This is a genomic window from Mycobacterium sp. MMS18-G62, from assembly GCF_053877835.1.
In genome coordinates, this window is sequence record NZ_CM132662.1 from 3,400,073 (window position 1) to 3,627,903 (window position 227,831).

Sequence of the window (227,831 nt, forward strand, 5' to 3'; positions counted from 1 at the left end):
GTCGGCGAACCAGTTGTTGCCGAACGTGTAGGGCATCACGTCGGGCGGCACCCGGCCGTCCACGTAGTCCATCAGGAAGAACGGCGTGCCCAGCACCGAACCCGTCGTCTCGAGCCACCGCACCCGCGGCACTGGAATGTCGGTCTTCTCGGCCACCAGGCGGATCACGTCGAACTGGTGATCCATGCGGTACGACGAGAACACCGGCACGTCCTGCTTCGTGGGCGCGACTCGGGCCACCCATTTCTCCTCGTGCCGCCGGCCATCCTCGTCCCACCGGCCGGTCAAGATGATCGTCTCCGAGGACATGCCGTTCGCGTCCACGCCACTCTCCACGGTGATCGCGGGCGCCACACCGCCGGGTAGCAGTGTCGACAGCCACTGGGACATCACACTGGGCAATGTGCTGACATCACGACTGGAATGCTGCAGTCGGCTGACATCCTCGACAGCCGGTTCAGTACCCATGGGGACTCTTCTTTCAGGAATAATTACGATACGGTGGGTAGCGATATGAAAGCAGACCTGTCACCGGTTGACAAGACCCCAGCTGCCGGGCGGCCACGGGACCCGCGTATCGACGCTGCCATAATGCGCGCGACGGAGGATCTGCTTGTCGAAATTGGTTATTCGAACCTGACGATGGCCGCGGTCGCCGAACGGGCAGGCACCACCAAGACGGCGCTCTACCGCCGGTGGTCCAGCAAGGCCGAGCTGGTGCATGAGGCCGCTTTTCCTGCCGCGCCCACCGCTATCGAGACGCCGCCCGGTGACATCGCCGCCGACGTCCGCGCGATGATGGCCGCGGCCCGCGACGTGTTCACCAGTCCTGTTGTGCGCGCGGCGCTGCCGGGTTTGATCGCCGATATGGCGGCCGACGCCGAACTCAACGCGAGGGTCATGGCGCGCTTCAGCAACCTGTTCGCGGCTGTGCAGACAAGGTTGGCCGACGCGGTCAGGCGCGGCCAAGTCCACCCGGACGTCAACCCGGACAGGCTTCTCGAGATCATCGGCGGTGCGACGCTACTGCGGTTGTTGCTGCAACCCGACGAGCCCCTCGGAGAGGACTGGGTGGACCAGACGACTGCCATCTTGGTCCACGGTGTGATGGCATAGGGGTCGATGCTCGAAGCGTTTCCGACCGATTGGCGCACCGCGCTGCTGCTTGTTCCGCATCCGGACGATCCCGAATACGGCTGCGCCGCGGCGGTGGCCAAGTGGACTGCCCAGGGAAAGACCGTCTACTACGCGCTGGCTTGTCGCGGGGAGGCGGGCATCGCGGGGATGCCACTCGAGGAGGCGGGACCGCTGCGGGAGGCGGAACAACTGCGGTCGGCGGCCATCGTCGGCGTCGAGAACGTGCAGTTCTGGGATTTTCCCGACAGCGACATCCGCAACACCCCCGAGCTGCGCGACAAGATCGCCGAGACGATCACCGCGCTGGCTCCTGACGTCGTGCTCACGATCTACAGCGGTCCGGAATGGGCACCGGGGGCACCTAACCAGCGTGATCACATCGAGTTCTCTAAGGCCGTTGCCGCGGCGTATGACTCGCTCACCGACCCGCCGCGCTGGCTGTTCGAAAACGGCCCCGAGGTCACTCATGCCGAAGTCATCGACGACGTCCACTTCGACCTCGCGGTCGCATCGCTTGCCGCGCACGAGGTTTACCTGTCGGTGCTCGACCCCGACACCCCGGTAATCGAGCAGGCGCACAAACAGGTCGACATGACGACCACGCCCCGGCCCGAATACGGCGGGAAACGCACCGTGGAATTCATCCTGCGGCGGTATCGCTCATGACGATCGTCGCAACGCGGATCGGCAAGGTGCGGGGCACCCTGCAGGACGGTGTGCACGCCTTCCGCGGAATCCCATATGCGCAACCGCCGGTCGGCCCGCTGCGCTTCGCTGCACCGGTGCCGCATGAACCGTGGGACGGCGTGCTCGACGCGAACGAGTTCGGTCCCCCGCCGCCTCAGCCGCTGCGTCTCACCTCGTCGGTTGAGTGGTTGAGCGTGAACGTGTGGACTCCCGATGTGGCCGCATCGGGTCTGCCGGTGATGGTGTGGCTGTACGGCGGCAGGTTCACCACCGGCGCCTCAGACGAATCCGATTGCGACGGAGCGCGTTTGGCCGCAGGCGGTGTAGTGGTAGTCAGCCTGAACTACCGCGTGGCCGGTGAAGGGTTCATGCTGATCGACGGCGCCGTGCCTAACCGCGGGCTGCTGGACCAGGTGGCGGCGCTCCAGTGGGTGCGTGACAATATCGCCGGCTTTGGCGGCGACCCGGACAACGTGACCGTGTTCGGCGAGTCGGCGGGTGCCGCATCCGTCGCGATGTTGATGGTCATGCCGACAGCCGCTGGACTGTTCCACCGTGGCATCGCCGAAAGCGTCCCCAACTTCCTGTTTGGCTCCGATCTCGCCGCCGATGTGGCCTCCGTCGTCGCGGGCAAGCTCGGCCTGCGGGCGACTGCCAGTGACCTCGCAGGCGTCGATCCTCAGACGTTGGCCGATGCCACCGCGGGCATCGACTACCAGGATCGCTGGGGCTACGCCCTTGCCGTGCGCAGGTCGCAGTTCGGGCCGGTGATCGACGGAGAAATATTGCCGGACAGTCCTTTCCACGCCCTCGCGGCGGGCGCAGGCCGCGGCGTGGACCTGTTGATCGGGCACAACCGCGACGAGTACCGCTTCGTCGTCCACGAGAACGGCGGCACCGTGACCGCGGAGCAGGCCGAACAGGCGCTCAGATCGTTACCGCCGGTACCCGATGGTGGACGGACTTATCGCACGGCATACCCGGGAGCTGGCCACGCCGAGCTCTACGAACGGGTGTGCTCCGATTTCGTCTACCGGATGCCGACGCTGCACATCGCACAGGCGCACACCGCCGGCGGTGGGACCACGTATCTCTACGAATTCTGTTACGACGCTTCACCGATCGGGGCGGCACACACCACCGAGATTCCGATGGTGTTCGGCACACTGGATTCGCCCATCGGCTCAGCGCTGTATCGGTCGGCGTCGGACGCCGGAGCGGTGTCGCGTGAAATGAGCGCGGCCTGGCGGGCGTTCGCCGCCACCGGCGATCCCGGCTGGCCCGCCTACGAGCGCGTGGAGCAGCTCACCCGAGTCTTCGACGTCAGCTCGACGACAACGCGCTACCCCGAGCAAGCCTCGCAACGCATTTGGGCGGACTACCCGTTCGACCCGTTCGGAGTGAATGCGACGCGCTGACCCAGCCAGAGGCCCCCGTTCACCTCGACGGTTTGACCGGTGACCCACCGGCTGTCGTCGGAAGCGAAGAACGCGACGACGTCGGCGATGTCGGCCGAGGCGCCGACACGGTCGAGCGCGGTGATGCCCGCGATGCCCGACACCGCGTCTTCCGACTCGTGCAGCCACGAATTCATCTCAGTGTCGGTGACTCCGGGGGAGACGTTGTTGACGGTAATTCCTCGCTCACCAACGATATTGGCGAGCGATCGGCCGAGCACGTTGAGCGCGCCCTTGGTCATCGAATACACGATCTGCGGCGTCGCGAACCACGTGACGCCGGAAGTGATGTTGATGATGCGGCCGCCGTCGCGCAGCAGCGGCAACGCGCGCTGGGTGATGAAGAACGGCGCCCGCACATTGATGGCGAACTCCCGCTCGAACTGTTCTGGCGTGGCATCGATCGTCGCCTCATAGGTGGCGATGGCGGCGTTGTTCACCAGGATGTCCAGCGGACGCCCGTCGAGTCCCTGTTCCAGTGCTGCGAAGAGCGTGTCGACATCACCCTCGACGCCGAGCTCGGCGCGAACGGCGAATGCCTGTCCGCCCGCCGCCTTGATCGCCGCGACGGTGTCGGCGGCCGCGGCTTCGTTGCTTCCGTAGTGCACCGCGACCTCCGCGCCGTCAGCGGCGAGTCGTTGGGCGATGGCGCGGCCGATTCCCCGCGATGCTCCGGTTACCAGTGCGGTCTTGCCCGATAGAGAAGTCATGTGTCCCGCAACGGCGCGCCGCGCCCTGCTATTCCGGATGGTCGATCTGCGCCTTGTTCCGCTCGGATACCGCGCGGAACTGGTCGCCAAGGCCCTCGAAGTTCCGATGCTGGGCGAAGGCGATCTTCTCCTCGGCGGCCAGCCCGGGGTCAACCACCGCGGCCGCGCCTGCCGTATAGATCTCTTTGAGTCCCAGCATGGTGGGGCCTGGCACTTCGGCGATCTGGCCGGCCAGCTCGAGTGCACGGTTGAGCAACTGCTCATGGGCGACGACCTCGGTCGCCAGGCCGATCCGCTCGGCGCGCGCTGCATCGACCACCTCGCCTGTCATCGACAGCCGCCGGGCCATCGCCGCGCCGACGAGTTGGGGGAGTCGCGCGGTCATGCCGCCGCCGGGCAGGATGCCGACGCGCGCATGCGTATCGGCGAACACCGCACGCTCGGACGCCACGAGGAAATCGCAGCCCAGCGCCATCTCCAGGCCGCCGGTGAAGCATGCGCCGTTGATCGCGCCGACGATCGGCGTGCGCATCTTCGCGACCGCGACGATGCAGCTCTGCGACCGGAACTCCTCGAAGTACGCCAGCCCGTCGCGCTGTGCCTCTTTGAGGTCCACGCCCGCGCAGAACGCCGGATCCGCCCCGGTGAGCACCACCGCGCGTACGGATTCGTCGGCGTCGGCTTCGGTCAGTGCCGTGTACGTTGCCCGGATCAGGTCGCGGCTCAACGCATTTCGGGCCTCAGGCCGGTTCAGCGTCAGTAGCCTGACCGCACCGTGGTCGGCGATCAGGACCAGCGGCTGGCTCACGGCAAGAAGTGGTTGGCCGTGTTCGCCAGGTCGAGCAGAGGCTGCGGCAGCGCACCGAGGGCGAACGTGACGGCCGCGGTGATCGTGACGACCGCTGTACTCAACGCGCTTGGCGCCACCACTGCGGGCGCATCGTCGGGTGGCTCGGTGAAGAACATCAACACGATCACCCGCACGTAGAAGTACGCGGCCACGGCGCTCGCGATGACGCCGATGACGACAAGCGGAATGGCACCGCCCTCGCCGGCGGCCTTGAACACCGCGAACTTGCTGACAAAGCCGCTCGTCAACGGGATACCGGCGAAGGCGAGCAGGAACAACGAAAACACAATGCCGACAACGGGATACCGCCGGCCAAGACCAGCCCACCGGGCAAGTGCGGTGTCCTCTTCGCCGTCGGGGCTTCGCACCAGTCCCACCACCGCGAACGCGCCGACGGTGCTGAACCCGTAGGCGAACAGATAGAACAGCGTCGACGACACGCCCGCCTCGTTCTGCGCAATGACGCCGGTGAGGATGAATCCGGTGTGCGCGACGGCCGAATACGCCAGCATCCGCTTGACGTCGTTCTGGGTCACGGCCGTGACGGTGCCGATCACCATCGTCAGGATCGCGATCGCCCACATCACCGGGCGCCAGTCGGCGTGCAGACCGGGCACCGCGATGTAGAAGATGCGCAGCATCGCGCCGAACGCGGCGATCTTGGTGGCGGCGGCCATGAACGCGGTGATCGGCGTGGGTGCACCTTGGTAGACGTCCGGAATCCACGAGTGGAAGGGCACCGCGCCGACTTTGAACAACACGCCAACGAGGAGCAGCGCGGTGCCGATCAGCGCCAGCGACGTCTTGCCCGATCCGGCCGCCACCGCCTCCGCGATGCCACCGAGGTTCAGTGTGCCGGCGTATCCGTACAGCATCGCAACGCCGTAAAGGAAGAATGCCGACGAAAACGCGCCAAGCAGAAAGTATTTCACCGAGGCTTCCTGCGATAGCAGGCGCCGCCGACGGGCCAGCCCGCACAGCAGGTACAGCGGCAGTGACAGCACCTCGAGCGAAATGAACATGGTCAGCAGATCATCGGAGGCCGGGAACAGCAGCATGCCGCCAATGGCGAACATCGTCAGCGGGAAGACCTCGGTCTGCATGAGACCGGCCTTGGTGGCCAGTTTCTCGACGACGCTGCCTGCGACGGCGGACGCCTGCGGTGTGAAAGCGTCCAGCCCCCCGACGCTTTCGCCGTCCGCTGTTGCCGGGATGCGCCGTTCGGCGATGAGCAGGATGCCCAGCATGCCGACCAGCAGGATCGTGGCCTGAAGGAACAACGTCGGCGCGTCGATGGCGACGGCGCCGAGCACCGCGGTGCGGCCGGGACTGCCGTGCAGGTCCCTGGCGAGCACGACGACCGCTACGAACGCCGCGACCAGCCCGCCGAGGCTCAGCACCAACTGAGCGGCGTAGCGCTGCTGACGCGGCAGGAACGCTTCGAGCAGCACCCCGACGACCGCCACGCCGAGGACGATCAGCATGGGGGAGAGCAGGCCGTATTCGACGCTGGGGGTAGGCAGGTTCATCGCGTCGGCCCTTCCGCGATCTTCGGTGCCGGGTCAGGCTGATTGATGGTGGTCAAGGTGTGGCTGACCGCCGGATTGATCACATCCAGCGCGGGTTTGGGATACACCCCGAGCACCAGCAGCAGCGCGATAAGCGGTGCCACGACGGCGATTTCGCGTGGCAGCAGGTCACGCAGGCGATCGTTGCCGTCCTTCACCGGCCCGGTCATCATCCGCTGGTACATCCACAGGATGTAGACCGCGGACAGCACCAGTGCCGTCGACGCGAACACCGCGAAGACGGGATAACGCAGGAATGTTCCGATCAAGACCAGGAATTCGCTGATGAACGGCGCAAGTCCGGGTAGCGACAACGTCGCAAGGCCCGCGACCAGGAACGTGCCGGCCAGTACAGGCGCCACTTTCTGCACACCGCCGTAGGCGTCGATCAGGCGAGTGCCCCTGCGCGACACCAGGAATCCGGCGATCAGGAACAGCGCCGCGGTCGAAATGCCGTGGTTGACCATGTAGAGCGTCGACCCGGATTGGCCCTGGCTGGTCATCACGAAGATGCCGAGGATGATGAACCCGAAGTGGGATATCGACGTGTAAGCGATCAGTCGCATCACGTCGACCTGGCCGATCGCGAGGATCGCGCCGTAGACGATGCCGATGACCGCCAGCGTGATGATCAGCGGCCTGAAATACATTGAGGCGTCGGGGAACAGCTGCAGGCAGTAGCGCAGCATGCCGAATGTGCCGACCTTGTCCATCACGGCCATCATCAGCACGGCGCTGGCCGGGGTCGCCTCGACCGCGGCGTCGGGTAGCCACCGGTGGAACGGCCACAGCGGCGCCTTGACCGCGAACGCGAACATGAACCCGCCGAACAACAGATTCATGATCGCTGGGCTCAGCACGAAGTGACCGGTCGATACCGCGGTGACGATCTCGCGGAAGTCGAAGGTGCCCGCCGCGAACGCGTCGCTCTGGGCGGTCACCACGTACAGGCCGATCACGGCCGCGAGCATGATCAGGCCGCCAAAAAGGTTGTACAGCAGGAACTTCACCGCGGCCTTCGAGCGGTTTTCGCCGCCGAACCCGCCGATCAGGAAGTACATCGGGATGAGCATGGCCTCGAAGAACACGTAGAACAGCAGCACGTCCAGCGAGACGAGCGACATCAGCACCATGCCCTCGACCGCCAGCGTTAGCGCGAAGTATGTGTGCACCGACCGTCCCGCCCAGGCGATCTTGTCGCTGGCGTCGTTCCAGCCCGCGATGATAAGAATTGGCACCAGCACGGCCGTCAGCACCACGATGGCGAGCGCGATGCCGTCGACGCCGAGAATGTAGCCGGTGCCGAACGACGGTATCCATCTGTGGGATTCGACGAACTGGTACTGGTCGCCTCCCGGCTTGAATCCGACCGCGACAACCAGTGTCACCGCGAGGACGGCGATCGAGATCAGCAGCGCCAGCCATTTGGCCACAGTGCGTTGGGATGCGGGCAGCACCATGACGAGCGCGGCGCCGGCCATCGGGATCGCCCACAGGATGGTGAGCCACGGGATGTTGTTCATGACCACAGGTTCACCGCCAGGATCGCGGCGACCACGAGGGCCGCTCCGCCCAACATGGAAAGCGCATACGAGCGGGCGAAACCGGTTTGCAATTGCCGGAATCCGTCCGAGATGCGGCCGACGAGTGCGGCCAGCCCGTTCGCCGCGCCGTCCACCGCGTCGTCGTCGATCTCGACGAGACCCGTGGTGAGCAGCTGCCCGGGACGCATGAACACGCGCTCGTTGAATGCGTCGCCGTAGAGATCCCGGCGCGCGGCAACGGTGAGCGCAGACCCGGCGGGCACTTCTGCGGGGACCGCGCGCACGCCGTACATGCGGTAGGCGAGCGCGATGCCAAGGGCGACCACGACGAGGATCACGGTGGTGGCGACCCACACCGGCGTCGCGTGTGCGACTTCGTGCGCGCCGACGACCGGTTCGAGCCAGTGCTGCAGAGTGCCGCCGATCGCGAAGAACCCGCCGGAGGCCACCGACCCGACGGCAAGCAGGATCATCGGCCACGTCATGACCGCGGGTGACTCATGGGGATGAACGTCGTCGGCCCAACGCTTTTCGCCGAAGAACGTCATCAGCATCACCCGGGTCATGTAGAACGCGGTGATTCCTGCGCCGATGATCGCCGCGCCGCCGAGGATCGGGCCCTTGAGCCCGCCGGCGCCAAGGGCGGCCTCGATGATGCCGTCTTTGGAGAAGAACCCGGCCAGCGGTGGCACACCGATGATCGCCAGGTAGCCCAGCCCGAATGTCGCGAACGTGATCGGTATGGCTTTGCGCAGGCCGCCGTAGCGGCGCATGTTCACCTCGTCGCCCATGGCGTGCATGACCGACCCGGCGCCAAGGAACAGGCCTGCCTTGAAGAAGCCGTGAGTGAGCAGGTGCATGATCGCGAACGCGTATCCGGCCGGGCCCAGCCCGGCGGCCAACACCATGTAGCCGATCTGGCTCATGGTCGACGCGGCGAGGGCTTTCTTGATGTCGTCTTTGGCGCAGCCGACGATCGCGCCGAACAGCAGGGTCACCACGCCGACGATGACGACGCCCAGCTGTGCGGTCGGTGCGAGATTGAACACGGGGCCCGAGCGCACGATCAGGTACACACCCGCGGTGACCATGGTGGCGGCGTGGATCAAGGCCGAGACAGGGGTGGGGCCTTCCATGGCGTCGCCGAGCCACGACTGCAGCGGCACCTGCGCCGACTTGCCGCACGCGGCCAGCAGTAGCAGCAGCCCGATCGCGGTCAGTGTGCCCTCACCGAGTCGCGGTGCGGCGGCAAACACACCGGCGAACGAGATCGAGCCGATGTAGGCGAACATCACCATCAGCGCGATCGCCAGGCCCATGTCGCCGACGCGGTTGACCACGAACGCCTTCTTGGCGGCCGTGGCCGCCGACGGCTTGTGCGCCCAGAACCCGATCAGCAGGTAAGACGCCAGACCCACGCCTTCCCACCCGACGTAGAGGCCGAGGTAGTTGTCGGCCAGCACCAACAACAGCATCGCCGCGAGGAACAGGTTCAGGTAGGCAAAGAACTTGCGCCGCTCGGGATCGTCGGCCATGTAGCCGATCGAATAGATGTGGATGAGTGAGCCGACGCCGGTGATCAGCAGCACGAAGCACATCGACAATGCATCCAGCTGCAGGCCGAAGTCCACGTGCAAACCGGCGACCGGTACCCACGAGAACAGCGCCTGATGCACGATGCGGTCTTCGGCATGGCGGCCGAGCATGTCGACGAACAGCACGACACCGGCGGTGAACGACGCCAGCGCCGCCAGGCAGCCCAGCAGGTGACCCCAGCTGTTGGTTCGTCTGCCCGCGAGCAGGAGGATGGCAGCGCCCGCCAGCGGCAGGGCGACCACCAGCCACACCAGAGTTGTCATGGCAGCCTTAGTTTTTCAGCAGACTGGCTTCGTCGACCGAAGCCGAATGGCGGGTGCGGAACACGGTCATGATGATCGCCAGGCCGACCACCACCTCACACGCGGCGACCACCATGGTGAAGAACGCCACCACTTGACCGTCAAGATGACCGTGCATGCGGGAGAACGCGACGAACGCGAGGTTCGCCGCGTTGAGCATCAGCTCGACGCACATGAACATGACGATGGCGTTGCGACGCAACAACACTCCGGCCGCGCCGATCGTGAACAACAACGCCGACAGGTAGAGATAGTTGTCGGGATTCATGAGTCCCCTCTGCCATTCGTTTCGAGGACGGGCCGCTTCTGCAGGATCGCGCTGACCGACAGCTCGGAGCCACTGCCGTCGGGCAGCCGGGCAGGCACGTCGACGGCGTTGTGCCGTGCGTACACACCGGGATTCGGCATCGTTGTCGCGTGGCCGCCGGGCCGGAACCGTTCCTCGGCGAGCTCACGCTGGGTCTTGCGCCGTTCGAAGCGTTCGCGGTGGGCCAGCACCATCGCACCAAGGGCGGCGGTGATGAGCAGCGCCCCGGTGAGCTCGAACGCCCACAGGTACTTGGTGAAGATCAGCGCTGCCAGCCCCTGGACATTTCCTCCGGCGTTGGCCTGCGCCAGGCCGGTGAACCCGGCCACCGACACGTTCCCGATCCCCGCGATGAGCAGGACCCCGAAACCCAGACCGATTACAATCGCCGCGACGCGTTGTCCGCGAATGGTTTCCACCAGTGACTCGGACAGGTCGACACCGATCAGCATCACCACGAACAGGAACAGCATCATCACCGCGCCGGTGTAGACCACCACCTGCACGACGCCGAGGAACAACGCGTCCTGTGCGATGTAGAGCACCGCCAGCGAGATCATCGTGCTGGCCAGGAACATGGCCGAGTACACCGCCTTTGGTGCGGCCACGACCCCGATCCCGCCGACCACCGCAACCACCGCGAGCACCCAGAACAGCACGGCCTCTGTTGTCGAGGTATGCCCGGCGGTGTCGGCGGCCACCGCCGCGAGGTAGTCGACGGTCACCGCACATCCTCGGTAATCGGCTTGATCTTTCCGAGGTAGTAGTCGTCATCTGTGCTGCCCGGCGCCATCGGATGTGGCGGCGCAAGCATGCCGGGTTGCATCGGTGCGAGCAGCTTGTCCTTGCCCCAGATGAGGTCGGCGCGGTTGTCGTCGGCCATCTCGTATTCGTTGGTCATCGTCAACGCGCGGGTGGGGCAGGCCTCGATGCACAACCCGCAGCCGATGCACCGCAGATAGTTGATCTGGTAGACGCGGCCGTAGCGTTCGCCGGGCGAATACCGTTCCTCGGCAGAGTTATCCGCGCCCTCGACGTAGATGGCATCGGCCGGGCAGGCCCACGCACACAATTCGCAGCCGATGCATTTCTCCAGCCCGTCGGGATACCGGTTGAGCTGATGGCGGCCGTGATAGCGCTTTGCGACCGGCCCCGGCTTCTCCGGATACTCCTCGGTGATCTGCTTTTTGAACATCGTGCCGAACGTGACGCGGAATCCTTTGATCGCGTCGAGGAATTTAGGCATCGGCTCGCTCCTTTGTGGCTGATGTCGGCTGGCTCGGGAGCGCCGGCACCGGGAAGGTGCCCTCGAGAGCTTGGCGCGGGACCTTCTCAATCGTCCTGGCCCGCATCACCCGCCACAGCGCGAACAGCAGGAGTAGCGCCACCACGATCCCGGCGGTGATCAACCCGGTGGTGGCCGCGTCGTACCCCTGGAGGCGCATGCTGTGCGTGATCGCGACGATCATGATCCAGGCCAGCGACACCGGGATCAGGATCTTCCAGCCCAGCGCCATGAACTGGTCGTAACGCAACCGGGGCAGTGTGGCGCGCAGCCACATGAAGAAGAACAGGAATGCCCACACCTTGGCGATGAACCACAGCAGCGGCCACCAGCCGGTGTTGGCGCCGTCCCACATGTTGATCGGCCATGGTGCGTGCCAGCCGCCGAGAAACAGCGTGGAGGCCAGTGCCGAGACGGTGGTCATGTTGATGTACTCGGCGAGCATGAACATCGCGAATTTCAGCGACGAGTACTCGGTGTGGAATCCGCCGACGAGTTCGCCCTCGGCCTCGGGCAGATCGAAAGGCGCGCGGTTGGTTTCGCCGACCATCGCCGTCACGTACACCAGGAACGACGGCAGCAGCAGGAAGACGTACCACCTGCCCTCCTGGGCGGCGACGATGCCCGACGTCGACATGGTGCCCGAGTAGATGAACACCGCGGCGAACGACAGCGCCATCGCGATCTCGTAGGAGATCACCTGTGCGCTCGAACGCAGCCCGCCCAGCAGGGGATAGGTGGACCCCGACGCCCAGCCGGCCAGCACGATGCCGTACACACCGATCGACGTGACGGCGAGGATGTAGAGCACCGCGACGGGCATATCGGTCAGCTGCAACGCGGTGCGGTGCCCGAACACCGACACCTCACCGCCCATCGGGATGACGGCGAACGCCAGGAACGCCGGAATGACCGAAATGACCGGAGCCACAAGGTAGACGAACTTGTCGACCCCGGCGGGAATGATGGCTTCCTTGAGCGCAAGCTTGATGCCGTCGGCAAGCGACTGCAGCAGGCCCCACGGACCGACCCGGTTGGGACCGGGGCGCATCTGCATCCACCCGAGGATCTTGCGCTCGAGCAGGATCGCCACGAGCACCGTCAGCACCAGGAACACGAAGATGCCGAGCGCCTTGGCCAGGATCAGCCACCACGGGTCGTGGCCGAACAGTGTGGGATCGGGGTACGTCACTGCTCTGCCCGCCCGATCGACACGACGGCGCCGACGGTCACGCCGAGTTGTTGGTGCACTCCGGCGCCGACGGCATTCAGCGGCATCCAGACGACGCGGTCCGGCATCTCGGTGACCGCGAGCGGCAAAGTGATCGCACCGCGGTCGCTGCGGACCGTGACCAAATCGCCGTCCACTACGCCGATTTCGCCGGCCGTGACGGCCGACAGCCGCACGATCGGTGGGCGGGCGGTTCCCGCGAGATAGGGTTCGCCGTCCTGCAGCCGGCCCGCGTCGAGCAGCATCCGCCAGCTCGCAAGCACCGCGGTACCCGCGACGGGCGGTGTCTGCCGTTCGGCCGACACCTGCGGGGCGTCGGGGCGAGTTCCGGCCCATAGCCCGAGGCGGGCCATTTCCTCGCCTGCGGCCAACGCGTTGGGCAAGGCGAGGTCGACGCCGATCTCGTCGGCAAGGAAGTTCAGCACTCGTAGGTCGGGGTATGCGTTGGATTGCAGCGACGGTTCGAACGGCCGAATCCGCCCTTCCCAGTTGACGAATGAACCCGCCTTCTCCACCACCGGCGCCACCGGGAACACCACGTCGGCGAGGGCGGTCACAGCGCTCTCGCGCAATTCCAGACTGACCACGAACGGCGCCGCGTCGACGGCCTTCAGGGCGGCGTCGGGGTCGGGCAGGTCGGCGAGCTCGACGCCGCCGATCAGCAACGCGCCGAGTTCACCCGCGCGTGCGGCCGCCAAAATCGCTGTGGCGTCGCGGCCTTCGGCGGTGGGCAGCTCGTTGACGTTCCAGGCCGCGGCGGTCTGCTCGCGGGCCGATGCGTCGGTGATGGGGCGCCCGCCCGGCAACAGGCCAGGCAGGGCACCGGCTTCCAGGGCGCCGCGTTCGCCCGCACGACGCGGCACCCACGCCAACCGGGCACCGGTCGCGGCGGCCAGCCTGCTAGCCGCCGAGAACGCTCCTGGGGATGTTGCGAGCCGCTCGCCAACCAAAATGACCGCACCGGGCAACTGCAGCTGTGCATCGTCGGCGAGATTGTCCAGCGCGGCGGCCTCGCCGCCGGGCGCGCATTCGATGTGCCTGCCCTTCATCTTCGTGAGCCCGCGCGTGGCGAATGGGGCGATCGACATCACCTGCAGCGCGTTCTTGCGTGCCGCCTTGCGCAGCCGCAGGAACACGATCGGCGATTCCTCTTCGGGCTCGAAGCCTGCGAGCAGAACCGCGGGGGCGCTCTCCAGATCTGCATATGTGACCGACATCGGCTGGCCCCCGATATGCGCGGTGAGGAATGCAGCCTCCTCGTCGCTGTGCGGCCGCGCGCGGAAATCGATGTCGTTGGTCTCCAACACGATCCGCGCGAACTTCGAGTATGCGTAGGCGTCCTCGACGGTGGCCCTGCCGCCGACGAGAACGCCGGCGCTGCCGGCCGCGGCCGCCAGCCTGGCGCCCGCGACGTTGAGGGCTTCCGACCACGATGCGGGCCGCAGCTTACCGTCCTCGTCGCGGATGAGCGGGGTGGTGATGCGGTCACCGACCGTCGTATAGGTGAACGCCCAGCGGCCCTTGTCGCAGTTCCATTCCTCGTTGACCTGTGGATCGTCACCAGCCAAGCGGCGCATGACTTTTCCGCGCCGGTGGTCGGTGCGTTGAGCGCATCCCGACGCGCAGTGCTCACACACGCTGGGGCTGGACACCAGGTCGAACGGCCGGGCGCGGAACCGGTAGGCGGTGCCGGTGAGCGCGCCGACAGGGCAGATCTGCACTGTGTTGCCGGAGAAGTAGGACTGGAACGGCTCGCCAGGGGCGATGCCAACCTGTTGCAGCGCACCACGTTCCAGCAGCTCGATGAACGGGTCGCCTGCGATCTGCTGGGAGAACCGGGTGCACCGTGCACACAGCACACAGCGTTCCCGGTCAAGCAGTACCTGCGACGAGATGTTGATCGGCTTCGGGAATGTCCGCTTGACGTCCTCGAACCGCGTCTCGGGCCTGCCGTTGGACATCGCCTGGTTCTGCAGCGGGCATTCTCCGCCCTTGTCGCAGATCGGGCAGTCCAGCGGGTGGTTGATCAGCAGCAGTTCCATCACGCCCTGCTGCGCCTTGTCCGCGGATTCCGACGTGTACTGCGTGCGCACCACCATGTCCGGCGTGACGGTGGTCGTACACGAGGCGAGCGGCTTGCGTTGCCCCTCCACCTCGACGAGGCATTGCCTGCAGGCGCCGACCGGATCCAGCAACGGGTGGTCGCAGAACCGTGGGATCTGGACACCGATCAGCTCCGCGGCACGAATCACCAAGGTGCCCTTGGGCACACTGACCTCCACATCGTCGATGGTCAGGTTGACCATCTCGACAGGGGTGGAAGCGCCGGTGGCCCCAGAATTGACGGTCTGCGTCATCTAGACACCCACTCCGTTCTCGGGCGAGCAGACGCAAGGTGTCCCTTTTTCACGGCGTGTCGGGGACTTTTGCGTCTGCTCGCGGAAGAAGACCGTCATCTAGACACCCACTCCTTCCGTGGCCATCAGTGTGGAGGCGTGCGGATCGAACGGGCAGCCGCCGTCGAGATGCGCCAGGTATTCGTCTTTGAAGAACTTGATCGACGACAGGATCGGGCTTGCGGCGCCATCACCCAACGCGCAGAACGACTTTCCGAAGATGTTGTCGGAGATGTCGAGCAGCTTCTGGATGTCGTCCTCGGTGCCCTCGCCGGTCTCGAGGCGTTCGTAGATCTGGGCCAGCCAGTACGTGCCTTCGCGGCATGGAGTGCACTTACCGCATGATTCGTGCTCGTAGAACTGAGTCCAGCGACGCACCGCGCGTACCACGCAGGTGGTCTCGTCGAAGATCTGCAGTGCCTTGGTGCCGAGCATCGACCCCACACCGGCCATGCCCTCGTAATCCAGTGGCACGTCGAGGTGTTCGTCTGTCAGCAGCGGGGTCGACGAGCCACCCGGCGTCCAGAACTTCAGCTCGTGTCCAGCGCGCACCCCGCCCGCATACTCCAACAGTTCGCGCAGCGTGATCCCGAGTGGCGCCTCGTACTGCCCTGGCGTGGTGACATGTCCGGACAACGAATACAGCGTGAACCCGGGCGATTTCTCCGTGCCCATCGACCGGAACCAGTCCACACCGTTGACCACGATCGGCGGCACGCTCGCAATGGATTCCACGTTGTTGACCACGGTCGGGCAGGCGTAGAGACCGGCCACCGCGGGAAACGGTGGCCGCAGCCTGGGTTGGCCGCGACGCCCCTCCAGCGAGTCCAGCAGCGCCGTCTCCTCGCCGCAGATGTAGGCGCCCGCGCCTGCGTGCACGATCAACTCCAGATCGAAACCGCTGCCACGGATGTCGTTGCCGAGGTATCCGGCGTCGTAGGCTTCGGCGACCGCGGCCTGCAGCCGGCGCAGCACCGGTACGACCTCGCCCCGGACGTAGATGAACGCGTGGTGCGCCCGGATCGCGTACGCGGCGATGATCGCGCCTTCGACAAGGAAGTGCGGCGTCGTCAGCATCAGCGGAATGTCTTTACACGTACCCGGTTCGGATTCGTCGGCGTTGATCACCAGGTAGTGCGGCTTCGCACCCGGCCCCGTGTCGTCCTGCGGGATGAACGACCACTTCGTCCCGGTCGGGAAGCCGGCTCCGCCGCGGCCCCGCAGGCCCGAATCCTTTACCAGCGCAATGACATCGTCGGGGGCCATGCCCAACGCGCGCTCGAGACCCTTGTATCCGTCGTGACGGCGATACGTGTCCAGCGACCACGGCTCGGGTTCGTCCCAGAACCGGCTCAATACGGGCGTCAGCTGAGTCATTCTTTGGAATCCGTTGCACTCGGGTCGGTTTCGGTTGTCGACGACTTTGGCGGCACCGTCGCCGACGGAGCGGGCGCCGGCTCGTCCTTCGTCTCTTCCGCCGCCGCCTTTGTGTCGTCGGGTGCGGCGTGCGACGTCGGCTCGGCAGGCGCGTCCGGCGCTGTCATGCCCAGCTCCTGGGCCACCCGCAGCCCGGCGAGTGTCGCCGCACCGACGTCGGTTCCGGACTCTCGTGAGTCCGGCAGTCCTGCAAGGGTTCTGGCCGTCTCTCGGAACGTGCAGAGCGGGGCGCCGCGGGTCGGCGCAGGAAGATCGCCAGCGCGCAGCCCGTCGACGAGGTCGCGAGCCGACGACGGTGTCTGGTTGTCGAAGAACTCCCAATTGACCATCACCACTGGTGCGTAATCGCACGCGGCGTTGCACTCGACGTGTTCCAGGGTCACCTTGCCGTCGTCGGTGGTCTGCCCGGCGTGGATACCCAAATGGTCTTGCAGCGCATCGAGAATGGCGTCGCCGCCCATGATCGCGCACAGGGTGTTCGTGCACACGCCGACGAGGTACTCGCCGGTCGGTGTGCGGCGGTACATCGAGTAGAACGTGGCCACCGCCGTGACTTCGGCGTGGGTCAGGTCGAGCTGGGCGGCGCAGAATGCGATGCCCGCCGGCGTGAGACAGCCGTCCTCAGCCTGGACCAGATGCAGAAGCGGCAACAACGCCGAGCGTGCGCTCGGATAGCGGTCGATGATCGTCTGTGCCTCGCCCTGAAGCCGTTCCACAACATCGGCCGGGTACGACGCCGGCCCGTGGATTGGCGGGCCGGGTTCGTCGGGCCGCTGCCCGAGTTCGAGAAACACGCTCATCGCTGCCCTCGCCTCTTCGCGCAAGCGCTCATCGCTGCCCTCGCCTCTTCGCGCAAGCGCTCATCGCTGCCCTCGCCTCTTCGCGCAAGCGCTCATCGGTCCACCCCGCCCATCACCGGATCGATCGACGCCACCGCGGCGATCGCGTCGGCGACCATGCCGCCTTCGCACATCGCCGCCACGGCTTGAAGGTTGGTGAAGGAGGGGTCGCGGTAGTGCACGCGGTATGGCCGGGTGCCACCGTCGGACACCATGTGCACGCCGAGCTCGCCGCGTGGCGATTCGACCGCGACGTACACCTGACCGGCAGGCACCCGGATGCCCTCGGTGACGATCTTGAAGTGGTGGATCAGTCCCTCCATCGAATGGCCCATGATCTTGGCGATGTGTTCGGGTGAGTTGCCAAGCCCGTCGGGTCCCACCTTCAGATCGGCGGGCCAGGCCAGCTTCTTGTCGGTGATCATCACCGGACCCGGCTTCAACCGGTCTACGCATTGGCGGACGATCTTGATCGACTCCCGCATCTCCTTGACCCGGATGATGTATCGGCCGTAGGAGTCGCAGCGGTTGTCGGTGATGACGTCGAAATCGTATGTCTCGTAGCCGCAATAGGGTTGCGCCTTACGCAGGTCGTGCGGCAGCCCCGTGGAGCGCAGCACCGGCCCGGTGATGCCCAGGGCCATGCAACCGGCAAGGTCGAGATACCCGACGTCGACCGTGCGGGCTTTCCAGATGTAGTTCTCGTTGAGCAGATCCTCGAGGTCCTGTAATCGCTTGGGCAGCAACTCGAGTAGGGCGTGGATCTGCGGAACAGCCTCGTCGGGCAGGTCGGCCGCCAGGCCGCCGGGACGGATGTAGGCGTGGTTCATCCGCAGGCCGGTGATCGTCTCGAACACCGACAGGATCTGCTCACGTTCACGGAATCCGTAGAACATGGCCGACATCGCGCCCAGTTCCATTCCGCCCGTTGCCAATGCGACCAGGTGTGACGAAATCCGGTTGAGTTCCATCATCATCACGCGGATGACGCTGGCGCGCTCGGGAATGTCGTCGGTGATGCCGAGCAACTTTTCGACGCCCAGGCAGTACGCGGTTTCGTTGAAAAACGGTGACAGGTAATCCATTCGGGTCACGAAGGTGACGCCTTGGATCCAGTTTCGGTACTCGAGATTCTTCTCGATGCCGGTGTGCAGGTATCCGATGCCGCAGCGGGCCGAGATGATGGTCTCGCCCTCGATCTCCAGGATCAGCCGCAGCACGCCGTGGGTGGACGGATGCTGCGGCCCCATGTTGACGACGATCCGCTCGCCGACGTGTTCCTGGGCCGCGGCGACCACTTGATCCCAGTCCTCACCGCCGACCACGACCACTGTTTCGGCACCGCCCGACTCGGGCGGGGTCGTGGATGTACTCATCAGTTGTAGGCCCTCCGCTCATTGGGCGGCGGGATCTCGGCACCGTGGTACTCCACGGGTATGCCACCCAACGGATAGTCCTTGCGTTGCGGATGCCCTTCCCAGTCATCGGGCATTTCGATGCGGGTGAGGGCGGGATGTCCGTCGAACACGATGCCGAAGAAGTCGTAGGTCTCGCGCTCGTGCCAGTCGGTGGTGGGGTAGACGCCGAACAGCGACGGGATGTGCGGATCAGCATCGGGCGCCGCGACTTCCACCCGGATCCGACGGTTGTGGGTGATCGACATCAGGGGATAGACGGCGTGCAACTCGCGGCCGGACTCGTCCGGGTAATGCACGCCCGAGACGCCGAGGCACAACTCGAACCGCAGCGCCGGGTCATCGCGCAGGGCCTGGGCCACCGTCGGCAGCTGACTGCGCTCCACCTCCAGCGTCAGCTCGTCTCGGTAGACGACCACGCGCTCGATGGAAGCGTCGAACGCCTCCTGGCCGATGGCCGCGGTCAAGGCGTCGACGACCTCGTCAAAATAGCCGCCGTAGGGTCGCGGCGAGCTGCCCGGCAGCGCGACCGGACGAACCAGCCGGCCGTAGCCCGAGGTGTCGCCACTGTCGCGGACGCCGAACATTCCGCGGCGCACACCGATGACCTCGCGATCGCCGTTCGAATTCGAGGGTCCGGTCACCGCAGCAAACCCTTGAGTTCGATGGTCGGAGTGATCGACAGCGCCGCCTGTTCGGCTTCGCGGATCGCTTCTTCGCGGTTGACACCCAGCGGCATCTCTTGAATCTTCTCGTGCAGCTTGATGATTGCGTGCAGCAGCATCTCCGGCCGCGGCGGGCAACCGGGCAGATAGATGTCGACCGGCACCACGTGGTCGACGCCCTGCACGACCGCGTAGTTATTGAACATGCCGCCCGAGGAGGCGCACACGCCCATCGCCAGCACCCACTTGGGTTCGGCCATCTGGTCGTAGATCTGCCGCAACACCGGCGCCATCTTCTGGCTGACGCGACCGGCGACGATCATCAGGTCGGCCTGGCGAGGGGTCGCGGAGAACCGCTCCATGCCGAACCGGGCGATGTCGAACCGCGGGCCCGCGGTGGACATCATCTCGATGGCACAGCAGGCCAGGCCGAACGTCGCAGGCCAAAGCGAACCTTTGCGGACGTAGCCGGCCACCTTCTCGACGGTGGACAGCAGGATTCCGCCAGGTAGCCGTTCTTCTAGTCCCAATTCAGGCCTCCTCGGCGCCATACATAGGCGTAGGCCACGAACACCACCACCATGAAAAGAAGCATCTCCACCAGGGCGAACATGCCCAGGCTGTCGAACGCCACGGCCCACGGGTAAAGGAACACGATCTCGATGTCGAACACGATGAACAACATCGCGGTCAGGTAGTACTTGATCGGAAACCGCTGGCCCGCGGCGTGTGCGGAGGCCAGCTGCGGCACCGGCTCGATGCCGCATTCGTAGGCTTCCATCTTCGAGTGGTTGTACCGGCGCGGTCCGGTCAGCAGTGCGATGCCGACCGAGCCGACGGCAAACGCGGCCGCGATCGCGCCGAGTACCAGAATTGGCGTGTACAAATTCATGCCGAACAAGCGCTCCCTCGTGGGCTGTCGATGTGAGCTTACCCACACCCTAGCGAGCTTTATGACGGGTGCCACGCATTTTGGTTAGAGTCGCTATTAGCTGCGGGCGGTCATGTTGGCGTGCCTCGAAAACGCAAGGGCTACATGGCGATTGGTGCCTCGGCTACTGCACGGGGGCGCGCAGCAGCGATACCACGGCGTCGCCCAAACGGATCGGGTCGATCGGGTGCGGAACCGCGGCTTCGGCGCGTGACCAGTTCGCCAGCCATCTGTCGTCGGCGCGTCCGGTCAGCACCAGGATGGGCGGGCAGTCGGCAATCTCGTCCTTGAGCTGTTTGGCGATCCCCATGCCGCCGGCCGGTGTCGCTTCCCCATCCAGGATGACCAGATCGAAGCCGCCCTCATCCATCTGCCTGATCACCATCGGCGGCGTGGCGACCTCGAGGTAGGTCAGCTCGGGAAGCTCGGGATGCACTCGCTTGCCCAGCGCCAGCTGTACCTGCTCACGGGTCCGTGGGTTGTCGCTGTAGACAAGGATGCGCAGCTGCTTCGACGGCTGGGTCATGCGCCAGATGCTATCCGTGCCGGAACACGACGTCGCCGGAAATGGTCGCCTTGTCCACGATCATCCCCAGCATGTTGCCGTCGACGCCGAAGTCCTTGCGGTTGACGGCGGCCTGCGTGCTCAGCCGCACCGCGCCGTCGTCGAGCACCGTGACCTTCACCCGCAGCGGCAATGGGGCAGTGGTGGCCTTGACGGTGAGTTGGGCTCGTAGGTCCACGGTGTCGCCGTTGATCGCGTCTGCGCCGGTGACTACGACACTGATGTCGGGAAACTTCGCTGCTTCGAAGAAGTCCGCGGAGCGAAGATGGTTGTCGCGCTTGCGGATCTTGGTGTCCAGCGATGCCGCTTTGATGTCGATGCGCCCGAAAACCGTTTGAGTATCCGTGATTTGGCCGTCGCCGCTGAACTCTGTGAAACGGCCCTTCACCGGTGCCAGGCCCCACATCGACTTGGTCTTGAACTCGATTGTCGAACGCTGCGGATCGACGTTCCAGACGCCGACCGACGCGGGGTTGCCGAGAATTTCTTGCGTCGCTGTCATGTCACCTCTCCAGAAGTGGGGCGATCTCTGCGGGGTCGAAGTATTCGTCGATGCGGCTGATGAGACCGTTGGCCCCCAACTTGATAACGATGCAGACCCGCATCGCGATCGATCCCCCATTGCGGCCGTTGGCGTGCAGGATGTGCTGCTGGACGAATCCGCCGTCGAACAGCTGCCGGTCCAGGATCTCATAGCGGCGGTCTGTCGTCGTGTTGACGAACCAGGTGATGACGCGCATGGCGCGTTCCTTGTCGCGCTCCCGGTCGGCGACCTTCCAGACGACGATGTCGTCGTTCCACATCTCGTGGAGGAGGGCGATATCGCTGTTCTCGATCGCGCCGAACAGCCGATCGGCGACGTCGACGATGGCATCGGCATCAGTGATGGACATCCGTTGTCCTCCCTTGACCTCAAGTTTGGTTGAGGTAGAACACTGCTTCCTATGGATTCAACACCTACCCTCTCCCGGTTTGACGAGGCCTACAAGTCCCGCAGCGCCCCGTGGGTGATCGGCGAACCGCAACCCGCGATCGTCGAGCTACAACGGGCCGGCGGGATACACAGCAAGGTGCTCGACGTCGGCTGCGGGACCGGCGAACACACGATCCTTCTCACCCGTCTGGGTTACGACGTGCTCGGTGTCGACCTGTCGCCGCATGCGATCGAACAAGCGCGGGCGAACGCCGCTGCCAAGGGCGTCGATGCGCGTTTCGAGGTGGCCGACGCGATGAACCTCGGCGACGAGCCCATCTACACCACCGTCGTCGACAGCGCGTTGTTCCACATCTTCGACGACGCCGACCGTCCGAGGTACGTGCGCAGCCTGCATGCCGTAACCCGGCCGGGCGGTCTGTTGCACGTGCTGGCTTTGTCTGACGCCGGCCGCGGCTTCGGGCCGCAGGTCAGCGAGGCGGTCATCCGCGGCGCGTTCGGTGAGGGCTGGGAGCTGGAGGCTCTGGACACCACGACATACCGCGGGGTGGTCGGGGAAGCGCATGCCGAAGCGCTCGGACTGCCGGTCGGCACACGCGTCGACGAGCCCGCCTGGCTGGCCCGAGCCCGCCGGATGTGACGTCACGCCTGGTCGTATCCGGGGTGCGCGATCGCCAGCCGGTGACGGACCAGCGTGCGCAGGGTGGGCAGGACGTCGGCGGCCCGGTCGTCGAGATCGCCGTCGCGGATGGCTGCGGCCAGTTGGTCTTCGTCGGTGAAGCCGAGCGCGGCCAGCGCATCGGTGACCTCGGCGTGGGAGGCCGTCAGTTCGCGCTCGACGATGCGCAACACGTTGGCGGCGACACGGGCGTGGAAGTTGACCTGGGCGTCCGGCGCGGTGGCGGCGCGCGCGTCGTTGTCGAGGAAATCAGCGACGGCGGCGACGAGTTCGGCCGCGGTGGGCCGTCCGTAGATATTCATCGCGGTCCGCCTCCCTCAAGCAGATCCAGCACGTCCCATTCTGTTTCCGCGACGCGCCGACCGATCGCGGCCAGTTCCACCGACGGCGTCTGCCCTGACAGGTGCCGTTCGGCCTGGAACCGGCAGATGACGCCCCAGCGCAGGGTGGCCAGCGTCAACCACCACCGGAACGCGTCGCGGTCGACGGTCGTGCCGGCAGCCGCTTCGTAGGCGGACAGAAAGCTCTCCACGCTGCCGAGGCCGCCGGCGCCGAGGTGTTCGGGGGCGCCGAAACGCCAGGCCCGGATACAGAACCAGGCCAGGTCCTCGTATATCTCTCCGAGGTGCACCAGCTCCCAGTCCAGCACCGCGGCCAATCCCGAATCGTCGACGATCAGGTTGCCCATCCGAAAGTCGCCGTGCACCAATCGCTGCGGCGACGGTTGCGGCCGGTGCCCGTCCAGCCACCGAAACGCCCACTCGAATGTGGCTGTGGTGTCGCCCATTTCGTCGAGACGTTGCCGCCACTCCGCGAGTTGGTCGACATCTGACAGTTCGACGCCGGACGGGTCGGCGCGGTGGATCGCCGCGAGCGCCTGCGCGCACTGCTGCAGCAAGCGATCGCGGCCGGTGTCGTCGAGGCTGCGCTGAATCCGCCGTACGATCGTCTCACCGTCGATCGCCTCGCAGATCAGATACGGATTGCCCAGCGCCGCAGGCGAATTGTCGGCGGCAACAATGCGGGGGACCGGCGCCCCTGCGGCCGCAGCCCGCTGCTGAACGATGGCCTCGAGCTCCATGCCGGCGTGGACCTCGTCGGGTGGGCCGGTGCGCAGGATCAGCGGCCGCCTTTCGTCGGTCACCGCGTCGAAGGCCCACGTGGTGCGGCTCGCGCCGCCCGTCAGCGGGCGCAGATTCTCGACGACGACATCGCCACCGAGCACCTTGGCCAGGGCGGCTGCCAGATCGTCGGTGCTCAATGCTTGCCGAATCCGAACAGCCGCTGCGCCACCCGCCGTATCTGAATCTCCTCGGCGCCTTCGGTGATCCGGTATCGGCGGTGGTGGCGGTAGATGTGTTCGAACGGCTCGTGGCGGCTGTACCCGACGCCGCCGAACACCTGCATGGCGCGGTCGGCGGCCTCGCACACCAGCCGGTTGGCGCGGTAGTTGGCCATCGACACCTTGTCGGAGACCTCCATGTGGTGCTCGTGGTCGAGGTGCCAGGCCGCGTAATAGACCAGCAGCCGCACCATCTGCGCCTCGGTCTGCAGCTCCACCAGCGGCCACTGCACCGCCTGGTTGACCGACAGCGGCTTGCCGAACACGTTGCGCTCGTTGGCGTAGCCGACCGCACGGTCGATGCAGTACTGCGCGGCGCCCAAGCTACTCGCGGCCTGCCGAATCCTGTTCTCGTGCAGGAACGTCTGGCCGACCTCCAGGCCGCGGTCCACCTCGCCGAGCACCGCGTCGGCAGGCACACGGACGTCTTTGAGCTCGACCTCGCCGTGGTCGGTGGGCATGTTGAACGTCCACCAGTAGTACGGCACCGTGAAACCGGTTGTGTCGGTGGGCACCAGAAACGCGGTGATCCCGCGGGCCCGGCCGGGCTCGCCCGACGTGCGGGCGAAGATCAGGTCGTGGGTGGCCCGGTGCACGCCGGTGTTGAAGCGCTTGGCGCCGTTGATGACCCACTCGTCGCCGTCGGGTTCGGCGCGGGTCTCCAGCCACGTCGCATCGGATCCGTGACCCGGCTCCGTCAGCCCGAACGCCATCGAGCGCTCACCGGTGATCAGCGCCTCGCACCACTGGGCCTGCTGCTCGTCGGTGCCGAACCGCTCCATCATGATGACCTGCGGGAAGTTCCCGACGATCGAGGACTCGTCCTGCAGGTCGTTGTGCAGCCCAAGACCCTTGTGCGCCAAGTGCTCCCGGATGACCGCCATATCGAGGTTGGTGCCGTCGCGGCCACCGAACCGCGCAGGCAACCCGTAGCGCAGCCATCCGGCTTTATCGGCGCGCTTGCGCATCTCGCCGAGCAGGTCCTCCCACTCGCGTCGCGGAATGCCACCGTTGTCCCAGTCGGTGCGGGCGTTCTCGCGACGCTGGTCGAAGTACTGCATGTGCTCGCGTTCAAGCGGCTTGATTTCGGCCTCGATGAAGGCGTCCATCTCCTCGAGCAGTCCGGGAAGGTGGTCGGGGAGAGCGAAATCCACGGTGATCTCCTTTGATCAAAAGCCGTACAGCGTCTTTTTCCAGATTCTCGACAGTGTGGCGATGGCATCTGCGTCGCTGATCTCGAGCCCGAGGCCCGACGTGCCGACGAACACGGTGGTGAAGTTCTCGAACAGCAGGGCGATGGCCGCGGCGGTGTGCTGCGGGTCGAGTTCGTCGCCGTAGCCCTGCTCCTGCGCGCGGCGTACCGAGGCCGCGACGATGTCCATGCCGAAGCGCCGAAACTCGTTCTGCACCGCGGCGAATCGCGGTTGGGTGGCGGCGAGTTGCGCCATGGCGATCATGATGCCGATGTTCTGTTTGAAGATGTTCCAGTAGCCGGTCACCACGGCCGTGAAGTACGCGTCGTCATCCGGTGAACTCGGCAACCCGATACTCGACCCCGACGGTGCAACTGTCTCGTGCAGGAACGACTCGGCCAGCGCGGCCAGGAGGTCCTCCTTGTCGGCGAAGTAGCGGTAGAACACAGCGGGCGACTTGCCGGCGGCCGACGTGATATCCGCGAGCGTTGTGCCGTGAAACCCGCGTTCGGCGAACAGCTTCCGCGCCGCCTGCTCGATCGCATGGCGGGTCTGGCGGCCCTTGGGAGTGAGCGTCTCGACGGCCACAGCTCACAGCCCGAGCAGCCGGTCGCCTGCGCGCAGCAATGAGCTCGGAAGGCCGTGACCGACGACGCGTTGCGCCACTTCGGCGGCGGCGATAGCGGCCTGCAGGTCGACGTCCACGTGGATTCCGCTGTCGCGCAACAGGTACACGAGGTCCTCGGTGGCGATGTTGCCGCTGGCGCCCGGCGCGAACGGGCAGCCACCCAGCCCGCCCACCGACGCATCCAGCCGCGTGACACCGGCCATGACTGCGGCGTACGCGCTGGCCAGTCCCGAGCCGCGGGTGTTGTGGAAGTGCGCGCCGAGCGGGGTGTCGCCGATCAGCGGACGAATCTTCGCGATCAAATCGGTGACCCGTCGCGGCGTGGTGGTGCCGATCGTGTCGGCGATCGCGAGCCGGTCGACGTCCGCGGCGGTTGCGGCGGTGACGACGTCGATGACCCGCTGGTGTGGTGTCGGCCCGTCGAACGGGCAGTCCCATGCCGTGGCGACGATGACCTCCACGGACGCGTCGCTGTCGTGGGCGATGGCGACGATCTCCGGGATCTGCGCGGTCGCCTCGGCCGTCGAGCGGCCGACGTTGGCGCGGCTGTGCCCGTCGGCGGCCGATACCACGTATTCGATCGACTGCAGCCCTGCGGCGATGGCGCGTTTCGCGCCGTTGGGGCTGGCGACCAGCGCGGAGAACTCGATACCGGGGAAGTTGTGCAGCTCGGCGGCGAGTTCGGCGGCATCGGCCAGCGCAGGCACCTTCGACGGGGAAACGAAGGCCGTGGCCTCCATCTCCCGCACCCCCGTGGCGGCCACAGCGGCGAGCAATTCGAGCTTGGCGGACAACGGGATTGGGTCCTCGATTTGCAACCCGTCGCGCAGCGACACGTCGCGAATGTCCACATGTGTCGGCAATTCGGTCATAGCACGCCCTCCGCCCGCAGTGCTTCGAGTTCGGCCTCGCTTCGGCCGAGCAGCCCGCGGTAGATCTCGTCGTTGTGCTGTCCCGGTCGCGCCGGGCCCGCGTTGCGGATGCTTCCCGGCGTCTCCGACAGCACGGGCACCACGCCGGGGCCCTTGACGTTGCGCTCGATGCGTTCGTCCCAGTGATCGGCGATCATCCCGCGCGACTGCAACTGCGGATCCTCGACCACTTCGGCGACGGTGTTGATCGGTCCGGAGATGACCCCCGCGGCCGACAGCGTTGCGATGATGTCGGCGGGCTGGCGCTCGGCCGCCCATGCACCGATGATCTTGTCGAGCTCGTCCTGATTGCGGCCGCGGGCAACATGATTGGCGAACCGGTCGTCGGTCGCCAGCTCTGGCTGATCCATCGCCGCGCACAACCGGCGGAACACCGTGTCCTGGTTGGCCGCGATCACCACCCAGCTGCCGTCGGCGCTGCGATAGATGTTGGACGGCGCGATGCGCTCCAGCCGCGTGCCCGACGGCCCGCGCACCACGCCGCCGACGTCGTAGTCGGGGATCGTGGATTCCTGGATGGCCAAACAGGATTCGGTCAGCGCGGCGTCGACAACCTGACCTTCACCGGACACCGTGCGTCGATACAGCGCCGCCAGCGCGCCCTGCGCGGCGAACATTCCGGCCAGGCTGTCACCCAGTGACAGCGCCAGCCGCGGTGGCGGCCCACCGGGAAAGCCGTTCATGTACCGCAGCCCACTGGCCGCCTCGGCAACCGACGCATACCCCGCCTTGTGCGCCTCGGGTCCGGTCTGGCCGTAGCCGGAAACGCGGACCAAGATGATGCCGCGGTTGCGTTCACGCAGCACCTCGTAGCCGAGGTTCCACTTCTCCAGCGTGCCGGGCCGAAAGTTCTCCACGATCACGTCGGAGCGCTCGACCAGGTCGAGGAACAGTGCCCGGCCCGCCTCCTCGCGCAGGTTCAGCGTGATCGCCTTCTTGTTGCGCGCATGCACCGTCCAGAAGAAGTGATGGCCGTCGAGCTCTGCCTGGCCCCACGTCCGCAACGGATCCGGCGCCCCCGGCGGCTCGATCTTGATGACTTCGGCGCCCATATCACCAAGCAGCCGCCCCGCGAAGGGTCCGGAGATCAGCGTGCCGACCTCCAGAACGCGAATGCCGTCGAGTGCACCGGTGGTCATTGCGCGAAACCGTGCCGCGTCAGCCAATCGGTCACGATGCCGACCGCCTCGCGCAACGTCTGACGTTGGTCGGGGCCCGAGTAATAGTGGTTGGCGCCGGGAATCTCGTACATCTCCTTATCAGCATGCCCGATGGCCTCGAACAGCCGGCGAGTGTGGCTGGGCGTGCAGGCGTCGTCGGCCAGGTTGCCGATCACCAGCGCGGGCACCGCGATATCGGGTCCGCACTGGACGGCGTCGCCGTTGGCGTCGTCGTAGCTCCACTGCGACAGCCAGCTGCGCAGCGTGCAAAAGCGGGCGAGCCCGACCGGACTCATGTTCACCACTTGAGGATCGCCCAGGTAGCAGGTTCCTGGGGTGCGTTCGTTCGGATCGACTGTCGGATCCAGCCAGCGGGGGTCGGCCATCGTGCCGTGCACGACGAAGGCGAACTCCTCAACATCGGCGCCAGGGCGTCCGCTTGACTTGAGCTCGGCGAGTTTCTCCTTGACCCACTTCGTGATTCGACGATTGCGCGCGATCTGCGCCTCCCGATAGCGCTGCAGGAACTCGGCCGTGTACGGCGGCTGGTTGGGGTTGTCCGGGTTGTACAAGTCCAGTTCGGGATCGCGCTTGGACGGGTCGGCCTCGTCGAGGATCGAGGCGTCCATCCACTCGGTCATCGTGCCGTGGCGGCTGACGTGGGCGGCCAGCAGCATGATGCCGTCGGCGGGGATCAGGCCCAGCTTGGTCAGGTCGGGGCCGTCGCCTGACGGGCTGGCGGTCACCGTCGGATGCTGTGCCTGCTGCTGGTAGAACGCCGACAGCGAGCCGCCGCCGCTCCAGCCCGCGAGCACGACCTGCTCGTAGCCCAGCCGGTTCTTGGCGTCCTTGATGCACTCGCCGAGGTCCTGGACCACCTTCTCCATCAGCAGCGCCGAATCGGTGCCGCGGAATCGGCTGTTGCAGTAGATGACGTGATGGCCCGCGCGGGCCAGCGCGTTGATCATCGGCAGGTATGCGCCGCCGCCGATCGGATGCATGAATACCAGCACGGTGTCTGATGTCTTGGCCTTCGGCTTGAGCAGGTAGCTCTCCAGCACGACCAATTCGGCCACCCCGCCATAGACATCGCGGGCGCTCGAATCATTCTGGTAGGCAACCAGATATGGGATTCGGTCGTATTCGTACTTGATGGCCGTGGTCATCAGTGCTGGCCCAGGTCATTGGCCAAGACTTCGGCCGACGGGGTCAATCGCTTGCGCGTGTCGACGGCGATCACCTGCCAGTCGACGCGGGAATAGTCGTCGAACTTCCGCCGCGCCCGTTCACGCGCCTTCTCCGGCGCGCCATGGTGAACACCTTGCGGCGCATGGGATATCAGGCCTGGCGGCATGTTGATGCCGTAGAGCGAGCCGCCGTGGAAGAACGCGATCTCGTCGTAGTCGACGTTGCGGTGGTACCACGGTGTGCGTTCGGTGCCGGGCACGCTTTCGGCGGGCTTGGGCAGGAAGTTCATCACGTAGACGCCGGTGGCCTGCATGAACAGGTGCACGGTCGGGGGCAGGTGCACGCTGTCGGAGGTCACCACGTTGTAGTCGGCGATGTTGAACGTGAACGCGAAGTTGTCGCCGCGCCAACCTTCCACGTCGATCGGATTGTGTTGGTAGTAAAGCGATGTCGGGCCGCCCTCATGGACGAGCCGGACCTCGTACTCGTCGCGGCCGTCGTCGTCGATCGGGGCCGGCTCCGGGATCGTCGCCTGCGAAGGGTCGAACGGGAAGTGGCGGCCGAGTGCGCCGGGCGGCGGCACCCGGAACTCGTCGGTGGCCTCGACCATTAGCAGCGTCGACTCCTTATCCGGGACTTGCCGCCACGTGCAGGCCTTCGGCAGATAGACCCAGTCGCCGGCGCGGTATCGCAGCGGGCCGAATTCCGTTTCGAGTAGGCCCATTCCGTCGTGCACGAAGCAGAGCAGGTCGCCGTCGACGTGGCGTGTGTAGTACGGCATCTCCTCGCGACGCCGACTCAGGTAGACGCGGCAGTCGGCGTTGTGGAACATCAGCAGCGGCGCGCCGGCGGCGTCGGTCGCATCGCTGGGTTTCAGCTCGCTGGACAACACGTCGATCGGGCGCAGAGGACCAGAGGTGCGGAAGGAGGTGGGGTCGTGGCGGCGATACATGTTCGCCGTCCGTCCGGTGAATCCGCCGCGGCTGAGTTCGTCGTCCTTGAGGCCGTCCAAATCAGCGTGCAGACGCTTGGGAGTGCGGCCTTTTCGCAGGTGGACGAACGATTCCATAGCGGCTCCATCGACGGCAATGGCGAAACAGAAGTAAAAGTGAGGTTAGTTTTACTTCTAGGGCGACGTCAATCCGTGAGGTCGACCCGAATCGTGAGCAGGTTCGTGCCGAACGTGCGCACGCCGAAGCTGTTGAACTGCGGCAGTGAACGAAGCCGCTCGTGCGGGTCGTCGTCGGGGACCAGATGGGCGACGCCGTTATGCCAGCGTCCGCGCAGGCGGACGCGGACGTTCGGGTTCGCCTTGATGTTCCTCACATACTGCGACTTGTCGCCGAACTCGGACACGAACCAGAACTGGTCGCCGACGCGGCTGCCGCCCAGCGGAGTGCGCTTGGGTTCACCGGACTTGCGGCCCGTCGTCTCCAGCAGTGTCTGGGTGGGCAGCCGGCGCATCAGCGGGTTTGCGAAATATCGTTGAATGGTATTGGTAATGCGGTCGCGCAGGTCGTCGGCCATCTTGGGCTCCTCTCACACCATTGCGGTCCGTGACACCTTCATCCCCAGTGTGAGCGCTGCGGCGAGTTCACGGGTGGTGTCGTAGTCGAACACCACGTGACCACTTGTCACGTCGACGACGCGCTTGATCCGCTGCGACGCTGCCGTACTTTTTAGTACGGAATGCTGAGGCGTCAGCGGTTCAGCATGATGTCCAGGAACCGCTCGCGGCGTTCCACCGCGTCCGCGTTCGGTTGTCGTCCTGCCAGGTGTAAGAGCCCGATGCCCGCCGCGAAGGTGGCGTTGGCGCGCAGGTCGGCGTCGTCGGCGTCGAATCCGTCGTCCAGAAACGCCTGCCGCACGGCGCTCAGTACCCGCTGATCGGCCGCCCGCACGCTGGCGGCCGCCGCGTCATCGGTGCGGGCCCACTCCCGCATCGCCCGTTCCAGGGTCCAGTGACTGGGGCTGACCAGCGACGTCATCATCTGCGAGAGACGTTCGCGCGGTGGCAGGCTGGCAAGCTCGCCGAAATGGCGGCGGTCATCGTCGCGCAATTCGCCCCAGGCCTGCACGAGCGCGGAGCGGTATCCCGCGATGTCGGTGAAGTGCCAGTAGAAACTGCCCTTGGTCACTCCCAGACGGCGGCACAGCCGGTCGATCTTGAGCGCCTTGATGCCCTCTTCGGCGAGGATCGCGAAGCCGGCCTGAATCCAGTCATCGACCGACAACCTGCTAGTTGTGGTGGCCCGGGCCCTCGCCATGAGCGGCAGCCTACGGCTAGTAAGCCTCAATAACTAACGCTGACGTAAAGGTCTTCGTCACATTACGAATGTGACAGCTCAGGCCGGTCGGGGTTCCTCCGGTACTGGTCACATGTTTTACTGCACACGCACACAACTGAAATTTTCTCGGTCTGCTCTTCCGCCGTACCGGGCTCAGTAGAGCGGGCGCGACAGCGCAGTGAAGCCAGTGCTGCGGTGCCGAATGGCGATCTCAAGATCGTCGGGGGAAGCGAGTTACACGGTAACCGGAAGATGGATGGAATTGCTCTTATGAGGTTCGTTGACAAGATTCGTGGCCATTGGGCGCGCCGGTTCGCGGTGGCAGCCATTGCGGCGGCCCTGCTACCGGGCGTGGTCGGTCTAGTCGGAGGGTCCGCCACCGCTGGCGCCTTCTCGCGGCCAGGCCTACCGGTCGAGTACCTGATGGTGCCGTCACCGTCGATGGGCCGAGACATCAAGGTCCAGTTCCAGAAGGGCACCGGCTCCCACGCGGTGTACCTGCTCGACGGACTGCGCGCCCAGGACGACTACAACGGCTGGGACATCAACACCCAGGCGTTCGAGTGGTTCCTGGACACCCCGCTGTCGATCATCATGCCGGTGGGCGGGCAGTCCAGCTTCTATTCCGACTGGTATTCGCCCGCGTGCGGCAAGAGCGGCTGCCAGACCTACAAATGGGAGACCTTCCTGACCAGCGAGCTGCCGCAGTGGCTGGCGTCCAACAGAGGCGTGTCCACCCAGGGCAACGCCGCGGTCGGGCTCTCGATGGCGGGCAACTCCGCGATGATCCTGGCCGTCTATCACCCCGACCAGTACATCTATGCCGGATCGCTGTCTGCGTTCCTGAACCCGTCTGAAGGCCAATGGCCGTTCCTGATCAACATGGCGATGGGCGACGCAGGCGGGTACAAGGCGAACGACATGTGGGGCCCGACCGAGGACCCGAACAGCGCCTGGAAGCGCAACGACCCGATGATCCAGATCCCGGCGTTGGTGGCGAACAACACCCGCCTGTGGGTGTACTGCGGCAACGGCACACCCAACGAGCTGGGTGGCGGCGACCTTCCCGCCACGTTCCTCGAGGGCCTGACGATCCGGACCAACGAGACGTTCCGCGACAATTACATCGCCGCTGGCGGCCACAACGCCGTGTTCAACTTCCCGGCCAACGGCACCCACAACTGGGCCTACTGGGGTCAGCAGCTTCAGCAGATGAAGCCTGATCTGATCTCGTACCTCGGCTAATCCGCCGAGCAGACGCAAAGGTCCCCGACACGCCGAGTGTTCGGGGACTTTTGCGTCTGGTGGAATAGCGGATATGGGCTCAGTCAATGCGTTGGTCGCACACCAGGACGCGGAAGGTTCGATAACGCTCGCACACGAGGTTGTCGACGAGACATTTCTGCCCGAGGGCGACGTGCAGATCGCCGTCGAGTACTCCGGCATCAACTACAAGGATGCATTGGCCGTCACCCCCAAGGGCGGTGTGGCGCGGTCGTATCCGTTGATCCCCGGCATCGACGTCGCGGGCACCGTGATCGCCAGCGACGCGGCCGACTTCGCGATCGGAGACCGGGTCGTCGCGCACGGATACGACATCGGCACCGGCCGCCACGGGGGCTATGCCGACACCGCCCGCTATCCGGCGGACTATCTGGTCAAGCTCGACGAGTTGACGACTGCTGAGGCCGCCGCGATCGGCACGGCCGGTTTCACAGCGGCCATGAGTGTCAACGCAATTCGTGCGCACGGCGTCAAGCCGGCCGACGGGCCCGTCCTCGTCACCGGCGCAACCGGCGGAGTCGGCAGCGTCAGTGTGGACTTGTTGGCCGGCCTGGGGTACGAGGTCGTCGCGTCGACCGGCAAGTCCGAGGCACACGATTGGCTGATGAAGCTCGGCGCGTACCGGGCGATCGGTCGAGTGCCCGAAGAGGGGGAGAAGGTACGCCCGCTGGGCAAGTCCGCGTGGGCTGCGGTCGTCGACTGCGTCGGCGGGACTCCACTGGCTTACGCGTTGAGCACATTGAATTATGGTGGGGTAGCGGCCATTTCGGGGCTTGCGGGATCGGCCGATCTGCCGACGACGGTAATGCCCTTCATCCTGCGCGGTGTCACGCTCGCGGGCATCGACTCGGTCCTGTTGCCCATCGGGGATCGCCGTGACGTGTGGAGTCAGCTCGCAGGGGAGCTGAAGCCGCGCCACCTCGACGACATCACCCATGACATCTCGGTGCTGGAAGTGCCGGATGCACTGCACACGATCAAAGGCGGCGGTGTCACCGGCCGCACCCGCGTTGTGGTGCGCGACGGCTTCTAAGCGCGAGCAGACGCAAAATGTCCCAAAACGTCGGCGTGTCGGGGGCTTTTGCGTCTGCTCGCCCAGGCCTACTTCAGCTCGGACGATGACAGGCCCAGCAGCCGGCGGGCGACCACCAGCTGCTGGATCTGTTGCGTGCCCTCGAAGATGTCGAGGATCTTGGAATCGCGTGCCCACTTCTCGAGCAGAGTCTGCTCGGAATACCCGACAGTGCCCGCCAATTCGACGGCCTTGAGCGTGATGTCGCTGGCCACCCGGCCTGCCTTGGCCTTGCCCATCGACGCTTCCTTTGAGTTGGGAATGTCATTGTCGGCCTGCCACGCCGAGCGCACCATCAACAGATACGCGGCCTCCCAGTCGGCCTCCATCCGCAAGAACTCCGCTGCGGGAGCGCTCTGCGCGTGGGCGGGCTTGTCGTAGGAGATCTCCACACCCGCGGCGGTGAGGGTCTTGCGCAGCTCCTCCAGCGCGGCGCGGGCGATGCCGACGGCCATCGCCGCGACGACCGGGCGAGTGTTGTCGAACGTCTCCATGACCCCGGCAAAACCCTTGTCCACGTGGATTTCCGGGCTGCCGAGCAGATTGTCTTTGGGGATGCGGACGTTGTCGAACCGGATCACCGCCGTGTCGGAGGCCTTGATGCCCAGCTTGTCTTCGAGGCGCTCGACGGTCACACCGGGATACTCTCGCGGCACGACGAACGACTTGATGGCTGCGCGGCCCAACGACTTGTCGAGCGTCGCCCACACCACGATGTGCGTGGCGCGCGATCCCGCGGTGACGAAGATCTTCTCGCCGTTGATCACATACTCGTCGCCGTCCAGCTTGGCCGTCGTCGACACCGCCGCAGAGTCGGAGCCGAAGCCCGGCTCGGTGATCGCCATCGCCGCCCAGACTCCGGAGCCGAGCTGCTTCAGCTGCTCGTCGGTCGCGACGCCGGAAATGGCGGCGTTCCCGAGGCCCTGACGCGGCACGGAAAGCATCAATGCGACGTCGCCCCAACTGATCTCCATCACATTGAGCACCGCCGACATGTTGCCGCCGTTGTGGTTGGCGTCTTTGGGTTCGTCACCGTCACGGAAGGCTTCGGCGCCTGCGAACGAGATGGTCTTGGCCGCCGAGATCCCTTCGAAGAGTGTGGCCAACGTCTCGAGCTCGACCGGATAGTCGTGCTCGCGCAGGTCGTACTTGCGCGAGATCGGCCGCAGCATCTCGGCGGCGCCCTGGTGCGCCTTCTCGATCACCGCTTGCAGTTTGCGGGGAAGTTCCAGATTGATTGCCATTGTTCGTCTTCCGATCTTCAGTTAGATGACGACGACACCCTCGGCGACGCCGATGGCCCGAAGGTCGCGGTACCAGCGTTCGACCGGGTGTTCCTTGGTGTAGCCGTGGCCGCCCAGCAGCTGTACGCCGTCCAGACCGATCTGCATGCCCTTGTCGGTACCCAGCCGCTTGGCCAGCGCGGCCTCGCGGGCGAATGGCAGGCCCTGGTCTGCGCGTGCCGCGCCACGCCATGTGATCAGCCGCAGCCCGTCGAATTCGATGGCGATGTTGGCGCACATGAACGCCACCGCCTGGCGGTGGGCGATCGGCTCGCCGAACGCGTGGCGCTCCTTGACGTAGGGCACCACGTAGTCGAGCACGGCGTGGGCGGTGCCGACGGCCAGCGCCGCCCAGCCGAGCCGGGACAGCGCCACGGCCTCCGAATAGTCCGCATCGGAGGCGCCGTCCTCGCCGAGCCGTGCGGTCAAAGGCAGGGTCACGCGGTCGAGTTCGACCTGGCCGAGCGCCGCGGCGCGAATACCCATGCTCGGGTCCGGCGTGACGGTCAGGCCCTTGGCCGAGGATTCGACGATGAACAACGCCGGCTTACCGTTGAGTTGTGCTGCCACGATGAATAATTCAGCGTTTGTGGCGGCGGGCACCAACGACTTGACGCCGTCGAGTCGGTAGCCGCTGGGTGTGCGCACGGCTGTCGTCTTCAGTGCGGTCGGGTCGAACAGTGGATGCGGTTCGGCGATCGCCACACACGCCTGCGGCACGTTCTCCCCGGCGAACTCCTTGAGATAGGTGGCCTGCTGGCCGGCGCTGCCCCAGTGCGTCAGCGCCGATGCGACGCCTGCGGGTGCAAGTATCGGCAGCGCCAGGCCCATGTCGCCGTAGGCCAGGGCTTCTGCCACAAGCACATTCGTCACTGCGGCCCGACGGTCGGCGATGCCTTCGAAATCCTCGGGCACATTGATGGCCGTGATGCCGAGTTCGGATGCCTTCGAGACAAGCTCTTTTGGATAGGCGGCAGCCGCATCGGCGTCGTGGGCGGCGGGCCGCATGACCTCTTCGGCGAATTCGCCGACCGTCTCGACGATCATCTTCTGCTCGTCGTCGGGAGTCAGGTCGAAGTAGTCGGCCCCACTGCGCTTCAGGCGGGTCGGCCCGGTCTTGGAACCAGACACCTTCTTGAACTGTCGGGTCGTGGCGCCCGCAACGCTGAAGACTTGCTTCACGCCGTAGCGCAGCCCGCGATTGAGCGGGTCGCGAAGGTTGTGCTTGTCCAGGAACTCCTGGCCGACGAGTGGTGTCAACAGCGCCAGGCCGATGTCGGTCGGGGTTCGCTTGTGCCTTTGCAACCCGACGGCGCTCTCGGCGCGATTGGGTCGCGGTTTGGATCCGTTCTTGGACGGCAGGGTGTTGGTCATCTCGGCTGCCTCGCTTGGTGGTGGGAAGTCCGCGCGTACCGAACTGACTCCAGAGTAAGGTATCGGAACTGACTCTTGAGTAAGGTCGTTGCGTTTGTAAGGCAGTTCACATCCGGGTCCTGGTCGTAGGTCGATTAGCTGGCGGCAACTCGATGCCGCGTCGATTTTGGTCGCACCCGATGTGCGGCAGGCAAATTCCATCATGACGGATCCGGCAATCGGTGTTTGCAGACCCCATCCGTGGCCTAATCTGCCGGAATGGATCTTCCGCGAGGTTCGAGGCAGGTTTCGCGGATGATGCGTGCTCACGCGAACTGGCTGGTGCACGCACGGTTGGAGGACTACCTCGTCGCGGCGGGTGCTGTCACGTCCTCACTGCCCCTGATCGGCCGGTATCTCGAACCTGTCGGTGGGATGGCCGCCCTGAGCGTGTGGGGCGCCCGCTATCTGCCGGACTTCATGTCGTCGGCGAAACACCGCCTAGGCCCGGGCGCAGCCAGCACACGCGCCGAAGCGCCCGGATTGGCCAGCCTGATGGCGGCCGGCCTGTGCGACATCGTGGCCGCCGAGGCGTTGGCCGAACCCTGGTCAATCTCCGATGCAGGTACGCCATGGCGCAATGCCGGCCGACTCCGGCGGTCCGTGTTCCGCGCGTCCGTCCCATACGGCGACGAACCGGGTCAGTTGCTCGACGTCTGGCGGCGCGAAGACCTCGTGGGGCCGGCCCCAGTGCTGGTGTTCCTGCCCGGCGGCGCGTGGGTTTTCGGCAGCCGGGCGCTGCAAGGCCACGAGTTGATGGCATATCTCGCGGAGTTGGGTTGGGTGTGCTTGTCGGTGCAGTACCGAACAAGCCCCCGTTACCGCTGGCCGCGCCAGATCATCGATGTGAAGGCGGCCATCGCATGGGCGCGCGCGAACGCGGACCAGTACGGCGGTAACCGCAACTTCGTCGCCGTTGCCGGGTGCTCGGCCGGCGGACACATGGCCAGCCTCGCGGGCCTCACCCCAGGCGAAGAGCAATGGCAGTCCGAGCTCGAGCCGTCGGCGGACACCTCGGTCGACGCGGTCGTGAGCATATACGGCCGCTATGACTGGGAGGGCCGCTCGACACCCGAACGGGAACGGTTCATGGACTTCCTCGAACGAGTGGTGGTCAAACGTCGCCAATCCCGTAAACCCGCACTGTTCCGCGACGCGTCGCCGGTAGCCCGTGTGCACGCGGAAGCGCCGCCGTTCCTGGTCATACACGGCGCGCGTGATGTGATCATCCCGGTCGGTGAAGCACGCCAATTCGTCGAGCGGCTGCGCGACACGTCGAACAAGCCGGTCGGCTACGTTGAGTTGCCCGGTGCCGGGCATGGTTTCGATCTCACCGACGGGATCCTGACCAGCGCAGCGGTCCGCGCAATCGGACTGTTCCTCAACCACATTCATCAGACCGGCCCGCACGCGCCAGTAGACGCGGCCGGATAGCAATGGATAGCAACGGGCTGAAACGCTAGTCGGCTGCTGCCAGCAGGTCGTCGAACGCAGCCTGCATACAGTCGGCATAGTTCGCGGGGTCGGGCAGAGCATCGCGGTCGGCGGTGACCCCCATGGACACGGTTCCGTTGTAGCTCGCGATGACATGGAAGAGGTTCATCCCCGCGATCAACGGACCCAGGCCGGTGACTCGAACGAGGCGTGCGCCTGCGAAGTAGATGGGCACCGTCGGGCCCGGCACGTTGCTCACCGTGGTGTTGGCGATGGTGGGCCCCGAAAACGGCATCGCCGACGCCGCTTTCACCGTGAGGCCGAGCAGCGTGGTGGGAACCAGTCCCACGAGTTCCATGAGGCGGGTTCTGCTCGACGAATCCGAGTTCTCTCGAAAGTCGGCAGACTCGGCGACGATCGATGTGAGCCGTTCGTGTGGGTCCGCCGAATTCGTTTCCAGCGACTGCAACCTGCCGAACAACCGGTTGCCGCCACTGCCTTGGTCACTGGCGTCTCGGATCGACGCGGGACAGGCGGCCACGAGTGATTCGTCGGGCAACTCACCGTGGCCTTCGAGGTATCGACGCAAAGCCCCACCGACGTATGCCACCGCCACGTCGTTGATCGTCGCCTTCGGCACGCTCGCCTTGATCCGCTGAAAGTCGGCGAGGTCGTGGAAGCGGGCTTCGAAAACTCGATGCGGAGAGGCCGAAGCATTGAACCGTGTCGTCGGAGCGAAGATCGAACCTGAGCCTCCCCCCAACGTGGAGGCGATACCCCCGGCCAATTTGCCCGGCAGCCCTGCTAATTGGCCGACTGCCCTCAGCGCGCTGGGAATCACCACGCTGCTTGCGCGAATCGGATAGAGCGCACCATTGATCGCAGTTCGCGACACCAGATTCACCGTCGACGGCAATGCACTTGGCTCCCAAGGCGTTTCGGGCGGGTTGGGGCGAGGACCGTCGGGCGCGAGGTCGTGCATTGCGGCCATCAGCTCGACGCTTTCCATCCCGTCGACCACGGAATGGTGCAACTTGAGGCCGATGGCGAATGCTCCCCGCGGAACCCCCGGCACCGAATTCAGTCCCTCGATGATCGTCATCTCCCACGGCGGACGGCGCAGGTCGATCTGACGAGCATGGATGCGCGCGATCTGGATGCACAGTTGACGCCAGTCTCCCGGCTGCGGCAACGCGATGTGACGGACGTGGTATTCAAGATCGAAATCGGGGTCGTCCACCCAATACGGCATATGCAAACCGCCGGGCAGATCCGTCAGCCGCCGCCGGAAGGTCGGCGCGAGATGCAAACGGGCGCCGATCTCTTCGAGGATGCCCTTGTAGGTGACCTTTCCACCGGGAGCAGTTGACGGGTCGTAGATCAGCAGCATCTGAATCTGCATCGGCGTTTCCGGCCGCTCGGCGCGCAGCATCATGTCGTCTGTCCAACTCAGCTGCTGCACGCACACCCCATTCGCCGCCACCCCTACTGTCAGGCTAGACGCGTTGCATGTCGGCCACGTCCAGAATCGGGGGCGGTCTCGCGGCGAGCTGACTGTCGGCCCAATGGAAGAGCCCGGCGCTCTGGTCAAGCCCGACGAAAGTGGTTCAGAACGGCTTCCTGCAGCAGGCCGTTGGTCGCGACGACGCTGCCTCCGTGGGGTCCTGCCGTGCCGTCCAGACTGGTGAATGCTCCGCCGGCTTCGCGCACGAGGATGTCCAAAGCCGCCAAGTCCCACAGCGACACTTCGGGTTCGGCGGCGATGTCCACGGCGCCCTCGGCCAGTAGGCAATAGGAGAAGAAGTCGCCGTAGCCGCGCACGCGCCAGACCGCATCGGTCAGGTCGATGAACCGGTCGCGACGGCCCAGCTTCGCCCATCCGGAAAGGCTGGAGAACGACAGGCTCGCCGACTCGATCTCCGCGACCGACGACACCGCCACCCGTCGCGGTGCGCCACCCGCAACCGCCGCGAACGCGCCCTCGCCAGCGGCGGCCCACCAGCGCCGCTGCAACGCGGGCGCGCTCACCACGCCGACGACGGGGACTCCGTCGTGCAGCAGCGCGATCAGCGTCGCCCACACCGGCACGCCGCGGACGAAATTCTTGGTGCCGTCGATCGGGTCGATCGCCCACTGTCGGCCGCTGAAAACCGCTGTGCCACCGAACTCTTCGCCGAGCACCGGATCGTCGGGCCGCTCTTGCGAGAGCGTTTCGCGGAGTGCGTTCTCCACCGAACGGTCGGCATCGGTCACCGGCGTCAGGTCGGGTTTGGTGTCGACATGCAGATCCAGCGCGCCGAATCGGTCCACTGTTAGCGCGTCGGCCTGATCGGCCAGCCGCAGCGCGAGCGCCATGTCATCGCGGACCCGACTCATGGCAGCAGTCCTACCATGTCGGTGTGGTTGAACTCGCAATAGCGGTGGCGTTGATCGGGGCTCTCGTGCTTCTGGCGCGACCCTGGATCATGCGACGGCGTGGCGTCAGCAGCGACTGGGTGCAGGGCACGCTGCTGGTCACCGGGGTGAGCCCCAGGCCGGACGCCACCGGTGAACAGCTCGTCACGATCACCGGGGTGATCAACGGGCCGACGGTCAACGAGCATGTGGTCTATCAGAGTCTGGCCGTCGACGTCGACCACTGGCCGACGATGGGGCAGCTGTTCCCCGTCGCGTACTCGCCGAAGAACCCGGACAACTGGAACTTTGTGCCGCAGACGTCGCCGTAGCTCAGCCGTGTGCGATCCGGAGCAGTTCGGCGACGCTCGTCACCTTGACCCGCGGTCGGCCGTGAGGTTCTCCCGCTGAGCGTTCGTAGTCGTCGATCATCTTCCAGTGGTCGTCGGTGATCAGCTTGGGCTGGCGCTCCACCAGCCACTCGACCAATTCCTCCGAATAGTCCTCGCCGACGTCCGACAACGAAGCGTCACGCAGGTCCGAGATCAGCGTGTCGACGGTCTCCTGCGAGTCACTCTTGTTGCTGCCGATCACGCCGGTGGGTCCGCGTTTGATCCAGCCGACGACGTACTCGTTGCGGCTGCCCTCGATGCGGCCGTCGGTGTGCGGGATCGTGCCGCTGCGCTCGTCGAACGGCAGGCCCGGCGTGGGCACACCGCGATAGCCGACCGCGCGCACCACCAACTGCGCAGGCACCTCTTCGCGCTCGCCGGTGTCCTTGGCCACGATGCGATCGTTGTCTTTGACCAACTCGTTGCGGCCCAACACGATCGACTCGACGCGATCGTCGCCCTTGAGCTCAATCGGCGACGTCCGGAAACGGAACACGATGCGGCGCTTGGCCCCACCCGACTCGCGCTCGGCGTATCCGCGCAACACTTTGATGTTGTTACGCACGGTCTTACTGGCGGCCTCGAGATCGGCGTCGGAGATGTCAGCGAGATCGGCGGGGTCGACGACGACGTCCACATCCCCCAAACCCTCGAGGTGGCCGAGCTCGCGCAACTCGAGCGTGGTGAACGGCGCCTGAAGGGGGCCGCGGCGGCCGACGATCAATACCTCTTCGACCCCGCGGTCGTGCAGGGACTTCAGCGCGTGGTCGGCGATGTCGGTGGTGGCCAGCACATCGGGGTCGGTGACGAGAATTCGCGCCACATCGAGCGCGACGTTGCCGTTGCCGACGACGACAGCACGACCGCTCGAGATATCCGGTGCCATCTCCTCGAAATGCGGGTGCGCGTTGTACCAGCCGACGAAGTCCACGGCGGCGACGCTTCCGGGCAGGTCTTCGCCCGGAATGCCCAGCGAGCGGTCCGACTGCGCACCGACGGCGTAGATCACCGCGTCGTAGCGCTCGGCCAGCTCAGCGGCCTGCACATGGTCGCCGACCACGATATTGCCGAAGAACCGGAACCGGGGATCGGTCGCTGTCTTCTCGAACTGGGCGCTGATCGACTTGATCTTCGGATGGTCCGGCGCCACACCCGAGCGCACCAGGCCCCATGGCGTGGGCAGCATCTCCAGCATGTCCACGCGTACGTCGGCGTCGTCGGTCGTGTCGGCAAATTTCAGCAGCGATGCCGCGGCGAAGTACCCCGAGGGGCCTGAACCAACGATCGCCACGTGGTATGGGCGCATACCTAACCTTCATTGGGGGCTGGTTACCAAACCCGATGCTAAACGTGCACCCTGCCTGGCTGCCGCCGGTCAGCAAGAACTGGTGCTGATCTGGCTGCAGGTACCCTGAACTCCCGTGGATCCTGACCGTCAAGCCGATATCGCTGCCCTCGACTCCACCCTGACCACGGTGGAGCGTGTGCTCGATGTCGAGGGGCTGCGCGGTCGCATCGAAAAGCTCGAACACGAGGCCTCCGACCCGCATCTATGGGACGACCAGACCCGCGCCCAGAAGGTCACCAGTGAGCTGTCCCATGCCCAGGGTGAGCTTCGGCGGGTCGAGGAACTCCGTCAGCGCCTCGACGACCTGCCGGTGATGTACCAGCTGGCCGCAGAAGAGGGAGGCGCTGACGACGTCGCCGACGCCGATACCGAACTGAAGAAGCTGCGCGAGGACATCGAGGCGATGGAAGTGCGCACGCTGCTGTCCGGCGAATACGACGAACGCGAGGCGCTGGTCAACATCCGCTCCGGCGCGGGTGGGGTGGACGCCGCCGACTGGGCCGAGATGCTGATGCGGATGTACATCCGCTGGGCCGAAAAGCACAACTATGGCGTCGAGGTGTTCGACACGTCCTACGCCGAAGAAGCCGGCATCAAGAGCGCGACGTTCGCGGTGCACGCGCCGTTCGCGTACGGGACGTTGTCGGTGGAGCAGGGCACGCACCGGCTGGTGCGAATCAGCCCGTTCGACAACCAGGGACGGCGTCAGACGTCCTTCGCGGAAGTGGAAGTGTTACCCGTCACAGAGACCACCGACCACATCGACATTCCGGAAAGCGATGTGCGCGTTGACGTGTACCGATCGAGTGGTCCCGGCGGTCAGTCGGTCAACACCACCGACTCTGCCGTTCGACTCACGCACATCCCAACCGGTATCGTCGTGACTTGCCAGAACGAAAAGTCGCAGCTGCAGAACAAGGTGTCAGCGATGCGAGTGCTTCAGGCAAAGTTATTGGAACGCAAGCGTTTAGAAGAACGTGCTGAGCTGGATGCGTTGAAGGGTGACGGCGGCAGCTCGTGGGGCAACCAAATGCGGTCCTACGTGTTGCATCCGTACCAGATGGTGAAGGACCTGCGCACCGACTACGAGGTCGGCAATCCGGCGGCAGTACTTGACGGAGACATCGACGGGTTCCTGGAAGCGGGAATCCGGTGGCGCAACAGGCGAGATGACGAATAGCACACTGCTTGCAACATCGATTGCCGAACGCTGGGAAGGTTTTTGGACCGGCACCATCGGCGACTGGCTCCTCGTCAGGGGCGTGCCGATCGCGCTGTACCTGATCGGCGGGTTACTGGCCGCCCGGTTCATCAATTGGGGCGCTCGACGAATCGTCCGGCGCATCGACGCCGAATATCAGGAAAGCGATCAGCTGGTGCGCACGGAGAGTGCGAAGCACCGCCAGGCCGTCGCTTCGGTGATCTCGTGGGTGACGGTCGCGCTGTTGTTCGTCATCGTGATCGTGCAGGTCACCTCGATCCTCGCCATCCCGGTCGGATCCCTCGTCGCGCCCGCCGCGGTGCTTGGCGCCGCGCTCGGTTTCGGTGCACAGCGCCTGGTGCAGGACCTGCTCTCCGGATTCTTCATCATCACCGAGAAGCAGTACGGATTCGGTGACCTGGTATCCCTGACGGTCGCAGGCATCAACGCGCCCGCGGAAGGCACCGTGGAGGACGTCACTCTTCGCGTCACGAAGCTGCGCTCCACCGAGGGTGAGATGTTCACCATCCCCAACGGGCAGATCGTCAAGACGGTGAACCTGTCTAAGGACTGGGCGCGCGCCGTCATCGACATCCCGGTTCCGACCTCGGCCGACCTCAACCTGGTCAACGACGTGCTGCACGACGTGACCGAGAAGGCCCTGGAGGATCCTGGCCTGCACGCACTGCTGCTGGACGCTCCGCAGCTGATGGGTGTGGAAAGCATCGAACTCGACACGGTGAACCTGCGGATGGTCGCGCGCACGCTGCCAGGCAAACAATTCGAGGTGGGGCGGCGGATACGCGTGCTGGTCGTTCGCGCGCTGCGCCGTGCAGGTGTGGCTTCGCCAACGGACGGCAACACACCGATGGTGGAAGCCATCGTGCACCCAGCCACCGCCGGGGGTGCTGAGGAGGAAACCCAAGGCCCGACGGAGCAGCACAAGTGACGGGCTGGTTGAAGGCCAAGTTCGGCCGGATGCGGGTTTCGACGCTGGTGCTCATCGTCGCGTTCCTCGCGCTGTTCTGGGTGTACCACAACTTCGAACCCAAGCCGCCTGCCACGGAGGCGCCGTCAACCGCGGTGGTGCCGCCCGGCTTCGTTCCCGACCCGAACTACACCTGGGTGCCGCGGACCAAGGTGCGCACGCCTGAGCCGACGTACACCACGACCACCACCACGCCGACCACGACCAGCCCCACGGAGACCACCAGCCCGACGGAGACCACCAGCCCGACGTCCCCGACGGAGACCACTCCATCGACAACTGTGGTCCCGGGGCCGCTGGGGCCGACGACCTACACCCTGACGCCGACGCCCACGCCGACGACGGCGTTGGGGCCCATCCCGACGACGACCGTGCCGCCGAGATAGCCTGACCGGCCCGACCTGCTCCGACCGCTACACTGGCGCTCCGTGATGATCACCCTCGACCACGTGTCAAAGCAGTACAAGTCGTCGGCTCGGCCGGCGCTCGACAACGTGTCACTCAAGATCGACAAGGGTGAGTTCGTGTTCCTGATCGGCCCATCCGGGTCCGGTAAGTCGACGTTCATGCGGCTGCTGCTGGCCGAGGACACACCCACCTCCGGCGACATCCGGGTGTCGAAGTTCCACGTCAACAAGCTGCCGGGCCGCCACGTGCCGAGCCTGCGCCAGGTGATGGGTTGCGTGTTCCAGGACTTCCGGCTGCTGCAGCAGAAGACCGTGTTCGAGAACGTCGCCTTCGCGCTGGAGGTCATCGGCAAGAAGCCCGACGTGATCAACCGGGTGGTGCCCGACGTTCTCGAAATGGTCGGCTTGTCGGGCAAGGCCAACCGGTTGCCGGCCGAACTGTCAGGCGGCGAGCAGCAGCGCGTCGCGATCGCCCGCGCATTCGTCAACCGTCCTTTGGTGCTGCTGGCCGATGAGCCCACGGGCAACCTCGACCCGGAGACCAGCAAGGACATCATGGATCTGCTCGAGCGGATCAACCGCACCGGGACGACGGTGCTGATGGCCACACATGACCACCACATCGTTGACTCGATGCGCCAGCGCGTCGTCGAACTGGAGCTCGGAAGGCTCGTCAGAGACGAACAGCGCGGCGTCTACGGAATGGACCGCTAAGTGCGCTTCGGCTTCCTCGTAAATGAAGTTCTGACCGGGCTTCGTCGCAATGTCACCATGACCATCGCGATGATCCTGACGACCGCCATCTCCATCGGGCTGTTCGGCGGCGGCCTGCTGGTGGTGCGGCTGGCCGACCAGTCGCGCAAGATCTATCTCGACCGGGTGGAGAGCCAGGTCTTTCTGACCAACGACGTCTCGGCCAACGACCCGACCTGCGACGCGGACCCCTGCAAGGGGCTGCGCGCGCAGATCGAAAAGCGTGACGACGTGAAGTCCGTCCGCTTTCTCAACCGCGACGATGCCTACAACGACGCGATCAAGAAGTTCCCGCAGTACAAGGACGTCGCCGGCAAGGACGCGTTCCCGGCGTCGTTCATCGTCAAGCTCGATAACCCAGAGCAGCACAAGGACTTCGACGAGGCGATGGTCGGCCAGCCCGGCGTACTGAATGTGCTCAACCAGAAAGATCTGATCGACCGGCTCTTCGCGGTGCTCGACGGAATCAGTACCGCCGCGTTCGCGGTGGCGTTGGTGCAGGCAATAGGTGCAGTCCTGTTGATAGCCAACATGGTTCAAGTCGCGGCCTATACGCGACGAACCGAGATCGGCATCATGCGGCTCGTCGGTGCCAGCCGCTGGTATACGCAGCTGCCCTTCTTGGTGGAGGCGATGACGGCCGCGCTCGCCGGTGTCCTCATCGCGATCGTCGGGCTGATCGTCGTGCGGGCCGCGTTCCTGGACAATGCGCTCGAACAGTTCTATCGGGCCAACCTGATTGCCAAGGTCGACTACGCCGACGTTCTGTACTTCAGCGCGCCGTTCATGCTGTTCTTGGGTCTGGCGATGTCCGGGATCACCGCGTACGTCACACTGCGGCTCTACATCCGAAGATAACCGTGGCCAAAAAAGCGGACCCTACGAGGAACAGCAACAACAAGATTGTCGCGACGAATCGCAAAGCGCGACATAACTATTCGATCATCGACACCTTCGAGGCCGGGATTCAGCTGGTCGGCACCGAGGTGAAGAGCCTGCGCGAGGGCCAAGCGTCGCTGGCGGACGCGTTCGCGACCATCGACGACGGTGAGATCTGGCTGCGCAATCTGCACATCCCGGAGTATCACCACGGCAGCTGGACCAACCATCCGCCGCGGCGCAACCGAAAACTGTTGTTGCACCGCAAAGAGATTGACAACCTGGTCGGAAAGGTGCGCGACGGCAACCTGACGCTGGTGCCGCTGTCGTTGTACTTCACTGAGGGCAAGGTGAAAGTCGAGCTTGCCCTGGCCCGTGGTAAGCAGGCGCACGACAAGCGTCAAGACATGGCCCGTCGCGACGCGCAGCGGGAGGTGACCCGAGAGCTGGGCCGGCGCATGAAGGGCATGACCTGATCGGCGTCGCGCTAGCGCTCGCTTCCGCGCTCGGTTACGGCATCAGCGATTTCGTCGGCGGGCTCGCGTCGCGGAGGGTGGCGGCGCTGCGGGTCGTGCTGGTGTCCTATCCGATCGCCATGGTGTTGCTCGCTGTGATCGCCGCGATCGTCGGCGGCCACGTCACCGGGGCCGCCGTTTTCTGGGGCGCGTTATGCGGTGTCTCGCAAGCCTTCGGCGTGTGGTGGTTCTACGCCGCGCTGGGCGCAGGGCCGATCTCGGTGGTGTCGCCGCTGACCGCGATCCTCGTCGCGGGCATCCCCGTCGGTGTCGGTGTGGTGCTGGGGGAGCGGCCGGGGTTCATCGCCGCGATCGGCGTGGTGCTGGCACTGGTCGCGGTGGTGCTGGTGAGTCGCGAGGCGACCGACGAGGACGTCGCGCCGCACAGGTTCACCGCCCGCGTGGCCTGGTTGACGGTCGGCTCCGGCGTCGCGTTCGGGCTGAACTTCGTGCTGATTCATCAGGCGCCGGTGGAGGCCAAGCTGTGGCCGCTGGTCTTCGCGCGGGTCTCGGCCAGCGTGCTGGTGTTGTTCATCGCCGCGGTGAGCTCCAACCTGCGGCCGCCGACCGGCATACCCCTGCGGCTGGCGGTGCTGGCCGCGGTGCTCGACACCGGCGCCAACATCGCGATGCTGCTGGCATTGCAGGCGTCGTTACTGTCGTTGGCCGGGGTGCTGATGTCGCTGTACCCCGCGGCGACGGTGTTGCTGGCCATTGTCGTGCTGCGCGAAAGAGTTACCCGCTGGCAAACAGTCGGCATGGTTGCCGCGCTCATGTCGGTGGGCATGATCGCCGCAGGGTAGCTTGCTAGTTCGTCCCGTAAAATGAGGCGTCGTTGGCAAACAGGAGGGCCGATGAGCGACGATCCGGTGGTCGAGGCGGTCTCAGCTGCTGTCGAGCGCAGTCCCGACGTCATCGAGCTCAGGCTCCACCTGGCCGATCTCCTGGTCGAGCGAGGCCGCTACGCCGAAGCGCTCGGGCATTGCAGCGCAGCGCTGACCCTCGATCCCGCGAATGCGGCCGCGTTGGCGCTGATGCAGCGGTGCAGCGCCGCCCTAGCCGGTGCACAGAACACAGCGCCGACGGACGACGAGCAGCCCGCCCAGTCCGCAGCGGGTTTCGATTGGTCCGCCGCTGAGAGAGAACTTGCCGACATCATCCGGCCGGCCTTCGTCGAGGAGCCGGCGGATGCCGTTACCGATGACGACTTCGACGTGGTGCAACGCAGCGATGTGCGGTTGGCCGACATCGCCGGAATGGCCGACGTCAAACGTCAGCTCGAACTTTCACTGCTGGGCCCGATTCGCAATCCGGAGTTGATGAAGGCCTACAAGGTGTCTGCGCGTGGCGGCTTGCTGCTCTACGGACCGCCTGGCTGCGGTAAGACGTTCATGGCCAAGGCCGTTTCCGGCGAGCTCGGCGCAAACTTCTACCAGGTCGGCATCGCCGATGTGGTGAGCCGCTGGTTCGGGGATAGCGAGCGCGCTATCCGCGCCGTCTTCGACAATGCGCGCCGCAATGCGCCGTGCGTGCTGTTCTTCGACGAGGTAGATGCGTTGGGTCACAGGCGATCCGCGCTGAGCGGCGTTTCGGCGATGCGGACGGTGGTCAACACACTGCTCGAAGAGTTCGACTCGTCGACGGCGAGCAACGAAGGTGTTTACGTCCTCGGCGCCACCAACGCTCCGTGGGATGTCGATGCGGCGCTGCGCAGGCCCGGCCGGTTCGACCGGATGATCTTCGTCGGCCTGCCCGATCCGGAGGCGCGGGCGGCGATCGTTCGCTTTCATCTCCAGGATCGGCCGGTGTCGGGTGTCAACCCCAAGTCGATCGCTGACCGGACCGACGGCTGGTCCGGTGCCGACCTCGCGCATGTCTGCGACACCGCAACGCAATTGGCGATGGCTGATTCGATACGGTCGGGCCAGGTGCGCCCTGTCACGATGGCGGACGTCGACGCGGCGCTTGCGCAGATCCGGCCGAGTACGGGTCCGTGGTTCGACACTGCCCGCAACGTCGTGGAGTTCGGGAACACCGACGGTACGTACGACGAGCTCGCAAAGTACATGCGTCGCAGAAAGATCCGATGACGGTCGAAGATAGCGTCCTAGCGGCAATCCATACCGCGCGGCACTATATCGACACCCGCAACTACGAGCGCGCACGGGAGATACTGCGTACCGCGCTGGCTGAGAACCCCGATGACCCAGGCCTGCTGACGGAATACGCGCGTGCTGAAATCTGCTTGCAGCATTTCGAATCCGCGGCGCAGGTCGCGTACGCGGCGCTTGGTCGCGCGCCGCAGGATGCGCTCGCCATGCGGATGTATGCGTCCGCGCTCAACGGCCTCGGCCGCTGGTATGAGGCGTGGTGGATGGCATGGCGCACCGCAACGACACACCCCGACGACTATCTTGCGCACTACGACCTCGCCAGAATCCTCGCGGGAGCAGGCCAACTGCAGTACGCGTTGACCGCGGCGAACGAGTCGATTCGCCTGCAGCCCAATGATGCTGACACGTTCGTCCTGCGTGGCTCGATCCTCAAGAAGTTGGGCAGAATCGGCGAGTCCAATGCCGACTATCAACAGGCCTTACGTATTGCGCCTGAACACGCGAGTGCCGTGAACAACCTTGCCGTCAATCGTCTTGCGGCTGGCAAGTTTTCGTCCGCGCTGCGGGGGTTCCTCGGCGCGGCTCGACTCGACCCGTCCCTTGGTCAACTCGCCCGCGACAACGTAGGCGTCGTCGTGCTGAGGGTGCTGCGGCAGTCGTCGATCGTGGTCGTCGCTCTTGCGTTTTTCGTGGTCGTGATGCTGGCGGTGCACGATGACGGCTCGCCGACGATCGTGCCGCGGGTGTTGATCGGGCTATGCACGACCGCCCTGGTGGTGATCCTGGTGTGGATTCTGCGCACGCTGCCGCGTCGCACGTTGGCGTCGGTGATGCGCAAGGGAGGAATGCTGAGCCTTCGGATGGCGCTACTGGTCGTCGGGATCGTTGTCGGTGTCACCGCAACGGTGTTCGGGCCAAATCCGGTGTTCACGGCGGTCGGCTTCTTGTTCTTGCTCTTCTCGGTAATCGTTGTGTTCGCCGGCCGCCTGGCCGGTGGGTAGATGGGCATTTCGCGGACGCTCGGCCGCCGCGGGCGCTACGTTCGGCCGGGTGAGCAGCCCTTCGCGCCCCGTGACCAACCTCGACAAGTCCGACGTGATCAACGGCCTGTCGGCCGTGTGGAACGAGATCGATCAGCTGGTCGCCGGCCTTACCGAATCGCAGTGGCAGGCGGGGAGTCCGCTGCCGGGGTGGTCGGTTCGTGATGTCGTAGCGCACGTGATCGGCACGGAGTGCATGCTGCAAGGCATCGCGATCCCGGACGCCGACGTCGACGTGTCGGTGTTCAACCACGTCCGCAATGACGTCGGCATGCTGAACGAGCGTTGGGTTCGCAACCTGCGCGGCGTCAGCCCCGGCGAGCTGCTTGAGAAGTTCAGAGCCACGGTCGCCCAGCGGCGTGCTGCGTTGGCCGACATGTCGGATGACGCGTGGAACGAGGTGACCGTCACGCCGGTGGGGCCCGACACCTTCGGCCGATTCATGCGAGTGCGGGTCTTCGACTGCTGGATGCATGAGCTGGACATCCGCGACGCGCTGCATCGCCCGGCCACCGATGCGGAACTGGCAGGCCCGGCGTCGCGGCTGGCGCTCGACGAGATGGCAGCCAGCATGGGGTTCGTCGTGGGCAAGCTGGGTGGGGCGCCCGACGGATCGCGGGTCAGTATCGAGCTGACGGGCCCGTTGCGGCGGACGATCAACGTGGAGGTGCAGGGTCGGGGTCGGGTCGTCGAGGAGTTCGGCGGCCGGGAGCCGACGTCGACGATCACACTCGATGGTCTGCTGTTCACCCGCCTGGCAGGCGGCCGGACCACGCCGGCGCAGCACCCCGACGCCCTGGTCTATGGCGGCGACGAGGCCGTCGGCCGGCGGGTCGTCGAACACCTCAATTACGTCATGTGACCTGCGCCAACACGCCGCTTTGGGAAGAAATCATTGCAGTGCTCTGTTGTCACTGGCGTACCATGAAATGTCCTGCCGAAAGTCGGCGGGGATGCGAGGGGCTGAACGGTTTCGACTTCGCGCATCGAATCAAGGGAAGCGTGCCGGTGCAGGCAAGAGACCACCGTAAGCGTCGTTGCAACCAATTAAGCGCCGATTCAAATCAGCGCGACTACGCCCTCGCTGCCTAAGCGACGGCTGGTCTGTCAGACCGGGAACGCCCTCGGCCCGGATCCTGGCATCAGCTAGAGGGATCCACCGATGAGTTCGGTCGCGGGACTCATCGGAACACCAACAGCGACTGGGATCGTCATCCTGACTTGTTCGCGTGATCAGGAGATCCGAGTAGAGGCATAGCGAACTGCGCACGGAGAAGCCTCGAGGGAATGCCGTAGGACCCGGGTTCGATTCCCGGCAGCTCCACTAAAGAGGGCCGCTGACGATCAGCGGCCCTCTTGGCGTTTACGCCCAAGCATCGGCTGCTCACACAAAGTCTGAGCCTCCGTCCACGTTCACTGTTGCGCCAGTGACGTAGCCGTTCCTTCGGGACGCTAGGTAGGCCGTGATCGAGGCGACCTCCTCGGGGAGCCCGGCCCGGCCGAGATCGCACGGCTGGTGGAAGTTCTTGTCGATCCATGCCATCACATCGTGCGGGTTCGACGCATCGAGGCCATCGGCAGCGAGGATGTCTTTCAGGTTCTCGGTGAAACTGGCTGTCACGATCGTGCCCGGGCAAACGCAATTCGCCAGTATTCCGTCCTTGGCAAGGCTTTTCGACAAGTTCTTGGTGATGCTGGACAGCGCCGCCTTCGACGCGGTGTAGGCGACGATGCGTGGATTCTGTCGCTGGATGGAATGCGCGGACAATGTCACGATGCGAGCCCACGCCGCGGCACGGAGCATCGGCAAAGCGGCGCGAATAGAGCGCACCGCCGACATGGTGCCAAGTGCAAACGCAGCATCCCATTCCGCGTCGTCCAGCTGCTCGAAGTACCCGTCGCCTGGTCCGATGGTGTGTACCAGGCTGTTGAGTTGACCCCAGCGATCGGCGACGGCGGCAAAGGCGTCAACGATGGACGCAGGGTCGGCCATGTCAACGCTGATTCCGACGGTGTCGGGAGCACCTGCGGCCCTTAGCTTTTCGACTGCGGCATCGAGTGCCGCTCTGCCGCGGGCCATGACGGCCACGCGGGCGCCCTCCGCTGCCAAGGTTTCGGCGATGGCCAGGCCCATGCCTTTGCTGCCGCCGGTGACGACGGCCGTCGATCCCGCCAAGCCCAAGTCCATCGTGTCGCCTCCTGATCAGGGTGTTCGGTTTGGAACGATTCGATTGATCTCCTCCGCCGTTACGCCCAAGCCACGCAGACAGAATCGGAGTATGTGTTCTCGGACTTGTTCGCGCTCGCGGTCGCTTGCTGCCCATTGTCGTTCGGTGCTGGCCCACACCACGCCCTGAATCGACTGCGCACCACTTGTGGGATCGACATCGCGGAACGCACCCTCCCGCAGTCCGCGCTGAATCTGGTCGATGAGTGGCTCCAGCATCTCGGCATACGCCGGCTGAATCAGTTCCGGGGCTGCGAATCTCTGCGATTGCGCCTCCAACGACAAGCGGCGCAGATCGGACTTGATGTGGTCGCTGAACGCGAGGTCGAGTCGACCGTCGATCCAGGCGGCAACAGCCTCAACCGGAGTGTTCGTTGCGGCCATTTTTCTTCTCAGCCTGCGCTTTTCAGCTTTTGCCGCTTCGAGAAAGACCGAGGACACCAGTTGATCCTTCGACTCGAAATGGCGATAGAACGCGCGAGTGCTCAGTGCGGCGCGCTGGAGGACCGCGGCGATGCTCAGCCGCTCGACGCCATGCTCGCGAAGGGACTCGGTTGCTGCGGCCAAGATCGCACGGCGCGTATCGGGATCGGGGGCAAGCTTGCTTCGCCGCCGCTTGAGGGGAGCACTCATGAGGTCGCGTCATATGTGTTGAGGTAATCCGTAAATCGCTCGCGGACTCCCTCTGGGGTGAGACCGAAATCGGCCAACTCGTAGGCGTGCGCGCCGCGGGTGCCGGGCTTGTGCCCGGCGGCCCACTGCTCGACCGCGCGCGCAGCCGCGTCGGTGAACGCCAATCCCAAGGACTCGTAGCTTGCGCGCAGGGTGTCTAGCGGGTTGGACTGCAGGTCCGCGAATGCGACATCGGAAAACCGCTCGTCGCCAACGCGTCGGCGGAAGGCCATCGCTCGACGAACGGCCTCGGCCCAGCTGTCGAGCTGCTCCGCACCGAGTTCTTCCGGCTCGTGACGATCGCTGCTCCAGCTACGAACGTATTGGATGAGGCTGCACACCGAACCCATCACCTTCGCTGGATCACGATGGCTCCACATGAATTTCGCGTTGGGATAGGCCTCGACGAGCGCATCGAGCGCAAACATGTGGACAGGTGTCTTGAGGTGCCAGAGGGTCGGCGGACAATGCCACTGCAGAAGTTTGAGCACCCGACGGTGAAATGTGTATGTCTCCCGCATGTCGCAATCCATTAGCCAGGCCAGGTAGCTCGGTACGCGCACGGCACCATCGAAATGGAAAGTGCGAAAGCTCATTCCCATCAGGTCTTGGCATTCCGTCGCGGCCGTCGCTTCCGAGTTGTAGAGCGTCCGCATGAGCGGGAACATCTGATTCAACATCTCCAGGCCGGCTTCGGCTTGAGCGATGCGGGGATCGCTGTGTTGAGTTGCGGCCTCCGGCGGCGGCGTCGGGGCCTGTGATTCCCACATCCGCAGCGATCGGAACTGCGGGTCGGCCGCAACTAATTGGCTCAGAGCCGTGGTGCCCGTCCGCGGCAACCCGATCACGAAGACGGGCCCGCCCACCACCTCATCGTCGATCTCGGGGTGCCGCGCATAGGTCTCCTCCACCCTGAGGCGCTGGATGAGGGCATTGCTGATCGTGGCGTGCTGGATGACCTCGCCCATCTCGGAGAGTTCGGCTTCGGTGTTCAGCGCGTCGACGGTGCGCTCGAGACCCTCTCGGTAATAGGACGATCCGAAGTCGTCGAACCCTGTCGCTGCGCGGGCTCCGTCTTCGAGTTCGTCGGCCGAGAACGTCATCTCGCGAACCTCGTGTGCACGGCGCGTCGACGGCGTTCGAGGACGGATGCCCGCTCATCGGCGGTCAGCCTCTTGGTGTCGGCAGGCAAGACAGATGCGATGTCTTCGAATGACACCACTCGGGCGCGGGGTGTCGGCGCAGTCGCAGTGCGCACGCAGCGAAGGATCATTGCGCCGTTGCTGTGTCCGGCGGTGTCGAGCCAGTTCGCAACTCCGGGATCGCGCTCGGACAACACGACGCGCACCAGACCATCGGAGTCCGTGGTGATTTGGTGTGCATTCAAACTGGATTGATGGCGGCCGTAGTGGATGGTTTCCCACCACGGGTTGCCGAGCGAATAGCTCCAATAGACGCCTTCGGGTGGCTCGACTTCGAGAATGAGCACCTCGTCGGGGCCCAGCTCCCAGCGTCCGATGACGGGTTTGTTCTCCGCGGCTGCGCCCATCGCGGTGCGGTCGATCGGGGGGAGGAACCCGTTGGCAGGCGGGGCAGCTCCGAACTGGAGGAAGAACTCGAGATTGTCGTGGACAAAATCGCCAAGTGCGACGAGCTGACGCGACACGAGTATCTCGGGACTGGTCGTGACTCTGTCGAGTTCGGCTGCGTCGCCGAGTCTTTCGATTCGCAGGCGGGACTGCACCTCGGTGTCCCAGTCGTAGAAGAAGTGTCGAACCGTCAGAGTGGGATGATCGCCGCCGATTTTCATCCAATTTCCATCGCGTTCGTCCCTCGACAAGATCACCTCGAAGTTACCGTCGCCGTCCACCTCGAGTTCGTCAACCAATTCGTTTGCGGTGGAGACGATTCCGTCCATCGTCTGCAACCCGACATATCGGGCGGTGCCACGGTTGCCGAACAGCCGGTAGCTTTCGCCCCCACGTAGCGATGCCCGCGTGTAGATACAGTCCGGGCACTCCATACCCCAGGTGATGATGTCGTCGGTGCTAGCGCGCTGGACAGACAGAATCGGATCAGGATCGAACCGCAATGCCTCGTCGACACCGGCGGCCAGCAGTACCAGCAGATGACGCATTCCCGACGCCACATCAACCCCGTTCCGGGCTGCGGGATCGGACTGCACTATCTGCGCGGTTCGTTCGAGCTTGCCGAGTAGATACGCCCACGCCGCAGACAACCCCATGTCGGAACCGGTGTTGCCGCCCAATGACGCGTCTTCGATCGATTGCGGTAACCAGGCCAAAGGCTTCTGCTCCATGCTCAGGTTTCCTCCGCCTCGACAGTGTTGAGAGGTGCTTATCTGAAAATAACATTTTCATTTAAGGCGGTTAACTATTGCAGTGCCGCCGCGGGGTGTCAACGCTCGATCACGAGAGCCTGTCGACTGTTGACACCGTCGAGAAGCAGTGCACGTGCTCGACCTCGGATGACATGCTGACCCGATGACATCCAACGACGTATACGAACGGCTGGGCGTGCTCGAGCAGCTCGTCCGGCACCTCTATGAGAAGACGGGCGTGCCCATCCCCGAATTGCAGACGCTCGCCCGGTCCCAGGTGTCGGCTCATGTTCAGCAGTTGCTGGCCTCAGGCAACAAGATCGGCGCCATCAAGGCTTACCGGGACGAGGCCAACGTCGACCTGCCCACCGCGACCCGGTTCATCGAGTCGCTTTGAGATTTTGTGCTCGTCGTAGTTAGTTGCGTATTTCATTGGAGCAATGATCGAAATCTGTGGATGAGCCTCGGAGGTCGGTGATCGTATACATGAACCTTGTCGTCACCTGCTGCTGAACTCAGGCTGAAAGCATCTGGTGCTTGTGACGTCGAGGTCGAGGGTCTAGCTGTTCGCGGCAATCCGCCGTGATGCCCCGGCTGGGTTGCCCGGGCCTGAGATCGAGCGCAAGACCGGGTGGTCTGGCACGGTGCACCAGGCGTTGGTGTCGGCCTCGCTGCGTTGGGCGGAAGGTCTACCCGTCGCGGGCTCAAGGCCCTAGCGGCTCGAGGTCATAAGGATGGTGGTGTCGGTCCGGCATCCTGAAGAGGTGACGTTCCTACAGCTCACCACCATCATCGTCGAGGACTACGACGCGGCCATCACCTTCTTCGTCGAAGCACTCGACTTCGAACTCGTCGAGGACTCGCCGGCCCGGACCAACGACGGACGACCGAAGCGCTGGGTGGTGGTCCGTCCAAGGCGCGCCCAAACCGGCCTCCTACTTGCTCGGGCCGACAATGAGCAGCAACACGCTGCCGTGGGCAACCAACTCGCCGGCCGCGTCGGCTTCTTCCTCCAGGTCGACGACTTCGACGCTGCCCACATACGCATGAGGGCGGCAGGAGTCGAGTTCCTCACCAAGCCGCGCACCGAACCCTATGGCCGGGTCGCGGTATTCCGCGACATCGCCGGCAACAAATGGGATCTACTGGCGCTCAACGAGAATCCACCGGCCTGATCGCACCCGCGCGCAAACAGATCATTGGGACCAGGCAATCATCGCGTCCACATGACAATCAACGAGCAAACGCCGTCAGAGCTCGCGTTCATAGCCATCCGAAGCACCCGATCCACGGGTATTGACAATTTCTTTATTTCATGGCCGATTCGACCGCATTTAGGAGCGCGCTTCAGCTACTCAAATCCGTTTGTAGCGTTCTCTTTGTGGCAATGCACACGCCCCGCGCAACACTGAGATAGGCCCGGAGCGTGACCAGCGATCGCATCTGCTGCTAGGGACCGAACAGCAATGGTTTAGGTGGACACGGATTGTCATATTGGCAAACACGTCATGTCCGAACTAGCTATATCCCCGCGAGTTTCCATAAATTGACTTATGCGACATTTGATGCAGATAGCATCGGGTGCGCAGTTCGTACGGGACGGCCTGGTGTCGATGGCTAACCCCGTTTGGAGAGGGAGTCAATCGTGGGAATGTGCGGTCGAACCGGAATCGCGGGTGCTGCGGTGCTGTCGTTGGCGTTGTTGGCCGTCGGCTGCGGGCACGACACTGCGTCGCAGTCGTCTTCGAAAGCCTCCCCGACCTCAGCCCAGACGCCATCGGCGCAGCCCGACGTCAACCGCAACGGGACCCCGGATGCCGCCCCCTCAGATCAGGACTGGCCGGGCAAGATGACCGTCACTTACGAGGACGCCACGTCACCCGATGCGGTGAGGGGCCGCGACCTCATTCAGAAAGACCACCTGTTGGAGGACCTCGCCGACAGCATCGACCAGACCCTCAAACTGCCCTACGACGTCCCGTTGATCGGCAAGCAGTGTGACGAGGCCAATGCCTATTGGAGCCCGGACGACAAGACCGTGACGATCTGTTACGAGGACGCGGCCGACGCTCTGGACATCTACACCAAGGCAGGCGACGCGGACCCGGCCGCATCGGCGATCAACGCGGAGATCGCCACCTTCTACCACGAGACCGGACACATGGTGATCGACCTGTACGACCTACCCACCACCGGTCGCGAGGAAGACGTCGCCGACCAGCTTTCCGCATACCTCCTGCTGACCCCCGGCCCCGACGGCAAGATCGATCCCCAAAATGTGCAGGCCGTCAAGGATTTCGCCCGCGAGTTTCAGGCATACAGCGACCAAAAGGGCGGCGAGATCGATGAAGGGCAGCTCGCCGACGTTCACTCTCTGGACAAGACCCGTATGTACAACCTCGAATGCTGGGTCTACGGCGCCGACCCGACCGGAAACGCCGACCTGGTCAAGGACGGCGCGCTGCCCCAAGACCGCGCCGACGGCTGCCAGGACGAATACAACAAGCTCAGCAGCTCATGGGATACGCTGCTCGGCCCCTATGTGAAATAGGCGATCGCGGGCCACCAAGCCGTCAGTCCGGCTGATTCTTTGGTGCCAGAATGAATTCGCGACTGCCGATCTGTTCTGGCTGTCAGCACGCTGTCAGACACAACGGAAGACTCATCATGAGAATCGTCGTAATCGGTGGTACGGGCCTGATCGGCTCAGAGTTGGTGCACACGTTGTCCGAAAGTGGTCACGACGCAATCGCCGCAGCGCCCTCGACCGGCGTGAACACCCTGACGGGTGAGGGTCTGTCCGAGGTGCTCGCGGGCGCCGCGGTGGTCGTCGACGTGTCGAACTCGCCGACGCTCGACGACTCGGCGATGGAGTTCTTCCGCACGGCAACCACGAACCTGCTCGCTGCCGAGAAAAATGCCGGGGTGGGCCACCACGTCGCCCTCTCCGTGGTGGGCACCGATCAGTTGGCCCCCCAGAGCGGGTACTTCCAAGCGAAACTATTGCAGGAGAAGCTCATCGGCGACGGACCTGTTCCGTACACAATCGTCCACGCGACCCAGTTCTTCGAGTTCGTCAAGACCCTCGCCGACTCTGCGACGGTCGGCGACACGGTGCGCATGCCGCCTGCCTATTTTCAGCCGATGGCCGCGGCCGACGTCGCGGAAGGGCTCGCTATCGCCGCGGTCAACAACCCCGTCAACGGGATCACCGAAATCGGTGGGCCACAGGCGTTTCTACTTCCCGACCTCATCCGGACCGCGCTGACCGCTCGCGGAGATACCCGCGAGGTCGTCGCTGATCCCGAGGCGCAGTACTGGGGTATCGACATCGAAGAGCGCACCCTCGTCCCTGGTGACGGTGCGACTCTGTTCGAGACACGGTTCGAGGACTGGATTCTCGAAACCGGCGCCAAGGCCTAGCTGAATCGACCTTCCACCACTTCACCGACTGCAACAGATCAAGGCCGACCCGTCGCGACCTGGCTGCGGCCCGCGAGTGTGGTTAGGGTTCCAGCATGACCGACGCCCCCAACATCACCGGCATCCACCACTTCTCCGTGACGGTGCGCGATATCGAAGCGAGCGTGGCCTGGTATCAGCGGGTGTTCCGCGCGGACCGAGTGCCGATCGAATTCCCGCACTACGAACGCGAGGACACTGGTTACGGTGTGCTGCTGGTCGAGCCCCGCTCAGGTCTGGCCATCGGGCTGCACGCAAATACCGGCAATACCGGCGAACAATTCGACGAAGCCCGAACGGGATTGGACCACGTCGGCTTCAATGTGGCCACCCGTGAAGAGCTCGAAGCGTGGACGGCCTGGCTCGACGAACTTGGCGTCGAGCACTCCGGCATCAGAACAGGGGATCAACCCTTCGGGTTCGCCACCGTGGTGTTCCGCGACCCCGACAACATCCAACTCGAACTCTTCACGGTGCTCTGACGCCTAGGCTGCACTCCATGGCCATCGACCGCGCCGCGCTCGTCGCCGGCGGCATCCGACTCGCGTCGGGCATTTCGTTTCTCATCGATCCCGTTCGCGCGAACCGGATTTGGGGCGATCAGGAGGACCAAGGCCCGACGGCGCGATTGTTGTTGCGGTCGATGGGCTATCGCGACGCGCTGATCGGCGGCCTGCTCGCGGCGGCAGCGTTGCGTGGCCGGGACACCCGCGGCTGGTTCCTTGCGTCCGGCGGTGCGGACGCAGCCGACCTGCTCGGCGGGATCAGCGTCCACGACGAGATGAAGCGCTCACAACAGGTGATCGGCCTCGGCGGCGCGGTTATCGGAATCGGCGTCGGGCTGTGGGGCGCAACGCGGCGAACCCGCAAGACACCGCGAGCTGAGGCCTAGACCGACGTCGCCAGCGCCTTGTGGTCCTCGTCGGCGAACGCGTCCTCCAATTGAAGCGGCGAGCAGTCGACGTCGATCTCCCCGACGGGCCTGCCGCGCGCGCTACTGATCGTCCCGAGTCGGCGCATGCCCTTTTCGGCGGCGTAGTGCTGGAACTCGTCCTTCGAGAAACCGAAGGGGACGTCGTCGCCGTAGATGGCGAAAACCTCGTCGGTGTTGCGCAGTGCCAGTGGGATCAACTCGTTCATCCGCGTTTCGAACACCGTCCAGTTGGCATCGTCGGCCGCCACGTGGCGCCGACATGTGAACGTGCCCCACGCCATGTGACGCCGCTCGTCGTCACTGATCCGCTGAACGAGTTCCTGCATGCCGGGCAGAATGCCGCGCTCCGCGCAGATCTTGTGCCAGGCAAAGTATCCGGTCAGCGCCATCATGCCTTCGATCACGTGGTTGTACGTGGCGGACGCCCGGACCTGCGCCGCCGGCGAGGGATCCGATGCCAGCGCCCAAAGCGATTCGGGAAGCTCTTCGTAGAACATCTCCTGGTATGCCGGAAGCTCTTCGATGTAGCCGTGCAGGTCCTCGGTGATCCCGACCGCGTCGAGCCACAGACGAAACACCTGCGTGTGCTTGGCCTCCTCGAATGCGAACTGCGTCAGATACATTTCGTCGCCGAGGCGCCCTTCTGCGTGCATCGCGCTCATGAAGGGCTGGATGTCCTGGGTCACCGCTTCCTCGCCCGCGATGAACTGTGCGCACAGGCGGGTCGCCGAGTCGCGTTCGCGGTCGGTCAGCGACTCCCAGTCGGCCCGATCACGGGAAAAATCGATGTCGGCCGGATCCCAGAACTTCGCGTTGCCCCCCGCGAACAACCTCAACGGCAGGCTGTCCCAATTGAGCCCGCCGGCGCCTAGCGAGCCGAGTCGTGTTCGTGTCATGTCGATCGACCTCCCTGTTTTGACCGTAGAGCAGATCGCAGTCGGGCAACGGTTTTTTGGGATCGGTAGCCACCGGCATTGCATGTACTTGCCGCCATGACGGCGCCAAGGAGGCGCGCATGACGAAAGGAAAACAGCAGTGAACATCGTGCCGACCCGCATCCAGGAACAGGTCAACCGCGTCGACCGCACACGGAGCCTCGTGTTCGGGATCTCCGCCGGTATCACCGCGCTCTGGTGCATCTACCGAATCTTCTGGCTGATCTACACGGCGGCGGCATTCTCCAGCGTCGGCTGGTCGCCGGTGTCGCTGGTCTTCCCGTTCGTGTTGTGGGGCGCGATCGGTGTCGTCGCGGCACTCGTTGCCATCGCGTTCTTGACCCGCTACGCCAAGCAACCCTGAATCTGACGGCCCGGTGGTTCCGCGTCGGACACGCGGAGCCACCGGTTGCCGGACGTCTACAAGATCTCGTTGATGTCGTTCTTCAGGGCTTCGGCATCGGTGCCGAACACCGCTTGGACGCTGTTACCCACTTCAACCACACCCGCAGCTCCCAGACTCTTCAGGCGAGCCTGATCGACCTTGCCCTTGTCGGCGACCTCCACTCGCAGGCGCGTGATGCATGCGTCGACGTTCACGAGATTCCCCCGGCCGCCGAACGCCCCGATGACCTGCTCGGCCTTGCTGTCGGTCGCGACCGGGGCCGGTGCAGTGAGTGTGGTGCCGGAGCCACCCGCCGCGACGGACGTGGCGGCGTCGGCACCCTCGCCGAGGTTCGCTTGCTCCTCGGCCTCGAACTCGTTTTCCGGCTCACGTCCCGGAGTTCTCAGATTCCACTTGGTGATCGCGAACCGGAACAACACGTAGTAGACGACAAAGAACACCGCACCCATCGCCAGCAGTAGCGGGATGTTCTTGGCGGCAGGGGCCGTGCCGTACAGGAGCAGGTCGGCCAGCCCCGCGGAGAACGAGAAGCCCAGGTGGATATCGAGCAGGTAGGCGATGGCCAGGGACAGCCCGGTGAGCACCGCATGGATGAGATACAGGGGGAACGCCACGAACATGAACGCGAACTCCAGCGGCTCGGTCACACCGGTGAGAAACGCAGTCAGAGCCGCCGCGGACAGAATGCCGACAGCGACCTTGCGCTGCTTCTTGTTCGCCACGTGGATCATGGCCAACGCGGCGGCGGGCAGCCCGAACATCAGAATCGGGTAGAACCCGGACGTGAGATGGCCGCCCGTCGGATCTCCAGCAGCGAAGCGGGTGAGTTCACCGGTCACCGTTTTGCCGTCGGGCGTCTGATAGTCGCCGTAGAGGAACCAGACGTACGAGTTCGGAATGTGGTGCAGGCCCAGCGGAATCAGCATGCGGTTGGCGAACCCGTACACGAATGCGCCAAGGGCGCCCGAACCGCCGATGAACCTGCCGAGGCCAGTGAGCCCCGCATTGAAGATCGGATAGAAGTAGCTCATCGCGAACGCGATGAACAAGCTCGCGATCGACACCACGATCGGCACGAAGCGCCTGCCCCCGAAGAATCCGAGGTACGACGGTAATTGGATGGTGTGGTAGCGGTCGAACAGCCACGCAGTGAGCAGACCGACCACGATGCCCGCGAACACGCTGTAGTTGATCTGCGCCTGGTCGCCGGACTTGTCGACCTGGCCGGCCAGGACAATCGGCGACATGGTCTTGAATACCGCTTGCACCACCAGGTAGCCCACGACGGCGGCCAGCGCGGTGGAACCGTCCGCCTTCTTCGCGAACCCGATGGCGACGCCGACGGCGAACAGCAGCGGGAGATTGGTGAACAGCGCATCGCCGGCAGCGCTCATCGCCTTGAAGAACGGCCCGATGACCGGGGCATGGATTCTGCCAAGCAGATCGTCTTGGCCCAGTCGGAGCAGAATCCCGGCTGCGGGCAGCACCGCGATCGGCAGCATGAGGCTCTTGCCGAGCCGCTGCAACTGGGCAAAGCCGGGAATGCGCATGCCCGACTTAGTCTGCGTGCCTTGGGGTTTCGCCGTGTCGCTCATGTCGTTGGCCTCCTGTCGCGCAAACGTTGTCGCCGCCGAAGCTCAGCGGAAGCCTAGACGAGAACCGCCGAACTTGAGGCCGTCTTACCGGCACGCTCGTATTGTTGGTGCGTGAGCACGACGCAGGTCCTCGCCCCGGTCGGCGGGCGTGCGGTTCCGCTTCGCGACGTCCCTGACCCCGTGTTCTCGCAGGGCATGGTGGGCTATGGCGCCGCCGTCGACCCTCCGCGTGGCGTCATCGAGGCCGTCGCGCCGGTCAGCGGCAAGATCTTGAAGCTGCTACCGCACGCCTACATCGTGATGACCGCGGACAACGTGGGCGTCCTGGTCCATCTGGGGCTGGATACCGTCGCGCTGAAAGGCGAAGGCTTCACGGCGCACGTCAGCCAGGGCGACGACGTCACCGCGGGCCAGGTCGTCATCACTTACGACGTTCCGTCGGTCGAGGCCAAGGGGCTCAACCCCATTGTCCCCGTAGTCGTCATGGACGAACGCGAACCAGGCAATGTCGTCCCGTCCGAGGCCGTCTTCGAGGGCGCGGATGTCGCTTCGGGGACAAGCCTTTTCACGGCGAACAAGTAGATGGAAGTCGTCATCCTGGCCGACGCCAAGGAGATTGCCGGTGTCGCTGCCGACGCAATCGGCGCGCTGCTCGATCGCAAACCGGATTCCGTTCTGGGCCTTGCCACCGGATCGTCGCCACTGGCGATCTACGACGAACTCGTGGCACGCTGCGATGCCGGACTGATCTCCTTCGGGCAGGCGCGGGGCTTCACCCTCGACGAGTATGTGGGCCTGCCCGCTGACCATCCCGAGCGGTACCGAAACGTCATCGACAGGGTCTTCGTCTCCCGGGTCGACTTCGCCCCAGGCGCGGTACACGGGCCCGACGGCCTTGCCGCCGACATCCCCGCCGCATGCGCGGCATACGAGAGCGCGATCCGCGAAGCCGGAGGTGTCGATCTGCAGATCCTGGGCATCGGCACCGACGGGCATATCGCATTCAACGAACCGGGGTCGTCGCTGGCGTCCCGTACCCGCATCAAAACCTTGACCAGGCAGACGCGGATCGACAACGCCCGCTTCTTCGGCGGTGACGTCGACTCGGTTCCGACGCACTGCCTGACCCAGGGCCTGGGCACCATCATGGAAGCCCGGCACGTAATCCTCGTCGCTGCCGGTGGTCGCAAGGCCGAAGCCGTGCACCATCTCGTCGAAGGACCGGTCAGCGCCATGTGGCCGGCGACCATCCTGCAGCACCACCCGCACGTGACCACGCTCTTGGATGATGCTGCCGCCCATCGGCTTCAGCTCGCCGGCTACTACCGCGAAACGTACCGCGCGAAACCGCACTGGCAGGGCATCTAAGTGTTACTGACCGCCGACACCCTGCTCACCGGACGAGAACTGTTGCGGCCCGCGTGGATTGAGATTTCCCAGGGCACTGTGACAGCCGTTGGCGCGGGCCCCGCGCCGCGGCCACCGGATCGGGACCTCGGCGCGGTGACGGTGGTGCCCGGCTTCGTCGACACACATGTGCATGGCGGGGGAGGGGGCAGTTTCTCCGCTGCGTCGCGCGCGGATACATCGACCGCCGTGGCACTGCACCGCGAGCACGGCACCACCACACTCGTCGCCTCTCTCGTGACCGCCGGCCAAGACGAGTTGCTCGGTCAGGTAAGACAATTAGCCGACGACGTTCGTGCGGGCTTGATCGCCGGGATCCATTTGGAGGGTCCCTGGATTTCCGCCAAGCGGTGCGGCGCCCACGACCCGTCACTGATGCGCGACCCGGACGCCGCCGAGATCGACCGCGTGCTGGATGCGGGTGAAGGCGCGATTCGCATGGTGACTCTCGCGCCGGAACGGGAAGGTGCATTGACGGCGGTCGGCCAGATCGTCGGTGCGGGCGTGGTGGCCGCCGTCGGTCACACCGAGGCGACCTATGACCAGACGCGATCGGCGATCGCAGCGGGCGCGACGGTGGGCACGCACCTGTTCAACGCGATGCGCCCCATCGACCGTCGCGAGCCCGGTCCTGTCATCGCACTGCTCGAAGATCCAAGGGTGACAGTGGAAATGATCGCCGACGGTGTGCATGTCGATCCCGCCCTGTATCGACACGTCTGCCGGAGCGCGGGATCCGACCGGGTGTCGGTAGTGACGGATGCGATTGCCGCGGCCGGTATGAGTGACGGCGACTATCGCCTCGGGACCGTGGCGGTGGAAGTCACCGACGGGGTGGCCCGCGTCGCGGGAACGCAAACCATCGCGGGCAGCACCGCGACCATGGACCGTCAGTTCAGATTCGCCGTCGAGCACAGCGGACTCGCACCCGATGCGGCGATGATGGCTGCGGTGCGCCAGACGTCGATCAATCCGGCCCGGGCGTTGGGCCTGCCCTGCGCCGGCCTCGCGAGCGGGGCCGCCGCTGGCTTGGTGGTGTTGGACTCCGAGCTCGGGGTGATCGGTGTGATGCGGCAAGGAGTGTGGGTGGTCGAGCCGGAAGGTCGCTAAAGGGCGTCGGCAGAACGGACTATGAGCCGCCCAGACCTACGGTTCAACGCGAAGTGGCGGAGGCCTAGCTGCTCGAGCCACCGGACGACGAAGCGGCCGCTGCCGCGGCTGCCTTGCCCTCCGGGCTGGCCGCGGAATTGCCGGCCTGAGTCGTAGATGCAACTCCGGCGTCGCAGTTGAGGGACACCAGGACCTCGTTGACCGCCGAGCCGCTGCTGTTGGGTGGTGGCTGAACCGTACGTTGCTGCGTGCGGGTGACCAGACAATTGGGCCAAAGATTCTGGTCGCCGACGGTGGTCGACACGACTGGCGTGAAGCCCGCACCGCTGATCGCGGTTTGCGCATCGCTGTACTTCTGACCAGTCACGTCCGGAGGAGACGTGGTGGCGCCTGCCACACCGCTTCCGATCAGGGGCATCGCCAAGAATGCCGCGGCGACGCCGACTATCGGTCGCACCCCGACATGCGCGGCCAGGGTTCGCATCACGAGCCCGCCTTCACGACAGGGCTCGCTACGCTTGTTGCCTCGACTGATGCCGGGGTCGTCCATGTCGCCGTTGCGCCCATGTTCATATTCGCCACGTTGGGCTGCGTGTAGGTCGTGTTGGTTGGTGCATCCCCGGACCCCGCCAGGGTGGCCGAGGAGCCGTCGCGATCGTAGGCGGTTGCCAAGACCCCGAGCGCAACGAATGCCCCCACTCCTGAGATTGCGGCGGCAAGTTTGAGAGTGCGCCCCTCATCGAGCGTGCGGTGAATGTGCATGGCGGGATCGTTGCGCCAGGACCATAAGACTTACTTGATTCAATCTGTGAGATCCCTGATCACCCATCAAACGCCCAAGATTTAACATTCACGCCACAATTGGCTGCATAGCCGTAACATGCCGAAGCGCCGAATCTGCATGGAAATCGTGACTTTTCAACGAGATTGCGATCTACGCGCAGCCTCGCTGTGGTGATTAGGTCTGCAGCTCGTTTCGCAGCACCTTTCCGGCGGGGTTGCGTGGAATCTCGCTGACGATCTCGATGTCACGTGGTTGCTCGTAGCGTGACACCTTGTGTTTCAAGTAATCCCGAAGTTCGGTCGCGTCGAGGGTAGCTGCCGGTCGGGGAACGACGAATGCCGCGAGTCGTTCGCCGTAGTCCTCGTCGGGCACTCCGATCACCGCGTTGTCGGCGACGTCGGGATGTTCGGCGAGAGCGTTCTCCACGGCGCGCGGGTAAACGTTCTCGCCGCCGGAGACGATCATGTCGTCTTCGCGGCCGACGATGTACAGCCGTCCTGCCTCATCGAAATAACCCATGTCGCCGGTGCTCATCATGTCCGCGACACCGTGCTTGGTCTCTCCGCCGGTGTACGCGTCGAAGGTCAGCTCGCCGCCGACGTAGACCTGCCCGGTGACACGCGGCCCAACGGGTTTGCCGTGTTCGTCGAGAATCCGAACCGGGCAGCCGGCGACCGGCCTGCCGACGGTTTCGGGGGCTTCGCGCAGATCGGATGGTGTTGCAAGGGAACCGATGCCGACTTCCGATGAGCCGTAGGCGTTGTAGATCACATCGCCGTATGCGTCCATGAATCGTCGGGCCAGGCTGGGATCGAGACGCGCGCCGCTCGATATCACGACGCGTAGCGACGGCAACGGGTTTCGCGCCCGGATGTCGTCGGGCAGATCGAGTATGCGTGCGAGCATGACTGGCACCGCGGTGAACCCGTCGGCGCCGTGTTCAGAGGCCTGGATGAGCGTGGCTTCGGCGTCAAAGCGGCGCCGGGTCAGCGCCGTGCCACCGAGGGTCAAGGTCAGGATCAGCATTCCGAACCCCAACCCGTGAAACATCGGTACTGCCACCGCGATTCGGGAGCCCACGCGCAGCCCGGTGCGGTCGAGAATCGATGCCCCGGTGCCGAGCGCGGGAGCGATGTCTGGCTTGCGGGGCACACCCTTGGGTCGTCCGGTGGTGCCGGAGGTGAGAAGCACGATGCGGCCGGCCGCAGCGACCTTGGGTCGCCGCTCTGCGGGGCCCTCGTCGGCCGCGGCGGGGTCGACGACGGTGACGGACTGGTCGGCGGCCCTAGCGCGATCGGTGAATTCGTCGTCGCAGATCACCGTTCGGACCCGGTGAGTATTGAGGGCGGCCGCGAGCGCGTCGGTGTGAAAGTCGGTGTTGAGCAACACCACATCGGCACCGACCAACGCTGCGCCGAATACCGCTGCCACGAAACCGCGCCCGTTGCGGCACAAGATGCCGACCGCCTGCCCCCGTGCAACGCCCTGGCGGCCGAGCACGCCGGCGAGGGCTTCGGTTCGTGACAGCAACTCGCGGTAGGTGATCGAGCCGTCGTCGTCGACCATCGCCACGCGGTCTGGCCAGCGCGCGGCCCCGACCGCCAGCAGAGTGAACGGATTCGTGCGGCCGCGGGCCGCTTCGCGAAGTACGCCGAACAAGGCGTGAGGCCCCATGGGCGCAAGCAGCCTGGAGCGCAGAACCGCCCGACCGGCCGTGGTGACCACACTCGGAGTAATCACTGCTCGGCCTCCTGAGCGTTATCCGAATCGGCGGTGCGCCGATACCACAGCTGAGCGGCTCGGTCGATCGGACCGCGCAACAGCGCCGAGGTGACTTCGGCAGGCCAGGCCCACCACGGCGCGATCGTCGCAGGCCGTTCGATGATCGCTTTCGCGACGATGTCCGCCGCCTGATCTGGCGAGAGCCCTGGCACTCTGCGCAGGCTTGGTGTGGGCTCGACCATGCGCGTGCGGATCAACCCCATGTAGACGGAGGTGACCTCGATGCCGTCGTTATGCAGCTCCGGCGCGACGCTGCGCAGCCACGTGTCGAACGCACCCTTGGACGCCTGGTAGGCGCCCCATCGCGGACCAGGGGGAACGCGTACGCCGATGCTCGAGATGTTCACGATGTGTCCGCGGCCGCGCTCACGCATCGCGGGAATCAGGCCAAGTAGCAAGCGAATTGGTCCCAGATAGTTGACGTCGATCGTGCGGACGAAGTCGTGTGGTCGTTCGTATTGCTGGTGTAGTGGCCGCCGGATCGACTTGCCTGCGTTGTTGACGATGATGTCGAGCGGGCCGTGGTCCTTGTCGATGCGCTGCACGAGGTCGTCGACCGCCGCCTCGTCGCTCAGATCGGCGGCGTAGGCGACCGCCCGGCCGCCGCCTTCGGTTAGCGCCGCTGCGAGTTCGTCGAGCTTGTCGGCCGAGCGCGCGACGAGCAAGGTGGTGGCACCGGCGGCCGAAAGCTTGTGCGCTGTTGCCTCGCCGAGGCCGTACGACGCGCCGGTCACGAGGACGGTCTTGCCGTTCACCCCCTCGCGTAGGCGGTCGGGATCCGACAGTCGCGGGGGATTGACGAGCAGGTCGATCGCCTTGCCTGCGATGTTCATGTGACGTGTTTACCCGCCGGAACGCGCCGCTATTACGTGTGCGTGACTAATCATGTACCGTTTGGTACATGATTACTGACAGTGACGTCGGGATCGACGCCCCGGCGGCCGTGGTGTGGGACGTCTTCAGCGATGTCGAGCGGTGGCCCGAATGGACCGCCTCGGTCACCCGGTTGGTCGCGCTGGACGGCCCGGGGATCGCGGTCGGCAAGCGGTTCGAGATCAAACAGCCGCGCATGCCGAAACTGATTTGGGAGGTCACAGAGGTGACGCCGGGCATGTCGTGGACCTGGGTGCAGCGGTCGCCCGGTGGTGTGACCCTTGCCCGCCACGAGCTCGTCGCAGAACCGGCAGGCCGCACACTGGTTCGTCAGCAGATCGACCAGCGCGGTCCCGTCGGCGCATTGGTTGGCCTGTTGATGCGCCGGATGACGAAGCGCTATCTGGAACTCGAAGCCGCCGGCCTGAAAGCGCGAAGCGAGCAGCGTCACCTCAATGGCTCGACCTCCTGACCTCGAGCGGCGTCAGCAGTTGCTCGACGCGGTGGTCGAAGAGGTCGCCGTCAACGGCATCGGTGACCGCTCCCTGCGCGATGTCGCCGCCGCGGTCGGCACCAGCCATCGCATGCTGCTGCATCACTTCGGCACCCGCAACGAGCTCCTCGTTGCGATCGTCGAGGAGGTCGAGCGCCGACAGATGGCCCTACTGCGCGAACTGCCATCCGAGCCGACGGCGGCGATCGCCGCGATGTGGTCTGACCTCCGCCGCGACGAGCTGCGGCCGTTCGAGCGCCTCTTCTTCGAGTGCTACGCCCGCGGGGTCCAGGGCGAGCAGCCGTTCGCACGGATGCATCCGGGCGCGGTCGACACATGGCTCACCGATGCGGCCGCGACGGGCCGGGCGGTCGATCCAGCGTTGATCCGCCTGGGGTTGGCAGTGATGCGCGGCCTGCTGTTTGACCTGGTAGCCACCGGCGACGGCGACGGAGTGGACGCGGCTGCCCAGGCGTTCGTCGATCTCATTCAGCGGGCCGACGTTTAGCCCTTCTGCTCCAACGGGTAGCTCAAGGTGCTCGGGGGGTCTGTCCTGACCAGCACGCAGGCCTTTGTCGCCTGTGTGCCGATCGAAGGAGTACAGATGAAGCTGAAACGAACCGCCGCAAAGATCACGCTGGCCGGTGCCATGAGCATCGCCGCCGCGGGGTTCGGCGCCGGGTTGGCACATGCCGATCCGCCATTCCCGCAACCGCCGCCTTGGCCGATTCCGGTATCGGACGACGGGCCGGGCGTCAACGTGGGCGGACCGGGTAACCCGTACCCGCCGGGGCATGGCTACCTGCCGCCTCCGGGACACGTCGATAACGTCGTCGTACCGGTGTGGGCTCCGCCGCAGCCTCCGCCGCCGTTCTGGGCGCCGTGGCTTCCGGTTGAATGGAACGCGGAGCTCAACGCGTGGGGCGTGTGGTGGAACGGTGGGTTCCAGACGCTCTAGCGCCTCCACAGGACGGTCGCCCTGCCAATACGGCAGGGCGACCGTTCTGTGTTCAGCCTCGGACCAGCCGCTCGCGCACCGCAGCCGCGGTGTCCATCGCGAGCACCTCGTCTGCCAGCCTCCTGGCAGCGCGGCTGTCGGCGGCGCGCACGGCTTCCTTGGTGCCGGGGATGGCCGGGGGAGTGACGGACAGCGCGTCGACGCCCATCCCGATCAGCAGACCCGCGGCGCGCTCATCGGCGGCGAATTCACCGCACACCGAGACCGAGGCATGGCCTGCCGCGCCCTGACACGTCGCGCGCACCAGTTGCAGCATGCCGGGGTCGAAGGCGTCCCCGATCGCGGCGACGGCGTCGTTGTTGCGGTCGGCGGCGAGCGCGTACTGAGTCAGGTCGTTGGTGCCGATGGAGAAGAAGTCGACATGGCGGGCGAAGGCGGCGGCCTTGAGCGCGGCGGCCGGCACCTCGACCATCATGCCCACCTGTAAACCGGCCGGGCGGTTTCGGCCGGCGCGGCCGATCGCTTCATCCAAAAGCCCCCGCGCCGTGAACAATTCGTCGACTGTGGTGACCATCGGGAACATCACACTGACCGGCGTGTGTTGCGCCACCCGCACCATGGCCAACAGCTGGTCGGCCAGCAGCGCCGGATGCGCCAGCGACAGCCGGATGCCACGGACCCCGAGGTAAGGATTCATCTCCGCCGGAGTCGGCAGGAACTCCAACGGCTTGTCACCGCCGACGTCCAAGGTGCGCAGCGTAATCCTGCGTCCGTCAAGCGATTCGGCGATCTTGCGATAGACGGCGAACTGCTCCTCGACGTCCGGGGCATCCTGGCGTCCCAAGAACAAGAACTCGGTTCGCACAAGGCCCGCGAAATCCGCGCCGTGCGCGGCCGCGGCGCGCGCGTCGTCGACCGACCCGATGTTGGCGCCGACCGGAATCGTGACACCGTCGCGTGTGACGGCGGGCTCGGCGGCGCGCGCTTCTGCGTGACGCTGCCGCTGGGCGAGCTCGGCGACGCGAGCGTGAAACTGCTCGCGGACATCTTCGGGCGGGTCGATCACGTACTCACCGCGGCTGCCGTCGACGGCGACGATGGTGCCGTCGGGAATCGACAGCACCGCGGGGCCGGCGCCGACGACAGCGGGAATTCCCTTCGCCCGCAACAGAATGACGTTGTGGGCGTGCGGACTGCCGAACGCGAGTAGGACCGCGGCCACCCGGGTCGGGTCAAGTTCGGCAACCTCGGCCGGGGTCAGGTCGGCCGCGACCAGCACACCTGTCGGACCCGTCGAACTCTCACCGGCGCCAAGCATTGCCCGCAACACCTGATCACCCACCGCGGTGACGTCGTCCGCCCTCGCCTGCAGGTACGGATCCGGCACGGCAGTGAATTCGTCGGCCAACCGAGACACCGCCGCCGCCCAGGCCGATACCGCCGATTGCCCGCCGTCGATGCGGCTTCGTACGTCATCGAGCAGCGCGGCGTCGTCGAGCAACAGCTGATGCGCATCGAAGATCGACGCCTCGGATTCGCCGACATCGCGCGCGGTGCGCGTGCGCAACTGGCCGATCGTGCACCGGACCGCCGCTATCGCCTTGCCGAGACGACGCCATTCCACCGTCGGCTCCTGCGCCGGGATATCCGGAATCGTGATGGCGCCCAACCGCGTCGAGCGCGCGGGTCCGATGCCCAACCCGGGGCTGGCACCGACCGGCGCCTGCCCGGACGGTTGAACCGCGGGAGCGGCTTCCGTCAGAGACTCGTCGAAGTTGCGCGCGGCCAGCGAAAGGATGTGGTCAAGGGCCTCGGCCGCCTGGCTTCCCGACACCCGGATCTCTACCTCGTCGCCGGCCCGAACACCCAATGTGGCGATCTTCGAAAGGCTCGCTGCGTCAACCCATTCCGATTCGGTGCGCAGGTTGCGCAGCCGGGCGTGGGCGTCGCGGCGGCGAACCTCCTGGACCAGCCGTGCGGCAGGCCGGGCATGCAAACCGTGGGGGTTGGCGACGACGAAGGTTGCCGCCAGTTCATCGACGTCCGCCGGCACTTCGGCCGCGGGCACGACAGGCGCCGTCCCGAGGTGACCGATCTTGCCCGCGAGCGCACCCGCGGCTTCCGACGCGACCTCGGCGCTGGAAGCGCCACCCGCCGCGGCGACGGCCGCCACCACCAGTCCTTCGACGAGGGGAGCAGGACACAACACCACCCGCCCGCGGACATCGTCGTCGAGCAGTTCCAGTGCCAGCTCGGCCGAGAGCACCGCACTGCCGAGGTCCATCAGCACCACAACTCCCGAGCCCTGATCCGCTGCTGTGATCGCGTCGACGATCTGCGCGGCGTCGGTTCCGAAAGTGGTCTCGTCAAGGCCTGCGGCGACGGCGATGCGAATCTGCTTGCCGTGCAGCATTTCCTGGGCCAACGCGACCGCGGCGCGTGCCAGCGCCCGGCTGTGCGAGACGACGACGAGTCCTACGGTCACTCGCATCACCCGCTGGTGGCGACGGCGGTGGCTGCGGCCGCGATCAACATCGCAGACGACGCCGCGCCCGGGTCGAGATGGCCGACGCTTCGCTGCCCGAGGTAGCTGGCGCGACCCTTGCGGGCGACCATCGATTCCGTTGCATCTCTGCCGCTTTCGGCCGCGATGGCCGCTTCGGTGAGCCCCGCATCGAGACCGGAGCCGGACGCGAGCACCGCGTCAACCGCATCCAAGGCGGGTGCCAGCGCATCGAACATGGTTTTGTCGCCGGCCTCGGCACGGCCGCGCTGGACGACACCCTCGACGCCGGCGCGCAGCGCCTTGGCGAAATCCCCCGCGTCCACGCTCTCGGCGGAGCCAAGGGCGGGCGCCATCCGCAGGAAGAACGTTCCGTAGAGGGGGCCGCTGGCGCCGCCGACGGACTTCACCAGCGTCATGCCCACCAACTTGCACAACTCGGACATGTCGGCGGGGTTGCCTTCGTTGAGCGCCGCGACGACCGCCCTCATGCCGCGGTCCATGTTGATGCCGTGGTCGGCGTCGCCGATGGCCGCGTCGAGATCGGTTAGATACTGGGCTTTTTCGCCGATCACCCGCGCGAATTCACGGATCCATGCGGTGAGCTGTGCCAGGTCCATTCAGCATCCTCTCCGCAGTGCCGCTGTGTTGACCGGATGGTCCCAGAGCCCAAGCAACTCATCGTCCGCGCGCATCAGCGTGACCGAGCAACCAGCCATGTCCAGGCTGGTGATGTAAGGGCCGACGAGCGACCGGGCGATCCCGACGCCGGCCTTGTCGAGGATGGCGGCGAATTCGGAGTACATAACGTACAACTCGATCAGCGGAGTGGCGCCCATGCTGTTCACGAACAGGACGACGCCGTCGCCGCCAGTGAAGTCGAGATCGGTCAGCACCGGCTCGAGCATCAACTCGGCAACCTCCCTGGCGGACTGCATGGGCAGCCGCTGCCGGCCGGGTTCGCCGTGAATGCCGATTCCCACTTCGATCTCGGTCTCGGACAGCTCGAATGTCGGATGGCCGACGGCGGGCACGGTGCACGACGTCAGCGCGACGCCCATGCTGCGCGACGCCGCGTTGACCCGCCGCGCGACGTCGGCGACGTCCGACAGGCCGCGGCCCTGATCCGCAGCGGCACCGGCGATCTTCTCTACCAATACGGTTGCGCCGACGCCGCGCCGGCCGGCGGTGAACGTACTGTCCTGGACGGCGACATCGTCGTCGACGACGACGGATTCGACGGTGATGCCTTCGGCCTCGGCCAGTTCGGCGGCCATCTCGAAATTCATCACGTCGCCGGTGTAGTTCTTCACAATGTGCAACACCCCCGCGCCGCCGTCGACGTTCTTGGTTGCCTCCAGCATCTGGTCGGGCACGGGTGAGGTGAAAACCTCACCGGCACAAGCGGCGTCGAGCATGCCTCGCCCGACAAAGCCGCCGTGCAGGGGTTCGTGGCCCGAGCCGCCGCCCGAGATCAGCCCGACCTTGCCAGGCACCGGTGCGTCGCCGCGGTACACGATCCGGTTGGTGTGGTCGATGCGCAGTTCGGGATGCGCGATGGCCATACCGCGCAGCGCCTCGGCGATGACGTCGGCGGGATCGTTGATGAGCTTCTTCATCGGATGGCTCCTTACGCAGCGGTGGTCTCGGCGCTCGGGACGGCGATATCGGCGGCAGGTATGGCGTCGGCGCGGGTGCGTGAGATCGCGACATAGGCGAATGCGGCAGAGGCCTTGCGGTGTATCACACCGAACACGGTGAACACGAGAATGAACGTACCCACGAACTCGGCGAAAAAGGCCTGTTTCGACGCCTCGGGCGAAGCGACCGGGGCAATCAGCCTGGTGGTGCCATCGACGTGCCGGTATGGCCGCCGCGCCGAACGTGAGGTTATGTGCGACATTTTCGCCATTCTTCGTACACAGCTTCACATTCGGCTCCTAGACGGGCGCTCCGGCGGCGCGCAGCGCGGTGCGGGTGCGCTCGACGATGGTGGCCTGGCGGTAGCGCAGCATGTCGGAGCTGACGCGGACGATGCGCCACCCGAGCGCTTCCGCTTCGGCCTGCCAGTCGATATCGCGGTTGCGTACGTCAGGGTCAGTCCAATGTTGGATGCCGTCGTATTCGACGCCGACCCGCCAGTCGTCCCAACCCATATCGATGCGGTGCACGAATCCGCCGAAGTCGTCGAACACCTCGATTTGCGTGCGATGCGGCCGCAAACCGGCCGACGTCAGAACAAGCCGCGTGCGTGTTTCCTGCGGCGACTCCGCGCCTGCATCGGCCAAGCTCAACGCCTCGCGTAATTGCACCGTGCCCCGCGCACCGCGGTGGCGGTCGGCGATCGACACTATGTCGGTTGGTTTGACGTGCGTGGCCTGCATGAGCGCATCGATCCGGATGACGGCAGTCGTCAGGCCACGCCTGCGGCCGAGGTCGAAGGCCGTTCGCGCCGCTGTCGTGACGGGAACGCCCCTGACGAAACAGCTTTCGTCATCCCACAGCTCGTCGCTGTGCAGGATGATTCCTTTCGTCTTGTGTCGACTCGGCTGATTGAGTTCAGCTGGTCGTTTCGCGTCGATCCACCGCGTACCGAGCAGTGCGGCCGCGGACAGCCCTGCTACCGTCGCGCGCCGTCCCGACCACAGCCACGCGGCGACCGCTTTGTCGGCAGCGGCCAATTCTTGCCCTTTCGGGACGTACACGTTGCGAAACACCGCGTCGTAGCGCGTCCTCAGCTGATACCTGTTGACGGCGCCGCGTGCCAACGCCTCGGTTCCCAGGAACGGCCAGTCGAGTGCCACGTCGATACGACGACGCTTCGCTCGCCGAGGTTCCGCCGGCCAACGTGAGGCTATGTACGAAGTTCCGCTGATTCTTGGTACATAGGTTCACGTTGGACGAACTAGTGTTTGCGCCGGTCGCGGATGAATGCAAGCAGGCGCGGATCGTCGGAGGTGAACCTGTCGACTTCTTCGCCGCCGTCGCAGCGCAGTAGCCCGATCGTCACGCTGGACTCTGTCCGGGAGATCACCTCCCACACGGCACCGGCGTCTTCCCACCGCTGCAATTCCTCGACCCGATCGACGTGCATGCTCCTACGATTCCACCCCATGGGCGGCCGCAAACGCATCAAGGTCGCGCGCGTCTACGACGATCCCGGGCCCGACGACGAATATCGGGTGCTCGTCGACCGGCTATGGCCGCGCGGCTTCCGCAAGGGAGATCCGCGGGTGGGCCAATGGATACCGAAGGTCGCACCGTCCACCGAGTTACGCAAGTGGTACTCCCACCAGACCGAGCGGTTCGATGAGTTCGCGGCCCGTTACACCGACGAACTCGAAACCGACGACGGCGCTGCGGCGTTGGCCGAGTTACGCGACCTGATGCGCCGTGGCACGGTCACGCTCGTGACCGCCGCGCGCGATCTGGATGCCAGCCACGTAGCGGTGCTGGCCAAGCTGCTGTCGTAGGCTGCTGGCCGTGGATGCAGCCCCGGCCGTCGCGACTGCCGCAGTCTTCGTGTGGTTGGGCATGGTACTGGCGATTTCCTTCATCGAAGCCCCGCTGAAATTTCGCGCACCCGGTGTCACGTTGCAGCTCGGACTTGGCATCGGCCGCTTGGTCTTCCGCGCGCTCAACACGGTCGAGGCCGTGCTGGCCGTCGTCGTCATGAGTTGTTTCGCCGTCGAAATGCCGGCGAACGGCATCACCGCCGCGGCAGGTGTCGCCGTCCTTGCCCTAGTGGCCCAGGTGGTGCTGGTGCGGCCACGGCTGTCTCGGCGCTCTGATGCCGTGCTCGCCGGCGGCGAGGGGCCGCGGTCACATGCGCACTGGGCATACGTCGGCCTGGAAACGGTCAAGGTGATCGCGCTGCTCATCACGGGTGTACTGCTGCTGGCCGCGTGAGACGATCGCCCGATGCGGCTGGGATTGCACGCCCTTGGCATCGGCGCCGGCGCCAGCCGCGCGGTCATTGACGCCGTCGCGGCCGGGGCCCAGCGGTGTGGTTTCGCGACGCTGTGGTGTGGCGAACACGTCGTGATGGTCGACCGGTCGGCCTCGCGCTACCCATATTCCGACGACGGGCAGATCGCCGTGCCGCCAAGCGTCGACTGGATCGACCCGCTGATCGGGCTCAGTTTCGCCGCCGCGGCCACGTCGACGATCGGACTCGCGACCGGCGTGCTACTGCTGCCCGAGCACAACCCCGTGCTGATCGCCAAGCAGGCGGCGACTCTGGACACGCTGTCCGGTGGACGCTTCACGCTCGGTGTCGGTGTCGGATGGTCGCGCGAAGAGTTCGACGCGCTCGGTGTGCCGTTCGAGCGACGCACCGCGCGCACGGCCGAGTATGTCGCCGCGATGCGGACGCTGTGGCGGGACGACGTGGCGTCGTTCGACGGCGAGTTCGTCAGGTTCGACTCGGTGCGAGTGAACCCTAAACCTCTTGCCCGCCAAGGTATTCCGATCGTGGTGGGCGGCAACAGCGACGCGGCTTTGCGCAGGGTGGCGGCTTGGGGCGACGGCTGGTACGGCTTCAACCTGGCCGACGTACAGCAGGTGGCCGAACGGATCGCGTATCTGGACCGGCAGTGCGACGAACGCGGCCGCGACCGGCGTGACCTGCAGATCTGCGTGGCGTTGCGCGATCTGCATATCCGCGACGTCGAGCCGCTCGCCGAGCTCGGCGTCGACGAGCTGGTCGTCGTGGACAGCCCGCCGGCGGACGCGCGCGTCGCGGTCGACTGGGTGTCGGCGTTGGCCGATCACTGGATGTCGAGGCTGCGCTAGCTGACCAGTTCACGCACCCGAAGCGCGCAAGCCGTAGGTGACTTCTGACCGTCAGTAGTCGTAGCGGGCGAGCGTGGTGCTTCCCACCAGCGTTCCGTCGTCGATCGACACGGTCGCGGGCACCAACTCACTGGTGATCAGTCCGTGCTCGCCGGTCAGTTCGTCGATGACGTCGAAGCTGGACTGAATTCGCTCAGGTGTTTCGACGACGATTGTGGTCACCGGGACGCTTCGCGACATCTGAATCAGCTTGTCGCCGTGGGGTTTATGGTCTCCGTGGAAGCCCCATATGCCTCGCAGCACGGTTGCGCCGGTGGCCGTTTGTGAGTCGAACAGGCGCCGGGCGATGGCACGGTGGATGGGCACGCCGTCGTGGAGCGTGGCCTCCGACGTGTAGACCATCAGCTTCTGCCACAGCTCACGGCCTTGCCCGTCGACTGCCGGTAGGGCAGCCGGGCGAGTCAGAACCTTGCCGGCGCGCTTGCACAGTTGCACGCGTTCGACCGTCATCAAGGCCGAAGGGAGTTGCGATTGGAGCTCGGGAATCGCAGCGTCCACCGTCGAGGCCGCACCGACAGCGATGATCATCACCGGGACGTCGACGTTGCGGCTGAAAAACCGGGCCCGCCGGCGCTGGCCCAACTTGGTGCCGTCGACACCGAGAAAGACTGAGGCACCGGCAAATCCATGACGATGCAGCAGATCGCACGCAACGCGATAGGCCGGCTTTCCCGACACCCGATCCTGGCGTCCGATGTAGATGGTGAGTTTTGCCGTTTCCGGCGTCGGCGCCGTCGGAGTGGAGCGACCGACGAGCAGGGCCCGCTCGAGCGTGACGAACCCGCGTGTCGTCTTGGCCACGATTTCGTCGGCCAGTGCGCTGATCTTGTCTGCGGTGTCGACCGCCGCGATCGCGATCGGCGCGTCCTCGGACAGGCTCAAGGACTCGTCGCTGCGGAACTCGTGGTGCGGGCCGAAGCTGGCTATACCGCGCAGCACGATGCTGGTCGCGACGGCCTCGCGCGCATAGCTGTCGAGCAGAGCGTCGGCGAGAAATCGGTCCCCGCTGCGCAGGCGCTCGGCGAAGTACGTGGTGAGCTTCAGGTAGTCGGTCACACCCGGACTCCGATCCACAGGCCCAGCCACGCTGCCGTCAGGCCGAGCACGACGCTGACCACGATGTTGGCCAACGCAGGGGAGACTTGACGCTCCTCGCCGAGGCGTTGGGTTTCGAGCATCCACGTCGAGAACGTGGTGTAGGACCCGACGAAACCCGTGCCGACGAGCAGGGCCAGATGCGGGCTGAGCGCAAGTCCGGCCAGGAATCCGAGAAGCAGCGCGCCGCTGAGGTTGACCGCCAGCGTGCCGTACGCGAAGGCCGCCGGGATGCGCGCCGACACCGCGCGGTCGACGAGGAAGCGCAGTACGGCCCCGACACCGCCGATGACAAAGACGCCTGCCCAGACTGCGACGGTCACCGGCGCACCCCGACGCGCCGCACCAGCGCGGTGGCGACGTAGACGGCGACCAGGCCGGCGGCGATGCTGGCGACGGTATATCCGAGAGCCAGGATGTAGTGGTTGTGCTCGATCATCTTGATCGTCTCCACCTGCATCGTGGAAAAGGTTGTCAGGCCGCCACACAGTCCAGTCCCGAGAAGCGGTCGCCGGTAGCTCGATACCGGCAAACGCTCGAGCAGGCGGGTGACGAAGTAGCCCAACAGGAATGCGCCCACGATGTTGGCGGTGAACGTCGGCCACGGCCAGCGTCCGGGGTCGGGTGCGGCGAACGTCTCCAGCGCTGCCCGGGCAACGGTGCCAAGCGCACCGCCGACGAAGACGGCGGCCAGCTCGCGGACGTCGAAACTGAACATGAGCCAAAGTATCGCCGTCCAGCCGCCGGACCGGCGTACGACGCGTTTCGGTGAGGAGCAGAATCGAATCCATGGCGGCGAATCCACGTGCCGGGCAGCCGGCGCAACCCGAAGACCTCATCGACGTGGCCCAGGTGGTGACGGCCTACTACACCGTGGAACCCGACCCGGAAAACGTCGACCAGCAGGTGGTGTTCGGAACGTCGGGCCACCGCGGGTCCAGCCTCGACGCCGCGTTCAACGAAGCGCATATCCTGGCCACCACGCAGGCCATCGTCGAGTACCGCGCCGGGCAGGGCACCACAGGCCCGCTGTTCATCGGCCGCGACACCCACGCGCTGTCGGAGCCGGCATGGGCGTCGGCGCTGGAGGTGTTGGCCGCCAACGACGTTGTGGCGATGATCGATTCGGCCGATCGCTACACGCCGACTCCCGCCGTCAGCCACGCGATCCTCACGTTCAACCGAGGCCGCGACGGTGACTTGGCCGATGGCATCGTGGTCACGCCGTCGCACAACCCGCCGCGCGACGGCGGCTTCAAGTACAACCCGCCCAACGGTGGACCCGCCGACACCGACGCCACCGGTGCGATCGCCAAACGCGCCAACGAGATCCTGCGCGACGGGCTCAAGGCGGTGAAGCGTGCGCCGCTGGCCCGGGCGATGCAGACCGCGCAGCGGCACGACTATATGGACGCCTATGTCGCCGACCTGCCCAATGTGGTGGATGTGCACGCGATCCGCGCCGAAGGCATCCGCATCGGCGCCGACCCGCTGGGCGGGGCCAGCGTCGACTATTGGGGAGCGATCGGCGAACGGCATGGGCTCGAGCTGACCGTGGTCAACCCGCTCGTCGACGCGACATGGCGGTTCATGACCCTCGACACCGACGGCAAGATCAGGATGGACTGCAGCTCGCCCAATGCGATGGCTGGGCTTCTTCGGGCGATGAAGGCCAACCCCGACGAGTATCAGATCGCCACCGGTAACGACGCAGACTCCGACCGGCACGGCATCGTCACGCCCGACGGCGGCCTACTCAATCCGAACCACTACCTCGCCGTCGCGATCGATTATCTCTACAGCCACCGGCCCGACTGGCCAGGTTCGACGGCGGTCGGCAAGACCGCGGTCAGCTCGTCGATCATCGACAGGGTGGTCGCCGGGCTGGGCCGCAAACTGCTCGAGGTGCCGGTGGGCTTCAAGTGGTTCGTCGACGGATTGCTCAGCGGCACAATCGGTTTCGGTGGGGAAGAGAGTGCGGGCGCATCGTTCCTGCGCCGGGACGGGTCTGTCTGGACGACGGATAAGGACGGCATCATTCTGGCGCTGCTGGCGTCGGAGATCCTTGCCGTGACGGGGCAGACGCCGTCGCAGCGGTATGACGCCCTTGCCGAAAAGTACGGTGCGCCAACGTATGCCCGCATCGACGCGCCGGCCGACCGCGAGCAGAAGGCGCGTCTGGCCAAGCTTTCTCCGGAGCAGGTGACCGCGACGGAGCTGGCCGGTGAGGAGATCACCGCGAAGCTGACGACGGCGCCGGGTAACGGCGCGGCTCTGGGCGGTTTGAAGGTGACGACGGAAAACGCGTGGTTCGCCGCGCGGCCGTCGGGCACCGAGGACGTCTACAAGATCTACGCCGAATCTTTCCGCGGCCCAGAGCATCTCGCGGAAGTGCAGGAGGCGGCCCGCGAAGTGGTGAACAAGGTCATCGCGTGAGCTCGACTGCGGAGGGCGACTGTCCGACAACCGAAAAGCAGCGCCTTCCCCGTGAAGTCTGGGTACTGATCGCGGCGAACGTCGTGGTGGCGCTGGGTTACGGCGTGGTGGCCCCGGTTCTTCCGCAGTATGCACGGCACTTCGGGGTCAGTATCAGCGCGGCGACGTTCGTGATCTCGGCGTTCGCGCTCATGCGACTGGTTGCGGCCCCGCCGGCCGGCCTGCTCGTTCAGCGGTCGGGGGAGCGGCGCGTCTACATCACCGGTCTGCTGATCGTGGCGTTGTCCACCGCAGCGTGCGCGTTCGCCGAAACGTATTGGCAACTATTGCTGTTCCGTTCACTCGGCGGACTGGGGTCAGCGATGTTCACGGTGTCGTCGCTCGGCCTGATGATCCGGATTTCGCCGCCGGACGCGCGCGGCCGCGTCGCGGGCCTGTTCTCGTCGGGCTTCCTGGTCGGCTCGGTCGCCGGTCCGGTGCTGGGCAGCCTGACCGTGGGCCTCGGTTTGGCGGCACCGTTCGTGATCTATGGTGCGGCACTTCTTGTTGCCGCAGCCGTGGTGTTCGTCAACCTGCGGCACTCGGCCGTGGCGGCACCGGAGTCGAACAGCGAGCCCCCTGTGTCGGTGCGGGTGGTGCTTCGTCATCCGGCATACCGCGCCGCGCTGTTCTCCAATTTCGCAACAGGTTGGGCGGCGTTCGGATTGCGGATCGCGCTCGTACCGCTGTTCGTCGTCGACGTCCTTGGCCGCGGGCCGGGGTTCGCGGGCATCGCGCTTGCCACGTTCGCCGTCGGAAACATCTCGGCCGTCATCCCCAGTGGTTACCTCTCGGACCGGGTCGGGCGCCGAAAACTGCTCATCGTGGGCCTCACGGTGTCGGCGGCCTCGACGGTCCTGGTCGGTTATACGTCGTCGCTGCCCGTGTTCCTCGCGGCGGCGTACGTGACAGGTGCGGCCACAGGCATTTTCGTCTCGCCGCAGCAGGCCGCAGTCGCCGACATCGTCGGGAACAAGGCGCGTGGTGGGACGGCGGTGGCGACGTTCCAGATGATGGCCGACCTGGGTTCGATCGTCGGATCGGTGGTGGTGGGCCAGGTGGCCGAGCACACCTCGTTCGGCTGGGCATTCGTCGTCAGCGGCATGATTCTGATGATCGCGGCGGTGGGATGGACGGTGGCGCCGGAAACCCGAGGGCGGCCGCCCGCCGAACACACTCCGGCAAGGGCGTTGGGCCCGGAGGCGGGCGGAGAAGTGCCCTGAGCAGCTGTTTTGAACGCTTCCCGCAGGTGGTGTAACTTCGATGGGCACGACTCACGGGGCTATGGCGCAGCTGGTAGCGCACCACACTGGCAGTGTGGGGGTCAGGGGTTCGAGTCCCCTTAGCTCCACCATATAGGCGCAGGTCAGAGGCGGTTTATAAAGTTACGTCGGGAACCACGTAACACTTCACGTAACATCAGGGGTTGTGGCAAGCATCCACGCCCAGAAGAACCGCGCCGGGAACACGTACCGCGTGCTGTGGCGTCAAGATGGCCGTCAACGCTCGCTGACGTTCGAAAACCTCCCTGCCGCAGAGCGTTTCAAGACGCTGTTGGACGACCATGGTCCTGATGAGGCGCTACGCATCATCGAACTCGATGAGATCGGCCGCCACGTCCCGACGGTCACCGAGTGGCTGCACACCCACATCGACAACCTGACCGGTGTCCAGCCAGCCACCCTCGCGCGCTACCGCACCTACGTGACCCGCGATATCGACCCGGTCTTCGGCTCCGTGCCAGTCTCGGCGGTCACCGAGACGACCATCGCAAAGTGGGTAAAGCAGCTTGGTGGCGGCGGGAAGACCATCGCGAACAAGCACGGCTTCGTTTCGGGGGCGTTCAACGCTGCTGTGCGCGCCGGGGTGGTTGCGTCCAATCCTTGCCAGGGCCGGCGGCTGCCGCATACCCGCGTCGAGGAGACGGTGTTCCTGACGCCTGACGAGTTCCGGCTGCTGCGTGATCACATCGAGCGCGACCGCTGGAAGAATCTAGCCACCTGGTTGGTGACTACCGGCATGCGCTTCTCGGAGGCGACTGCGCTGAGCGCCGCCGACATCGACATCAAGGCGAAGACGTGCCGAATCAATAAGGCCTGGAAGTACTCCGGTGATTACCGGCCTGAAATCGGGCCGCCCAAGACGAAGAAATCGATCCGCACCATCAGCCTGCCGCCAGCGGCGCTGGAGGTCGTCGACCTCAAGTCGCAAGGCTTCCTGTTCACTAATGGAGCCGGCAATCCGGTTCGTGCACAGGAGTTCTTCAACGGCGGCTGGAAGCCGGGACGTGAGAGTGCGATGAAGGCTGGCTTGACGAAGTCGCCTCGTGTGCACGACCTCCGCCACACGTGTGCATCATGGATGATCCAGGCTGGTGTGCCGCTGCCCGTCATCCAACAGCACCTCGGGCATGAGTCCATCCAGACGACCATCGGGGTCTACGGGCATCTCGACCGACGAAGCGCCCAAGCCGCCGCCGACGCCATCGGGTCGGCGCTCGGCTAACAGGATCGCTCAGATTGCTTTCCAAGCGACCGTCACCGTCTGCCAGTCGTCGCCCTAACGGCACGAATAACGCGGTTATCCATAGGGTCTCGCAGGATGGCGATCGGTGCTCCTCATGTCGAAAGCCGATGGCCGCGTGCGCATGCTGCGCGGCACTTCCGGCCAGTACCCGACGTACGACATGACGTCGATCGGGCGCACCCGGACGCGCGCACGACGACTAGCAAACCTGCCGCACCGCTCATGCTTTCAGGAAACGGAACCGTTTCATGGCCGCTCTCCTTGCCGAGAACGATTCGTCGTTTGCTTGTTATACGGTAACGCCATGCGCGACGTCGGCGGCCTCATCCACACCACCGCCGGCACCTGGATCACCCGGCCACCCGTGCGTTGCCCGAGCAGCCGCGGCCTCGGCGGCGGCCCGGTCCTCGTCGGCTGCGAGGCCCGCACCGGCTACGGCGGCGGCGAGCACATCACCTGGTCTTGTCGAACATGCGCTGACACGGTGTGCGGACCGCTTAAGGCAAGCCACTGCACGGCTTCGGATAGACCACCACCGGTGCGCATCTCCAACCGACTCGCTGGAAGCAACTGACCGGTGGCACGGGAAGAAGTCGAGCTTCAGCTGTCTGGTGCTCTTTTCGGCGGAGATCCGCGCGGGTTCATCGCGTTCCTGGGATTGCATGGCCGTGCGCTGGGCGACAACCGTTGGGCCGTATGGCCAAGCAACGACAAGGCTTTCGTAAGTCACTACGGCCTGGCGGACGACACCGAGTTCATGAACCGGTTCGATCACTTGAAGCGGATGCCGATGACGGCAGATCATCTGGCCGACCCCGAAACTGTCGCGCGGTTTGCCGAACTCGACTCGCAACTTGCCGAGCGAGTGGCTGGCGGATCCGATATCGCCGCCGTCTTTCATAGTATTCAGGCGAATATCATGAAATGCGCCACCCACGAGCAAGTAATGGCTGTCGTCGAGCAGGCATGCGCAACCCTCGCGACAACCCCCTACGCCGCAACAGTCGAGCTCTTGTTCTCGAACTTGTCGGCACATCTGGTAATCGCGACCGACCTACTTATCCACCGAGTTAGGTTGCCCGCGATAATGTTTCGATTCGACCAGGATCCCGACGCCATGGACACGATCACCGGTATCGGAGAAGAGGCCGGCTATTTCGCATCTTCGTCGAACTGGTTTCAGGATGTCATCGGTGCGTCCCATTACTTTGGTCCGCTACTCGGGTGCCTATCCCCAGGCTTCTGGTGTGTCCCCGCAGGGCGGCCGCCCGCGGCAATTTTATTCAGCCTGGGCACAGGGATCGCCGGGTACCGCCATTCACCGATGGAGCCGATGCAACTGCTGCCTAGTCAGAGCCGCGACGAACCCGTGCCCGACAAACATCTGCTGCCCATTTCTTGCCGGGTCGCAATCACCTGGTGGACAAACAGACTTAATCAGATGTTCGGATACCTCTGTGATCCAACGGTTTTCAGCAACAAGCATGGAATTTATGACCCGTACGAGCACCAACACTGGCTACTAACGTTCGGCCAAATTTTCGGCCTGACTACGGCGCTGCAGACATCCAGCCGAAACCACGCGACGCAGCGGACGCTGATGAATACGCTGCTCGATTCCTACGCGGACCGAATCATGGACCGGCGCTTTGAGCAATTATGTCGGTACAACGTCGCCAAGGAGGCGGCTGACAGAGTGCGCGCCAAGATGCCCGACGTCGTCGCAGCCCTTCTGATGCCTCTTGCCGACCGGGCCGTCGACAGCCTCCGCCGTGTACAGGACGGATTCTTCTTCCGTAAGCAGCGCGGCGACGATAACGTCCTCATCCGGATTCCGGGCGATCCAAATCCAGTTCATCGGGAACCGGAGCTTGCAGCCGCCCTGCTACTGAAGATCTATCGGAACGCGACCCATGGATTCGGGGGCGGGCGGCTGCCCGAAAGCGAAAAAGATCAGGTCGCCGAGAAGCTTTTGGCCCACCACACTGGTGAACTACCCGACGATCTGGTTTTCCTGCCGTATCTGTACCTACTCGATACCTTGTGTAATCCCGAGAAGATCCGCCAGACGATCATCAAGCATGCTCGGATCCGCGGCTGACGCGGGGGCAGGCCCAGCCTTTTGTGGAGCGGCATCACGCTGAGCGCGGTCCGCGACTCTGTACCGCCACGCGGAGCGCGCTGTCGTTCTATCGGCTTCCGTGCCACCGTGGCACGATCGAAAACGGAATTCTCGCCCGCACCACGAGCGAAAGGACACAGGTGTTCTACCTGATCAAGCCCGACACCACCGTTCTGTGGAACGACCTCCCCGAATCCGTTATCGACCAACTCGCCAAAGACAATCCCGACACCACGATCGACCTCCGCCGCCTCACCTGGCACCCGTCAGAACGGTGGTTCGACGCCGGCCTACTCAACACCGCGCTGCGCTACGGCATCGCAGTCGCCGACGGCCTAGTCGTCGGAGGCCAAGCACTAGTGCCGCTCGACTACTTCCGGAGCATGGAGGCCATCCTCAACAAAGAGATTGAGCGCGACTCGACCAACGTGCCCCATGCCGACCTAATGGAAGCCGTTATGCCCGGCTGGAAGCAGAACACCCGAGACCTCGACGCACGCGTCCTCGAATCCCAGCGACGAACCGTCGAACGCGCTCAGCGAGAAATGCTGAAGGCCTTCGAGAAACCAATCGACACTGCGCTGGCCGAGCACTGGCAAAAGCTTGGTGGCTCGTTGCCACCTCAGCCGCCCGGATAGGTTCCCGCAGACACGCCTTGATAGAACTCCCTACAGCTTGCCTGCAGATCGTTGGCCTGTTACGCGGTGCACGCGCAAGCTCCGCGCCGGTATCGCTGTTGGCGTGCGCCCTGCGCACGCCCGACGGGCGACGCACCGCGCTGCCGGATCAGCTGTCGCTTCGCCGGTGTGCGCTAGTTTTTCAGCTACGGACCCAGCTCGATGAGCTCGACAACGTGAACCCCGACGACTTCACCCCGTGGCCCCACCGGACGGGCCGCACCGACACGCATTGGATGCGGCAGTTCGTCACTGTTCCTCTTTACGCTGAGTAGGTGGCAAAGTCCGATTGGCCAAAGTCGTTTGTCATTCCGTCTGTAGCAATATCGGTCATTGCGGCGGGATTCCTGATATGGCATGTGGTCGATCCCGCGGCACGAGTCGATGGCTGGACGGTCACGCTGCTTGTCGTTACGTTCCTGCCGTGGTTGGGAACCATATTCGAAAGCCTCGGATTCCCCGGTGGTGCAACCGTCAAGTGGCAAAAAGTACAAGCCGAGCAAGAACAACAAGCAGATGACATACAAGCTTTGCAGTTCCTGCTCGCCCGATTCCTCACTAAACCCGAACGCGACGTCTTGCAACGGCTCGCGAGAGGCGAATCGATACCGATCGCCCATGAAGGTCTAGGCGGCCCGACGATTCAATACGTCGACTCGCTGAGGCGAATGGGCTTGGTTGCCGTGAAGCCCGAACTTCTGGAATCTTTCAGACAGAAGGAAGCGGAGGGGCACACCTCCATGGACGTATCTAACGTCGGGGAGACCTTCGATATCACCGAGAGCGGTCGGCGATACCTCGAACTCCTTGCCAAATTGCCCGACGACAACGCGGAAATCTTCCCCGATGGTTCGGGACTTCGTACCGGCCCCTCGACACCGCCGCTCTAACGGACGAGCTACTGACGGCTGCGGGAGCATAACCCCGTGTTCGCCATGGACCGATCGCACGGTGCGGGCGCTGAGCGCCGTGTGCTGTCGAGTGTGGGGCGATCAGCCCAGCCCGTCGGCCGTGCCTCGAGAATCGGGATTGCTCAAGCGCCGTGCTGCCGGAGTCGACGGCCGTAGCGACTGTGCCTGGACAGTCCGGATGGCGACGGTGGATCGGCCGGCCGTGCGTCTATGCACATCGACTCAATTGCTGCTTCGATCTGAGCCTCCGTCATCGCCCATCTGCCCGCGCGCTTCATGCCGGCGAAGGTTCGATCGCGAAGCTTTGAGCGGAGGTAGGACTCGGAGAATCCGAGGATGCGGGCTGCCTCGGCGAGGTCATAGATGATCGGAATCATCGTGTACTCCTCCCGCAGTCTTCATTGCTTGCGCCGAATGAGGGACGGGTGCGACCTGCTCGGAGTCGCGTCGCAGTGGCCCGACAAGCGTCGGACCACGTCGGTCCTTCAACCGCGCGGCTTCCCACTCGACGACGTCGCTGACCCGATATCGGACGTGCCGGCCCATCCGGGCGTATCGCGGGCCAGTTCCCTTCGACGCCCACCGGGCGAGCGTCTTGGCAGGCAGTCCCAAGCGATCGGCAAGTTCGCGTCGGCTCAGCCACCGCTCATTGATGTTGTTGCTCATCGTGTTTCGACCCTTCCCGCGTGGGGATGTACGCGGCATTACATGAGCGTAAGCCTGCCTAGGTGGTGCTATAGGTACTAATTTTTCGACGGTCGCTGCGATGGTGTGACCGGTGAAATCGCTTCACGTCCGTCATTTCACCGACCCTCATCACATCCCTCAATCGTTCTCAAATTCAATACATCCGCCCTCGACAGTCCTCATATATGCTCAATACAAACCAAACACATTGCGGCCCTGTCATTTCCGGCATTACCCGACCCAAATTTCTGCACGGCACATTGGCACAAGGGTGCAATACTGGTTTCGGGACCGCTGACGCGCTCCCGAAACAGGCTTCCTCTCAACTCGTTTCGTGGGCGAAGGTGACGGCGGTGTTGACGATTTCGCGACTCAAGCGCTTCGGCATCGGCTACTACAACGACACCGCCGACCAAGCCAAACAAGCCGCGATGGACCGGCAGCGGGCCAATGGTGGTCTGGGGGAGTACTACTCCGAAGGCGACACCCGCACACCCACCTGGCTGATCGTCGGCGACACTGAGAGCATCGCTGACACAACGGGACTCAGCGGCGGCGCGCTGGATGGTGGTGAGGTCGACACCGAAACCGCGCGGATCTGGCTCGATGAGGGCCGCGCCCCGTCAGGCGCCCACGGGCGAGTATTCACCCAGGGCAGCGTGCACGGTTTCGATCTGACCTTCGCCGCGCCGAAGAGTGTGTCGCTGCTGCGCGCGCTCACCGATGACCTCGGCGAGAAAATTATGGTGACCGCACACCGTCGAGCAGTCGAGGCCGCGATGGCGTATCTGCATCGGCATGCCGGCTACACCCGGGTGCACAACCCGGTCACCGGGATGAAGGATCTGCAGCGCCTGCCCGGTCTGGTGGCGATCGCGTATCAGCACGAGACCTCACGGTGCGGGGACCCACACTTACACACTCACGTGATCGTGCCTAACCGCCAACCCCGCGCCGACGGGCAATTGGTGTCGCTGGATTCGAAGTCGGTGTATCACGAGGCCAAGGCCGCCGGCATGATCTATCAGGCCACCCTGCGCCGGGACCTGCACGCCGAACGCGGCTTCGAATTCGCGCCCATCGACCCGCACACCGGGATGGCCGACATCGCCGGCGTCACAGACGAATCCATCCGGGCGTGGTCGCAGCGCTCCACCCGGCTGCGCGAATGGGCCCGCGACAACCTCGTGCTGGTCGACGGCGAACCCAGCGCGGCGCAGTTGGCCGCCGCGCAGAAGGCCACCCGGCCCGCCAAACCAGAATCCCTGGCGTGGGCACAGCTCAAGGAGCACTGGCGCGCCGATGCGCGCGGCCTGGTCCTGGATCGCGACGCGCACTACCGCGCGCGTACTGAACGCCGCGCCCGCGCCGCGCAATTGAGCGCGCACACCGCGGCGGCGGCCGCGCACATCGACAAGGCCGCGTTCACCCGCGCCGACCTGGTCGAGCTGCTCGCCGCGCAACTCCCGATCGATCTCCCTGGTGAGCCGTATGAACTGGTCGAGCGCGCCGTCGACGCGGTGAGCGTGCCGGTGAGTGCGCCGCGCGCCGCGCACGAACGCGAAGGCCACGAACGCTTCACCCTGGCCGCGATCATCGCCGAAGAGGAGCGCATCCTGGACATGGTCGACGCGCGCGACAACCGCGCACTCTTGGATGTGCGCGCCGACGACTGCGCGGGCTTGTCGGCGGGCCAAGCGCGCGCGGTGCGCGCGATCGCGGCCTCACCGTTCCTGGTGCAACCGTTGCAGGCCCCGGCGGGCGCAGGCAAAACCCACTCCCTGACCGCGCTGCGCGCCGCCGCGCATCGGGCGCGCAAACAGGTGCTCGTGCTCGCGCCGACCGGCAAGGCCGTCGATGAAGCCCTCAACGGCGGCGCCGGCGACCGCGGCCTGACCGTCGCCAAAGCGCTGCACCTCATCGCCGAGGACCACCTGCGGCTCGACCGCACGCTGGTGGTCGTGGATGAGGCCTCCATGCTCGGCACCCCCGACCTCGGCACCCTCCTGGCGGCTGCCACCCAAGCGGGGGCCAAGGTGGTGCTCGTCGGCGACGCCCACCAACTCGCCCCGGTCAAAGCCCGCGGCGGCATGTTCGAACACCTCTGCACCGACCTGCCCTGGAGTCAACACCTCACCGAAGTCTGGCGCATGACAGACCCCCACGAACGCGACGCCTCCCTCGCGCTACGTTCCGCGCACGGCCACCGGCTGCGTACCGCGGTCAAGTGGTATCGCAGCCATGGCCGCCTGCACACCGGAGATCCGATCGCGATGGCCGCCGACGCCCTCAACGCCTACCTCACCGACCGCGCCAATAACAAAGACGCGCTGTTGGTGTGTGACACCTGGGAAATGGCCGACGCACTCAACCGCCGCCTACACGACACCCTCACCCAAGGTCACAGCGTGACAGCCGCACGCGACCAACCCATCCGGGTGGGAGACCTCATTATGAGCCGCGCCAACGACCCCACCATCGCGCTGCACCCCGGCCCCAACAACACGGCGCACTCACTGGATCAGGTGCGTAACGGCAACCGGTGGCGCGTCGCGGGCATCGACACCGCCACCAATCGGCTTGCCGCCGAACGGTTGTCCGACGGCGCCCGCGCCGTCTTCGCAGCGGACTATCTCACCGAGCACATCACGCTGGGTTACGCCACCACCGTGCACGCCGCCCAAGGCGTCACCACCGACACCTGCCACGCCATCCTCGGCGAAGGCGCCTCCCGGGCCATGGCCTACGTCGCCATGACCCGCGGACGCCACACCAACCACACCTACCTCTACCAAAAACTCAACCACGAAGCCGACCACCAGCACGCCACACCCGCCGCCGCGCCAGACATCCACCGGCTACGCAGGGGTGACAAATACTGTGCCGCAGGGACTTTTCGCAGCATTCTGGCCAACGACGACCGACCCACCGCCATGCATGCACAAGCCGAACACACGCCCACCGAGCTACTCCCAGACATGGTCTCAGAGACGCTTCAGCGCAACCAGCACCGCCGCCGGGCACGTCAAACAGTCTGGAAAGAACACCACAAGGCGGTCGAGGCTTGGCGCGAGAGCTACGCGCGAGTCGCGGCGGCGAGTACGCGTGAAGCCGGTCGATACCTCGACACAGGAGGACTGGAGCTGTGATGGTGACGCCTCTTGCGAACCCATAGCCAGGCCAGTGCGTGATGACGATGCGCCGTCGCGCCGTCGCCAACGAAGTCGGTTGTGGCTGGCCCGCTGGGTGGCCCATTGAGGCAGGTCTGGCGAGCCCGCTAGATCACGAGCAGCGTTACGCGAGACGTACGTGCCGTGTCGACGCCGACTGTCCCCGCTCATTCGTAGGATTACGACCAACCCATACAGGGCGGACCTAGACATCGCGGCAGTTCTGATGAACCGTATCGGAGTAAGCATGGCATTTCGCGACTTCAACGTCGAAAATCGCAAAGGCTTGCGCCAAGCTCGCGCAGACGATTTCCCGAACCTAGCAGTGATTGCCGGGCCGAATGGATCCGGCAAGTCGACGTTGCTTTATGAGCTGTACTCACGTCGGACCGAATTGGCGGAGCCAGGTACGAAGGTTGCCTACCTTGGGCCTCACCGCGTCTGGAGACGGACAACGACTGCGATGTGGTCTATGGGGGAGATCCGGCCATCGTTCAACGAGTACCTCCGCGAATCTGCAATTCCGCATTGGCGGCGTGGTCAGCCAGCCGGATTTCACGCTGTACAACCTGGGGTGCAACGAGAGCCGACCGGCCCAGACGATGCCTTCAGTTTTGTTAAATCGTCCATGGTCAGGACTGATTTTCGTCTGCAAAATCTGCTGCGCGAGGTCTGGGAGGCGGAAGGGCATCGCATTGAAGAGGGCCGAGTGCCAGACATTTTCAAGCCCCTGCGAGATGCATTCAGGGCGCTTCTACCGCATCTGGACTTCACCTCTATCGACTCGAGAGATGACGACGACATTAAGGTTCACTTCCGTCGGGTCGACGGTCAATACGACGACCAGGTTGAATTCGATGACCTGAGCTCAGGAGAAAAGTCGGCTATTGGCTTAATCCTGCCTACCGTCGAAGGGCAGATAGCTCGGCTACTCGGAGACGAGGCCGAGTCCAATGAGCCACTTCCGACGACGATAATCGACGAGCCTGAGCAACATCTACATCCATCCCTGCAGGTATTACTACTTGACTATCTCGAAAGGCTGGCAGAGACAGGCCAAGCGCAATTTATCCTCAGCACTCATTCGCCTACCATCGTTGACTCCATTACAGATGGTCTATACCTCCTCGCACCCAGATCCCAGGTGCCCGATGGCAATCAGTTGTTGTCACTGGGTTCGACAGCGTCTCGGCTGGACGCGATGCGTGCCCTTACAGGGGCGACGCACCTAATCACACGCTGTCGACCCATAATCTACTTAGAAGGCGAGCGTCCGGCGGAGAAGCCTATTTCCGACCAACGCCTGGTAGAGATATTCATCCCAGAGGCGACAGGTTGGGTATTAGTCTCGGCATCCGGTCAGCGGGAAGTGGTCGCAGCCGCACAGAAACTCCGTGAAGCCGTCACCGATCCTATTCCGGCGCTATCGGTGTTTGCGATTGTCGACTCGGATCAACACCAGGCAAGCGATCCCGACTGGGTTGTTCAGTGGCCGGTATGCATGATCGAGAATCTGCTTCTAGATCCAGAAGCGATATGGGCTGTATTGCAGCCCCTGAGGGAGTCCACCGATTTAAAATCGGCAGATGAGGTACGCGACGCGCTACTTAACATCGCGTCAGAGCTGAAAGAAGATGAGGTTCGGCTCCGACTTCCGGCGTTACAAAAGGGTATAAGTATACGCGTTAGACCGGCGAATCGCGACGATCTACATGGTGCAATTGAACGTGCTAGGGCAGAATTCACAACTCGAATAGACACTGTTAGGGACGAGGTGACAGCAGCCGCCTGGGACGAAGCGGCATCAAAGGTAGAGGAAATTATAAATGACGGGCGCCAGCTGGATGCATTTCGAGGAAAGCCGATATTCGACAAGTTTTTTGACGAGCATGCGAATAGGTCTGGCCTGACGAAGAAAGCTTTTGCATACGCGGTTGCCGGTCATGCCGCCGGGCGATCACGCTCTGCCGGGCTCGTAGCGAGTGCTGTTAAACGTATCTCTACGTATATACCCGCTGAACTTCCGGCGCTTGCGATCGTTCTCTCTAATAGTCACAACAGCGAACAAACGACAAAAGCGGTTCAGAAGATTCAGGCTGCCCGCGCAGCTTGGGAGCAAGGTACGGATCTGCCAACCACATTGGAAGAGCTCAGAAGTATCGGCGCTTCACTGGCCCAAGCGGCCGACTCGGTCGGTGCATCAGAGTTGGGCGACAAGATAAGGCGGGCCACCGCACAGATTGCCGTCCGAAGTGCGAGGCAAGCTGATCCAACATAGAACGTGCCCGGTGCCTCCAACAAGTCGCAGTCACGTCATCGCTGCCTTCATCCATGTGGCGCGTGGTTGAATAGCGCGTTGTCGCAGCGAGGGGTTTAGGTCCGCAATTTCCCGGGCGCATCCGCGACGGCTGCGAGCACATCGGCTGCAAGTGCGGCAACGGAGGCGGCCACCACGTCGGGTTCTCCGATCCCTTCCTCTGCGCGACCTGCCATGATGGATCCGAGGGCATCGGGTCCATCCGCAAATAGAGCGGGCAGCCAATCCAGAGCACGCTCCGTCACCGTCTTGGAAACCGGGTCGAGCAGTAGGCGTTGAAAGCTTAAGCCAAGCGCCGCCATGTCGGTCGTTGCCACGAGCAATCGGTAGATGTCGTGAGCGTCCTTATCGTTTAGGCGGTCGGGCTGGTCACGCCGTTCGTGGATTTTGTGGACTTTCGCAATCAGGAGAGCGGCTGGCCCGGCAACTCGGGCTTCGAAAGTCCTTGTGTCGTTAGGGTCGAGCGCAGATATCGTGCGGAGCTCATTGTCGACCACGGCGGCTTCCAAGCCGACAGTCCGCCTTGTTGCTTGGTTGGAGTGAGGTGGGATTCGGGCGCCGCGATGAGACCTACCGCCTTGCGACAAGGCATCAGGAACCATCAAGTCAACCGGGATGCCTGCGGGGTTCACCCATGCACCAGGCTGGCCGTTCACATTGGGATAGAAACCTGCTCGTTTCATCGCGTTCTCAAGCAATGGTTCGTCTGGGAGTTCCCGCGGGTCCACTGCCAGATCGCTGTCCTTCGTTGCCTCGGCTATCGCAACATCCGCGTGGCCACTGTGCAGATAGATGGCTTGCGCGCCGACCACGACGATCGAATCGTGTTGTTCGGTCAGGGCTTCGAGGGCGTCCAGCAGAGCTGAACGGGCTTTGATAAGTAGATCATCCACGGCGCCACTCGCTTTCGTGGCGCTCCATCCATGAGATGAGTTCCTCTCCCTCGGAAGGGTTTCGGCCTGGACCCGTGAGTAGGTCTACTGCCGCCTGTTCAATCGCGACAATGACTGCACCATCGCGATTGGTGCTGGAACCGCTGAACACGACGTCGTACGTCGGTTCGGCAAGAATCACGTTCGCTCCCTTTTCTGCAGGCCGTAAGCCCCATTCCTTCGCCGCACGTGCCGCATCGTCGACGTAGACCATCGCCGCGCGGGCGGGAGCGTACGGCGCCCATTGTGCAGCCGCGATGGTGCCGGTTATCGCGTACTGCGAGTACGGGGAGTTAGCGACCTTGGTCTGCAGCGCATCTAGACCGCGAGGCTCGATGTAGCTTGATGTTCGGTTGTTGCGAAAGAAGCTATAGTCGCGACTCCATCGGCGTAGGAGCTTTGGCCAGTCCTCCAGGACATAGTCTGTCCCTGTTTTCTGCACCAACCCCTCCTCTTGAAGGAACTCCAACACCCGGTATGTTGCGCCGGTAGATGCTCCGGAGGTGCTGACGAGCTCGCGGGCCGACCATGGACCGCGTCCTGCGATGAGCGCCCGCACTACACGAGCGGCTGGTTCACCCGCTAATGACCCGCGTGGCCGACCCCGACTTCGCCAGGGATCCTTGTCGGCGCCTCGATCACGAACGTATAGGGCGGGTCGCGACGACTGGACCAGGATGTTGCCAGTGGCGTCGATGTATGACACGTCGTCTTCCGACAGTCGCTCGCGGATCGGGGGAGCGAGGTATCGCGACATGACCATGGTATTGGTATTCATGAGTTCGCGATCTGCGGCCCACCGCAGCTGCTCAGAGACCCGGGGAATGTCGCGGCCGACGAGCAGCCGCTTCACTTCCACGAGGAAACGAGCCTGCTCGCCTGAAGGTGCGGTAAGCGCGAGTATCGCGTCGATCGCAGCGTCCGCCGGCGAACGCTGAACATCAACGCGCCAGTCACCAGGCAGGCGGCCGCGCAGCAGCTCCATGCACTCAGTCAGGATTTCTGCTTCCGAGTTCGGCGGGGTGGTTGGTTCAGTCACGGGTCTCCTGTTCGGAAAATATACATGTTCCGATGGCTGCGGAACAAGATATTTATCCGAACAATGAAGTTCTTCGCTGCTCAGCTCGACATGACCTGGGGGTTTCCCCAGTACTGTTCGTTGTATTCCTATGTTCCGTTGCCAGCGGAATAGCTCTTTTAACCGAACAATCCCTGAGGCGAGCAGGCAACTGCGGAGCGCGGCGCCAGAACGTCATCAGCCAGAGCGTCACAGTGATTTGCACGTTGCACGAATCCACACTCTGACTCTCGAGACGAGATTGTCAGATTTGTGAACGGATTTGTGAACGAAACGCTCCGAAACGACCCGAGATCAGGTCGATCAAGGCGTAACCGCCGAAACTCATGACTGCGCCTGAACTGCGGCTTTGAGATGCGGCGACTGCAGAGCAACGCCGACCCAGTAGCTCGTTACCCGGAGGTCCCAGGCTTGGGCCAGCACTGTTACGTCACGTAACACGATCAAGCATATCCGCAGGACAGCGACCGCCCGCGTAACAACGCTGAAGAACAATCACTGCACTTCAGGCAACCTTTTTGCAGCAAAGCGCCGGGGTTCGAGTCCCCTTAGCTCCACTCCGATTGGCGCAGGTCAGAGTGTTAAAAGTTCGGCCATAAGACCTGAACTACCGAAAGCACGACTAAATGTAAAAGCACAGACCACGCGTGCGTCGTCGCAGAGTCGTTTGACGCGCTGGTCGATACCGATCAAAAGAACGGCCCGGTCATCGGACTGAAGGTCAACCCGCAAAACGGTGAACCGTTCATCATGCCGATGGATCCGAATACGGCTAAAGGCTTGGCGCTCTACATCGGTGCGGCCCTACTGTATGTCGCACCCGAGCGATCTCGCGTCCTAAGCAGACTGCCGCAAGGGCACGGGATTGAGCGGCTCGTGTCGCCTCACCGAAGCACGCGCGGTGCTTAACGGACCGCACAGCGGGCCGCTTCGGAGTAGAACAAGAAGAATGGGAAGGCAGGCAGCGATCGTGCTCTACGTGGTCACCCTCGTCGCCGTCGTGGTAGGCGTGGACGTCTTATTCTTCAGGCACCACTTCACGGAGCGACTGATGGTGAACGTCGGAATCGTTCTGGTATTCGCGGCGCTTTACCTGCGGTTCCTGAAACATCGGGTCTGAGCGCCACATCGAGGCCGCCAACGACGCGGTATCGGCTGCGTGTTGGTTCGTGCGGCAATGCACCGCTGGCGCGTGGAATTGGACCACCAGCGTTGGACCAAGCCGGGTTGGCGTTGCGCGCGGCGGGCGAACGAACGACCCGCTGCCAGTGCCCTACGTCCTGTCCATTCCCTGGAAGACGTCTTCGAATGCACTGATTTGCAGTACTAATTTACTGATTTGCAGTACTAATTTATTGACCTCCACCTAGATTTGGTGTCGCCCGAAGCGAGAATCTTCGGCGGGTTGATCCGCGCGGCGCTGCGCGTGTCGTTTCGACCTTCGTTGAGAGGGCGTGCCGCCATCCCGCATCACAGCTGTCTTTCACTTGGAGACCTGAACATTGACGACTGGCCGAGGTGGGTACACAAAGAATCTGCGGCGCCGACTTCGACGCGCACGTCGCGAGCTTCGCATGCGTCGAGAGGTCGCTCACCCCGCGATTACATATTTCTCGATCGCGGTGCTGATCCTGTTCGTGGGGTGCATGGCTACTTATGCATTGCTTTACCGCTGAGCACGATGCGCTAGTCACGCCTGCAAGTAGCTAACGTCGCCATTTGCGCGCATGTCGATCAGCGGCGCGCTTGTCTCAAAAGTCGTCTATTTCGAGCCAGCGTTCAGTTCTGTTCGAACCTGGTCGATTTGGTCGTAGGCATAGTTCGCCATGGCGGCCGTGGTCATCGTCTCGCCCTTACGGGCGAGCGATTCGTAGGTCGCCTCGCCGAGGGCATCGCGGAGGTGGGTGATCGTGGCGCTGAAGTCGGGAAGCGCCGCGGTAAGGGGACTGAACGCGGAACCGGCGATGGTGGCCGCTGGCTCATGGCGTCCAAGGCGGTAGAAGAGGCTGGCGAGCTCAGCTTGGGCGACACGCATGTTGGCGGTGTTGCCCGCGTCGTGGTACCTGCGGATCGCCAGTCTGATGTAATCCAACGCGGCCAGCGGGTCACCGCAGGTGGCCTCGAGACGGGCCAGACCGACCGCGAGTTGGGTCTCGTTGAAACGGTTACCGCTGTCCCGAGCGATTTCCAGACCTCGCCGAAGGACGTCGAGCGCGCCGCGTGGATCGGCGTCGCGGAACGCGAGACCGTGGACGAATCGTGCAAACGAGATCGCGTACGGGTTGCGGGTGGCCTCGGCGGCGGCGACAAGGCCGTTCGCGGCGGCCATTGTCTCCTCTGCAGACCCGGAGACCGTCAATCCGAGTACGAGGCATGTCCTGGTAAGGGTGTGTGTGTCGATACCCCGCGCCAGCTGGGCGCGGCACCACTCGACCCACCGTTGTGGCTGACCGATGAATAGATACGCCGAACCAAGCCAGCCCTCGGTCCCGTACGGTACCGCGCCGCTGCCGCTGCCTATCACCGCCTGACCGGCGTCGCTGTAACGGACAGCCTCCTCGATCCGTCCCGGCATCCAGCACTGCGACGCCATCACGTACAGGGCGGCCAGCCGGGGATGATCGACCGCCCGCGCTGGCTCGATGAGTTCTTCGGCCCACGCTATCGGCTCGTAGCTTTCGACCGCGCTGCCGAGGAACATCACGTAGGTGGCGATGGCGGCGGCGGCGTCGAGGTCGCCGTTGTCGGCGGCCCACCGAAATGCCTTGCGCAAGTTGGCCAGCTCGACGATGAACCATTCATAGGCCTCCCGCTGCCGCGGGCTGTCCCAGAGGGCCAGGATGTCGGATTCCCGTCCGGCGAAGTAACGGGCATGCGCAGTATGTGCCTCGGCGGCTGCACAGCGGGCGACGAGTTGCTCCTCGGCGAACTGGCGAATCGTCTCCAGCATCGAGTATCGGGTCCGGCCCGAAGACCGGTCAGCCACGAGCAGCGACTTTCGCACCAGCGTGTCCAGCAGATCTAAGGTGACGAAGTCATCGTCGGATCCAACCACCGCACAAGCGCTTTGTACGTCGAAACCGCCGGCGAACACCGAACACCGCTCCAGCAGAGTCTTTTCCGCGTCGGCGAGATGATCGTAGGACCATGCCACAGCGTGGCGCAGTGTCTGGTGGTGTGCCTGGCCGCGCCGGGACCCGACCAGCAGTCGGAACCGCTGATCGAGACGATCACACACCTCGCTTGCGGTCATCGACGCCATCCTCGAGGCAGCCAACTCGATCGCCAACGGGATACCGTCGAGCCGCTGACAGATCTCGATCACCGCCTCATCGTTCTCGGGCAGTGAAAAGCGCGGGGCCACGCTGCGGGCGCGTTCGACGAACAGAGCGACTGCGGCGGAGTCGATTCCGGCGTCCACATCCAGCGAGGGCACCGGCCAGAGTTGTTCGTCGGCGAGTCCCAATCCTTCGCGACTCGTGGCCAAAATCGTCACCGTCGCCGGCTGCGCCAGGATGGCCTCGACCAGATCGGCGGCGGCGTCGCGCACATGCTCGCAGTTGTCGATCACCAACAGCCGGACTCTGCCCTCCAATGCGGCCGCCACGCTGTCGCTCATGCTCATGCCCGGTTGTTGGGTGATGCCCAGCACCGCGGCCACCGCGTCGGGAACGGCGGATGGGTCAGTGACCGCTGCTAGTTCGAAAAGCCAGATACCGTCGGGGAATTCATCGGCCAGTTGCGTCGCGACTTCCATCGCGAGGCGCGTTTTGCCAACGCCGCCTACCCCGGTCAGCGTCACCAAGCGGTGCGACATCGCCGCAGTCTTGATCGCGTCGACGTCGGACTCGCGCCCGATCAAGCTGGTGGTCGCCGGACGCAGGTTTCCCGGAGTCGTATCGAGCGCCCGCAGCGGCGGAAACTCCACGCGAAGTCCCGCTGACCGTACTTGAAACACGCCAACCGGTACCGGTACATCCCGCAGTCGTCGCGGCCCCAGATCGAGAAGGTCCACCCCGCTCAGCAGTCCGGCTGTCGAATCGGCAACCAGTATCTGACCACCGTGCCCAGCGGCCATCACGCGGGCGGCGCGGTTGAGCACCGTGCCGAAATAATCACCATCTCGAAGCTCAGCCTCACCGGTCGCCAACCCCATACGCACTGGCAACTCAAGAGCTAGCTGGGCCTCAACAGCCGCGTCGACAGCGGACCGCGGGGACGCGAACGCAGCGACCACACCATCACCTGTGCGACTGAATAAGAAGCCATCGTGCATTTCGATCGCAGTTTGAAGCACCTGGTCGTGTTTAGACAGGGCCGCCCGCATCGCTTCGGCATCGGTTTCCCACCGACGAGTCGATCCCTCGATGTCGGTGAACAGAAACGTCACAACCCCCGAAGGTGGGTCCCCCGCGGACACCCGCACAGGATGTCACACAAAGCCCTGTTCAACGCTGCAATCGCGACTGACATTCGAGACTCTCGTAACCCTGGCGTGCGCAGCACGCCGGCGGGAGCGGGTTGGCTCGCATGTCCCTGGTATCCGAACTCCTCGTCCCCGGCAAGCGCTCGTCAGATGGCGAATTATGGCGCCAGGCGATTTATTTGCGCATTTACGCGAATCCGCCCGCGTATCGGCGAATACTCAGGACATTCACTAGGCCCCACCTATTTGCCAACGAAAGAAATGTCCGTAATTCCGGGGGGAATTTCAGGGGCGTGGATTGGGGAGGAAAACATCATGACTGGAAACACCTTGGGACGGCGAGCTTGGCTCGCCGCGGCCGCCGTGCTCCTTGCGATCGGAGCCGGGGTGTTCGGCCTCGCTGCGCCGGCCAATGCCGCCGACCAGTACGTCGTCGTCGCAGTCGGGCTCGCGAACGACAACCCGCCCGTGGTGTCCATCGGAGGCATGTCGGTCGGAACCGACGCGCAACAGACAGGCGTCAACGCGCTATCCAACTGTCAGAACAACGGCGGTAATCACTGCGTCCTCGAGGCCAGCGCCAAGAATGCTTGCGCCGCGGCTGCGGCCAACGATTACGGCGAATTTGCAGGCGCGACCGACGCGAATCTGTCTGCTGCCCAAAGCGCCGCGACGAGCAAGTTGCAGAACCAACAGGGCGCGCATGTCGTGGTGTCGGGCTGCACCAACCCGCAGCAACCTCCGAGCCAGCCTCCGGCCCCCAAGCTAGGACCGACGGTCTCTTGGGATGTGATCGTGGGCGGACTGGAGGCTCACATCACGGACCGCAGCGGAGTGTCGTCGCAGTGCACGTACGCGACGGACAACTACAACCGCAGCTTCGCGCTGCCGGCCAACTCGACCTATGACCTCAGGATCGTCCCGGCGGTTCCCCAATTCCGGAATTGGACGGTGACCATCACCTGCGACAACGGCACCAGCACTACTGCCACGCATTACTTCTGAGCACGCCGGAGAGCTGTCTGCTCACCTGCGGCCGGCGGTGAGCAGACAGCCACGGCGTTATTACCGGTCGCCGCGATTGCAGATCGGGTTCGCGGGCTTGGTCGGCCATGTGCAGACATCGACGTAGGTAGTGGCGTTGTATCCGCCGCCGTCGAAAACGCCGTAGGCGTCGCCGTTGGTTCCGGAGTAGGTGGCGCCGCCGCCTCCTCCGCCGCCTGACGTAACGACCGTCGTCACCTGCCAGCCCTTGCCTTCGAGTGCGGTCTTGTATGCGCTCATCACATCGGTCGGCGATCCATTGACCTGGAAGTACATATGGATGCCGTTGTCCGCAATGTTGTCAGGACCTTTGGTCTGCTGACTGTTCGGCGGTGCGGGTATCAGCGACTGCAGGTCCGCGCCGCCCGGCGCCGCCGTTGCCGTGGTCGCCGGTGCGCTGGAGGTAGTTGCAGCTGCCGTGCTGCTGGACGTCGCGCTTGTCGCGGCTTCGGTCGTTGTCTTGGTCCCGGAATCTGAAGAACCGCTGCAAGCCGAGGCAACTAGACCGATCGTCATCGCTACAGCTCCCAAGACGGAGGTATTTCGCATCATGGTCATTGCCTTTCGTCAAGCGGACCGTACCAACGTGTACGGAGCTGTCTTGGCAAAACACCTGAAATCGTTGCGCGGCGAGCTTGGCAGGAGGTGGCCGCGCGTTGGCCACGAATTCTACTGTGCGCCACTATAACTCGTGAAGATTCCGCGAGCCTAAACAAAGACACCTGCGCTAATCGCCTGTGCGCGTGAATGTTTCGTCGAAACCAAAGTTTACTGCGCAGGCCCCCGTCTGTACCCATGTGCCGTGTCCGGTCAGCACCGGAATCGGATTTTGGGGCGGTTGAGGCAGAGGAAACTGTGCATTGGCATTCAAATGCGAGTTTTCGCCGTTCGGACACGGACCGTCGCTCTCGTTCTTCCAGTCCCAATTCCCAATACCGAATACGAGGGGTAGGTCACCTGACGACAACGAGAAATAGCTCATGCACCGATCGCCGCTGCGCAGGCAATAGGTAGTGACAGAGGATTCTCCCAGCGCTTGTGGGCTCCCGCCCGCGAAGGTGCGCGTGATGCTGTAGCGGCCATGCAAGGCTTCGGCCGGCGACACCACCCGCGGCGGTAGCACGGCCGGGTCGGCGACACCTTTGAAGTCGGCGTTGAAGTCGACGTCGCCGGTGCGGGTGAAATTGACCGTTCGCTTTTCTTGGCACTGCTCGGCGGTGAGCCGAACCAGTTCGCCGGCAAGGCTTCCGTCGGGACGTGGTTGCAGCGTGAAGGCTTGCCAGGTCTGGCTGGTCGCGTCCTTGCACGGGCTCGGGACGAGGGCCACCGCGACCCAGCTTGCACCGACCTGGTCGAAAACCAACGTCGACGCGAACGACGCATCGCCATTGAATTTTGAGGCCGTTGCTACGCAGCCAACGGGGCGGCACACCGAGCGGACTCCATATGTGCCTGTCATGAGCGTCGAACTCGGATTCCCAGCACCGTCGAGTGTGGTGGCGCGGCCGAAGTCGGCCTGGTAGATACCGGTGAATGGGCCCGTGTTCGGTGGGGGGCCGACAGCGGAGGTGCTGGACGGCGCGCTGGCGGGGTTGTCGTGTTGTGTGAATTTCACGACCGCGAAGACGCCACCGGCGACTAACACCGCGACGGCCACGAGCGCGCCAATCACGACAGCGGGGCGCCGTCGCTTACCGACCGGCGGCGCCGGAGGACCTCCGAAGTGCGGAGGCGCCGTCGATGGTGTGTAGCTCGCGGTCCGCGCGGCCGGTTGCGTTGGTTGAGTGGCGTCGAGCCGGTCGGTGGGTGTGGTGAGGGCTTGTCGGGCGGCGGTGGCCATGGCGATGGTGGTGGGGTAGCGGTCGGTGGGTTGTTTGGCTAGGCCGGTGGTGATGACGTGGTCGAGGGTGGTGGGGATGGTGGGGCGTTCTTCGGACGGGTGTGGGGGTGGGGTGACCATGTGTCCGACGGCGATTTGTTCGAGGGTGTCGCCGGGGTAGGGCGGGTGGCCGGTCAGGCATTGGTAGAGCACGCAGGCCAGGGCGTAGATGTCGGAGGCGGGTTTGGTTTCGCCGGTGGAAAAGCGTTCGGGGGCCATGTAGGCCCAGGTGCCGATGGTGGTGTTGGCCGAGGTGAGTGCGGTGTCGCCTGCGCTGCGGGCGATGCCGAAGTCGATGAGGTAGGCGAAGTCGTTATCGGTGAGCAAGATGTTGGAGGGTTTGACGTCGCGGTGTACGAGGCCGTGTTGGTGGGCGTTGTGTAGGGCGGCGGCGATTTGTTCGATGATCGCCACTGCGCGTGTGGGTTCCAGTGGTCCGGTGTCGAGCAGGGTTTGTAGGTCGGTGCCGGTGATCAGGCGCATGGTGACGTAGAGGCGGCCGTCGATTTCGCCGACGTCGTAGATGGGGACGACGTGGGGGTTGTCCAGGCGTGCGGCGGCGCGGGCTTCGCGGCGGAAGCGTTTTTCGAAGTCGGGGTCTTGGGCGTAGTGCGGGAGCAGCATTTTTAGTGCGACCACGCGGTCGATTTCGGTGTCGTGGGCGCGCCACACTTCGCCCATCCCGCCGCGGCCCAACAACTCGATGAGCTGGTAGCGGCCAAAAGCCATGCCCTCCACCGACTCACGATAACGGCCAATCGCCACGTCTGTGGGCGTTGTCGCAGGTTGAGCAGGATGGCCGGTGGGGCCCGGCGCTAATTGCCGGTGCGCGTGAATGTTTCGTCGAATTCGATGGTGATTGCGCACGGCTGGGTTTGTTCCTGGACTCCGTGCCCAGTGAGCAGTGTGATGGGATTCTGCATCGGTTTGGGCAGCGGATATTGCGCGCTCTTCTTTACCCGCATCGGGTCGCCACCTACCGGACACTTGGCGGCGAAATCAGTGATCAAATTCCAGTGGCCGTCGGCGAATACGAGTGGTTCCACGAGGCCCGACTGTTCGTGGAAGTAGCTCATACACCGGTCGCCGGTGCGCAGGCAGTCGGTTGTGACGACGAAGTCCGACGGCTGTTGTTTCTGTCCGTCCGTGAAGGTCCGCTCCTGGTGGTAGCGGCCATGCAATGCTTCGGCGGGCGACACCACCCGTGGCGCAAGGTTCGCCGGGTCGGGGAGGCTGTCGATGTCGACGTCACCGGTGCGGACGAACGTCACGGTGTGCTTGGCCTCGCACGAATTGCTGGCCGTTGAAGTCCAATCGCCGGCAAGGCGGCCATCGGGTTGTGGTTGCAGCTTGAACACCTGCCATGTTTCAGCACTCGCGTCGTCTCGGCACTGCTCTGACGCGAGTGTTACCGCCAACCAGGTCCCGCCGACTTCGTCGAATTCCACGGCCTGTGCGAACACCGCATCGCCGCTCAGTCGTGACCCGGTCGCCACGCACCCCGTGGGGCGGCACACCGAGCGGAACCCATACGTGGCCGTTGACGGCTTGGCGCCCGGATCCGCGGCTCCGTTAAGGGTGCTGATCGGGCCGAAGTCGGCCCTGTACATCCCGGTTAGGGGCCCGGTGTTAGGCGCGGGCGCAGCCGTGGCGGTGACAGACCGCGTGGCCGTGGCGGGGTTGTTGTCGTGTTGTGTGAATTTGACGACGGCCAAGACGCCGGCGGCGACCAACACCGCGACGGCCGCCAGCACGCCAATGAGGACGATGGGGCGTCGCTGTTTGGCGACCACAGGTGCCGGCGTGCTTTGGTGCCGTGGTCGGGTCTGGTCTGGGTCTGTGTGCGCCAGTGTGGCTGGGTAGTTGTGACTGACCGGTGTGGTGAGGGCTTGTCGGGCGGCGGTGGCCATGGCGATGGTGGTGGGGTAGCGGTCGGTGGGTTGTTTGGCTAGGCCGGTGGTGATGACGTGGTCGAGGGTGGTGGGGATGGTGGGGTGTTCTTCGGACGGGTGTGGGGGTGGGGTGACCATGTGTCCGACGGCGATTTGTTCGAGGGTGTCGCCGGGGTAGGGCGGGTGGCCGGTCAGGCATTGGTAGAGCACGCAGGCCAGGGCGTAGATGTCGGAGGCGGGTTTGGTTTCGCCGGTGGAAAAGCGTTCGGGGGCCATGTAGGCCCAGGTGCCGATGGTGGTGTTGGCCGAGGTGAGTGCGGTGTCGCCTGCGCTGCGGGCGATGCCGAAGTCGATGAGGTAGGCGAAGTCGTTATCGGTGAGCAAGATGTTGGAGGGTTTGACGTCGCGGTGTACGAGGCCGTGTTGGTGGGCGTTGTGTAGGGCGGCGGCGATTTGTTCGATGATCGCCACTGCGCGTGTGGGTTCCAGTGGTCCGGTGTCGAGCAGGGTTTGTAGGTCGGTGCCGGTGATCAGGCGCATGGTGACGTAGAGGCGGCCGTCGATTTCGCCGACGTCGTAGATGGGGACGACGTGGGGGTTGTCCAGGCGTGCGGCGGCGCGGGCTTCGCGGCGGAAGCGTTTTTCGAAGTCGGGGTCTTGGGCGTAGTGCGGGAGCAGCATTTTTAGTGCGACCACGCGGTCGATTTCGGTGTCGTGGGCGCGCCACACTTCGCCCATCCCGCCGCGGCCCAACAACTCGATGAGCTGGTAGCGGCCAAAAGCCATGCCCTCCACCGACTCACGATAAGCCTGTCAGCCACCACGCTCATGGGCAAACACAACATGACGGCCGAGTTTTCCGAGGACGCGTGCCCGACATCCGTTTTCGGGTGCCAGACGTGTCGGCACGGCTATCGTGTCCTGAAACGCAATCTGCCGGGAGGCCGAGCCACCTTGATGCTCGTCGACTACTACCTGCGGATCGTTCATTTCGATCGACGGATGCCGCTGAACATCGACCTCGGTCCACTGCACATTCACCTCTACGCCCGAGCCGTGTTCTTCATGTGGATCACGCTCGCGATTCTGGTGATCGGCGGTATCGCGGTGCTGATATCGCGCAAGCGGGAGCTGATCGAAAAGTGGATCACCTGGCTGCTCATCGCGCCGGTGGTGGGGATACCCGTCTGGATAGGCCGGGGCCCCACGGCCTTCTTGGCCGCGGTGCTGGCCGTGGTCGCGGTGATGGAGTACGTCCGCTTGGTGAAGTTGAGCAAGGTCGACACGGGCGTGTTACTCGGACTGGCCGTCCTGTACCCACTGGCGGCATGGCTGCGCCCATCGCTGTTGGGACTCGCACCGATCGTGGTGTTGGCTTGCTCTCTGCCCTCAGTGCTCAGCGGGGACGTCGAACATGGCGGCAGGCGTACCGCTTTCACCGCTTTCGGTTCGGTGTGGATCTGTTGGTCCTTGGCGCATCTGGTGATGCTGTGGCCCGATACCTTCCTGGTGGCCTTCGCGGCCTCGGCCGCCGACGTCGCCGCCTGGTGTGGTGGAAAGGGGTTGCGGCGCTTCCGATGGGCCCGTAAACCCTTGTCCCCCTTGAGTCCAAACAAGACGGTGGGCGGAATGGTCGGCGCGTTCATCGGAGCGTTTCTCGTACTCACCTTGTTAGGCACGATCTCGATCGGTCTGCTCATCGCGGTCGCGTTCGGCGGCCTGCTCGGCGATCTGCTCGAGTCGATGGTGAAGCGGCAGGCACAAGTCAAGGATGCGGGCACGTGGCTTCCGGGCTTCGGAGGTCTGCTCGACAGGATCGACTCGCTATTGCTCGTGCTCCCGTTGGCGTATCTGCTCGCATGACTGTCCCGCTGAGTTTCGTTCTAGTGCAAACCATCTCGGTGATCGACAGTGAGTGACCACATTACGGAGCAGGAGCACCGATCACGTGTCTGGTCGGTGATCGCCGGTGTGATCGCCGGCCCTTACGGCCTGCCGCTGGCGTTCCTATGGGGTTACGCCGAGGCGCTGAGTTGGTTCATCGTCGCGGAGATGGCGCTGCTCCTGTTCGCCGCCGCCGTTCCGCGCCGCGTGATGCCATGTGCTGCAGCCGTGATCGGGGGCTCGGTGCTCGGTGTGCTGACCAACGCATGGCTGGCATCCCGCGGCGTATTACTGCCGGCACCCCTGACTACGCCGCGGATGGCGGCGACGGCCTTCGACCAGTTCGCCGCCGGGCCGAGCGCCATCATGCATCAGGCATTGTCGGGTATCCCCGTCAAGGTGTACGCGCGCGCAGCCGGCGAGCACCACATCGACCTGTGGCAACTGGCCGGCTGGACGCTGCTGGAACGTGGACTGCGAATCTCGGGGGTCGGCCTGGCGGTCTGGGTTATGTCAAAGGTGTTGCACCCCTTGCTGCGACGGCTCTACGGGGTGTACATGATCGTTGTGGGCATCCTCTTCACGGCCGGACTCTCGGCGGTAATCGCGGCGTGGTCATAGCGCGGATCGATAGGTTGTCCAGATGAGTCGGCCGCAGCCGCCCACGATTACCGTTTACGCCGGTGGCTGGCACCGCACGTTCGGGCCGGGCGGTGACGTCGTGATCGGCCGCGATGTCCATGCCGACATACGACTGCCGCAGCCCGTCGTCTCGCGTGCTCATGTGGTGTTGCGCTACGTCGACCATCACTGGGTCGCGATCGACAACTCGAGTACGAACGGAATGTTCGTCGATCGCGGACGGGTGTCGTCTGTGGACATACGCGATGGACAGGCCATTCACGTCGGCGATCCCAACGGTCCGCGGGTGACGTTCGAACTCGGCCATGACGGCGAATCGGCGGACTTCCCGCCCGATGACCGGACGACGACGCCGAAGTCACGCGACACCGACGGCGAGACCGAGGCATTCGACATCATCACTACCGTGTTGCGTGTCTTGCGGCCGGGTGTACCCGCAACGGCACCACCGGGATCGACCTCCATCGGCCGCGAACTCGACAACGACATCGTCATCGGGGACATGCTTGCCTCGCGCCACCACGCCCGCTTGGTGCCGACGGAGCAGGGCGTGCAGATACAAGACCTCAGCAGCAATGGCACGTTCGTCAATGGCCAGCGTGTCAAGGATGCGTACTTGCATGAGAACGACGTCGTCACGATCGCCAATGTCGACATGGTCTTCACCGACGGCACGCTGGTTCGTACCGCGGAACCCGCAGCCACCACCGGCGGCCTCGACGTGCGCGACGTCAGCTTGACGATCAAGGGCAATCACACGCTGCTGGACCATGTTTCGTTCTCCGCCGCCCCAGCCACGCTGACGGCGGTGATCGGACCATCGGGCGCGGGCAAGTCCAGCCTGTTGAACGTGATCGTGGACGGAACGCGGCCGGGAAGCGGAACGGTGTCGTTCGACGGGCACGACATTCACGCCGAGTACGCGTCGTTGCGCAACCGGATCGGCATGGTGCCGCAGGACGATGTCGTGCATCGGCAGCTCACGCTGAGCCAAGCGTTGGGTTACGCCGCAGAGTTGCGCATGTCGACGGACACCTCCAAGGAAGAACGGCAGTGGATCGTCCGGCAGGTGCTCGAGGAACTCGAGATGACGCCTCATGCGCAGACACGAATCGACAACTTGTCGGGTGGGCAGCGCAAGCGTGCGTCGATCGCGTTGGAATTGTTGACCAGTCCGTCGCTGCTGGTCCTCGACGAGCCCACCACCGGGCTGGACCCCGCCCTGGACCAGCTGGTGATGAAGATGCTTCGCCAGCTTGCCGACGCCGGCCGCACCATCGTGGTGGTCACGCATTCGTTGGCATACCTGGACGTCTGCGATCAGGTGCTGTTGCTGGCCCCCGGTGGCAAGACCGCATTCTGCGGAGCGCCCGGTGAGCTCGGGCCGGCGATGGGCACCACCGACTGGGCCGACATCTTCACCGACATCGGTGCCGATCCCGACGCGGCCCACAGGCGATACCTCGAGCGCGTCGAACGCCCGCCCGAGCCTGCCGCCCCGGCCGCGCGCGAACAACCGGCGGCCTTGGGTAAACCCGTGCGCGCCAGCCTCTTTCGTCAATTCTCGACGGTCGCTCGGCGCCAAGTGCGGCTGATTCGCGCCGACCGTGGTTACTTCGTGTTCTTGGTCTTGCTGCCATTCCTTCTCGGCCTGCTGCCGCTCGCGGTCGCCGGCCACACCGGATTCGGCAAGGCGGCGTTGGACAGCGCCTCGCCAAACGAACCAAAGCAGATCGTGGTCCTGCTGAACCTAGGTGCGATCTTCATGGGGACCGCACTGACGATTCGAGAATTGGTCGGCGAGCGCGTCATCTTCCACCGCGAGCAAGCGGCCGGGCTGTCGGCGTCGGCGTATCTGGCTGCCAAGGTCGCCGTATTCGGAATGGCCGCCGTTATTCAGTCGGCAATCCTGGTTCTGATCGTCACGGCGCCCAAGGTCGGAAAGGGTGCACCACTTTCAGCGGTATTGCTGGGCAGCCCGAGGTTAGAGCTGTTCGTCGATATCGCGGCAACGTGTGTGGCCGCAGCGATTCTCGGCCTTTTGGTATCGGCGCTGGCGCAAAACGGCAATCAGGTCCTGCCGCTGATGGTCGTGACGGTCATGACGCAGCTGGTGCTCGCTGGCGGCTTCATTCCGGTGACGGACCGGCCGTTGGACCCGGTGTCGTGGCTCCTGCCCGCGCGCTGGGGGTTGGCCGCCACTGCCTCGACAACGGACCTGACGAATACCGTCGCGGTGATCGCGCACGATTCCCATTGGAAGCACACTGCGTCGGCGTGGACGTTCGACATCGTCATGCTCGGCGTGCTCTCGGTCTGCTATATCGCCTTCGTGCGGTGGAAGATTCGGCTCAAGACCACGATCCGATAGCGGTGCTCACGCAGCCAGCGCGTACCGGTTGACGACTTCTGGCTGCAGGCCCTCCCGCAGTGCCAGCACCTGCGCCCGCAGTTCCGCCGTCGAGGCAATACTCGGATCGATGGGTTCGCCGATTCGGACCTGCATGGGGGCCGGAGACCAGTTTCCGCCCTTCGGCAGCACGTCGGCGGTGCCCGTCAGCGCGACCGGCACGATCGGCACGCCGCATTCACGCGCCAATCGCACTGCCCCGGAACGGAATTCGCCGATGGTCCCGTCGGTCGAGCGGGTTCCCTCGGGATAGAGCACCACGGTACGTCCGGCCTTGAGCGCCGGCCCGGCCGCAGCCAGCAGCGCCTCGAACGATCCACCACCGGACCGCCGCACCGGCAGCACGCCTGCAATTGTGGTGGCGATGAACCGGCGGATGGGCACGTCGAACCAGTAGTCGGCAGCCGCACCGAACACTGGCTTGGCCTTGGGCGGTAGTGCGGCCAGCAGGACCGCGGTGTCGGCATGAGAGGAGTGGTTGGCGACGACGATGCAGCCGCCGGCGGTGCGCCACTTCCCGGTCACAGTGAGGCCGCCGGAGATCTTGGCGACGAGTCGCCACATCCAGTGCCGCAGCACATACGAGATCGCGTTCATGCCGCCACCGCCGTCAAGATCGGGCGGGTCGGGAGGTCGATCGGGTCGACGAGCTCTTGCTCCCGCTTCTCCGCCAGCTCGCGGCGCGCGGCCCGCAGCCGCAGCACAGTGGTGAGGATCGAACCGTTCACCAGCTGCGTCAAGACGACCGGCATGATCACCGGAAAAGCCGTGGCCAACACCACGAACAGGCAACGCTCTGTCTTGCCCAGCGGGCCGCCATTGCGCCGTGTCGCCCCGGCCGCGGCAGCGGCCAGGGATGCGAACGTGGGCAGCGTCGCGGCGAGCGCGGCCGCCAGCACCTGAATCACCGGCCAGGACAGCCAGTGGAAACCGGGGCCATGCTGGCGCGCGGCGAAAACCGCCAGGCCGGCGAAAGTCAGCAGATCGGAGGTGCGGTCGCCGATTTCGTTGACCACGAATCCCCACGGCCGGCTCACTCCGCGGGCGCGGGCCACCGCGCCGTCAAGATTGGCGCCGGCCAGCCGCAGCGCGAGAAACAGTGCCGCCAGCGGCCACCATCCCAGCGCGACGGTCACGCCGGCCGCGCCTGCTGCCACCACGCCGGCGGCGGTGAAAACATCCGGTGACACGTTGCGTGCCACAGCGGCATTGAGAATCGGCGTAAGCCTTCTGGTGTACCAGGGCTTCAGTGCATACAGGCCGATCATGTGCTCATTCCCTTCGTCGTAGTTCGGCCTGTCGGGCCGGTCACGAAAAGATTGCGATCCGGCCCTTGGGGGATTCTTGGGGGATTCTTGTGGGGCGGTATGCGGGCACCTGACCACACCCGCGATAGCACAGAAACCCCAGCTCGAGGCACATTGCAGGTCGTTCACACGCTCGCCGCTGCGTAGATCGGCAAATCTGGTGGCCCTCGCGTCATCGGTTACCTGTCGAGGGGAAATGGCGCCAGTTCGTGGGGTAGCCCCGATAATGTGGTCGTCGACCCTCCGGTTGACGACCGATTCAGGCGCAGACAGGTTCCCGTCATGTATCGCCTCAGCTCGCTCGCCGGTGCGAACAATCTTCTTCCCGGTAGGCAGCGAGTCCGGTTGTTACGGATCTTTCTGGGCGCTACCACGTTTCTCTATCTCTACGGGGTTGTATTCACGCTGTTTCCGGTGCGCACCGACATCGCCTATGGCAACCCGACCGGAGGGATCATCGCCATCGTTCTCGGCACGTTGGCGCTGGCGTACCTAGCCGTGAAGCCGGATCGCGTCATGTTGGCCACTGTGATTGCGATTGTGGCCACCCCCATCGTGATGGCGTTTCACGTGACGATGATCGCTGAGTACGTCTGCTTGATCGGCCCGATGTTCCTGGCGATGTACCTGCGGGCATTCCACCCACCCCGCCAAGCATGGGTGATGATCGCCTGTCTCATCGCTGCTTGCGTTATCGCCGTCGCCGTCGCGCCGTTGCCGTACTTGCGGTTCATTACCTTTCTCATCATCGTCGTGGCGATCGTCGGAGCCGCTGAGTCGTTCGGGCTCCTAATGCGTGCGATGTTGACCGCGGCATGCACGGACCCCTTGACTGGCCTGCTCAATCGGGCGGGCTGGGAGATTGCGACGGCCGATCTGCTTGCCCGGTCCCGGGGGGCCGCGGAACCCGTCACTGTTGTCGCCCTCGACATCGACGGCCTCAAGAACCTCAACGACACATACGGGCATCAAGCCGGGGACCGTCGAATCACGGAGTACGCACACCATTGGGGACAAGCCGTTCCTCGCGGCGCTGTCTTGGCCCGGTTAGGAGGCGACGAGTTCGCCGCCTGCATCGCCGGGGAAAGACCCGAGGTGGTCGAAGAGTTCCTCCGCAGCATTCAGTCGAATACGCCCAGGGTCAGCGTGGGCACCGCCACGCAGAACCCGCTGAACGCCAGCGTCGCGGAACTGTATGCACAAGCCGATGCAGCGCTGTATCAGAACCGGCGGCGACTTCTCCGTGATGACTTCGGCGGCGGCGCGAACGCGTAATCGACCTACAAATGAGCGGTCCCGGCCGTCGGGGGGTAACGGCCGGGACCTGGGCCTCCTTGAAGAGGCAAAATTGACAATACCGTAACTTAGCTATCTTCGCTATACCTTCTGACCTGGGAGTATTTCCCTGGTCGGAGCGCGCAAATGCGAGACTAGACGGTTCGCTATTTTTTCACGGCCGGTGGTGGCGCGGCCAAAATTTGAATCCCGACGACACTTCGGCCCCAACATACGCCAACATTCCGAAAGGTACGTTACTATTTGACAGCCATGCAAATTGCTTGTCTCAGAGATGGATTCATCTATGGGCAGATTGAGCGGGAACAACGGGGGCAATAGGTTTCGCGCTGCGACTATCAGCGCAATCTTCGCAACTGTCGCGACAGTTGCTGCCTGCGGCGTAGCCGCCGAAGCGGGACGCAGCGATGGTCAACCCGCGAACACGTTGAACTTGTTGGCGTTCAACGCCACCGAGCCCGGTTGGAGCAGCGTCCTCCCGGCGTTCGCCGCGACCCCGGAGGGCGCCGGGTTCACCGTTGCGGCCTCCTTTGGTGCGTCTGGCGATCAGGCGAAGGTGGTGTTGGACGGCCAACCGGCTGACGTGGTCAACTTCGCCGACGAGCCGAGCGTCACCCAGCTGGTGACCGCCCACAAGGTCGCTCCTGACTGGAATGCCGGCCCCGATAGGGGCAACCCCTTCGGTTCAGTCATCACTTTGGTTGTCCGCCAAGGCAATCCGCGAGGGATTCACGACTGGCATGATCTGCTCCAGCCGGGCATCGAGGTGATCTGTCCCAATCCAACGCGGGTCGGCTCCGGAAAATGGGCCTTGCTCGCCGGATACGCCGCGATGAGTGCCGGCAACAAGGATCCGCAAGCAGGCATGGACTACGTCCGCAGCTTGGTGCTCGAACACGTCAAGCTCGGCCCGACAACCCTCCGCGAGGCCACCGACGCCTTCAACAGCGGCAGTGGCGATGTGTTGATTACCCCTGAGGCCAATGCCATCAATCTCGAACGGCAAGGCAAACCGGTCGAGCACGTCACGCCGCCCCAGACGCTGAGGACCGACTATCTCGTCGCGGCGGTGAGCGGCAGCGCGCACCCGGATGTCGCAACGCGATTGGTGAACTTCCTCTATACGGCCGAGGCGCAGCGACTGTGGGCAAGAGCCGGCTTTCGGCCCGTCCAGCCCGAGGTGGCAGCGGAATTCGCCGCCGACTTCCCAACGCCGCCAGCCCTGTGGACCATCGGCGACCTAGGGGGCTGGAAACAAGTCGACCTCCGGTTCTTCGACCGCAAGAACGGCACGATCACACGCGTCTTCGATCAGGCGACGCAGTAATCAAGCACGTTTCATAGTCGCCAACCACGCCGGTGCACCGTTGTCGTGGTAACGCGTGTGAACCTTCTCCGATTCGATCGCGACGATGTTCCATCCACTGCGCGGGTTGAACGCCGACCTCAGCTCTTCCTCGCTGACGGGGTGCGGACCGGTATCGGGACCGTTGTCACTGAAACACAACGCGTACAGGGTTGCATCGCGCTCGGTCACCGACGCCAGACTCGCTACGTATTCCGGTCGTTCGTCGCCGTCGAACGTGTGGAACAGGCCGCAATCCAGCACCGAGTCGAATGTGCGTCCGAGACGCTTCAGCTCAAATGCGTCAGCCGTGTCGAAGTCGACGTCGATCCCACGGTCGGCGGCCTTCTCTCGGGCGATGGCGAGCGCCGTCTCAGCCACGTCAACGCCGAGCACCGACAATCCCAGGGAGGCGAGGTGCAAAGCGTTCTCTCCGGCTCCGCAGCCCGCATCGAGCACCGCACCGGTGAATCCGCCCTTCGACGCCAAACTCACGACTGCCGGCTGCGGCCCGTCGATGTCCCATGGCGCGCGACCGTCGCGGTACGACGCATCCCATGGCAATCCCGTCATGCGTTCGTGGCTGGTCGGCCGGCGCTCACGGAGAGGATTCGACATCAGCGCGGCGCCACCGTCGTCGGCTCCGAGGCGATATCGGGAGCCTGTTCCGTAGGTAGACGGGTCGCAAGGACGCAGCCGGCCAGGATGAGAACCAAAGCGGCGACGTTCCAGGCCGTCAACGGTTCGTTCAGCACGATCACCCCGGCCGTCAACGCCACTGCCGGGTTGATGTAGGTGAACACGAGCGCGCGTGCGGCACCGATTTCACGGATGAGCGCGAAGAACACGATGAACGCCAACGCAGTGCAGATCACGGCTAACCCGCCCAGCGCCAAAAGCACACGGGTGGAAGGCATTTCGTTGGGCCACGTCGCGGCCGCAGGCGCCGAATACACGAGCGCCCCGAAGCCAAGGCACACCGCAGTCATCGGCAGTGTCGGCACATCGGCGAGATACCGCGCGGCGATCAGTGGCGCGATCGCGTAACAGATCGCCACCAGAAGCACTTCGACGATCGGCCATGTGCTTCCGCCGATGTTCGGGCCTGCGAGCACGGCCACGCCGGAGATTCCTACGGCCAGGCCAAGGATCCGTTTGATACCCAGCCGCTCGCCGCCGGTTAGGCGGTCAAGGAGCGCGGCGACGATGGGCGCCGCCGCGATCAGCAGACCGGTCATGGAACTGGTCAGGTGGCGCTCGGCGTCCGAGAGCAGCCACCAGGCGGCGATGATCTCGAAGAACGCAAAGCCCAGTAGCGCCCTCCAATGGTTACGGACGATCGTTAACGTCTGGCGGGAGAACGCGAGCGGCAACAGCACTGCCGCGCCGACCGCGGTCCGCGCGAGGACCAGCACCGGCACCGACACACCCTCGACCGCGACCTTGATCATGAGGTAGGGGATACCCCAGATGATGCTCATCGCGAGGAACAGGATCCATCCACGTGAGCTCACATCCATACCCTACAAACGTGGACAACCGAAATTCCCGTGTGGCGGACGCGGTCGCTGCTGCCGGCATCGAGCCGAAGCTCAAGATCCTCGATGCCGACGCCAAGACCGCGGTCGCCGCCGCCGAACAACTCGGCTGCGAGGTCGGCGCGATCGCCAACAGTCTGGTGTTCGACTGCGATGGCGAGCCGTTACTGGTGATGTCCAGCGGTGCGCATCGCGTGGACACCGATGTCCTGTCCCGTGTGCTCGGCGCCGCGGCGATCAGCAAGGCAAGCCCGCGTTTCGTCCGCGACGCCACCGGTCAAGTGATCGGCGGAGTCGCGCCAACCGGTCACCCGAGCCGGTTGCGCACGGTCGTCGACGAGACGCTCGCGCAGTATCCGCTCGTCTGGACCGCGGCCGGCACACCGGATTCGGTAATGCCGCTGACCTACGAGGAACTGCTTGTCGTCACCGACGGTGTGGCGATGGCGGTTCGCTAGCGCCGAGATTCGTCAGGACTCCGCATCGGACGATCCGCGGTCGCGAGATTGCAGTTGTTGCGAGAAAGTGCGAGTGGAGTGCGCAATAAGTGCAATCTCGCGAAATCCAGGGGCCGACCCGCCGTCCATGAGTCCTTCTGCGCGCTGCGCTAGGTCCGGGTCAGCGACGCGTAGCGCGCAACGTGGAAATCCGTCGACCCGAACTCGTACTGAAGAGCGGTGAGCCGCTTGAAGTAATGGCCGATCGCCAGTTCCTCGGTCATGCCCATCCCGCCGTGCAGCTGCACCGCCTGCTGGCCGACGAACCGCGCGGCGCGACCGACCGTCGCCTTCGCGGCGGATACCGCCCTGGCGCGCACGTCCGGGGCGGCATCGAGGTTGAGCACCGCCAGGTACACCGCCGCTACCGCCTGCTCGACCTCCATGTACATGTCGACCATCCGATGCTGCAAAACCTGGAAGCTGCCGATCGGCTGGCCGAATTGCTGACGCTGTTTGCAATATTCGACCGTGTCCGCCAACACTTTTCGCATCGCGCCCACCGCCTCCGAACAAACCGCCACGGCACCTTCGTCGCGCGCTTCGGCCAGAGACGGCCACGCCTGCCCCTCCTCGCCGAGCAGCACGCCACGCACACCATCGAATACAAGGTCGCCGGCGCGGCGGTCGTCGACGGTCCTGTAGTGGTGCGCCTCGATCGCCGACCAGTCGGCGTCGACCAGAAACAGTGAGAGCCCGCCACTCGTACGCGCTGTGACCAGAAGATGCGTTGCCAGCGGCGCATTCATGACCACGATCTTCGACCCGCGCAACACCCAGCTTTCACCGTCGCGTTCGGCCACGGTCGACACGTCGTGCCAGTGCTCGCCCGAGTCGGCTTCAGCCGCTGCCAATGTCACAACCGCTGTTCCCTCGGTGATCTTCGACAGCAATGCCGTTTCGCCGGCTCGCCGCAGCAGGCCGCCAGCCACGACGACGGTATCCACATACGGTTCGATCACCAGTGCATGCCCCAGCGCTTCCGCGATTATCATCACTTCGGTTGCGCCGCCGCCAATTCCGCCCACTTCTTCGGGCAGTGCAGCGCCCAAGATCCCGAGTTCCTCGGCGAACCCTCGCCAGATATCGGGTTGCCAACCAGCCCCCGTCTTTGCAGCGGCGCGGCTCTTCTCCAGGTCGTAGCGTGTCGACAGAAACTTGTTCAGCCCGTCGCGCAGCAGTTCCTGTTCCTTGCTCAGATTGAAATCCATCTACAGCCCCAATGCCGCCTTCGCGAGAATGTTCCGCTGAATCTCGTTGCTGCCGGCATAGATTGAGCCGGCTCGATCGTTGAAATAGCGCAACGGTGCGACGGCCTGCCACGGCTCGCCGCTGACATACCCGTCCGCGGGCGGTTCGAACTCCGACACCGGGCCACCGGGGCGTGTCGCGTGCGGTTGATACACCCGTCCACGTGGGCCTGCCGCTTCCATCGCCAATTCCGTTAGCGCTTGGCTCAATTCGGTGGCCAACACCTTGAGCATTGACGACGCCGCGCCCGGATGACCGCCCTCGGCGACGGTGGCAAGGACGCGGTATTCGAGAATCTCCAGCACCTCCGTGCGGATACGGGCGTCGGCGAGCTTGCGTGCAAACGCCGGATCGTCAAGCAGTCGACCGCCGCCGGGTGCCGGCTGGTCTGCTGCCGCCGCTGCGATCTCTTCGGCCATCACCTGCAGTGCCGGTGATGCCGCGCCTCCGCCGCGCTCGAATTCCAGGAGGTATTTCGCGACGGTCCAGCCGTCGTCGATCTCGCCGAGCACGTTCGACTTCGGCACCCGCACCTCGTCGAAGAAGACCTGGTTCTGGATTTCCTCACCGGACGTCATTACCAGCGGCCGGATCTGGATGCCGGGTGTTGTCATGTCGATCAGCACGAACGTGATGCCCTGTTGCTTCTTCTGGGTGCGTGACGTGCGCACGAGGCCGAACATCCAGTTCGCCTCGCGGGCGTGCGTTGTCCAGATCTTGCTTCCGGTGCACACCAGGTCGTCGCCATCGTCGACCGCCGCCATCGACAGCGCCGCCAGATCCGAGCCTGCTTCGGGTTCGGAGTAGCCCTGGCAGAAGAACACCTCGCCGGTGAGGATCCGTGGCAGGAAGTACGCCTTCTGGGCCTCCGTGCCGAACGCGATGATCGCGTGGGCGACCATCCGGATTCCCATCGGTGACAACGACGGGGCACCGGCCAGCTGCGACTCGCGGCTGAAGATGTAGTGCTGTGTCAGGCTCCAATCGCAGCCGCCGTACTGCACCGGCCACGCCGGCGCCGCCCATCCGCGTTCGTGCAGTATCCGCTGCCACTCGACGCTCGCGTCGTGGTCGGCATAGACGCTCGTCATCAGGCGGCCGGCCTGCCGCAGCTCCGGTGTCAGCTTCGCTTCGAAAAACGCCCGCACCTCATCGCGAAACGCCAAGTCTGCCGGCGACCACGCCAGGTCCATCGCTAATCCCTCCGTCTGCGGAGCACGCTGCAGACAGAGTAAACCTAGTTAGTTAAGTGGGCGGCGGCAGGTCTCAGCTGCCGGATGACGCCCCGCCGCGCAGCGGCATAATCGGGAGCGTGGAGCGGCGACGGGACGGCCAAGACGGAAAATCCCCAATGGACCTGCTCGCAGACCTGCCCGCACTCGTGGTGCTAGAACGCCTTCCCGTCCCCGTGCTGGCCATCGCCGAAGACGGCACGATCCTGTTCGCCAACACTGCGTTCGCCGAAATGGTCGGCCGCACACCAGAGGCGGTCAAGGCGCTCCAGTTCGGGGAGATCTTCCACACCATGCCCACCGACGAGTCCGCGGTGTCCGCTGTGCGGGCGCACGCCGACCTGATCGTGGAGTTGGTACACGAGGACAGTTCGATCGTCCGCGCCAGGATGAGCAAGTCCGCTTTGTTGCGAGGCGATGATCCGGTGGCCCTGGCGACATTCCTGGATCTGACCGAACAGTTATGGGTCGACGAAGTCTGATGCCGGCGGCAGGGTCGAGTGTCGCAGTGACTCGCGCGCCAAGAATTCACGGAAGTAGGGCAACGATTCGGCACGGACGATGGCCGGCAGCAGGACCGTCCACGTGCGAGCGACCCGTTCGAGGACGTCGGCTCCAGAGGCTGTCGCGTTCGACAACAGTTCAGCCCCCAACATCGACGCGACGATCGTTTCACCGACGGCGTGTGGATCGAGATCAGCGCGAAGGTCGCCCTCGGCGATGGCCTGTGCTGTGCACGCCGTCATCTCGGCCACCCAGCCGGCGTAGGTGCGGGCGGCGGCATCGTTGAATTCACCAAACGCCCGCAAGAGGTGTGTTCCGCTGCGGGCGACCTTGTCGGTACTGAGCAGGTCGGCGACGACGAATACGCCATGAATGATGCTTTCGAGCGTCGGTGCGGGTGATTGGGCGATGCCCTGGAAGGCGTTCCACAAATTGGCGCTGCCTTCTTCGATGATCGCGGTTGCGAGTGCTTCCTTCGAATCGAAGTGGTAGTAAAGCGCACCCTTGGTCATCTCGGCGCGCTCGATGATGTCGCCCAATCCGGCAGCAGGGTAACCGATCTCGTTGAACAGCTCGACCGCAGACGTGATGATCTTTCTGCGGGTGGCCTCGGATCGGGCCTGGCGCACCATCGTCCGATTACCTCCGGAAGTTCCGTCGGGCCTACCGGGTGGTGACGGCCTGGACCGGGATCATAATTGATTTAGTCAAAGGGGTCGTGACTTCTTGATCGCAATCGCAGTGCGTCGCTTGATGAACTGTGTCACATAGGCGATCCGGTCCGGTTTGGTGATTCCGGGCAAGACCATCGCCCATACCTTCTGGAGGTCGCGCAGAAACCGCTCGGGCTCGGCGGGGTTTGTTGTCTGTCGCAGGCCCAGATACATCGACACCAGCAGTTTGGCGACGGACTCGGGCTCCTCGACGATGTCACCCTCTTCGACGGCCTTGCGGGTGATCTCGGTGAACATCGCAACCCATCGCTCGAGGACGTCCGTTCGCAGGCTGTCGGTTCGTCCAATGGATTCCAGCAGATTCAGGCCCGCACGGGCCGACTCGTCGCCGATGTCATCGATCGCGATGAGGAACGAGATGTCGATCAGGGTCTCGAGGCCGGAGAGCTTGTGGGCCAGCAGTTCGTCGACTGCCGCACGCCCCAGCTCGGCGCGGTACTCGATGATTGCCGACGCCAGAGCGTGCTTCGACCGAAAATGGAAGTACATCGCGCCCTTGGTGACGTCCGCATCGGCCAGGATGTCGTCGAGGCTGACCAAGTTGTACGACTTGCGCGCGAACTGACGCGACGCCGCGCGAAGAATCTGTAGCCGCGTGGCGTCCGCTCGTCTGTCGAGGTGTTCGGTCACAGCACGGCCTCGAAGTCTGGACAGTAGCGCCTGCCGGCGGATAAACGCGGAATCCCGAAATTAATCAATTACCGATTCTTTCACCCGTCGGCCGCGGATGGCAGGCGCAAACTACGGGCACCCGATCGGCGAGCGGCAAACATCTCAACTCCCGTCCTCGATGGAATGAGGGACCGCTAGGAGCAAAGCGGCGAGAAATACCTTAAGTCATCTGCCACGGAGCGTAACAGCGAAATAGTATGTAAACTCGTCGATATGATGACTTCCGGTTCGGTGCGGGCTGGATGGGCCGCATTTCCTTTTTATGGGGTCAGCTATGCCGCGTTCCGACCGGGTATGCAATCGTCAACTAATTGCGAATGGTATTTTCAGGCCGTTGCCATAGCTCGCACTGGCAAACCCCTTCGAAACCCAGCGCGGGCTGTGGCAACGGAGACGTGCTCGTCATCGCTCCGGTCGGCGTCGGCACTGCCGTCAACAGCAATATCAGGGTAGTTAACGAGTGAATTGGGACGACGAAGTCGATGTGGTCTGTACCGGCTCCGGCCTTGCCGGTCTCGCCAGCGCCATCTCTGCGGTCGACATGGATGGCGAGGTGTTCGTCGCGAGCCCGCACGGCGACGACGACTTCATCTCGAGTCGAATCGCGGTGCGCTCGCGGGTAGACCGCTTGATCCCGTGGCTCGATATCGACGTGCAGGATGCGGAGACCAACGAGTACTTCGCGGCGTTGTCGTCGGATCTCGGTCCGCTGAGACGATCCATGTCCGATGTCGAGGTTCCGATCAGGGCGGTGGACGATCTGACACCGGTCGACCCTCGTCGCGCCATCCCTCCGTTTGTTGGTGCCCGGCTGCGGGATTGGACCGCACGGTGCCTTGCCTCGCCGTCCGGGTATCTGTACACCCGCGCCTCTGAGTGGCAGTCGACCCCGTTTTGCACCCAGGAGGGTGACACGATCGAAGTCGCCGAAATCGGTTGCATGACGCCGGACCCCGATGACGTCGGGGGCTCGGTATTCGATTGGCTGGTCGCGCAGGCCCGTGATCGGTGGATCGAGTCGCACCAGAACTGCTCGCTCGAGCGCATCGTGTTCGAGGAGGGCGATGTGGTCGGCGCAGTGTTCATCACACCTGAGGGGCCACTGGCAATTCGAGCCCGGCACGGGGTCCAGGTCGTTTCCGACGGCCTGCAGAACGAAGCGCCAGCGCGCCAGCAGCTGGCGGTGGGCGAGGGTCCGCTGCGGGTATGCCTGGTCGGCCGGACGGGCAGCCGGTTCGGCCGCCTCGAGTTGCTCACCCCTGAACCACTTGCGCACGGTGCCTCGACTTGCCGGCCCGTGACCCGCGCGCTGCACACCAACCTGCATGACGGCCGGGCTCAGCTACAGACGTGGCGCTGAGGAAAACTCGACGGGGACCCGCCTCTGGGCAGTAGCGCTTCCATCACAACACCCGCGAGATCGCCGGGGTTGGAACCCAATCCGCGCACGAACCCCTTGTCGATCTTCAGGGGAAGCCTCACGGAGATCGTCGTCGTGGGCATACAAGAACAGCGGTCATCACCATCGATGGCACGGAACTCACACGGGGCTCGCTTGCGGTGTGGCAACTTCGTAAAGTTCATCCAATTGCTGGTTCAACGCCATGATCTCCACAACGGTCTTTGAAGCCTGCTTTGGCTCAGCGGAATTCGCGTACGTGTGGCGGTCCCACCACATGACCTTTGTGCGGTAACGGTCATCCGGATACGCAGTCGCAGGGATCCGCGACGCCACCACACCGCCCGAGGCGACCCAACGTGCGATCACATGCGATGCCGCCGTGGCCACCGCGAATTGCGTGCCCAAGACTGCCGTGGAATGGAGTGGCAGACGGGCGAGGATATTGGTCAGCGAGTGTTTGCGCTCGACGTCATCGGCGACCCACGCCGATTTCATTTCGATGACTCCGAAAGGCAATCGGTCGGTGATCATCCTGCGTACCCGCAACAGGCCCGGTTGCCCGGCCCATTCGATGACGGCATGCGATTCATCTGCACAGTTCAGTGGCCCCTTGGCCCGAAGGCCGCCCACGACTCGCCCGGAGGTGTCGACGATCGCCCAGAAAAGGCTCGTATCCTCGCCGTCTCGGATGGCGGCGATATCGAGCACACGTTCCACGCCGTGCCTGCGGTAACTGCGATCGGCGCCGCGCAGAAACTCATGCCACAGATCGCGGTTGACCAAGGGCTGTGACATCACAACCGTGCATTCGGCCTCCGGTTCCCAGAAGCTGGCGTTTCCAGCAAGGCGGAGATCGGAGGAGATTGTGGCGTCCAGGTGAGGAGCGGTCATGGGTGTCCCATCTTTCGGGCAGCCGGCGAACCGATCTGTCACGGCGACTGCCGGGTATCCGCATCCGGCCGGTATGCGAATACGCAACGATCAGTATCTCGTCACAGGTCACTCAGTTTCTAGCTAGCAGCGCGATCTTGTCTCGAAAACAGTTATTGGCGCACGAATGATGCATTGGGTATGACTTCTCCAAATGCGTTACGGCAACCGTGTGAGCGCGAGTAATTACTGGTTAACGCCGCTATTTTATCTGATCGGCGAACTTGGCGCTACTGTCGCAAATTGCCTGGCGCCGGTGTACAGATTTTGGGCTTTGTTTCGCTATCGCTTCGATGAGTTTCCATAATTCGGTTGGGCGTCGACCTTGACACCGTGGGCTCACCGGTGTGGATGGCCGCGTGGTTAAGTCGGATTGCCCGCCCGAGGTGTCCGACGGGGTGGTTTTGGCGCTCATGTGCGATGCAGGCGGGCATCTGCCCGGGTCACGTCACAAGTAGCGATTTGCCGCCCGGCATGACCAGCGAGTGACACCCTGAAGCGGGTGGAGGAGGAATTTCCCGGGGCGGGAATGCGGGGATTGCGAACCAAAGATATTGGCCGGCTGTTGCTGCGTTGCGCGGACCGACCCGGACTGGTCGCCGCAGTCAGCGGTTTTCTCGCGGCCGCGGGCGCAAACATCGTCTCGTTGGATCAGCACTCGACGGAGCAGTCCGGCGGCACCTTCATGCAGCGCACCATCTTCCACCTACCGGGGCTGACCGCGGCCCGCGACGACCTCGAGCGCGATTTCTCCGCTCGGGTGGCCTCCCAGTTCGATATGGACTTTCGGCTGACCGAGGCCTCCAAACCCAAGCGCGTCGCGATCATGGCCTCCAAGGAGGACCACTGCCTGCTCGATCTTTTGTGGCGCAATCGACGCGGTGAGCTGGACATGTCGGTGGTCATGGTGATCTCAAACCATCCTGACCTCGCAGATCAGGTCCGCGCGTTCAGCGTGCCGTTCCTTCATGTGCCGGCGACCAAGGACATCAGGGCCGAAGCAGAACAGCGCCAGCTCGACTTGCTGCGAGGAAACGTCGACCTGGTGGTGCTCGCCCGCTATATGCAGATCCTCACCCCGCGATTTCTGGCAGAGCTGGGGTGTCCGTTGATCAACATCCATCACTCGTTCCTGCCCGCCTTCATCGGCGCGGCGCCGTACCGGCGGGCCAAGGAGCGCGGTGTGAAGCTTGTCGGTGCGACGGCCCACTACGTGACCGAGGATCTCGACGAGGGGCCGATCATCGAACAGGATGTCGTGCGCGTCGATCACCGCCACAGCGTGGACGACCTCGCGCGGCTGGGCGCCGACGTCGAACGCCTTGTTCTCTCCCGAGCGGTGCTGTGGCACTGTGAGGACCGCATCATCCGATTCGGGAACCAGACGATCGTGTTCTAGGGCGGTTAAGGAGAGACGTGGTGAAGAAGTTCAACGGGCTGGATGAGTTCGTCGCAGCGCAAGGCAGCCAGCTCGGCCCCACCGACTGGTTAGAGGTCACGCAGGACCGCGTCAACCTGTTCGCCGACGCCACCGACGACCATCAGTGGATTCACGTCGATCAGGAACGCGCGGCCAACGGGCCGTTCGGTGGAACGATCGCGCACGGCCTGTTGACGCTGTCGCTACTGCCGCACTTCACGCACCAGCTCTACACCGTCGACAACATCGCGATGGCGATCAACTACGGCTACAACAAAGTCCGGTTCATCACCCCGGTGCGGGTGGGCGCCAAGATCCGGGCACGCGCCGAGATCGCCAAGGTCGATCAGCTTGACGGCGCGGTACAGGCGGCCGTGACGGTCACGGTCGAGATCGAGGGTTCGGACAAGCCCGCCGCCGTGGCGGAGTCGATCGTCCGCTTCATCGGCTGAGACTTCTCTGCGCGAGCAGACGCAAAGTGCGCCATTTCATCGGGGTGTCGGGACATTGTGCGTCTGCTCGTCAGTACTGCGTCATGCCCTGATCGACCGAAATCGCCGCAGCCGTAACGTTTTTCGATTCCTCGCTGGCGAGCCAGCACACCGTGTCGGCGATGTCTTCCGGCTCGGCCGCCCAGGTCGGAAGGAACGGCGTGATCATTTGCGCCAGCTGCGGATAGGTCTCGATCGCCCGGCCAAGCGAACCGATCATGTCGCCACTGCCCATCAGCGTGTTGACCGCTCCGGGGTGCACGCTGTTGACGCGGATCGAATGCCTGCCGAGCTCGGCGGCGAACGCCCGCGCCATGCCGGTGACCGCGTGCTTGCTCGCGGTGTAGTGGACCATGAACGGCTGCATCTTGATCCCGGCGGCGGAGCTGATCAGAATGATCGACCCGCCGCGGCCGCCGTCGATGATCTTCTGTGCGCCCGCCATCACCGTGTTCCAGGTGCCGGTCACGTTGATGTCCATGACATCCCGGAAGTCCTCCGGGGTGATGGCGTCCCAGGTCTGGGGAGCAGACACGCCCGCGTTGGCGACGATGATGTCGAGCCGCCCCAGTACGGCGACGCCGTCGTCCACCGCCTTGTTCAGGGCCTCGCCATCGCGGACGTCGACGACGGAGGTGAGGATCTTCTGTCCGGTGGCCTCGACCAGGTTCACGGTCTCGGCGAGGTCGTCAGGTGTCGCGGAATCGTATGGAACGCAAGGCGGTAACTTGCCCGCGATGTCGATCGCGATGATGTCGGCGCCCTCCGTGGCCATCCGCACGGCATGTGCACGGCCCTGGCCCCGCGCCGCACCGGTGATGAAAGCGACCTTGCCTGTGAGGCGTCCGCTCATTTCTGCGCCGCCTTAACAAGATTCGATCCGATGATGAGTCGCTGGATCTCGCTGGTGCCCTCGTAGAGTCGCAGGAGCCGGACATCTCGGTAGATCCGCTCGACAGGCACTTCGCGCATATATCCGCTGCCACCGTGGATCTGCACCGCGAGATCGGCCACCTTGCCGACCATTTCGGTGCAGTACAGCTTGGCGGCCGACGGCGCGATCCTGCGGTCCTCGCCGCTGACCCACAACCGGGCGGCATCGCGCACCAGCGCGCGTCCTGCGAGTACACCGGTCTGCTGATCGGCGAGCATCGCCTGCACCAGTTGGAAATTCCCGATCGGGGTGCCGCCCTGTGTCGCGGTGGCGGCGTATGCGACGGATTCGTCCAGTGCACGCTGGGCGGTGCCGACGGCCAGCGCGGCGATGTGGACGCGGCCGCGCGCCAACGAGATCATCGCCGCCCGGTATCCGATGTCCTCGTTACCCCCGATCAAGGCCGAGTCGGGAACGCGAACGTCGTCGAAGGTGACGTCGGAGGTCCAGGCGCCTTCCTGGCCCATTTTCGCGTCCTTGACGCCGACCGCGACGCCCGCCGTGTCGGCAGGCACGAGGAAAACCGCGATGCCCGAGCCGTTCTCATCGGCGGCACGAGTGCGCGCGAAGACGATGAACAGATCGGCGACCGGGGCGTTGGTGATGAATCGCTTCTGCCCGTTGATGATCCAATCGCCGGCGTCACGAACGGCTTTCGTGCGCAACCCCGACGGGTTCGATCCCGCGCCAGGCTCGGTCAGCGCGAACGAGGCGACCACGTCGCCGGTCGCCATGGGCTCGAGCCAACGCGCCTTCTGCTCGTCGGTGCCGAACCCGACCAGCACCTGTCCGGCTATGCCGTTGTTGGTCCCGAACATCGACCGCAGTGCCAGGGACGTGTAGCCAAGCTCCATCGCCAACTCGACGTCTTGAACGAGGTTCAGGCCGAGGCCACCCCACTGCTGGGGGATCGCGTAGCCGAACAGGCCCATCTTCTTCGTCTGCTCGCGCAGGTCGTCGGGTACTCGATCTTCGGCCAAGATTTCCTGCTCGCGGGGAACGACAGCAGTGCGGACGAACTGACGAGTCTGGCCGAGGATCTCTTGGAAGTCTTCGTCGCTGACTTCGGTGGTCATCGCGTTCCTCTTCGATGAGTCGGGTCGCATGGCTCGAGAAATCATATATGAAATATGATGTTGGACCGACGGGGCCCTTACCCGGCTCCGACCAGCGAAGAGGGGTGATCAGGTGTCGTTGTTGTCCGGTCAAACCGCGGTCGTCACCGGCGGTGCACAGGGGCTGGGGTTCGCGATCGCGGAGCGGTTCATCGCCGAGGGCGCGCGGGTGGTGCTGGGCGATCTGGACCTCGGCGCGACCGAAGCCGCGGCCAAGCAGCTGGGCGGACAGGATGTCGCCTTGGCAGTGCGGTGCGATGTGACCAAGGCCGACGAGGTCGAGGCCTTGGTCGGGGCGGCGGTGGAGCGGTTCGGCGGCCTGGACATCATGGTGAACAACGCCGGCATCACGCGCGACGCGACGATGCGGAAGATGACCGAGGAGCAGTTCGACCAGGTCATCGCCGTGCACCTGAAGGGCACATGGAACGGCACGAAGGCGGCCGCGGCGATCATGCGTGAGAACAAGCGCGGCGCGATCGTGAACATGTCGTCGATCTCGGGCAAGGTGGGCCTCGTTGGCCAGACGAACTATTCGGCGGCCAAGGCCGGCATCGTCGGCTTGACGAAGGCCGCCGCCAAGGAACTCGCGCACCTCGGCGTGCGGGTCAATGCGATCCAACCCGGATTGATCAGATCAGCAATGACTGAAGCTATGCCCCAACATATTTGGGACCAGAAGCTGGCCGAGGTACCGATGGGCCGGGCGGGCGAGCCCGCCGAGGTGGCCAAGGTCGCGTTGTTCCTTGCCAGCGATTTGTCGTCGTACATGACCGGCACCGTCCTCGAGGTCACCGGCGGGAGGCACATCTGATGCGTGAAGCCGTTATCTGCGAACCGGTTCGCACGCCGATCGGCCGCTACGGCGGAATGTTCAAATCCCTGACTGCCGTAGACCTAGGCGTCGCGGCACTCAAGGGGTTGCTCGAGCGCACCGGAATCGACCCTGCCGCAGTGCAAGACGTGATCCTGGGTCACTGCTATCCCAGTAGCGAGGCGCCTGCGATCGGACGCGTGGTGGCACTGGACGCCGGGTTGCCGGTGACGGTGCCCGGCATGCAGGTCGACCGCCGCTGCGGCTCGGGCCTGCAGGCGGTTATCCAGGCATGCCTGCAGGTTGCCAACGGGGACAACGACATTGTCATCGCGGGCGGTGCGGAGAGCATGAGCAATGTCGCCTTCTACTCCACGGACATGCGCTGGGGCGGTGCCCGCAGCGGGGTGAAGGTGCACGACGGACTCGCCCGTGGCCGGACCACCGCAGGGGGCCGTCACTATCCCGTACCCGGGGGGATGCTGGAGACGGCGGAGAACCTTCGCCGTCAGTATGGAATCTCGCGGTTGGAGCAGGACGAACTCGCCGTCACGTCGCATCAACGCGCCGTCGCCGCGCAGAAGGACGGCATCCTCGCCGAGGAGATCATCCCGGTCGCAGTACGCACCCGTCAGGGCGAAGAGCTCATCGACACCGACGAGCACCCACGGGCCGACACATCGGTCGAGACGTTGAGCAAGCTGAAACCCGTTCTCCTTGCCGATGATCCAGAGGCGACGGTCACCGCCGGAAATTCCAGCGGGCAGAACGATGCCGCGTCGATGTGCGTCGTGACCACGCAGGACAAGGCAAACGAACTCGGCCTGACCCCGCTGGTCCGGCTGGTCTCGTGGGGGTCGGCCGGCGTGGCACCCAACGTCATGGGCATCGGCCCGGTGCCGGCGACGGAGGTGGCGCTTCGGAAAGCGGGGTTGACGCTGTCGGATATCGACTTGATCGAACTGAACGAAGCGTTCGCCGCACAGGCTCTGGCGGTCATGCGGGAATGGGATTTCACCGCTTCCGATCTCGAACGATCGAACGTGCACGGTTCGGGGATCTCGCTCGGCCACCCGGTCGGCGCAACGGGTGGACGGATGCTCGCCACGCTGGCACGCGAACTGAACCGCCGAGGCGCGCGCTACGGACTGGAAACCATGTGCATCGGGGGCGGGCAGGGCCTTGCCGCCGTTTTCGAAAGGATCGGCGCATGACCAAACTGGCCCAAACGCTGGGGCTCACCGAGTTTCAAACCGAAATCGTTGCCACGGTACGCCAATTCGTCGACAAAGAAGTCATCCCGAACGCGCAGGAACTCGAGCACGGTGACACCTACCCTCAGGCCATCGTCGACGCGATGAAAGACATGGGCCTTTTCGGGCTGATGATCCCGGAATCTTATGGCGGCCTGGGGGAGTCGCTGCTGACGTACGCGTTGTGTGTCGAGGAGCTCGCGCGGGGATGGATGAGCGTATCCGGGGTGCTGAACACCCACTTCATCGTCGCCTACATGCTGCGTCAGCACGGTACCGACGCACAGAAGCAGAACTACCTGCCGCGGATGGCGACCGGCGAGACGCGCGGCGCGTTCTCGATGTCAGAACCCGAGCTAGGCTCCGACGTCGCGGCTATCCGCACTCGGGCCAAGCGCAACGCCGACGGGACGTACACCATCGACGGTCAGAAGATGTGGCTGACCAACGGTGGAAGTTCGACGTTGGTGGCGGTGTTGGTGCGCACCGACGAGGGCGCCGACAAGCCGCACCGCAATCTCACCGCATTCCTGGTCGAAAAGCCGGTCGGCTTCGGCGAAGTCGTGCCGGGGCTGACCATTCCGGGCAAGATCGACAAGCTCGGATACAAGGGCATCGACACCACAGAGCTGATATTCGACGGCTATGTCGCCCGCGCCGAGGACATCCTGGGTGAAGTGCCCGGGCAGGGCTTCTTCCAGATGATGGACGGTATCGAGGTCGGACGAGTCAACGTGTCGGCCAGGGCATGCGGCGTGGGTATCCGCGCGTTCGAACTGGCCGTCCGTTACGCCCAGCAGCGTCAGACCTTCGGCAAGCCGATCGCCGAACATCAGGCGATCGCTTTCCAATTAGCCGAAATGGCAACCAAAGTCGAGGCCGCGCACCTGATGATGGTCAACGCGGCCCGGCTGAAAGATTCCGGCGAACGCAACGACGTCGCGGCCGGAATGGCCAAATACCTGGCGAGTGAGTTCTGTTCGGAGGTGACCCAGCAGAGCTTCCGGATTCACGGCGGGTACGGCTACTCGAAGGAATACGAGATCGAGCGGCTGATGCGCGACGCGCCGTTCCTGCTCATCGGCGAGGGCACCAGCGAGATCCAGAAGAACATCATCAGCAAGCGCCTGCTCGCCGACTACCGGATCTGACCATGACCGCACCCGATTTCGCGTTCCGGCCGCAGCTGGCCGATGACGTCGCCCGGTACGTCCGGAAGCGGATCTTCGACGGCACCTACACCGCTGGGCAGTACATCCGCCTGGACCAGTTGGCGGCCGACCTCGGAGTGAGTGTCACACCGGTTCGGGAGGCACTGTTCGTACTGAGCGCAGAAGGACTGCTCTCGCAGCAGCCGCGGCGCGGCTTCGTGGTCGTTCCAGTGACCGGCCGCGACCTCACGGACGTGTCGAATGTGCAGGCCCACATCGGTGGTGAACTCGCGGCGCGGGCGGCGGCGAACATCAGCCAGGAGCAGTTGCGGGAGCTCGAGAAGATCCAAACCGAACTGGAAGACGCGTACGCGAGCGACGACGACGAGCGCGCGGTGCGGCTCAATCACGAGTTTCACAGGGCGATCAATGTCGCCGCCGACTCACCCAAGCTCGCTCAGCTGATGTCGCAGATCACCCGCTACGCACCGGAATCGGTGTTTCCGACGATTGAAGGCTGGCCGGAGAAGTCGATGAAACACCATCGACGGCTGCTGGCCGCACTGGAGCAACACGACGAAAACCTGGCCCGCACAGAGATGGCCGAACATCTTGCAGCAGGCGCGGCGCCGCTCATCAAACACCTCACGAAACGCGGCGTGGTCAGCTAGGTGCGAGGCCTTTACGTCTGCTCACGCAACATCATGCGCAGTGAACGCACGTCGACCTTGCCGGTCGTGCCACGCGGAATGTCCTCGTCGGAATCGACACGAAGCCACACCGTCGGAACTTTAAACGAGCTCAGTCGTTTTCGGGCGGTCGCGCGGAGCTCGTCGACCGAGGCGTCGGATATCACGACGGCGCCGACAGCGCCGGAGACCTCGGTGACGAACGCGTTCTCCACACCGTCGATGGCCCGCAGCGCCTGCTCCACCTCGCTGGGATAGACGGTCGCGCCGCTGACTTTGAACATGTCGTCGGAGCGGCCGTGGTAGAACAGGAACCCGTCGGCGTCAAGGCGGCCGAGGTCTCCGGTGGGGTAGTAGCCGTCGGGGGTGAAAAGGTCTTCGCGGCCGCGCCGGCATATGCCCCGCAGCGTGTGCGGGCCTCGGATTTGGATCATGCCGATGGTGCCGGCCGGGACGGGTTGGCCGGTGTCGGCGTCGACGATCCGCACGTCCATGCCGTCGAACGGCTTGCCGCAGCTGCCCCACGCAGAGCGCGGCATATCGGTGTCGGCGGGATAGCCGCAGTAGGGCCCGAACGATTCGGTCATCCCGAACAACTTCGCCCGCGCGCCAGGCGCTGCACGCCGCTCGGGTGGCAGCAGCGCCTCCAGACTCCCGGGCTGCAGCGCGGACAAATCCGCTCCGACAGAGGCGGATTGGCGTGCCAGCGCCTCGGCTTGGTCGGGCCAGCCGCGAAACAGCGTGACCCGCTCACGTTCCAGTAGGCGCAGTGTCGTCTCCGGGCGGGGGATCTCCTCGGTGATGAGGGTCGCGCCGGCCAGCAGCGCGGACAGCACGCCGCTGCCGAAGCCGCCGACCCAGAAGAACGGCATCGGCAGGTACAGCCGCGTGTCGGCGTCGATGCAACGCGCGGCGAGGCCGGAACGCACCGCAGCCACAGCATTGCCATGAGAGTGGATCACTCCCTTGGGCGCTCCGCTGCTGCCCGACGTGAACATGATGACCAACGTGTCGCTCGGCGTGACAGCCGCCGTGATGGCGTCGATGTTGCGCCCGCCGGTTGTCAACTGATCGGGTGTCCAAAGCGTCTGCAGCGCAGGAAGTTCCGGGGTATCCACCACGCCGGCCAGATCATCAAGATAGCGATGGCCGCGGAACTCCTCGACCGCGATCAAGATCTGGACGGAGGCAACCCGCAACTGGGATATCAGCTCCGGAGGTTGCAGCAGGGTGCTCATCGGGACCAGCACAGCCCCGATGCGCGTCAGCGCCACCGCGATCTGCACCCACTGCACGCGGTTGGGCATGATCAGCCCGACACGGGTGCCCTTGCCGACGCCGGCGTCGACGAACGCGGCGGCGATCGCGCGGGTAGTTTCGTCGAGCTCGGCGTAGCTGATCCGCGACTCGGTATCGATGACCATTGGCTTGTCGCCGTGCTGTTCCGCGCGGACCCTGACCAACTCGTCGATGGTGTCAGACATCGAACATCGTCTGCAGCGCGGCGAGATCGACCTTGCCGCTGGACAGCACCGGAATCTCGGAACGCGGCACGGCGGCAAACCGTTTCGGGATCTTGTAGGAGGACAGCTCGGCCGCCAGGTGCTCGCGTACCGCGGCTTCGTCGAACGCGGCGCCGTCCTCCAACGCGACGACCGCGGCGACCAGCTGTCCGCGCTCGGGATCGGGCAGCCCGAGTACATGCGCGACGGCTCCGTCGGTCACCTTGGCGATCGCCCGCTCGACTTCGGCGGGCGTGACGTTGGCGCCGGCCGTCTTGATCATCGCTCCGCGTCGGCCGATGAAGTAGACGAAACCGTCGTCGTCTGTTCGAACGAGATCGCCGGTGTGGAACCAGCCGTCGTCATCGAAGCATTCTTCGCGGCTGCGTTTGTAGTACCGCTGCATCACATACGGTCCGCGGATCCACAGCTCACTGTCGACGATCTTGGTTTCGAAGCCAGGACAGGGCCTCCCGAACGAGCCGCGCCGGTGTTCGGGCTGGTCGGATTCGTCCTCGCTGATCGTGATGACACTGCCTGCTTCGGTCATGCCGAGCATGGTGTGCCGCAACTCGGGATCGGCCGGCCGGACCTCAGGCGCCATGATCGGGAAGAGGTTGCCGCGCCGCATCGATGACAGATCGCGTTCGGCCAGACTGGGGTGACCCGCAAGGTGGGCGATGCCCGCGACGAAACCGTTGGTCATCGTGGGCTTTTCGGCTTCCAGCAGATCCAGCGTCTCGCCTGCATCAGTTGCGTTGGAGCACACCAGAGTCGCGCCGGCCAGCAGGGTCGCCAGCACCGCGAACGCGATTCCACCGATCCAGAAGAACGGCGAGTTGCAGAACAGCTTGTCGTCTGCGGTCAACCCCCGAATCTCATTGAGCACCCGCTGGTGCGCAAGCAACGAGAAGTGCGTATGCACCACGCCCTTCGGCGCGCTCGTGGAGCCCGACGTGTAGACAATGGCCAGCGGATCCGACTCGTCGACGTCGTGCTCCACGGCCTCGAGCCGCCATGACTCGGTCCTGTCTTCGGGTTCGGCGTCGATCAAGACGTGCCGAAGTAGTGGGGCCTCGATGTCGGCGAGCCGCTCGCGGTAGTCGTGCGCGCGGAAGGAGGCAGCGGAAAGCAGGATTTCGGTATCGCTATCGACAAGTTGGGTCGTGATCTCGGGGGCGGTGGCGAAGGTGGAAAACGGTATGACGACTCCGCCGATGCGCGCTGCGGCCAGCATCCCGACTATCCAGGCTGCGCTATTGGGGTAGAGCAGCCCGATGTGGGTCCCCTTACCCGCGCCGAGGGCGACCATAGCGCGGGCCAGCTGCGCCGAACGGCGTTCGGCTTCGGCGTAACTGAGGCGTTCGGCGTCACACACCAGCAGTGTGTGCTCACCCCGATCCCGCGCTTGGTCACGCAGCACGGCGCCGACGGTGCTACTAGGCATGTTCGACGGCATTGGCGAAATGTCGCCGGACCGCAGTCAGATCCGGCTTACCGGAAGGCGTTCTGGGAATGCGGTCGACGATCGCGATGTCGGTGGGAATCTCGTAGCGCGCCAGCCGGGTTCGCAGATACTCCACCAGCGCCGTCGCATCGACGGCGTCCCGGAGCTCCACCATCGCGACCGGAGTCTCGCCGAGGCGGTCGTCGGGTCTGCCCACGACGGCGGCGCCGAGCACGGCCGGATGGCTTTCCAGCGCCGTTCGTACGTCGTCGGGCATCACCTTGAACCCGCCTCGGATGATCGCCTGATCGGCGCGTCCGAGGATCCAGAGGAATCCGTCGGCATCGATGCGCGCCATATCGGTGGTGCGCATCCAATTGCTGGACGGCCCCAGCTGACCGGGCTTGACCTCCAGCAGGCCGGCTTGGTCAGCGCCGAGCGGTGTGCCCTCGTCGTCGACGACCCGCAGCTGCGCGCCAAGGCTGGCCCGGCCGACGCTGCCACGCTTGGCGGTCCAGTACTTCTGGTAGTCGGCCAGTGTCCAACCTGCGACCCCGCCACCGAATTCCGTTGCCGCATAGGAGGTTAGGACGGGTATGCCGAACTTGGCGGTGAAGGCGTCGGCATCGTCGGCCGACAAGGGCGCGGTGCCCGATGTGACGGCACGGATACTCGCCAGGTCCTCGCGACGAAGATCGGAATGCAACACCGTGCGCAGCGCCGCAGGCACCAGCGATACGGCGCGAGGCCGATGCCTGCGCACGGCGTCGGCCCACTGGTTCAGCTCGAAACGCTCCAACAACGCGAACGGCCTTGCCTCACAGACACACTGCAGCACCCGGAACACTCCACCGATGTGCACCAGTGGCGCGTTGACGATCGCCACACCGCGCCGCAGCTCCGTTGGCGTCGCCGGCCCGTCCGGATCGGGCCCGATCACACTGCGGGCGAGCATGTCGTAGGTGAGGTCGATGCGCTTGGGCGGACCGGTGGTTCCGCTTGTGAGCATGCGCACCGCGACGCCCGGTCGACCTGCGCTGGGCGCGGGCACCTGCGGTGCGGCGTCCAGACCCGAGATCGGTATCGACGTCGGGCCGGCGGGCACCATGGATGCCAGGTCGTCGGGTTCCCCGATGACTACCCGCAGGTCCAGCGCGGCGATGTCCGCGCGCGTACGGTCGTCGCCGCGTGAGGGATTGATGGTGACGACGGTGCCGCCGCCCAACAGCATACCGAGAAGCGCCGCTACATGAGCGGGTCGGTTGCGCAGCAGCATCCCTACCTCGGCCTCGCCGACCGCAGCGATCCGATTCGCCATGGACGCGACCTGCTCCCACGTCGACCACTGGCCTTCGTACTCGACGGCTGCAGCGTCCGGCTGCAGCGCGAGGACGTCGGCGATGCGCCTGCTCAGCGCATGGTCTGCCATCACCGAATCCTCGGTTTCGCCGATGCACCATTGCCCTGGGCCGCCAATTCGGCCTGCCCGAGCGGATTTCCGAGCCGCGTGTAGATCAGGTTCTGCTCCAACGCCGCGCGGTACGGTTTCTCCAGCGATTCCCAGATCGCCTTGACCGTGCCCTGTGTCGCCGACGGCGGTTTGGCGGCGATGCCCGTCGCGATTTCGTGTGCGCGCGCCCACAGCCGATCCGCGGACACCACCTCGGACACCAGGCCGATCCGCAACGCGGTATCCGCGCTGACGCGTTCGTCGTTGCCCATCAACGCAATCCGCAATGTTTCCCCGAGACCGACGCGGCGCATCAACCCGATCGGCTCCAGTGCACAGACCAGGCCGGCGCTGACATGCGAGTCGAAGAACGTCGCCTCTTCTGAGCAGATCACGACGTCGGATTCGTTGACGAAGTAGAACGCGCCCGCGGTACACATGCCCTGAACGGCGCACACCACCGGTTTCCACATCTTCTGCCACTTCGGGCTGAGCGCTTCCCCCGGATCCTCGTGGTTCCACACGTTATCCGGTTGCCCGTAGGGCGTCTTGATATCGAGACCGGCGCTGAACGCGCGCTCACCCGCCGCGCGCAGCACCACGGCGTGCACCGATTCGTCGAGCTTGACCAGGCGCCACACCTCGACCATCTCCTCACACATGGTCCGGTTGAACGCGTTCAGTGAATCCGGCCGGTTCAGCGTGATGGTGGCGACGTGGTCGGTCTCGTTCACGTCGAGCAGGATGGTCTCGAAGCTCATCGGCATCGCCAGTTCGGGGCGCGCTTTTCCATGAATGCCTTCGGTCCTTCGAGTGCATCCTCGGTGCGGATGACGCGCTCGCGGAACGTCTCGGCAAGGATCTCGGCATCATGCAGGGGCAGGTCCAGTGTCTTGTGGATGGCCAGCCGCGTACCGCGCACGGCCAGCGGCGCATTCGAGTTCACGATGTCGGCGATCTCGTGCGCTCGCTCGAGCAGCTTGTCGTGCTCGACGACCTCGCTGATCATGCCGAGTTCGTAGGCGCGCTGCGCGCTCATCCGTTCGTGCTTGCCCATCAGGGCCATGCGCAGCGCGATGTTGCGGGGCAACACCCGAGCCAGCCGGACCATCTCGCGGCCGGCCACCAGGCCGATGCTGACGTGCGGATCGAAGAACGTCGCCTTGTCCGAGGCGATGGCGATGTCGCCGGTGGTGATCCAGTCCAGCCCTGCGCCACAGCACAATCCGTTGACGGCGGTCAGTACGGGCTTGGCCATCCTGCGGAACGGGGGTGTGCCCTCCTGCGGGGCCTCCCATTGGTCGTAGGTGGACAGGTAGGGCCGCTCGTAGATCACCCGGCCGTCTTCGGGAATCTCCCCGACGTCCGCGCCGGTGCAGAAGGCGCGGCCGGTGCCGGTGACGATGAGAGTCCAGATGTTGTCGTCGTTTTCGGCCTCGTCGTACGCGGCGCGCAACTCGCTGATCATGGCAGGGCTGAGCGCGTTGAGTGCGTCGGGCCGGTTCAACGTGATCGTGGCCTTGTGCCCGTCGACCTCGTACTTGATGTACGTCATTTAGTCACCTTCCACCGAACTCCGGTGTGCGCTTCTCGCGGAACGCCGCAAGACCTTCCTTGAAATCTGTTGTCCGGCATGAGAGTTCTACGTTGAACAGTTCCTGCGTCATGGCCTGATCGAGCGTTGCGTGCTGACCGTAGTTGAGTGCCTGCTTGGCGAGTCCGATCGCGACCGTCGGGCCGGACGCAAGTCGCGTCAGCAGTTTCTCTGCGACATCGTCGACATCCGTCGCGGCGACGCTTCGATGTATCAGGCCCCAGTCCGCCGCGTCGCTTCCGCTCACCTTCTCGCCCAGCAGCAGCATCTCCTTGGCCCGCGCCAGGCCAACGAGCCGGGGGAGCAGCCACGTCGAACCGGAATCCGGGGAAAAGCCGCGGCCGATGAATGGTTCCCAGAACACCGCATCGTCGGCGGCCACGGTGAAGTCCGCGGCGAGGGCCAGATTGCAGCCGAGACCGACGGCCCAGCCGCGCACGCTGCAGACCACGGGCAACTGGATGCCATGCACGAGCTCGATCACCCGATTGGCGGTGTGGGGAATGCGTCTGACCAAGTCGCCGGTGCGGAGCCGTTGGCCGGCGTTGTTGGTGGCCACCCAGTCCGCGCCCGCGCAGAAATCGCCTCCTGCGCCACGGATGTGGATGGCGCGAAGCGAATCGTCGGTCGCGGCATCGGTCAGCAGATCGACCAGCGCATCGATCATCGAATGGCTCAACGAGTTGCGTCTCGTCTGGCGGTCGAGCGTGAGCCGAAGAACATCGCCGTCCCGCGATGCCGCCACCGCGCCCTCGGCCTCGACGTCAGTCACCGTTGAATCCGCCAATCCTCAGCTATATGGTTAGCCATACAGTATTGCTATCCTGTATAAGTTAGCAAGGAAAGCGCGTCAACGGAACACGGAAGAGGGCCCATGGCGGACGGCACCCCGCAATACGGCGAGCAGCCACTGGCGCAGACCGTCGCCGCCGCTGGCGCGCTGCGGCGCCTGACCGGGCTGCTCCTGTCGTTGGAGCACGAGCATCCGGCCGTGGATGCCATGCTCACGCAATTCGCCGACTGGGAGCGGGAGTTGGCGGCCGCCGTTCCGCCTGACCCGACGCCCAGGATCGGCGAGGGCGGCGAGGAGAAGCGCGTATATCTGAACCACGCGTTCGACCCCGGCGCGTACAACCCGTCTTTCCCCGAGTACACGTTCGACTATTTCGACGACGAGACCGCTTCCGGCCGCGTCAACTTCCCGGTGGTGTACGAGGGCCCGCCGGGATTGGTCAACGGCGGCTTTTTGGCTGTCTTCTTCGACTGCATCACTCAGCACCAGAGCTGCGCCGCGCAACGGACGGGCAAGACGCGCTCGCTCACCGTGACATTCCGCAGGCCCACGCCCATTCTGACCGAGCTCGCATTCGACATCGTGCGCTCCGAGTCGGACGGACGGGTGACTTCGACGGCGCGACTTCTGCTGGACGACGAGGTGCTCTGCATCGGCGAGTTCAAAACCGTCGCCTCGTCGCCGGACAAACTGACGGGGTTCCGATTCGGCGAGCGGCGGGTCAAGAACTGATGGTGGCGCAACGCATTCGCCAACCCCGGGTGGCCGAGATCGTCGCGTCCCGGCTCCGCGACGACATCCTCGCCGGCCGGCTCAAAGAAGGTGACGTGCTGCCGACCCAGGAGAGCCTGTTTTCGGAATTCGGCGTCAGCCCGCCCGCCGTGCGCGAGGCGATCCACATCCTGGAGACGGACGGGCTGATCTCGGTGCGCCGCGGGAACATGGGCGGAGCGGTGGTCCACCTGCCCTCCGCGGAGCGCACCGCGCACATGATCAGCATGGTGTTGCAGACACGCGCTGCGACGCCGGCCGATGTCAGTGGCGCGCTGATGCACCTGGAGCCGATCTGCGCAGGCATGTGTGCCGCGCGCGAGGACCGGATGACGGAGGTCATTCCCTATCTCGAGGCCGAGATCGCCACGCAGACCGAGCAATTCGACGACCTGTCGCGATATGTGCCCAACGCCCGGCGGTTCCACGAGGCGGTGGTTTCACGATGCGGCAATGAGCCGATGATCTTGCTGATCGGCTCGCTCGAGCTGATCTGGTCGGCGCATGAATCATCGGTGTGGAGCGACGAGGGAGACCCGATGTCACGCAAGACCATGCGCGCCGCTCTACGTGATCATCAGCGGTTGCTCGACGCCATTCGAGACGGTGACTCTGCGCGCGCAGTGAGGCTGGCTCAGGACCATCTCGCTGCTGCGCGGCGCAACACTCTGGCCGTCGGTAAGGACAAAACCATTGAGGCCAAACTGATTTCGAATACTAACCACCAGGAGTCCGTGAGATGACAGCGCCAGACGATCGCGTCCTATTCGACGTGGATCAAGACAAGCGGATCGCGACCATCACGTTGAACAACCCGGCGCAGCGCAATTCCTACGACGCAGCCATGCGTGACGCGATCGCGCGCCATCTGGATCGCGTGGCCGAGGACGACGACATCACCGTCGTGCTGCTGCGCGGCGTGGAAGGCGTGTTCAGCACCGGTGCTGACATGAACAACGCCTACGGCTGGTACGGCGGCCGCGATAAGCCGGAGGCGAAGAGTCGTCCCAGCCAGCGGCGGCGTCTGACAGTGGATCGCAAATCGTTCGGCTTCTACCACAATTTGATGGGCTTTCCGAAGGTCACGGTGGGGGAGATCGGCGGATACGCGCTCGGCGGTGGCTTCGAGATGGCGCTGATGATGGATATCTCGGTGATCGCGCGCGACACCAAGATCGGCATGCCCGCCACGCGATTCCTCGGGCCCGCGCTGGGCAGCCTGCACATGTTCTTTCACCGGCTCGGACCCGTGCTGGCGCGGCGGCTGCTGCTGACCGGCGACATCATCGAGGCGGGTGCGATCGAGCACCTGGGCGTCTTCACCGACACCTGTGACGCCGCATCGGTACCCGCGAGGGCCCAATACTGGGCCGAGAAGGCCGCGAAGATGCCGGCCGACGGCGTCGTCATCGCCAAGGAGGCGTTCCGACTCGTCGAGCAGAGCCAGGTGTATCAGGGCGAGGAAGTCGCCAGCTATCTGTTTCACGCCTACGGCACGAACCTGCAGTTCTCGCCCGGCGAGTTCAACTTCGTCAAGACGAGGGCGCAGCACGGAACAAAGGAAGCGTTCCGGCTGCGTGACGAGCACTTCCATGTCCCCGAGCCGACGTGATCGCCGTCACCTATTTGTGGCGATACAGTATCTGCTACTTTTGTAAAGTCGAAACATCGAAAATCGAGGTCTAGCTATGCCCACACCCGTCATCGTCGGCGCCACCCGGACAGCCATCGGTCGTTCGTTCAAGGGAACGTTGGTCAATACCCCTCCGGAGGTGCTGATCACCACGGTGCTGCCAGAGGTTGTCCGCCGGTCGGGCGTGGATCCCTCCGCGATCGACGATATCATCTTCGCCGAATCGCATTACGGCGGAGGCGATCTCGCTCGTTATGCCGCCGCTGCGACGGGCTTGGAGCACGTCCCGGGTCAGGCGGTCAACCGGCACTGCGCGGGCAGCCTCACCGCGATCGGCAACGCCGCCGCCCAGATCGGCTCCGGCATGGAGCGGGCGCTCATCGCGGGTGGCGTGCAGTCGCTGTCGATGACTCCGCTGATGAGCCAGCGGATCCCCGGACCCGAGCTGAAGTTCGAGGAGCGGTGGATGCCGCCGACGCATCCGGAGACGCCGGATGCCCCCTGCAAGGACATGTCGATCACTGTCGGCTGGAACACCGCGCAGGCCGTCGGCATCACCCGCGAGGAGATGGACGCCTGGGCGGCGCGGTCGCATCAGCGCGCCATCGCGGCAATCGACGCGGGCAAGTTCGTCGACGAGATCGTGCCGCTCAAGGTGGAGCAGTTCGACGGTTCGGTGATCGACTTCAGCGTCGACGAGCATCCGCGTCGCGACACCACCGTTGAAAAGCTGGCCGGGCTGAAGCCGTTGCATCCCGAGATCGAAGGGTTCTCCATCACCGCGGGCAACAGCAGCGGCACCAACGACGCCGCGGCCGCGGTGGCTCTCGTCGATTACGCCTACGCAGACGCCGAGAAGCTGACGAAGATGGCGACCGTGCGCGCCTGGGCCTCGGCCGGTGTGGCTCCGCGCGATTGCGGGCTTGGCGCCGTGAAGGTCATCGGCAAGGTGCTCCATCGTGCCGGGCTGAAGGCGTCGGATGTGGCGCTGTGGGAGATCAACGAGGCGTTCGCATCGGTGCCGATCGCGGCGTGCCGCGAGTACGGGATCGACGAAGAACTGGTCAACTTCTCCGGAAGTGGTTGCAGCTTGGGCCATCCCATCGCCGCATCGGGTGCGCGGATGGTCACGACGCTCGTCTACGAGCTGCAGCGGCGCGGCGGCGGCATCGGTGTCGCGGCGATGTGCGCGGGCGGTGGCCAGGGCGGCGCGGTCGTCATCGAGGTCTAGTTCTGTCGGCGGGCCGCGGCCTCAGGTCATATACCGCGAGGCGGGCCATTTCGACACATACCCGACGAGCCGTTGCATCTGCTCGCGCGGGAAAGTCAGCGCGCGGCGGCCTTGCTCCGCGGACGTGACGCGGTCGACTTGGTCGCCTTTCGCACAGACTTCGCGGGCTTGCCGCCGCCCTCGATGAGCCGGTTCGCGTGGTCGAGGATGCATTCGAGGCCGAACTCGAAATTGTTCTCGTCGGCCGCGCCGATGTGATGCCCCTTTTCCGTCACCTGCGCCAGTAGCGGGGTGGATTCGGGATCGATCGTCCACGTTTCTTCGATATCGCTTGGACCGCCGTCGTCGGTGCGGTTCTTGTCCCGAAGTCGCTGCAGCACCACCGATCCGCGCACATGAACCGACACCGCCGAGTAGGTGTCGAAAGCGTCTTCAGGCGAAAGGCCGGCCTCCACGAGGCTTTCGATCGCCCTTTCCACTTCCTGCACGCCGAGCTTGGCCGCCCGCGGGCTGAGCGCTGACCGAATGAGAATCAGGTCGCACAGAATCGGGTTGCCCATGAACGTCTTTCGCATCGTGCGCGCATGGTTGCGTAACGTCTCGCGCCAATCCTTGGCCTCGACGTAGGGAGTGGCGAACACGTACTGCCGCAGCGCGCGATCCGTCATCGCGTTGAGCAGATCGTCCTTCTTGCGGAAGTACCAATAGATGCTCGTGACTCCGACGCCGAGGTGCTTGCCGAGCAGGGGCATGCTCAAGTTGTCGATGCCCACTTCCTCTGCAAGCTCGAAGGCACCCTTGATGATGTCGTCGGGATTGATGGACCCGCGCTCGCGTCGCTGACGCTTCTCAGCGGTTGCTTGCTTGGCCACGACAGGGCACCTCCATCAACGTTGGGTGACTCGAATTTACCGGCAGCCACCGTCTGAACTGCGTCTTCGCATGCGTGTCGCTGCCGGGTCGTTACCGTCAACCTTACCGGGAGCCATCCCGTCGATGGCCCCTCCCGCGTTTCATTCTTTTACTGTAAGACCTATAGTAAGCTTTTCTAGCGAAATTGTGTGAACCGTGAAGGGCTAAGGGTGTCGGACGAAATACTTACCGAGCGCCGCGGGCGCGTGCTTGTCATCACGATCAATCGACCGGACGCGCGAAATGCGGTGAACCTGGCTGTCAGCCAAGGCCTTGCCGATGCGGTTGACGAGCTGGACGACAGCGCCGACCTGTCGGCGGCGGTCATCACCGGTGCGGGCGGCAACTTCTGCGCCGGCATGGACCTGAAGGCCTTCGCGGCGGGCGAGGTCGTCGCCATCCCAGGCCGGGGCATCGGATTCACAGAACGGCCACCCAAGAAGCCGCTCATCTCCGCCGTCGAAGGCTATGCGTTGGCAGGCGGCACCGAGGTCGTGCTCGCTACCGATCTCGTCGTAGCCTCGCGCACCGCGAAATTCGGCATCCCGGAAGTCAAGCGCGGCCTCGTCGCCGCGGGCGGCGGCCTGCTGCGGCTGCAGAAACGAATCCCGTTCCAGAAGGCACTCGAACTTGCGCTGACCGGTGACAGCTTCACCGCCGAAGAGGGCGCCGCATGGGGTTTCGTCAACAAGGTGACCGAACCCGGTGAAGCACTGGCTGGCGCCATCGAGCTCGCCGAGCGCATCACCGCCAACGGACCGCTGGCGGTGGCGACCACCAAGGAGATCCTCGTCAAGTCTGCGGACTGGAGCGAAGAGGAGATGTGGAAGAAGCAGCTCGAGCTCATCATCCCGATCTTCACGTCCAACGACGCCAAGGAAGGCGCCATCGCCTTTGCGGAAAAGCGCACGCCGAACTGGACGGGCACGTAGAGCAGGCAGCGCAATGGATCTCGGGCTGAAGGACGCGACCGCCGTCGTGGTCGGCGGCGGCCGGGGAATGGGCTTTGCCGCTGCGAAATGCCTTGCGGACGACGGCGCGCGAGTGGCCCTCGTCGGCCGCACGAAAGATGTCGTCGAGCGGGCAGCCAAGGACCTAACCGACCGCGGAAGTCCCGACGCCGTCGGCCTGGTGGCCGACACCACCGACGCCGAGCAGGTGCAGCGGGTGTTCGACGAGCTGGGCCGGCGCTGGGACGGCGAGCTCAATGCGCTCATCAATGCGGTCGGGCCGGGCAGCATCGGCACGTTCGAGGACCTCACCGACGACCAGTGGCGGGCGGCCTTCGACGACGGCGTGATGGGCATGGTGCACTGTGTGCGATCGGCCCTGCCGCTGCTGCGAAAGGCGCAGTGGGCGCGAATCGTCAACTTCTCGGCCCACTCGACCCAGCGGCAGACGGTCATCCTGCCCGCCTATACGGCCGCCAAAGCGGCGCTGACAAGCATCTCCAAGAACTTGTCACTCCTGTTGGCCAAGGACGAAATCATGGTCAACGTCGTCTCTCCCGGCAGCATCGCGTCGGAGGCGCTCGTCGGCTGGGCCGCATCCGTCGGCGTCGACGGCACCAATCCCTACGCGCTGATGGCCGCTATCGACAAACATTTCGGGCACCCCGCGCACCTGCCCCGCGCCGGCCTGCCCGACGAAATCGGGCCCGTCGTCGCATTTCTCGCGTCGCGGCGCAACTCGTACATGACCGGCGCCAACATCAACGTCGACGGCGGTAGTGATTTCACCTAGGGAGTGAATTATGGCGACTGCCATCCAAGCTCGCGGTTGGGCGCATGCAAACCTGCGCGGAATCGGCAACAGCCTCTATACACCGTTTTGCGGTGTCGACGGCGACGACATCGACTGGGACGCATACCGGACGCTGGTGCGCTACTGCGTCGGCGAGCTTCGTCATCCGATGCTGTGGTGCACCAGCGGCATCGCGGAGTTCTGGTCACTGACGATCGATGAGCGAAAGCGCCTGCTGGAGGTGGCGATTGAGGAGGGGCGTGCCGCCAATCCCGATGTCGTCGTGCAGGCCTGCACGGCGGCGATGTCGGCCAAGGATTGTCTTGAGCTGACGACGCACGCGCAGCAAGCCGGCGCCGACATCGTCTACATCCAGACGCCGATGATGGAGGCCCACGGCGGAGCCGGAGTTCTGCGCTTTTTCCAATACATCGCCGATCGCACCGACATCGCGCTGGGCATGTTCAATTCGCCGTCGTCAGGCTATGTGTTGACGCCCGCCGAAAGTGCGCGCATCTACGACGAAATCCCTGCGGTCTGCGCCACCAAAGAGGGCGCGTTCAGGCCCGCGAGTAGCCGGATGCTGCATGAGCTCGCGCCCGAGCTGGTGATCTGGGAGTGCGACACGACCGTCTACCGGGCAGGCTGGCTGCGAGCCGGCGTCGTCGGGCCAGCGCAATTGGGCACTGCCGGCTACCTGTACGAAACCCCGCAGCGGCCAATACTTTCCGAGTACTGGGAGCTGGCGTGGAACGACAAGCTCATCGATGCGATGGACTACGCGGAGAAGTCCGGCATGGACCAGTTCGGCGTCGACATGCGCTCGTGGTTCACCTGCTATCCGGGACGGCCCGACTACTTCACCCACTGGGGTGGCGCCTTCAAATATGCGGCCTCTCTGCTTGGCCTGCCCATCGGGGACTATCCCCACTCGCGGCCCCCGCAAGCGGAGCTGCCTGACGAGGGACGAGCGCAGATCCGAACCGCCTATGAGCGCTTCGGATTGATCGCCGAACAGGGCGCGTGACCCGTTGCGGAAGGCACTACCGATAGGTGTACAGTATGGGAATTCATCGAGCTCGAAGCCGCTCCCGAGGAGGTCCGCTGGGTGAGCGTCCCTGATCGCGTCGCGGAACCCGCGGTGACGTCGGACCCGGTGCTGTACGAGGTCCTCGACAGTGGTGTCGCGGTGCTGACCCTCAACCGGCCGGAGCGCATGAACGGCTGGGGCGGTGGTCTTGCCGGCATGTTCTACCAACGTCTCGACGACGCCGATGCCGACCCCGACGTGCGGGCCATCGTGGTGACTGGCAGAGGGCGTGCGTTCTGCGCCGGAGCGGACATGGGCGACCTGACCACGATCACGAACGCCAGCGTCGATGCCGCAGGTGAAACCGATGTCAGCAAGCTCGTCGGCGCTCGGCATCCGCATGTCGTGATGACAATGCGCAAGCCCGTCATTGCCGCGATCAACGGCGCGTGTGCGGGTATGGGGCTGACGATGGCGTTGGTCTGCGACGTCCGGTTCGCCGCCGAGGGGGCCAAGTTCACGACGTCATTCGCGCGGCGCGGGTTGATCGCCGAGTACGGCATCTCGTGGATCCTCCCGCACGTCGTCGGCCGGGGCATCGCGCTGGACCTGCTGTTGTCCGGCCGGGTCTTCTACGCCGACGAGGCGGTCACACTCGGGCTCGTCAACGAAGTCGTACCGCCCGACGAGCTGCTGACGCGCGCCATCGCCTACGCGGAGGACATTGCCAAAAACTGCGCCCCCAGTTCTCTCGCGGTGATCAAGCAGCAGGTGTACGCAGACACCATGCGCGATGTATTCGAGGCCAGCGAGGTCGCCGAGAAGCTCATGCACGAGTCGATGGGCCGGCCCGACTTCATCGAGGGCATCACGAGCTTCTTCGAGAAGCGTCCGCCTAACTTCCCGCCATTGAGCGATCCCGGAAAGGACTCCTAATGACACTGGACTACAAGGCGATTGACGTCGACAACCACTACTACGAGACGATCGATTCCTGCACCAGGCACCTTCCCAAGGAGTTCAAGCGTCGCGGTGTGCAGATGCTCGCCGACGGCAAGCGCACGCTGGCCGTCATGGGTGAGGTGGTCAACCACTTCATCCCGAACCCCACCTTCGACCCGATCATCGAACCGGGCTGCCTCGATCTGCTCTTCCGCGGCGAGATCCCCGAAGGCGTCGACCCGGCCTCGCTGATGAAGGTCGACCGCATGGCCAATCATCCCGAGTACCAGAACCGCGATGCGCGGGTGAAGGTGCTCGACCGTCAGAACCTCGAGACGGTGTTCATGCTGCCGACGTTCGCCTGCGGTGTCGAGGAAGCGCTGAAGCACGACATCGAGGCGACGATGGCAACGGTGCACGCCTTCAACCTCTGGCTCGACGAGGACTGGGGTTTCGATCGGCCGGACGGGCGGATCATCGCCGCACCGATCGTCTCGCTGGCCGACCCCGACAAGGCCGTCGAGGAAGTCGAATTCGTGCTGGAGCGCGGGGCCAAGATGGTGCTGGTGCGCCCTGCGCCCGTGCCAGGAGTCGTCAAGCCGCGGTCGTTGGGCGATCCTCTGCACGATCCGGTGTGGGCGCGGCTGGCCGAGGCCGGTGTGCCGGTGGGCTTCCACCTGTCCGACAGCGGTTATCTGGCGATCGCGGCGCTGTGGGGCGGCAAGGGAACATTCGAGGGGTTCGGCAAGAAGGACCCGCTCGACCAGATCCTGCTGGACGACAGGGCGATCCACGACACGATGGCCTCGATGATCGTGCACCAGGTGTTCACCCGCCATCCGAAGTTGAAGGTCGCCAGCATCGAGAACGGCTCCTACTTCGTGTACCGGTTGATCAAGCGACTGAAGAAGGCTGCTAACACCGCGCCGTACCACTTCAAGGAGGACCCGGTCGAGCAGCTGCGCAACAACGTCTGGATCGCGCCGTACTACGAGGACGACGTGAAGCTGCTCGCCGAGACCATCGGCGTCGACAAGATCCTGTTCGGTTCGGACTGGCCGCACGGCGAAGGCCTCGCCGACCCGATGGCCTTCACCGCAGACATTCCCCAGTTCCCCGAGTTCAGCGCGGAGGACACCCGGAAAGTGATGCGGGACAACGCTTTAGACCTGCTAGGCGTCAAGGTGTCGGCCTGATATGCCGAGCAGACGCAAACTGTCCGTTTTTTCGGCGTGTCGGGGGAACTTTGCGTCTTCTCGCGGAGGAAACCCGTGAGCGAATGGACGATCGGCGCCGTTCTGGACGCGATTGCCGAGGCCGTTCCAGACCGGCCGATGACGGTCTGCGGCGAGCGCCGGAGCACCTTCGCGGAGTCCGCGGACCGCACCCGGCGATTGGCCAACTTCCTTGCCGGCCAGGGGTTCGGCGCACATCGCGAACGCGCCCAGCTGGAGAACTGGGAATGCGGGCAAGATCGCGTGGCGCTCATCATGCACAACGATCTGTATCCCGACATGGTGATCGGCTGCCTGAAGGCGCGAACCGTTCCCGCGAACGTGAACTACAACTACACGCCCCGCGAAGTCGCCGAACTGCTCGACTACCTCAAGCCGCGGGCCATCATCTACCACCGGTCCTTCGGCACGAAGTTCGCCGATGTGTTGTCCTCCGGAACGGCCGAACTGTTGATCTCGGTCGACGACGGCAGCGACGCTGAGGAACTGCCGACAGCGGTGAAGTTGGAAGATGCTCTGGCGCAAGGGGATACGGACCAAGACATCGAGCCGTCTCCCGACGATGTGATGATGGTCTGTACCGGCGGAACGACCGGACGGCCAAAGGGCGTCATGTGGCGCCAGAGCGACACCTACGTCGTGTCGATGAACGGCACCGACCACGAATCTGCCGACGCGATACGCGAGACGGTGCGCCACGGCGGGCAGCCGTGGTTTGCCGTCTCGCCGCTGATGCACGCGGCGGGCATGTGGACCGCCTTTGCGGCCATTCTCAACGGGCTGACGGTCGTCCTCTACGACAGCACCAAGTTCGACCCACCCGCCGTGTTGGAGACCGCGCAGCATCACAAGGTGGGCATGATGACGATGGTGGGCGACGCCTATGCCGCACCGCTCGTCGACGAGTTGCGGCGCGGCTCCTACGACCTGACATCGTTGTTCGCGATCGGCACCGGGGGAGCGGCGACGAACCCCAAACACCAAAGTGCACTGCTCGAATTGCTGCCCCAGATCACGTTGATCAATGGATACGGGTCGTCAGAAACCGGGAACGTGGGCTTCGGTCGAAGTCAGCGCGGGGATCAGAAGGACACCTTCGCGCTGCGCGAAGGCGCGTTGGTGGTCTCCGAGGATTACAGCCGCTTCCTGCAACCCGGCGAGCCGGAGATCGGCTATGTCGCCCGCGCAGGCCGCATTCCGCTTGGCTACTTTGACGATCCGGTAGCCACCGGCAAGACCTTCCCCATCGTCGAGGGACAACGTGTGGTGATTTCCGGGGACCGGGGGTCGCTGGCGTCCGACGGCACGATGCGGTTGTTCGGTCGCGATTCTCTTGTCGTCAACACCGGCGGCGAAAAGGTTTTCGTCGAGGAAGTCGAAGAAGTTCTGCGTGTGCACCCGGCGGTCGTCGACGCGTTGGTGGTCGGGCGGCCAAGCGAACGTTGGGGCCAGGAAGTCGTCGCCCTGGTCGCGGTGCGCGACGATGCCGACGCCGGCCACGAGGCGCTCCATGCGCATTGCACGTCGCGATTGGCACGATTCAAGGCGCCCAAGGAGTTCATCGTCGTCGACGAAGTCCGCAGGTTGGGGAACGGTAAGCCGGACTATCGGTGGGCGAAAGCCGTTGCGACACAGAAGGCTACGGTGCGACAGGTATGACGCATAGAGCGATTGACGGCTTGGTCAACGTGCATTTCGGCGAGACCGAGAAGCAGCCCACGTGGATGCTGAAGGTGCGTGACGACTACTTCAAGGGCCCGGAGTCGATGTTTGCGCCGGTGGACATCGCGGAGCTGCTCGACGAGATGGACGAGCAGGGCGTCGCCAAGGCCATCCTGATGGACAACGTCACCAAGCCGTCGGTGACCGCACGCAAATTCGTCGAAGCAAAGCCAGATCGGTTCGCACTCGCGATGGGTGGTGTGAACCTGCTGCGGCCGATGCCGTCGCTGCGCGAACTCTCTGCGGTCGTCAGCGACCTGCCGGTGGCGTATGCCGTTGTCGGTCCCAGCTTTTGGGGGGACGGTCAATATCCGCCCAGCGACGCGGTCTACTACCCGCTGTACACCAAGTGCGCCGAGCTCGAGTTGCCGCTGTGCATCAACACCGGCATTCCCGGGCCGCCGATCCCCGGTGAGGTCCAGAATCCCATTCACCTCGACCGCGTCTGTGTGCGGTTCCCCGAGCTGAAGCTCTGCATGATCCACGGCGCCGATCCGTGGTGGGACGTCGCCATCCGGCTGATGATCAAATACCAGAACCTGCATCTGATGACGTCGGCCTGGTCGCCCAAGCGGCTACCCGAAAGCCTTCTGCATTACATGCGCACTCGCGGATCCGACAAGGTGATCTACGCGTCGGATTGGCCGGTGCTCAAGATGCGTCGTGTCGTACCCGAGGCACTTGCGTTGGATCTGCCCGCCGACGTACTCGACAACTACCTCTACAACAATGCACACGAATTCTTCTTCGGGGGGACAAAGGAGCACTGATGGATCGTTACGAACTCCGCAGACTCGACTACAGCCTCACCGACGACCATGAGGCTCTGCAGACTGCCTACAAAGACTTCTTCCAAACCCACTGTTCGATCGAGACCGTTCGGGCCGCGGAGCCGTCGGGCTTCGACAAGAGTCTGTGGGAGCGGCTGTGCGCCATGGGGGCGACGACGATGGCGCTGCCCGAATCGGTTGGCGGGGACGGGGCGACGCTTGTCGACCTGACACTGGTCGCCGAGGAGATCGGCCGCTCTCTCGCACCGGTTCCGTGGATCGACCACGTGTGCACAGCGCGTCTGCTGGCCCGGTTGGATGCGCTCGACGCCGATGTGGTGAACGGTAGGCAGCTGGCGGGGTTCGACGCGCAGCACGACAACCTGTCCGGCAGCCGTCTGATCCCGACGGGCTCGATTGCCGACCAGATCGTGGTGCGCGACGGCGAGGACGTTGTGCGTCTGGCGTTTGCGACGCGTCCGGCCAAGGTCGACAACATCGGCAAGCTGCCGATGGCCTGGGTCGACCCTGCGTCGGCCGACAGCCGCACGGTACTGGCAAGCGGTACTGCGGCGCTCGCGGAATATCAACGCGCGCTGGATGAATGGCGTGTCCTCATGGCGTCGGCACTCGTAGGCCTTGTCGAGGAAACGATGACCATCGCCGCCGAATTCGCCAAGTCCCGTTACACGTTGGGCGTGCCGATCTCGACGCTGCAGGGCATCTCGCATCCGCTGGCCAATATCGCGATCACCGTGCAGGGCGGCCGCAATCTCGCTCGACGCGCGGCATGGTTCCTCGACAACGAACCCGATGAGCGCCGGGAGCTGGCGCCCTCGGCATTCGTATTCATGGCCGAAGAGGCCTCGAAGGCCGCCACGATGTGTGTGCATGTTCAGGGCGGTTTGGGTGTCTCCTCGGAGGCGGCCGCCTCCGCGTACCTGGTGCGCGCCCGCGGGTGGGCGTTGGCCGGCGGTGACCCCGGCGCTAGCGCCAAGTACATCGCGGAGATCGTCGCGGCCCGCGAAAGCGAAGGACGGAACTAGCCAATGGACTTCTCACGAGTCGAGCTTGCCGACGACGACCAAGCATTCCTCGAGGAGGCACGCCGCTTCCTTCGCGAAGTGGTGACAGAGGACGTCCTCCGGCGTGACCGGGAGACCGGCGACAACTTCGACGAGGGTGTGCACTTGGCGCTGGGCGCAGCCGGTTACCTCGAAAAGGAGTGGAAGCCAGCGGCCGACGGCGGTTTCAGCCGGGTAAGGCGGCGCATCTGGGAGCTGGAGAAGCGACGGGCTCACGTGCCATGGGTCACGTGGGGTACGACATCGATGGTGGCGCGGTCGGTCGCGCGATTCGGCTCGGCTGAATTGCAAGACGAGGTGCTACCACGGGTATTCAGCGGTCATGTCCGGCTGTGTCTGGGCTATACCGAACCTGAAGGCGGCTCGGACATCGCGACGTGCAAGACCCGCGCGGTGCGCGACGGAGACGCGTGGGTGATCAACGGCTCGAAGATGTTCACCACCGGCGCACACAACTGCCAGTACGTCTTCCTGCTCACCAACACTGATCCGGACGCGCCAAAGCACAAGAGCCTGACCATGTTTCTGGTCCCGCTGGACTCGCCGGGCATCGAAATCCAGGGCGTCCGTACGGTCGACGGCGACCGCACGAACATCGTCTACTACAGCGACGTCCGCGTCGACGACAAGTACCGCCTCGGCGACGTGAACAACGGCTGGACCGTGCTGCGGGAGCCGCTCAACGTCGAACATGGGGCGGTCGAGGCCGCGGTCGACGGGCTACAGGATATGTCGATCATGATGCACCAGGCGGGGTTCATGGCGACCGCCGTTGACAAGGTCGCCGCCAAAGTGATGCAGCGGGATCCCAACGGGCGTCGCCTGATCGACGACGGTTCTGTCGCATATCGCTTGGGCCGCAGCGCAGCTCGCATGGAGGCGTCGTTGAGCGCGCCGAGCATATTCGGTCGCGTGGCGCTCGCACAGACGATGCGCGACATCTCGCCGGATCTGATGGACATCCTGGGCACTTCGTCCGCGCTGCCGATCGGTACCGATGGCGCCGCCGACGACGGTGCGTCGGAATACGTGTACCGATTCGCGCCGCTCGTCGGCATTTACGGCGGCACGCTGGAAGTCTTCCGCAACATGATCGCGCAATACGTGTTGGGGCTCGGAAAGCCGGCGTATGCACCGCCGGCGGCGAAAGCCTCCTAGCGCGAGCGTGCGTGTCTGCGGGCGACACGCCGCGTCAAGCCGTCGCCAGCTGTGCGCTCAGACGTGCTCGTGGATGTCCAGCCCATAGGGCAGGCCGCGTTGGCGTACCCATGCGTCGTGCTCCTTGCCCAGCGGTGTGACCGGCTCAGCGGTCCCGTCGGTCGCGTCCGTGATCGAACGGGCGTGCAGTGTGGCGCCAAGCTCGGTGCAAACGGCAAGAATGCTCAACGTGATTCGGGGCATGAAGACGAAATCGTCGGGTAGCAATATGCGGTGCACAGCATGCTGGGGCGAGCGCACATCCAGCAGGGTACGGATAGCCCGGCGGGTGGTGTCGCGGGTGAAGGTGACCGGCTGGTCCGCCAGCGTCTCGTGGAGCAAGTCCTCCCACCAGTCGTATGCCTCCTCCACGCTGAGGGTGCAATCGTTTGTCAGCAAGCCCATCTCCGTCATCAGACGGTGTACATCCTGTTTACGTCTGTCGATGACCGCGCGAGAGAGCAACACGAATCTGCGGCGTTGCAACTCGGGAAGTACTTTCACGCAGCCGAAGTCGACGACTCCAACGCTGCCGTCCAAGCCGAAACGGTAGTTGCCGAAATGGGGGTCGGCATGCAGCAAGTTCGCGTGCCGATATGAACCGAAGAGGAAGACCGCAATCGTCTCTGCCCACAGATTCTTCAGATGTTGGTCGACCCCTTGAGCTTCCGACCAATCGATTCCGTTCAGATATGTCATCGTCAGCACTCGATCGCCGGACGCCGCCGAAATGACCTGTGGCACATGGATGAACGGGTGGTCGCGGTAGAGCCGGCGAAAAGCGCTGATATTGGCCGCCTCGTGCCGGTAATCGAGCTCCTCGCGGATACGTTTGCCGATCTCGCGTGTCGCCTCCAACAGGTTGGAGGGAATCGACATTCCCATCGAGGCGGCGGCCAATCGGAGGAATGTCGCAAGCAATTCCGTATTGGCCAAGTCAGCGTCGATGGCCTCGGCCGCACCTGGGTACTGGATTTTGACCGCTACCGGGCGCCCGTCGCGCAACACCGCGCGATGGACTTGACCGATGGATGCCGCGGCCATCGGTTCATCGCTGAACTCGGCGAACACCTCACCAACGGGTCGACCCAAATCGGCCTGCAGGACTTGACGGGCCACGGATGGATCCATGGGTGGGGTGTCAGTGTGCAGCCGCGTCAATGCCTTCTGATAGGGCGACAACTGGCCGTTGCCAATGCAGCCGGTGTCGACCATCGAAAGGAGCTGCCCGGCCTTCATCAGGACACCCTTGGAGTGGCCAAGCAGGTCCGCGTAACGCTCGGCGGTGTGGCGGTGAAAGCGTGCGACGGCGTCGGCGTCACCGGCCTTCTCCTGCAGGCCGGCCACCACCCGGCCCGCCGCAGCCCCCGCGGTCAGGCCGGCCAACGGCAGCGTACGCCGGAACCGCCCCTGCGGAACCGCATCGTCCGGGGCTGCCATCGCGGATCTCCTGGTCGCGCTCGCTCCACACTGCGGCTAAAGTCTGGCCTGACCGATGATAAGTGGCTACTTAGGAGTGGTCAATGTTGCAAGCGCCGACGCGCGAACGGCTGATTACCGAGGCTATGCGGCTGTTCGGTGAGCAGGGGTACCGCGGCACCAGCGTCGCGCAAATCGAGGCCGCCGCCGGGCTCGCACCTGGGTCGGGTGCTCTCTACCATCACTTCAAATCCAAGGAAGAACTCTTGGAAGCCGGTATCGACCGTCAGTTGGACCGACGCCGTGCCATGCGCGACATCCGCACTTTGTTCGCCGGCCTCGGCGATCTACGAAGCGAACTCACAATGCTGGGCCGCTACATACTCAGCGTGCTCGACGACGAAACCGAGCTACTCCAGATCGCCTCTAGAGCACCCGTGGAGCTCTCGACGCGGCTCAACACCGCCTACGCCGCCTTATTCGATGGGCTGTATGCCGAGTTGGCCGACTGGGTGCGAGGCTGGGTCCCCGACGTCAGCACCGAAGACGCCGCAGCGATCGGTTTCGTTGGGGTCAACGCGCTGTTGGGCAAACGAGCCACTCGCACCTTCCTGCATCCGGCGAAACCCGATATTTCTGACGAGGCGTACATCGCCGAGTGGACATCAATGCTCACCCATCGCATCAACGCGTTACGCGAGGGCCGCTAGCGCCGAACGCTTGGCCTGCCGCGATGGGGTCAGACCGCTCAAGCATCACGTCCGACCGGCGGTGCCGGGCATCGTCCTGCGCTTGACCAGTGTCTTCCGATTCGATCCTGCAAAGCTCATGGCATTGACGGCACCAAAGTGAACACTTAATATTTCCAAGTGAACGAAGTTTGCAATGGGAAGTTGTTGGGAATACCGATCGAGGAAAGTGCTTGAACATGAGCAGCGCGCGGCGGGGAGCAATCCACCGGCGTTCCGCGTCAGCAAAACGGTGCCTCCGTCGGTAATGGAACAGCTGTTACGGCGCACGGCGCAGAAAGGGTTCGGCGAATTGCCGCCAACGACCAGCGACGGGGGGACCACGGCGGTTGTCGTGGTCGACGGTCAAGATGTCGTCCACGCCGGCATCGAGTCTTGGGTCACCGGCAGCCATCCGCGTATGAAAATCGTCGGGCATTTCACCAGTCCCGCGGATTTCATGGCGGTGCACCCCGTGAAGGACCCAGCGGTGGATGTAGTGCTGTTTGCTCTCTCCTATGAGGGCCGTGGGCCCGATTTTGATGCGCTACACCGGATCTGCGAGGTCGGCTACCGCGTCGTCGTCTATTCCTATCTGGTCGACGATCACATCATCTTGGCTAGTTTGGAGGCCGGCGCCGTCAGCTATGTCGCCAAACACGAGTCCGGACACGACTTGGCCGAGGCCGTTTACGCCGCGCACACCGATACCCCTTATGTCGCACCGAGAATGGCCAAAGCGCTAGTGAACGACAAACGGGCGGGCAGGCCTCAGCTCAGCAATCGGGAACAGCAGGTACTCATCGCCTGGTTTCAGACGGAGAACAAGAACGCGGTCGCCAAGAAGCTCTTCATCGAACCCTCCACGGTGGCTACCCATCTGCAGCGGGTAAGGGCGAAGTATGCATCTGTCGGTCGCCCGGCTCCGACCAAGGCAGCCTTGGTTGCGAGGGCGATCCAAGATGGCATCCTCAGCGTCGACGACCTGTGACGGCCTCGTCCGCTTGCTGAATTCCGGACGGGTTCGGCGAACTCGGCCGCATGGCCAAACGGTTGACTGACCACGAGGAACCGGTGGGCGGCTCCACATGATGTTCCGTCGGGGAACAAACGCGAAAAGCACTGCCGCTAACCATATTCCGACGACTGCCTGAAGGTTCGTCCACGGCGGTTTGCGCATCACGTACAACGCCAGCTCGGGTAGGGTTACCGCTGCGGAAACGGATTGGCTCGTAGGCCCTGATCCGACGAGCGCTTGCGCATTGATGGTTTCGGTGCTGTAGCCGTCGAACGTTCACTTGTCCGTATCGCCGTCGGCCAGCGGACGTTGTCCCCAAACGCTGTCGGGTGCACGCGCGCCACCAACGGAGCCGATGGACGCCGCATCGGCGTCGGCGCTAGCGGTGTCCGTCAAACAAATGACTTTGCTGGAGCGGCGTGTCCTCCAACCGAATGAATGTCAGCGCAATGCGTGACCCACTCGGCTGGAACTCTGTTACTTAGCTATGAAGGCGGCTGCGGTTAGTCCTTAGGCGCCCATGCCCGGCCCGCACGTGGTCGGCTCACTGGTACGAAGGGAGCGGAAAACATGAAGAGAATCATCGCCGCGTCGGCGTTGGCATTGAGTGGCTTGGCCACCCTCGCGGTGGGTGTCGCCCATGCCGATGCAGTTCAGGTTGAGGGCGCATACGCAACGCTGGCCGCCTGCCAGACAGACGGACCCCAGGTGGAGATCGCACACGATGACGCCGCCTTCACCCACTGGGATTGCCGCCAGGACAACGATGGCCTCTGGTACGTCTGGCTGAGCAACTGACAAGGGTTGCGCGGCGGTGAGCGAGCCTATTGGTGCTCTTCCAGGCAAGAGCCCCGAGCGAAAGCGCGCAGCGGTACTGGATTCCGCGAAGCGTGTGTCCATGGTCGGGGCCGTCGCGTTTACGGTTGGGCTCGGAACGCTGGCCGCCACCGGCGGCGGCGTCGGTGTCGCCGTGGCCTCGCCGGATGATTCGACCCAGTCGTCATCGAGTTCATCGTCGAATGCAGCCACACATTCGGATCCCAGCGCCGGTTCGAGCGCTCCCAATGTCGGCCCGCACGAGGGCGTGTCGGTAGACGCGCCGTCAACGTCGGCCCAGCACACCCCGGTCTCATCGGCCCCGGCGGGCGACACCGCGGCTACGAAGTCGCCCCCAGACACTGCCTCACATACGGGGACAACTCAGGATCGCACAACCGAAGACGTGGTCCCCGTTGCCAACTCGGCGTCGGTGCCCAGCAGCGACTCGGCCCCGCCGGCGGGCGCAGCACTGCCGGAGTCGCAAGCCACACCTGGCACCGCGACCACCTCAACTGACTCCCCGCCTAGTGGCGGAAGCGGCTCGTCGACGGCGGTAGTCCCGTCTGCGGGATCCGGGCATGGTGCCGAATCAACAGTCGCGGTCGCCCAAGCACCGCAGGTTTCAGGGTCGGCTTCTGCGCTCGCGGTTCCTTCAACAGTCAGCGATCAGTTGAGCGTTTCGCTCACCGACACCGCACAGGCTGTTCCAGCCTCAGACGTCGAGAAATGGCGTACATCATCGACGCCGCCACCGGACTCAGCGGTGTCCACCGCGGTCGCCACGGCGACGCCCGCCGAAGATCTTGCCGTCCCTTCCTCGACCACGCTCACGCCAGTCGGCGTGGTCCGCAGCTTCATCGACTTGATCAGCACCTGGCTGTCCTCGTTGCCCGCCAACCCGATCACCGACTTGCTGCAGGGCGCCTGGTTATTCCTGCGCCGTACCGTTTTCGACGAGGCCCCGACGCTGAATCCGGTGCAAGCGACCGGGCAGTCGAGCGGGCCCATTACCGGCGATATCGGTGCGGTCGACCCTGAAGGCGACCCGATCAAATACCGCGTCGTCCAAGCCCCGCTGCACGGCAGCGTCACGATCAGCCCCAACGGGAGTTACAGCTACACCCCGGCGTCTGACTTTCATGGCACGGACATCTTCACTGTCGCCGCCACCGACACCGGAAGCCACCTGAACCTCCTCGATCCCGGCCGCCAAGCCAGCACTGAGGCGAACGTCTGGGTACAGCAGGGGCCCGCGACGGACCAGCTGCGTTTCAAATTCAACTATGGGACCGGTGCACAGTACTGGAGCCCGGAGGCCAAAACTGCCCTGGAATGGGCAGCCGGCGCGCTGTCGACTTACTTCGTCGTCACATCCCCGGTCACGATCGATTACACCGTTACCGGCGGCTATGCGCCGTACCGGAATACCGGTAACAATCCGGACGGAACACCGAATTGGGAGTCTGTATGCAACGGTGGATTCTGTTCTTCGACACTGGCGTCGGCCTCAAGCCCATCGGTCGATACTGACACCCCCGGTTTCTTCCAAACGGTCGTCCAGAAGAAGATCATTTCCGGCGTTGACGCAAACGGCTCGCAAGCCGATGGCTCAATCAAGTTCAACTTCGGCAAGAACTGGGCTTATGGGAGCTCGGTGGGAAGCAACCAGTTCGACTTCGAGTCCACGGCGATGCATGAGCTGCTGCACACGTTCGGATTCACGGACGATTTCTCCGCGCCAGGAAAGAACACCGACACGAACTGGAAGTTCTACGACCAGTTCATCACCGATTCCACCGGCGCAAAGGTCATCAATGGCAGCACCTTTGAATGGAACACCGCCTACGACCCCAACCTGACCGGAGGCAATGGCGGCCTGTACTTCGCAGGAGCCAACGCGGTCGCTGCCTACGGTGGCCCTGTCCCGCTTTACACGCCGAAGCCCTACACCTCCGCCAGTTCGGTGGCGCACCTGGACGACAACACTTTCAACAACACCGACCCGAATTCCGAAAACGCGAAGAAAATGATGAACGCCAAAGACGGTGAAGGACTAGGCGTCAGGGTCGTCAGCGCGGTCGAAAGCGGCATCCTCACCGACCTTGGCTACACGATGGTCTTGGGCGGGGGAGGAGCGTCGGATACCGGCATGTACGGCGACCCCGTCAAGAACGCCCAGTACTGGGAAGCGCAATCACACGGCAATAACTGCGTGCTGATGTCGACAGCCATGGTGATCGGCCAACTCACCGGCAAGATGCCGACCGAAAACGAGATCATCACCGAGGCGATGAACACCGACAGCGTCGTCAACGAAGGCAAGAAGATGTACTTGGGTCCCACCAGTCCAACCGGGGTCGACATCAAGGATGCTGTGAAACTGCTTGAAAACCATGGCATCACGGCCACCACCACAGAGTTGGAAAAAACCGAAGGAGCCAAGGCACTGAAAAACCTTACGGCGGCTCTGTCCCAAGGAAAGTCGGTCATGGTGGGGGTTCACGGTGCGACCATCTGGAACGCCGTTGAAAACGAGCCACCGACCGAAGGCACGCTGCAAGCCGACCACCAGGTGGTAGTTATCGCCGTGGATTTGAAGAACCGCTTCGTGTACCTCAACGACAGCGGCTTCGCGGAGCAGGGCAAGAACATGAAGGTTCCGCTGGACGCATTCATGAAGGGCTGGCAGGCCGATGACTTCGAGCTGACCGCCGCCGCATTGAAGGCGCAGGAGGACTCCATGCCCACAGCGCCTTCGGTCGCAGCGTAAGGAGGCGGCTCTCTCGTCGCCTACGCAGTCGCCAGAGCCGGGGGCTTGACCGCGGCCGGGTCCGGGTTGGCGATCGGCAAACCGATGAAGCGGCGGGCGTTGTCACCCATGAAGTCGTACGTGCGTCGTTCGTCCATGCCCTCGGCGTACTTCCAGAAACCCTTCGGCTCGGCCAACCCCTCGGGGTGCGGGTAGTCCGAACCGAACAGCACGCGATCCCAGCCGACGGTGTTCACGACGTCGGATACGCAGCCTTCCCAGAACGGGCTGACCCAGATGTTGCGCCGGAACACGTCGTGGGGGTGTTCGGGGAAGTTCTGCGGCATCTTCTTGTACAGGTCGTCGAAATCGTTGAACAACGGGAAGATCCACGAGCTGCCGTTCTCGACGCTGGCGATACGCAGCTTGGGGAAGCGGGTGAGTGTGCCGTGGCAGATCAGGCTCGTAATCATGTCGGCAATCTCGCGGTGACCCAGCACCATCCACCGAAATGCGCTTTGGGCCATGAAGTTCTGTGTGTGCGGCGGCTCCCACTTGGCGACGTAGTCGTCGAGCGGCGGGTAGCTGGCGTGCAGGACGATCGGCAGGCCGGCGGACTCGACATCGCGCCAGAACGGGTCGAACTCGGGGAGCGCCGGGGATCGCCAACCGTGGATGCCATTGACGGGCCCCGGTTTGATCAGCGCAGCCCTGACGCCATTGTCCAAGAGGTATTCGAGTTCTCGCTGTGCACCCTCGACCTCGGAGAGGTTGATGATCGGCGTGGAGAACACGCGGTCTTGGTAGTTGTAGGTCCAGTGCTCGAACATCCATTGGTTGAGGGCATGGATGATCGCCAGTGTCAGCTCGGGGTCGTCGGCGGTGGCGTGCTCGATGAGACTGGCCAGTGTCGGGTAGTTCAGTGCCTCGACGACGCCCTGGCGGTCGAGTTCTTTGACCCGGTCGACGGGATTGCGCGTTGCGGCAGGCGCTTCGATGGCTGGGCCCTGCATTTCACGCAGGGAGAGACCTTCGGTGTTCTCCCCGGCGAAGAACTTTTCGTGCGCACCCGGTGCGGCGACGCGCTCGAACGTCGGGTTGGGGATGAAATCGTTGACCCTGTTGTTGATCACGATGCGCGTCTGCCGGCCGATTTGTGCGAACTGCACTGCGCGCGAGTATTTCTCGGGCAGGTACTTTGTCAGCGAGTCAGGCGTCTCATACATGTGCTGATCGGCGTCGAAAATCGGCGCGCCGGTGAATTGGTCCGTCACAGCGTCACCACGGTCGCGGCCGCGGTGCCTGGGGCGCCGTAGAGCTGTGCGAACCCGACGCGTGGCTCACCGGGCACCTGCCTGTCGCCGGCTTCGCCTCTCAGTTGCTTCACCAGTTCGTGGACTTGGCGCAGACCGGAGGCGCCGATCGGCTCGCCATTGGCGATCAACCCGCCGTCGGTGTTGATCGGTAGGGAACCGGTGATCTCGGTCGCGCCGTCTGCGAGCAGCTTCTCCTGTTCGCCGTCGGCACAGAAGCCGCACTCGGCCATGTGGATGATCTCCGCGCCGGCGTCGGTGTCCTGCAGCTGGATGACGTCGACGTCCTCCGGTGCCACACCGGCCTTTTCGAACGCCGACTTCGCGGCATACACCGTCGGTGCCACGTCCTCGTCTACAGGCGCGAACGTCGTGTTCACCTCGTAGGCGCCATAGCGGCGGGTCCGCACCTCGACGGCACGCAGGTACACCGGCTTGGAGGTGTAGCGGTGGGCGATGTCGGCGCGGCACATGACGACCGCGGCCGCACCCTCGTCGGGAGCGCAGAACATGTACTGCGTCAGCGGATAGTTCAGCATCGTCGAGTTGAGGATCTGATCCTCGGGGATAGGCTTGCGCCGGAACGCATTCGGGTTCAGTGCGCCGTTGCGGAAGTTCTTGGCCGCGACCTTGGCCAGCGTCTCTTGTGAGATGCCGTGGTCGTGCAGATAACGATTGGCCTTCATTCCGAAGAATTGGGTGGTCAGGTATTGGCCGTTCTCCGCGTACCACGACGGCATGCCGACCAGGGCCGGGTCCTCGGTGAAGGCGCCGCGGGGATGCTTGTCCAGCCCGACAGCGATACCGATGTCGTAGTCGCCCAGCCGGATTCCGTCGGCGCACGCCTTGGCCGCACTGGCCGCCGTCGCGCAGGCGTTGAACACGTTGGTGAACGGGATGCCGGTCAACCCGACCATGCCGACGATTGCATCGGGGTTGGCCACCGTCCAGCTGCCTCCGGTCGCGAACTGGATGTCCTTCCACTGCACGCCGGCGTCGGCGACTGCCGCGAAAATCGCGTCCACGCCCATCTCCATCGCGGACTTGCCCTCGAACCGTCCGAACGGGTGTATCCCGACGCCGATGATGGCCACGTCATTCATTGGCGGATCCTCTCTAGACCGGTTTGAACGCGAACGTGACGATCTCGTCGCCGTCGTCGTCGGTGGTTAACGGCACCATGGTCAGCTCTACGTCCATACCGAACTGCAGCTTCGCCGGATCGTTCTCGGTGAGTCGGCCCTCGACACGAATGACGTCACCAAGCTGCACAAGGCCGACGCCGAACGGAACGAAGTCCTTTCCCGTGGGGCCCTTGTATGGAGGTCCTGGCGGGAAACCCTGCGTCGTCCACGCGACGAGGGTGCCGCGCCGCGGCAGCAGCACCTCCGACATCTCGCCGACGCTGCACCTCGGACAGCGCTGCTGGACGGGAAACGCCGTCGCACCACACGCACCGCACGTGCTCCCGATGAGCTGAGGGTTGTCATCGGGCCATGTCGAAATGTCGGGCGCGAGCGCCTTCTGCATGCGCGATCCTCCGTAATCGGCCAGAATGGTACACCAACTGTAACTCTTACAGTATCTTGGTCAGCGTGGCGCCGGGTATCGAGCACAAGCCGACCTTCTGCCGGATCTGTGAGCCCCTGTGCGGCATGCTCGCGACCCCGCAGATGTGGAGGCGCTGGCCGGCATGTGATGGCTGACGGGCATACCCGTGGAAGTCGCACGCGTTTAGCAGTCAACCGCTCGCGCCAGGGGGTCAGGCGATGGCGCCGGACTCCTTCAGCGCCTCGATGCGGTCCCAGTCGAGGCCGACCTCCATCAGCACGAGCTCGGTGTGCTCGGACGCCTGCGGGGCGCGCGTGGTCTCGAGTGGCTCGTGGTTGAACTGAACGGGTCCGCGGACAACCTTGAACGGCTTTCCGCCATCGCCCGCCTCGACCTCGACGATCATGTCGTTGGCGATGGCCTGGTCGTCGGTGGTGAGGTCGATGAAGCTCTGGAACGGCGCCCATTGGCCTTTCATCGTCTTGAGGTGCTCGCGCCAGTACTCGAAGGGCTTGCTGCGGATCGACTCTCGAATGAGTTCGGCTGCCGCCGCGGCATTCTCGATGAGGGGAAGCACATCGGAGAACCGTGGGTCGTCAGCCAACTCCGGAAGACCCAGATGCTCGAACGCATCGCGGATATAGCCGGTCGGGCTGACGATGCACAGGTTGATCGTGCCGCCGTCCGACGTTAGGTAGTTGGCCATGAACGGGTTCACACTCGGACCCGTCGCGTCCGGCATCGACGTCCGCATCGTCTCGCCCGTCTCCATGCCCTGGGTGACGCTCGCACCCCCGGCCCACCACGCTGTGCTCAACAGTGAGACGTCGAGCTCGACGGCCTCGCCGGTTCGCTGGCGATGAAACAGGGCCGCCGAGATGCCGCCGGCGATGTTCATGCCGCCGATCGAGTCTCCGAACGCCGGAATGCCTTGCGACAGTGCGCCGCCCAGCTCCTCGGGCGTCAACGCGTGGCCGACGCCGCTGCGCGTCCAGAATGCGGTGCCGTCGAAACCGCCGGTATCTCGTTCGGGACCCTTGTCCCCGTAGGCGCTCCCGCGGGCATAGATGATGTTCGGGTTCACTGCGCGGATGTGTTCGATGTCGAACTTGTTCTTCTGGCGCTGCGCGGGCATGTAGTTGGTCAGGAAGACGTCGGCGGTCTTGGCGATCTCGTAGAGAACTTCCTGCCCGCCCGGTGTCGACACGTCAATGCCGACACTGCGCTTGCCGCGGTTGGGGTGCTCGATCAGCGGGTGCCGGTCGGGATTGAGCTGAAATCCGCCCATGTTGACGAAGCCGCGCTGCGTGTCCCCGCGCACCGGGTGCTCCACCTTGATGACGTCCGCGCCCCAGTCGGCGAGGATCGCCCCGGCCGCAGGAACGAACGTGAATTGCGCAACCTCGAGGACGCGTACGCCCTCCATCACCTTGACCAACTGAGACCTCTCCCGCCTGTTGAAATATCCTACTGTAATGTTTACAGTTGATCGTCCCGCAGTGTCCGATTCTACGAGGTAGCAAGGTGAGCTCCACCGTGAATCGAGTAGAACGGACCGAGACCAGCGTCGACGTAGGCAGGCGGGCAGCCAAACGCGCCGAACCGCGAATGCTTATCGACGGGCAGCTGGTGGAGGCGACATCCGGCGCCCGGTTCGACAACGTCAGCCCTGCGACCGGTCTGGTGCTGGGCGACACCGCCGCCGCCGACCCGCCGGACATGGAACGGGCAATCGCCGCCGCGCGTCGCGCCTTCGACGAATCCGACTGGTCGACCAACCGTGCTCTGCGCAAGCGCTGCCTCGAACAGCTGCAGTCGGCGATCGAATCCGAACAGGACGACCTGCGTGAAGAACTGATCGCCGAGGTCGGCTGCCCCATGATGACGACCCAATCCGCGCAACTCGATTGGCCGTTGGCGGACGCGTTGCGTTACCCATCCCGGCTGATCGACGACTTCGAATGGGAGCGCACGCTCGACGGCGGCGCCTTGTTCGGCGATCGCAATGTACGCACGGTAGTCAAGGAGCCCGTCGGCGTCGTCGCGGCGATCACGCCGTCCAATTTCCCGATCGAGGTGATCCTCAACAAGCTCGGCCCGGCACTGGCGACGGGAAACACCGTGGTGCTCAAACCCGACCCGAACACGCCTTGGAACGCCACGAGACTCGGCCGGCTGATCGCCGAGCACACGGACATCCCTGCCGGTGTGGTCAACGTCGTTCCGACACCGTCCAACGAGGTCGCCGGAATCCTGGGCACGGATCCCCGCGTCGACATGATTTCGTTCACCGGGTCCACAGCCGTCGGAAAGCTGTTGATGCGGCAGGGCGCCGACACGATGAAGCGGATGTTCCTCGAGCTGGGCGGCAAATCGGTGTCGATCGTGCTCGATGACGCGAACCCCGCCCGGATCGTCATGACGGCGGTCGGAGTGTGCGTGCACGCCGGGCAGGCCTGCGCAGCGACCACACGGCTGTTGGTGCACCGGTCGTTGTTCGATGAGGCCGTCGCGAACGTGACCGCGGCTTATCAAGCGGTCCCCGTCGGTGATCCCATCCAGCCGGAAACGCTTGTCGGACCGGTGATCAGCGCCGCCCAGAAGGGCCGCGTGCTGGACGCGATCGACCAGGCCCGCCGCGACGGCGCGACGATCACCACCGGCGGGGGACCGGTCGAGAACGTGGCCGAGCACCTGGCCGGCGGCCACTTCGTGCAGCCGACCGTGGTCGTCGGCGTCGACAACAGCGCCGCGATCGCGCAGCAAGAGGTGTTCGGCCCGGTGCTGATCATGCTCCCGTTCGATGACGACGACGAAGCCGTGCGTATCGCCAACGACAGCGCGTACGGGTTGTCCGGCGCGGTGATGTCGGCGTCGACGGAACGCGGCATGAACATTGCGCGCCGCATCCGTACGGGTTCGTTTGGAGTCAACGGCGGAATGTTCTACGGTGCCGACGCACCGTTCGGCGGCTACAAGAACAGCGGTGTCGGGCGCCAATGCGGCATCGAGGGTTTTCAGCAGTATCTCGAAACCAAGACCATCGGGTGCCGGATGCCCCGACAGAAAGAGGGCTAATGGGGAAGCTAGACAACAAAGTTGCGGTGGTGTCGGGTGCGGCCCGCGGTCAGGGGAGATCGCATGTGGTGAATCTTGCCGCCGAGGGTGCCAGCATTATTGCGCTGGACATCTGCGCCGACCTGGAGGGCAACACCTATCCGCTGGCGAGGCCGGAGGACCTCGACGAGACTGCTCGGCTCGCGGAGAAGGAAGGCGTGCGGGTGCACACGGCCATCGTGGACGTGCGTGAGCGTGGCGCGGTGTGGAAGGCGATCGAAGACGGCGTCAACGAGCTGGGTTGCCTGGACATCGTCGTGGCCAACGCCGGCATCTGTCCGATGGGCAAGGGCCAGACCATTCAGTCGTGGTCGGACACCATCGACACCGATCTGGTCGGTGTTTTCAACGTGATTCAGGCGAGCCTGCCGCACGTGAACGACGGCGCGTCGATCATCGCGACCGGTTCGTTGGCCGCGCAACTAGGCAGCTCGACGACCCAGGGCCCCGGCGGCTCTGCCTACAGCTTCGCCAAGCAGATCGTCGCCCACTACGTCAACGATCTGTCGATCCAGTTGGCCAAGCGCATGATTCGCGTCAACGCGCTGCATCCGACGAATGTGAACACCGACATGCTGCACAACGAAGGCTTGTATCAGGTGTTCCGGCCGGACTTGACGTCGCCGACGCGCGAAGAGGCCGAGGCAGCTTTCCCAGCGATGCAGGCTATGCCGATCCCTTACATCGAGCCGCAGGACGTGTCGAACGCCGTGGTGTTCTTGGCCAGCGACGAGTCACGATTCATCACCGGTACGCAGCTGCGGGTGGACGCAGGCGGATTCGTCAAAGCAAAGCCGTTCAAGGGTTGAGTCCCGCGGCGCCGAACGTGAAGTTATGCGCGAAATTTTGTTGATTTGTCGACAACAAGCTCACGTTCGGCTGAATAGAAGCGGCATGCTCAAGTTGTCGATCGAGACCTCCGTCGCGACATCGAAGGCGCCACTGAGGATTGCATCGACGGATATCGACCCGCGTTCGCGGCGCCTGCGTCGCTGCGGCATCGGACTACCCGACGGGGTCGAACGTCACCGGAATTGCCGTCGGTGACCGGAACGGCTGGCCCCAAATGTGTGGATTGTCGTCGGTGACGAGCTTGATGTTCGTCAACCGGGTCAACAAGCATTCGACGGCAACACGGGTTTCCATCCGCGCAAGGTGAAGGCCCATGCACGTATGCTCGCCGGCGGCGAAAGAGATGTGCGGCAGCCGTTTCCGGAAGATATCGAACTGCTCCGAACGCTCCCACCGCTTCTCGTCATGGTTGGCCGAACCGATGCACACGTCGATCACCGCGCCCTTGGGAATGCTCACGCCCTCGACCTCGACGTCCTCCATGGCGTACCGGTGCACCGTGGTCAACGGCGTCTCGAACCGCAGGCCCTCCTCGATGGCCGCCGGTATGAGGTCATGATCGGCGTGTACCGCCTGGAACTGTTCGGGATGGGTGAGCAACAAATACAGCAGGTTTCCCGACGAGCGGTACGTGGTTTCCAGACCGGCGGGCAGCAACAGCCGCAGGAACGAAAAGATGGCTTCGTCGCTGAGCTTTTCGCCGTCGATCTCCGCCGTCACCAAATCGCCGATGATGTCCTCGGTCGGCTTCGACCGCCGCTTGTCGATCTGGTCGAGGAAGTAGTCCTTCAAAGCCGCGGACGCCTCGAAGGCGCGCTTGTACTTGACGGTGTAGCTGATCAATTCGACTGCGCGCTTGCGGAACCATGGCAGGTCCTCTTCGGGCAGGCCCAACAGTTTCGAGATGACACGGGTCGGAAACTCGAATGTGAAGTCGCGCACCAGATCGGCCTCGCCGTTGCCGATGAACTCGTCGATCAGCGAGTTGACGACGGGACGGACGATTTCGGGTTCCCATCGCAGCAATGACTTCGACTTGAACGCCGCGGACACGAGATTGCGGTGTTCCCAATGCTTTTTGCCTTCCATTGCGAGAATGGTCGGCCCGATGAACAGTCCGATGGTGCTGTCATAGATGTGGGAGTTGAACACCTTGCCGTCGCGGAACACCCGGTTGACGGCGTCGAAAGACACCGCGGCGTAGAGGTGCTCAGGAATCATCGATTCGGGTGTCTTGGACCAATCCATGACGCTGCCCTTGAAGACACCAGACTCTTTGCGCTTCTGCGCAAAGAGCGGGTAGGGGTCACGAAGGAGGTCGAAGCTTTCGTCGACCGTGACGTCCTGCACGGGGCTTTCCACCGCTGATCTCCCGCATCGTCGAATGGACAGGCATCCTGCTATAGGTACTGTAAATATTACAGTATAGGAATACGATCCGGTATCTACAGCTCAATCGGTGTTCCGGCCGTCATCGAGCAGATGAAGCCGCCGTCGACGTGAATGTCCTGCCCGGTGATCCAGCGGGCCTGCGGCGAACCGAGGAATTCGATGACCGGGACGACATCGTCGACGGTCGCGTGCCGGCCGACCGTGGATCGGCACATGTCGAGAACGTCTTTGCCCATGGTCTGCTCGAAGTCGGACAGAATCGGGGTCTCCACGGGGCCCGGGCTCACGGTGTTGATGCGCACCCCGTACTTCGTCCACGCCGGGCCGGCGAGACGCCTGCTGTACAGGATCACCGCCTGCTTGGACGTGGTGTAGACCGGATAGTTCGGGTCCTGCGCCGCCTGCCATTGCTCGACGGCGTCGGCGTCGGTGAGCTCGAGCAGGCCGGAAAGGATGTCGATGCGCTGGTCCCAGCCAAGCGCGGCCGTCGACGCTACGGCGACGACCGAACCGCCCTGGCGCAGCAGCGGCAGCATGCCTTCGGTCATCAGTCGCATGCCGAGGTAGTTCACCTTCAGCACGTCGGCTGCGGGCGCCGTGCCAGGGATGCCCGCGACGTGTGCCAGCATGTCCCAGCCAGGACCGATCTGATCCACCAATGCGTTGATACTGGCCGCATCTCGCAGGTCGCACTGTGCGTATTCCGATGCGGGCGTCTCGTGCGCGCGCACGTCGACCGCCAACACGTGGTCACCGCGGCTATGGAAGTGCGCGGCGACGGCCGCGCCGATGCCCGATCCCGCGCCGACCACCACAATCCTGCGTCGTCCGCCACTCATGGACACCCGTTCCTTCCCGCCACGTTGTGCTGCCGGCGTATCATCGAATGGCCGACTGTAAGGACGACAGTAAACAATTCTGGTCCGCCAGACAATGAGCACGGGACGGTCGATGAGCACAACGCACGAGCGGGTCGAGAGCACGGTCGACGGTCAGCGGGACGCCATGCGCGCGGCTCTCGAGCGCCAACGGCACGCGTTTGTCGCCGATGGTCCACCCAGTGTGGCCGCGCGGCGCAACCGGATCGACCGACTGGTCGCGCTCGTGTTGGACAACGCCGACGAATTCGTCGAGGCCATGGCCGCTGACTACGGCACGCGTCCGAAAACCGGCATGCTGTTCACCGAGATCCTGGGCATGATTTCGGTGATCGAGCACACCAGATCGCATGTGCCGCAGTGGATGCGGGCCACCAAACTCATGCGCGCCGCGCGGCTGTTCGGCCTGAGGGCCGAGGTCCAGCCGTCACCGTTGGGCGTCGTCGGGATCATCGGCCCGTGGAACTTCCCACTCAATCTCGTCGTGCTGCCCGCCTCGGCGGCTTTCGCAGCGGGCAATCGGGTGATGATCAAGATGTCGGAGGTCACCCCGAACACCGCGGAGCTGCTGAAGTCCACCGCGCCGAAGTACTTCGACTCGACCGAACTCGACGTCATCACCGGCGGACCCGATGTCGCGGCCGCATTCTCCGCGCTGCCCTTCGACCACTTGTTCTTCACCGGTTCACCGTCGGTCGGCGCACTGGTGCAACAGGCCGCCGCGCAGAACCTCGTGCCGGTGACGCTGGAATTGGGCGGAAAGAATCCCGTCGTCGTCTCGCGCGACGCGGATCTCGAGCGGTCGGCGGCCCGAGTCGCTCAGGCACGCATGATCAACGGCGGACAGGTATGCATCTGTCCCGACTACGTTTTCGTGCCCGACGACCGAGTCGACGCGTTCGTCGATGCGGCTCGGAATACGTGGCGGGCGATGTTCCCGTCAATCCTCGACAACGACGACTACTGCTCCTCGGTCAACCACGCCAACTTCGACAGGGTCGTGGGTTTGGTCGACGATGCCGCGGCCAAGGGGGCCCGCGTCGAGGCCGTCACTCCGGCCGGGGAGTCGCTGCCCGATCGCGGCGCCCGAAAGATCGCGCCCACCATCGTGCGCGGCGTCGACGAACGAATGAGAATCGCCGACGAGGAGATCTTCGGCCCCGTCCTGGTGGTCAGGCCGTACTCACAATTGTCGGACGCCGTCGACTTCATCAACGGCCGACCCGCGCCGCTCGTGGCGTACTGGTACGGCCCCGACAACGACGAGTTCCGGCAGTTCGTCAGCAATACGCGTAGCGGGGGAGTGGCGCGCAATGACTTTGGCGCCCAGATGATTCCGTCGGCCGCTCCATTCGGAGGCGTCGGCCGCAGCGGCATGGGTGCTTACCACGGCAAGGCCGGATTCGACGCGTTCAGTCATTACCGGACCGTGGTCGGCACGGATCTACCCTTTTCCATCACCGGTCGGGCGGCCCCGCCGTTCAGCGGTTCGATGAAAGCCGGCGTCGATGTTGCGCTACGGATGGCGCGCAGCCGCACGCGACGCCGGCTCAAGCGCCGCCGCTGATGGCCTGTTCGCGCGCCCACCGATAGTCGGCCTTACCCGCGGGGCTGCGCTCGATGACCGGCCTGAACACAATCGCCTTCGGAATCTTGTAGCGGGCGATGGAGCCCGCGGCGTGGTCGATCAATTCCTGCGCCTCGACGATCGCGCCGTCGACGAGCGCGACGATCGCTACGACTTCCTGGCCCCACCGTTCACTCGGCCGGCCCGAGACCACCACGTCGGCGACCGCGGGATGCGACGCGATCGCTGTCTCGACCTCCTCGGCGAAGATCTTCTCACCGCCGGAGTTGATGGTCACCGAGTCGCGGCCAAGCAGTTCGATTGAACCGTCGGCGAGGTGGCGTGCGCGATCACCGGGGACTGAGTAGCGCACGCCGTCGATGACCGGGAAGGTCGCCGCGGTTTTGGCCGCGTCTCCCTTGTAGCCCAAGGGCACATAGCCCCGCTGCGCGAGCCAACCGATTCCGTCGTGACCCGGTTCGAGGATTGTGCTGAGATCCTCGCTCGCCACAAACGTGTCCGGGCCGGCGTTGAACGTTCCGGTCGACACCGCGCCCGGCGCCGACATATGAGTCATCTGCGCACCGGTCTCCGAAGAGCCGACGCCGTCGACGACGATCAAGCCGGGCTTGACGTCGATGAGCCGCTGTTTGGCGGTCGGGGTCAGCAGCGCCCCGCCGTTGGCCACCACTGCCAGCGACGAGAGGTCGGCCGTGCCGCGTTCGATGGCTTCTGCGAGTGGTCGCGCCATCGCGTCACCGACGACGGTCACGGCCATCACGTTCTCGCGCTCGATCGTGCGGACCACTTCGTCGGCGTCGAATCGGTCGGTGACCGTGGAGAACACCACCGTCTGACCGGTCGTCATCGCCGTCATGACCGCCCACTGCGCAGCCCCGTGCATCAGCGGGGGCAGGATCATGAGCCGCGATTCCGGTGCCTCCACAACCCGTTTGGCGATGTCCTCGTAGGAGTTGGCCAGCTCGCCGGTGTAGAGGCTGCGGCCGCCGAACGACGTCATGAAGATGTCGTGCTGACGCCACAGCACACCTTTCGGCATGCCCGTCGTGCCGCCGGTGTACAGCACATACAGATCGTCGGGTGACGGCTCCTCCGGCGGCAGCACGGCAACGCCCGACCGGACGATCGATTCGTAGTCCACAGCGCCGTGGACCAGATCGTTGCCCGATCCGTCCGCGATCTGGATCAGCACGCGAAGGTGTGGCAGCTGGGGCAGCACGTCGGCGACCCGCGGCGCGAACGTCGCGTGGTAGATCAGCGCGGTGGCACCCGAGTCGGCGAGCAGATAGTGCAGTTCGTTCTTGACGTAGCGATAGTTGACGTTGAACGGCGCTACCCGGGCCCGCCAGGAGCCCAGCATCGCTTCGACGTACTCGGGTCCGTTGTGGGCATAGATGCCCAGCAGGTCCTGGCCGACTTCGTGACCGCCGAGCACCGAACGCTCGGTCTTGGCGCCCAATCCTCGGGAATGCAGGTATGCCGCGAGACGGTTGGCGCGCTCGACGGTCTGCGCGTATGTGTAGCGGCGGTTGCCCTGGACGATGAATTCTCGATCGCCGATCGCGGCGGTGACGATATCGGCGGCGGCCGGGACGGTGAATTGTGTTGCGGAGTCGGACGCCGCGGACGTCACGAGCGAATCAGACATCGTGCCTCTCAGGGCTGGTGCGGGAGCAGCTTGATCATCAGACCATTGGCCTCGGATAGTACGTTGCCGTCCGAGTCGGTCATCGTCGCCCTGACAAACGCCTTTCGTCCGTCGACGGACTCTATCCACGCCCGCGCCGCCAACGGCTCATCGGTGGGCGTGACCTGACGGTAGTCCACATGCAGATAAGCGGTCCTGCTGTCGGGACGACCCGCCGCGGAAACGACCATGCCGAAGTGCCAGTCGTAAAACAGCGGAATCACCCCGCCGTGGACTGCGCCGTTTCCGCCGACGTGGAAGCGGCTGAAGTGGCCCTGCATCGTGACCTCGTCGGATCCCGACTCCAGGATCCGCCACGGCGGCACCAGGGGATGACCAAGCCCGGGCAGGTGACGGGCACGCCCGGCCGGCGCCACGCCCGCCGGTGCCTTGTGCTCCTCCAGACGCGCGCAGACGCCCTCGATGACCTCGGCCGTGTCGTCCCACAGCGCGGCGTCGGGGTTCGTCGACACCACGATGTCCTGCAGCCGCCGCACAGCGGCCATGCATCGAGCCATCTCCGGTGGTGCCTCGACGGGGTCGACCCTTGCGAATTCGCGAATTTCGTTGTCGGTGTCGGTCACTTCCACGCCTTGATGAGTTCGTCGGTTGTCGTGATCGTCGCCAACAACGACAGCGTGTTGTCGATGATCGAAGTGGCGTACTCGGTGGGGATGCCGGCAACCGCGTCCCGCGGAACCACCACGCGGTACGCCATGTTGACGGCGTCCATGACGAGGTTGGTGATCGCCACGTTGACCGACACGCCGACAGCGACGATGGTCGAGACGCCGAGGTTGCGCAGGGTGGCGTCGAGGTCGGTGCCACCCATCGGCCCGATGCCGTGTGACCGGCGAAGCACGACATCGGTTGGCGCAGGGCCGAGTTCGGGCAGGAGCTCCGCGCCCTCAGTGCCCGGCTCGATGGCGACGTTTGAACCGATGGCGAAGATCTTTGCGTTGTGGTTGCCGCCGAGGCCGTCGGCTCGCCGTTGCACGAGGCAGTGCACGACCTTGACACCGGCATCGCGCGCCGCGGGCAACAATCGCTCGATGTTGGGCACGGCTTCACGGCGCGCCTCCTCGGCCAGCACCGCGAGCCCGGCGTTGGGCCCGACGACCGCGCCCTGACACTCCTGTGTGACGATCGCGGTGTGTGCTGGCGCCGCGAGGTCGGCGAGGTTCATTTTCATACCGATGCAGGAACTTCGTAGAACTGCGTAGCCCATTTCCTCAGCGCCATATAGGGTTTCGCATCGATCTTCGCCAGCGGCGGATTCTCGACGTACTCCTGGTAGCGCCAGATGTCCAAGTCTTCCCATACGGTGCGCAGGAACTGCTTCTCGACGTGTTCGCGCACCTTGTCGGGTGGCACGGCGGAGGTCTCCCCGTCGATCTTGGGCCACCAAATCGAGTAGAACATCGTCGAAAGCCCGTCCTCTACAGGGGTCACGGCGAAGATCAGCCGGTGATTCGACGATCCCTCGAACACGCTGATCGCACCCCCGAGACCGAACATGTGGCTGTGGATGTGCAGCGCCATCTTGTCCGGGTCGTCGCTGCGCGCATCCGGCCAGCCCGTGAGGAACTGCCATTGTTGGTCGACGATCCGCCACTCCAGGTTCACCGGCGTCACCGTGGCTCCGTGCACATAGTGAAAGTGAGAGCTGTCGGGGCCGTTCTCCGCCACGATCTGCGGGTGCACCGGTTCGTTCTCGGTCCTGCGTGAAAACTCCGGGTACGGACGGTAATACGCCGATGGGTCAGTCTCGAACTGCGGAAACGATGTGAAGATGTCCGGCATCTCCCACTGGGGCTCTTTGCCCTGGGGTTGATGCCAGACGAATACGCAGCCGTGCTGCTCCATGACCGGGAACACCCGAAGCTTGAGCGCCTTGTTGGGCCTGTCCGGCTGGTACGGGATATAGCGGTTGGTCCCGTCGGGTCCCCACCGCCACCCGTGGAACGGGCACTCGACACAGTCGCCGACCACTTTGCCCCCATGGCCGATATGGGCGCCGAGATGTCGGCAGTGGCCTGACAGCACATGTAGATCGCCCGAGTCGTCGCGGTAGGCGACGAGGTCCTCACCGAAGTACCGAAGGGGACGGACATCGCCCTGTGGAAACTCGGCCGACCAGCCGACCATGAACCAGCCGGTGACCTTCCAGGTAAACGGGACTTTCACGCCAGCCGCCTCTTGAGTCGATGGATACTAAATCGATTACAGTATAGATTTCCGCAAAGGGCAAGATCGAGAAGCGCGGACGGTGGTGACCAGGGCCGTCGAGTAGATGCGCCGCAGTACGTCTGTCGCGAAACAGGCTGTCGGTCAGCAAATTTGAACACGACCACTGATCCGCCCTTGATTTTCCGTAAACCTACGGTAGCGTAGGTTACGCAGCCGTAGGTAAGAGACTAGAAGCCCCGGGAGAGTCTCGATGACGACCACCCAACAGGCACTACTCATAGAGCTGGAACCGGTGGTGGAGGAGAACCTCAACCGCCACCTCGCGAAGGCGAAGCCCTGGAATCCCCATGACTACGTTCCCTGGAGCCGTGGGCGCGACTTCGCTTTCTTGGGCGGTCAGGACTGGACTCCAGCGGATTCCCAGCTCGACGAGGTTTCCAAAGCCGCCATGATCGTGAACCTTCTGACCGAGGACAACCTGCCGTCCTACCACCGCGAAATCGCGACGCGTTTCGGGCGTGATGGCGCCTGGGGCCAGTGGGTCGGTCAGTGGACGGCCGAGGAGGGGCGTCACGCCATCGCGATCCGCGACTATCTTCTCGTTACCCGCGGCGTCGATCCCGAAGCTCTTGAGCGCGGTCGCATGCTGCATATGGCGGCCGGCTACGACTCGGGCGACAAATCGCCGATAGAGGCCTTGGCGTACGTGTCCTTTCAGGAACTGGCGACGCGGATCAGCCACCGCAACACCGGCCGGGCATCTGGATGTCCTATCGCGGAACAACTCCTGACGCGAATTGCGACCGATGAGAACCTGCACATGGTCTTCTACCGGAACCTGGTGGACGCTGCGCTTGACATTGCGCCGAACGCGACAATGCAGGCGATCGCGCGCGAAGTGATCAACTTCCAGATGCCGGGTAGCACGATGCCGGGGTTCGCGGAGAATGCTATTGCGATCGCCAAGGCCGGCATCTACGACCTGCGTTCGCATTTGGACGATGTCGTGCGTCCGGTGTTGCGATTCTGGGGAGTTTTCGAGCGCGAGGATTTCGACGGTGAAGGAGTTCGCGCGCGAGACGAACTGGCGGCATTTCTCGATCTGGTGGAGGAAAAGGCCTCCTACTACGACCAGCGTCGCGAAGAACGACTGGTTACCTCGGCACGGTAGAGCAAGGTAGATTTCGCGATCGCTCCCGGCCTGGCCCTGATACTGTAATCGTTACAGTATCAGGTTCTAGCCGAAGAACGTGAGGTGCCGACTTGTGACCATGCCTACTCGCTTCGACGCGATCGTGATTGGCGCCGGATTCTCCGGCCTCTACGCGCTGCACCGGCTTCGCGAACTCGGCGTCCGGACGCGCGTGCTGGAGATGGCCGAAAACGTCGGCGGGACATGGCTGTTCAACCGGTATCCCGGTGCGCGGTGCGACATCGAGAGCATCGAGTACTCCTACAGTTTCTCCGACGAGATCCAGCAGGAGTGGGTGTGGACCGAGACGATGCCGACCCAGCCCGAGATCGAGGCCTACCTCAACTTCGTCGCCGACCGGCTCGACCTGCGCCGCGACATCTCGTTCAACACCGAGGTCGTCGCGATGACCTTCGACGAGGACGCAGGCGAATGGCTGGTCGAGACCTGGGCCGGGGAGACGTTCGTCGCTCCGTTCGTGGTTGCGGCGGCCGGAATTCTTTCGGTGCCCCTCGAACCTCAAATACCGGGAATGGATTCGTTTGCGGGGCCGTCCCTCTACACGAGCTGCTGGCCGAAGGAGGATGTTGAGCTCACCGGCAAGCGGGTAGGGGTCATCGGCACCGGTTCGACAGGCGTGCAACTGATTCCGGTCGTGGCGCGGCAAGCCGCACATTTGACGGTGTTTCAGCGCTCGCCGGCCTATACGCTGCCGTGGCAGGTGCGGCCGTTCGAACCGGGCGAGCTCGACCAGATGAAGTCAAGGTACGACGAGATCCGTGCGGCGCAGCGCCAGCACCCGGTCGGCGCGGCGCGGCTCAGCGCCTTCTCCGTGTTGCTTGAGATGCTCGCCAAGCCGCCTCTAAAGACGGCCACGCGCGAGGAGCAGTTGCGGGCCATCGACGAGAACGGCGTCATCGGGGCGCTTAGCTGGGGTGACATCTTCTTCGATATCGAGGCCAACCAAATGGCGGCTCAGCTCTACGGCGAGGCCGTGGCCCGCGTCGTCGAGGATCCGGAAACCGCGGCGTCCCTGGTGCCAAGTCATCCATTCGGCTGTAAGCGCCCAATCATCGACCAGGGCTACTACGAGACGTTCAACCGCCACAACGTGACCCTGGTCGACCTGCGCAAGGGGCCGATTCGCGAGGTGACCGCCACCGGCATCAATACCGAGCAGGGGTTGTACGAGCTCGACGTGATCATCTATGCCACCGGTTTCGACGCGATGACGGGCGCGCTGACGCGCATGGACATACGCGGGCGCAACGGCATGTCACTGCGTGAGTTCTGGGCGTCGGAGGGTCCGTACTCGTACCTCGGCCTGGCCGTCGCGGGATTTCCTAACCTATTCATCGTCCAGGCACCCGGAAGCCCTTCGGCGGCAACCAATTTCGTCGCCGCCCTCGAGCAGCACGTGGAATGGATCGGCGACTGCATCGCGTATCTGCGCGCCCATGACTACCAAACAATCGAAGCGCTGCCCGACGCCCAGCGCGAGTGGATCGAACACACGACGTCCTTGGTGGCGCCGACCGTACTCGTCCACCCGACCTGCAATTCCTGGTACAACGGGGGAAATGTTCCCGGCAAGAAACGGATGTACATGGGCTACACGGCGGGGATTCCGGAATACCGTCGGCGGTGTGACGAGATTGCGGCGGCCGGATATACGGGCTTCAAGCTCGCGTAGCCGATGAAGACGACGGAGCGTGCTTGGCGGATCGGCAGCGATGTCTTGGGCGTGCTGCCGCGGGCGCATGCGGCGCTGCGGTCGGAGGGGTGGAATCCGCTGTCGCCGAGTGGCCTTCGCCTTTTCGGTGAGGTTCTGATGGACGAGGCGGCGCTGACGGGTATGACGTTGACGGCACCGCCGCCGAAGTTGGAGCGTCAGGAGCAGGCGTGCGCGGCCGCGGCCGAGGAATTGTCAGAGCTGGGAGTCGGCGCCCATGCTGAGCCGGAGCCATTGCGCGTGAAGGCGATACGACGCCAGCGGTTCGGACACTTGATGTACGAGCGGCTGACGTTCGATCACGACCCCCTGCTGCCGCGGTCATTGACCGTCGAAGGCCTCGGGGGGCCTGCAACCGCAGCGGTACACCTGTGCCGACAGGGCGATGACCGGCGACCGTGGCTGGTATGGGTGCACGGTGCAGGTCAGGGACAGCCGATGGATCTGTTGTTTTCGCGCGTCCGGCGCATTCAGAGCGAGCTCGGTTTGAACATCGCGCTGCCGGTGCAGCCGGGCCACGGTGTCCGTCGCAAGGCGTGGCCGGCCTATCCGAACATGGACCCGCTGGCCAACGTGGCAGGGATGATGCGCGCCGTTTCGGAGGTCAGAGCGGTCGTGCGCTGGCTGCAGCCGCAGTCCACAGCGATAGCGATATCCGGTGTGTCCATGGGTAGTCCGGTCGCGGCCCTGGTGTCGCATCTCGAGACGGTGGACGCCGTGGCGGTGTATACGCCGATTTTCGGGCTCAACGCGATGATCGCGCAGCACCTTGGCCGGTGGGGTCCGTCGGTCCGGGATGTCAGTGACGTACTGCGGTCCGCGACCGTGGCGCGGTTGGCGTCGCCGGTCGATCTGCTGGCTGCCGAGCCAACGCCGCCACCCGAACGTCGCCTCATTATTGGCGCCTGGCACGACCGGATGGCGTTGCGCGAGCCTGCTCTTGCGCTACATGAGCGGTGGGGCGGCGAGCTGTTCTGGCACGACGGAAGCCATGCGGGGCACCTGTTTTCCCGACGGGTGCAGGCCGTGTCGGAGCGCTTCCTCACCGGCGTTTCCGAGCAGGCTTCGAGCCGTAGTCGCGAATGAGCCGTGCCCTCATGCAATCGAGTTCGACCTTGAGATCATGCTCTTCGGATATGACAACCCATTGATATGCGATACCGAACACGGCCGACGTGATGTCCCTGACTGCAGGTTCGATATCGACGTCCGGACGGACCGACCCGTCGTCGATGCCGTTGCGAAGACCTACCTCGACTTTGACGGCGCCGCCTTGAAGCTGACTCCGAACCCGCTCGCGCAACGGGGACGTCGTTTTAACAGCTTCGAAGGTGGCGACGAACATGGCACGGAGGAGTTCGGGATCCTCGGCGTAAATCTCCTCGATCCGATCGAAGTGGGCGAGCACCTGCTGCATACCGCTGGTCTTGGGATCGGGGTCGGGGTTGAGCCGCTTCACGTATTCCCTGAGGAACTCCTCGAGGATGGCGTCCTTGCTGCCGTATCTCGCATGCACCATGGCCCGGCTGTATCCCGCACGCCGACCAATCTCCGCGGCGGTCGTTGCTTCCCAGCCCTTTTCGACGATGAGTTCCGCTGCGGCGTGAAGCAGACGCCGGTTGGAGGTCTCGACGCGTTCGGGCTGCGTCAACCCTCGGGCTGGAGAAGGCACCCTTGAATATTAGACGCTCGACAATTAACTTAGTTGTTCTGCGTCAAATTTCTTTGGAGAGGGTCGATGGTGACTTCGGGGATGGCGGCCGTGCCGTCGACAATCGACGACCTCAACGCCGAATGGATGACTGCCGCCCTGCGTTGCGACGACGGGGTTTCCGACACTGCCACCGTCACCGGGATCGCTGTCGAGCAGATTGCGCTCGACAGCGGGTTCTCATCGCGGCTGTATCGAGCGCATCTGGCTGGCGACGGAGTGCCGAGCAGCGTGATCGTCAAGCTTCCAGCTGAGTCAGAGGCCGGGCAAGCCATGGTGATGATGGGCGGCTACGCACGCGAGGTGGCGTTCTATCAACGTGTCGCGGGCCATGCGCCGATCGGAACTCCGCATGCGTACGTCGGTCGGATGGCCGAGAACAATGCGGATTTCGTGTTGGTGCTGGAGGATTTGCGCGATTGGGACAACGCTGATCATCTCGCGGGTCTATCGCTGGACCGCGCTCGCTCGTGTATGGCGCAGTTGGCGGGCCTTCATGCGTGGTCAATGTACCCGGCGAATACCGATGTCTTAGAGGCGTTTCCGAGTCTCGACACACCGGTGACGCGCGACCTGCTGCCCGCCGCGTTCGCTCCGGCCTGGAGCGTGTACTGCGACAAGACGAGCGCGGCCATCCCGCCCTACGTCGCACGCTTTGCCGAACGGTTCGCAGAGCTCGCCCCGACTGCTATCCAAGCGCTGAGCGAGCGTTCGATGTTGGTGCACGGTGACATCCGGGCCGACAACATGTTCTTTTCGGGCGACCAACTGAAGCTGGTCGATTTCCAGCTTGCGGCCAAGGGCGGCGGCGCCAACGACATCGGTTATCTCGTCAGCCAGGGTCTGCCCACCGAGGTGCGTCGTGGAAGAGACGAAGCGATGGTTCGCGAGTACCTCGAGCGGCTCGGCGAGCATGGCGTCAACGACTACAGCTTCGACGAGGCTTGGCGAGACTATCGTTTTGCGGTTGCATACTGGCTGGTGCTACCGGCCATGCCTCTGCTCAGTTGGGATGCTCTGCCCGAGCGATCGCGCCAACTGTGTATGCGGCTCGTCGAGCGAGCGGTGGCCACCATCGATGACATCGAGGCTGTGGAGGTATTCGGATGACTCGTACCGCCCGTGAGGTGGTGGAGCTGTACAACTACGTGGTCTGGAACGAACGCAATTTCGAGCTGGCCGAGGAGTTGATCGGAGACACCGTGATCCGCCACGACGTGGAAGAGGTGACGACCTTGACCCACGCACAGGCGGTCCAGCGGGTCAAGGACAACTGGGCGATGTTCGACAAGTTGCACTTCGACCTTCCCATCGTCGTGGCTGGTGACGACGGGAAAAATGTCGCGATCGTCTACCAGATGACCGGGACGACGGCCGGGGGTGACGAAGTCCCCATCGCCAGCATCGAGGTGTTTCATGTCGTCGACGGCAAGATCGTCGAAGTGTGGAACTGCGGCTACAAATCGGGGTACTGGAAGTGACTGAATTGCCGGCTCAGCCGGCTGCGAGCGATCACGTGCTCGACGAACTTGGCTACTACCTGCTCGCGGGGGCGGGCGGCGAAGGACCGGCGACGCTGATGGATGAGGCACGCCGCGGCGAGCAGTTGGGCTTCGGCACCGCATTCATCTCTGAACGCTGGAATGTCAAGGAAGCCTCCTCACTCGTCGGCGCCGCGTGTGCGGTCACCAGCCGTATGCAGATAGCAACTGCTGCAACGAATCACAACACCAGGCACCCGCTGATCACCGGATCGTGGGCCACGACGATGCATCGGCTCTCCGGTGGCCGGTTCACCCTCGGTATCGGCAGGGGAGTGGCGGCGATGTACGCGGCGTTCGGCATTCCGGCAGTGACGACCGCCGAGATGGAGGACTTCGCAAACGTCATGCGTCGGCTCTGGCACGGCGAGGTGATCTTCAACCACGACGGGCCGATCGGCAAGTACCAGGTTCTCTTCCTCGACCCCGACTTCAAGGAGGACATCCGATTGGCGCTCGTTGCGTTCGGGCCCAACACCCTCGCGTTGGGTGGCCGCGCCTTCGACGACGTCATCCTTCATACCTATTTCACGCCCGAGACCCTGCAGCGCAGCGTCAAGACCGTCAAGGACGCCGCCGAGAAGGCGGGGCGTGATCCCGACAGTGTGCGCGTGTGGTCGTGTTTCGCGACGGTCGGTGACCACCTGCCCGAGGAGCTGCGGCTGAAAAAGACCGTTGCCCGTCTGGCGACTTATCTACAGGGCTACGGCGACCTGATGGTCAAGACCAACAATTGGGATCCCGCGGTGCTGCAACGATTTCGGGAAGACTCGGTCGTCACTTCCATACCGGGCGGCATCGATCACAAGGCCACGCCGGAACAGATCGAACACATCGCGACGCTGATCCCCAAGGAGTGGTTGGAGCCCTCGGCCACCGGCTCGGCGCAACAGTGTGTCGACCGTATCCGCAAAGAGTTCGACTACGGGGCTGACGCTCTGATCATGCACGGTGCCACCCCCGACGAACTGGAGCCGATCGTCACCGCGTATCGCGCGAGCGAATAGTGACGCGATTTCGCGTCGGCCTGATGGACTCGATCCTGGCCGGGCGCCCTTCGGTCGATACCTACACCCGGGCGAGTTACCGTGCTGCCGTTGCCAATCGCGTGGATTCCTACTGGGTGCCCGACCACATCAACGGGCAGACGCCTCGACCGTTGTGGGATCCGAAGTACACCGCAGCGGCCCGACTGCTTCGGTCGCCCGACGCGGCGATGGAGGCGTGGACGCTGCTCGGAAGCCTCGCTGCGCGACGGCGATTCAACCGTGTGCGGCTCGGCATCGGTGTGACAGACACTGGTAAGCGCCATCCGGCCGTCACCGCTCAGGCCGCCGCGACACTTCACCTGATGACCCGTGGGCGAGCGATATTGGGCATCGGCCCCGGCGAGCGCGTCGGCAACGAGCCTTACGGAGTCGACTGGTCACAGCCGGTCGCACGGTTCGAGGAGGCGCTGGCGACCATCCGCGCGCTGTGGGAATCCAAAGGTCAACTCGTCAACCGTGATTCGCCGTTCTTTCCGTTGCGCGACGCCATTTTCGATCTGCCGCCCTACAAGGGCAGGTGGCCCGAGATCTGGATCGCTGCGCACGGCCCGCGCATGCTGCGGGCGACGGGACGTTATGGCGACGCCTGGTTTCCTGGCTTTGCACACCGCCCTCAGGATTACGCGCAGCGGTTGGACATCGTCCGATCGGCGGCGTCCGACGCCGGGCGCGATCCGATGTCCATCACGCCGGCGATGTGGATGCCCGTCATTGCCGGTTCCCGGGCAGCCGTCGATGAAGCCCTCAACTCCACCGTCGTGAAGAACTGGGCGCTCAACGGACCCGCAGACTTCTACTCCCACCATGGCGTAGAACACCCGATGGGCACAGGGTATGCCGGCATGCAAGACCACGTTGCTTTCACGATGGACGAGCAGACGATCCGCGAAAAGGCATCGCAGGTCCCGCTTTCGGTGGTCAAGGGTATGGTCCTCAACGGAACCGTCGACGACGTGCTGGCGCAGGCAGCCGTGTGGCGCGATCACGGCGTGCGCTACCTCGTCGTCGTCAACTTCGGGCCCATGGTGCCAAGGCTGCGGACCGGCCTTGCGACGTTGATGCCATTCAACAAGGTGGTGCGCGGCCTCAAGCGGCTGTGACTATCCTGCGCGAGCAGACGCAACTTGTCCCAACACGCCGAGAAATTGGAGCAGTTTGCGTCTGCTCGCGTAGAGAACCTAGGGCGTGATGACGGTGCGGCTCACCGGTTCAGCGGCTGCCTGGCGACTGTGGAGGCCGCGCTCGAGCGCATGCAACAACGCGTTGCGCGTCTCCTCGGGATGGATGAGGTCATCGAAGCCGAGGTGACTTGCCGATCGAAATGACGCTTCCACCTCCATCTTTCGCAACTTGTCCTCGACGTCTTCGGCTGCGTGCGAGGCGCGGCTCAGCGCCGCGGCGCTCATCGCGCCCATCGTCGCGCCGGGGAACGCGAACGTGGCGCTCTGGTTGTCGAAACCCAGCAGCGACATGACCATCGAGCCGAATCCGTAAGCCTTGCGCAGCGTCACGTGCAGCTTCAGAGTGGTGGCCGCGGTCTGCGCGGCGAACATCCGCGCTCCGCTGCGCAGCACACCCGTCTTCTCCGACCGGCTGCCCGGCAGCATGCCCGGATTGTCGGCCAGGAAAATGATCGGTAGGTGGAACGAGTCGGCGACCGTGATGAAATGTGCGGCCTTGTCCGCGGCATCGGCGTCGATGGAGCCCGCCAGCACCTTCGGCTGATTGGCGACGACGGCCACCGGATGGCCGCCCAGATGGGCCAGCGCGCAGATCATCGCTTGGCCGAATTTCGGCTGGACCTCGAACCAATCCGGCCGGTCGAACACCACGTCGAGCACCGCGCGCATGTCGTAAACGCGACGGTTGCCTCGCGGGACGATTTCCAGCAGCTCCGGCGTCGATCGCGGCGCGGAGGCCTCATCCGGAGGCAGCGACCTCGGATACGACCACGCGCTTGCGGGAAAGTACGACAGATACCGGCGGATGTCGTCGAGCAGAGCTTCGTCGTCCTCGGCCAGGTTGTGGATCACTCCGCTGGCCAGTGCGACGCTCGGCCCGCCGAGATCCTCCTTTGAAATGTCTTCTCCTGTGGACTCTTTCACGACGGGCGGCCCCGCGGTGAAGATCGCGCCCTGCCGGCTCATGATGGTCCAGTCGCACACCGGGGCGACCAGAGCGCCGTGGCCGGCCGACGGGCCCAGCAGCCCCCCGACCATCGGAACCTTGCCCGAGCACTGCGCTTGGGCGAGCAGATCGGTTGGGGTGCGGCCGTAATGCTCACCGCTGGGGCGGAAGCCGGCACCTTCGAGAAGCATCACCAGTGGAACCCGGTCGCGCAGCGCCAACTCGGCCAGCCGGTAGCGCTTGGCGTTACCGCCGGGACCGATGCTGCCGGCCAAGGTGGTGAAATCCTCGGCGCCCACCATTACCGGTGAACCGTCGATCAGGCCCGAGCCCGCGATGATTCCGTCAGCCGCGATATCGCCGCCGACCAGCGTGCCGAACTCGCGGAAGCTGCCCTTGTCGAGGAGGTGTTCGATCCGGGCGCGGGCGTCGAGCTTGCCCTTGCCGTGGTGTTTCGCGAGCCGCTCCGCCCCGCCCATCGCATGCGCGTGCCGACGCCGACGATCAAGTTCGTCGAGCGTGTCTTCCCAGTCCTCGGCTTTGGTCATGCGCATTTCCTATCGTCAAGAGGCGATCGTCGCACTGGTGTGTTCACGTTGACCATACTGAATTGCTTACTGTAGCGTCCTCTCCTATGGTCAGCGACGACGGCCGCCTGAAGGTCGACGCGGCCCTGGCCAGCGGACTCACCGACGTCGCACAGGCGGCTACCACTCTGGAGCGACGGGGTTACGACTGCTGCTGGACGGCCGAGATCAACCACGACCCCTTCCTGCCACTGGTCCTGGCCGCCGAGCACACCACAACCATCGAACTCGGCACCAGCATTGCAGTGGCGTTCGCGCGGAATCCGATGACCGTCGCCAATATCGGCTGGGATCTGCAGACGTACTCGGGTGGCCGTTTCATGCTCGGGCTCGGCTCACAGGTGCAGGCCCATATCGAAAAGCGATTCAGCATGCCGTGGAGCCAGCCGGTGCGTCGCATGCGCGAATTCGTCATCGCCCTGCGCGAGATCTGGTCATGCTGGCAAGACGGGACACGGCTTCGCTTCGAGGGCGACTTCTACACCCACAAGCTCATGACGCCGATGTTCACGCCTGAGCCGCAACCGCACGGTCTTCCCAAGGTCTTCGTCGCCGCCGTCGGTGAGGCGATGACCGAGATGTGCGGCGAGGTCGCCGACGGCATGCTGGCCCACGCCTTCACCACGAAGCGCTATTTCGAAGAGGTCACGACGCCGGCGTTGACGCGCGGCTTGGACAGGTCGGGTCGCAAGCGACACGAATTCCAACTGTCCGCTCCCATCTTCGTGGTCACTGGAAGCCAAGCCGAGCTGGCGACCGGCGCCGCCGCAACCCGTAAGCAGATCGCGTTCTACGGCTCAACGCCCGCGTACCGCAGGGTTCTCGAGCTGCACGGCTGGGGAGACCTGCACACCGAACTGCACCGGCTGAGCCTGGCAGGGGAGTGGGACACCATGGGGTCGTTGATCGACGACGAGATCCTCAACGCGTTCGCCGTCGTCGCTACGCTCGACGAGGTGGCGGCCAAGATCCGTGAACGCTGCGACGGAGTGATCGATCGCGTGCTGGTCCGCTTCCCGGCCTCGGTTACCGATGACACCGTCGCGTCGCTTCTTGAAGACCTGCGCCGAACACCAGATGCATCAGTGAGGAGCCGCCGATGAGCACGCCGATTATGGACGAGGCCGCAAAGGTTTTCGCGACCCCGAAGGCGTACACCGACGAGTCGAAACTGCATGCGGCACTGGCCCATCTGCGCGCCAATGCGCCGGTGTCGTGGGTGGACGTGCCGTCCTATCGGCCGTTCTGGGCGATCACCAAGCACGCCGACATCATGGACATCGAGCGGGCGAACACACTGTTTACCAACTCACCGCGACCGGTCCTGATAACCGCAGAGGGCGACGAGCAGCAGGCAGCTGTCGGGGTCCGCACGCTGATTCACATGGACGACCCCGAACATCGCGTGGTGCGAGCCATCGGTGCGGACTGGTTCCGGCCGAAGGCCATGCGTGCGTTGAAGGTTCGCGTCGACGAACTCGCGAAGATCTATGTCGACAAGATGATGGCGATCGGTCCCGAGTGCGATTTCGTCCAGCAAGTCGCGGTCAACTACCCGCTGTACGTGATCATGTCGCTACTCGGCGTGCCGGAATCCGACTTTGCGTTGATGCTCAAGCTCACCCAGGAGCTGTTCGGCAGCGACGACGACGAATTCAAACGTGGAGCCGACATGCAAGAGCAGATGTCGGCCCTTTTGGAGATGTTCCAATACTTCACCGCGTTGACCGCAGCGCGCCGCGAAAACCCCACTGAAGACCTCGCGTCGGCGATCGCAAACGCGCGGATCGACGGCGAGCCGTTGGACGACATCCAGACTGTGTCCTATTACGCGATCATCGCGGCTGCGGGCCACGACACCACGAGCGCAACCATTTCCGGCGGCATGCATTCCCTGATCGAGCATCCGGATCAGCAGCAGAAGCTACGCGCCGACCTCGGGCTGATGCCGTTGGCCACCGAAGAGATGATCCGCTGGGTCACGCCAGTCAAGGAGTTCATGCGCACGGCGCAGGAAGACACCACGATTCGCGGCGTGCCGATCGCGGCGGGGCAATCCGTGCTGCTGTCCTATGTGTCGGGTAACCGTGACGAGGAGGTATTCGACGACCCGTTCCGGTTCGACGTCGCACGAGACCCGAACAAGCACATCGCTTTTGGCTACGGCGTGCACTTCTGCTTGGGCGCGGCGCTGGCTCGGATGGAGGTCAACAGCTTCTTTTCCGAGCTGCTGCCACGGTTGCAGTCGGTTGAGCTCGCCGGGCAGCCCGAACACGTCGCGACGACCTTTGTCGGCGGTCTCAAGCACCTGCCGATCCGCTACTCGCTCAGGTGATTTGACGGCGAACGGCCGCCTCTGTACATCGGAGGCGGCCGTCCTTCCGTCAGGTCATACGGGCAGCGGGATCCAGATTCCGAAGAACCAGAAGCCCCATTGGTTGTAACCGGGGTCCCAGACTGGCTGCTCATTGAAGCCCCAGTAGTTGACGGGCGGCGGCGGCGGTCCCCATGCCGACGGCAGCGGTCCGTCCCATGCGGGCGGCGGCGGTGCGCCCCAACCCCACGGCGGCGCTCCGTCGCCCCACGGGGCACCGTGGAACCGGCCGCGCCAGTCGTTGTCGCCCGGATTCCACTGCGGCCGCCAATCGTGGTTGTCGGGTCCGCGGAAGTCGTTGGGCGGTGGGCCGCCGGGGCCGCCTTGCGGCGGTTCGCCTGGTCCCCGGAAGTCGCCCTGCGGAGGACCTTCGGGTCCGCGCTGCGCCGGAGGTCCGCCCGGACCGCCGGGGCCACATTGCTCCTGTGGGGTCGGGCCGCACGGAGGCGCAGCGTTGGCGATGCCTGACGCCACACCGATGCCGCTCACGCCGAGAGCGCAGCCGATCGCCGCTGCGGCGACCACTTGTTTGAGTTTCATAACCACGCCTTTCAGCGTCGATCGACGCCCCGACCCACTGGCGAGGTTAGGAAGGCGGATTAAGAGTCAGCTATGTAGCCGGTAGCAATGCGCTGTACGCCGTCCTTGCCGCTAATTGACAACGCAGTCAACAAAATTCAACGTGGCGCGTTGGACCTGTCCAGTTGCGCCTGCAGCGTATTCGCCCCGAGAGTCGAATCCTTCTCGTGGTGGGACAGCGCTCTGATGGAGACGTCGTGGCCTTCGGCGGCTTTGCGCAGGGCGCCGACGGTGGCCTGTTCGCGGGTGATGTGGGTGAACGGGTCCCAGTGATACCAGCGCATCGCGTTTTCGAAGGTCATCTTGTTGACCTCGTCATCGGGCACGTCGTTGTCGGTCAGCACCTCGTGCAGCTGCTCGGGCGCGCCCGGCCACATCGAATCGGAGTGCGGGTAGTCGGCTTCCCAGCAGATGTTGTCGACCCCGATATCGCGACGCAGCTTCACGCCGACATGATCGGAGATGAAGCAGGTCAAGAAGTGCTCGCGGAACACCTCTGAGGGCTTCTTATCGCCGAAGTCCTGACCGGTCCACGTCGAATGCATCTCATACGTGCGATCGGCACGCTCCAGGAAGTAGGGGATCCAGCCGGTGCCGCCCTCACTCAGGGCGATCTTGAGGTCGGGGTATTTCTTGATCGGCTTCGACCACAACAGATCCGCCGCCGCTTGCACGATGTTCATCGGCTGCAAGGTGATCATCACGTCCATCGGGGCATCCGGTGCGGTGATCGCCAAGCGGCCCGAGGAGCCGATGTGCACGTTCATCACGGTGTCGGTGTCCACCAGGGCTTCCCACAACGGCGTCCAGTACTCGTCGTGGAACGACGGATACCCCATGGCGGCGGGGTTCTCGGTGAACGTCAGGGCGTGCACGCCGCGTTCGGCGTTGCGCCGCACTTCCTTCCCGCATGCCTCGGCGTCCCAGATCACCGGCAGGCACATCGGGATGAACCGCGCCGGATACGCGCTGCACCACTCCTCGACATGCCAGTCGTTGTAGGCCTGCAACAGCGCCAGCGAAAACTCAGGGTCCTCGGTGGCGAACAGCCGGCCCGCGAACCCCGGAAACGACGGGAAGCAGATCGAACCCAGGATGCCGCCGGCGTTCATGTCCTTGACCCGCTCATCGACCTGCCAGCAGCCCGGCCGGATCTCATCGAGACCCTGCGGCTCGAGGCCGTACTCCTCCTTGGGCCGGCCCGCCACCGCATTCAACGCCACATTCGGGATCACCACATCGCGGAACTGCCAGGTATCCGACCCGTCCGGGTTATGCACCAGCCGCGGCGCCTCATCCAGGTACTTCTTCGGCAGGTGGTTCTTGAACATGTCCGGCGGCTCGACAACGTGATCATCAACGCTGATCAAAATCATGTCGTCCTTGTTCACGAGGACGCTCCCTTCAATGATGGCCTTACCGTATGGACAACAGTTTAGCGCGCGGACCTGGGTCTGTACGCAGACGAGGCTCGCTCGACAACCTACGGCGACGCGCCTTACGGAGACGCGAAATCAACGTTTTGCAGGAAAAGTGCGAGTGGGACGCTGCAAAACGTTCATCTCGCCTAGCCGACTAGCAACACCGCGGATTCGGGTTCGACTCGGTGGCGTCGTGCCGCATCCGCCAGTATTCCCGTTCGGACAGGACTGGCTCGCCGGGATGCGTGCGCCGGCGATGGTCGAGATAGCGGCGGTAGTGGTTATCGCCCATCAATGTGCTCCAGTACCAACCGATTTGGCTTGCGATTTCGGCAGCGCGTCCCATTGCTTTTGCACCTCCCGTTCTGTCTTGGTGGGGATTAGGCCCGATGGCGCGAAGATGCGTGACGGCGCCGGCTCGTCTTCGGTGAGCGGTGTGCCGACGCCACGAAGTGACTTGACCGCGACGACGACTCCGGCGACGAACACGATGACGACCAGTGACGCGAACACGATTGACAACGTGCCCTGAATAAAGGTGTTGCGGACGATCTTGTCGACATCAGCGGGGGTCTTCGCCGTGAGGCACAGCTTGCCCGCCGCCTGCGCGGCCCCGCAGATGCTGTGCTGTTTCCAATAACCCAGTTTCGGGTCAGCGGAGAAGATCTTCTGCCACGACGCAGTCAGCGTGACGGTGAGATCCCACAACAGCGGGATGCCTGGTATCCAAGCCCATTTCAGCAAGCCTCTCTTGATGACAACTACAGTGACGACGGTCAGTGCGATCGCTGCCAGTAGTTGGTTGGCGATGCCGAACAGCGGGAACAGCGTGTTGATACCGCCGAGCGGATCCGTGACGCCCATCAGCAGGATGCTGCCCCACGCCGCGACCACGATGAGGCTGCAGATCCACGCGCCGACCCGCCAGCTGGGATCGCGGAGCTTGCGCAGCGGCCCACCGAGATTGCCCAGGGCGTCGGACAACATGAACCGCGCCACGCGGGTGCCTGCGTCGACCGTGGTGAGGATGAACACCGCCTCGAACACGATCGCGAAGTGATACCAGTACGGCCTCAACGAGTGACCCCCGAAAACGTTGAGCACCTGCGACATCCCGATTGCGAGCGTGGGGGCGCCACCCGTGCGCGAGACGATCGACTTTTCGCCGACTTCACGCGCCCATCCATCGATATCTGTCCCCGTGACCGAAGGCCCGGGCAAACCAAGCCCGTTGACGTATTCCGCCGCGCTCTTCGCAGTGCCGCCAGTCTGGGCCGCCGGCGCATTGATCGCGAAGTACATGTGCTGGTTGAGGACCGCGGCGATGATCAGCGCGGTGATCGCGACAAACGACTCAGTGAGCATGCCGCCGTAACCGATCAGCCGCATCTGGCTTTCCTTTTCCAGAAGCTTTGGTGTGGTGCCCGACGAGATGAGCGAATGGAATCCCGACAGCGCCCCGCATGCGATGGTGATGAACAGGAACGGGAACAGCGAGCCCGCGAACACCGGCCCGTTGCCCTTGATAGCGAAGTCGGAGACCGCGGGTGCTTGCATGACTGGCCGGGCGAGCAGGATGCCGACGGCCAGCAGCACGATGGTGCCCACCTTCATGAAGGTGGACAGGTAGTCGCGTGGCGCGAGCAGCAGCCAGATCGGCAGCACCGACGCGGCCAAGCCGTAGATAACGATGCACCATGTCAATGTGACCGGCGCCATGCCGAACCAGGCTGCGCCCCATGATGTCTCGGCTACCTTGCTGCCCGACGCGACGGCAAGCAACAGCAGAACGACGCCTATGAGCGACACTTCCGAAACTCGGCCCGGTCGCAGGAAGCGCAGATAGAAGCCCATGAACAAGGCGATGGGGATCGTCATGGCTATTGAGAACACGCCCCAGGGGCTCTGCGCCAACGCCTGCACCACCACCAGCGCAAGGACCGCGAGCAAGATGACCATGATGACGAGCACGCCGATGATCGCGGCCGCACCGCCGATGGCCCCCAGTTCGTCACGGGCCATTTGACCCAGTGACCGCCCGCGCCGGCGGATGGAGATCGACAGCACAAGGAAGTCCTGGACACATCCGGACAACACCGCGCCGACGATGATCCAGATCGTCCCCGGCAGATAACCCATCTGAATGGCGAGGACCGGGCCTACCAGCGGGCCTGCGCCGGCGATCGCAGCGAAGTGGTGACCGAACAGCACCCGGCGGTCGGTGGGCATGTAGTCCGTGGCGTTCTCGTAAAGCTCAGCGGGCGTGGCATTGTCGTCCCGCGGGCGGACGATCTTCATCTCGATCAGCCGGGCGTAGAAGCGGAACGCAATCACATAGGTGCAGATCGCGGCGAAGACGAACCAGACCGCGTTGACCGACTCACCGCGGGCGAACGCGATGATCGCCCACGCCACCGCTCCGACCATCGCGATGATTCCGAAGATGACCTTGTGCTTCGTGGTGATGGGTGATCGGTCGATGATCGCAACCGGGGGCAGGTCTTTGTCGGTGCGGATGCGGGTGACGTCACCGTCGTGCTCTTCGATGCGGTCCGATGGTGCCGCGGTGGGTGTAGCCACGGTCCCTCCCTTGTCGGCTTGACTGTGTGGAATGCTGGCCGGTCCTTCCACCACGCAGAACGATTATGAAGAGAATTCCCGCCCCTTGCCTGGTTTTAACCGCTGTGACCTGCAAATCCATCTCCGCGTACGACCCTCAGACCGGCGCGGGCGCTGGCATGATGTCCCTTCGGCAAACCTAGGCAGGGAGATGCAAGAGGATGAGCACCGGCACGGCGGACACCGATCTGGTCGACGGGATCCCGCGTCGACGCATCGTGGTCGCTTCGATGGTGGGCACCACCATCGAGTTCTACGACTTCTACATCTACGCCACAGCGGCCGTCTCGGTGTTTCCGCACTTGTTCTTCCCCAAGGGCAATCCGACGACGGCGCTGCTGGCATCGCTCGCTACCTTCGGTCTCGCCTTCGTAGCCCGTCCGGTCGGCTCCGTCCTTTTCGGCCATTTCGGAGACCGCGTCGGCCGCAAGACCACTCTGGTTGCCTCCCTGCTGGTGATGGGCATCGCGACGTTCGCGATTGGGCTGTTGCCGACCTACCCGCAGGTGGGCCTTTTGGCGCCTGCACTGCTGGCGATCATGCGGTTCTCTCAGGGACTGGCTCTGGGCGGTGAATGGAGCGGAGCAGCGCTGCTGGCGACCGAGACTGCCAAACCGGGCAAGCGAGGCTGGGCTGCGATGTGGCCGCAACTCGGAGCCCCGTTGGGTTTCTTTCTGGCCAACGGGCTCTTCCTGGTATTGATCCTTTGGCTCGGACACAGCAACGTAAAGCCCGACCTCGACGGGCCGTTCTTGACATGGGGCTGGCGGATACCGTTCCTGCTGAGCGCGGTGATGGTAGCGATCGGCCTGTATGTACGGTTACGTCTCGCCGAGACGCCGGTGTTCACTCGCGCAATAGCGCGCGGCGAAAAGGTGAAAGCGCCTCTGGCCGAAGTGTTTCGAACCAGTTGGCGTCAGTTGATCGTCGGCGCCTTCGTGATGCTCGCGACGTACACGCTGTTCTACATCTTGACGACGTGGGTGCTGAGCTTCGGCACCGGCAAGCGACCACCTGACGGCAAGGGCCTCGGGTTCGCCTATGTCGACTTTCTGCAGATTCAGCTGATCGCCGTGGTGTTCTTCGCGGCGGCCCTTCCGCTGTCGGGTCTGCTCGCCGATCGCTTCGGTCGACGCCCCACGCTGCTGGTCGTCACTGCGGGCATCATGGGCTATTGCGCGTTGTTCGGCCCGGTTCTCGGTTCTGGCTCCACCTCACCTGGCATGATGCTGCTCTTCTTGGTGATCGGAATGACATTGATGGGCTTCACCTTTGGACCGATGAGCGCGGTCTTGCCAGAGCTGTTTCCGACGAATGTGCGCTACACCGGATCTGGAATCTCCTATAACGTCGCGAGCATTCTGGGCGCGGCGGTGGCGCCGTTCATCGCCACCTGGCTGACGACGCAGTATGGCGTGGGCTGGGTCGGACTGTACCTCTTCGTGGCGGCGACCCTGAGCTTCATTGCGCTGCTGGCCATGCGCGAAACGAAGGACACCTCGTTGGACACCGCCGACACTCGCACGCTGGTGCCATAGACACCAGGACCTTAATCACTAACGGCGGCACAGTTATTCGCCGCGTTGGTAGAAGGCGCGCACGGTGTCGATGGTGTCCGCCTCAGCCGGGTTCTTGTCGTCGCGGTAGCGCAGTACGCGGGCGAATCGCAGCGCCATGCCACCGGGGTAACGCGACGAACTCTGAACGCCGTCGAACGCGATCTCGACGACCTGCTCGGGTTTGAGTTTGACCACGTAGACGTCGGTCGGCCCGTCCGCGAGTTCGGTGAATCTGGTGGTCTGCCACTCGAGCATCGCGTCGGTCATGCCTTTGAACGTCTTTCCGAGCATGACGAATCCACCTGTTGCGGGGTCCCGCGCGCCAAGATGGATGTTGGATAGCTTGCCGGTGCGCCGGCCCGACCCCCACTCGACGGCGAGTACCACGAGATCGAGCGTGTGCACGGGCTTGACCTTGAGCCAGCCCGCGCCGCGACGGCCCGCCTCGTACGGCGCGGTGAGCGACTTCGCCATCACCCCTTCGTGTCCGGCGTCGAGGGTGACGTCGAGGAACCGTTGCGCGGCGTCGGCGTCGTCGGTGATCAGTCGATCCACACGGTGGACTTTCGGGACGATGGCGTCCAGGGCGGCGATCCGCTCGCTGGCCGGCCGGTCCAGTAGGTCTTCGCCGTCGAGATGCAGCAGGTCGAACACGAACACCGACAGCGGCTGCGATTCGCGCGCAGCCGCAAGGTTGACGCTGCGCCCGAATCGTGACGCCGTGACCTGGAAGCGGTGCGGGCGACCATCGGGCCGCAGCGCGATCGCTTCGGCGTCGGCTATGAGATCTGTGGCGGGCAGCGCCAGCGTGGCCTCAACCACTTCCGGCAAGCGTGCGGTGACATCGTCGAGGCTGCGGGTGTAGATGGACACGCTGTCACCCGCGCGGTGGATCTGCACCCGAGCGCCGTCCAGCTTGGCTTCGAAAACCGCTGTGCCGCCGAGACGTTCGAGCGCCTCAGCCGTGCCCGTCGCGGTTTGCGCGAGCATCGGACCGACCGGCTGGCCGACCTTCAGCGTGAACTGTTCGAGCGCCGCCTCGCCTCCTGTCAACGCCGCAGCCGCGACGGCAGGCAGGTCGCCGCCGAGCATCGCCGCACGGCGAACCGAGGGGGCCGGGATGTTCGCCGCCTTGGCCACCGCGTCCGCCATCACTCCGACAAGCGCGCCCTGCCGCAGCTCGCCGCCGAGCAGCCGGCGCAGGAAGGTCTGCTCGTTGTCCGTGGCAGCAGCGAAGAGCCCGCCGACCAGTTCGGCCCGTCGAGCCTGCGACCCCTTGCCCGAAACGCGGCCGATGTCGTTGAACGCGGCGTCGACGCCGAGCACGGTCAGCGACGGCTCGGCAGCCGCAGGTGGCAGCGATCGGAGCGCCGCCCAGCCGACGCCGATCTGCCGTTGCGGCAGTTCACCAGAGAGCCACGACACCACGACGGCCACCAACCGCGGGTCGGCTTCTGTGCCGGCCCGACGCAGCAGCTCGGCGATGCGGGCGATCTTGGCAAGCCGCGCGGAGGTGGCGCCGACCTCCGCCGACGCGGCGGCGACCTCTACGAGCTGCACGGGTTCAGCCTTGCACGGCGCTCAGACATCTCCGAGTAGGTCGGTGAGCACGACCGCCTAGGCACGGACGGTGGTGCACTCACGTACCTGGCTGCAAATCTCTTCGCATTGCGATACCGACCGTGCCCCGTCCTCGGCCTATCACTCGAAAGCCCTTGCGTTGGTACAAGTGCGCCGCGGGGTTTCGTTCGTGCACATTCAAGCTGATCGCGTTGTACTTCCCCGTGCAGAGCATGACCAACTCGTCCAGCAGCGTGCCACCGACACCCCTTCCGCGCATCTCAGGTGCGACGGCGACGGCGACTTCGGGCAAGGAAGCGCCGTCGATGTCGACCAGAAGCGGCGGGTCATGGTGAAACGTCCAGACGGCCCCAATACTGACGCCCGTTGCATCTGCGGCGACCACTGCGATGTCGCCGCTCCCCGGTAGGAGGCTTTGAGTGTCCTCGGAGTCCGCGTCGGGGAGGAGCCAATCCTCGATGACGCAGGCATGGCGGGCCATCTCGACGATGAATGCTGCATCTTCGGCGGTCGCGGAGTGTAGCTGTATGTTTGCATCTCCGAGTAGATCGGTGAGCACGGCCGCCTCGGCTCGCACCGCGCTGGCGCGCTCAGTGTGGCCGTGCGCAGTGAAATCGTCTGCTGCGGTCAATCTTTCGTCAATCTCGGCTCGCAGCAGCGCGCGAATCTCGGCGTCGGAGAGTTCCCGTCGTGCGACCTCGGCCGCGCCCAGCCCGACGACGGCCCCCGCGACCGTGCCGCTTGCCGACGCGTCGACGCCGGCTCTGTCGGGAGTTTCGGCATTGTCGATTGCACTCAGCGTCGACCGCAATGCCGAAACGCGCACGGCGTCGCGGTCCTTGCGCGCGGCCAACAACGCCTCGCGCAATCTGGTCCGCCATACCTGTGCTGCTGTCATGGGACGTCAAGGTACTCGACGTGATAGGTGACAGCGCAAGTCATTTCACGGCGAACGAGACGGTGTGCCAGCCCGTCGCTCCGTCGGGAACCGGGTCGGCCCGATCTGACGTTTGAACTGCTCCGGTGTTGTCGGTGGCCCGCACGGTGATGGTATGCGGCCCTGGCTGAGTCGCCTGCCAATCGAAACTCCACAACCGCCAGGTGTCGTTGGAATAGCTCGCGCCGAGGGTGGCCGGCTCCCACTTGCCCTCGTCGATCCGTACCTCGACCGCACGCACACCGCGGTTCTGCGCCCACGCGACCCCACCGAACGTGACCAGTCCACGAGCGATGTCCTGGCCGCTGCGCGGCACGTCGATGCGGGACTCCGTCTTGATCGGTCCGCGCGGCGACCAGCCCAGCCGCGTCCAGTACGCCTCGGCCCGGTCGAACCGCGTCAGCTCCAAGTCGACGACCCATTTGGTGGCCGACACGTATCCATAGAGCCCCGGAACCACCAGCCTTGCGGGGTAGCCATGCTGGGTGGGCAGCGGCTCACCGTTCATCCCGATGGCCAAGAGCGCGTCTCGGCCGTCGGTGAGGGCGTCGACCGGTGTGCCGGCGGTGAATCCGTCGATCGACATCGACAGCACCATGTCGGCGTCGGGATGAACACCGGCTTCGGCCAGTAGGTCGCGCACCCGGTAACCCGTCCATGCGGCGTTCGAAATAAGATCGCCGCCAACGGGATTCGACACGCACGTCAGCGTCACCAGCTTCTCGACGACGTCGAATTTCTGCAAGTCCTCGAAGCGGTAGGTGATCTCGCGGTCCACCATGCCGTGAATCTTCAGCTGCCAGTCCGACCGGCTCAGCTGCGGCACGCTCAGCGCCGTGTCGATGCGGTAGAAATCGGCATTGTTGGTGATAAACGACGGCAGCGCAACACCTTTCGGCTGCACCGCCGGGGGCACCGGCGGGGCAGCGACCTTGACGCGCGGCAATGCGAACGAGTCTCGATCGCCGGACACCGACGACAGCAGCCGGGACAGCACGACGCCGCCTACTCCACTGGCCACGCCGGCGGCCAGAAACCCCAATGTCACCAACGAAAGCCGTCGACCACGATCGGGGGAGTCCGGGGCGTCCGTGCTATCGGGCTCGTCGACCCAGCGGCCCGAGGTAAGCAGCCGCAGCACCGCGACACCGCAGGCTGTGCCCACCACCGTCGGCACAATGTCCGCCCACGACGCACCGGACCGCGACAACACCGCCGCGCAACCGGCGACGCCCGCGGCGATGATCGCCGCGCTGCCGACCGGGACACGACGCGTCTCCCATCGGGCGGTCACCGCGGCGATCAGCGCGATCACACCGAGCACGAGGATCGACAACGCGAGCTTGTCGGCCGTGCCGAAGGTCTGAATCGCCCATTCTTTGACCGGCCCGGGTGTCAGGTCGATGACCGCCGAGCCGACCGCCGTACGGGCGTCGGCCTGCGGACCGAACGCGACGGCGACCAGTTGGGTGACGCCGAGTGCGACGGCGGCCGCGGCTATACCTGCCAGCATCCGCGACTCACGTGCTGTCATGACGCAACGCTACCCATCCGCCCCACCCGAAAGGCTTACCGAAAGATGACATGAGCTAAGTTGCTTTACAGTCGGACGACTTTTTGGAAAGGGAGCTCTAGATGGAGATCGAGGGCAAGAAGGCCGTCATCGTCGGTGGAGCGTCGGGATTCGGCCGCGCGACCGCCGAGGCGCTGGCCAAGCGTGGCGCCAGCGTGGCGGTGCTGGATCGGCCGCAGTCGAAGGGCAAAGAGGTGGCCGATTCGATCGGCGGCACGTTCCACGAGGTGGACGTCACCGACTTCGAGGGCACCGAGAAGGTGTTGCAGCAGGCGATCGAGGCCCTCGGGGGACTGCACATCATCGTCACGACCGCCGGCGGCGGCATCGGTGAGCGCACCGTCAAGAAGGACGGTCCGCACAGCCTGGACTCCTTCCGGAAGACCGTCGATCTCAACCTCATCGGCACCTTCAACATCAGCCGGCTCGCCGCCTGGCAGATGAGCCAGCAGGACCTCGTCGACGACGAGCAGGAGGAGCGCGGCGTCATCATCAACACCGCGTCGATCGCCGCGTTCGAGGGCCAGATCGGGCAGGTGGCCTACACGGCCTCGAAGGCTGCGATCGCAGGTATGTGCCTGACGATGGCACGCGACCTGGGCAGCCTGGGCATCCGCGCGCTGGCGATCGCGCCGAGCCTGTTCGCCACCGGGCTGACCGAGGGCATCCCCGACGAGTTCGCCAAGGCGCTCACCAAGGACGCGGCGTTCCCCAAGCGCCTCGGCAAGCCGGAAGAGTACGCCAAGCTCGTGCTGGCGATCGTCGAGAACCCGATGCTCAACGGCCAGTGCCTGCGGCTCGACGCGGGTCAGCGCTTCGCACCCAAGTAGGTCACCCGGCGCTACGCTGCCGGAGTGGCAACGGTCGCCGATCACGTCATCTCTGCGTTACGGATCAGCGGTGTGCGCCGCGTCTACGGCCTGCCGGGTGACAGCCTCAACGGGTTCACCGACGCGATAAGGCGTTCGGGCGAAATCTCTTGGGAGCACGTCCGTCACGAGGAGACCGCGGGATTCGCGGCGGCCGCCGACGCGGCGCTGACCGGACAGTTGGCGGTGTGCGCGGGCAGTTGCGGCCCGGGCAACCTGCATCTGATCAACGGTCTTTTCGACGCGCATCGCAGCCGGGTGCCGGTGCTGGCGATCGCCGCGCACATCCCGCGCACGGAGATCGGTTCGGAGTACTTCCAGGAGACCCACCCGCAGGATCTGTTCCGGGAGTGCAGCGTCTATTGCGAACTGATCAGCACGCCGGAGATGGCGCCGCGGATCCTCGAAATGGCGATGCGCGCCGCCGTCGAGGAGAACGGCGTGGCGGTCGTCGTCGTCCCCGGCGAGATCTTTCTGCAGAAAGCCGACGCGTCGGCATGGCAGGCGCGCCCGGTCGTCAAGGCTCGGTCGGTCGTTCGGCCCGACGACGAGTCGCTGCGCCGGGCGGCCGAAATCCTCAATGCCGCAGAGGCCGTCACGATTCTGGGCGGTGCGGGCGTGGCGGGCGCACACGACGAATTGATCCAACTGGCAGGCACGCTCAACGCGCCGATCGTTCATGCCTTGCGCGGCAAGGAATTCATCGAATACGACAACCCGTTCGACGTCGGCATGACCGGTCTGCTCGGCTTCGCGTCGGGATACAAGGCCATCAAAGAAGCCGATGCGCTGCTGATGCTGGGCACCGACTTTCCGTATCAGCAGTTTTATCCCGACAATGCCAAGGTCATTCAAGTCGACATCCGCGGGCGAAACCTGGGCCGCCGCACCCCGATCGACCTCGGATTGGTCGGTTCGGTCAAGGACACCCTGGCCGCATTGGCACCGATGCTGTCTCAGAAGAGCGGCCGCCAACATCTGGACCGGTCGCTGCGCCACTATCGCAAGACTCGTAAGTCGCTCGACGAGCTGGCCGTCAACGATCGTGACCGCACGCCTATCCGGCCGGAATACGTTGCCGGACTTGCCAACCAGCTGGCCGCAGACGACGCGGTCTTCACCGTTGACGTCGGTTCGCCGGTGGTGTGGGCGGCGCGGTACCTGACGATGAACGGCTGGCGACGGCTCATCGGCTCGTTCAACCACGGCACGATGGCGTGCGCGGTGCCGCTCGCGATCGGCGCGCAGACGGCATTCCGTGACCGACAGGTCGTCGCACTGGCCGGTGACGGCGGCTTGACGATGTTGTTCGGTGAGCTGATCACGCTCACCCAGAACCGGCTGCCCGTCAAGGTGATCGTGTTCAACAACTCGTCGCTGAACTTCGTCGAGCTGGAGATGAAGGCCGCGGGCATCGTCAACTTCGGCACCGATCTCGTCAATCCGGACTTCGCCGCCGTCGCCCAGGCGATGGGGATTTTCGGCCGGCGCGTCGAGCAACCGGCCGACTTGCAGCAGGCGCTCGCCGATGCCTTCGCGTTCGACGGCCCCGCCCTCGTCGACGTCGTCACCGCGCGCCAGGAGCTGTCGATACCGCCGGCGATCACCGTCGAACAGGCCAAAGGTTTCTCCCTGTACGCGATCCGGACGATCCTCGCGGGTCGCGGCGACGAGCTTCTCGACCTGATCACGACGAATGTGGCGCGGCGAATCCTCGACTGATCTTGATACTTCAGCACTTTCCAAGCCAATTCCAATCCGCGCCGCTAATGTTTGCCCATGCGCATCAAGGTGTGGTCAGTCGTTGGTGTCGTTTTGCTCCTGGCGGCCTGCGGCGGCCCGAAGCCGCAAGCAGCGCACAAGCCGAACACCCCCGACACCAGCAATATCGAGATCCACGGGGACGCCTCGAAGGACGTCAACAAGTTGGCGATCCAGGCCATTGCCGACCTGCAGGACTATTGGGGTAAAGAGTTCCCGAAGCTCTACGGCAAGGACTACGAACCGGTCAAGGGCGGCTTCTTTGCCGTCATCCCGTCCTCGGGTGATCTGCCGCCGTGCGCATCCGCTGCAGACGAAATCTCTGGCAACGCCTTCTACTGCTCGACCAAAGACGTCGTCGCGTGGGACGCCGAGGGCCTGCTGCCCGAACTGAAGGACAAGTACGGCGATTTCGTCATCCCCGTCGTGCTGGCTCACGAGTGGGGCCATGCCGTGCAGGGCAGGTCCGATTTCACCGCGAGGACGGTGACCAAGGAGTTGCAGGCGGACTGCTTCGCCGGCGCCTGGTCGAAACACGCCAAGGAGGACGGCGTGTTCAAGGTGACCGCAGCCGACCTGGACACCGCCCTGGCCGGCATCCTCGATCTGCGTGACACGCCTGGCACGTCGAACATCGATCCGAATGCGCACGGCAGCGGGTTCGACCGCGTCAGCGCCTTCCAGGACGGGTTCGACAGCGGACCAGAGAAATGCAAGGACTACCGCGACGACGAGCCGATGGTGCTCGAGCTGCCGTTCAACGACGCCGAGGATGAGGCCCGCGGCGGCGACGCCCCCTATGACTCGATCGTCAACGGTGTGCCGTATGACCTGGAGGACTACTGGACGCACGTCTATCCGGAGGTGGCCAATGGTAAGCCGTGGCCGCCGGTGCACGGGCTTGAGCCGTTCGATCCGAAACATCCGCCGAAGTGTGGCGACCAGTCAGCCGAGGGCTACGTTCTGTTCTATTGCGTGCCAGACGATTACGTCGGCTGGGACAACGTCGACGGGATGCCGCAGGTCTACAAGCAGGGTGGCGACTACGCGGTCGCGACGCTGCTGGCGACGCAGTACGGGTTGGCCGCGCTGACCCGGCTTGGCGACGAGTCGGACGAGAAGACGTCGACGCTGCGCGGCGACTGCCTGGCCGGGGCGTACACGGCCAGCGTCATCCTCTACAACCGTCCCGACACCAGCACGTACCACATTTCACCGGGTGACCTCGACGAGGGCATCAAGGCGCTGCTGGTGTTCCGCGGCGAGGGCGACGTCGAGCGCCAAGGCGCCGGATGGGCACGTGTGAAAGCATTCCGCGAGGGCGTGATCAACGGCGCGGAGCCGTGCCTCAAATACAAGGACGGCTGAACGGCTTTCACGCCGGCCGCGGTACGGCGGCCGATGAGCTCTGACCGATCCACGACGGGATGGCACGACGCACGTCGGCAGGCCCCGACACTGCGACGCTGCCGTCGAGCAGTGCATGCGACCAGCCGACGTCCCCGCGCCAGATCCGGATGAGCGTGCGCAGGCTGGTTTCGACCGTGCCCGCGACCTCATAACCGGGGTCAACGTCGCAGATGTCGGCCTCGCCGTCGGCGACCACGAGCCACCACCGAGACGCTTTCGATGCGACGCCGTCGAGATGGAAGGCCAGCGTGGTGCGCGAGCGCGGCCACATCTCGATCGGAATGGTCCGTCGCAGGTCCCACATCAGCAGGTGCGGATCGAGGTCTTCTTCACCGAGTTCACCGATCCAGCGCACACCCCATGCGCCGAGCGCATCGACGACAGTCGCGAGTTCCTTACCGCACTCTGTGAGTGAATACGTTGCGCGGCCGTCGATCTCGGCGCGGTCGACCACGCCGGCGCGGGCCAGCGACTTGAGCCGTTTGGACAGCAGAGCCGGCGACATCTTCGGCACCCCGCGGCGAAGGTCGTTGAAATACCTGCTGCCCAGCAGCAGCTCGCGCACCACGAGCAGGGTCCACCGCTCGTCGAGCAGTTCCATCGCCTTGGCGACGGGGCAGAACTGGCCGTATCCGGACATCGTCTCCTACCTCCACGCTGCGTAAGACCAGTACAGATATAGAACCAGCGCTAGTACAGATCTGTTACTGGATCTGCACGATCGGAGTCGAGACGATAGCTCTACCTGGAACGAAGGAGATATCGATGAACGCCGTCACCGCCGACCGGGAACTGGAGGCCAAACACCGCGCGCTGTGGGCGCTCGGCGACTACAGCACCATCGCCGATGAGGTGGTCGCCCCGCTGGGCCCGGTGTTGGTGGCCGCGGCCGCTATCGCACCGGGTGAGAAGGTGCTCGACGTCGCGGCGGGTACCGGCAATGCGGCGTTTCCCGCCGCTGAGGCCGGCGCCACCGTCATCGCCAGCGATTTGTGCCCCGAGCTCCTGGAGCATGGCCGACGCCTGGGCGCCGCGCGTGACGTCGACATCGACTGGCGCGAGGCCAATGCCGAGGCGCTGCCGTTCGGCGACAACGAATTCGACGTCGTGATGTCGTGCATCGGGGTGATGTTCGCGCCCCACCACCAGCAGTCGGCCGACGAACTGATCAGGGTCTGCAAGCCCGGCGGTCGGATCGGATTGATCAGCTGGACGCCGGAGGGATTCATCGGGCAGTTGTTCGCGACCATGAAGCCGTATGCGCCCGCGCCGCCGCCGGGGGTGTCCCCGCCGCCGCTGTGGGGCAGTGAAGACCATGTGCGCGCGCTGATGGGTGAGCGCGTCGCGGACGTGGCCACCGAGCGACGGGTGCTCGCTGTCGACCGCTTCGCCGACGGCGCCGCGTTCCGCGACTACTTCAAGGCCAACTACGGGCCGACGATTTCGGCGTACCGCGCGATCGGCGGGGATCCGGATCGCGTCGCCTCACTCGATGCCGATATCGCGAGGTTGGGTGACGCCTTCCTGCGCGGCTCGCCGACGATGGATTGGGAATACCTCGTGTGGACTGCCCGCAAGGGCTGACACTATGTCGGCATGTCCGACGACGCGCCGACGCTGAGTCCTGACGACCAGACCGCGCTGCAACGCTGGGTGCGCAAGGAAGGTCTGGGTTCGACGGTCAGCGATGTCGAGCCGCTTACGGGCGGCACGCAGAACATCGTGGTGCGGTTGCGCGTCGACGGGCGCGCGATGGTGCTGCGTCGGCCGCCCGTTCATCCTCGGCCGACGAGCGACAAGACGATGCTTCGCGAGATCGCGGTGCTGCGCACGCTTGCGGGCACGCCGGTGCCGCATCCCGGCTTCATCGCCGGCTGCGAGGACCTCGATGTGCTCGGCGTGGTGTTCTATTTGATGGAGGAAGTCGACGGCTTCAACCCGGGCACCGAGATGGATGAGGCGTATGTGCGCGACGCCGGGATGCGGCATGCGGTCGGGCTGTCGTACGCAGGCAGCCTCGCCCAGCTCGGCAACGTCGCGTGGGAAGGCAGCCCGCTCGCGGCGATCAAGCGGCCGGGATCGTTTCTGGAGCGCCAGGTTCCGCAGTTCTTGCGGCTACTCGAAAGCTATCGGCACGACGAGTACGACCCAGAATCGCTGCGCGTCGCCGAGTTGGCCGAGTGGCTGGACATCAACCGGCCGCCGGACGGGCCACCCGGAATCATCCACGGTGACCCCCATCTCAACAACGTGTTGCTGCGTCGCGATCGGCCCGAGTTGGCGGCCTTCATCGACTGGGAGATGTCGACGGTGGGCGATCCGCTGCTCGACCTCGGCTGGATGCTGATCTGCTGGCCGATGGAAACAAATGCGATCACCGCCGGGTCGGAACTGGCCGCACTGGGCGGGCTCGCGACGCGTCGCGAGCTTCTCGATGCGTATCTGGCGGCCGGGGGACGCGAAACGTCAACGCTGGATTGGTATGTCGCGATGGCGTGCTTCAAGCTCGGCATCGTGATCGAGGGCACGTGGTCGCGGTATCTGGCTGGTATGGCAAGCCGGGATGCCGGTGAGCGACTACATCTCAACGCGCAGAATCTCATCGACCTCGGCACGCGAGTTGCCAAGGGCGACAATCCGTTCGACTTGAGCTAGCGGTATGTGTCGACACCGAGCTTGATCGCGAGCGCCAGCCCGGCTACACCGATCACCACTCGCAAGGGTCCTGCAGGCGCATGTCGAACCACCACGGGGCCAAGCCGCGATCCGAGAAGGCAGCCGAGTCCGAGCGTCAGCACGGCGGGCCACTGGACCGGCGCGAAGACCGAGAAGATCAGCGCGGCAACGCCGTTCGCGATGCCGAGGATCACGTTCTTGCCCGCGTTGGCATGAGCCAGCGTCGCACCGCCGGCGCGCAGCAACAGTGCGAGCAGGAGCACGCCTGCCGCTGCGCCGAAATAGCCACCGTAGACACAGATCGCGAAGATCGCCGCGGCTTCGAATAGCACTGTGACGGTGTGGCGTTGATGGCTGGCGATAGTTGCGTGCTGATTACCGCCGCGTGGCAGCAGGATCGCCAGTGATGCCAGCCCCAGCAAAATCGGGACGACCCTCTCGAAACCCTCTGCGGGCGTGCATAACAGCAGCACCGCGCCCGCCGCGCCGCCGACCGCCGCCGCCGGGACGATTCGCTTGATCCATGCGCCCTGGCCCGCGAGTTCGGGTCGCGATCCCAGGACCGATCCGATGCCGTTGAACACCAGTGCGACGGTGTTGGTGACGTTGGCGGTCACCGGTGGCAGGCCGACGAGCAACAGCGCCGGATACGTCGCAACGGATGCCAGACCGGCGATGCTGCCCGTGAGTCCGCCGGCGATACCCGCTACGAAGAGAACGGCCGCGTCCGCCAAGGTCGTCGGCCACACCCGGCCAACGGTACGCGGTCGCAAAAACTGTTTGCACGGCGTGCGGAACCTCGTCTAGCATCGCGAACGTGCCGAGGCGACTCGTAGTAGCAACCCGCAGCGGGGTCTGATCCTGACCGACCCCTCGCTGTGGGTCGTTGCTTCGTCGGTCACTCCCTCGAGTTTGAGAAGACCGGCACATGAGAAACACATCCGCTACCAGCGCATCGCCGCTGTCGTTTGCGGCCAGCATCGGCGCACCGATGCCACGCGGTTTGCGCGAGGAGGCCGACGCGATGTCCTTTGAACAATTTCTCGCCGAATACGGATCCAGCTCGGGACCGCTGCGCCTGGGGCAATGGGAGTGCATCGATGCCCAGCGGCCCGCCACCCGGCTGGGCCCGCAAGCCCGTAACTATCAGGCCACGTTGGCCGTCGGCGACAGCATCAGCACCTCGACCGCCGCCGCATCCGGACCCGTCGCGGCGTTGACCGAGATGCTTTATGACCGCGGTATCGCGGTCGAGATGACGGCGTTTCACCAGCTTCCAGCGGGCGAGCACACCGCGACGTTCATTCGCGCTTCCGACGGTTCGCGGTCCGAATGGGCGATGGGCCTTTCGGACGATGCCACGCAGTCGGCGCTGCGCGCGGTCATCGCCTGTGCAAATCGCCTGCTGACCGCCTAAAGGCCCGACGACTAGCGCAGCGGCCGCAGGATGATCGGCATGCCGTCGATGGGGACCGGCATGCCGCCGTAGTCGTAGCGCGGCTTGTAGTCGGGTCGCACCAGCTCGAGCCGGTACTTGCGAAGCAGCCGATGCATGACGGTCTTGATCTCGAGCTGCCCGAAGACCATGCCGATGCATTTGTGCGCCCCGCCGCCGAAGGGTGCGAAGGCGTAGCGATGTTTCTTGTGCTCGCTGCGGGGTTCGGCGAAGCGGTCCGGGTCGAACTTCTCGGGGTCAGTCCACAATTCGGGCAGGCGATGGTTGAGCGACGGCCACGTCACGACGTCGGTACCGGCTGGGATGTAGTAGCCGAGCAGGTCGATGTCGCGCACCGCACGCCGGAAATTCATCGGCAGCGGGGTGACCATCCGCAGCGACTCGTTGATCACCAGGTCGTAGGTTTCCAGCTTCTCCAGCGCCTCGATGTCCAGCGGTCCGTCCCCGATGCGGGCGGACTCGTCGCGGCAGCGGTCCTGCCATTCCGGGTTGGCCGCCAGGTGATACGCCATGGTGGTCATCGTCGATGTCGACGTGTCGTGGGCGGCCATCATCAGGAAGATCATGTGCGCGACGATGTCGGCGTCGGTGAACCGCCGGCCGTCTTCGTCCTCGGCTTGGCACAGCACGCTCAGCATGTGCGTGGCGTCCGAACCCCGCGTCTCGGCGACACTCTCGGCGAAATACCTCTCCAGCGTCTTGCGTGCCTCGATGCCGCGCCACCACGTCAGCGGCCGCACCGGCTTGCGCACGATCGCGTTGCCCGCGCGCGTGGTCGTGGTGAATGCCTGGTTGATGGTGGTGACCAGCTCGGGGTCGGTGCCAGGTTCATGCCCCATGAACACCACCGACGCGATATCGAGGGTGAGTTCCTTGACCGCCGGATGGAACAGGAACCTCGAATCGTTGGCCACCCAGTCGTTGGCGACCACCTTCGTCGCGACGGAGTCGATGTGCCCGACGTAGCCCGACAGCCGCGAGCGGGTGAAGGCTTCCTGCATGATCCTGCGGTGGAACATGTGCTCGTCGAAGTCGAGCAGCATCAGGCCGCGGTCGAAGAACGGCCCGATGACCGGATCCCAGGCGCGCTGGGAGAACTCTTTGTTGCGGTTCGAGAAGACGGCCTGCGTCGCGTCGGGACCCAGCGCCAGCACCGACGAAAGCGCGGGTGTCTGCTGGTAATGGATGGGGCCGTACTTGCGGTAGACCTTCAACGCGAAGTCCGGTCCGCCGCGGAAGAACTCGATCATGTGGCCGATGATCGGTAACCCCGTGTCACCCATCACCGGCTTGAGGCCACTGCCCGCGGGCGGTTCAGCCAGCACGAACTGGTCCCATTCGTGGTTGAGCAGCCGCTTCTCCACGACTCCCATGCCCGGGATCGTGTTGGGCGTCGGGGTGAACCGTCGCTTCGCCTGGTCGAGCAGGTATTCCGGGGTGCTGATCGTCACCATACGTATGCTCCTGAGCAAAAGACTGTGGCCGTTGTCACTCCTGTGCCCATCCTGGATGGCAGACTTGACGCATGTCAAGTTTTGTTCCGGCGCGCCGTAATGCCAAGGTCTAGAGCCATGACCGCCGAATCCGCGCCCACCGAGATCCGCCGAAGCCGCGGCGACCGGCAACGCGACGCCATCGTCACCGCGGTCCGTGAGTTGCTGCAGGAGCGATCGTTCGCCGACCTGTCCGTCAGCACCATCAGCGAGCGCGCCGGTGTCGCCCGCTCTGGCTTCTACTTCTACTTCGATTCCAAGTACGCGGTGCTCGCGGTGATCCTGGCCGACGCGAGCGAGCTACTCGACGAACTGACCCATCACTTCGCTCCACGCGAGCCCGGCGAGACGCCCGTCGCGTTCGCGAAGCGGATGGTCGGCAGTGCGGCCGCGGTGTACGCCAACGACGATCCGGTGTTGTCCGCGTGCGCGGTCGCTCGCAACACCGATGCGCAGATCCGCGAGATGATGGACGACTTCTACGACAGCGTGATCGACAAGCTCATCGCGCTCCTGCAACAAGATCCCGACGCGCGTCCGATTTCCGACGATTTGCCGGCGTTGGTGCGGACATTGGCGGCCACGACGACGATGACGTTGACACACGACAGCACCTTCGTCGGACGGGGCGAGGATCCCAAGCGTGCCGTCGACATTGTCGAGCGGTTGTGGCTGAGCGCGTTCTGGGGTGGGCAGGCGCAGTGAGCGGCTTCACCGGCAAGCGTTGTTTTCTCACAGGGGCCGCCAGCGGTATCGGCCGCGCGACGGCGCTGAAGCTGGCCGCCGAAGGCGCCGAGCTGTACCTGACAGACCGAGACGCAGAGGGGTTGGAGAAGACCGTCGCCGACGCCCGTGCGCTGGGTGCGGAGGTGGCCGAGCATCGCGTACTGGATATCTCGGACTACGACGAGGTCGCGAACTTCGCGGCTGACATTCACACTCGACATCCCGCGATGGATGTGGTGATGAACATCGCGGGCGTGTCCGCGTGGGGGACGGTCGACCAACTCACGCACCAACATTGGAAGTCGATGGTCGACATCAACCTGATGGGGCCGATTCACGTCATCGAGACGTTCGTGCCGCCGATGATGGCCGCCGGGCGCGGAGGCCATCTGGTCAACGTGTCCTCTGCCGCCGGGATCGTTGCGCTTCCGTGGCACGCGGCCTACAGCGCAAGCAAGTACGGCCTGCGCGGACTGTCTGAGGTGCTGCGGTTCGACTTGGCCCGGCATCGCATCGGCGTGTCGGTGGTGGTTCCGGGCGCGGTGAAAACGCCTCTGGTGGAGACGGTGCACATTGCCGGCGTCGACCGCGAACATCCGAAAGTGAGCGAGTGGGTGGACCGATTCGCAAACCATGCGGTGTCCGCCGAGCACGTCGCTGACAAAATTCTTGCCGGCGTCGAGAAGAACCGATACCTGATCTATACGTCACCCGACATCCGCGCGTTGTATTACTTCAAGCGGGTGATGTGGTGGCCGTACAGCATGGCGATGCAACGGGTCAACGTGTTCTTCACCCGCGCGCTGCGGCCGGCGCGACGCGCTTAGCGCTTACCCCAATCCCATGGCGGTGCGGTCAGCATCCCCAACCCCTTGATCCGTGTTTCTCCGAGGTCTTTGTACAACTCGATCTCGATGGCGACGTCGTCCTCGGCATCGGTGACTGGCACAGTGTTCAAGAATTCCAGCATCGCCCTCGAGTGCGTGACAACGACGACCTGCGTCTGAGTCGCGGCCGCTTCGATCAGTGACACCAACGGCCGCACCAGGTTTGGGTGTAGTGAGGTCTCCGGCTCGTTGAGCACCATGAGAGAAGGCGGCCGGGGGGACGTCAAGGCGGCGGCCCACAGCAGGAATCGCAGTGTGCCGTCGGACAGTTCGGCGGCGCGAAGGGGCCGCAACATACCGCGCTGTTGCAGTTGAAGATCGAAGAGGCCGCCATGCACTGCCACCGACACCGTCGCACCGTCGAACGCGTCGGCGACTGCGAGCTGAAGGTCGTCCAAACCCGCCTCGATGATCGTCTGCACGGCGGCCGCCAGATCGCCACCGTCGTCGGAGAGCACCGGGGTGCGGGTGCCGACGTGGGGTTGCCGTGACGGCGCGGCCGCGTCGACCCGAAAGCCGTCGTAGAAGCGCCAGCTGCGGAGCCGTTCGCGGACGGCAGCGAGTTCGGGATGCGCGCCCGGGTGGGCGTATTCGGCGAGCACACTGCGGTACGCCGGCAGCGATCGTGTGATTTCGTCGAAGCCGCGCCCTGACTCCGCGCTGGATTCTGCGTAGGTGGCGGTGCGTCGCACCAGCGTCGAGTTCGGCCGCATCACCCGACCCGCGAACACTGCCTCGCGTTTGATCTCCGGATCCAGTGCGAACAACGATTTGTGCCCGGCCATCTGCGGCAGCCCGAGGTCGACTAGATAGCCGAAATCGTCTGAGGCGAAGCCAAGTTCGAGCGAGACAGGTCCCGTTCGTGTGGTGCCCTCGACCCGTCCGGTTCTGCGGGCGCCGCGGAGTTGTTCTGGGCCGGCCCACAGTGCCGAGTCCAGGCCGCCGTCGCGTGCGAGCGAGCCGATCACCTCGCCGCGTCCACAGTCGGCGAGCAGTCTCAATGCGCGGTAGAGCGACGACTTGCCGGTGCCGTTGGCACCTGTGATGACGGTGAGCCGGGCGAGTGGCAGGACCACCTCGCGCAGCGAGCGGTAACCGCGTACGGCGACTGTGTGCAGCACTCAGTAACCGCCTGCCGGGGGTTGGAGTTCGAGCCGCACCCCGAGCAGCCGGATCGGCCGGTCGAGTTCGAACAGATGCAGCAGTTCCAGCGCAGTCTGCGTGATGGGGTCCGCATCAACACTCGGCGACGGCAGCTTGCGGATCTTCGTCCGGGTGTAGAACGTGTTGGTGCGCACGGTGACCGCCACCCGCGTCACGACGCGACCTTGGGCCACAATCTCTTTGAGCGTTTGCTGCGCCAGCTCGACGACGGCGGAGTCGATTTCGGCGCGGTCGGTCAGGTCAGTCGCGAACGTGATGACGTGGCTGCGCGAACGGGGTACCCACGGTTCGGCACTGACGTTCGTGTCGCCGCCGCCCTTGGCGAGCAGCAGAATCCACAGCCCCGTCGTCGGGCCGAACGTCGACGTCAGCAATGTGGCATCGGTCGCGGCGAGATCGGCGACCGTGGTAATTCCCATGCCGGCAAGCTTTTTCGCAGTCTTCGGGCCGACTCCCCATAGAGCGTCGACTTCGCGATCGCCCATCACCGCCATCCAGTTCTCGTCGGTGAGCTGATAGATGCCGGCCGGTTTGCCGAACCCGGTGGCAACCTTGGCGCGCTGTTTGTTGTCGCTGATACCGACCGAACACGACAACTCGGTCTGGCCGATGACTTCGCGGATCTGCTGGGCGAGCTGGACAGGATCGTCGACGTCGGTGCCGACGTAGGCCTCGTCCCATCCCCACACCTCGACGGGATGGCCGAGGTCGCGCAGCAGGTTCATCACCTCTTCGGACGCGGCGTCGTAGGCGTCGGTATCCAGCGGCAGGAAGGTCGCATCGGGGCACTTGCGGGCCGCCGTGCGCAACGGCATTCCAGCATGCACCCCGAATTTGCGTGCCGGGTACGACGCGCACGTGACGACCTTGCGTGGCTCATTCGGATCGCCATTGCCGCCGACGATGATCGGCAGGCCGGCAAGTTCGGGCCGTCGGCGAACTTCGACGGCCGCCTGGAACTGGTCGAGGTCGACGTGCAGGACCCACCTGGGCGTCATGTGCCGCAAAGCTTGCGCGCCACGCTCTCCCACGCGTCGCCGACTTGTTCGAGGGTCTGCCCGCGTTCCAGGTGGAGCTCCACATAGTCGGCGTCGAGGAGCGCGTGCAGGGCGAACGCCTGGGCGTCGAGGTCGCCGGTAGTGCCGGCGTCTTCCAGCAAAATGCGAATGTGGCGGTGGTGCAGCATCATCGGCTCGTTGAACCGCATGAGCGGGTCACGGTTGGACTCGGAGAGCAGCGCGTGGTGGGCGTGTACGAACTGCAGCCGGTCGCGACCGTAAGCCAGTAGCCGATCCAATGGAGGCGCGCCCGGTCCCACCGGCGGCGGGCCGAACATGAAGGCCTGTTGTTGGGCTTTCTCATCTTCGTCGAGGAGCACGATCATCAGGCCGGCCCGGCTGCCGAAGCGGCGAAACAGTGTGCCCTTGCCGACGCCTGCGGCCGCGGCGATGTCATCGGTCGTGACCGCCTCGGCGCCACGTTCGGCGATCAGCCGACGTGCAGCGTCGAGCAGTAGCGTGCGGTTACGGGCGGCGTCGCCCCGCTCCTGAGGCGGTTGATCGGTGACCGGCAACTCGCGCAGCGGGGGAGAAGCGGCCATATCTGCAGTTTAATTCAACCGGAATGAATCGGACCTCGGTCCGGTTGTGGTGTGTCAGGATCTTCAAGACGACCGAAGGGAAATGTGACGACGATGCCGGACATCAACGTGCTGGTGCTGCTCGGAAGCCTGCGCGCCGCCTCGATCAACCGTCAGTTGGCTGAGCTTGCGGTGGAGTCGGCGCCAGATGGCGTGCGCCTTCAACTGTTCGACCGCCTCGGCGAAGTGCCGTTCTACAACGAGGACATCGACAACGAGAATGCGCCGGAGCCGGTGAGGGCGCTGCGCGAGGCGGCCGCAGAAGCCGATGCGACCCTGGTCGTGACCCCGGAGTACAACGGCAGCATCCCCGGCGTCCTCAAGAACGCGATCGACTGGCTGTCCCGTCCCTTCGGCGACAGTGCATTGAAGGCCAAGCCGCTGGCCGTTGTCGGCGCCGCGCACGGCCGGTACGGCGGTGTGTGGGCGCATGACGAAACCCGCAAATCGTTCGGCATCGCCGGGCCGCGCGTGGTCGAGGATCTCAAGCTGTCGGTGCAGACGACGGCGTTCGATGGCAAGCACCCGCGCGAGAACGCCGAGGTCGCCGAAACGCTGCGCGGCATCGTGGGCAAGCTCGCCGCCGAAGTCTCCTAGCGCCTAACTCAAAAGCCGCCGGCAGGGTCCATCGTGACCCGTCGGCGGCTTTGCTGTTGCGTCACCGTGACAATTCGCGGCGCGGTAGATGTCGGTGCCCGGGTGTAGATGTAGGGGTACACCGCGACACGCGCTAAATGTGACGTGCGACACGCCGAGCGTTTTCGCCGCCGCGGGCTTACGACCAGGGAATTTCAAAAATGTTATTCAGAACATGTGGTATCCCTTCGCGATGTCGGACACTAGGTGTAGTGTTTCGAACACCGACAGACCCCCGCGGTACTTGTACCTTCCAGGGTCGGCCGGAGCTCACAAGTCCGGCGGAGTCGGTTTCCAGCCCCCCGGGATCGTGGCGCCGGACGCCTGGAATTTTGAGGGCTTGAGGGCCGCTGAATCTCAGCGGAATGCAGTACCCGAGCAGTTGCCAGTCCCAGTTCGCAGAGGAGCCGTACCGCAGATGACCGTCACCGTGTACACCAAGCCCGCATGCGTGCAGTGCAACGCCACCTACAAGGCGCTGGACAAGCAGGGCATCGCCTACGAGAAGGTCGATATCAGCCTCGACAGCGAGGCCCGTGATTACGTGATGGCGCTCGGGTACCTGCAGGCGCCCGTCGTGGTGGCCGGCAACGACCACTGGTCGGGATTCCGGCCCGATCGCATCAAGTCGCTTAGCGGAGCGGTCGCGGTCACGGCGTAGGGGTATCCGAACGGGCAGGGAGGAGGAAGACGATGAGCAATCTCGTGTATTTCTCCAGCGTGTCGGAAAACACCCACCGCTTCGTCGAGAAGCTGGGTCTGCCCGCCATTCGGATCCCGCTGCACGGGCGTATCGAGGTCGATGAGCCGTTCGTGCTGGTGTTGCCCACCTACGGCGGTGGGCGGGCGACACCGAATATCAATGACGGTGGCTATGTCCCCAAACAGGTCATCGCGTTCCTCAACAATGAACACAACCGGTCGTTGATCCGCGGCGTCATCGCCGCGGGCAACAACAACTTCGGTGCCGAGTTCGCCTATGCGGGCGAGGTCATCGCCCGAAAGTGCGACGTTCCGTACCTGTATCGCTTTGAACTAATGGGAACCCCGGACGACGTCGAGGCCGTCCGCGCGGGTTTGAAAGATTTCTGGAAGGACCAGACGTGCCACCAACCGTCACAGCTGCAGAGCCTGTAACCACCGGCGCGCACGCGCTGCCCGGGGAGACGGATTACCACGCGCTCAACGCGATGCTGAATCTGTACGACGCCGACGGCAAGATTCAGTTCGAGAAGGACCGCGAAGCGGCACACCAGTACTTCCGTGAGCACGTCAACCAGAACACAGTCTTCTTCCACAATTACGACGAGAAGCTCGACTATCTGATCAAAGAGAACTACTACGAGCGCGAGGTGCTCGATCAGTACAGCCGCAACTTCGTCAAGAGCCTGATCGACCGCGCGTATGCCAAGAAGTTCCGCTTCCCGACGTTCCTGGGCGCGTTCAAGTACTACACGTCCTACACGCTGAAAACCTTTGACGGCAAGCGGTATCTCGAGCGCTTCGAAGACCGCGTCGTCATGGTGTCGCTGACGCTGGCCGCCGGGGACACGGCGCTGGCGGAGAAGCTGGTCGACGAGATCATCGACGGCCGGTTCCAGCCGGCCACGCCGACGTTCCTGAACTCGGGCAAGAAGCAGCGAGGTGAGCCCGTCAGTTGCTTCCTGCTGCGCATCGAGGACAACATGGAGTCGATCGGCCGGTCGATCAACTCGGCGCTGCAGCTGTCCAAGCGCGGCGGCGGGGTTGCCTTGCTGCTGAGCAACATTCGTGAGCACGGCGCGCCGATCAAGAACATCGAGAACCAGAGCTCCGGCGTCATCCCGATCATGAAGCTGCTGGAGGATTCGTTCTCCTACGCCAACCAGCTCGGTGCACGCCAGGGTGCGGGTGCGGTGTACCTGCACGCCCACCACCCCGACATCTACCGCTTCCTGGATACCAAGCGGGAGAACGCCGACGAGAAGATCCGCATCAAGACACTGAGCCTCGGTGTGGTGATCCCGGACATCACGTTCGAGCTGGCCAAGAAGAACGAGGACATGTACCTGTTCTCGCCGTACGACGTCGAACGCGTCTACGGCCAGCCGTTCGCCGACATCTCGGTCACCGAGAAGTACTACGAGATGGTCGACGACGCGCGGATCCGCAAGACGAAGATCAAGGCGCGCGAGTTCTTCCAGACGCTGGCCGAGCTGCAGTTCGAGTCGGGCTACCCGTACATCATGTACGAGGACACGGTGAACCGGGCCAACCCGATCGAGGGCAAGATCACCCATTCGAACCTGTGCTCGGAGATCTTGCAGGTGTCGACGCCGTCGGTGTTCAACGACGACCTGTCGTACGCCAAAGTGGGCAAGGACATTTCGTGCAACCTGGGGTCGCTCAACATCGCCAAGGCGATGGATTCGCCGGACTTTGCGCAGACGATCGAGGTGGCGATCCGGGCGCTGACGGCGGTGTCGGATCAGACGCACATCTACTCGGTGCCGTCGATCGAACAGGGCAACAACGATTCGCACGCGATCGGCCTGGGGCAGATGAACCTGCACGGCTACCTGGCGCGCGAGCGGGTCTTCTACGGTTCCGAAGAGGGCGTCGACTTCACGAACATCTACTTCTACTGCGTGCTGTACCACGCGCTGCGGGCATCGAATCGCATTGCCGTCGAGCGGGGTACGGCGTTCAAGGGCTTCGAGAAGTCGAAGTACGCGAGCGGCGAATTCTTCGACAAGTACATCGAGCAGGTGTGGGAGCCCAAGACCGATCGCGTCAAGGAGTTGTTCGCCGACGCCGGCATTCGCATTCCGACGCAAGAGGATTGGACGCGACTCAAGGAGTCGGTGCAAGCGCACGGTATCTATAACCAGAATTTGCAGGCGGTCCCGCCGACGGGGTCGATCTCCTACATCAACCACTCGACGAGCTCGATCCACCCGATCGCGTCGAAGGTCGAGATCCGCAAGGAAGGCAAGATCGGACGGGTCTATTACCCGGCGCCGTACATGACCAACGAGAACCTGGAGTATTTCCAGGACGCGTACGAGATCGGCTACGAGAAGGTCATCGACACGTACGCGGCGGCGACGCAGCACGTTGATCAGGGTCTGAGCTTGACGCTGTTCTTCAAGGACACCGCGACGACGCGGGATGTCAACAAGGCACAGATCTACGCGTGGCGCAAGGGAATCAAGACGCTGTACTACATCCGGCTACGCCAAATGGCGCTTGAGGGAACCGAAGTCGAGGGCTGCGTGTCCTGCATGCTGTAGAGCGGCGCCTTCGCCGAGTGTGGACTCGATACACGCGGATGCGGGAGTGACCGTGTCGTATGTCCACACTCGGCTGCGCCAGTCGCGCTATCCCATCGCGTAGACGGGAAGGCGGTCCACCCGCGTCAGCACGGGGTGCTTCGGCGGAACGTCGGGGCCGGGGTTGGCCTCCTCTAGCTTCGCCTCGTCGTCTATCCAGCATTCGCCGGTCCGTTCGTCGTAGTCGCCTCCGTAGAAGACGCAGCAGACGCCGATGTCGTCGGGATGGCTAGCGGCGCATTCCCAGAAGTCGTCTCCTGCGGCGCTGACAGGTGCCGCGTTCGCATGGGCGGCGAGACCGATGGCCAGGCCGGCCGTCATCGTGGCCGCGGCGAGAAGTCGTTTGGTGTTCATGGCTCTAAGCGTCGCTTCACGTCGCGATCACCAAAACGGGGTGCGGGCCGGTGCCTGGCGCGCGCACTTCAGGGGTGTGGCTGCGCGCTCAGATAGGGGATTAGGGGTTCGCGAGCGTTCGCTTGGTGTACGCAAACCTCGAGAAGAGGTGCAAACAACCGCGCGCTCGGCGACCTACCTAACGGTGTGCTGCGGGCCTTGTGCCTTCTTGTACAACGCCTTGAGCATCGCATCGCGGAAGCGCGCGTTGTCGATCAGCTTGATGCCCGCGTTGGCAATCCGCGGCTGTCCCAGCAGTTTGTGGAAGTAGCGGCCGCGCCGATACTCCCTGCCCCACGCCGCTTCCATGCGCTGCGCGTAGTTGGTGAAGTCGTCGGGCCCGCCATTGGTCAGCGCGGCGATCGCACACTCACCCGCCGCGAGCCCCGACTCGAGCGCCTTGGAGATACCCGCGCCCGACGCCGGCTTGCCCGCGCCAAGTGAGTCACCCGTGAACAGCACACCGGGCCGCCACGGCGGCCATGCCGTGAAGCCCATCGGCAGCCGCCACGCCCGCACGCTCTTGTTCTTCTTGAGTTCTTCGATCGGCGGCAGCTCCCATTCGGGCGGCAGCGTGCGAAGGAACTCGCCGAGGAACTGGGTGGCGTTGATCGACTGCCAGTTCTTGTAGCTGTTGACGTAGCCGAGACCGATGTTGAATCGGCCGCTGCCCATCGGGAACACCCAGCCGTAGCCCGGCAGCTGGTCGCCCTGGAATTCGAGCTTCAAATAGATGTCGAGGCTGTCGGAGTCGGGGCGGTTGGCGTGCATCTCCGAGCGGATCGCAATCGCCGAGTAGCCGTTGTACTCCGAATCGATCTTCAATGCCCGCTTGATGGGGGAGTAGGCGCCATCCGCGGCGATGACCGCGTCGCCGTACACCTTCTCGCCGCTCTTGAGTGTCACGCCGACGACGCGGTCGTTCTCGACGATGGGCCCGGTGACCTCTGCCGACTGCCGAACCTCTGCGCCCGCCGATTCGGCGTGCTTGAGCAGCAGGGTGTCGAGCTCGGTGCGGCTGACGGTGTGGCCGTGGTCGGGCATGCCGGGACGCTTCGGGAACGACAGCTCCCACTGGCTCGGGCTGAACACCGTGACGCGGTTGACGCGGTGAAACTTCGAGACCTCGTCGGCCAGGCCCATCTTCTGCAGATAGCTGACCGCCCTCGCGGTGAGGCCGTCGCCGCACGGTTTGTCGCGCGGGAACTCGGCCTTGTCGAGGACCACGACCTTTGCACCGGTCTGCGCGGCCTGCCACGCGGCGGCCGAGCCGGAAGGCCCGCCACCCGCAATGACCAGGTCGTATCGCTGCGTCATAACTCTCGTCTCGTTGATTGGCTGTCGGTGCGATATTACCCAAGCTGGCCGAACCCATCTCGTCGGCCAAGTGCCTGGCCAGAGCCGTGAAGGGACATGTTGCGGCACGGTCTGGGCAGGTCAGCGCGGTTCGGGCGGTACAGTATTCGGGTGCGACGAGTGCCGAGGTCACGCCCCAGCGGCGAGCCGGGCGTGAAGGTGGACGCCCGCAGCGAACGCTGGCGCGAACATCGCAAGAAGGTGCGTTCGGAAATAGTCGACGCCGCCTTCCGCGCGATTGACAGGCTCGGGCCTAATGTCAGCGTCCGCGAGATCGCCGAAGAAGCGGGCACGGCCAAACCCAAGATCTACCGTCACTTCGCCGATAAGTCCGACATGTTCGCCGAGATCGGGCAGCGGATGCGGGACATGTTGTGGGCGGCGATCATCCCGTCGATCAATATCGACACGGACTCTGCGCGCGAAATCGTCGGCCGCGGCGTCGAGCACTACGTCGAACTCGTTGATCAACACCCGAACGTTGTCCGATTCCTTCTCCAGGGCCGGTTCGCCGACCAGTCTGCGGCCGCGATGACGACAGTCAACAAAGGCAGTGAAATCACCCTCGCCGTCGCGGACATGATCAGCGGCGAACTCAAGGACTTGGCACCGGACCCGGCTGCGTTTGAGTTGGCGGCATTCGCCATCTTCGGGACCGCGGCGTCTGCCACGGACTGGTGGCTCGGCGCCGACGACGACAGCCCTCGCCGTATGGCTGCCGATCAGTTCATCGCGCACATGACGACGATCATGGTGGGCGCCATCAACGGCACCGCCGAGCTCCTCGGCATCAAGATCGATGCCGATCAGCCAATTCACACGGCCGTCCGTCGTCAGCAACCGGTCGCTTGACCAAAACTGCTGCCGGTTCCGGCCGCACGCCGCGCCCTCCCCAGTGACGTCGTCGCCAGATTGTCCAGCCATGCGGGATAAATGGGGCTTTCCCATATTCGTCGATGCCATGCCGCGCCCGCGCTGCGCGTAGAACGTGAGGAAATCGGCTGCATCATCAGTGCAGGCGCGGCGCGTCGACGCTAGGGGTGGTCGTGGGGATCCAATCCGAATGGCAGCCCGCGTCGGCGTACCCAGGCGAGATGCTGCTTGCCCAGCGGCGTGATCGGCGCAGCGACGCCGTCCATGTCATCCAGGATCGACCTGGCCTGCACGGTGGCCCCGAACCTGGCGCATATTGTGTTGGTGTTCAGGTTGATCCGGGACATGAAAGCCATATCGTCCGGCAGCGACATCCGGCGGACGGGGTGATCGGGTGCAAAAGGAATCAGGGCGCGAATCGCACGTTTTGACGTATCCCGCGTATACGTCACAGGCTGAGGCGCGAGCCACTCAAAGAGGACCTCGGCCCACCATTCGTATACCTCGTCGCTGGTGAGGCTGGAATCGCGCGTTAGGAAATCAGCTTCGACCATCAGGTTGCGCAGGTCGTGCTTGCGCCCATCGAGTACGACGCGAACCAATTCGGTGAGGGTCCGACGGAGCCGCTCTGGCACAACCTTGACGCAGCCGAAGTCAAGGAAGCCGACCTGTCCGTCGGACCGGAATCGATAATTGCCGGGATGCGGATCGGCGTGGAATAGGTTCGCGTGGCGGCTGGAACCCGTACTAAAGCGCAAGATCACCTCGGCCCATGTGTCCTTGAGCTCCTGGTCGGCATGTTGGGCTGCGGCCCAGTCCATTCCGTCGAGATAGGTCATGGTCAGAACCCGGTCGCTGGATGCTTGATGGATGACTTCCGGTATCCGGATAAACGGGTGGGAGCGATAGAGTTCGCCGAACACGGTGATGTTGGCCGCCTCATGGCGGTAGTCGACCTCCTCGGAGATGCGAGCGGCGATTTCGCGTGCCCCCCGCCTGAGATCGGTCTGCATCGCGATACCAGACGCCGAGGAGACGAGCCGAAGGAATGTCGCGAGCAGCTCGCTGTTCGCAAGATCGTCACGGATCGCTTCTGCTACACCTGGATACTGAATCTTGACCGCGACCTGACGGCCGTCGCGAAGGGTCGCACGGTGCACCTGCCCGATGGAGGCAGCCGCGATCGGTTCGTCGGTGAAATCTGCAAAAACCTTGTCGGCCGGCCGGCCAAGCTCGGCACGCAGCACTTCGTGAGCCAGGGCCGGATCCATCGGCGGCGCATCGGCCTGCAGCTGCCCCAGCTCGGCCTGGTAGGCCCACAGTTCCCCGCTACCAATCCAGCTCGCGTCCACCACCGAAAGAATCTGGCCGGCCTTCATCAGTACGCCCTTGGACTGGCCGAGCAACTCCGAGTACCGTTCCGCGGTTCGCTCGTGGAAGCGTGCGACGGCACCGGTGTCGCCGGCCTTTGCCCGTAACGCTGCTAGCATCCGCCCGCCGGCCACCCGCGCGGTGAAACCGGCCAACGGCAGGGTGCGCCGGATCCGCCCCCGTGGCACCGCCGACTTGTCATTCGTTGACATCGCGACCTCCGGCGGGCGCGCTAAGAACACGCGTGAAGATCGTACCGCCGCTACGCGCCGGTAATTTGCCGAACAAGAATCCGTTCTCGGCTAACTCTGCGGGGCGCAGCGCCAACAGGGGTGATACTAGGCGGCATGTCCTTGACGTTGCCCCCGTTACACGTGCCGACCGTGTACACCATCGACGAGGTCATCGAAGGGATCGAATCGGTCGTCGAGTGGTCGATCGAGGCGGCGAGCCCGGTCGGTTACTTCGCGGCGCTCTACAAAGGGTCAACCTTGGCGATTCGCGATGCCATCGGGCATGGATTGTTTGACGACGAAACGCGAATGGTGCGGTTGGATGTGGAATTCGCCCGTCGTTACTTCGACGCTGTGAACCGCCGCTTCGACGGCCGTAACCAGAAACCGACGCAGGTCTGGCAGGTCGCCTTCGACGCGAACGGTAACGATGAGCTGATCATTTTGCAGCACCTGCTCATCGCGATGAGCGCGCACATGCATTTCGACCTCGGAATCGCTGCCGTGACGACCGCCGCTGACTCGTTGGAGCCGCTGCAGAGCGACTTCAACGCCGTCAACGCCATCCTCGCGACTCAGCTGGACGGTGTACTTAGCGCCATCGAGCAGGTCTCACCAGCCAGCGCCCAGCACCGCAGCCAATTGATGGCCAACGGGATCGGTTTCATCCCCGAAGCACTCGCGCAGGCTCGAGATCTCGCATGGACATTTGCACGGCAGCTTGCAAACGAACCAGAGTCGAACTGCCCGAACGTAATTCATGATCACGATACAATCTTTTCCTGGTGGGCCAGCCGTTACTTGAAACCACCTCAACAAATATCAGAAATGTTCGCGGCGATCGCAAAGGAAGAAAGCCGCGACATCGCACACAACATACGTGTGCTCGACCCGACATCGGCATAACCTCATTTTTGGCCAGCGCTCCGAGCGGCCCAGCTTCCGTCCCGATGGGTCGAAGTACTGTGCATGGTGGCGCGCGGGGCGTCGAACAGGGACATCGCCGCGGCGTTGGTTATTTCGGAGAAAACCGCCCGCAACCACGTCGGATGGACATACGCCAAGATCGGCGTCGAACCGCATCGGTGCCAGCATGTACGTGCTGAAGCACGGCCTGGTCGACCCCGCTTAGTCCGCTGTGCGAGATGTACCCTGGAGGCTGAAGTACCCGGTACCGGCGTTCCCAGGAAAGGACCGATTCATGACCGTTGTCGAGCAGCCGGCGGAGAACCGGACCCAGGAGCCTGTGCACACCCGCGCCCTGATCATCGGGACGGGCTTCTCCGGTCTAGGGATGGGCATCGCGCTGCAACAGCAAGGCGTCGACTTCCTGATCCTGGAGAAGGCCGGCGACATCGGCGGCACGTGGCGTGACAACAGCTACCCGGGTTGCGCCTGCGACATTCCGTCGCATCTGTACTCGTTTTCCTTTGAGCCCAAGGCGGATTGGAAGCATCTGTTCTCGTTGCAGGACGAGATCTGGGACTACCTTCAGGGCGTCACCGACAAATACGGCCTGCGGCGTTACATCGTCTTCGACTCGCTGGTCGAGCGCGCCCATTGGGACGATGCCGAATTCCGCTGGCACGTCTTCACCGCCGACGGCCGCGAATACGTGGCGCAGTTCCTGATCTCCGGCGCCGGCGCATTGCACATCCCGTCGATTCCCGAATTCCCCGGGCGCGACGAATTCACTGGCGCCGCTTTCCATTCCGCGCAGTGGGACCACAGCGTGGACCTGGCCGGCAAGCGGGTCGCGGTCATCGGCACCGGAGCCAGTGCGATCCAGATCGTGCCCGAGATCGTCGACACCGTCGCCGAGCTACAGCTCTACCAGCGCACCCCGCCGTGGGTGGTCCCGCGCACCAACGAGGAACTTCCGTCCGCGCTGCGCAGCGCGTTGGAGAACGTGCCCGGTCTGCGGCTGGGGCTGCGCTACGGCATCTACTGGGCGCAGGAGGTGCTGGCCTACGGGATGACCAAGCGGCCAGCGATACTGAAAGTTGTTGAGCTGCTTGGCAAGTACAACATCCGGCGGTCGATCAAGGACCGTGAGCTACGCCGCAAGCTCACCCCGACATACCGCGCCGGCTGTAAGCGAATCCTGAACTCCAGCACGTACTACGCCGCGGTCGCCGACCCGAGGACGACGCTCATCACCGATCGGATCGAGCGGATCACCCGCGACGGCATCGTCACCGCCGACGGGGTCGAACGCAAAGCCGACGTGATCGTCTACGCCACCGGCTTCCACGTCACCGACTCCTACACGTATGTCCAGATCAAGGGCCTGCACGGTGAGGACCTCGTCGACCGCTGGAACCGTGAGGGCCTGCAAGCGCATCGAGGGATCGCGATCGCCGAGGTGCCGAACCTGTTTTTCCTGCTCGGCCCGAACACCGGCCTCGGCCACAACTCCGTCGTTTTCATGATCGAGTCGCAGATCCGCTACGTCGCCGACGCGATCGCCACGGCTGACAAATACGGAGCCCAGGCGCTCGCGCCTACCCGCGCCGCACAGGACGCGTTCAACGCCGAACTGCAGGCCAAACTCGCCGGCTCGGTGTGGAACTCCGGTGGTTGCCAGAGCTGGTACCTCGACGAGCACGGCAACAATCGGGTGCTGTGGGGCGGCTACACCTGGGAGTACTGGCAGGCGACCCGCAAGATCAAGCCGGCCGAGTACAAATTCCTCGGTGTCGGGCGCGACACGCCAACACAAGGTCTTGCGGTTCCGAGCGTTGTCGGCCCCCAGGGGTAGTGTCAAAGCACACAATTCCGACGTGGTGAAGTGGGGTTCTGGTGTCCGAAGGAATGAAGCTGATTGACCGTGTCTCGGCGATCAACTGGAACCGCTTGCAGGACGAAAAAGACGCCGAGGTGTGGGACCGGCTGACCGGTAATTTCTGGTTGCCGGAGAAGGTGCCGGTGTCCAACGACATTCCGTCCTGGGGCACGCTCACGGCCCACGAGAAGCAGATGACGATGCGGGTCTTCACCGGTCTGACGCTGCTCGACACCATCCAGGGCACGGTCGGCGCCGTCAGCCTGATTCCCGACGCGCTCACCCCGCACGAAGAGGCGGTGTACACCAACATCGCGTTCATGGAGTCTGTGCACGCCCGCAGCTACAGCAACATCTTCTCGACGCTCTGCTCGACGGCCGAGATCGACGACGCGTTCCGCTGGTCGGAGGAAAACCCCAACCTGCAGCGCAAGGCCGAGATCGTCATGCAGTACTACAAGGGCGATGAGCCGCTCAAGCGCAAGGTCGCCTCGACCCTGCTCGAGAGCTTCCTGTTCTACTCCGGCTTCTATCTGCCGATGTACTGGTCTTCGCGCGCCAAGCTCACCAACACCGCCGACATGATCCGGCTGATCATCCGCGACGAGGCGGTGCACGGGTACTACATCGGCTACAAGTACCAGAAGGGTCTGGCGCTCGAAGACGAAGCCAGAAGGCAAGAGCTCAAGGACTACACCTACGAGCTGCTCTTCGAGCTCTACGACAACGAGGTGGAATACACGCAGGATCTCTACGACGAGGTCGGGCTGACCGAGGACGTCAAGAAGTTCCTGCGCTACAACGCGAACAAGGCCTTGATGAACCTCGGTTACGAGGCGCTGTTCCCGCGCGACGAGACCGACGTGAATCCCGCGATCCTGTCCGCACTTTCACCCAACGCCGACGAGAACCACGACTTCTTCTCGGGCTCGGGCTCGTCGTACGTGATCGGCAAAGCCGTCAACACCGAAGACGAGGACTGGGACTTCTAGACGTACCGGCCAAATCGCCGACCCCGGCGCGCTGCTCCGTTCGGAGTCTCAGTCCAGGTCGGCGAGGGCCTTGCGCGCGGCTTCTAGTTCGGCTTCGAGTGCGGCGACCTTGGCGGCCTGCTGAAAGCGCGCCGCTTCGATCACCTCATCGATAGGGGTGGAGAGGTCCTCGTGCAGTTCCTTGGCCGCGCGGGAGACGGCGGCGGCCGCGACCGCGAGGTTACGGGCCAGGTATGTCGTGCCCTGCTTGAGCTCGGCGCGCCATTCGCCGTCGGCGGTACCGGTGACAGTGAGGGTCAACTCGAGAGTCTTGGTCTTCTTGCCGGGCGCCTTCTTGGCCGGAGCCTTCTTGGGTTTCTCCTCGGCAGGAGCGGCGGGCACGGTGCTCTCGATAGAACGAACCAAGTTGTGGGGTGTGTCGGAGTCGGTGGACGGCGCTTCTGCTGTCAGAGTGTCTAGTGTCATCGTTGCGGCGATCTCCTTCTGAACATTGCCCGCTGAGAGCGAGCCGGCACTGTGAGTCCATTAGAACATACGTTCGACCTTCGATGTCAACTTGCCAGCTGATGTCGGCATGAAGATGAGAAACGCCGACTGACGTTCTGTGCCAGCGAGGAAGCCCTATCTGATTGGGCCCGTTGGGTTTTCGTCCGCTGAACCGCCGGCGCCTACGCTGACCGGAGTCTCGTCGGCATGCCGTGCCGGAGCCGGCCACGGCGACGGCACAGGCCTGTTCCGCACCCGTTGAGGCCACCAGAACCACCGGCCCATCATGGCCGCGATCGACGGTGTCATGAATGACCGGATCACCAGCGTGTCGAAGAGCAGGCCGAGCCCGATCGTCGTGCCCACCTGCCCGGCCACCACCAGGTCGCTGACCACCATCGTCATCATGGTGAACGCGAACACCAAGCCGGCAGACGTCACCACCGCACCGGTACCCGCCATCGACCGAATGATCCCGGTGTTGATTCCGGCGTGGATTTCCTCTTTGAACCGAGACACCAACAACAGGTTGTAATCGGAGCCGACCGCCAACAGGATGATCACCGACATCGCCAGCACGAGCCAGTGCAACGGCTTACCGAGGACGTGTTCCCAGATGAGCACGGATAGCCCGAACGACGTACCCAGTGACAACAGCACTGTCCCGACGATGACCGCTGCGGCCATCACCGCGCGAGTGAGCAACAGCATGATGATGAAAATCAAGCAGAGCGAGGCTATTCCGGCGATCAGCAGGTCCCAGTTCGCGCCCTCCTGCATGTCCTTGTAGGTCGACGCGGTACCCGCCAGGTAGATCTTCGAGCCTTCCAGCGGCGTGCCCTTGATGGCCTCGAACGCGGCAGTCTTGATCTGGGGGATCAGTGCGATGCCTTCAGGGGTCGCGGGATCGGCCTCGTGGGAGATGATGAACCGCACGGACTTTCCGTCCGGCGACACGAACATCTTCAGGCCCCGTTTGAAGTCCGCGTTGTCGAAGACTTCCGGCGGCAGATAGAACGAGTCGTCGTTCTTCGACGTATCGAAGGCCTCGCCCATCGCCGTCGAGTTCTCCTGCATGGCCTTCGTCTGGTCCTGCTGGCTCTTCTGGCTCTGATACATCGTCAGCGTGATGTGCTGCATGCTCCGCATCGTCTCGATCTGTGACGGCATAATCGCGACCAGCTGTGGCAGCAGCGTGTCCAGGCGCTCCAAGTCGGGCAGCAAGTTCTGGATGTCGTCGGTCAGCGTGTCGATGCCGTCGAGCGTGTCGAACACGGAGCGGATAGACCAGCAGATGGGGATGTCGAAGCAGTGCGGTTCCCAGTAGAAGTAGTTACGCAGCGGACGGAAGAAATCGTCGAAATCGGCGATGTGGTCCCGTAATTCCTGGATGTCGACGGTCATGCCCTTGATCTTGGCGACCATACTGTGCGTGGTCGCCGCCATCTGGACGGTGACGTTCTGCATCTTCTCCAGGGCGTCGATGGAGGTCTGCATGTCATTGGCCTGCGTCAGCATGTTGGCCATGACCCTGTCCATATAGTCCTGATTCATCTGCTGGGTGGTGCCCTGCGCACCGATCAGGAAGGGAATCGAGGTGTGCTCGATCGGAACCCCTCGCGGCCGGGTGATCGCCTGCACCCTTCCAACCCCCGGAGTGTGGGCGATGGCCCTGGCGATTCTCTCGATCACCAGCATGTCCGCCGGGTTGCGGACATCCTGGTTGGTCTCGACCATCAGCAACTCCGGGTTCATCCGGGCCTGCGGGAAATGCCGGTCTGCGGCCGCGTAGCCGACGTTGGCGGGAATATCCGGCGGAAGATAATTGCGGTCGAAGTAGCCGGGCTTGTATGACGGCAGCGCCAACAGTCCGACCAGCGCGAGAGCAACGGATGCGGCGAGGATCGGTGCGGGCCAACGCACTACGGCGGTGCCGACGCGCCGCCAGGTGCGCGTGTCCGTCTTGCGCTTCGGGTCGAACAGACCGAACCGGCTGCAGATCGTCAGCAGGGCGGGCGCCATCGTCAGCGCGGCGACGGTTGCGACGAGCATGCCGATCGCCAGCGGAATACCCAACGACTCAAAGTACGGCAGCCTTGTGAAGTGCAGGCAGAACGTCGCACCCGCGATGGTCAAACCCGAACCCAGAATGACGTGGGCGGTGCCGTGATACATGGTGTAGAAGGCGGTTTCGCGATCCTCGCCGTTGTTGCGCGCTTCGTGATAGCGCCCGAGCAAGAAGATCGCATAGTCAGTACTTGCTGCGATCGCCAGCGTGGTGAGCAGATTGACCGCGAACGTCGACAACCCGATCAAGTTGTAATAGCCAAGGGCGGCAACGATTCCCCGCGCCGCCGATAGTTCGATGAACATCATCACCAGGACGAGTAACACGGTGACGATGGACCGGTAGACGAGCAACAGCATGATGAAGATCACGCCCATGGTGATCGCGGTGATCAGCTTGACGCTCTTGTCGCCGGCGTGGTGCTGGTCGTTCGACAGCGGCGTAGGGCCGGTGACGTAAGCCTTGACTCCCGGTGGCGGGGTCGACTTGTCGATGATCTCTCGCACGGCTTGCACTGATTCGTTCGCCAGGCTTTCGCCCTGGTTGCCCGCCAGGTAGACCTGGACGTTGGCGGCCTTGCCGTCGGCGCTTTGGGCTCCCGAGGCGGTCAGCGGGTCACCCCAGAAGTCCTGGACGTGCTGGACGTGTTTTGTGTCCGCCTCGAGCTTGTCGATCAGCCCGTCGTAGTACTTGTGCGCGGCGTCGCCGAGCGGCTGGTCACCCTCGAGGACGATCATCGCCGAGCTGTTGGAGTTGAACTCCTGGAAATCGTGGCCGATGCGCTGCATCGCCTGCATCGACGGTGCGTCCTTCGGGGCAAACGAGACCGCGTGCGCCTCACCGACCACTTCCAGCTGCGGGACGATGATGTTGACGAGCACCACGAGCGCGATCCAGCCCAAGAAGATCGGCACGCAGAAGAGCCGGATGAAGCGCGGGATCATCGGGTGCGCACCGACGTGTGTGTTGCTCATGCCGACGTCACCGGTCCCGGCTGCGCGCGCTGCGACGACGGCAGTTCGAAGCGTGCGAGGCAGCGGTCGATGAACGCCGCGGCCTCGTCGTGGCCGCGAGTGATGCCCAGTGCCTGTTCGTGGCGGACGACGCGGGTCAGGCTGCCCATGATCATCGAGATGACGACCGGAGGGAACTCCGCGATGTCGATGCCACGGGCCTTCAGGGCCAGGGTCAGCGCACCCTCTTCCAAGTCGCGGAAACGCATTGCGTACGAGACGATTTCGCTGCGGATCGCCTTGCGATGATTGGCCATCGCGAGGAACTCGGTAAACAATTGCGCGTTTTGTGCGCTGTTGAGCTGCCACAACGCATGCAGCGGTTCCGCCGCGGCGAGCGCCTGACGCTGGCGTTGCAGGTTGCTCTCGGCCTTGTCGCGCAGCACGGCCACAAACAGGTCTTCCATGCTCGGGAAGTAGTAGTGCACCAGGGCCGGCTTGACGCCGGCTTCTGCCGCCACCCGTCGCGACGTCGCCGCCGCGTACCCCTCATCGAGCATGATTTGGGCAGTTGCCTCGATCAGGGCTTCCCGCGTCGCCTCCCGGCCGACCCTGGACCGCTCGTCAGCTACCGTGCTGGACATGCAGGCACACTAACTGTTGAGCGACTGCCCAACAAGCGTTCTTGATCGATACGTCGCCGTGGGCCGGGGTACCTAGGCCTTCCCGTTGCGTTCGCGGTGCTTGCACCCGGGCCAGCAGCAAGGACGGCGCATGCCCTCCTCCAGTTCTTCCTGGGTCCGGCGGATGCGGCGCTCCCGGGTCTTCTCTTGTTTGGCGTCCTCGACCCAGCAGATGAACTCGTTACGAGCCAACGGCGTGATGTCTTTCCAGGCAGCGAGTGCCGTGTCGTTCCCGATCAGCGCCGTGCGCAGGTCCGCAGGAAGTTTGTGCACCACCCCGCCGGGGACTCGCTGGCTGCTCACGGGGTCAGAGTAACCCGAGGCCGGCCGCTCACACCGTCGCGACGATCAGGTGTTCGGCACCAGGCGGGCGCAGGCCGTCGGTGCGCCGGGCGAAGTAACGAGCAGTGAGATCGTCCGGGCTGACGTGCTGCACCGAGGAGAAGCCCGCGGTGAGGCACATGTCAGAAATCTCGTCGGGTGCGTAGTGACTGATAAACGGTGTGCCCGAGTTCGCCGCCGCAGCTTCTACCGATTCCTGCATCGGCCGCTCGGCGGAGTCGACCAGGCCGAGCGGCAGCATGAACGTCATGGCGAACACCGAACCCGGGGCCCACGCAGCAACCTGCCGCAGGGTCGCTTCCGTGGCTTCCTTGGTCAGGTACATGCTGACGCCCGCCGACGAGACCACCGCCGGGCGATCGGCGTCGAAGCCGTTGGCCCTCAACGCATCCGGAAAAGCTTCGCCGCGTTCGAAGTCGACGGGGACAAACTGCAGATTATCGCCGGGCGGGTAGCCGATCTCGGTGAGCCTGCGCCGTTTCCATTCCTGGGTGCCGGGCTGGTCCACTTCGAAGATCCGCACCGCGACTTCAGGATGACGCTGAGCGAAGGTGTCCAGCCCGGCGCCGAGAATGACGTACTGGCTCACGCTGGAGGCGGCGCGCTCGACAACGAGATCGTCCAAATAGCGGGCGCGCGCCACGATCGAGGCGCGAAACGCGCGGGTGCCGTCGGGATCCATGTCGCCGCGCGACCGCCAGTCCGGATCGGGATCGGCAAGCTGCACGCCGATGGTGTCGTCGAGCACGTGTGGTGGGGCATCGAGTTCGACGTGCAGGGCGCGCCACAGCGCCACCCGCACCGCCGTGCTGTCCGGTGTTGCGGTCGCCGGGTTCATTGCCCGGTCTTTCGGGGCGCCTCCAGCTTCCATTCGCGGCCGTCGGGATCGCGAACGGTCATAAGCCGTGTGCCCCAATGGGTGTCCTCCCACGGGCTGACGATCTCGACCGACGCGTCGAGTTCGAACGCATCGGCGTCGGCCACCCCCAGCACGATGTGCCGCCGGGTCGGGTCGGTCTTGGGTACTTCGGCGATGAACAAGTAGGGGCCATCGCCGCGGCGAAGCTGGCCGGAATTGTGGTCGGTCGCGAACTCGATCTCGTAGCCCAGTCCCTGAAAGAACTTGGCCGACTTGCCCCAGTTGTGGGTCTCTAGGAATACCGCCTCGATGCCCTCGGTCGCCATATTCAGCTCTCCTTCGTCGATTGCTTGCCGTTGGCGTCGAGGTAGGCCTGCAGCGCATCGGCCACCAGCGCAGACAGGGATGACTCTGTCTCGATCGCATGGTGTTTGACCCGCCTGATCAAGCCCACCGGCAGGTACACGTTGAACTGCTTGACGTCCTCGTCGCCCACAACCGCGATGCTAGCATGCTAGTAACCTAGCGCAAGGGCGCCCCGGTACCCGACATGTTGGGGACGGGCCCAACGAAATGAGGTAGTCCGCTACTCAAGCCGGCCCGCGCTGACGCTGCGTACGTTCGCTTCACCACGTCAGACCGAATAAGGAGGGGAAGTCGGAATGACCACCGGTGCACAACCCATAAGCCAGGCGTCGACAATTCCGACCGCGAAGGTCGCGGCAGGCGGCGCAGCTGGCGCCGTCACAGTGGTGCTGGTCTACGTCCTCGGGCTGTTCCATCTTCCGGTGACGCCCGAGCTGGGATCTGCGGTCACAGTGATCTTTTCGTTCGTGACCAGCTATCTGATAAAGGATCAGGCCGGGGCTAATACCCGGTCCACCGACACCAAGGCAAGCTGACCAGACGCAAAGGGCCCCGAACACGCGGCGTGTCGGAGCCCTTTGCGTCTGCTCGCGCTATCACGTCTCCGCGCGCTCGTGCGAATCCTCCATGACCGTGCGCCCGATCTCGGCGTAGGCGTCCGGCTTGGCGAACCGCATCCACAACGCGTAGCCCAAGCCAACGAGGAACACCGCGAGGATGACGTAGGGGCCCGCCTTGAACACCAACGAGTTGGCGGCATAGCCCGCCGCGAACGCGCGGTTGTCCCACAGCGTCCAGACCACGTACAGCATCGCGATGCCGCCGAGCAGCGGAGCGATCAACGTGGTGATCACGTTGCCCGGGTGCGTCTTGCGCGCCCAGAAGTACGAGATCACCGCGGCCGAGCAGATCGCCTGCACCAACAGGATTGCCGCCGTGCCGATCAGGGCCAGTAGCCCGTACATGTTGACGTAAGGCACCAGCGCGGGCGTATCGACGGGCGTGCCGTTGGAATCGGGCACCTGCACCGTCGTGAAGAAAAAGAACAACACCACCAGCACGAGCGTGATCACGCTCTGAATCGCCGAGGCGATGTGCGGCGAGCCGTGCTTGAGGTGCGTGGCACCGACCGTGGAACGCATTGTCTCCGAAGGCACTTCCCTGCCAAGGGCGTAAAGGTAGCGCGATGCGGCGTTGTGGAACGCCATCGCGCAGGCGAACGACCCGATAACCAGCAGGATT

General features: G+C 64.4%; 222 protein-coding genes, 1 tRNA gene, 1 other RNA gene and 3 pseudogenes (2 of these 227 running past the window's edge). 109 read left to right on the forward strand and 118 right to left on the reverse strand.

Features of this window, described 5'->3' with window-relative positions:
* On the reverse strand, positions 1-468 hold the 5' portion of the coding sequence (locus ACWW36_RS16925) for a phosphotransferase family protein (RefSeq protein WP_456137153.1). 669 nt of this gene lie to the left of the window's left edge; the window shows 468 of its 1,137 coding nt (coding positions 1-468); it begins with the start codon at positions 466-468; the stop codon falls past the left edge of the window.
* A 45-nt stretch (positions 469-513) separates the two neighbouring features.
* Here ACWW36_RS16925 and ACWW36_RS16930 point away from each other — a divergent pair, with 45 nt between their 5' ends.
* Genes ACWW36_RS16930 through ACWW36_RS16940 form a run of 3 tightly spaced genes read left to right on the forward strand, consistent with a single transcriptional unit; the run spans position 514 to position 3,242 of the window.
* Complete coding sequence (locus ACWW36_RS16930) at positions 514-1,116, forward strand: TetR/AcrR family transcriptional regulator (RefSeq protein WP_456137154.1); 603 nt, start codon at positions 514-516, stop codon at positions 1,114-1,116.
* Between the two features lie 6 nt (positions 1,117-1,122).
* Entirely contained in the window at positions 1,123-1,803 is a 681-nt protein-coding gene (locus ACWW36_RS16935) for a PIG-L deacetylase family protein (protein WP_456137155.1), read from the forward strand.
* Positions 1,800-3,242 carry a carboxylesterase/lipase family protein gene (locus tag ACWW36_RS16940; RefSeq protein ID WP_456137156.1) on the forward strand — a complete coding sequence of 481 codons (1,443 nt, stop codon included), beginning with the start codon at positions 1,800-1,802 and terminating at the stop codon, positions 3,240-3,242. The genes ACWW36_RS16935 and ACWW36_RS16940 overlap by 4 nt, the downstream gene beginning before the upstream one ends.
* On the opposite strand, the gene ACWW36_RS16945 is transcribed toward ACWW36_RS16940, so the two are convergent.
* From ACWW36_RS16945 to ACWW36_RS17035, 19 genes are all read right to left on the reverse strand, one after another.
* Positions 3,203-3,991, reverse strand: coding sequence for an SDR family NAD(P)-dependent oxidoreductase (locus tag ACWW36_RS16945; protein ID WP_456137157.1), 789 nt, complete (start codon positions 3,989-3,991; stop codon positions 3,203-3,205). The genes ACWW36_RS16940 and ACWW36_RS16945 overlap by 40 nt on opposite strands.
* Positions 3,992-4,019: 28 nt before the next feature.
* A complete protein-coding gene (locus tag ACWW36_RS16950; protein WP_456137158.1) occupies positions 4,020-4,799 on the reverse strand; it encodes an enoyl-CoA hydratase in 780 nt (259 codons plus the stop codon).
* Positions 4,796-6,370: an NADH-quinone oxidoreductase subunit NuoN gene (nuoN, locus tag ACWW36_RS16955; RefSeq protein WP_456137159.1), complete on the reverse strand. Its 1,575-nt coding sequence runs from the start codon at positions 6,368-6,370 to the stop codon at positions 4,796-4,798. The genes ACWW36_RS16950 and nuoN overlap by 4 nt, the downstream gene beginning before the upstream one ends.
* Positions 6,367-7,932 carry an NADH-quinone oxidoreductase subunit M gene (locus tag ACWW36_RS16960; RefSeq protein WP_456137160.1) on the reverse strand — a complete coding sequence of 522 codons (1,566 nt, stop codon included), beginning with the start codon at positions 7,930-7,932 and terminating at the stop codon, positions 6,367-6,369. Before ACWW36_RS16960 ends, nuoN begins: the two co-directional genes overlap by 4 nt.
* Positions 7,929-9,812 (reverse strand): NADH-quinone oxidoreductase subunit L, encoded by a 1,884-nt coding sequence (nuoL, locus tag ACWW36_RS16965; protein WP_456137161.1) that lies wholly within the window; start codon positions 9,810-9,812, stop codon positions 7,929-7,931. The genes ACWW36_RS16960 and nuoL overlap by 4 nt, the downstream gene beginning before the upstream one ends.
* 7 nt (positions 9,813-9,819) lie before the next feature.
* The gene (nuoK, locus tag ACWW36_RS16970) at positions 9,820-10,119 is read right to left on the reverse strand and encodes an NADH-quinone oxidoreductase subunit NuoK (RefSeq protein WP_456137162.1); all 300 of its coding nucleotides are present in this window, start codon (positions 10,117-10,119) and stop codon (positions 9,820-9,822) included.
* The gene (locus ACWW36_RS16975) at positions 10,116-10,859 is read right to left on the reverse strand and encodes an NADH-quinone oxidoreductase subunit J (protein ID WP_456142521.1); all 744 of its coding nucleotides are present in this window, start codon (positions 10,857-10,859) and stop codon (positions 10,116-10,118) included. Before ACWW36_RS16975 ends, nuoK begins: the two co-directional genes overlap by 4 nt.
* Positions 10,860-10,879: 20 nt before the next feature.
* Positions 10,880-11,404, reverse strand: coding sequence for an NADH-quinone oxidoreductase subunit NuoI (gene nuoI / locus ACWW36_RS16980; RefSeq protein ID WP_456137163.1), 525 nt, complete (start codon positions 11,402-11,404; stop codon positions 10,880-10,882).
* A complete protein-coding gene (gene nuoH / locus ACWW36_RS16985; RefSeq protein WP_456137164.1) occupies positions 11,397-12,635 on the reverse strand; it encodes an NADH-quinone oxidoreductase subunit NuoH in 1,239 nt (412 codons plus the stop codon). Before nuoH ends, nuoI begins: the two co-directional genes overlap by 8 nt.
* The gene (locus ACWW36_RS16990) at positions 12,632-15,031 is read right to left on the reverse strand and encodes an NADH-quinone oxidoreductase subunit G (RefSeq protein WP_456137165.1); all 2,400 of its coding nucleotides are present in this window, start codon (positions 15,029-15,031) and stop codon (positions 12,632-12,634) included. The genes nuoH and ACWW36_RS16990 overlap by 4 nt, the downstream gene beginning before the upstream one ends.
* Before the next feature lie 99 nt (positions 15,032-15,130).
* Complete coding sequence (gene nuoF / locus ACWW36_RS16995; protein WP_456137166.1) at positions 15,131-16,447, reverse strand: NADH-quinone oxidoreductase subunit NuoF; 1,317 nt, start codon at positions 16,445-16,447, stop codon at positions 15,131-15,133.
* Positions 16,444-17,307 carry an NADH-quinone oxidoreductase subunit NuoE gene (nuoE, locus tag ACWW36_RS17000; RefSeq protein WP_456137167.1) on the reverse strand — a complete coding sequence of 288 codons (864 nt, stop codon included), beginning with the start codon at positions 17,305-17,307 and terminating at the stop codon, positions 16,444-16,446. The genes nuoF and nuoE overlap by 4 nt, the downstream gene beginning before the upstream one ends.
* A 92-nt stretch (positions 17,308-17,399) precedes the next feature.
* Positions 17,400-18,722 carry an NADH dehydrogenase (quinone) subunit D gene (gene nuoD / locus ACWW36_RS17005; RefSeq protein ID WP_456137168.1) on the reverse strand — a complete coding sequence of 441 codons (1,323 nt, stop codon included), beginning with the start codon at positions 18,720-18,722 and terminating at the stop codon, positions 17,400-17,402.
* Complete coding sequence (locus ACWW36_RS17010) at positions 18,722-19,405, reverse strand: NADH-quinone oxidoreductase subunit C (protein WP_456137169.1); 684 nt, start codon at positions 19,403-19,405, stop codon at positions 18,722-18,724. Before ACWW36_RS17010 ends, nuoD begins: the two co-directional genes overlap by 1 nt.
* Complete coding sequence (locus tag ACWW36_RS17015; RefSeq protein WP_456137170.1) at positions 19,402-19,956, reverse strand: NuoB/complex I 20 kDa subunit family protein; 555 nt, start codon at positions 19,954-19,956, stop codon at positions 19,402-19,404. The genes ACWW36_RS17010 and ACWW36_RS17015 overlap by 4 nt, the downstream gene beginning before the upstream one ends.
* Complete coding sequence (locus ACWW36_RS17020) at positions 19,947-20,318, reverse strand: NADH-quinone oxidoreductase subunit A (protein ID WP_456137171.1); 372 nt, start codon at positions 20,316-20,318, stop codon at positions 19,947-19,949. Before ACWW36_RS17020 ends, ACWW36_RS17015 begins: the two co-directional genes overlap by 10 nt.
* 163 nt (positions 20,319-20,481) lie before the next feature.
* On the reverse strand, positions 20,482-20,883 hold the full coding sequence (locus tag ACWW36_RS17025; protein WP_456137172.1) for an Rv3143 family two-component system response regulator: 402 nt from the start codon (positions 20,881-20,883) through the stop codon (positions 20,482-20,484).
* A gap of 10 nt (positions 20,884-20,893) precedes the next feature.
* The gene (locus tag ACWW36_RS17030) at positions 20,894-21,424 is read right to left on the reverse strand and encodes a YceI family protein (protein ID WP_456137173.1); all 531 of its coding nucleotides are present in this window, start codon (positions 21,422-21,424) and stop codon (positions 20,894-20,896) included.
* Position 21,425: 1 nt separating this feature from the next.
* Positions 21,426-21,815: a nuclear transport factor 2 family protein gene (locus tag ACWW36_RS17035; RefSeq protein ID WP_456137174.1), complete on the reverse strand. Its 390-nt coding sequence runs from the start codon at positions 21,813-21,815 to the stop codon at positions 21,426-21,428.
* Between the two features lie 51 nt (positions 21,816-21,866).
* On the opposite strand from ACWW36_RS17035, the gene ACWW36_RS17040 reads away from it, so the two are divergent.
* Positions 21,867-22,496, forward strand: a complete 630-nt coding sequence (locus ACWW36_RS17040; protein WP_456137175.1) for a class I SAM-dependent methyltransferase — start codon at positions 21,867-21,869, stop codon at positions 22,494-22,496.
* A 2-nt stretch (positions 22,497-22,498) separates the two neighbouring features.
* Here ACWW36_RS17040 and ACWW36_RS17045 read toward each other — a convergent pair whose 3' ends face one another.
* The 11 genes and pseudogenes from ACWW36_RS17045 to ACWW36_RS17095 all read right to left on the reverse strand — a co-directional run bounded on the left by ACWW36_RS17045 (position 22,499) and on the right by ACWW36_RS17095 (position 31,245).
* Positions 22,499-22,837 (reverse strand): DUF6285 domain-containing protein, encoded by a 339-nt coding sequence (locus ACWW36_RS17045; protein WP_456137176.1) that lies wholly within the window; start codon positions 22,835-22,837, stop codon positions 22,499-22,501.
* Positions 22,834-23,796 carry a phosphotransferase family protein gene (locus tag ACWW36_RS17050; RefSeq protein ID WP_456137177.1) on the reverse strand — a complete coding sequence of 321 codons (963 nt, stop codon included), beginning with the start codon at positions 23,794-23,796 and terminating at the stop codon, positions 22,834-22,836. Before ACWW36_RS17050 ends, ACWW36_RS17045 begins: the two co-directional genes overlap by 4 nt.
* Positions 23,793-25,031: an acyl-CoA dehydrogenase family protein gene (locus ACWW36_RS17055; RefSeq protein ID WP_456137178.1), complete on the reverse strand. Its 1,239-nt coding sequence runs from the start codon at positions 25,029-25,031 to the stop codon at positions 23,793-23,795. Before ACWW36_RS17055 ends, ACWW36_RS17050 begins: the two co-directional genes overlap by 4 nt.
* Before the next feature lie 15 nt (positions 25,032-25,046).
* Complete coding sequence (locus ACWW36_RS17060; RefSeq protein ID WP_456137179.1) at positions 25,047-25,658, reverse strand: TetR/AcrR family transcriptional regulator; 612 nt, start codon at positions 25,656-25,658, stop codon at positions 25,047-25,049.
* A 3-nt stretch (positions 25,659-25,661) separates the two neighbouring features.
* Positions 25,662-26,570 (reverse strand): hydroxymethylglutaryl-CoA lyase, encoded by a 909-nt coding sequence (locus ACWW36_RS17065; RefSeq protein WP_456137180.1) that lies wholly within the window; start codon positions 26,568-26,570, stop codon positions 25,662-25,664.
* On the reverse strand, positions 26,567-27,769 hold the full coding sequence (locus ACWW36_RS17070) for a CaiB/BaiF CoA transferase family protein (protein ID WP_456137181.1): 1,203 nt from the start codon (positions 27,767-27,769) through the stop codon (positions 26,567-26,569). The genes ACWW36_RS17065 and ACWW36_RS17070 overlap by 4 nt, the downstream gene beginning before the upstream one ends.
* The gene (locus ACWW36_RS17075) at positions 27,766-28,956 is read right to left on the reverse strand and encodes an alpha/beta hydrolase family protein (protein WP_456137182.1); all 1,191 of its coding nucleotides are present in this window, start codon (positions 28,954-28,956) and stop codon (positions 27,766-27,768) included. Before ACWW36_RS17075 ends, ACWW36_RS17070 begins: the two co-directional genes overlap by 4 nt.
* Positions 28,956-30,047 (reverse strand): homogentisate 1,2-dioxygenase, encoded by a 1,092-nt coding sequence (locus ACWW36_RS17080; RefSeq protein ID WP_456137183.1) that lies wholly within the window; start codon positions 30,045-30,047, stop codon positions 28,956-28,958. The genes ACWW36_RS17075 and ACWW36_RS17080 overlap by 1 nt, the downstream gene beginning before the upstream one ends.
* A 68-nt stretch (positions 30,048-30,115) precedes the next feature.
* Positions 30,116-30,505: a nitroreductase/quinone reductase family protein gene (locus ACWW36_RS17085; protein WP_456137184.1), complete on the reverse strand. Its 390-nt coding sequence runs from the start codon at positions 30,503-30,505 to the stop codon at positions 30,116-30,118.
* Between the two features lie 12 nt (positions 30,506-30,517).
* A pseudogene (locus ACWW36_RS17090) lies at positions 30,518-30,640 on the reverse strand (acyl-CoA dehydrogenase); the annotation flags it as partial.
* Between the two features lie 38 nt (positions 30,641-30,678).
* Positions 30,679-31,245 (reverse strand): TetR/AcrR family transcriptional regulator, encoded by a 567-nt coding sequence (locus ACWW36_RS17095; RefSeq protein ID WP_456137185.1) that lies wholly within the window; start codon positions 31,243-31,245, stop codon positions 30,679-30,681.
* 291 nt (positions 31,246-31,536) lie between these two features.
* Here ACWW36_RS17095 and ACWW36_RS17100 point away from each other — a divergent pair, with 291 nt between their 5' ends.
* Positions 31,537-32,511, forward strand: coding sequence for an esterase family protein (locus ACWW36_RS17100; RefSeq protein ID WP_456137186.1), 975 nt, complete (start codon positions 31,537-31,539; stop codon positions 32,509-32,511).
* 73 nt (positions 32,512-32,584) lie between these two features.
* A complete protein-coding gene (locus ACWW36_RS17105; protein WP_456137187.1) occupies positions 32,585-33,583 on the forward strand; it encodes an acrylyl-CoA reductase family protein in 999 nt (332 codons plus the stop codon).
* A 68-nt stretch (positions 33,584-33,651) separates the two neighbouring features.
* Here the strand turns inward: ACWW36_RS17105 and ACWW36_RS17110 are convergent, their stop codons facing one another.
* Both ACWW36_RS17110 and ACWW36_RS17115 read right to left on the reverse strand, forming a co-directional pair.
* On the reverse strand, positions 33,652-34,866 hold the full coding sequence (locus ACWW36_RS17110; protein WP_456137188.1) for an acyl-CoA dehydrogenase family protein: 1,215 nt from the start codon (positions 34,864-34,866) through the stop codon (positions 33,652-33,654).
* A 21-nt stretch (positions 34,867-34,887) separates the two neighbouring features.
* Positions 34,888-36,279, reverse strand: coding sequence for an acyl-CoA dehydrogenase family protein (locus ACWW36_RS17115; RefSeq protein ID WP_456137189.1), 1,392 nt, complete (start codon positions 36,277-36,279; stop codon positions 34,888-34,890).
* 258 nt (positions 36,280-36,537) lie between these two features.
* Between ACWW36_RS17115 and ACWW36_RS17120 the strand changes: the two genes are divergently transcribed.
* Positions 36,538-37,752 (forward strand): alpha/beta hydrolase, encoded by a 1,215-nt coding sequence (locus ACWW36_RS17120; RefSeq protein ID WP_456137190.1) that lies wholly within the window; start codon positions 36,538-36,540, stop codon positions 37,750-37,752.
* 25 nt (positions 37,753-37,777) lie between these two features.
* Here the strand turns inward: ACWW36_RS17120 and ACWW36_RS17125 are convergent, their stop codons facing one another.
* Together ACWW36_RS17125 and hisN are read right to left on the reverse strand one after the other, a co-directional pair.
* A complete protein-coding gene (locus ACWW36_RS17125) occupies positions 37,778-39,214 on the reverse strand; it encodes a wax ester/triacylglycerol synthase family O-acyltransferase (RefSeq protein ID WP_456137191.1) in 1,437 nt (478 codons plus the stop codon).
* 125 nt (positions 39,215-39,339) lie between these two features.
* A complete protein-coding gene (gene hisN, locus ACWW36_RS17130) occupies positions 39,340-40,128 on the reverse strand; it encodes a histidinol-phosphatase (protein WP_456137192.1) in 789 nt (262 codons plus the stop codon).
* 23 nt (positions 40,129-40,151) lie between these two features.
* Between hisN and ACWW36_RS17135 the strand changes: the two genes are divergently transcribed.
* Entirely contained in the window at positions 40,152-40,478 is a 327-nt protein-coding gene (locus ACWW36_RS17135; RefSeq protein ID WP_456137193.1) for a hypothetical protein, read from the forward strand.
* 1 nt (position 40,479) lies between these two features.
* Here ACWW36_RS17135 and ACWW36_RS17140 read toward each other — a convergent pair whose 3' ends face one another.
* On the reverse strand, positions 40,480-41,844 hold the full coding sequence (locus ACWW36_RS17140) for an FAD-dependent oxidoreductase (protein WP_456137194.1): 1,365 nt from the start codon (positions 41,842-41,844) through the stop codon (positions 40,480-40,482).
* A 115-nt stretch (positions 41,845-41,959) separates the two neighbouring features.
* On the opposite strand from ACWW36_RS17140, the gene prfB reads away from it, so the two are divergent.
* The 11 genes from prfB (at position 41,960) to ssrA (ending at position 51,110) form a co-directional block, all read left to right on the forward strand.
* Positions 41,960-43,066, forward strand: coding sequence for a peptide chain release factor 2 (gene prfB / locus ACWW36_RS17145; RefSeq protein ID WP_456137195.1), 1,107 nt, complete (start codon positions 41,960-41,962; stop codon positions 43,064-43,066).
* Positions 43,056-44,036: a mechanosensitive ion channel family protein gene (locus ACWW36_RS17150; RefSeq protein ID WP_456137196.1), complete on the forward strand. Its 981-nt coding sequence runs from the start codon at positions 43,056-43,058 to the stop codon at positions 44,034-44,036. Before prfB ends, ACWW36_RS17150 begins: the two co-directional genes overlap by 11 nt.
* A complete protein-coding gene (locus tag ACWW36_RS17155) occupies positions 44,033-44,461 on the forward strand; it encodes a hypothetical protein (protein WP_456137197.1) in 429 nt (142 codons plus the stop codon). Before ACWW36_RS17150 ends, ACWW36_RS17155 begins: the two co-directional genes overlap by 4 nt.
* A 45-nt stretch (positions 44,462-44,506) precedes the next feature.
* Positions 44,507-45,196, forward strand: a complete 690-nt coding sequence (gene ftsE, locus ACWW36_RS17160; protein ID WP_456142522.1) for a cell division ATP-binding protein FtsE — start codon at positions 44,507-44,509, stop codon at positions 45,194-45,196.
* Complete coding sequence (ftsX, locus tag ACWW36_RS17165; RefSeq protein WP_456137198.1) at positions 45,197-46,093, forward strand: permease-like cell division protein FtsX; 897 nt, start codon at positions 45,197-45,199, stop codon at positions 46,091-46,093. It abuts the gene before it with no gap.
* 2 nt (positions 46,094-46,095) lie between these two features.
* Positions 46,096-46,590 (forward strand): SsrA-binding protein SmpB, encoded by a 495-nt coding sequence (gene smpB / locus ACWW36_RS17170; protein ID WP_456137199.1) that lies wholly within the window; start codon positions 46,096-46,098, stop codon positions 46,588-46,590.
* On the forward strand, positions 46,587-47,432 hold the full coding sequence (locus tag ACWW36_RS17175) for an EamA family transporter (protein ID WP_456142523.1): 846 nt from the start codon (positions 46,587-46,589) through the stop codon (positions 47,430-47,432). The genes smpB and ACWW36_RS17175 overlap by 4 nt, the downstream gene beginning before the upstream one ends.
* A gap of 51 nt (positions 47,433-47,483) precedes the next feature.
* On the forward strand, positions 47,484-48,719 hold the full coding sequence (locus ACWW36_RS17180; protein WP_456137200.1) for an AAA family ATPase: 1,236 nt from the start codon (positions 47,484-47,486) through the stop codon (positions 48,717-48,719).
* The gene (locus ACWW36_RS17185; protein ID WP_456137201.1) at positions 48,716-49,744 is read left to right on the forward strand and encodes a tetratricopeptide repeat protein; all 1,029 of its coding nucleotides are present in this window, start codon (positions 48,716-48,718) and stop codon (positions 49,742-49,744) included. Before ACWW36_RS17180 ends, ACWW36_RS17185 begins: the two co-directional genes overlap by 4 nt.
* A gap of 49 nt (positions 49,745-49,793) precedes the next feature.
* Positions 49,794-50,645: a maleylpyruvate isomerase family mycothiol-dependent enzyme gene (locus tag ACWW36_RS17190; protein WP_456137202.1), complete on the forward strand. Its 852-nt coding sequence runs from the start codon at positions 49,794-49,796 to the stop codon at positions 50,643-50,645.
* Positions 50,646-50,742: 97 nt separating this feature from the next.
* Positions 50,743-51,110, forward strand: a transfer-messenger RNA (tmRNA) gene (gene ssrA, locus ACWW36_RS17195).
* Between the two features lie 57 nt (positions 51,111-51,167).
* Here the strand turns inward: ssrA and ACWW36_RS17200 are convergent.
* From ACWW36_RS17200 to ACWW36_RS17215, 4 genes are read right to left on the reverse strand one after another with little or no spacing between them, the layout of a single operon-like run.
* Positions 51,168-51,971, reverse strand: a complete 804-nt coding sequence (locus tag ACWW36_RS17200) for an SDR family NAD(P)-dependent oxidoreductase (protein WP_456137203.1) — start codon at positions 51,969-51,971, stop codon at positions 51,168-51,170.
* A 15-nt stretch (positions 51,972-51,986) separates the two neighbouring features.
* A complete protein-coding gene (locus ACWW36_RS17205; RefSeq protein ID WP_456137204.1) occupies positions 51,987-52,643 on the reverse strand; it encodes a TetR/AcrR family transcriptional regulator in 657 nt (218 codons plus the stop codon).
* Positions 52,640-53,785, reverse strand: a complete 1,146-nt coding sequence (locus tag ACWW36_RS17210) for a sulfotransferase family protein (protein WP_456137205.1) — start codon at positions 53,783-53,785, stop codon at positions 52,640-52,642. Before ACWW36_RS17210 ends, ACWW36_RS17205 begins: the two co-directional genes overlap by 4 nt.
* Positions 53,782-55,002 carry a DUF1214 domain-containing protein gene (locus ACWW36_RS17215; RefSeq protein WP_456137206.1) on the reverse strand — a complete coding sequence of 407 codons (1,221 nt, stop codon included), beginning with the start codon at positions 55,000-55,002 and terminating at the stop codon, positions 53,782-53,784. The genes ACWW36_RS17210 and ACWW36_RS17215 overlap by 4 nt, the downstream gene beginning before the upstream one ends.
* A 184-nt stretch (positions 55,003-55,186) precedes the next feature.
* Here ACWW36_RS17215 and ACWW36_RS17220 point away from each other — a divergent pair, with 184 nt between their 5' ends.
* From ACWW36_RS17220 to ACWW36_RS17245, 6 genes are all read left to right on the forward strand, one after another.
* Positions 55,187-55,420 (forward strand): hypothetical protein, encoded by a 234-nt coding sequence (locus tag ACWW36_RS17220; protein ID WP_456137207.1) that lies wholly within the window; start codon positions 55,187-55,189, stop codon positions 55,418-55,420.
* A 337-nt stretch (positions 55,421-55,757) separates the two neighbouring features.
* Entirely contained in the window at positions 55,758-56,198 is a 441-nt protein-coding gene (locus ACWW36_RS17225) for a VOC family protein (protein ID WP_456137208.1), read from the forward strand.
* Between the two features lie 476 nt (positions 56,199-56,674).
* A complete protein-coding gene (locus ACWW36_RS17230; protein ID WP_456142524.1) occupies positions 56,675-57,574 on the forward strand; it encodes a DUF4344 domain-containing metallopeptidase in 900 nt (299 codons plus the stop codon).
* Between the two features lie 116 nt (positions 57,575-57,690).
* Positions 57,691-58,446, forward strand: a complete 756-nt coding sequence (locus ACWW36_RS17235; RefSeq protein ID WP_456137209.1) for an SDR family oxidoreductase — start codon at positions 57,691-57,693, stop codon at positions 58,444-58,446.
* Between the two features lie 95 nt (positions 58,447-58,541).
* Positions 58,542-58,967 (forward strand): VOC family protein, encoded by a 426-nt coding sequence (locus ACWW36_RS17240; RefSeq protein ID WP_456137210.1) that lies wholly within the window; start codon positions 58,542-58,544, stop codon positions 58,965-58,967.
* 17 nt (positions 58,968-58,984) lie between these two features.
* On the forward strand, positions 58,985-59,377 hold the full coding sequence (locus ACWW36_RS17245) for a DUF4267 domain-containing protein (RefSeq protein ID WP_456137211.1): 393 nt from the start codon (positions 58,985-58,987) through the stop codon (positions 59,375-59,377).
* Here ACWW36_RS17245 and ACWW36_RS17250 read toward each other — a convergent pair.
* A complete protein-coding gene (locus tag ACWW36_RS17250) occupies positions 59,374-60,558 on the reverse strand; it encodes a R2-like ligand-binding oxidase (protein WP_456137212.1) in 1,185 nt (394 codons plus the stop codon). The genes ACWW36_RS17245 and ACWW36_RS17250 overlap by 4 nt on opposite strands.
* On the opposite strand from ACWW36_RS17250, the gene ACWW36_RS17255 reads away from it, so the two are divergent.
* Entirely contained in the window at positions 60,455-60,718 is a 264-nt protein-coding gene (locus tag ACWW36_RS17255) for a hypothetical protein (RefSeq protein WP_456137213.1), read from the forward strand. The genes ACWW36_RS17250 and ACWW36_RS17255 overlap by 104 nt on opposite strands.
* Positions 60,719-60,774: 56 nt before the next feature.
* Here ACWW36_RS17255 and ACWW36_RS17260 read toward each other — a convergent pair whose 3' ends face one another.
* The gene (locus ACWW36_RS17260; RefSeq protein WP_456137214.1) at positions 60,775-62,355 is read right to left on the reverse strand and encodes a PTS transporter subunit EIIC; all 1,581 of its coding nucleotides are present in this window, start codon (positions 62,353-62,355) and stop codon (positions 60,775-60,777) included.
* 111 nt (positions 62,356-62,466) lie between these two features.
* Here ACWW36_RS17260 and ACWW36_RS17265 point away from each other — a divergent pair, with 111 nt between their 5' ends.
* From ACWW36_RS17265 to nagA, 3 genes are read left to right on the forward strand one after another with little or no spacing between them, the layout of a single operon-like run.
* Positions 62,467-62,937, forward strand: a complete 471-nt coding sequence (locus ACWW36_RS17265; protein ID WP_456137215.1) for a PTS sugar transporter subunit IIA — start codon at positions 62,467-62,469, stop codon at positions 62,935-62,937.
* A complete protein-coding gene (gene nagB / locus ACWW36_RS17270; RefSeq protein ID WP_456137216.1) occupies positions 62,938-63,723 on the forward strand; it encodes a glucosamine-6-phosphate deaminase in 786 nt (261 codons plus the stop codon).
* A complete protein-coding gene (gene nagA / locus ACWW36_RS17275; RefSeq protein ID WP_456137217.1) occupies positions 63,724-64,872 on the forward strand; it encodes an N-acetylglucosamine-6-phosphate deacetylase in 1,149 nt (382 codons plus the stop codon). It abuts the gene before it with no gap.
* A 64-nt stretch (positions 64,873-64,936) separates the two neighbouring features.
* Here the strand turns inward: nagA and ACWW36_RS17280 are convergent, their stop codons facing one another.
* The 3 genes from ACWW36_RS17280 to ACWW36_RS17290 form a co-directional block, all read right to left on the reverse strand.
* Positions 64,937-65,356 (reverse strand): hypothetical protein, encoded by a 420-nt coding sequence (locus ACWW36_RS17280; RefSeq protein ID WP_456142525.1) that lies wholly within the window; start codon positions 65,354-65,356, stop codon positions 64,937-64,939.
* 474 nt (positions 65,357-65,830) lie between these two features.
* The gene (locus ACWW36_RS17285) at positions 65,831-67,396 is read right to left on the reverse strand and encodes an AMP-binding protein (protein ID WP_456137218.1); all 1,566 of its coding nucleotides are present in this window, start codon (positions 67,394-67,396) and stop codon (positions 65,831-65,833) included.
* Positions 67,393-68,271: an SDR family NAD(P)-dependent oxidoreductase gene (locus ACWW36_RS17290; protein WP_456137219.1), complete on the reverse strand. Its 879-nt coding sequence runs from the start codon at positions 68,269-68,271 to the stop codon at positions 67,393-67,395. The genes ACWW36_RS17285 and ACWW36_RS17290 overlap by 4 nt, the downstream gene beginning before the upstream one ends.
* A gap of 68 nt (positions 68,272-68,339) precedes the next feature.
* On the opposite strand from ACWW36_RS17290, the gene ACWW36_RS17295 reads away from it, so the two are divergent.
* The 3 genes from ACWW36_RS17295 (at position 68,340) to ACWW36_RS17305 (ending at position 69,762) form a co-directional block, all read left to right on the forward strand.
* Positions 68,340-68,783 carry an SRPBCC family protein gene (locus ACWW36_RS17295; protein ID WP_456137220.1) on the forward strand — a complete coding sequence of 148 codons (444 nt, stop codon included), beginning with the start codon at positions 68,340-68,342 and terminating at the stop codon, positions 68,781-68,783.
* Positions 68,767-69,312: a TetR/AcrR family transcriptional regulator gene (locus ACWW36_RS17300; protein ID WP_456137221.1), complete on the forward strand. Its 546-nt coding sequence runs from the start codon at positions 68,767-68,769 to the stop codon at positions 69,310-69,312. The genes ACWW36_RS17295 and ACWW36_RS17300 overlap by 17 nt, the downstream gene beginning before the upstream one ends.
* Before the next feature lie 96 nt (positions 69,313-69,408).
* Entirely contained in the window at positions 69,409-69,762 is a 354-nt protein-coding gene (locus ACWW36_RS17305) for a hypothetical protein (protein ID WP_456137222.1), read from the forward strand.
* A gap of 52 nt (positions 69,763-69,814) precedes the next feature.
* On the opposite strand, the gene ptsP is transcribed toward ACWW36_RS17305, so the two are convergent.
* From ptsP to ACWW36_RS17335, 6 genes are all read right to left on the reverse strand, one after another.
* Positions 69,815-72,247, reverse strand: a complete 2,433-nt coding sequence (ptsP, locus tag ACWW36_RS17310; RefSeq protein ID WP_456137223.1) for a phosphoenolpyruvate--protein phosphotransferase — start codon at positions 72,245-72,247, stop codon at positions 69,815-69,817.
* A gap of 5 nt (positions 72,248-72,252) precedes the next feature.
* The gene (gene dhaL, locus ACWW36_RS17315) at positions 72,253-72,885 is read right to left on the reverse strand and encodes a dihydroxyacetone kinase subunit DhaL (RefSeq protein ID WP_456137224.1); all 633 of its coding nucleotides are present in this window, start codon (positions 72,883-72,885) and stop codon (positions 72,253-72,255) included.
* The gene (dhaK, locus tag ACWW36_RS17320) at positions 72,886-73,884 is read right to left on the reverse strand and encodes a dihydroxyacetone kinase subunit DhaK (RefSeq protein WP_456137225.1); all 999 of its coding nucleotides are present in this window, start codon (positions 73,882-73,884) and stop codon (positions 72,886-72,888) included.
* An 11-nt stretch (positions 73,885-73,895) separates the two neighbouring features.
* On the reverse strand, positions 73,896-74,168 hold the full coding sequence (locus ACWW36_RS17325; RefSeq protein WP_456137226.1) for a hypothetical protein: 273 nt from the start codon (positions 74,166-74,168) through the stop codon (positions 73,896-73,898).
* 37 nt (positions 74,169-74,205) lie between these two features.
* A complete protein-coding gene (locus tag ACWW36_RS17330) occupies positions 74,206-75,069 on the reverse strand; it encodes an endonuclease domain-containing protein (protein ID WP_456137227.1) in 864 nt (287 codons plus the stop codon).
* 101 nt (positions 75,070-75,170) lie between these two features.
* On the reverse strand, positions 75,171-75,359 hold the full coding sequence (locus ACWW36_RS17335; RefSeq protein WP_456137228.1) for a hypothetical protein: 189 nt from the start codon (positions 75,357-75,359) through the stop codon (positions 75,171-75,173).
* A 19-nt stretch (positions 75,360-75,378) separates the two neighbouring features.
* On the opposite strand from ACWW36_RS17335, the gene ACWW36_RS17340 reads away from it, so the two are divergent.
* The 3 genes from ACWW36_RS17340 to ACWW36_RS17350 are packed head-to-tail and all read left to right on the forward strand — an operon-like array spanning position 75,379 to position 77,059.
* A complete protein-coding gene (locus ACWW36_RS17340; RefSeq protein ID WP_456137229.1) occupies positions 75,379-75,738 on the forward strand; it encodes a DUF488 domain-containing protein in 360 nt (119 codons plus the stop codon).
* A gap of 10 nt (positions 75,739-75,748) precedes the next feature.
* Positions 75,749-76,174: a hypothetical protein gene (locus tag ACWW36_RS17345; protein WP_456137230.1), complete on the forward strand. Its 426-nt coding sequence runs from the start codon at positions 75,749-75,751 to the stop codon at positions 76,172-76,174.
* Positions 76,175-76,186: 12 nt separating this feature from the next.
* Positions 76,187-77,059, forward strand: coding sequence for an LLM class F420-dependent oxidoreductase (locus tag ACWW36_RS17350; RefSeq protein WP_456137231.1), 873 nt, complete (start codon positions 76,187-76,189; stop codon positions 77,057-77,059).
* Between the two features lie 51 nt (positions 77,060-77,110).
* Here ACWW36_RS17350 and ACWW36_RS17355 read toward each other — a convergent pair whose 3' ends face one another.
* From ACWW36_RS17355 to crcB (ACWW36_RS17365), 3 genes are read right to left on the reverse strand one after another with little or no spacing between them, the layout of a single operon-like run.
* Positions 77,111-78,175 (reverse strand): DUF190 domain-containing protein, encoded by a 1,065-nt coding sequence (locus ACWW36_RS17355; RefSeq protein WP_456137232.1) that lies wholly within the window; start codon positions 78,173-78,175, stop codon positions 77,111-77,113.
* A complete protein-coding gene (crcB, locus tag ACWW36_RS17360) occupies positions 78,172-78,537 on the reverse strand; it encodes a fluoride efflux transporter CrcB (RefSeq protein ID WP_456137233.1) in 366 nt (121 codons plus the stop codon). The genes ACWW36_RS17355 and crcB (ACWW36_RS17360) overlap by 4 nt, the downstream gene beginning before the upstream one ends.
* Entirely contained in the window at positions 78,534-78,932 is a 399-nt protein-coding gene (gene crcB, locus ACWW36_RS17365; RefSeq protein WP_456137234.1) for a fluoride efflux transporter CrcB, read from the reverse strand. The genes crcB (ACWW36_RS17360) and crcB (ACWW36_RS17365) overlap by 4 nt, the downstream gene beginning before the upstream one ends.
* Positions 78,933-79,003: 71 nt before the next feature.
* On the opposite strand from crcB (ACWW36_RS17365), the gene pgm reads away from it, so the two are divergent.
* From pgm to ACWW36_RS17405, 8 genes are all read left to right on the forward strand, one after another.
* Entirely contained in the window at positions 79,004-80,650 is a 1,647-nt protein-coding gene (pgm, locus tag ACWW36_RS17370; protein ID WP_456137235.1) for a phosphoglucomutase (alpha-D-glucose-1,6-bisphosphate-dependent), read from the forward strand.
* Positions 80,647-81,912 carry an MFS transporter gene (locus ACWW36_RS17375; RefSeq protein WP_456137236.1) on the forward strand — a complete coding sequence of 422 codons (1,266 nt, stop codon included), beginning with the start codon at positions 80,647-80,649 and terminating at the stop codon, positions 81,910-81,912. Before pgm ends, ACWW36_RS17375 begins: the two co-directional genes overlap by 4 nt.
* Before the next feature lie 55 nt (positions 81,913-81,967).
* Positions 81,968-82,043 (forward strand) — tRNA-Ala (locus tag ACWW36_RS17380).
* Positions 82,044-82,117: 74 nt separating this feature from the next.
* Positions 82,118-83,194: a tyrosine-type recombinase/integrase gene (locus ACWW36_RS17385; protein WP_456137237.1), complete on the forward strand. Its 1,077-nt coding sequence runs from the start codon at positions 82,118-82,120 to the stop codon at positions 83,192-83,194.
* A 325-nt stretch (positions 83,195-83,519) separates the two neighbouring features.
* A complete protein-coding gene (locus tag ACWW36_RS17390; protein ID WP_456137238.1) occupies positions 83,520-83,789 on the forward strand; it encodes a hypothetical protein in 270 nt (89 codons plus the stop codon).
* Between the two features lie 3 nt (positions 83,790-83,792).
* A complete protein-coding gene (locus ACWW36_RS17395; protein ID WP_456137239.1) occupies positions 83,793-85,316 on the forward strand; it encodes a hypothetical protein in 1,524 nt (507 codons plus the stop codon).
* A 161-nt stretch (positions 85,317-85,477) separates the two neighbouring features.
* Entirely contained in the window at positions 85,478-85,975 is a 498-nt protein-coding gene (locus ACWW36_RS17400) for a hypothetical protein (protein WP_456137240.1), read from the forward strand.
* A 314-nt stretch (positions 85,976-86,289) separates the two neighbouring features.
* A complete protein-coding gene (locus ACWW36_RS17405; protein ID WP_456137241.1) occupies positions 86,290-86,904 on the forward strand; it encodes a hypothetical protein in 615 nt (204 codons plus the stop codon).
* A 143-nt stretch (positions 86,905-87,047) separates the two neighbouring features.
* Here ACWW36_RS17405 and ACWW36_RS17410 read toward each other — a convergent pair whose 3' ends face one another.
* Positions 87,048-87,302: a hypothetical protein gene (locus ACWW36_RS17410; RefSeq protein WP_456137242.1), complete on the reverse strand. Its 255-nt coding sequence runs from the start codon at positions 87,300-87,302 to the stop codon at positions 87,048-87,050.
* Positions 87,283-87,591: a helix-turn-helix transcriptional regulator gene (locus ACWW36_RS17415; RefSeq protein WP_456137243.1), complete on the reverse strand. Its 309-nt coding sequence runs from the start codon at positions 87,589-87,591 to the stop codon at positions 87,283-87,285. Before ACWW36_RS17415 ends, ACWW36_RS17410 begins: the two co-directional genes overlap by 20 nt.
* 374 nt (positions 87,592-87,965) lie before the next feature.
* On the opposite strand from ACWW36_RS17415, the gene mobF reads away from it, so the two are divergent.
* Both mobF and ACWW36_RS17425 read left to right on the forward strand, forming a co-directional pair.
* Complete coding sequence (gene mobF, locus ACWW36_RS17420; RefSeq protein WP_456137244.1) at positions 87,966-90,761, forward strand: MobF family relaxase; 2,796 nt, start codon at positions 87,966-87,968, stop codon at positions 90,759-90,761.
* Positions 90,762-91,029: 268 nt separating this feature from the next.
* A complete protein-coding gene (locus tag ACWW36_RS17425; protein ID WP_456137245.1) occupies positions 91,030-93,060 on the forward strand; it encodes an AAA family ATPase in 2,031 nt (676 codons plus the stop codon).
* Between the two features lie 95 nt (positions 93,061-93,155).
* Here the strand turns inward: ACWW36_RS17425 and ACWW36_RS17430 are convergent, their stop codons facing one another.
* Together ACWW36_RS17430 and ACWW36_RS17435 are read right to left on the reverse strand one after the other, a co-directional pair.
* A complete protein-coding gene (locus ACWW36_RS17430) occupies positions 93,156-93,992 on the reverse strand; it encodes a hypothetical protein (RefSeq protein WP_456137246.1) in 837 nt (278 codons plus the stop codon).
* Positions 93,985-95,070: a helix-turn-helix domain-containing protein gene (locus ACWW36_RS17435; protein WP_456137247.1), complete on the reverse strand. Its 1,086-nt coding sequence runs from the start codon at positions 95,068-95,070 to the stop codon at positions 93,985-93,987. Before ACWW36_RS17435 ends, ACWW36_RS17430 begins: the two co-directional genes overlap by 8 nt.
* 988 nt (positions 95,071-96,058) lie before the next feature.
* Here ACWW36_RS17435 and ACWW36_RS17440 point away from each other — a divergent pair.
* Entirely contained in the window at positions 96,059-96,229 is a 171-nt protein-coding gene (locus ACWW36_RS17440; RefSeq protein WP_456137248.1) for a hypothetical protein, read from the forward strand.
* A 642-nt stretch (positions 96,230-96,871) separates the two neighbouring features.
* Here the strand turns inward: ACWW36_RS17440 and ACWW36_RS17445 are convergent.
* Entirely contained in the window at positions 96,872-99,499 is a 2,628-nt protein-coding gene (locus tag ACWW36_RS17445; protein WP_456137249.1) for an ATP-binding protein, read from the reverse strand.
* A gap of 351 nt (positions 99,500-99,850) precedes the next feature.
* Here ACWW36_RS17445 and ACWW36_RS17450 point away from each other — a divergent pair, with 351 nt between their 5' ends.
* Positions 99,851-100,540 carry a DUF4189 domain-containing protein gene (locus tag ACWW36_RS17450; protein WP_456137250.1) on the forward strand — a complete coding sequence of 230 codons (690 nt, stop codon included), beginning with the start codon at positions 99,851-99,853 and terminating at the stop codon, positions 100,538-100,540.
* A 60-nt stretch (positions 100,541-100,600) separates the two neighbouring features.
* Here the strand turns inward: ACWW36_RS17450 and ACWW36_RS17455 are convergent, their stop codons facing one another.
* The 3 genes from ACWW36_RS17455 to ACWW36_RS17465 form a co-directional block, all read right to left on the reverse strand.
* Entirely contained in the window at positions 100,601-101,095 is a 495-nt protein-coding gene (locus ACWW36_RS17455) for a hypothetical protein (protein ID WP_456137251.1), read from the reverse strand.
* Between the two features lie 211 nt (positions 101,096-101,306).
* Complete coding sequence (locus ACWW36_RS17460; RefSeq protein ID WP_456142526.1) at positions 101,307-103,187, reverse strand: protein kinase domain-containing protein; 1,881 nt, start codon at positions 103,185-103,187, stop codon at positions 101,307-101,309.
* 86 nt (positions 103,188-103,273) lie between these two features.
* Positions 103,274-105,136 (reverse strand): protein kinase domain-containing protein, encoded by a 1,863-nt coding sequence (locus ACWW36_RS17465; protein WP_456142527.1) that lies wholly within the window; start codon positions 105,134-105,136, stop codon positions 103,274-103,276.
* A 57-nt stretch (positions 105,137-105,193) separates the two neighbouring features.
* Here ACWW36_RS17465 and ACWW36_RS17470 point away from each other — a divergent pair, with 57 nt between their 5' ends.
* From ACWW36_RS17470 to ACWW36_RS17480, 3 genes are read left to right on the forward strand one after another with little or no spacing between them, the layout of a single operon-like run.
* Positions 105,194-106,213 carry a phosphatidate cytidylyltransferase gene (locus tag ACWW36_RS17470; RefSeq protein ID WP_456137252.1) on the forward strand — a complete coding sequence of 340 codons (1,020 nt, stop codon included), beginning with the start codon at positions 105,194-105,196 and terminating at the stop codon, positions 106,211-106,213.
* A 48-nt stretch (positions 106,214-106,261) separates the two neighbouring features.
* The gene (locus ACWW36_RS17475) at positions 106,262-106,855 is read left to right on the forward strand and encodes a hypothetical protein (protein ID WP_456137253.1); all 594 of its coding nucleotides are present in this window, start codon (positions 106,262-106,264) and stop codon (positions 106,853-106,855) included.
* Between the two features lie 22 nt (positions 106,856-106,877).
* Positions 106,878-109,247 carry an FHA domain-containing protein gene (locus ACWW36_RS17480; protein ID WP_456137254.1) on the forward strand — a complete coding sequence of 790 codons (2,370 nt, stop codon included), beginning with the start codon at positions 106,878-106,880 and terminating at the stop codon, positions 109,245-109,247.
* A 6-nt stretch (positions 109,248-109,253) separates the two neighbouring features.
* Here ACWW36_RS17480 and ACWW36_RS17485 read toward each other — a convergent pair whose 3' ends face one another.
* Positions 109,254-109,883 carry a lysophospholipid acyltransferase family protein gene (locus ACWW36_RS17485; RefSeq protein ID WP_456137255.1) on the reverse strand — a complete coding sequence of 210 codons (630 nt, stop codon included), beginning with the start codon at positions 109,881-109,883 and terminating at the stop codon, positions 109,254-109,256.
* Positions 109,880-110,554: a CDP-alcohol phosphatidyltransferase family protein gene (locus ACWW36_RS17490; RefSeq protein ID WP_456137256.1), complete on the reverse strand. Its 675-nt coding sequence runs from the start codon at positions 110,552-110,554 to the stop codon at positions 109,880-109,882. The genes ACWW36_RS17485 and ACWW36_RS17490 overlap by 4 nt, the downstream gene beginning before the upstream one ends.
* Positions 110,555-110,875: 321 nt before the next feature.
* On the opposite strand from ACWW36_RS17490, the gene ACWW36_RS17495 reads away from it, so the two are divergent.
* Complete coding sequence (locus ACWW36_RS17495; protein ID WP_456137257.1) at positions 110,876-111,868, forward strand: diguanylate cyclase domain-containing protein; 993 nt, start codon at positions 110,876-110,878, stop codon at positions 111,866-111,868.
* A gap of 307 nt (positions 111,869-112,175) precedes the next feature.
* Positions 112,176-113,216, forward strand: a complete 1,041-nt coding sequence (locus ACWW36_RS17500; protein WP_456137258.1) for an extracellular solute-binding protein — start codon at positions 112,176-112,178, stop codon at positions 113,214-113,216.
* On the opposite strand, the gene ACWW36_RS17505 is transcribed toward ACWW36_RS17500, so the two are convergent.
* The gene (locus ACWW36_RS17505) at positions 113,217-113,807 is read right to left on the reverse strand and encodes a class I SAM-dependent methyltransferase (protein WP_456142528.1); all 591 of its coding nucleotides are present in this window, start codon (positions 113,805-113,807) and stop codon (positions 113,217-113,219) included.
* 44 nt (positions 113,808-113,851) lie between these two features.
* Positions 113,852-114,748: a DMT family transporter gene (locus ACWW36_RS17510; RefSeq protein ID WP_456137259.1), complete on the reverse strand. Its 897-nt coding sequence runs from the start codon at positions 114,746-114,748 to the stop codon at positions 113,852-113,854.
* A 17-nt stretch (positions 114,749-114,765) separates the two neighbouring features.
* On the opposite strand from ACWW36_RS17510, the gene ACWW36_RS17515 reads away from it, so the two are divergent.
* The gene (locus tag ACWW36_RS17515; protein WP_456137260.1) at positions 114,766-115,230 is read left to right on the forward strand and encodes a YbaK/EbsC family protein; all 465 of its coding nucleotides are present in this window, start codon (positions 114,766-114,768) and stop codon (positions 115,228-115,230) included.
* 149 nt (positions 115,231-115,379) lie between these two features.
* On the opposite strand, the gene ACWW36_RS17520 is transcribed toward ACWW36_RS17515, so the two are convergent.
* The gene (locus ACWW36_RS17520) at positions 115,380-116,480 is read right to left on the reverse strand and encodes an acyl-CoA dehydrogenase family protein (RefSeq protein ID WP_456137261.1); all 1,101 of its coding nucleotides are present in this window, start codon (positions 116,478-116,480) and stop codon (positions 115,380-115,382) included.
* On the reverse strand, positions 116,481-117,713 hold the full coding sequence (locus tag ACWW36_RS17525) for an acyl-CoA dehydrogenase family protein (protein ID WP_456137262.1): 1,233 nt from the start codon (positions 117,711-117,713) through the stop codon (positions 116,481-116,483).
* A 158-nt stretch (positions 117,714-117,871) separates the two neighbouring features.
* On the opposite strand from ACWW36_RS17525, the gene ACWW36_RS17530 reads away from it, so the two are divergent.
* The gene (locus tag ACWW36_RS17530; protein WP_456142529.1) at positions 117,872-118,234 is read left to right on the forward strand and encodes a PAS domain-containing protein; all 363 of its coding nucleotides are present in this window, start codon (positions 117,872-117,874) and stop codon (positions 118,232-118,234) included.
* Here ACWW36_RS17530 and ACWW36_RS17535 read toward each other — a convergent pair.
* On the reverse strand, positions 118,214-118,888 hold the full coding sequence (locus ACWW36_RS17535) for a ScbR family autoregulator-binding transcription factor (RefSeq protein ID WP_456137263.1): 675 nt from the start codon (positions 118,886-118,888) through the stop codon (positions 118,214-118,216). The two genes, ACWW36_RS17530 and ACWW36_RS17535, sit on opposite strands and share 21 nt — an antisense overlap.
* A 75-nt stretch (positions 118,889-118,963) precedes the next feature.
* Positions 118,964-119,620, reverse strand: coding sequence for a TetR family transcriptional regulator (locus tag ACWW36_RS17540; protein ID WP_456137264.1), 657 nt, complete (start codon positions 119,618-119,620; stop codon positions 118,964-118,966).
* 502 nt (positions 119,621-120,122) lie between these two features.
* Between ACWW36_RS17540 and ACWW36_RS17545 the strand changes: the two genes are divergently transcribed.
* A complete protein-coding gene (locus tag ACWW36_RS17545; RefSeq protein WP_456137265.1) occupies positions 120,123-121,022 on the forward strand; it encodes a hypothetical protein in 900 nt (299 codons plus the stop codon).
* Between the two features lie 180 nt (positions 121,023-121,202).
* Here ACWW36_RS17545 and ACWW36_RS17550 read toward each other — a convergent pair whose 3' ends face one another.
* A complete protein-coding gene (locus ACWW36_RS17550) occupies positions 121,203-121,955 on the reverse strand; it encodes a hypothetical protein (RefSeq protein WP_456137266.1) in 753 nt (250 codons plus the stop codon).
* 568 nt (positions 121,956-122,523) lie between these two features.
* On the opposite strand from ACWW36_RS17550, the gene purU reads away from it, so the two are divergent.
* Positions 122,524-123,393: a formyltetrahydrofolate deformylase gene (purU, locus tag ACWW36_RS17555; RefSeq protein WP_456142530.1), complete on the forward strand. Its 870-nt coding sequence runs from the start codon at positions 122,524-122,526 to the stop codon at positions 123,391-123,393.
* A 20-nt stretch (positions 123,394-123,413) separates the two neighbouring features.
* A complete protein-coding gene (locus ACWW36_RS17560) occupies positions 123,414-123,866 on the forward strand; it encodes a MaoC family dehydratase (protein WP_456137267.1) in 453 nt (150 codons plus the stop codon).
* Between the two features lie 70 nt (positions 123,867-123,936).
* Here the strand turns inward: ACWW36_RS17560 and ACWW36_RS17565 are convergent, their stop codons facing one another.
* Together ACWW36_RS17565 and ACWW36_RS17570 are read right to left on the reverse strand one after the other, a co-directional pair.
* On the reverse strand, positions 123,937-124,758 hold the full coding sequence (locus ACWW36_RS17565) for a mycofactocin-coupled SDR family oxidoreductase (protein WP_456137268.1): 822 nt from the start codon (positions 124,756-124,758) through the stop codon (positions 123,937-123,939).
* Complete coding sequence (locus tag ACWW36_RS17570) at positions 124,755-125,915, reverse strand: acyl-CoA dehydrogenase family protein (RefSeq protein ID WP_456137269.1); 1,161 nt, start codon at positions 125,913-125,915, stop codon at positions 124,755-124,757. The genes ACWW36_RS17565 and ACWW36_RS17570 overlap by 4 nt, the downstream gene beginning before the upstream one ends.
* Positions 125,916-126,027: 112 nt before the next feature.
* Between ACWW36_RS17570 and fabG the strand changes: the two genes are divergently transcribed.
* The 4 genes from fabG to ACWW36_RS17590 are packed head-to-tail and all read left to right on the forward strand — an operon-like array spanning position 126,028 to position 129,843.
* Positions 126,028-126,768 carry a 3-oxoacyl-ACP reductase FabG gene (gene fabG, locus ACWW36_RS17575; protein ID WP_456137270.1) on the forward strand — a complete coding sequence of 247 codons (741 nt, stop codon included), beginning with the start codon at positions 126,028-126,030 and terminating at the stop codon, positions 126,766-126,768.
* Positions 126,768-127,982: an acetyl-CoA C-acetyltransferase gene (locus tag ACWW36_RS17580; protein WP_456137271.1), complete on the forward strand. Its 1,215-nt coding sequence runs from the start codon at positions 126,768-126,770 to the stop codon at positions 127,980-127,982. The genes fabG and ACWW36_RS17580 overlap by 1 nt, the downstream gene beginning before the upstream one ends.
* A complete protein-coding gene (locus ACWW36_RS17585; RefSeq protein ID WP_456137272.1) occupies positions 127,979-129,172 on the forward strand; it encodes an acyl-CoA dehydrogenase family protein in 1,194 nt (397 codons plus the stop codon). The genes ACWW36_RS17580 and ACWW36_RS17585 overlap by 4 nt, the downstream gene beginning before the upstream one ends.
* A gap of 2 nt (positions 129,173-129,174) precedes the next feature.
* On the forward strand, positions 129,175-129,843 hold the full coding sequence (locus ACWW36_RS17590) for a GntR family transcriptional regulator (protein ID WP_456137273.1): 669 nt from the start codon (positions 129,175-129,177) through the stop codon (positions 129,841-129,843).
* Positions 129,844-129,854: 11 nt separating this feature from the next.
* Here the strand turns inward: ACWW36_RS17590 and ACWW36_RS17595 are convergent, their stop codons facing one another.
* The 6 genes from ACWW36_RS17595 to ACWW36_RS17620 are packed head-to-tail and all read right to left on the reverse strand — an operon-like array spanning position 129,855 to position 136,626.
* A complete protein-coding gene (locus ACWW36_RS17595; protein ID WP_456137274.1) occupies positions 129,855-131,345 on the reverse strand; it encodes a class I adenylate-forming enzyme family protein in 1,491 nt (496 codons plus the stop codon).
* A complete protein-coding gene (locus ACWW36_RS17600; RefSeq protein ID WP_456137275.1) occupies positions 131,338-132,810 on the reverse strand; it encodes a class I adenylate-forming enzyme family protein in 1,473 nt (490 codons plus the stop codon). Before ACWW36_RS17600 ends, ACWW36_RS17595 begins: the two co-directional genes overlap by 8 nt.
* On the reverse strand, positions 132,803-134,239 hold the full coding sequence (locus tag ACWW36_RS17605; RefSeq protein ID WP_456137276.1) for a class I adenylate-forming enzyme family protein: 1,437 nt from the start codon (positions 134,237-134,239) through the stop codon (positions 132,803-132,805). Before ACWW36_RS17605 ends, ACWW36_RS17600 begins: the two co-directional genes overlap by 8 nt.
* Positions 134,239-135,027: an enoyl-CoA hydratase/isomerase family protein gene (locus ACWW36_RS17610; protein ID WP_456137277.1), complete on the reverse strand. Its 789-nt coding sequence runs from the start codon at positions 135,025-135,027 to the stop codon at positions 134,239-134,241. Before ACWW36_RS17610 ends, ACWW36_RS17605 begins: the two co-directional genes overlap by 1 nt.
* The gene (locus ACWW36_RS17615; protein ID WP_456137278.1) at positions 135,018-135,815 is read right to left on the reverse strand and encodes an enoyl-CoA hydratase/isomerase family protein; all 798 of its coding nucleotides are present in this window, start codon (positions 135,813-135,815) and stop codon (positions 135,018-135,020) included. The genes ACWW36_RS17610 and ACWW36_RS17615 overlap by 10 nt, the downstream gene beginning before the upstream one ends.
* A gap of 4 nt (positions 135,816-135,819) precedes the next feature.
* Positions 135,820-136,626, reverse strand: a complete 807-nt coding sequence (locus ACWW36_RS17620) for an enoyl-CoA hydratase/isomerase family protein (RefSeq protein WP_456137279.1) — start codon at positions 136,624-136,626, stop codon at positions 135,820-135,822.
* 102 nt (positions 136,627-136,728) lie between these two features.
* Between ACWW36_RS17620 and ACWW36_RS17625 the strand changes: the two genes are divergently transcribed.
* The 4 genes from ACWW36_RS17625 (at position 136,729) to ACWW36_RS17640 (ending at position 140,282) form a co-directional block, all read left to right on the forward strand.
* Entirely contained in the window at positions 136,729-137,379 is a 651-nt protein-coding gene (locus ACWW36_RS17625; RefSeq protein ID WP_456137280.1) for a hypothetical protein, read from the forward strand.
* A complete protein-coding gene (locus ACWW36_RS17630; protein WP_456137281.1) occupies positions 137,379-138,161 on the forward strand; it encodes a FadR/GntR family transcriptional regulator in 783 nt (260 codons plus the stop codon). Before ACWW36_RS17625 ends, ACWW36_RS17630 begins: the two co-directional genes overlap by 1 nt.
* Entirely contained in the window at positions 138,158-139,030 is an 873-nt protein-coding gene (locus ACWW36_RS17635; protein ID WP_456137282.1) for an enoyl-CoA hydratase/isomerase family protein, read from the forward strand. Before ACWW36_RS17630 ends, ACWW36_RS17635 begins: the two co-directional genes overlap by 4 nt.
* 76 nt (positions 139,031-139,106) lie before the next feature.
* On the forward strand, positions 139,107-140,282 hold the full coding sequence (locus tag ACWW36_RS17640) for a thiolase family protein (protein WP_456137283.1): 1,176 nt from the start codon (positions 139,107-139,109) through the stop codon (positions 140,280-140,282).
* 95 nt (positions 140,283-140,377) lie between these two features.
* On the opposite strand, the gene ACWW36_RS17645 is transcribed toward ACWW36_RS17640, so the two are convergent.
* Complete coding sequence (locus tag ACWW36_RS17645; protein ID WP_456137284.1) at positions 140,378-141,154, reverse strand: TetR/AcrR family transcriptional regulator; 777 nt, start codon at positions 141,152-141,154, stop codon at positions 140,378-140,380.
* 210 nt (positions 141,155-141,364) lie between these two features.
* Here ACWW36_RS17645 and ACWW36_RS17650 point away from each other — a divergent pair, with 210 nt between their 5' ends.
* The 9 genes from ACWW36_RS17650 (at position 141,365) to ACWW36_RS17690 (ending at position 150,879) form a co-directional block, all read left to right on the forward strand.
* The gene (locus tag ACWW36_RS17650) at positions 141,365-142,126 is read left to right on the forward strand and encodes a crotonase/enoyl-CoA hydratase family protein (protein ID WP_456137285.1); all 762 of its coding nucleotides are present in this window, start codon (positions 141,365-141,367) and stop codon (positions 142,124-142,126) included.
* A gap of 13 nt (positions 142,127-142,139) precedes the next feature.
* Positions 142,140-142,937 (forward strand): SDR family NAD(P)-dependent oxidoreductase, encoded by a 798-nt coding sequence (locus ACWW36_RS17655; RefSeq protein WP_456137286.1) that lies wholly within the window; start codon positions 142,140-142,142, stop codon positions 142,935-142,937.
* Between the two features lie 10 nt (positions 142,938-142,947).
* A complete protein-coding gene (locus tag ACWW36_RS17660) occupies positions 142,948-143,964 on the forward strand; it encodes a dihydrodipicolinate synthase family protein (protein WP_456137287.1) in 1,017 nt (338 codons plus the stop codon).
* 81 nt (positions 143,965-144,045) lie between these two features.
* Complete coding sequence (locus tag ACWW36_RS17665) at positions 144,046-144,903, forward strand: enoyl-CoA hydratase (RefSeq protein WP_456137288.1); 858 nt, start codon at positions 144,046-144,048, stop codon at positions 144,901-144,903.
* Entirely contained in the window at positions 144,903-146,105 is a 1,203-nt protein-coding gene (locus ACWW36_RS17670) for an amidohydrolase family protein (RefSeq protein WP_456137289.1), read from the forward strand. The genes ACWW36_RS17665 and ACWW36_RS17670 overlap by 1 nt, the downstream gene beginning before the upstream one ends.
* Positions 146,106-146,180: 75 nt before the next feature.
* A complete protein-coding gene (locus tag ACWW36_RS17675; RefSeq protein ID WP_456137290.1) occupies positions 146,181-147,803 on the forward strand; it encodes an acyl-CoA synthetase in 1,623 nt (540 codons plus the stop codon).
* Positions 147,800-148,636, forward strand: coding sequence for an amidohydrolase family protein (locus ACWW36_RS17680; RefSeq protein WP_456137291.1), 837 nt, complete (start codon positions 147,800-147,802; stop codon positions 148,634-148,636). The genes ACWW36_RS17675 and ACWW36_RS17680 overlap by 4 nt, the downstream gene beginning before the upstream one ends.
* Complete coding sequence (locus ACWW36_RS17685) at positions 148,636-149,682, forward strand: acyl-CoA dehydrogenase family protein (protein ID WP_456137292.1); 1,047 nt, start codon at positions 148,636-148,638, stop codon at positions 149,680-149,682. Before ACWW36_RS17680 ends, ACWW36_RS17685 begins: the two co-directional genes overlap by 1 nt.
* Positions 149,683-149,685: 3 nt before the next feature.
* Positions 149,686-150,879 carry an acyl-CoA dehydrogenase family protein gene (locus ACWW36_RS17690; protein WP_456137293.1) on the forward strand — a complete coding sequence of 398 codons (1,194 nt, stop codon included), beginning with the start codon at positions 149,686-149,688 and terminating at the stop codon, positions 150,877-150,879.
* A 57-nt stretch (positions 150,880-150,936) separates the two neighbouring features.
* Here the strand turns inward: ACWW36_RS17690 and ACWW36_RS17695 are convergent, their stop codons facing one another.
* The gene (locus tag ACWW36_RS17695) at positions 150,937-152,358 is read right to left on the reverse strand and encodes an ABC1 kinase family protein (RefSeq protein WP_456137294.1); all 1,422 of its coding nucleotides are present in this window, start codon (positions 152,356-152,358) and stop codon (positions 150,937-150,939) included.
* A gap of 83 nt (positions 152,359-152,441) precedes the next feature.
* Here ACWW36_RS17695 and ACWW36_RS17700 point away from each other — a divergent pair, with 83 nt between their 5' ends.
* The 4 genes from ACWW36_RS17700 to ACWW36_RS17715 all read left to right on the forward strand — a co-directional run bounded on the left by ACWW36_RS17700 (position 152,442) and on the right by ACWW36_RS17715 (position 157,672).
* On the forward strand, positions 152,442-153,047 hold the full coding sequence (locus tag ACWW36_RS17700; RefSeq protein ID WP_456137295.1) for a TetR/AcrR family transcriptional regulator: 606 nt from the start codon (positions 152,442-152,444) through the stop codon (positions 153,045-153,047).
* Between the two features lie 286 nt (positions 153,048-153,333).
* Positions 153,334-154,056: a response regulator transcription factor gene (locus ACWW36_RS17705; protein WP_456137296.1), complete on the forward strand. Its 723-nt coding sequence runs from the start codon at positions 153,334-153,336 to the stop codon at positions 154,054-154,056.
* Between the two features lie 597 nt (positions 154,057-154,653).
* Positions 154,654-154,881, forward strand: a complete 228-nt coding sequence (locus ACWW36_RS17710; RefSeq protein ID WP_456137297.1) for a hypothetical protein — start codon at positions 154,654-154,656, stop codon at positions 154,879-154,881.
* A 784-nt stretch (positions 154,882-155,665) separates the two neighbouring features.
* Positions 155,666-157,672 (forward strand): Ig-like domain-containing protein, encoded by a 2,007-nt coding sequence (locus ACWW36_RS17715; protein WP_456137298.1) that lies wholly within the window; start codon positions 155,666-155,668, stop codon positions 157,670-157,672.
* A gap of 20 nt (positions 157,673-157,692) precedes the next feature.
* Here ACWW36_RS17715 and ACWW36_RS17720 read toward each other — a convergent pair whose 3' ends face one another.
* The 4 genes from ACWW36_RS17720 to ACWW36_RS17735 form a co-directional block, all read right to left on the reverse strand.
* Entirely contained in the window at positions 157,693-158,877 is a 1,185-nt protein-coding gene (locus ACWW36_RS17720; RefSeq protein ID WP_456142531.1) for an amidohydrolase family protein, read from the reverse strand.
* A gap of 44 nt (positions 158,878-158,921) precedes the next feature.
* A complete protein-coding gene (locus ACWW36_RS17725; RefSeq protein WP_456137299.1) occupies positions 158,922-160,067 on the reverse strand; it encodes a thiolase family protein in 1,146 nt (381 codons plus the stop codon).
* Between the two features lie 13 nt (positions 160,068-160,080).
* On the reverse strand, positions 160,081-160,494 hold the full coding sequence (locus tag ACWW36_RS17730; RefSeq protein WP_456137300.1) for a Zn-ribbon domain-containing OB-fold protein: 414 nt from the start codon (positions 160,492-160,494) through the stop codon (positions 160,081-160,083).
* Positions 160,495-160,726: 232 nt separating this feature from the next.
* Complete coding sequence (locus ACWW36_RS17735; RefSeq protein ID WP_456137301.1) at positions 160,727-161,941, reverse strand: CaiB/BaiF CoA transferase family protein; 1,215 nt, start codon at positions 161,939-161,941, stop codon at positions 160,727-160,729.
* A gap of 182 nt (positions 161,942-162,123) precedes the next feature.
* Here ACWW36_RS17735 and ACWW36_RS17740 point away from each other — a divergent pair, with 182 nt between their 5' ends.
* Complete coding sequence (locus ACWW36_RS17740) at positions 162,124-163,593, forward strand: aldehyde dehydrogenase family protein (RefSeq protein ID WP_456142532.1); 1,470 nt, start codon at positions 162,124-162,126, stop codon at positions 163,591-163,593.
* A complete protein-coding gene (locus ACWW36_RS17745; RefSeq protein ID WP_456137302.1) occupies positions 163,593-164,441 on the forward strand; it encodes a mycofactocin-coupled SDR family oxidoreductase in 849 nt (282 codons plus the stop codon). The genes ACWW36_RS17740 and ACWW36_RS17745 overlap by 1 nt, the downstream gene beginning before the upstream one ends.
* A 75-nt stretch (positions 164,442-164,516) precedes the next feature.
* On the opposite strand, the pseudogene ACWW36_RS17750 reads toward ACWW36_RS17745, so the two are convergent.
* The 3 genes and pseudogenes from ACWW36_RS17750 to ACWW36_RS17760 form a co-directional block, all read right to left on the reverse strand.
* Positions 164,517-164,633: pseudogene (locus ACWW36_RS17750) on the reverse strand (TetR/AcrR family transcriptional regulator); the annotation flags it as partial.
* A 4-nt stretch (positions 164,634-164,637) separates the two neighbouring features.
* The gene (locus ACWW36_RS17755) at positions 164,638-165,846 is read right to left on the reverse strand and encodes a cytochrome P450 (protein WP_456137303.1); all 1,209 of its coding nucleotides are present in this window, start codon (positions 165,844-165,846) and stop codon (positions 164,638-164,640) included.
* A gap of 83 nt (positions 165,847-165,929) precedes the next feature.
* Positions 165,930-166,715, reverse strand: coding sequence for a coniferyl-alcohol dehydrogenase (locus tag ACWW36_RS17760; protein WP_456137304.1), 786 nt, complete (start codon positions 166,713-166,715; stop codon positions 165,930-165,932).
* A 112-nt stretch (positions 166,716-166,827) separates the two neighbouring features.
* On the opposite strand from ACWW36_RS17760, the gene ACWW36_RS17765 reads away from it, so the two are divergent.
* Entirely contained in the window at positions 166,828-168,321 is a 1,494-nt protein-coding gene (locus ACWW36_RS17765; protein WP_456137305.1) for a coniferyl aldehyde dehydrogenase, read from the forward strand.
* Here ACWW36_RS17765 and ACWW36_RS17770 read toward each other — a convergent pair.
* The 4 genes from ACWW36_RS17770 to ACWW36_RS17785 are packed head-to-tail and all read right to left on the reverse strand — an operon-like array spanning position 168,305 to position 172,216.
* Complete coding sequence (locus ACWW36_RS17770; RefSeq protein WP_456137306.1) at positions 168,305-169,990, reverse strand: acyl-CoA synthetase; 1,686 nt, start codon at positions 169,988-169,990, stop codon at positions 168,305-168,307. The genes ACWW36_RS17765 and ACWW36_RS17770 overlap by 17 nt on opposite strands.
* Before the next feature lie 8 nt (positions 169,991-169,998).
* Positions 169,999-170,613 (reverse strand): PaaI family thioesterase, encoded by a 615-nt coding sequence (locus tag ACWW36_RS17775; protein ID WP_456137307.1) that lies wholly within the window; start codon positions 170,611-170,613, stop codon positions 169,999-170,001.
* On the reverse strand, positions 170,610-171,221 hold the full coding sequence (locus tag ACWW36_RS17780; protein ID WP_456137308.1) for a cysteine hydrolase: 612 nt from the start codon (positions 171,219-171,221) through the stop codon (positions 170,610-170,612). Before ACWW36_RS17780 ends, ACWW36_RS17775 begins: the two co-directional genes overlap by 4 nt.
* Entirely contained in the window at positions 171,218-172,216 is a 999-nt protein-coding gene (locus tag ACWW36_RS17785) for an aromatic ring-hydroxylating oxygenase subunit alpha (protein WP_456137309.1), read from the reverse strand. The genes ACWW36_RS17780 and ACWW36_RS17785 overlap by 4 nt, the downstream gene beginning before the upstream one ends.
* Before the next feature lie 253 nt (positions 172,217-172,469).
* Between ACWW36_RS17785 and ACWW36_RS17790 the strand changes: the two genes are divergently transcribed.
* The 3 genes from ACWW36_RS17790 (at position 172,470) to ACWW36_RS17800 (ending at position 176,229) form a co-directional block, all read left to right on the forward strand.
* Positions 172,470-173,390: an acyl-ACP desaturase gene (locus ACWW36_RS17790; protein ID WP_456137310.1), complete on the forward strand. Its 921-nt coding sequence runs from the start codon at positions 172,470-172,472 to the stop codon at positions 173,388-173,390.
* A 100-nt stretch (positions 173,391-173,490) separates the two neighbouring features.
* On the forward strand, positions 173,491-175,104 hold the full coding sequence (locus tag ACWW36_RS17795) for a flavin-containing monooxygenase (RefSeq protein ID WP_456142533.1): 1,614 nt from the start codon (positions 173,491-173,493) through the stop codon (positions 175,102-175,104).
* A 3-nt stretch (positions 175,105-175,107) separates the two neighbouring features.
* The gene (locus ACWW36_RS17800) at positions 175,108-176,229 is read left to right on the forward strand and encodes an alpha/beta fold hydrolase (RefSeq protein WP_456137311.1); all 1,122 of its coding nucleotides are present in this window, start codon (positions 175,108-175,110) and stop codon (positions 176,227-176,229) included.
* Here the strand turns inward: ACWW36_RS17800 and ACWW36_RS17805 are convergent.
* Positions 176,186-176,815, reverse strand: a complete 630-nt coding sequence (locus ACWW36_RS17805; RefSeq protein WP_456137312.1) for a TetR/AcrR family transcriptional regulator — start codon at positions 176,813-176,815, stop codon at positions 176,186-176,188. The genes ACWW36_RS17800 and ACWW36_RS17805 overlap by 44 nt on opposite strands.
* Positions 176,816-176,881: 66 nt before the next feature.
* On the opposite strand from ACWW36_RS17805, the gene ACWW36_RS17810 reads away from it, so the two are divergent.
* Genes ACWW36_RS17810 through ACWW36_RS17825 form a run of 4 tightly spaced genes read left to right on the forward strand, consistent with a single transcriptional unit; the run spans position 176,882 to position 180,544 of the window.
* Positions 176,882-177,964 carry a phosphotransferase gene (locus ACWW36_RS17810; RefSeq protein ID WP_456137313.1) on the forward strand — a complete coding sequence of 361 codons (1,083 nt, stop codon included), beginning with the start codon at positions 176,882-176,884 and terminating at the stop codon, positions 177,962-177,964.
* Complete coding sequence (locus ACWW36_RS17815) at positions 177,955-178,335, forward strand: ester cyclase (RefSeq protein ID WP_456142534.1); 381 nt, start codon at positions 177,955-177,957, stop codon at positions 178,333-178,335. The genes ACWW36_RS17810 and ACWW36_RS17815 overlap by 10 nt, the downstream gene beginning before the upstream one ends.
* 5 nt (positions 178,336-178,340) lie before the next feature.
* Positions 178,341-179,402, forward strand: a complete 1,062-nt coding sequence (locus ACWW36_RS17820) for a TIGR03857 family LLM class F420-dependent oxidoreductase (protein ID WP_456142535.1) — start codon at positions 178,341-178,343, stop codon at positions 179,400-179,402.
* Positions 179,402-180,544 (forward strand): LLM class flavin-dependent oxidoreductase, encoded by a 1,143-nt coding sequence (locus ACWW36_RS17825; RefSeq protein WP_456137314.1) that lies wholly within the window; start codon positions 179,402-179,404, stop codon positions 180,542-180,544. Before ACWW36_RS17820 ends, ACWW36_RS17825 begins: the two co-directional genes overlap by 1 nt.
* 78 nt (positions 180,545-180,622) lie before the next feature.
* Here ACWW36_RS17825 and ACWW36_RS17830 read toward each other — a convergent pair whose 3' ends face one another.
* A complete protein-coding gene (locus ACWW36_RS17830; RefSeq protein ID WP_456137315.1) occupies positions 180,623-182,119 on the reverse strand; it encodes an acyl-CoA carboxylase subunit beta in 1,497 nt (498 codons plus the stop codon).
* 86 nt (positions 182,120-182,205) lie between these two features.
* Here ACWW36_RS17830 and ACWW36_RS17835 point away from each other — a divergent pair, with 86 nt between their 5' ends.
* A complete protein-coding gene (locus ACWW36_RS17835) occupies positions 182,206-183,261 on the forward strand; it encodes an LLM class F420-dependent oxidoreductase (RefSeq protein ID WP_456137316.1) in 1,056 nt (351 codons plus the stop codon).
* A gap of 11 nt (positions 183,262-183,272) precedes the next feature.
* Positions 183,273-184,493, forward strand: a complete 1,221-nt coding sequence (locus tag ACWW36_RS17840) for a cytochrome P450 (RefSeq protein ID WP_456142536.1) — start codon at positions 183,273-183,275, stop codon at positions 184,491-184,493.
* A gap of 54 nt (positions 184,494-184,547) precedes the next feature.
* On the opposite strand, the gene ACWW36_RS17845 is transcribed toward ACWW36_RS17840, so the two are convergent.
* The 4 genes from ACWW36_RS17845 to ACWW36_RS17860 all read right to left on the reverse strand — a co-directional run bounded on the left by ACWW36_RS17845 (position 184,548) and on the right by ACWW36_RS17860 (position 189,112).
* On the reverse strand, positions 184,548-185,072 hold the full coding sequence (locus tag ACWW36_RS17845; protein ID WP_456137317.1) for a chitin-binding protein: 525 nt from the start codon (positions 185,070-185,072) through the stop codon (positions 184,548-184,550).
* Between the two features lie 137 nt (positions 185,073-185,209).
* Positions 185,210-186,502: an amidohydrolase family protein gene (locus tag ACWW36_RS17850; protein ID WP_456137318.1), complete on the reverse strand. Its 1,293-nt coding sequence runs from the start codon at positions 186,500-186,502 to the stop codon at positions 185,210-185,212.
* 184 nt (positions 186,503-186,686) lie between these two features.
* On the reverse strand, positions 186,687-186,824 hold the full coding sequence (locus ACWW36_RS17855; protein WP_456137319.1) for a CstA-like transporter-associated (seleno)protein: 138 nt from the start codon (positions 186,822-186,824) through the stop codon (positions 186,687-186,689).
* The gene (locus ACWW36_RS17860) at positions 186,824-189,112 is read right to left on the reverse strand and encodes a carbon starvation CstA family protein (protein WP_456137320.1); all 2,289 of its coding nucleotides are present in this window, start codon (positions 189,110-189,112) and stop codon (positions 186,824-186,826) included. The genes ACWW36_RS17855 and ACWW36_RS17860 overlap by 1 nt, the downstream gene beginning before the upstream one ends.
* Before the next feature lie 200 nt (positions 189,113-189,312).
* On the opposite strand from ACWW36_RS17860, the gene ACWW36_RS17865 reads away from it, so the two are divergent.
* A complete protein-coding gene (locus tag ACWW36_RS17865; protein WP_456137321.1) occupies positions 189,313-190,689 on the forward strand; it encodes an MFS transporter in 1,377 nt (458 codons plus the stop codon).
* Between the two features lie 33 nt (positions 190,690-190,722).
* Here the strand turns inward: ACWW36_RS17865 and ACWW36_RS17870 are convergent, their stop codons facing one another.
* The 3 genes from ACWW36_RS17870 to ACWW36_RS17880 all read right to left on the reverse strand — a co-directional run bounded on the left by ACWW36_RS17870 (position 190,723) and on the right by ACWW36_RS17880 (position 194,762).
* Positions 190,723-192,270, reverse strand: a complete 1,548-nt coding sequence (locus tag ACWW36_RS17870) for an ATP-dependent DNA ligase (RefSeq protein ID WP_456137322.1) — start codon at positions 192,268-192,270, stop codon at positions 190,723-190,725.
* 79 nt (positions 192,271-192,349) lie between these two features.
* Positions 192,350-193,189 carry a GNAT family N-acetyltransferase gene (locus ACWW36_RS17875; protein WP_456137323.1) on the reverse strand — a complete coding sequence of 280 codons (840 nt, stop codon included), beginning with the start codon at positions 193,187-193,189 and terminating at the stop codon, positions 192,350-192,352.
* Between the two features lie 40 nt (positions 193,190-193,229).
* Positions 193,230-194,762 carry a molybdopterin-dependent oxidoreductase gene (locus ACWW36_RS17880; RefSeq protein ID WP_456137324.1) on the reverse strand — a complete coding sequence of 511 codons (1,533 nt, stop codon included), beginning with the start codon at positions 194,760-194,762 and terminating at the stop codon, positions 193,230-193,232.
* A gap of 101 nt (positions 194,763-194,863) precedes the next feature.
* On the opposite strand from ACWW36_RS17880, the gene ACWW36_RS17885 reads away from it, so the two are divergent.
* Genes ACWW36_RS17885 through ACWW36_RS17895 form a run of 3 tightly spaced genes read left to right on the forward strand, consistent with a single transcriptional unit; the run spans position 194,864 to position 198,799 of the window.
* A complete protein-coding gene (locus ACWW36_RS17885; protein ID WP_456137325.1) occupies positions 194,864-195,631 on the forward strand; it encodes an SDR family NAD(P)-dependent oxidoreductase in 768 nt (255 codons plus the stop codon).
* 24 nt (positions 195,632-195,655) lie between these two features.
* Positions 195,656-197,392 (forward strand): ubiquinone-dependent pyruvate dehydrogenase, encoded by a 1,737-nt coding sequence (poxB, locus tag ACWW36_RS17890; RefSeq protein WP_456137326.1) that lies wholly within the window; start codon positions 195,656-195,658, stop codon positions 197,390-197,392.
* A gap of 57 nt (positions 197,393-197,449) precedes the next feature.
* The gene (locus ACWW36_RS17895) at positions 197,450-198,799 is read left to right on the forward strand and encodes a neutral zinc metallopeptidase (protein ID WP_456137327.1); all 1,350 of its coding nucleotides are present in this window, start codon (positions 197,450-197,452) and stop codon (positions 198,797-198,799) included.
* A gap of 7 nt (positions 198,800-198,806) precedes the next feature.
* Here the strand turns inward: ACWW36_RS17895 and ACWW36_RS17900 are convergent, their stop codons facing one another.
* Positions 198,807-199,481: a winged helix-turn-helix transcriptional regulator gene (locus ACWW36_RS17900; RefSeq protein WP_456137328.1), complete on the reverse strand. Its 675-nt coding sequence runs from the start codon at positions 199,479-199,481 to the stop codon at positions 198,807-198,809.
* 125 nt (positions 199,482-199,606) lie between these two features.
* On the opposite strand from ACWW36_RS17900, the gene ACWW36_RS17905 reads away from it, so the two are divergent.
* Complete coding sequence (locus ACWW36_RS17905; protein WP_456137329.1) at positions 199,607-200,425, forward strand: class I SAM-dependent methyltransferase; 819 nt, start codon at positions 199,607-199,609, stop codon at positions 200,423-200,425.
* A gap of 12 nt (positions 200,426-200,437) precedes the next feature.
* Entirely contained in the window at positions 200,438-201,496 is a 1,059-nt protein-coding gene (locus tag ACWW36_RS17910) for a phosphotransferase family protein (RefSeq protein ID WP_456137330.1), read from the forward strand.
* On the opposite strand, the gene ACWW36_RS17915 is transcribed toward ACWW36_RS17910, so the two are convergent.
* Positions 201,493-202,266, reverse strand: a complete 774-nt coding sequence (locus ACWW36_RS17915) for a sulfite exporter TauE/SafE family protein (RefSeq protein WP_456137331.1) — start codon at positions 202,264-202,266, stop codon at positions 201,493-201,495. The two genes, ACWW36_RS17910 and ACWW36_RS17915, sit on opposite strands and share 4 nt — an antisense overlap.
* Before the next feature lie 179 nt (positions 202,267-202,445).
* On the opposite strand from ACWW36_RS17915, the gene ACWW36_RS17920 reads away from it, so the two are divergent.
* Positions 202,446-202,934: a homocitrate synthase gene (locus ACWW36_RS17920; protein ID WP_456137332.1), complete on the forward strand. Its 489-nt coding sequence runs from the start codon at positions 202,446-202,448 to the stop codon at positions 202,932-202,934.
* Positions 202,935-202,945: 11 nt separating this feature from the next.
* Here ACWW36_RS17920 and ACWW36_RS17925 read toward each other — a convergent pair whose 3' ends face one another.
* Positions 202,946-204,427 carry a cytochrome P450 gene (locus tag ACWW36_RS17925; protein WP_456137333.1) on the reverse strand — a complete coding sequence of 494 codons (1,482 nt, stop codon included), beginning with the start codon at positions 204,425-204,427 and terminating at the stop codon, positions 202,946-202,948.
* 117 nt (positions 204,428-204,544) lie between these two features.
* Here ACWW36_RS17925 and ACWW36_RS17930 point away from each other — a divergent pair, with 117 nt between their 5' ends.
* Positions 204,545-205,171, forward strand: a complete 627-nt coding sequence (locus ACWW36_RS17930; RefSeq protein WP_456137334.1) for a TetR/AcrR family transcriptional regulator — start codon at positions 204,545-204,547, stop codon at positions 205,169-205,171.
* Positions 205,150-206,019, forward strand: a complete 870-nt coding sequence (locus tag ACWW36_RS17935; protein WP_456142537.1) for an SDR family oxidoreductase — start codon at positions 205,150-205,152, stop codon at positions 206,017-206,019. Before ACWW36_RS17930 ends, ACWW36_RS17935 begins: the two co-directional genes overlap by 22 nt.
* Here ACWW36_RS17935 and ACWW36_RS17940 read toward each other — a convergent pair.
* Genes ACWW36_RS17940 through ACWW36_RS17950 form a run of 3 tightly spaced genes read right to left on the reverse strand, consistent with a single transcriptional unit; the run spans position 206,016 to position 208,843 of the window.
* Positions 206,016-207,200, reverse strand: coding sequence for an AAA family ATPase (locus ACWW36_RS17940; protein WP_456137335.1), 1,185 nt, complete (start codon positions 207,198-207,200; stop codon positions 206,016-206,018). The genes ACWW36_RS17935 and ACWW36_RS17940 overlap by 4 nt on opposite strands.
* Complete coding sequence (locus ACWW36_RS17945; RefSeq protein WP_456137336.1) at positions 207,201-208,241, reverse strand: DNA polymerase IV; 1,041 nt, start codon at positions 208,239-208,241, stop codon at positions 207,201-207,203.
* Entirely contained in the window at positions 208,238-208,843 is a 606-nt protein-coding gene (locus ACWW36_RS17950; RefSeq protein ID WP_456137337.1) for a TetR/AcrR family transcriptional regulator, read from the reverse strand. The genes ACWW36_RS17945 and ACWW36_RS17950 overlap by 4 nt, the downstream gene beginning before the upstream one ends.
* Positions 208,844-208,936: 93 nt before the next feature.
* Here ACWW36_RS17950 and ACWW36_RS17955 point away from each other — a divergent pair, with 93 nt between their 5' ends.
* The 4 genes from ACWW36_RS17955 (at position 208,937) to nrdE (ending at position 212,790) form a co-directional block, all read left to right on the forward strand.
* Positions 208,937-209,479 (forward strand): NADPH-dependent FMN reductase, encoded by a 543-nt coding sequence (locus tag ACWW36_RS17955; RefSeq protein WP_456137338.1) that lies wholly within the window; start codon positions 208,937-208,939, stop codon positions 209,477-209,479.
* A gap of 457 nt (positions 209,480-209,936) precedes the next feature.
* The gene (locus tag ACWW36_RS17960) at positions 209,937-210,179 is read left to right on the forward strand and encodes a redoxin NrdH (RefSeq protein WP_015306104.1); all 243 of its coding nucleotides are present in this window, start codon (positions 209,937-209,939) and stop codon (positions 210,177-210,179) included.
* A gap of 32 nt (positions 210,180-210,211) precedes the next feature.
* Entirely contained in the window at positions 210,212-210,655 is a 444-nt protein-coding gene (gene nrdI / locus ACWW36_RS17965; RefSeq protein ID WP_456137339.1) for a class Ib ribonucleoside-diphosphate reductase assembly flavoprotein NrdI, read from the forward strand.
* Positions 210,622-212,790, forward strand: coding sequence for a class 1b ribonucleoside-diphosphate reductase subunit alpha (gene nrdE / locus ACWW36_RS17970; protein WP_456137340.1), 2,169 nt, complete (start codon positions 210,622-210,624; stop codon positions 212,788-212,790). The genes nrdI and nrdE overlap by 34 nt, the downstream gene beginning before the upstream one ends.
* 87 nt (positions 212,791-212,877) lie before the next feature.
* On the opposite strand, the gene ACWW36_RS17975 is transcribed toward nrdE, so the two are convergent.
* The gene (locus ACWW36_RS17975; RefSeq protein ID WP_456137341.1) at positions 212,878-213,183 is read right to left on the reverse strand and encodes a hypothetical protein; all 306 of its coding nucleotides are present in this window, start codon (positions 213,181-213,183) and stop codon (positions 212,878-212,880) included.
* A gap of 174 nt (positions 213,184-213,357) precedes the next feature.
* Entirely contained in the window at positions 213,358-214,539 is a 1,182-nt protein-coding gene (locus ACWW36_RS17980) for a geranylgeranyl reductase family protein (protein ID WP_456137342.1), read from the reverse strand.
* Between the two features lie 150 nt (positions 214,540-214,689).
* On the opposite strand from ACWW36_RS17980, the gene ACWW36_RS17985 reads away from it, so the two are divergent.
* On the forward strand, positions 214,690-215,430 hold the full coding sequence (locus tag ACWW36_RS17985; RefSeq protein WP_456137343.1) for a TetR/AcrR family transcriptional regulator: 741 nt from the start codon (positions 214,690-214,692) through the stop codon (positions 215,428-215,430).
* Positions 215,431-215,612: 182 nt separating this feature from the next.
* Here ACWW36_RS17985 and ACWW36_RS17990 read toward each other — a convergent pair whose 3' ends face one another.
* On the reverse strand, positions 215,613-217,034 hold the full coding sequence (locus tag ACWW36_RS17990) for an ABC1 kinase family protein (protein ID WP_456137344.1): 1,422 nt from the start codon (positions 217,032-217,034) through the stop codon (positions 215,613-215,615).
* Positions 217,035-217,205: 171 nt separating this feature from the next.
* On the opposite strand from ACWW36_RS17990, the gene ACWW36_RS17995 reads away from it, so the two are divergent.
* The 4 genes and pseudogenes from ACWW36_RS17995 to nrdF all read left to right on the forward strand — a co-directional run bounded on the left by ACWW36_RS17995 (position 217,206) and on the right by nrdF (position 220,832).
* The gene (locus tag ACWW36_RS17995) at positions 217,206-217,961 is read left to right on the forward strand and encodes a DUF5995 family protein (RefSeq protein WP_456137345.1); all 756 of its coding nucleotides are present in this window, start codon (positions 217,206-217,208) and stop codon (positions 217,959-217,961) included.
* A 42-nt stretch (positions 217,962-218,003) separates the two neighbouring features.
* A pseudogene (locus ACWW36_RS18000) lies at positions 218,004-218,187 on the forward strand (response regulator transcription factor); the annotation flags it as partial.
* 69 nt (positions 218,188-218,256) lie between these two features.
* A complete protein-coding gene (locus tag ACWW36_RS18005) occupies positions 218,257-219,816 on the forward strand; it encodes a flavin-containing monooxygenase (protein WP_456137346.1) in 1,560 nt (519 codons plus the stop codon).
* A gap of 53 nt (positions 219,817-219,869) precedes the next feature.
* Positions 219,870-220,832: a class 1b ribonucleoside-diphosphate reductase subunit beta gene (gene nrdF / locus ACWW36_RS18010; protein WP_456142538.1), complete on the forward strand. Its 963-nt coding sequence runs from the start codon at positions 219,870-219,872 to the stop codon at positions 220,830-220,832.
* 48 nt (positions 220,833-220,880) lie between these two features.
* On the opposite strand, the gene ACWW36_RS18015 is transcribed toward nrdF, so the two are convergent.
* The 7 genes from ACWW36_RS18015 to ACWW36_RS18045 all read right to left on the reverse strand — a co-directional run bounded on the left by ACWW36_RS18015 (position 220,881) and on the right by ACWW36_RS18045 (position 226,719).
* Complete coding sequence (locus ACWW36_RS18015) at positions 220,881-221,297, reverse strand: DUF6319 family protein (protein WP_456137347.1); 417 nt, start codon at positions 221,295-221,297, stop codon at positions 220,881-220,883.
* Positions 221,298-221,453: 156 nt separating this feature from the next.
* Positions 221,454-224,360, reverse strand: coding sequence for an MMPL/RND family transporter (locus ACWW36_RS18020; RefSeq protein ID WP_456137348.1), 2,907 nt, complete (start codon positions 224,358-224,360; stop codon positions 221,454-221,456).
* The gene (locus tag ACWW36_RS18025) at positions 224,357-224,983 is read right to left on the reverse strand and encodes a TetR/AcrR family transcriptional regulator (RefSeq protein ID WP_456137349.1); all 627 of its coding nucleotides are present in this window, start codon (positions 224,981-224,983) and stop codon (positions 224,357-224,359) included. Before ACWW36_RS18025 ends, ACWW36_RS18020 begins: the two co-directional genes overlap by 4 nt.
* A 72-nt stretch (positions 224,984-225,055) precedes the next feature.
* Positions 225,056-225,325, reverse strand: coding sequence for a YdeI/OmpD-associated family protein (locus ACWW36_RS18030; RefSeq protein ID WP_456137350.1), 270 nt, complete (start codon positions 225,323-225,325; stop codon positions 225,056-225,058).
* A 28-nt stretch (positions 225,326-225,353) separates the two neighbouring features.
* Entirely contained in the window at positions 225,354-226,202 is an 849-nt protein-coding gene (locus ACWW36_RS18035) for a class I SAM-dependent methyltransferase (RefSeq protein ID WP_456137351.1), read from the reverse strand.
* Complete coding sequence (locus ACWW36_RS18040; RefSeq protein ID WP_456137352.1) at positions 226,199-226,549, reverse strand: VOC family protein; 351 nt, start codon at positions 226,547-226,549, stop codon at positions 226,199-226,201. Before ACWW36_RS18040 ends, ACWW36_RS18035 begins: the two co-directional genes overlap by 4 nt.
* 2 nt (positions 226,550-226,551) lie before the next feature.
* A complete protein-coding gene (locus ACWW36_RS18045) occupies positions 226,552-226,719 on the reverse strand; it encodes a ribbon-helix-helix domain-containing protein (protein WP_456137353.1) in 168 nt (55 codons plus the stop codon).
* 166 nt (positions 226,720-226,885) lie between these two features.
* Here ACWW36_RS18045 and ACWW36_RS18050 point away from each other — a divergent pair, with 166 nt between their 5' ends.
* Positions 226,886-227,125 carry a hypothetical protein gene (locus ACWW36_RS18050; protein WP_456137354.1) on the forward strand — a complete coding sequence of 80 codons (240 nt, stop codon included), beginning with the start codon at positions 226,886-226,888 and terminating at the stop codon, positions 227,123-227,125.
* 60 nt (positions 227,126-227,185) lie between these two features.
* Here the strand turns inward: ACWW36_RS18050 and ACWW36_RS18055 are convergent, their stop codons facing one another.
* Positions 227,186-227,831, reverse strand: the end of a protein-coding gene (locus tag ACWW36_RS18055; RefSeq protein ID WP_456137355.1) for an APC family permease. Its footprint extends 950 nt past the window's final position; only the last 646 of its 1,596 coding nucleotides appear in the window; its start codon lies off the right edge, out of view; its stop codon occupies positions 227,186-227,188.

Coding starts and splice junctions, on each gene's coding strand:
- ACWW36_RS17780 (WP_456137308.1), bottom strand. CDS start 171,221: ATGAAAATGAACCTCGCCGACCTCGCGGCGCCAGCACACACCGCGATC.
- ACWW36_RS17640 (WP_456137283.1), top strand. CDS start 139,107: ATGCCCACACCCGTCATCGTCGGCGCCACCCGGACAGCCATCGGTCGT.
- ACWW36_RS17340 (WP_456137229.1), top strand. CDS start 75,379: ATGGGCGGCCGCAAACGCATCAAGGTCGCGCGCGTCTACGACGATCCC.
- ACWW36_RS17950 (WP_456137337.1), bottom strand. CDS start 208,843: ATGGCCGCTTCTCCCCCGCTGCGCGAGTTGCCGGTCACCGATCAACCG.
- nrdF (WP_456142538.1), top strand. CDS start 219,870: ATGAAGCTGATTGACCGTGTCTCGGCGATCAACTGGAACCGCTTGCAG.
- ACWW36_RS17535 (WP_456137263.1), bottom strand. CDS start 118,888: ATGGTGCGCCAGGCCCGATCCGAGGCCACCCGCAGAAAGATCATCACG.
- ACWW36_RS17525 (WP_456137262.1), bottom strand. CDS start 117,713: ATGGACCTGGCGTGGTCGCCGGCAGACTTGGCGTTTCGCGATGAGGTG.
- ACWW36_RS17595 (WP_456137274.1), bottom strand. CDS start 131,345: ATGTCTGACACCATCGACGAGTTGGTCAGGGTCCGCGCGGAACAGCAC.
- ACWW36_RS17700 (WP_456137295.1), top strand. CDS start 152,442: ATGTTGCAAGCGCCGACGCGCGAACGGCTGATTACCGAGGCTATGCGG.
- ACWW36_RS17110 (WP_456137188.1), bottom strand. CDS start 34,866: ATGGCAATCAATCTGGAACTTCCCCGCAAACTGCAAGCGGTGATCGAG.
- ACWW36_RS17745 (WP_456137302.1), top strand. CDS start 163,593: ATGGGGAAGCTAGACAACAAAGTTGCGGTGGTGTCGGGTGCGGCCCGC.
- nuoL (WP_456137161.1), bottom strand. CDS start 9,812: ATGACAACTCTGGTGTGGCTGGTGGTCGCCCTGCCGCTGGCGGGCGCT.
- ACWW36_RS17335 (WP_456137228.1), bottom strand. CDS start 75,359: ATGCACGTCGATCGGGTCGAGGAATTGCAGCGGTGGGAAGACGCCGGT.
- ACWW36_RS17740 (WP_456142532.1), top strand. CDS start 162,124: ATGCTTATCGACGGGCAGCTGGTGGAGGCGACATCCGGCGCCCGGTTC.
- ACWW36_RS17350 (WP_456137231.1), top strand. CDS start 76,187: ATGCGGCTGGGATTGCACGCCCTTGGCATCGGCGCCGGCGCCAGCCGC.
- ACWW36_RS17980 (WP_456137342.1), bottom strand. CDS start 214,539: ATGACGCAGCGATACGACCTGGTCATTGCGGGTGGCGGGCCTTCCGGC.
- ACWW36_RS17725 (WP_456137299.1), bottom strand. CDS start 160,067: ATGAATGACGTGGCCATCATCGGCGTCGGGATACACCCGTTCGGACGG.
- ACWW36_RS17680 (WP_456137291.1), top strand. CDS start 147,800: ATGACGCATAGAGCGATTGACGGCTTGGTCAACGTGCATTTCGGCGAG.
- ACWW36_RS17730 (WP_456137300.1), bottom strand. CDS start 160,494: ATGCAGAAGGCGCTCGCGCCCGACATTTCGACATGGCCCGATGACAAC.
- ACWW36_RS17610 (WP_456137277.1), bottom strand. CDS start 135,027: ATGCCGATGAGCTTCGAGACCATCCTGCTCGACGTGAACGAGACCGAC.
- ACWW36_RS17810 (WP_456137313.1), top strand. CDS start 176,882: ATGGTGACTTCGGGGATGGCGGCCGTGCCGTCGACAATCGACGACCTC.
- ACWW36_RS17025 (WP_456137172.1), bottom strand. CDS start 20,883: ATGACCCAGCCGTCGAAGCAGCTGCGCATCCTTGTCTACAGCGACAAC.
- crcB (WP_456137234.1), bottom strand. CDS start 78,932: ATGTTCAGTTTCGACGTCCGCGAGCTGGCCGCCGTCTTCGTCGGCGGT.
- ACWW36_RS17325 (WP_456137226.1), bottom strand. CDS start 74,168: ATGTCGCACATAACCTCACGTTCGGCGCGGCGGCCATACCGGCACGTC.
- ACWW36_RS17250 (WP_456137212.1), bottom strand. CDS start 60,558: ATGCACCAGAGCGCGGTGATACCGGCGGAGATCCCGAACACGAGGCTC.
- ACWW36_RS17070 (WP_456137181.1), bottom strand. CDS start 27,769: ATGACCACCGGTGCACTCGACGGCATTCGCGTTCTGGAGGTCGGCACG.
- ACWW36_RS17505 (WP_456142528.1), bottom strand. CDS start 113,807: ATGACGGGATTGCCATGGGATGCGTCGTACCGCGACGGTCGCGCGCCA.
- ACWW36_RS17530 (WP_456142529.1), top strand. CDS start 117,872: ATGGACCTGCTCGCAGACCTGCCCGCACTCGTGGTGCTAGAACGCCTT.
- dhaL (WP_456137224.1), bottom strand. CDS start 72,885: ATGGACCTGGCACAGCTCACCGCATGGATCCGTGAATTCGCGCGGGTG.
- ACWW36_RS17765 (WP_456137305.1), top strand. CDS start 166,828: ATGAGCACAACGCACGAGCGGGTCGAGAGCACGGTCGACGGTCAGCGG.
- ACWW36_RS17625 (WP_456137280.1), top strand. CDS start 136,729: ATGGCGGACGGCACCCCGCAATACGGCGAGCAGCCACTGGCGCAGACC.
- ACWW36_RS17920 (WP_456137332.1), top strand. CDS start 202,446: ATGAGAAACACATCCGCTACCAGCGCATCGCCGCTGTCGTTTGCGGCC.
- ACWW36_RS17760 (WP_456137304.1), bottom strand. CDS start 166,715: ATGAGTGGCGGACGACGCAGGATTGTGGTGGTCGGCGCGGGATCGGGC.
- nuoF (WP_456137166.1), bottom strand. CDS start 16,447: ATGACTCAGCTGACGCCCGTATTGAGCCGGTTCTGGGACGAACCCGAG.
- ACWW36_RS17580 (WP_456137271.1), top strand. CDS start 126,768: ATGCGTGAAGCCGTTATCTGCGAACCGGTTCGCACGCCGATCGGCCGC.
- ACWW36_RS16990 (WP_456137165.1), bottom strand. CDS start 15,031: ATGACGCAGACCGTCAATTCTGGGGCCACCGGCGCTTCCACCCCTGTC.
- ACWW36_RS17300 (WP_456137221.1), top strand. CDS start 68,767: ATGGCTCGACCTCCTGACCTCGAGCGGCGTCAGCAGTTGCTCGACGCG.
- ACWW36_RS18015 (WP_456137347.1), bottom strand. CDS start 221,297: ATGACACTAGACACTCTGACAGCAGAAGCGCCGTCCACCGACTCCGAC.
- ACWW36_RS17770 (WP_456137306.1), bottom strand. CDS start 169,990: ATGTCTGATTCGCTCGTGACGTCCGCGGCGTCCGACTCCGCAACACAA.
- ACWW36_RS17205 (WP_456137204.1), bottom strand. CDS start 52,643: ATGAGTGCTCCCCTCAAGCGGCGGCGAAGCAAGCTTGCCCCCGATCCC.
- ACWW36_RS17095 (WP_456137185.1), bottom strand. CDS start 31,245: ATGGCGAGGGCCCGGGCCACCACAACTAGCAGGTTGTCGGTCGATGAC.
- ACWW36_RS18025 (WP_456137349.1), bottom strand. CDS start 224,983: ATGTCCAGCACGGTAGCTGACGAGCGGTCCAGGGTCGGCCGGGAGGCG.
- hisN (WP_456137192.1), bottom strand. CDS start 40,128: ATGAGTCGGGTCCGCGATGACATGGCGCTCGCGCTGCGGCTGGCCGAT.
- ACWW36_RS17885 (WP_456137325.1), top strand. CDS start 194,864: ATGGAGATCGAGGGCAAGAAGGCCGTCATCGTCGGTGGAGCGTCGGGA.
- ACWW36_RS17460 (WP_456142526.1), bottom strand. CDS start 103,187: ATGGCTTTTGGCCGCTACCAGCTCATCGAGTTGTTGGGCCGCGGCGGG.
- ACWW36_RS17185 (WP_456137201.1), top strand. CDS start 48,716: ATGACGGTCGAAGATAGCGTCCTAGCGGCAATCCATACCGCGCGGCAC.
- ACWW36_RS17085 (WP_456137184.1), bottom strand. CDS start 30,505: ATGGCCGACGACCTGCGCGACCGCATTACCAATACCATTCAACGATAT.
- ACWW36_RS17100 (WP_456137186.1), top strand. CDS start 31,537: ATGAGGTTCGTTGACAAGATTCGTGGCCATTGGGCGCGCCGGTTCGCG.
- ACWW36_RS17550 (WP_456137266.1), bottom strand. CDS start 121,955: ATGACCGCTCCTCACCTGGACGCCACAATCTCCTCCGATCTCCGCCTT.
- ftsE (WP_456142522.1), top strand. CDS start 44,507: ATGATCACCCTCGACCACGTGTCAAAGCAGTACAAGTCGTCGGCTCGG.
- ACWW36_RS17115 (WP_456137189.1), bottom strand. CDS start 36,279: ATGACCAACACCCTGCCGTCCAAGAACGGATCCAAACCGCGACCCAAT.
- ACWW36_RS18020 (WP_456137348.1), bottom strand. CDS start 224,360: ATGAGCAACACACACGTCGGTGCGCACCCGATGATCCCGCGCTTCATC.
- ACWW36_RS17520 (WP_456137261.1), bottom strand. CDS start 116,480: ATGGATTTCAATCTGAGCAAGGAACAGGAACTGCTGCGCGACGGGCTG.
- ACWW36_RS17220 (WP_456137207.1), top strand. CDS start 55,187: ATGACATCCAACGACGTATACGAACGGCTGGGCGTGCTCGAGCAGCTC.
- ACWW36_RS17470 (WP_456137252.1), top strand. CDS start 105,194: ATGACGGCCGAGTTTTCCGAGGACGCGTGCCCGACATCCGTTTTCGGG.
- ACWW36_RS17655 (WP_456137286.1), top strand. CDS start 142,140: ATGGATCTCGGGCTGAAGGACGCGACCGCCGTCGTGGTCGGCGGCGGC.
- ACWW36_RS17075 (WP_456137182.1), bottom strand. CDS start 28,956: ATGACCACGGCCATCAAGTACGAATACGACCGAATCCCATATCTGGTT.
- ACWW36_RS17485 (WP_456137255.1), bottom strand. CDS start 109,883: ATGAACGCGATCTCGTATGTGCTGCGGCACTGGATGTGGCGACTCGTC.
- ACWW36_RS16960 (WP_456137160.1), bottom strand. CDS start 7,932: ATGAACAACATCCCGTGGCTCACCATCCTGTGGGCGATCCCGATGGCC.
- ACWW36_RS17425 (WP_456137245.1), top strand. CDS start 91,030: ATGGCATTTCGCGACTTCAACGTCGAAAATCGCAAAGGCTTGCGCCAA.
- ACWW36_RS17660 (WP_456137287.1), top strand. CDS start 142,948: ATGGCGACTGCCATCCAAGCTCGCGGTTGGGCGCATGCAAACCTGCGC.
- ACWW36_RS17705 (WP_456137296.1), top strand. CDS start 153,334: ATGGAACAGCTGTTACGGCGCACGGCGCAGAAAGGGTTCGGCGAATTG.
- ACWW36_RS17800 (WP_456137311.1), top strand. CDS start 175,108: ATGAAGACGACGGAGCGTGCTTGGCGGATCGGCAGCGATGTCTTGGGC.
- ACWW36_RS17605 (WP_456137276.1), bottom strand. CDS start 134,239: ATGGCAGACCATGCGCTGAGCAGGCGCATCGCCGACGTCCTCGCGCTG.
- ACWW36_RS17180 (WP_456137200.1), top strand. CDS start 47,484: ATGAGCGACGATCCGGTGGTCGAGGCGGTCTCAGCTGCTGTCGAGCGC.
- ACWW36_RS17615 (WP_456137278.1), bottom strand. CDS start 135,815: ATGACGTACATCAAGTACGAGGTCGACGGGCACAAGGCCACGATCACG.
- ACWW36_RS17565 (WP_456137268.1), bottom strand. CDS start 124,758: ATGAGCGGACGCCTCACAGGCAAGGTCGCTTTCATCACCGGTGCGGCG.
- ACWW36_RS17710 (WP_456137297.1), top strand. CDS start 154,654: ATGAAGAGAATCATCGCCGCGTCGGCGTTGGCATTGAGTGGCTTGGCC.
- ACWW36_RS17585 (WP_456137272.1), top strand. CDS start 127,979: ATGACCAAACTGGCCCAAACGCTGGGGCTCACCGAGTTTCAAACCGAA.
- ACWW36_RS17880 (WP_456137324.1), bottom strand. CDS start 194,762: ATGACAGCACGTGAGTCGCGGATGCTGGCAGGTATAGCCGCGGCCGCC.
- ACWW36_RS17955 (WP_456137338.1), top strand. CDS start 208,937: ATGCCGGACATCAACGTGCTGGTGCTGCTCGGAAGCCTGCGCGCCGCC.
- ACWW36_RS17990 (WP_456137344.1), bottom strand. CDS start 217,034: ATGTCAACGAATGACAAGTCGGCGGTGCCACGGGGGCGGATCCGGCGC.
- ACWW36_RS18050 (WP_456137354.1), top strand. CDS start 226,886: ATGACCACCGGTGCACAACCCATAAGCCAGGCGTCGACAATTCCGACC.
- ACWW36_RS16945 (WP_456137157.1), bottom strand. CDS start 3,991: ATGACTTCTCTATCGGGCAAGACCGCACTGGTAACCGGAGCATCGCGG.
- nuoE (WP_456137167.1), bottom strand. CDS start 17,307: ATGAGCGTGTTTCTCGAACTCGGGCAGCGGCCCGACGAACCCGGCCCG.
- nuoD (WP_456137168.1), bottom strand. CDS start 18,722: ATGAGTACATCCACGACCCCGCCCGAGTCGGGCGGTGCCGAAACAGTG.
- ACWW36_RS17120 (WP_456137190.1), top strand. CDS start 36,538: ATGGATCTTCCGCGAGGTTCGAGGCAGGTTTCGCGGATGATGCGTGCT.
- ACWW36_RS17630 (WP_456137281.1), top strand. CDS start 137,379: ATGGTGGCGCAACGCATTCGCCAACCCCGGGTGGCCGAGATCGTCGCG.
- ACWW36_RS17035 (WP_456137174.1), bottom strand. CDS start 21,815: ATGTCCATCACTGATGCCGATGCCATCGTCGACGTCGCCGATCGGCTG.
- ACWW36_RS17065 (WP_456137180.1), bottom strand. CDS start 26,570: ATGACCGAATTGCCGACACATGTGGACATTCGCGACGTGTCGCTGCGC.
- ACWW36_RS17570 (WP_456137269.1), bottom strand. CDS start 125,915: ATGACCACCGAAGTCAGCGACGAAGACTTCCAAGAGATCCTCGGCCAG.
- nuoI (WP_456137163.1), bottom strand. CDS start 11,404: ATGCCTAAATTCCTCGACGCGATCAAAGGATTCCGCGTCACGTTCGGC.
- ACWW36_RS17140 (WP_456137194.1), bottom strand. CDS start 41,844: ATGCGCCCATACCACGTGGCGATCGTTGGTTCAGGCCCCTCGGGGTAC.
- ACWW36_RS17455 (WP_456137251.1), bottom strand. CDS start 101,095: ATGACGATCGGTCTAGTTGCCTCGGCTTGCAGCGGTTCTTCAGATTCC.
- ACWW36_RS17150 (WP_456137196.1), top strand. CDS start 43,056: ATGACGAATAGCACACTGCTTGCAACATCGATTGCCGAACGCTGGGAA.
- ACWW36_RS17450 (WP_456137250.1), top strand. CDS start 99,851: ATGACTGGAAACACCTTGGGACGGCGAGCTTGGCTCGCCGCGGCCGCC.
- ACWW36_RS17390 (WP_456137238.1), top strand. CDS start 83,520: ATGCGCGACGTCGGCGGCCTCATCCACACCACCGCCGGCACCTGGATC.
- ACWW36_RS17895 (WP_456137327.1), top strand. CDS start 197,450: ATGCGCATCAAGGTGTGGTCAGTCGTTGGTGTCGTTTTGCTCCTGGCG.
- ACWW36_RS17495 (WP_456137257.1), top strand. CDS start 110,876: ATGTATCGCCTCAGCTCGCTCGCCGGTGCGAACAATCTTCTTCCCGGT.
- ACWW36_RS18040 (WP_456137352.1), bottom strand. CDS start 226,549: ATGGCGACCGAGGGCATCGAGGCGGTATTCCTAGAGACCCACAACTGG.
- dhaK (WP_456137225.1), bottom strand. CDS start 73,884: ATGAAGAAGCTCATCAACGATCCCGCCGACGTCATCGCCGAGGCGCTG.
- ACWW36_RS18005 (WP_456137346.1), top strand. CDS start 218,257: ATGACCGTTGTCGAGCAGCCGGCGGAGAACCGGACCCAGGAGCCTGTG.
- ACWW36_RS17410 (WP_456137242.1), bottom strand. CDS start 87,302: ATGATTCCGATCATCTATGACCTCGCCGAGGCAGCCCGCATCCTCGGA.
- ACWW36_RS17835 (WP_456137316.1), top strand. CDS start 182,206: ATGGTCAGCGACGACGGCCGCCTGAAGGTCGACGCGGCCCTGGCCAGC.
- ACWW36_RS17280 (WP_456142525.1), bottom strand. CDS start 65,356: ATGCGAACCCTGGCCGCGCATGTCGGGGTGCGACCGATAGTCGGCGTC.
- ACWW36_RS17045 (WP_456137176.1), bottom strand. CDS start 22,837: ATGAATATCTACGGACGGCCCACCGCGGCCGAACTCGTCGCCGCCGTC.
- ACWW36_RS17245 (WP_456137211.1), top strand. CDS start 58,985: ATGGCCATCGACCGCGCCGCGCTCGTCGCCGGCGGCATCCGACTCGCG.
- ACWW36_RS17910 (WP_456137330.1), top strand. CDS start 200,438: ATGTCCGACGACGCGCCGACGCTGAGTCCTGACGACCAGACCGCGCTG.
- ACWW36_RS17490 (WP_456137256.1), bottom strand. CDS start 110,554: ATGATCGGCCTGTATGCACTGAAGCCCTGGTACACCAGAAGGCTTACG.
- ACWW36_RS17020 (WP_456137171.1), bottom strand. CDS start 20,318: ATGAATTTGTACACGCCAATTCTGGTACTCGGCGCGATCGCGGCCGCG.
- ACWW36_RS17865 (WP_456137321.1), top strand. CDS start 189,313: ATGAGCACCGGCACGGCGGACACCGATCTGGTCGACGGGATCCCGCGT.
- ACWW36_RS17720 (WP_456142531.1), bottom strand. CDS start 158,877: ATGTATGAGACGCCTGACTCGCTGACAAAGTACCTGCCCGAGAAATAC.
- ACWW36_RS17260 (WP_456137214.1), bottom strand. CDS start 62,355: ATGAGCGACACGGCGAAACCCCAAGGCACGCAGACTAAGTCGGGCATG.
- ACWW36_RS17795 (WP_456142533.1), top strand. CDS start 173,491: ATGCCTACTCGCTTCGACGCGATCGTGATTGGCGCCGGATTCTCCGGC.
- nuoK (WP_456137162.1), bottom strand. CDS start 10,119: ATGAATCCCGACAACTATCTCTACCTGTCGGCGTTGTTGTTCACGATC.
- ACWW36_RS17905 (WP_456137329.1), top strand. CDS start 199,607: ATGAACGCCGTCACCGCCGACCGGGAACTGGAGGCCAAACACCGCGCG.
- nrdI (WP_456137339.1), top strand. CDS start 210,212: ATGAGCAATCTCGTGTATTTCTCCAGCGTGTCGGAAAACACCCACCGC.
- ACWW36_RS17500 (WP_456137258.1), top strand. CDS start 112,176: ATGGGCAGATTGAGCGGGAACAACGGGGGCAATAGGTTTCGCGCTGCG.
- ACWW36_RS17875 (WP_456137323.1), bottom strand. CDS start 193,189: ATGACAGCAGCACAGGTATGGCGGACCAGATTGCGCGAGGCGTTGTTG.
- pgm (WP_456137235.1), top strand. CDS start 79,004: ATGGCGGCGAATCCACGTGCCGGGCAGCCGGCGCAACCCGAAGACCTC.
- nagB (WP_456137216.1), top strand. CDS start 62,938: ATGGAAGTCGTCATCCTGGCCGACGCCAAGGAGATTGCCGGTGTCGCT.
- ACWW36_RS17830 (WP_456137315.1), bottom strand. CDS start 182,119: ATGACCAAAGCCGAGGACTGGGAAGACACGCTCGACGAACTTGATCGT.
- ACWW36_RS17790 (WP_456137310.1), top strand. CDS start 172,470: ATGACGACCACCCAACAGGCACTACTCATAGAGCTGGAACCGGTGGTG.
- ACWW36_RS17030 (WP_456137173.1), bottom strand. CDS start 21,424: ATGACAGCGACGCAAGAAATTCTCGGCAACCCCGCGTCGGTCGGCGTC.
- ACWW36_RS17930 (WP_456137334.1), top strand. CDS start 204,545: ATGACCGCCGAATCCGCGCCCACCGAGATCCGCCGAAGCCGCGGCGAC.
- ACWW36_RS17290 (WP_456137219.1), bottom strand. CDS start 68,271: ATGAACATCGCAGGCAAGGCGATCGACCTGCTCGTCAATCCCCCGCGA.
- ACWW36_RS17690 (WP_456137293.1), top strand. CDS start 149,686: ATGGACTTCTCACGAGTCGAGCTTGCCGACGACGACCAAGCATTCCTC.
- ACWW36_RS17685 (WP_456137292.1), top strand. CDS start 148,636: ATGGATCGTTACGAACTCCGCAGACTCGACTACAGCCTCACCGACGAC.
- ACWW36_RS17900 (WP_456137328.1), bottom strand. CDS start 199,481: ATGTCCGGATACGGCCAGTTCTGCCCCGTCGCCAAGGCGATGGAACTG.
- purU (WP_456142530.1), top strand. CDS start 122,524: ATGCGGGGATTGCGAACCAAAGATATTGGCCGGCTGTTGCTGCGTTGC.
- ACWW36_RS17975 (WP_456137341.1), bottom strand. CDS start 213,183: ATGAACACCAAACGACTTCTCGCCGCGGCCACGATGACGGCCGGCCTG.
- ACWW36_RS17960 (WP_015306104.1), top strand. CDS start 209,937: ATGACCGTCACCGTGTACACCAAGCCCGCATGCGTGCAGTGCAACGCC.
- ACWW36_RS17235 (WP_456137209.1), top strand. CDS start 57,691: ATGAGAATCGTCGTAATCGGTGGTACGGGCCTGATCGGCTCAGAGTTG.
- ACWW36_RS17295 (WP_456137220.1), top strand. CDS start 68,340: ATGATTACTGACAGTGACGTCGGGATCGACGCCCCGGCGGCCGTGGTG.
- ACWW36_RS17305 (WP_456137222.1), top strand. CDS start 69,409: ATGAAGCTGAAACGAACCGCCGCAAAGATCACGCTGGCCGGTGCCATG.
- ACWW36_RS17215 (WP_456137206.1), bottom strand. CDS start 55,002: ATGGAGCAGAAGCCTTTGGCCTGGTTACCGCAATCGATCGAAGACGCG.
- ACWW36_RS17925 (WP_456137333.1), bottom strand. CDS start 204,427: ATGGTGACGATCAGCACCCCGGAATACCTGCTCGACCAGGCGAAGCGA.
- ACWW36_RS17230 (WP_456142524.1), top strand. CDS start 56,675: ATGTGCGGTCGAACCGGAATCGCGGGTGCTGCGGTGCTGTCGTTGGCG.
- ACWW36_RS17225 (WP_456137208.1), top strand. CDS start 55,758: ATGGTGGTGTCGGTCCGGCATCCTGAAGAGGTGACGTTCCTACAGCTC.
- ACWW36_RS17735 (WP_456137301.1), bottom strand. CDS start 161,941: ATGGAGGGCGTACGCGTCCTCGAGGTTGCGCAATTCACGTTCGTTCCT.
- ACWW36_RS17105 (WP_456137187.1), top strand. CDS start 32,585: ATGGGCTCAGTCAATGCGTTGGTCGCACACCAGGACGCGGAAGGTTCG.
- ACWW36_RS17635 (WP_456137282.1), top strand. CDS start 138,158: ATGACAGCGCCAGACGATCGCGTCCTATTCGACGTGGATCAAGACAAG.
- ACWW36_RS17200 (WP_456137203.1), bottom strand. CDS start 51,971: ATGGACTTGGGCTTGGCGGGATCGACGGCCGTCGTCACCGGCGGCAGC.
- ACWW36_RS17670 (WP_456137289.1), top strand. CDS start 144,903: ATGACACTGGACTACAAGGCGATTGACGTCGACAACCACTACTACGAG.
- ACWW36_RS17695 (WP_456137294.1), bottom strand. CDS start 152,358: ATGGCAGCCCCGGACGATGCGGTTCCGCAGGGGCGGTTCCGGCGTACG.
- ACWW36_RS18035 (WP_456137351.1), bottom strand. CDS start 226,202: ATGAACCCGGCGACCGCAACACCGGACAGCACGGCGGTGCGGGTGGCG.
- ACWW36_RS16940 (WP_456137156.1), top strand. CDS start 1,800: ATGACGATCGTCGCAACGCGGATCGGCAAGGTGCGGGGCACCCTGCAG.
- ACWW36_RS17080 (WP_456137183.1), bottom strand. CDS start 30,047: ATGGAATCGTTCGTCCACCTGCGAAAAGGCCGCACTCCCAAGCGTCTG.
- ACWW36_RS16935 (WP_456137155.1), top strand. CDS start 1,123: ATGCTCGAAGCGTTTCCGACCGATTGGCGCACCGCGCTGCTGCTTGTT.
- ACWW36_RS17845 (WP_456137317.1), bottom strand. CDS start 185,072: ATGAAACTCAAACAAGTGGTCGCCGCAGCGGCGATCGGCTGCGCTCTC.
- ACWW36_RS17480 (WP_456137254.1), top strand. CDS start 106,878: ATGAGTCGGCCGCAGCCGCCCACGATTACCGTTTACGCCGGTGGCTGG.
- ACWW36_RS17465 (WP_456142527.1), bottom strand. CDS start 105,136: ATGGCTTTTGGCCGCTACCAGCTCATCGAGTTGTTGGGCCGCGGCGGG.
- ACWW36_RS17945 (WP_456137336.1), bottom strand. CDS start 208,241: ATGACGCCCAGGTGGGTCCTGCACGTCGACCTCGACCAGTTCCAGGCG.
- ACWW36_RS16930 (WP_456137154.1), top strand. CDS start 514: ATGAAAGCAGACCTGTCACCGGTTGACAAGACCCCAGCTGCCGGGCGG.
- ACWW36_RS17415 (WP_456137243.1), bottom strand. CDS start 87,591: ATGAGCAACAACATCAATGAGCGGTGGCTGAGCCGACGCGAACTTGCC.
- ACWW36_RS17600 (WP_456137275.1), bottom strand. CDS start 132,810: ATGCCTAGTAGCACCGTCGGCGCCGTGCTGCGTGACCAAGCGCGGGAT.
- ACWW36_RS17210 (WP_456137205.1), bottom strand. CDS start 53,785: ATGACGTTCTCGGCCGACGAACTCGAAGACGGAGCCCGCGCAGCGACA.
- ACWW36_RS17040 (WP_456137175.1), top strand. CDS start 21,867: ATGGATTCAACACCTACCCTCTCCCGGTTTGACGAGGCCTACAAGTCC.
- ACWW36_RS17440 (WP_456137248.1), top strand. CDS start 96,059: ATGGGAAGGCAGGCAGCGATCGTGCTCTACGTGGTCACCCTCGTCGCC.
- ACWW36_RS17855 (WP_456137319.1), bottom strand. CDS start 186,824: ATGGGCGATAACCACTACCGCCGCTATCTCGACCATCGCCGGCGCACG.
- ACWW36_RS17590 (WP_456137273.1), top strand. CDS start 129,175: ATGACCGCACCCGATTTCGCGTTCCGGCCGCAGCTGGCCGATGACGTC.
- ACWW36_RS17840 (WP_456142536.1), top strand. CDS start 183,273: ATGGACGAGGCCGCAAAGGTTTTCGCGACCCCGAAGGCGTACACCGAC.
- ACWW36_RS17240 (WP_456137210.1), top strand. CDS start 58,542: ATGACCGACGCCCCCAACATCACCGGCATCCACCACTTCTCCGTGACG.
- nuoN (WP_456137159.1), bottom strand. CDS start 6,370: ATGAACCTGCCTACCCCCAGCGTCGAATACGGCCTGCTCTCCCCCATG.